Genomic DNA, 161,522 nt, shown 5'->3' with positions numbered 1-161,522 from the left:
ATAATGACACCGCTGTTACGCTCCATCGTGGCGGATTGAAATTGAGACTTCATCCGCTGGAGCGTAACAGTTTTCTCATTTCCCAGCCCTCCCAATCTCCCCAGACTCGTCGCGTTTCACCATCCCAGGCTACGAGTCCCAGCGACTTATTGGCACGACGGGACTCGTTGCCTCGTCCACTACAGAGAAGACACTACACACGCGTGATTGGTAACAAAAATCCAATGACGAAGTTGATGATGGCGCAGATTGGACCGTACAGGACGTTTGCAACACGGCGTCATACCAGGCGCTATCGGACTCGGAAAACCAAACGTGCTGGCGGCAATCCAGATCGAATACGGGGCCTGCATTGGTCGCTTTGAGCAAATCCCATCCTTCGACTCTCATAAAGAACACTCATCGAGCCATTTGAAGAAGGGATTGATCCAAGATTCCCCCGTTCTGCGATGGCCCGAGATTGCGGCAACGTCCGCGGTGCCGCAGGATGTACTGGAGCACCTGACCCAACCGCTGTTCGAGGAACCCGATCGGCAGAACGAAACCGGTAGAACGAAACGATCGACAAGCCAGAAGAGGTTCAAGTGTTGAGTGACAGAAACCCTAATTCAACCAGAAAACGCGGAAGGTATCGAGGATCTGCTGCGCTTCGTGCAAGTAGTGCTCGGCGACCTCTGCGTCATTGACGACGACGAGCAAGTCGTGCGAAAGCACCGAGGTGTTATACCAATTGAAACTGCCGTCGATGACAATGCGGCGATCGATCACACACTGTTTCGAATGAATTGGCGAATAGGGAACCGGACGATCGAACACGCCATAAACCAATGCGATCGGAATGCCAGCATCCTTGAGTCGCTGAATCGCTGGCAGCAGCGGACGACTAAACTCCTTCTCCATCGTACGCGGTTTGCGGATATCCCCTTGCCACGCTAAATGGCCGTTGAATATCGCGCGTACCTTGACGCCGCGATGATGGGCATGAATTAGGGCATCGATCACGCTATCCCCGTACTCGCCTCGCAGTTCCCCGATCAGAAACAAGCAGAGATCGATGGAATGTTGCGCGCGGTTGATCTCCGAGAAAATCGCGTGGTGTGGGCGATAATACTTGCCATTGAGCATGGCAGTACGTCCGAACGTGTAGAACAGATTAAACGGGCTGCGAGGATCAACGCCATAACGCTGGATCACCCCTCCGCGGATCGATTGGAAGATATTGTGCAGTAGCCGACACATTCCGCGGGAGTGGAATGTCATCCCCGATTCCCAATTCGCTCCCCATTGGTCGAACGTGATGTTGAACGACCCGATGATGCAGTCTTCGTCATCAAAGATGATGAATTTGTTGTGCATGTCCGTGGCGACTTCGGCCAGCGGATCACTGGTAGTACAGATTTCACCCAACAGCTCAATACCGGACCGCTTCAGCTTGAGGTAATTCTTGCTGTTCGTCAGCGTCATCTTCCGCCAATCCACGATGACCTGCACCAGAACTCCGCATTGATGGGCATACAGTAGATGGTTGCAAAAATCTTTGTCGTCGATGCAGTCGACACAGACCTTGATCGTATGCAGCCCCGAAGGATCAGTTTGTTTCTTCCAGATCACCTTGTCGATGTGATCATGAATAAAGCGTTTGGGGTGGTAGGGATGCCAAGTTTGCCCCTTGGTGAACTTTGGAATCAGGTTCAATGAATGATAGTTGTGGTTGATCCAATCCACATCATTCTGCAGTAACCGAGCGTCAAGTTCGAGCGTTTTGTATTCATTCCGCGTCCGCCACTGAGGCGAAACCGAATGATTCTGTTCGCCCGGCAATGCGACTTGCGGACCATCCATAAAAATGTATTCATATTCCGATGGCACTGATCGGAACTCGTGATGCAAAACATACGAGAATTTCACACAAGTGACGCGTCCCTGATGCATCGGTTGGGTGTGGATAAAGATGTCACGCGTTACACGTTGGTGTTTGTTGCCATGCACGTTGATGGGATCGGTATGAGCGATGTACTGCTCATGGCTTCCATCCTCGTGATACACCTTGACGATTACTTTGATGTTGAGGTCGACTCCCCAATCCACATCAAAGACGAGCGTGCCGCGTCGCAGGTAGAACAGCTCATCAAAATCGTTTCGTCGCGCAAAGGGCACCTCCAGCCGGGCGTGGACCGGTGTTGCATATCGCTCTGCAAAATATGAACTCATAAATTCGTCTATTTCTTCAGTGATGTTATGCTAGTTCAAATTCGACGTAGTAACCCGTATGGTCCGACACACGTCCATAGGAATGGTCGGTAAACAGTTCCACGCCATTGAGTGATTGCACCCGAGATCCCTTCTTCAAAAAGATGTAATCGATCCGGCCATCGTGACCGATCGCGCCGGCGATATCCTGAACACGATCGTGATAGACTTGGTCAAACGCGGGTCGATTGACCGTCTTGAGGTATTGATCTTCATACTCACTCGTATTGACGATGTGGCAATAAGCCTCGGACCCGGCTTTGATATTGAAATCGCCACAGATCAGCGTCGCGGTCACGTTTTCGTCATGCCGTTCGTCGGCCCACTGTCGCGTGCGGTCAAATTGAGGGTAGAACCCATCCTCGGGCCAGCTCAAATGAGCACTAAATAAATTCACAGGCCCGAAATACGGAACATGGATCTGCGCCATGACCACGCGACGAGCATGAATGTCAAAGACATCTTGGCTGTCCGACACGTACCCCGAGTCGGTCGACGAAAACTCATGCCGGCTCAGAATCGCCACGCCTTCGCGATATCGATCAAACCCTAGATGCGAATAATCGGTGTGCAGGTGATAGGGAAGCGGCAAGAATGAATTGATCCGCCGTGCTGCATTGGAAGCCCAATCGCCATTGCCATCGTTCCAGTGCTCGGCGACTTCCTGAAGACAAATCAGATCGATTTGAAAATCCTGGATCGCCTGAGCAATCTGCTTGAATTTGTGTTCTTGATCGCTTTCCTGGTAGCAGTGCAGATTCAGCGTCAACACGCGAAGCGTACTTCGCCGTGACTGATAATTTTGGCCATGGCAATTGTCCCAGACGACACCTTCATCCGTCTCAGATTCAATCGCATATTCCACGCGATACGAATGATGAATCGGCAGACGGCCGGTCCAAATTTCCCAGCCGTATCGGTTCGGATTCCGCGCCACGCTGCCGCGAACCAAGTCCCAGTGATTGGGGCGTTTAAAACAACGCGTGACGTGACTCGTTTTCCACTTGTCCGTGGACCAGTGGATTCGCACGCTTTTGGCGTTTAGGGAAGATCGCACCGCAGAATCGATCGACAGCGAGACTTTGCCGCCCTGCAAAACGGGATCATAGAACAGATGCTGAATCGGGACATCGCGGTAAACGATAACACCGGCGTCCGCATCGACCTTGTAATCTAAACCGTGATTGTTGTCCCAGAACGTTCGTCCCGCGCACTCGTAGCTGACCGAATAACGAATGTTCCCTGGCAACGAATGCTCGGACGTCAACGGGCGACGTATACAGGCGTACCACAACTCGGTTCCATCAGGCAACGTGCAGCGGTAGGCCGCTTCGTCAAAATGCCACTGACCGTCCTCACCGCACCAGTGGATTGCCACTTGTTTCTGGTAAGTCAAATTATCAACACGAACCATGAATGACATTTCCTGCCATGCACCCTGGATGGTTCGTGAGATAATATTTTCGGTATATTCGATTCTAATGTGCTGCATTTGCGTACTCAAAGCTCCGAGTCTAAACGCGTCCCGTGCCAACATTCTTTATAAAAAACAATGCATCCTCGGCCCCAAACCAATCCTTGGCCTACTACGCGCCCCTCTAGAATATAGATTGCGATCCGCCGCACGCCGAAGAACTTGCAGAATAAGACTTGGATTTCAATCTGGCTGCGATGCCAAGTCGAGACGCGTCCCTCTGCTTGATTGCAACGAGCAGCCGGGGGCCTTAGTGCGGCGAGCAAGCGATGCCGTGACTGCAAAATCGTGAGTACCGATCAAGCAAAACGGAGCCGTCTTCTGCCTCTCTCGAAGTCTGGTGCGACACACACAGCGACAACAGAAGCCTCCGCGAGCCCTGGCATCCAATCCAGCGAACGTGCAACAACACCATGCATCTGACGTCGACACGAGCCGCAAGCGGTTGCCGTCTCACTGCGCTGGTGTGCATGGCACAAACCGAGCCAAACTTGAACCTCCTCGCATTGCGGTTGAACTGTTCCATCAACAGGATCGCCACAGGACACTGCGTGCATCATTCGCTCTCAAGATCGCACACGCGCTTCGTCACACACGCTTCGTCATGCGTTCATCGCCGTGCGTACGTGCACACTAAGCGATCACCTGCATCGATCCACCGATGTCTCGTATCGCCGAGAGGGCTGCGAGGCGGCCATCCGGCGTGAGCGTTTTTTTGTATCGTCATCTTTTCATCCGAGGCTCATCTGCAACAATCGCGGAGCAACCTTACTCAAACTCGGCGACTGATTGATGAACAATCTCCCCAACTGCCCCCAATGTGACGGCGAATACACCTACGAAGACGGACCATTGCTGGTTTGCCCCAGCTGTGCCCACGAGTGGTCACCGGCTGACGAAGCGGCTGCTGCGGAAGAGGAAGCGACTCGGGACGCCAATGGCAACGTGCTCGAGAACGGCGACACGGTCGTCGTCGTCAAAGACTTGAAGTTCAATGGCGGCGTGGTCAAAGTGGGCACGAAGGTCAAGAACATCCGCATTGTCGACGGCGATCACGACATCGACTGCAAGATCGACGGCATTGGCGCGATGTCGCTAAAGTCCGAATTCGTCAAAAAGGGCTAGCGGGCTCCCCCTGCTGTGGCGGCATCCTTTGACCGCTTGTTGATTCAATCGCAATGCAAATCGCAGCGGTCAGCCGTGGGCTGCTAGGCCAATGCCACCTATTTTTTGTAGCGGTGCACCGCGATCCGCCCGGCTGCAGCGAGTAGAGCGTTCGATTTTGACCGGGCGGCTCGCGCCGCTCCGCTATTAAAACCACTCGGTTAAGGCCAAAGTAAATCGCGTTGGCCGTAAGGCACCGCGTGGTGCGTGGGCCCCGGCCGCTGACGCGTCGCGGCTCAGTAAATCAGCAAGTTCTTGACACGAGTCGCGCCGAAAAACTCGCCCCGGACTCAGCCTTGGGGGACATTCATCGCGGCCGACTCTCTGCAAAAAAATCTATGGACTTTGTGGTGGAGCGAGGGGAATTATTGCATAATGGTTTCTAACGCCAGTTGTTGTTCGTCCAAAAGCACGTCAAATGGATGATTTGCTTGTAGCGAACGCCCCCCTTCCTGCACCTCCCTCCCAATTCGCTTTGCAACGCTCGACCCCCGTTGACGTTGGAATGCGCTCCCCATTTGGCTAGAATGTAGTCATGTCAAAACCAAAGAAAAAGAAGTTTGATCGCAGGCGATTTGTCCTCCGCTCGGTCGCCGGATCGCTCGCGTTGCCCGGTCTTTCCTCGCTAAAGGCCGAATCGGTTGGCAGCAATGCGGCGATTCAGACGACGCGTGGCGCCGGGGTGGGTGCACGACGATTCGTTGCCGTGGGCAATTTGTTGGGATTTCAACAAAAGCATTTTTTCCCTGAGACGACGGGCAAGGATTTCGAGCAGACCACGCTGCTGAAACCGTTGGCCGATAATCGTGACCAAATCACGGTTTACCGTGGATTGGATCATGGATTGCGTGGCGGGCACTTTGCGGTCCACACATTCCTTTCCGGGGTGTTGCACCACGAATCGAAACATCGTCCGGACGGCAACGTCACGATTGACCAATTCCTTGCGGATGAAATTGGCGATCAAACGCGATTCGCATCATTGACCGTCGGATCCGAAGGCGGCATCCATGGCGGGTGTCAAATGTCTTGGACCAAATCGGGCGTCCGCGTCCCGCCGATCACCGGGCCTGCCGAGTTGTTTGAAAAGCTGTTTGTCACCGAATCGCAAGAGCAACGGGCGCAGAAGGTCAAAGCCACGGCGGTCGATGCTTCGATTCTCGATTCGATCACCGAACAAGCCGGCGCGCTTTCCAAACGCGTCAATCAAGAAGACCGAGCGAAGCTGGATGAGTATTTCAGTTCGATTCGTGACGTCGAAAAACGATTGCAAGTCCGACGACGCTGGGCGGACCAACCCAAACCCGAAGCCCCGTTTGAGAAACCGGCCAACACCAACACTGTTGACGATCTTCCGATGTTGTACGAGTTGATCGCATTAGCGCTGCAAACCGATTCAACGCGAATCGCCACATTGGAAATCGGCGGCAGCTTCTTGCCCCAGAATCTAGGGATCGACAAATCCTATCACAGTCTTTCGCATCACGGTAACGACGAAGAGACGATTGCACATCTGATTACACTCGAGTCCTACCAATTGGAACAATTTGGAAAGTTCCTCACGCGGCTTGCCGGAATCCAAGATGGCCAACAAAGCCTGCTCGATTCGACCGCGGTGCTGTTTGGTAGCGGCATGGGCAACGGCAGCTCGCACACCAACACCGATCTACCCATCGTGATGGCGGGTGGCGGCTACGGACGCGGTGAGTTCAAGAAGGCCGGATCGAAGGGGTCGGGCAATGTCCCGCTTTGCAATCTGTTTGTCGACATCGCCCAACGGATGGGGGTCGAGAAGGAATCGTTCGGAACCAGCACCGGCACCTTCTCATAATCGCGATCACCATGCATCTGTGTCATTCCATCAATCGGCGTCCGTTTTCTGCCGTTTGCGTTACGGTCGGGCTTGTCATGCTCGGCCTAGTCATTCTCGCGGTTGTCGTGCCGCGAAAGGTTTCCGCGGCGGACGCGGAACCTCGACCGGAACAATCCGCGGACTCAGCGGCTGATCAACAGACGGTCGTGGCGAACTTCATAGGCGAATTCTGCCTGCAATGCCACGACACGGGATCCGCTGAAGGTGAGCGTGAATTCGAATCGTTCACGCTACCGATCACGTCCGAGCAGCAACTGATCACGGCCGATGAGATCATCGATTCAGTGACGTTAAAGGTGATGCCGCCCGAGGACGCCGAGCAACCCAACGACGACGAGCGTTTAGCACTGCTGAGTGTGTTGCGAAGTAGTATCGCGGAGGCCCGCGAAAACTTTAGGAGCTCGGGTGGCCGCACGGTGATGCGTCGGCTTTCCAATCGCGAGTATGAAAACACGCTTGCGACACTGCTTGACCGCCGCGTGGATACGTTGGGGCTGACAGCGGACTTTCCAAAGGAAAACACCAGCGGTCATATGGACACGATCGGCGAAGCGTTGGTGACGTCGGGCTTTCTGCTGGACCAATACCTGCAAGCCGCATCACGGCTGGTCGAGACTCGTCTTGGCAAACCGGCGATGCAGCCCAAATCGTGGCACTTTACCGACAATTTCCAGCAGTACGAAGAACTCACCGGCGCCCACCGCAGCGTGTTCAAATTCGAGTACCTCTGTTTGTATGAACAACCCAATACCGATACGCGGCAAGGCGGCTATGGGCACATCGAGGATTTTTTAGAGGGAGTCCCGGTGTCAGGACTCTACGACATCCAAGTTCACGCGCAAGCGATGCACCGGGACACGCATTACGATCCGAAGATTTTTCGCATCGACCTTTCCGAACCGTTTCAATTGGCGGTGGTTCCAGGCGACGCCACCAAGGGACACATCCACTACCCGCAAGCCATCGAACCGGTTTTGGCCACCACGATTGTGCCCGACGACCAACCCGAATGGTTGAGTTTTCGTGTGTGGTTGGAAGCCGGACAGACGCCTCGTTTCATTTTCCCCAATGGTCCGTACGAATCACGGGCGACGGTGATCGCGTTGAACAAGCGATACAAGGATGAATTCAAAGCACCGAAGGTCGGGGTCAGTCGCACGGCACTGCTTCGCGAAGGCGCGCTACCGCATATCAAGATCGGCGAGGTCAAAGTCCATGGTCCGCTTGCCGAACCTGGTGGCGGCAAAGAGGAACAGGCGGTTTTCGGGAAGGAAGGATTTCAGGCTGACCGAGCGATCGAGCAGTTAGTCGCGTTTGGTCAACGAGCGTACCGGCGTCCGCTGGATGATACCGATCGCACGCGGATCGAGGCCATGTATCAAAAGCGTTTGTCCGAAAATGCGACTCCACGACAGGCTGCATTGGACACGCTAAAGATGATCCTGTGTTCGCCCTCATTTTTGTACCTCAGCGAAATCACAGCCGAGGACGAAACCAGGCTACGACCGTTCGATCTCGCCTCGCGACTTTCCTACGCGTTGTGGGCGGCCCCACCGGATGATGAACTTTTCGCCGCCGCGCAATCCGGCCGTTTAACCGAGACGGACGAGTTAAAGAAACAGATCACTCGGATGCTTGCGGATGATCGATCCAACGAATTCATCCACGGCTTTCTCGACAGCTGGCTTAACCTACGTGACATTGGCAATCTGCCTCCGCCTCGCAACGCGGCCTGGGAGTATTACGCACAGAATTTGCCGGACTCGATGAAACAGGAAGCTCGTCTGTTCTTTCGAAACCTGCTTGATCAGAATGGATCGGTGATCGATTTTCTTGATGCGGACTACACCTTCGTCGACAAGAAATTGGCAACGCTGTACGGATTACCCGAGCGAGAGACGCTTCGTTTGGCTGACGGATTCCAACGAGTCAGCCTTGCGAAGAACAAACAGCGTGGCGGCGTGCTGGGGATGGCGGGCGTGTTGACCGTCAGCGCCAATGGGGTCGACACGTCACCGGTGACCCGCGGCGTTTGGGTTCTCGAAAACATCCTCGGCATCACCCCGCCTCCGCCGCCGGACGAAGTTCCCGCGATTGACTCTGATGTCAGCGGAGCGACCACGATCCGAGAGAAATTGACGCGGCACAGCGAGGATAAAGCGTGCTACGTGTGCCACCGCAACATCGATCCGCTCGGCTATGCACTGGAAACGTTCGACCCCATCGGACGTTGGCGCGAGAAATATCCAAAGCCAAAAGGCAAGGGGACGGCGGCAACCGTGGATCCGTCGGGCAAGCTGCCATCAGGTGAAACCTACAAAGATTTTCCTGGATTCAAAAAGGTGCTACTGGAAAGTCGCCGCGACCTGTTCGCCCGAAATTTGATTGAAAAATCGCTGATGTATGCCACGGGGCGACATATGGAGCGGACCGACCAGTTTGAAATCGATGATATATTGAATCGAGTCAAAGCCGAGAACTACGGACTGCACACGATGATGACGGAAACGTTGACTAGCGACATCTTTCGGTCGCGTTGAGTCCCCAAAAAATTGAATTACGACGCAGGTCGTCGTGGATTTTGATCACGATCCCGCATGCAGGATCTTTGGCAAGATCCACTACCGCGCTTCTTCAAATCCCCTCATGTTCCAGGAATCACCATGAAAACAGCCTGTTACGTAGCAATGGCCCTCTGTTTTCTGAACTTGGTTTCAATCTCATTTGCAGCCGATTCGAATTGGCCGCAGTGGCGAGGGCCCACGGGATCAGGCGTCACGTCGGCCGACGGTGTGGTAACTGAGTGGGGGCCCGATCAAAACGTGAAATGGCGAATCGAGTTGCCCGAAGCCGGCAATTCGACGCCGGTCGTGTGGAACGACCGTGTCTTCTTCACTCAACCGATCTCCGAATCGAATCAACGAAGTCTATTCTGTGTTGATCGAGAAACGGGTCGCGAACTTTGGCGACGCAGCGTCACGTATGACAGGCAAGAAACGTCACACAAAACGAATCCCTATTGCTCGGCATCGCCGGTGACCGATGGGAAACATGTCATTGCATGGTTTGGGTCCGCCGGGCTGGTGTGTTGGGATGTCGATGGTAACGAAATGTGGCGTCGCGACCTTGGCAAGCAAGAACACATGTGGGGCTACGGTACGTCGCCCATCCTGCACAAAGATATGTGCATCCTGTTGTTCGGACCCGGCAACAACGAGTTCCTGATCGCGGTTGACAAGTCCACTGGCGAAACTCAATGGCAGGTGGACGCCCTGGATGATCAAGCCGAACGCGCTCTCAGCGGCCCTGAGAATGACGGCAACGCCAATGATTTCAGCAGCAACAAACCTCGCAGCGAGCGGCTGCGAGGTGCATGGAACACACCGATCGTGATCGAGGTCGATGGCCACTTTGAATTGGTCGCCGCGCTGTCTCGGCGAGTCAGCGCGTTTGATCCCGCCAGCGGAGAGCGACTTTGGACTTGCGGCGGAACGGGCCCCTTGGCTTACGCCTCGCCGATGGAATCCAACGGCGTCGTCGTTGCATTGGGCGGTTATGGTGGTGCATCGCTGGCCGTCCGGGCCGGTGGCCGTGGTGATGTCACGGAGACACATCGGATCTGGCACAAACCCAAAGACCAAGGATGGTTGGGGACCGGGGTTGTCGACAATGGATCGATCTACATCTGCAACATGAATGGTGTGCTGAGTTGCATCGACGTTCAAACGAGCGACCAACTTTGGAAAGCTCGTACCGAAGGTGGGGGTACATGGTCTAGCATCACGCAGACCGGAGACGGTCGCATGTTCTTGTTGACCAAGTCGGGTACCACCACGGTCTTCAAACCGCACACAACCAAGTTAAACAAATTGGCCGAGAACGAATTGAACGAAAATACAAACGCATCGATTGTCGCAGCCGGCACCGACATCCTGATTCGGACTGACCAAGCGCTGTGGTGTATCGCGGATGAACAACGCTAAGCAGGTCGGCAGGTGTCTTTCGGCGTATTAGCCGTTTTTCCAACGCGATGAAGCATTTCGGAGTCGTTTTTTGCCAGGTCATGACAACCCGACGCGTGAGTTCTGAAGTTGCTGTTTTTGTGCCGGAGGCACTTTGTGGGATAGCCTTGGACTTTAGTCCAAGGTTTCGGTTCTGAAATTGACACCAAGTCGCGGAGCGACGTTCTGTGGCGAGCGATCTTCGATTGCGCACAGGGCAATCCGATCCATGTTTCGAGGGACCGCCGAGCAAGCTGCAAAGGGATTCGGGCCAGCGGTTATACGAATTGGTAGCCGATCATCGCGATCACGCCCAGCGACAGCAAGATCGCCAACCCCGCGAGCAGTCCGTCTCGCGCCATTAGCGCCAAGGCAAACACGACGATCGCCGCCCCGGCGATGTTCGCACTGAAAGGAACGAATTCGAGCACCGGGGTCGCAGCGGCGATCAAGATGCACGCAATGGCAATCGCGGCATACCCGGCGTGGTCCACCAGCGCGGTAAAGCGTTTCTTGGTCAATCGATCGATCCAGCTGGCCGGACGTTGCCCCCAACGCACCATTTTCTTGACCGTTTCGCTACGGACCCGTCGTTTTTCCATCCAGCCGGGAATCCAAAGATGCTCGCGTTTGAGCACCATTTGGACCGCGACGATGATAACCAACAAGCCGAGAATGACCGGAACGCCGGGGAGATCGGCTGGCCCTGGCAGCGCCATGATCAACCCCGGCAGCAATAACAACGGAGCAAAGGAATGCTGGCCGATCGCATCGAGAGCGTCACCGAGTGAGATCTCTTCACGATCCTCGGACGCCTCCTCGAGCAGCTGCAAGGTTTCGCCGATCGAATGGGGTTCGCCTTGAGATTGATCGCGGTGGTCCGCGTGATCACGCCCGGTGGACTGATCACGCGAGAATGCATTTCCTTTGATATGACTAGAGCTGTTCATTCTGGGGATACCATAAAAGGTTTCGTAACGAACGTAGAGTTGCCTAGCGAGCAACATGCGAGTCGACGTATTGCTTGACAAATTTTTCGAGCTCCGGCTGGTCACATTCGAAGCCCATTTCCTTGGCCTGTTGGAGCGTCTGCTCCCCCGTCATTCCTTGCTCGGCCGCCATGTGCATCATCATCATCGCACCGGCCCGTTTTCCCGACTTGCAGTGAGCAAACACGGGTTTGGGAAGTTTTCGGTATTGTTCGCGAAACCGATCGACCGCTTCGGGCGATATCCCCTGCATGTCCACGGGAACGTGTAGATATTCCAGCCCGTTCGCCTCGGCTTTCTTCTGTTCGTCGTCCGGCGACAATGGCTGATCCTCCTCGCCGGCTGTTCGAAAATTGACCAGCGATGCGAAGCCCTTGTCCGCTAAACCTTCAATCTCGTTCGCCGTCGGTTGTGGGCCTACGGTAATTTCGTCGTTCATTTTCATCCATTCAGCCATTGGTAGCCCTTTTGTCTATCGTGTGGAAAGTGATTTGAAACATTGGATTACGTGCACAGCTAGAAACACGTGAAAAATGGAAAACTTGCAAATCGAGTACCGGCGTCAAGCTTCGTCTTGCCTTCGTCTTGCGAAGCGGACCGCAATGCCCCAAAACGCCTTGTGGCGTGCCATCAAAATAGGAACAGCAATTGCAGATCTTTAAAGACAGATGATTGATGTTTAGCTGCGTGCCTCGGTGCCAGGTTTTGCGCGGGCTCGTTTGCGACTAGCAAGGAGCGTTTGCGATCAGCAAAAGGGGCAACGCAACGATTGCATCCACCAATCGAGACACGGTATTTGCAAACCAAAACGGGAACTGAGATGAACAATCCTTTGGCAAAACACGCCTGGTCACCCTACTTGGTCGGCGCTGGCATTGGCGTGCTGAGTTGGTTCGCTTTTTGGAGTGCCGACCATCCTCTAGGAATCACGACTGCGTTTGAACACACCGCAGCGCTGGGGATCCAGGCGGTCGCGCCGCAATTTGCTGAGTCGAATTCCTACTTTCAAGACAACTCGCCCAAGATCGGCTGGGAATGGATGCTGGTGGTTGGCGTGTTGTTGGGCAGTCTACTCAGCTCGTTTGCTTCGGGAGATCGCGAGCGTGTCGTCGTTCCAGAGATGTGGCGACGGCGGTTTGGCGACAGTGCCGCACTTCGGATGAGCGTCGCATTCTTTGCCGCGGGTTTGATGATGTTTGGTGCTCGACTAGCCAAAGGTTGCACCAGCGGTCACGGAATCAGCGGAACGTTGCAACTTGCGGCCTCGAGCTGGGTGTTCAGCATCACCTTTTTCACGGTTGCCATTGTTACCGCATTTCTACTTTACGGCCGGAGGGCTAGCGAAAATGTTTGATCCCATCTGGAAACTTGCTCTCGGACTGATCACGGGCATCGTCTTCGGCATCTTGTTGCAGAAGGGACGTGTCGCGAAATACCATGTCATCCTCGGTCAATTCCTGTTCCGTGATTGGACGGTGGTCAAGATCATGGGGACCGCAGTCGTGGTCGGCTCGGTCGGAGTTTATGCGTTGCTGGAAGCCAATGCGGTTTCGCTACACCTTAAACCGCTGATGTGGGCAGGCGTTCTGGCAGGCGGCATTTGCTTTGGTGCGGGCATGGCTCTGTTTGGCTATTGTCCTGGAACCAGTGTGGCTGCGTGCGGTGAAGGACGCCGCGACGCGATGGTTGGTGTTGTGGGGATGCTGTTCGGAGCCGCGTTGTTTGTCGGATTCTATCCACAGCTCTCGGCGTTTGCCAAAGCTTGGGGTGACGCAGGCGAGATCACTCTTCCGCAGTGGACCGGGACCTCGCCTTGGCTATGGATCGGAGCGCTGGTGGCGATTGCCGTGGTCGGCATTCTGACCGAACGGATGAAGCACACTCCCTCGCGTCCTCGGCATGCGAAACACGTCGGCCATGGCAAACACGTGCGAGCATGATTCACGCGTTAGCGATCGTCATCAGAAGGTAGCAGACGTTCTGGTGAATGCGCCTGCCGGCTGGTGAACGAGTACGCTGCGACAGTACATGCGTCTTTGGCACGGCAACGATGCTGCAAAAACGGCATGTTGGATCTTTCATCGAATCCCCATGTTCCATGGTTCATGCCATATTCCCTGCGGGGGGAACCATTGCGACAATGACGTTGACTGGCACACTTGCCTGATCCGCATGCATCCACTCGCCACCCCCCCAATCATCGCTCCGAGTCACCATGAGTCCAAAGGTTTACGGTATTGTTTTCGCGCTGCTGACCGGTCTGTTTTGGGGCATGTACGGCCCCGCATTGCAAACGTCGCGTGTGTCAGGGCAGAGTCCCTTCAAACCCTTTATTTTGATCGGTGTCGCCTATCTGTTGATTGGGATTGTCGGCGGAGTGGTGGGCATCCTGGCGACCAAAGATAACTTTCATTTTGCCCCCGTGACCGTTCGTTGGGGGTTTATCGCCGGATCACTCGGCGCGTTCGGAGCATTAACACTCACGTTGGCGTTATTCAAAAGCCGGGCCCCGGATCTGGTCATGCCCATTGTGTTCGGCGGAGCCACGCTTGTATCGGTCGCGATCGGACTGTGGATGAAGCAAGAGCTGCTTTCGGCCCATCCGATGCAGTACGCTGGCACGTTGGCGGTCGTGATCGGAGTGGTGTTAGTGCAAGCCTACGCATCGCACGGCCCAGCAAAACCAGTCGATGCCTCGACCGCCAGTGTCGTCTCGCAACCGGTCAGTCCGCCCAGCGAACTCCCTTCCGAAGCCCCAACGGATCGGTGACGGTTGCGGACTGGCTTCTGATAACCACGGCTCTGCCTAACTGCCACATCCATGTCGCTACGTTCCGTCGCGACCGTGGCGTTCTCGAGCGACTTCTTCGAGCGAATGCTGAATCGCAGGGCATGCACTCCGCACGGCGTCCAAGTCCACACGGCGAAGTTCATATAAAGCACAGGGCGTCACCGCGCGACAGGTAGCGGAGCGGGGTTCACGCAACAACAACGCCAATTCACCGAAAAACTGTCCCGCCACCAACGTGTTGAGCTGTTTCGTTTCGCCGTCGACGTCTTTGACCACCCGCACCACGCCACGGGCGATCAAGAACAGTGAATCACCGGCTTGGCCTTCGCAGATGATGTCTTGTCCTGAGGGCACCGTGTGCTCGCGCAGCTTGCTGGCCACGCGATTGAACTCCTCGCGCGGCGTCTGTTCAAAGAACGGAACCTTTCGCAACAACTCACTGGGATCGACGTGCAATTGTGCGTTAAGCGTTTTGGCATCGAGTTGGCCGACATGTTGCCGCAGGTTCTCGATGATTTCGCTGGCGATCCCATCGGGGATGGTGCCAGCGATGTTCTCGCTCTGGATGACCTCGCGTTGTGCTTGCGACACCAATCGTTCCCCGAGTTGTTCCTGCATCAGTTGAACGAATTCGGGGAACTGTTCGGCCACCGCATCGATTCGCGATTTCGCCGACGCTTGCCACGCTTGATAGCGGCGGCGAACCTCTTCGACCACCGACCGATCCTCTTGTTTTGCAATCTTGTCCAAGTGAGCGAGCACTTGGTCGCATCCCTGATAACGTCCCCACGCGCGGGCATACTCACCGCTGGTGCGAGCGACGCCGATCCGGCTAGCCCACCAGCGTGCCAGCGGGATCTGCTGCATCACTTGGGTCACTTTCTGACGTATCGCCTGACGCTTGGGATCGTAAATCGTCGCCTTGGGCAACTCGCCCTGATACCGCATCGATTCGCTGCATAGCTCTAATGAGAAGGCCAAGTCGCGATAGACTCGCTCGGACAAATGCCGCTTGGTGAACATGTCAAAGTACAGTTTTCGTTCCAATCCGAAGCAGCGAAGAAAGACCACCGCTCGCTCTTCGTCGCTGCTGAGTTCATGTGCCCGTAAACTTTCGCGTTCACTTGTCAGTTCATCGAGTTCGCGGAGGAGGCGATCCTGAAGCCGACTCGCGATGACGGAGGAGAAGAAGCCGCCGGCCTGCAATTCCGGAACTCGCTTGAGCGCATTGTGCTTGGCAGTAATCTGTCCCTCGATTCTGGCCAGCTTGTCGGCGGCACTGGGTTGATCCAGCCCGAGCGTTCGCACCAGTCGACCGATCGTCGTCGCTTGGACGATTAACGTGAACAGCACCGCGCCCATCACGACCGCAGTGAATTGCGACTTGTACGGAAAACTGTCGGGCAGGTACAGCACGATCGCCAATGCGATCGCACCTCGCAATCCACCCCAACCCATCACGATTTGGTACGCCTTGCTGACCGTCTGCGAGAATTTTCCAGTCAGCGGCACCAGTCCAAAGATCACGACCGCTCGCGAAATTTGCATCGCGACCAGCACGACCACCAGCACGCCGATCGCGTTGTAAAGGTCACTCAAATCCACGCTTAATCCGACCAGCAGGAAGATCAAGGCATTACAAACGAACGCCATGTACTCCCAGAAGTGGTGCATAAAGCCGCCGACTTCGGGCGAGATTTTGGTGCGTCCCCAGCTGCCCATCATCAGCCCGGCAACCAATGTCGCCATCACTCCGCTGACGTGCAGATAATGTTCGGCGATCAGAAACGAACCATACGCCAAAACCATCGTCAACGATATTTCGATGTCCGAATTGGCGCGGACGCGTTGCAACAACTGTCCGAACACCCAGCCAAGTAACATGCCAACGAAAATCCCCCCAAAGAACACCACAAAGAATTGTGCCAGTCCCTGCAGTGCTGCTCCGCCGCTGAATCCGTCCGTCGCGACGCTCAGCAGGATCCCGGCGACGACAATCGACGTCGCATCATTAAAAAGACTTTCTCCCTCGACCAAGACAGTCAGCCGTTTTGGGGCGCCGAGCTGTTTAAATAATGCGATCACGGCAACAGGATCGGTCGCACTGAGGATCGAACCGAGCAGCAGTGCCGCGGCCAAGGGAATCTCCGTCAACAACGCGACGATGCCACCGATAATCAACGTCGATAGCAGCAGCCCCGGAATCGCCAACATCAGCACGGGTAGAAGATTCTTTTGAAGTTGCCGAACTTCTAAGTTGTAGGCCGACTCAAAAACCAGCGTGGGAAGAAAGACGAACAAGATCACGTCGGGCGAAATCGTGTACTCGGCCAACAAGCGAAACGTCGGCACATGCTTGCTGATCAACGCCAGCGTCAATCCGATCATGACGAGCATCACGGTGAATGGCAATTTCCACCGATTGCAGATCGCGAGTACCGCGGCTGCGAGCAGAAGAAGTGCGAAGATCACCGCGACCTGTTCGGTGACTCCATGTCCGCCGCCCGAAGAGGGCTCGGAGGAAGCCAGCACGAGAAAAGACGACAAAGTCGAAGGCATCATGTTTTTCACCGCAGCGAACTGCGACACTCGGCGACGGTGTTCGCACCGAAGAAACCGATGCGTCGACCGCATTGTAGCAAAGCCGCGGGCAACGGATGCGTGCCAAAGCAGACGGCATTGGGCTCACGCAGGCTAGCTTGTTTCGCTAAAACAACGCTCGAACCACACCCCGTTTTCAAACGTGAATCAAAAAGCGAGAGCCAGCATGAGGGCAGCGATCTATAGCGAATTCGCCTCTCCATTGACCATTGAAACTGTGGCGGACCCGACGCCTTCGGATCACGGAGTGGTGATCCGGGTCGCAGCAACGGGGCTGTGCCGCAGCGATTGGCACGGATGGATGGGGCACGATCCCGATATTCGCTTGCCGCATGTGCCTGGGCATGAGTTGGCGGGGGTGATCGAAGCAGTTGGCCGCCACGTCGGCCGTTGGCAAGTCGGCGACCGAGTGACCGTGCCGTTTGTGTGTGGTTGTGGCACGTGTGCTGAGTGTGCTGCGGGCGAACACCAAGTGTGTGAACGGCAATTTCAACCCGGTTTCACTCACTGGGGATCGTTTGCCCAGTACGTCGCAATCGACTACGCCGACACCAATTTGGTCAGACTTCCCGAAGCGATCGATTTTGTGACGGCCGCAAGTCTGGGGTGCCGGTTTGCAACCGCGTTTCGGGCTATCGTCGACCAAGGCCAACTCAGCGGCGGGCAATGGGTAGCGGTTCATGGCTGTGGCGGTGTGGGGTTGTCTGCGATCATGATTGCCAACGCCTTGGGCGCGAACGTGATTGCAATCGACATCCACGAAGAGAAACTCGACTTTGCACGAGCGATTGGAGCGGCCGAAACGGTGAACGCGGCGGTCGTGGACGACGTCGTTACCCAAGTGCAGAGCATCACTCGCGGAGGGGTGCATGTTTCGCTCGACGCGTTGGGCAGTCCGACCACCTGTTTCAATTCTATCGCCAATCTAAGAAAGCGTGGTAAACACATCCAAGTCGGGCTGATGTTGGGCGAACACCGACAGCCCCCGGTGCCGATGGACCAAGTGATTGCGAACGAGCTCGAGATCCTGGGCAGCCACGGCATGCAGTCGCATCGCTATCCGGCAATGTTGGCGATGATGGCCGCCGGCAAACTGCAGCCCGAAAAGCTGGTGGGCAAAACAATCCGGCTCGAAGAATCACTCGAAGCACTGACCACAATGGATCGCTATCCCAACACCGGCGTCACGGTGATCAATCAATTCGATTGAGGAACGAATCAGCTGCGGACGCTCGCATACGCAGCCGGATACCACGCACGCGTGTTTTGAAGCCGTGGGCGTCCCTTGGTTGCTCGTTTCGATACGGATATTCGTTAGGACTAGTGCAACCGCTTCGTTGGCGAGTTGTTCATTGCAGACATGAGCGTTTTGCGCAGTCACCGTCACGCACCGGCACAACAGCACAACCTACGTTTCCAGCGGAACAAGGAATATCGGGTCGCAGACTCGGGGCAGCAAGTGACTTCGCAATAACCGCCGGCATGACAAACTCTGAATCAAATCACCCTGACTCGACAAGCCGGCTTTGCACTCCATCGAGTGGCCTCCAATCTGACGCGACTTGCTCTGACGGATTTAGCAGTGATGGATTGAACCCAAGCGACGCATCGGCAAAACGAAGCCGCTCACGCTCTCGACGAAATCGCCAGCGTCCCTCGGCCTCGTCCAATTCGATCCCGGATGTCACGATCGGATCGAATCCCACCCCGGATTCATGCGGCCATGCGAATCCAACCAAACTAGCCAACGAGGGTCGCCACACGCCATCACGCTACGAGAGTCTCGGCGAGGTGGGGCGAGGCGGATGGGGCATCGTCGAAAAAGCGGTCGATCGCCAATTGGATCGCGAAGTTGCCGTCAAACGCTTTAGTGACGCCGACGACGTGACTGAGCAGGAACGTCAACGTTTTCTGCATGAAGCCAAGGTGACCAGCCAATTGCAACATCCCGGGATCGTTCCGGTCCACGAGATGAGAGATCAGCGGGATGCGTTCTATGTGATGAAGTTGCTCGACGGCTTGACGTTTCGCGAATTCATCCAACACCATCATCAGCAATACACCACCAAACGTCAGACGCGTTTCCAGTTCGGCGAATCACTCGAACCACTGCTGCAACGCTTCGTCGATGTCTGCAACGCCGTCGCCTACGCGCACCAACGAGGCATTATTCATCGCGATCTGAAACCATCCAATGTGATGATCAGCGATTTCGGTGAAACGATCGTGTTGGATTGGGGATTGGCACAGTCGGTGAACCGAAACGCCGTTCAGCAGCACAGCGACGAACGTCCTAATGTCTGCGAGACACAGGCCGAGGTCTCATCGATGATCGAGCCGGACGGAACCATCGTGGGCACGCCCGCGTACATGTCTCCGGAACAGGCAGCCGGCGATATTTCAAAGATCGACCAGGCCTCGGACATCTATTCGCTTGGGGTGGTGCTCTACACTGTCATCGCAGGCCGTCATCCCTATCACGGCCAGTCGGTCGAAACGATTTTAGAACAAGTCCGAAACGCCTCGTATACCGACCTGCGAACGATCCAGCCGCGAACGCCATCGCCGCTGGTATCGATTGTCAACAAAGCGATGTCGGCCTCTGCTAAGGATCGCTATCGCAGCGCAGACCAATTGGCCAGCGACGTGCGGCGGTTCATTGCCGGCGATCCCGTCTCGGTGCATCGTGAAAGCCCGATCCAGCGAAGCATTCGCTGGAGCCGTCATCATCAAGGAATGGCTGCCACGATCGCGATCAGCGTCGCGGTACTGCTGATCGCTTCGATCGCATTCGCCATTGTGATCAAACAGTCGCATCGCGCGGAGCAACTCGCCCGTATCGAGGCACAGCGAGCGCATCGCGAAGCGATCCTGAGTCTGGCCGAGGCCCGTGATGCGACCGACACATGGTTGGTCGAACTGAGCGGATCGCTTCAATTCTACCCCGGCATGGCGACACTGCGATCGGAGTTATTAGAGCGTGCGATTGACCAGTATGACCGCATCACCAAACAAAATCTCGCGTCCGCACCTTCGGCTGATTTCGTAATCGACGCATCCTCCGGTCGATCCCTGTCCGTTTCGACCGACAACACCGAACGGATTGCATTGCTGGAACGAGCCAAGGCCTCGCTTCGATTGGGCGATCTCTATCGCTTGACCGGGAAACCCGAACAAGCACAACAGCATTACCGCGCTGCCGAATCACTGCTGCAATCAGCCCCGTCCGGCAACCTTGATTCCATCGTGACACCTGTCTCACTTGCGGCGAACACGACATCGTCCGCGATCGAAACTGGATCCATTGACTATTTGTTTCATCTCGAACGCATCCAATCGTTGATAGGGCAGTTGTTGATCAGCGATCAATCCACCGCCAACTTACCTTCGCAGGACCGCATCACCTCGGCCCGACTATGGCTGTGGCAAATCATCCAACCACACTATCACGCCAAATCAAACGACTCACTTCCACCGCTTGACCCGTTCTCAGCTCGCGTGGCATCGGCGTTTGTTCGTTTGGAGTTGGCGATGCGTTTTGCGATCCTGAACAATCCACCATCGGATTGGCAGTGGAATGAAGCGTCGTACCAACAATCGCTACAGGTCGCGCGTTGGTTGACTAAACGGCGAGGCACCGTGGGAGATCGCCGACTGTCTGAAAATATTCAAACCGACCACTGCGGAAGATTGACACAGGCAGGACAACATCAACTTGCCGCAGAGTCTTGGTCGGTCTTGATCGACGACTTGAAGCGATGGCTAACGGCCGATCCGGATCGTATCGACTATATGCAATCGCTCGCTCACGCACTGCTAGAACGCGGAAACAGCTTGGTTGCGATCGGACGTCACGCCGACGCGACCGCCGATTTTGAAGCTTCGATTCGGCTGCTTGAAACCGCTTGGCAGCTTACCGATGACGATGGTTTTTACCGTGTCAACTTGGCAACCGCCGAGAACAACTTGGGACAACTGTTGGCGAACGGAAACCCTCGAAATCCCGAACTGGCGACGCGGCTGCTGCGACAATCGTTGCAGACGTACGAAGCGTTGCTGAGAGAAGAGGTGACGGCGGACCGATTACGCCGTTACGCCCAAACGCACCATGCCCTTGCGATGGTCACGCTGGAATCCGCACAGAACGCAAACGTCATTGCAAACGAATCGATTGAACACGCCCAGAAGGCGACATCCGCGTTCGAGATCCTGAAGGACTACGAAAACTTGACGATCGACGACACCCTCAACTGGATGCGATCCGAAGTGCTGCTTGCCGCCCACCATACAAACCAAGGCAACATGGATGCAGCGGCAAAACACTTGGATTCGGTACAACGCCAAGATTGCTGGGTCGCTGATCAAACATTAACCGCCCCGCAAGATCAACGCCTCGGCCAGCTGCGTGATGCAGTGGCCAACATCCAACAAGCGACGGTCGAAACCGACGCGATCCCGCAAGGAGCGATCGGCACGATCGATAACATCGCGCCAACCGACACCGAATCACGTTCGAGCGAGTGATTGAAATCGATCGAGCCACGTGTTTTGCCATCGCGTGACCCATGTTTGGAAAAGCAAACAAAACCTTGGCAAGTCACGGCCTTTCATCCGCTTGCCCAGTAATCTTGATTAAGAACGAACCATCATGCCCCATTCCGCCTCCATTCATCACGAATCGATCGATGCCGCTGCATTCCCGGTAACCCCCAGCGGCGAAAATCACAACGAGGCGACGCTGCGACGACAACGGATTATCGATCCAAGCCCGTGCGAAACCGAATGTTGTTTAGTCCAGATCTATCCGCCCGATGTGATCGAGGGCATGCAATTACTCGAAGACGATCAGTTTTCGATTGGCCGATCGCCTGAAACCGATCTTCCGCTGTTTGACAGCAGCGTTTCACGTCAACACGCGATGTTGATTCGCAGTCAAGATGGATACTTGGTTCGCGATCTCGGCAGTACCAACGGCACGTTTGTCAACGAAAAATTGATCGACTCGGGCTGTCCCTTGCGGAGCGGCGATACGATCCGAATCGGCAGTTTCCTATTTCGATTCTTGTCCGCGGGATGCGTCGAGACGCAATATCACGAGACCGTCTACAGTGCGATGACGCGTGATGCATTGACCGGAACGATGAACAAACGCTACTTGATGGAAGCGTTGAACCGAGAAATCGCTCGTTCGACTCGTGCACAAATGGAGATGTCGGTGGTGATGGTCGATATCGATCATTTCAAATCGATCAATGACACCTACGGGCATCTTGTCGGCGACGAGGTGCTGCGAACGTTTGGAAAACGCATTGGTGACATCTGTCGCAGCGACGATCTGCTGGCACGTTATGGAGGCGAAGAATTTTGTTTGCTGTTGGCGGCCACCGGACACGACGATGCTCGTGAGATGTCCGAACGCTGCCGCCACGCGGTGGCCGATACTCCTTTTGACACCGCTGCGGGACCGTTGCCGATCACCGCCAGTTTTGGATTCACGGTCTTGAACCCAGGCCAACCTAAAACCTCGAGTGCCCTGCTCGGTGCGGCAGACCAACAACTTTATGAAGCCAAACGCTCGGGCCGTAACCGCGTCTGCGGTTAGTGCGGTGATGGGCCAGATTTCCCCTCCGTCATCATTGGAAGTCTTTTTCGTCGCGGATCGTTTGGGTGTGGTTTGTAGAGGTCGACGCCCGAGACGCGAATGCCTTGCACCCGATGACAGGCTGGAAGCCTATCTCACATTCATACGTGAGCTCGGCGCCGACGTAGAAGGCGAATCCGGGACGAAACACGCCAAGTCCCGAGCGATAATCGATATGGACGCGAATGCCTTGCACCCGATGACAGGCTGAAAGCCTATCCCACATCAATACGTGAGCTCGGCGCCGACGTAGAACGCGAATCCGGAGCGAAACACGCCAAGTCCCGAGCGATAATCGATATGGACCCGAATGCCTTGCACCCGACGACAGGCTGGAAGCCTATCCCACATTAATACGTGAGCTCGCCGCCGACGTAGAAGGCGAATCCGGGGCGAAACACGCCAAGTCCCGAGCGATAATCGATATGCTCGCGGTAGAACTTGTTCGTCAAATTCTCAAAGCCGCTGGTAACCAGCAAGTTGCCAAAGCGTCGGTAGCTACGAATGTCGTAGACCGTGAATCCGGGCGTCTCGATCTCTTGTAGCGTTGTCGCCACTCGATCTTGGTTGTCGACGATACGGGCAGCCAGCTCAACGCCCCAGCGATCTTCGGCACTGGGGTCATGAATCAGAAAACCGACACGGGCTTCCATCGGCGCGATCCCCGGCAGCGGTTCTTCGTCCACCGTGCTGTTGCCGCTGCGAACTGTGTCTCCGGTGTGCCGCGATGGTTCGAGCCGAGTGTGATCGCGGCCTTCGAGATAAGTCAAGATGCCGAACGTGGACACCATCGATGTCAACTCGACTTGCCCATAGGTCTCGAATCCACTCAAGGTCGCTAGATCCGTATTGACGAACGATGCTCCTTGTTGAAACCCGTCGACGGTTCCCGCCGGATCAAACAAATCGTACGTGATGTAGTTTTGAATCCAAGCATGGTGTCCATGCACACCGAACGTGACATCGTCGGAAGTGTATTGCAGTCCGAGGTCAAATTGGTACAAACGCTCGGATTCGAGTTCGGGATCGCCATCGAGAAACGTCAACCCTCGCTGCAGCGAACCGATGAAGGTGTATTCGGCATACATTTCAGTCAGCGTGGGTTGTCGCATGGCAAACCCCATCCCAGCGCTGCTGTTCCACCCCGCCCCAAGATTTCGGTTTGCGGTCAGGTAGGCCGATCCCAACAAGAATTCCTTGTCCAGCGTCGTGTCTTCGAGCACGCTGAGCGGTTCAGGGACTCCGGCGACGATGTCACGTGAATCGGTAAACACGCCGTCAATTCGCGTGCCTGCGGTCACGACCACGTCCTCGTCCCACTGAATGATCCGCTCCACATAGGCTCCTACGTCGATCGAATCGCTGCGTGGAATCGGAAAGTTGTTGTCGTTAGGGTCGGGGTCGTAGTAGTCGTATTCGTTGAGTTCTTGGTTCAGATAAATCAGGTCGGTCCCGACGGAGGTCTGAGAACCACACGAGAAAAATGTCGACTCGAAACGGTAACCGGCTGAGAGCGCATCGCCATCGGTGGTCGTGGAACCATCGGCAGCGCCGAGGAACGAAGGCTGGAATGCATCGACAAGCGATGGGATCTGCCGTGCCTTGCCGGGGCGCCGCGTGTCGCCCTCGAACCGCGTTCGGTTGTACCAAACTTCGCTGGTGAATCGATCTGCAAACGACGGGGCATCGTTGGTGTAGGTGATCTCGTAACCATCGGTGATCAAAAAGTTCAAATCGGTAACCAACCCCGGAAACTCGAGATCGGTTTGATCCAATCGCAAGGCGTTGAATTCGACCTTTTCATGATCATTCAAATCGAAGCCGTAAGCGACAAACAGGTCTCGCGACTTGTAGCTCGCTGGGATAAAGAATCCATCCTGTCCGGTTTCGTAATCGTTGCCGGTGCGGTGACCGTAGCTGATGTGAAAACCATAGTCATCGCTGCCGCCCCAGAATGATTGACGGCCATAGAATTGCTCGCCATTGGAGGTGTAGGTTCCGCTGGTCGAACCGTGACCTTCGTAGCCGTTTTCGTAGCGTGGCGATTGCAAGAACTCGAGGTCAACAAAGCGAAACCCAGGTCCATATCGACTGGCGTAGGGACCTTTGATCAAAATCGAATCCTCGACCAACCGCGAATCAATCTTGCTCATCATCGTATCCAAGTCCATCCGGGCGGGTGCCCAGTAAGAACCGGATGCAAGAACTTGCCCCACTCGTTGACCACGCACACGCGTGTCGCTGACGATGGGCGTACGATTCTGGATCGACACCCCGTGAGCACCTTTGGAACGTCTCAGCAAATCGCCGACATCGGCGGTGCGTCGTCCAAGTGCCTCGTCACGAAACACCGCGTCGGCGGCCGGCGAACGAGCCAGCGGTCCACGGTCGGCCGGCAATTCGTCCACCTGGCTGACCTCGCCAAACAGACGGGCGACCCGGGCGTCGGCCGCAATCGCCTCGTTTTTCGCGGTTGCTGCACCGGGTTGCGGTGCGTTGTCGTCAACAACTAGTCCGGGGGCGGCCAATCCCCGTCCCTGCATTTGCGGGGCTTGCATTTGCGGAGCTTGGATCTGGGGTGCCTGCATGACCGGATCCGTCAGCGGCAGAGCGAGCTGCTGTGAAAACAGCGACGATGAATTCAGGACGAACAGGATCACCACGCCGAATGCGGCAAGTGATCGCAGTGAGTTCTGAGTGATGTTTGTGCTTGGTTGCGGCATCGGTGCTCGCGACTCCCGTCCATGTTGCTGCCGTTCGGCCAAAGACCGTGTTGTTTTATCTGCAGTGTTTTGCGGCATTTCGTCGTCGCGAACCTGGCATCCAATGATCGGCAACCCGCGACTGCGGACCGAAACACTGAGCAAGCTTCGCCAGCGAAACCACGCTGTTGTCGCTACCTGTTAAGGAAAGGTGTCATTGCCGTCCTCGTTGTCCGCACCGGTGTTGTTCACCGCCGTTCCCGAATTGGTTCCGTCGTACCCGAATTCGCCATTGTCTTCGGCGACGTTGTTCGAGAACGTACCGGCAGCCGTATTTTCAACAAAGTCAAAACCGCTGCCGCTGTTTTCGATCGCTTCGTTCGCTAGGAATTGCCCCGAGTTGTTGACGAAGTCGAACCCGGCACCGAAGTTCCCCGTCGCGATATTTTCTTGGAACAAGCCAAAGTTGTCGGCAAAATCAAATCCAACATCGCCGTTGTCAAACGCCAAGTTTCCTTGGACGGTACCGTCGTTGTCGGCAAAGTCGAATCCAAAACCGCCGTTGTCGAAGGCCAAGTTGTCTTCGATAACGCCGTTGTTGCGAGCGAACGTAAATCCTTGCAACCCATTGTCTGCCGACAAGTTCCCCGCGATCGATCCGGTGTTGTCAAGAAAGTCGAAACCGCTCAGTCCATTTTCGTACGCTTCGTTCTCGTCAATGTTGCCTGAGTTGTCGTCGGCGAAGAACCCGAACCCTTCGTTGCGTAGCGAGCGGTTTAGCGACACCTCGCCGTCGTTGTCGAACAAATCGAATCCGTTTTCGGCATTGCCAAGCGCATTGTTCTGAACAAACAAGCCTTCGTTTTGTTCGATATCAAAACCGTGCGCACCATTGTCGGTCGCGCGGTTGTGGGCGATGATACTATCGGCATCGAGGGTTCCAAAGCGGAATCCGCTGTCGGCGGCTCCGGTCACGTTGTTACTAAAAATCAGCACGTCGACGAGGTCATCCAAACCGCTCGGCAGGTCGCTGGAAATACCGTGCAGACCGCCAAAGATATTGAACCCCGAAATGACGCTGTTGTCCGCTGTTAGGATGACCGCTTGGGTCTCGTCCGTTCCGTACAAGTTCACCGGGGTTCCGTAATAGGCGTGGATCCCTGTATCGGCCCCTTTGACCTGCAACCCACCGCCAAGTATTTGCTGACCGTCTTGGACCTCGATCGGCTGGGACAGGTAGATATTACCGCGACCGCCATCGATGATTACCGAGTCCGTCGTGGCACTTGCCACCGCGGCGGGCAGATCGGCAGTGCTCGCATCGAGCACCGTCACCGATCCGATCTCGAAATCATAGAGCGCGTGGACGGCAACTTCTTGACCGCCGGGGGTTGGCGTTGTGTGCGTGACGACATCGACATCGCGAACGACCACGTCCGTCATCCGTCGTTCGATTCGTGACATGCGGCGATGACGACGGCGATCGGGACCAAACGGCATTCGCACACCAATCGTAGCCGAGGTCTGAGAATCACGAACGCTGTCGTGCTGATATTGCACCCCCAACGTCAATCGAGAATCCAACGACAAAAACGGCAAGTCAAAGGACCGCAATTCGGCACGTACCCGCGGCCCCTGGATTGATTCGGCCGTGGGTGAATTCGTGTCGAAATGATAGGCCCCGACAAAACCGCGAAGCTCGCTGTCAAAGTAGTTGGGGATGCGACACAGCAGCAACCCGACCTCGGCGTCCGTCCCCGCGTAAGCGCGTTCTTGGTTGTTTTGCACCACCAAGTTGCCGTTGGAAATGACCGCACTCGCGTCGACCGCGTGCACAGAACCGCCTTCGGGCAGGTACCCGTTCCAGCGAAAATCCCAAACATCCGTTAGCAGTTCGCCGCCAATCGTGGCTTGGTGGAACGTATTCTCGTTGGCGGAACGTTTAACGTCATAAAATCCATAGACCCCGACAATGTAATCGCTGGCGACCATGTGCCGGTACACTAAGCCAACATTGCCCTCGGCACCACCACCGCTGAGAAATTGCCCCCGGATATCCGAAAACAACAGATTCTGACGGTCCGAAATCAGCGGAACAAATAGATCGGTGTGCAGCCGGCTGTGTTCATCGCCGCGTCCGGTGAAGGCGGCGTAGGCTCGATAGGGGTCGCTTTGAATCCCTGTAGAACCTTGGATCCTCGTAGAGCTTTGGAGCCCCGTAGAAAACGAATGATCCTGTAGCAGCGGCGGCGAAGGTGCCGGCGGATCAATCGACGCGAAACCAGCCGATGGGGCGACCGGAGGTTGGACTGCCGGAGATTCGGCGTGCAGCGGTGCCAGCGTCGCAAACAGCGTGACCGCCTGCAGCGATAGTTGCAGTTTCCAGTTCTGCACCTGAATCCTCGAGTTTGCTTGCTCATTCAAATCGAGGCGTTCATAACCCCTACGACTGTACCAACCTGTCCCTTATATCGGGGCCACCCGCGATGCAATCAAATAATTACGGGAAAAAAACTCAATTCCCGTCGGTATCAGGACACGAAAGGCCCGCCGAAACGAGGCCCCGTGGTGTGCGTTGAACGAAAAGATGTGGGATCGAGTTCCAGGTTGTCGCTCCACCCGCGACCGCATAGAACCCTCATCCCACATTCCGATTTTCAACGTGCATCACGTCGACGGACGAGCCGTCTGTGGTCGCCCGCACGAGAGATCAACCGCCTAATGGGCAATCATCTCTCACACGTGCAACCCTGCGGGCTGCTTAACGTCCCGACGCCGTCGCGTACTGCGTCCCCTTTTGAACGTTTCGGTCCAGGTCAAAGCGATCCAGCTGCATCACCTTGCTCCAAGCCGCCACGAAGTCGTTGACAAATTTTGTCTTGGCATCATCCGAGGCATATACCTCGGCGATTGCTCGCAGCTGCGAATTTGAACCAAACACGAGATCGACCGAGCTGGCACGCCATTTCACGTTTCCGGTTTCGCGGTCACGTCCTTCATAGAAGTGCTCGCATACTTCGGACTTTTTCCATACCGTGTTCATGTCCAACAAGTTGACAAAAAAGTCATTCGAAAGCGTTTCGGTCTGATCCGTGAACACTCCCAATTTCATCTCGTCGGCATTTGCGTTCAAGACTCGCATTCCGCCGATCAACACCGTCATCTCTGGGGCGGTCAACGTCAACAAGTTCGCTCGATCGACCAACATCTCTTCGGCGGCTCGGTCCAATTTGCCGTGAGCAACGTAGTTGCGAAAGCCATCGGCAGTCGGTTCGAGCACCGCAAACGCCTCGACATCGGTTTGTTCCTGCGACGCGTCGGTTCGCCCCGGCACAAAGGGAACCTGCACATCGTGACCGCCGTTTTTCGCGGCTTGTTCGACCGCAGCCGCGCCGGCCAACACAATCACATCGGCCAACGAGACCCGTTTGTCACCGGTTTGCGATCCATTGAAATCCTTCTGGATCTTCTCGAGTTTCTGCAACACTTTGGCTAACTCTGCGGGCTGATTCACAGCCCAATCCTTTTGAGGTGCCAAACGAAGGCGTGCTCCGTTGGCGCCGCCTCGCTTGTCGCTACCACGGAACGTCGATGCCGATGCCCATGCGGTTTCCAACAACTGCGAAATCGACAACCCTGATTCAAGAACCTTGGTTTTCAGATCGGCGATATCTTGATCGTCAATCAATTCGTGATCGACTGCGGGAACCGGGTCTTGCCACAATTGCGGCTCAGGCACTTCGGATCCGAGCAGACGCGAATAGGGTCCCATATCGCGATGCGTCAATTTGTACCACGCCTTGGCAAACGCCTTTTCAAACTCGTCGGGATTTTCGTGAAATCGCTTTGAGATCGGACCATAGATCGGGTCCATCTTCAAAGCCAAGTCGGTGGTGAACATCATCGGAGCATGCGATTTCGACGGATCATGAGCATCGGGGACGGTTCCCTTTGCGGATTCGTCCTTCGGAGTCCACTGGTGGGCTCCCGCGGGACTCTTGGTCAAAACCCAATCATAGGCGAACAGGTTTTCGAAGTACTCGTGCGACCATTCGGCCGGAGTGGATGACCAAGCCCCTTCCAATCCGCTGGTGATGGTATCGCCCGCGTTACCAGTGCCGTACGAATTTTTCCAACCAAGTCCTTGCTCTTCGATACTAGCCCCTTCGGGCGCAGGACCGACGTACTTGCTCGGATCCGCCGCACCATGCGCTTTTCCGAACGTGTGACCGCCCGCGATCAATGCCACCGTCTCTTCATCATTCATTGCCATCCGGCCAAACGTATCGCGAATGTCCTTGGCGGCAGCAAGCGGATCGGGTTTTCCGTTGGGGCCTTCGGGATTGACATAGATCAACCCCATTTGCACCGCGGCCAACGGGTTTTCGAGTTCGCGATCACCGCTGTATCGCTCATCACCCAACCACTCCGTCTCGGGCCCCCAATAGATGTCTTGCTGAGGTTCCCACACGTCCTCGCGGCCTCCGGCGAATCCGAACGTTTCGAACCCCATTGATTCGAGCGCGCAGTTTCCGGTCAACACCATCAAGTCAGCCCAAGAGATTTTGTTGCCATACTTCTGTTTGATCGGCCACAATAATCGACGTGCCTTGTCAAGGTTGCCGTTGTCCGGCCAACTGTTCAGCGGCGCAAACCGCTGCGTGCCGTATCCCGCACCGCCGCGGCCATCAGCCACGCGGTAGGTCCCCGCGCTGTGCCACGCCATGCGAATGAAGAACGGACCGTAGTGACCGTAATCGGCTGGCCACCAATCTTGCGATGTCGTCATCAATTCGTTGATGTCTTTCTTGACCGCATCCAAATCGAGTTCCTCGAATGCCTCGGCATAATTAAAATCCGATCCCATCGGATTGCTCTTGGCCGAGTTCTGATGCAAGATCTGCAGATTCAATTGATTCGGCCACCAATCCCCATTCTGGTAGACCCCCGCCGCAGTGTGCCGTTGGCTCGGGTCGGTAACCGCCCCCATCACCGGGCATTTTGATGCAGGCTGCTGTTTCGATGCGTCTTCCTTCTCGGTGTTCATTTCGCCCAGCGGAATCGCGTCTGGTTTGACCTGGGCAAACCCAGGGGCGGCGATGCAGAGCATCGCGAAGCTCGTCAATGTGCGAGCGAAGCGTGTTCGGTTTGTCATGTGATCTGTCCTGAGAGGTGGGGATGGATGTTCGACCTACGCAGTGCAGACTCGCAGACCGGCAACATAGAACTATGGCGGATCGGCAAGTCAACACGTCCCTACTATCGGTGCAAAAGACGCATTCGTCCAATGCATACTCCAGATAGCATCCATGCAAGAAACGCATGACTTAGTCGAGATTGATTTCGTCTGCCGTGATGCTGCCGGGCAAGAATGTGACGGCAAAGAGGGGTTGGTTGCTCAAGCGATCGGGGCACACGGCGAGGCCGGGTGAGAAAATCCAACCGTGATTTGGAGTCGCGATCCTTGGGACGCCGACAGGAATGCCTTAGTTACCCGCGTTAAACAGCAGGATCAGATCTGGCTGGTCGGGCTGGTTGCGCTGGTCCTTGGGACCATTGCGAAGGAAATTTCCGACCGCGACATCCAATTTGCCGTTCCCGTCGAAGTCGGCTGTTTCAAGTGCTAAGTGTTGATGCGATTTCGCTTCGACCTTGGTTGGCTCGAATTCACCTTTCGCCGTCTGCAGCAGCAACACGATTGACGACGAATCCACTGCATCGACTTGTTTTCGACTGGCCCCTACCAATAACGAAGTGGCGATCACATCCAAGTCGCCGTCGCCATCAAAGTCACCTGCCTCGGCTGCCATCGCGCCGGGCATGTGGATCAGAGGATGATGTTTCCAGGGGTAGGTGCCTTCGTTTTCGAGCCACTGGACCGAGTGATGGGGTTTGGCACCCCGGTCAAACGAATCGCCGTTGGTGTACAGCACATCGACGTCGCCGTCGCCATCGAGATCGGCCAACTGGATCCCGCTTGAACCGTACGCAGGATTGGGCGCTGCCCACAGCAGCTCGCTACTAAAGTTTCCTTCGCCATCGTTCAGGAAGGCTTCCACCCGCTCGTGCTCTTGCCCAAACAAGGCGATGAAATCGAGATGCCCATCGTGGTTCAGATCGACCGGAGGAACATGGATGGGCCCGTGACGATCATCGACCGTTTCGACCGTGAACTGAGGCACTCCGTCGTCGAATCGGTTGTCGTTTCGCATTAAAAAAATCTTGCCAGTCGTTCGCCATCCAAATGCAGCGACTAGTAGATCGATGTCACCATCGCCATCGAAGTCGGCTGGACGCACGTCGGCAAGCCGGCTGAGACCATCGAGCAACACCGTCTTTTCAAATTTCGCTTGATCCGGTGCGTCTTCCGACGCAGACTCCGTCTCGGTTGCGGACGCGGCGGAGGATTCCGACTTGCGATGCAACCATACGATTTGGCCAAGGTCGCTTTCGTTGGCGTTGAATTCGCCGATGTCGGCGATGACCAAATCCACCATCCCATCTTGATCGAGATCACATGGGGCAACGTGAACCGGTTGCAAAACGGTGCCAAGTCGAACGGTGGGACGATCCGATTCGGACGGCCAATGCGCCTTCACCGCCCCGGTACCTATGTCACAATACACTAGCGCCGGTGTTGATTTGATTCCCAGATCCATCCACTGGATGTGCGTGATGCCCGGCGGACGATTGTCGGCATAGTCGGCATCGACACGTTCAAACCGAACGGGTGATTGCGGATAGCCTGCGATTCCGTGTGTGAGAATCAGTTTCTCAGGAGCCTGATACTGAAAGAACTTCACCACCTGATCACGATCAGGCACCTCCAGATCCGTGCGCCCCGAGGTTTGATAGAGCATGAATCCCTGATCCACTTCATCGATCCACTCTTCGATGGTCGAGCTTTCCGGCGGCGACATTGAGTGACAATCACCACAAAACGTCTCGACTTTGGGACGCATCCGATTGACGAACGTCTGCTTCTCGTTGTCACTCAGCGTCGGTGAGTCCGTCGTTTCGGATTCCGCAGCGGGGTGCGATTCAGTAACATCCTGCGTCTCAGACCGATGGGGGGGCGTTTCGACATTCGCCGCATCCTTGCAGCCGACGCTTATCAGCAACAAAACAAGCAAGCACGATGTGATACAGCGAAGGAGGAAGGACATGGAACGCATTGATCCAGACACGAATGAGGCAATTGAACCGCTTTTGAAAGTTTAACACGAACCGCCAAATCCAGCATCACCTACGATGTGTTTGGCGATGTTAACGGCCCTCGTCTGCGTTGCTGCAACGTTGTGAGTCAATGCGAGACTCGGTAGAATCAACCGGTCATTTCCACAATGCAGCCGCTCGTCAATCAATCCATTATCGGAAACGCTGTGCCCGTTCACCGCGACGGAGTTTTTTTGGACGGCCGAGGTTTATAGGTACGTATGCTGTCAACGATCACCTTTCGCTCAACCACCCCAATCCGAACTTGGTCGCAATTTTCTTGTCTCTTGCTGTTCTTCGTCTGCGTTGTCGGTTGCAGCGATGCGGCGACGCGGTGGCCCGACCCGAAGACCGATGAAACGCCACTGCGGACGATGAAGCGGGCGATCGATGAAGGCGATTGGCATCGAGCCTACCAGTACACCGATGCCGTACTGCGTCGTTATCCCCACGACATCGATGTCTTGATTGACCTTGCCAAAGTGGCCCATGTCAACGAGCAGCCATCGCGAGCAGCGGACATATTGATCCAAGCATGTCGAGTCGAATCCTTTGCACAAGAACCGCGGGTGCATCAAGCGATGGTCGCATTGATCTCCGCAGGCCGGCTGTTTGACGCGATCGATTTGTTGTCCGAAGCGGTCCAGAAGCAACCGAATCACCACGAGATGCGGCGAACGCTGTTTGATCTGTACGTGGGAACCGAGAATCGTCGAGCCAGCTTAGAGCATGGCCGCGTGCTGGTGCGAAAACGTCAATTTGATCTCGAACTACTGAAGTCGCTCGGTAACACCGTCCGCCGCTCGTTGGATCCGAAACCGCTCGAAGAAGTCGCGTCGAGAAACCCCGAGGATCGGCGGCCCATGATTGGCAGCGCACGCATCCAGTTTGACGAAGGCAATTATGCGGACGCCATCGAATTGTTGCGAGAGATCATTGGAACGCATCCCGAGTTTGTGCCCGCGCATGCACTACTGGCCCGATCGTTGGCTTCGGCGGGACGTTTTACAGAACTCGAGCAATGGGCCGCGACCCTCGTGGCGGGGATCGATCAGTATGCGAATTACTGGTTGGCCCTGGGGGATTGGGCGAGAACACAGCAGCAAGTTCCGCAGGCCGCTCGGGCCTATTGGCAGGCAACGCAGGCTGACGCTGATGTCGCCGAATCGTGGACTAAGTTAAGCGTATCGCTGAAACAACTGGTGCAATCCGGCAGCGAACTGCCGCAACAAGCGATCGAATCGGTGGATCGCAGGGCGACGCTACTCAGCAAGTTCAATCAACAGAAAAGTCGGTTTGAGCGAACCGGTGAAATTTCGCGTGAAATTGCCACCGAGATCGCCGTCACCCTGCGTGACCTTGGACGGCTATGGGAAGCCGAAGCATGGGCGGCGACGGCAATGACACTGCCCGCGGACGATTCCGTACCGGTCGAAGAAACACGCAACCAAATCATCTCGCTGCTGCGAAAAGATACGCCTTGGCAATCGACGCTACATCATCCCGAATTGACGCTCGATCTGTCCTACCTACCCCTGCCGAGAATCGCCTCCGCTTCCGATACTGGCGTTGCAGGTCGTCTGGATGCATCGGCCGGATCATCGGACACCGACGCAAGCGATGCGGCGACGCCCAAACTGCATTTGGTCAACGAGGCCGCGCTTCGCAATTTACGTTTCTTTGGCGCCACCGCCGATGACCTGGATCAGCCCGGCATCATGTTACATGAAACCCTCGGTTGCGGCGGTGGGACAATCGATTTTGATCTGGACGGATGGAGTGACCTGTATCTCGTCGCCGCGGGTGGGAAACCGCCCAAGCGTGACTCGGATGCCAATGCGTTGTATCGGAATCTCGGAGGTTCGTTTTCCGCGGTCACGGTGGTTTCCGGGACCGGGGACACAGGCTTTGGCCAAGGTGTCGCGGTGGGGGATGTCAACGAAGATGGTTTTCCCGATCTGCTGGTGCTCAATTACGGCCCGAACACCTTGTTGATCAACAACGGTGACGGAACCTTTTCTGACGCAACGGCACATTTGCCCAACGAGGCCGCATCGCAGTCCTGGTCCACAAGCGGTGCGATCGCTGACTTGGACAACGACGGGGTTTCCGACCTCGTGATCCTTCATTACTGCGCCGGTCTTGAACCGTCGACGCAGCCCTGTGGCACCAACAAACAAGAAATACCACGCTCTTGTTCGCCCATGAAATTTCCCGCCGAGCGAGACCGTTTTTATCGCGGCGTCGGTGATGGAACCTTCATCGACGCGACCGCTCAGTGGAGCTCCGTCCCATCGGTCATAGGCCGAGGACTCGGTGTGGTCGTGGGTGCGTTGGATGAGACCAGTGGATTGGATATCCTCGTTGCCAACGACATGACGCACAACCATTATTGGCGAGGCGTTGTAGAGTCAAATGAATTCAAACTATCCGAGTCCGCGATTGCGTTTGGGTTAGCCGGCGACGATCGCTCGACCGCTCAGGGGTCGATGGGGATCGCGGCATCCGATCTGGATCGCGATGGCGACCTTGATTTCTACGTGACCAATTTTGATCGCGAATACAACACGCTGTACGAGCAAATCATTCCAGGCCAATGGCAAGACCGAACCGCGATGCACGATCTGATTCAACCCACCCTTCCGTTGGTTGGGTTTGGCACTGCGGCGGTGGATTTGGATCATAACGGACAATCGGAACTGATCGTCACCAACGGCCATGTTGACAAGTTCTCGCGAGAGGGAAAGAAATCGGTTTACGCGCACCCCATGCAAATTTTTGGAGTCGACCGCAATCATCGTTTTGCGTCGCTCGAGCATCAATTTGCCAGCGAATATCTAGCGGTGCCGCACGTCGGGCGGGCCTTGTGGACGATCGATGTGAACCGCGATCATCAAACCGATTTTGCCGTCACCCACCAAACCGAACCCGTCGCGCTGCTCGTCAATCGCACGAATGCAGCGGGGCGTTGGATCGAAATCCAATTGAGGGGAAGTACGAGTTCCCGGGACGCCATTGGATCCCGCGTCGAGATTCAGTGCGATGGAAACCGCTGGTTCGCCGCAGTCACCGCCGGCGACGGCTATCTCTGTAGCAACGAACGGATCATTCGAATCGGTCTCGGTGACACAACCGGCAATTGTGATATCACCGTGACTTGGCCCAACCAGACCCACCAAACCTGGACCAACCTCTCCCCCAACTCGAGCTGGAATTTAGTCCAAAACGCCGACAACGCGTTTGAGTTGCACTAAAGCTCGGCAAAATGCGGTGTTTTTCGCTTGCTCGCTGAGCGATCCGCGGCCAAGCAGCAAACTTTCACAGACCGCCAACACCTCGATGGACTTTCCAACACCATCGCGATGATGGAGATTGCCACCGACCTCGGCGACCATGATGCACGCACCTTCGGAAAGAAACATCCTAACGGCCAAACGCCAGGCCAGACCGATATTCGTGACAACCCAAGCTCGTGCCTCGAATCGAACATGATCGATCCAGAGCGTCCACAATTTTGGCTTCCGGGTGCCCCGGCGGAATTTGAAGCGGTCAGTAAAGGCCGCGGTTATCGCTGGGCGGATTCTCAAAACATGCATTCGATGTCATTCACCATCGCGCCCCCCAACAGCCCAGTTTGCATTCCGCATGATTCCAATGGCCCCTCGCTGACGACCGGTTCGAGTCGCCATCAAGGTGGGATCCACGTGCTGATGGGCGATGGAGCAGTAAAATTTGTGACCGACTCGATTGAAGCCGGCAACCAACGGAACCCCGTGGTGCACAACGGAGGGACAGTGGCCAATAAAAACGTCCCAGGCGCAAAGAGCCCCTACGGTTTGTGGGGAGCTTTGGGAACGCGAGCCTCGAAAGAGACGATCGACGCGGAATTCTAAGTTCGCGATCGATTGTCTTCGATCGGTGACGAATCAACGAGAAACCTCGAGCCGTGATCAGCTCGAGGTTTTTCTTTGCGCGTTGTTCACGAATTTGTCGCGTGAGCGTTTCTTCCACGTGTTCTTCTTGCCCGCCGACATTGTTGACACAATACCCCGTCTCTATCGGTGCCCGCTAACACCTCCATTAAATGTCCACCGCGGCGGTAAGGTTCAAATACCAAACGGATAAACAGTGCACGCGGTGGGTATACCGAAACGCGCATCGCACCAGGTTTCGGCAAACCGCATCTTCTTACTGCTATGCCTCTTAGGCGTCCGTTATCTCAAGCAGTCCAAACGCCACATCATTCTGTTTAACGAAGAAAAGCAAGCCACAAACTTCGCATTTCACCATTCTGTGCCTGCCCCCTTCCCGAGAGCTATGGCAGCCCTTTCTCCCGTTAGGATATACTTAGTGGCTGTCCCTATTCCCGGCGATCATTTCGTCGGCCCTGCAGCGGTGATTGGCTCTCCCATTGCCGCTGTAGAATCAGATTTCTTTATTCATTGGAGTTTATCAATGAACCGTTATGGAAACTCAAAAGGTTTCACGTTGGTGGAACTGCTGGTGGTGATCGCCATCATCGGCGTGCTGGTCGGATTACTCCTGCCGGCAGTGCAGGCGGCTCGCGAAGCGGCCCGTAGAATGAGTTGCAGCAACAATGTCAAACAGCTTGGCTTGGGGCTGCACAACTATCACAGTGCGTATGGTCAGATGCCAGTTCATGGTGTCGGTACCGACGACGGAAGCGACAACGGTCAAAACTGGTGGACCAGTTACAGCACAAACAACCATTGGCGATTGAGTTCGTTGGTGGGGATGACACCATTTGTCGAGCAGCAAGCGTTATGGGAGAAGATCACTAATCCCAGCACCGAACGCACCGACGGGGCACAACAATCGCCTCCTTGGCCCGCCATGGGACCGACTCCCGAGAACATTCAATACGTGCCTTGGGCCACCCAGATCCCCACGCTTCGCTGCCCGAGCGATCCGGGCACTGGATTGCCATCGCTGGGCCGAACCAACTATGCCTCGTGCATGGGAGATTCGCATTGGCGTGCTCAGCACGGGGACTTTGATCCCGATAGTGGGCCGACCAACAGCACTTATGCTGAGGAATCTCGTGCGGCCAATCGAGGCATGTTTGTTCGTCACAAGTCGATGAAGTTTCGCGACGTTCTTGACGGACTTTCCAATACCATTGCGATGATGGAAATCGCTACGGATTTGGGCGACAACGATGCCCGAACGATTGGCAAACGTCACCCCAGTGGCCAACCGGCCCAGACGGACATCCGGGACAATCCAAGCACGTGCATCGAAGCGGGGATGCTGGATCCTCAGCGTCCTCAGTTCTGGACCGCTGGCAATACCGAAGGGTCGACCAAGGGACGCGGTTACCGATGGGCCGACGACCAGAATGTGCAATCGATGGCATTTACGATTTTGCCGCCTAACAGCCCCTTGTGTATCCCGCACGATTCGAACGGACCGTCCATCACAACAGGATCGAGTCGTCACCAAGGCGGTATCCATGTGCTGATGGGTGATGGTGCGGTGAAGTTCATCACCGATTCGATCGAAGCGGGTAACCAACGTAACCCCGTGGTCTACATCAGCGGCAACGCGGCGAACAAAAACGCGCCCGGCGCGAAGAGCCCGTTTGGTTTGTGGGGTTCGCTGGGGACACGAGCCGCGAAGGAGACCATCGACTCGGAATTTTAGGCTTCCCCAAAACGCTCCTCGACATTCGTCGTATCAACAATAAAACCCCAGACATGAAGATGTCTGGGGTTTTTCGTTTTCAACGTGCTGCATTTTGCCCTATTGTTCACTCTCGTTCATCGAGGCACTTTCGGCGGCAACCGCAGCTTCGTATTCAGCGATCGCGGCCGCATCCGCATCTTCGGCGACATTGGTGGGCGCGGGATCGCCGCATCCAGGCAGCACGCAGAACGAGAACAACGCGGCAAACAGTGTGACAGTAAGTCGGTTCATGGGATTTCCTTGGGCATGGAATGTTGGGAAAAGGACAAGCGAAGCCAACCTTCAGTATACCGTTATCCGCCGTGATGGCGAGTGCACCGAGTTGGTGGCAGCACCCCCAGTCGATCATCCCCGCTTCGCCGAATTGAGCGATAACGGCTAGACAAAAAATCGCCTCCGGTGCAAACTGAGACTACTGCCCGGTGTCTTGCAATTGTCGTCGCAGACTATCTTGGCTCCAGTAATCTCCGCCTCCGATCAGTTTGTCATTCTTGAACCGGTGCCATGTGACTCCGCGGATCTGAATGGGGCGTCCGGTCGCCTTGATGCCAAGGCCATCGCCTTGGTGTGTCCCGGTGGCTTTCCAGCGGATCACCACACTGTCGTCTTCAGTGACCGTGCCCTCAACGTCCACATGCAGATCAGGAAACGCGTCAAGCATCGGTGCATGCACCTGTTTCTTGAATTCGTCCGGGCCACGAAGCACTCCACTGTCAGTTTCCGCAATGCTGTCTTCGGTCAAAAATTCGTCGATCGTTTCGGTCCGCCGTTGATTCCAAACCTCTTCGAACCAGCGTAACGATCGCGCCGTGTATTCATTGTTCACGAACTTGCTCCTTATTGAAATTCAATCGATCGATCGAGAATGACATGGAGCGTCCAGCGGCTGTTCGCCACAGCGACGCCCCCCCTCTTGCGGTGAATCTATCGCTGCCGCGATCCGTTTGCAACTATTTAACTGTAGGAAGCGATCTCACCATCTTCGACCCATCGCCAATCGAACGCCGCGACATCAAAATCCAAATTGACATCCCCGCTGAACTCGTCGAATTCACGTTCATCCCGGTTCAACCGAGCTCGCTCGAGCTGATTTTCTTGCTGCTGCTGAGCGATTTCACGGATTTTAGATGCCGCCGATGGCCTTTCCCTCCAAACCGTTCGTTAGGCAGGAAGTGATCGCAGCACCAACAATAGTGGCCGCTTCTCTTTTTGCGTCGTTTCGATTTGCGTTTCTTTGCCATCCGAAGCATTACCGTCGCGGATTGGAGCCCGGGCGGGTTCATTTCGGCATTTCTTTATGATCGCCCGATAGCCGTGTGGTGGTTGGCAATTACAATTCGAAATCGGAACGTTGCCAAGCCGACCCCCATCGAGCACCGAGGTGTCGGCGAAACCTTTGGGGTGTAGAGCGAACCGGCAGCTCGGATCGGCCCTCCGCGGCGACGGTCCGAATCCAAAAAAGCGGCAAGATCTCGACCGGGGCAATTGCCGCGGTGGCAATGAGACAGGTACTTAGACGAGCACTGAGATTTATGGTCAAGTCATTGTTTCGGTTTGCGGCTACGGTCGTGGTCGCCATGGGAATTGCGGTTGCAGACCAGCCAGTGTTGGCCCAGCATTTCTCTCCCACATTGCTTGCCCAAATGGCGGTGGAAGCTGGCAAGGCCAACCAGAACCGCCCCTTTCCGAGACTCGCTGGTGAGTTTGAATCTCAACGTGCTCTGGTGCTTAGCGTCAGCGATTGGCAATCGCATCATGCGGCGACGCTACAACAAATTGTCGAGTGCACTGCAGGTCACACCAATTTGTTGATCCTTTGCAATGATCCGCAGCAGCTTGTCGATGCCGTCGATTGGATTGGCGACGGACGCGTCCCCACCGATCACGTTTACTTTTGCGAAATCGACTTGGACACGATTTGGATGCGCGACTTTGGTCCGTTATTGGCCGAAGGGGAACAAGGAACCGAAGCGATCGATTTCTATTACGAGGGCTCTCGTCCCAAGGATGATGCATTGCCGTCGGTATGGGCTGAGCGTACCGGGTCAAAGTTGGTTCCGGTGCCATGGACGATTCAAGGTGGCAATCTGCTCAGCAATGGCCGCCGTATCGCATTAACGACCCATCGCATTTTCGAAGACAATCGGATCCGCTTTCCTAAACCGTGGCCCGGCCTCGATCCCGAAGTGGAACGCCGCAAAATGGTGATTGAAGAGTTCAGCAAACACTGCAACCTTACCGAGTTAGTGGTGCTGGAACCTTTGCAACACGAAGCAACGGGGCATGTCGATATGTTCGCGACGTTTTTGGCACCGGATCAAGTCGTGGTCGCTCGAGTGGACCCGCGATTGGATCCGATCAATGCGGCAATCCTTGAACGCAACACCGCCCGTTTGCAACGCGTGCGAGTGGGCGGGAAACCGATCCAAGTGTTCCGCATCGACATCCCACCTCGAAACGGAACGTCATGGAGTGCGTACACGAACGTGATCCTTGCCAACGATTTGGTAATGATTCCCACATTCGACAGCGATCCACCCGAGATGGTTGCCGCCGCACGAGCCACCTACGCTTCGTTGTTGCCGAAACACGCAATCAAAACGGTCGACATGAGCAGCTTGAAAGAGTTGCAGGGCGAACTGCACTGTTTGTCGATGAACTTGCCCGCGTTTGCCCCGATCCCGGACAACGTCATCGACTTTGCCAAAGCGGACGACTATCGGCAACGCGTCCGCGGGTTGCAGCAGCAGCAGTAAAGATCGGAACACGCCTATTAAGGCTACGGGTCTTTCACAACCCGACGCGTAAGTTTTGAAGTTGCGCTATTGTCGTTTTCCCCAGGACATCACAACCCGACGCGTCAGCGAGGGACCGAGAAAATATGGAGATTCGATCCCTCGCTGACGCGTTTTGAAGTAAACGGCCGGGCCGTTGGCCCTTCCCTTTATTGTTTTTCTTGGTCCCAGCCCGTTGGCTTGGGCTAGGTAAACGTCCGGGGCTTTGCCCCCAAAATACAAACGCGCAACATCAAAACTGACGCGTCGGGTTGGGATTTGCCGGAACAAACGAAAAAATCGCCGAAAGCTAGCTTTCGGCGATTTTTTAAGTGGGCCGAAACTCTTGGCGAGTTTTCGCTACGTCTAGAAGTGTCGACGCAATCTGTTAGCGAAGATTGTCTTCTTTGCTGGCGACTTCGAGCTCGGGGATCACTCCCATGTAACTCATCAAGTCCCCGATCTCTTTCAGACTTAAATCGTCCAGCAATCCGCTTGGCATGATGCTGCTGGTGCTTGGCAGAATCTGATCAACTTGCGATTCTTCGACACTCGAGATGCGATTGTTGCTGTCACGCACCAACAATGTCCCATCGCTTTGTGTGGTCACCAAACCGACAAGGATCTTGCCGTCCAACGTCAGCACCTTCTTGCTGGCGTATTGATCGCTGACGATATGAGCGGGATACAGGATCGATTCCAAGATCTCTCGCTTGGTGAACCGCCGAGCGACCGAGGTCAGATCGGGACCGATCGCTTTGCCGGTGCTGCCTTGGCGATGACATTGATCACATCGGCTCTTAACGAACACTTCGCGGCCATGCGACGAATCGCCATAGCTGCCGGTATCGCTTTCCAGATAGGTCAACAGTTGATCGAGATCCCAGCGAGAATCGTCCGCGTTGGGCAGAACGGCCTCGGGGCGATCAGGATAGGTTTTGGCGAACCATTTTTGCCAAGGTGCCATCGACATCTTCGCTCCTTCGGGTCGCTGCATCCCGGTCCAGTGCTCAAGCAATTGCTCGACCGCTTCGAACCCTTGTCCGTTTTCTTGTGCACGAACTCCTAGCAAGATTAATTGACGAAGCGCCATGGGATCGTCGGTCGCAATGGCAACCGATTTGAGTGCCGAGAGGACTTCGCCGGAGGTTTGATCGTCCAAGATATTCAAACTGCGAACCAGGTAGTCCCAGTTTTCGCCGTCGGGATCTTGGGCCAGCGCCATCGCAACGATGCTGCGTCGATCCGGTTCGCTCCGCCAAACCGACCGTAGGTAATCACCCGCACTTTGATCGCTACATGTTGCTAACATCGCGGTGATCCCGGTTCGCAACCGTCGTTCGACGTCACCGTGCTGGGGTTCTTGCACCAATTTGCGGTCAAGTTCGATCAAGGTGTTCGCGGTATCTTTGTCGATTGGACGAGGCAATTTGTAGATAGCGGCCAACGCAGCGTTCCGCCAAACACTGCCCTGTTCCAAAATCGCCGCGACGTCTTCATCGGAAAGCGATTGCGCGAAATCCTTGGTGACATTCGCCAGATACATCGACAGCGATCCGGCGGTCGCCTGGCCCGCAGCATTCTCGTAATACTTCAAAATTCGGAAGCGTTGCTCGGCATCCCAATCCTTTGCCAAGAATTGCAGACACATCGCTACCAACGATCGGTCCTCGGTCGGTGCATCGGATTCGATGAACGCCAACGCGCGGTCGGCAACCTGCTCGGCTCCCAAGTAGCTGGCCAAACGAATCAGCGAGTGATTCATCCGGTTATCGCCAGCAGGGAATTCTTCGGCGATTTGGTCGCGAAACGCGGTGACCTTTGCCGGGGGTACTATGCCACGGTGCAGGGCAACTTCAGCGACACGCAGTGCATCCGCAAAGTCGGCGTCACTTAAAAATCCGGTCATCATTTCGCTAATCCGTGCCAACACTTCGATCGCATTGGCCTCGGTGGGGTCGGCGTTCATCAACGCCAACATGCCTAGCACCGAAATTCGGGTGTCGTCATTTGTCAGCACTTCCTCGCGCCACATGCCCAAATGCATTTGTTCGAGGACACGACGAGCGGTGAACGCCAACGTGCGATCTTCGGACGACAACAATTCGAAAATAGGATCGACGGTTTCGGGCATCTTGTCGCTACGCAACATTGCCTCGCACACCGCCCGCTGAACGGCGGGATCGGGATCGCTCAGCATCTCGCTAAGCCGTGGACCGGTTTTGGCACTCGGGTGCATTCCCATCACGGCGGCCGCACGTGCTCGTACTGCCTCGTTGGGCGAACGGCTCAGTTCCATGATCAATTCTTCGTTGGGAACCGGGCCAAACAATTCCATCAAATCGAGTGCACGCACGCGGTAATGGGGTGGGTTGTCATCGCTATAGGCGACTCCGGCAACCAATTGTCCCCATTCGCTGCCGAGTTCGCGTTTGATCGAAGCGATTTCTTGACGCGCCCATGCCGAACCGATCTGGGGTTGGCGGACGGCGGCAGCGATCCCGCTGCCGAGATGTTTCATTCGCTCGGGAATTTGGCCTTTGTAGACGACGCGGTACACGCCGCCCGACGTGCCACGGCCGCCGGTGCTGAAGTACAGTCCGCCATCGGGCCCAACGTCCAAATCGGTGACGTTCAGCGGTTGGCCTTTGAGAAACACTTCGCTATCGGCGATAAAGCCCGAACCGCGTTTCTTTAGCCGCACATTCAAAATTCGGCCTTCGGACCAATCCGCCAAAAACAGCGTGTTCTGATAACGGACCGGATACATGTAATGTTCATAGCTGATCGCGCCGGTGGGGCTGCCCCGACCGGTGTCTAGCAAGTTGGGCAATCGATCAACGAAGTGTTCTGGCCATTTCGCCCATCCGGTACGCCAGCCGAATTCAGCGCCTTCGGTCACATCAAACAGCGCGGTTGGACGATACCAAGCCGTACCGATGTCAGCTTCCATATCGGAATCATGAACGAACATGTGACCGGACGAGTGGAAGGCTAGATCGTAAACATTGCGAGTTCCACCGGCGACACGTTCGACGATCGAACCATCAATGTTGGTACGAATGATCGTTCCGCCGGGTGCTTTGACGCCCACGGCATGACCGCTGGGGTCTTCGTAACGCGGCAGAATATCGCCTTCGTAAGCATCATCGTACGTTTCGCCAGGCCCGGTTTTTCCGATCGCATGCGTGTGGCTGCCCAAAGTCACGTAAATCATGCCATCGGGACCAAGTTGCAATCCGTGGGCTCCGTGTTCTCCGGCAGCACCTTTGAATTTGACAATCGCACGGACTTTTTCCAGCGAACCATTGCGGTCCACATCGGTCAATCGATACAGCGCATGCCCGTCGGGGCCATCGCCGGTCACAAAGACTTCGCCGTTCAGTGCCAAGATCCCCTGGCACGATTTGACTTTGTCACAATAGGTTCGCACGAACTCGGGAACCCCGTCTTCATCGCGATCAAAGACAAGCAGCAGAGGTCCGTTTTCTTGCGAGACAATGATATGACCAAACTCGTTGAAGGTCATCGCGATCACCGACCCCACTTGCTCGTCATCCAAGACGCGTTGGACGCCGAAGCCACGTTGAATTTGAAATCGTTCGCGTTGGTCGGTCTGTTCGGCAACCTGCACGTCTTCGTCTTGATCCCATGGCACCGTATCGCCAAGTTCGCCGAACGACGATGCGTTGCCCCACAATCGGTCGTTGTGCAGCACGGTTTCCCAGGTGGCCACTTCATCGCTGCTGGTTCGCCACGATGCATCGCTGCTGAAGGTGTACCATTTATCGGTGCCCTCGGGCAGAACCGACACGCGAGCGGCCAAGGCAGCTTTGTCGCCGTGCGTGTTGACGACACGAATGGCGATGATATTGCGGCCCACTTCTAAGTGGTCGCTGATGTCGTATTCATCGATTTGGCGTGCGGATTGGCCGCTGCCAATTTTGCGTCCGTTGACGTACAAGTCGTATTCGTCATCGGCCGCGATCTCGATCTGTCCCTTCGCAGGAACTTTTAGATTCAGAGGTTTGCGAAACAAGCACGTTTCACCGACCGCGATGGGAGTGTCGATGGTGGTGTTGGCAGCCCAAATCCATTGAGCCTCAGCCGCCGATAGCGTCGCACTCGAGCCGCAGCTGAGTACGACAAACAGGGTCGTTGCAATCCGTAAAAAACAAGATCGCTCGAACGATTTAGAGTAGCCTTCCATGGCAATTCATCATCTCGGGATGGGAAACGGTTGGGTTCAGACTATGAAGGTCGTTTTGGAGATTAGGAAGGATCCTGCGTCGACGCAATAGAGAAAATCGCCCCCCCTATCTGACCAGCCGCACTCGCCGGCCTGGGAGCAAGTCCAGGCCGTTTGTCCGGGACGGTTAGGATGTGGCTGATTCACACGACGAGTCGCGTGTCCATTTTGACGCTTTTTGTGTTCGTCGGATGCGTGAGTGATCATCCACGAAGTCCGACGTCATGCCATAGCCACGGACGTCAGCTTGGAAAGACCGAAGGGATTCCCAGTCGCCACGCGGCGAGTAGCGCGTCTTACTCCTGCGTCTGTGCCTTTTCTTCAGCAGCGCTGGGCCGGAGGTAGCGGGGCACCAAGGCCATCGGGTCGGTAAAGATCGACTGCTTCGCGGCTCGCAGTGCGACCAACCCGACGCCAAATGCATCCGGTTGGCAGCGAGTCAACAACGTTCCGCTGAACTTGGCAAACGGTTTGGCATCGCCCGCGACCACTTCTTGCGTGGGTTGTCCCTGCGCTTCGTGGAGCGACGCCAGGATCGTGGTCCACTGTTCGGCACTGACGATTTCGACCGACGATGGCACGGGGGTCCACGCGGCGGGGATCGCGTCGAGCGGTGGCAAGACGTCGCTGCGGTGCAAGTGGCCGGTAAACACCTGGCCTCGATAGGCATCCAAACCGACTCGCAGCGTTTGCAGATTGGGGTTTTCGCAAAACACCACGGCCGCGACCGACGCCAAGGAATCAACGGCCACCAGCGGCAATTTCATGGCGTAACTGAACATCTTTGCTGCCGTGACCCCGATGCGAAGCCCGGTAAAGGAGCCAGGGCCGGCGGCGACCGAAATAAAATCGATCGTTTTTTTCTCGCTGCGGCACCATGACAGCAATTCATCGAGACAGGGGCCGATGGCGGCGGCCGTGCGTATTTGCTCACCCATCCGCCCTTGCCGCAACACTTGGTCGCCGCACATCAGCACCGCCGAGCCGGTCCGCCCCGTGGTTTCGATAGCCAATTGAATCGGCAATTCACGAGAAATTCCAGCTGTCATGGGTTGTGATACGTTCGTGAACCGAGTGAGATTGCGATTTTGGGCTAACGGCAAGCCAAAGATGGACGAAATGGCGTCCCGCTTCCGAGCCTATGATCCCCACAATGTAGCCGATTCGGTAAACTTGATAATGCCGGACCGAACGGCCCTGCGGGTTTGGAAATTTTGCGAGAAGCGAAATTGATGGGATTGCCCAAAAAAAACGCATTAAACTACACTTCGGCCTTGGCCTTCGCATCCAAATTGTTGCACAAAGGGGCGAATGTGAGAGGAAGGGTGATCGGATCTCCGCGACGAGACCTTGGATCACTGAATTTCCGTGCACGTAAACGTCTTTCCGATTCCATTGCTTTCCACCACCGAGTCATTTAGTGAAACGCGCGCTGATCAGTGACATTCACGGAAATCTTGAAGCACTGAACGCAGTGTTGGCTGATATCAAGACGATTCCTGTCGACGAGATTTACTGTCTTGGCGACATCATTGGCTACGGCCCCAATCCGTGCGAATGTCTCGATTTGGTCATGAAGAGCTGTCATTCGACCATCCTTGGCAACCACGATCAGGCAGCGTTATTTGACCCCGAGGGGTTCAACCCGATGGCGCTTCAGGCGATCTATTGGACGCGTGACCAATTGGACAACGGGCCGGGTTCCGCCCAACAGATCAATACACGATGGGATTTTTTGGGTGAATTGCCGCGGCAAATCGATGAAGGCGAATTTCGTTTCGTCCATGGATCGCCCCGCGACCCCACCAACGAATATGTCTTTCCCGAAGACATTTTCAACCAACGCAAAATGGAGATGCTGTTCGCAAAAATCGAACATGTCTGCTTTATGGGACACACCCATTTGCCAGGCATCTTCACCACCGAGTGCGAGTTCGTTTCGCCCGAGGAATGCGAGTACGTTTACCACATCGGCACCAACAAAGCGCTGATCAACGTGGGCAGCGTCGGCCAACCGCGTGACGAGGACAACCGAGCGTGTTATGCGATCCTCGATAGCGAGGCGAAAACAGTGACCTACCGGCGAGTTGATTACGATCGTGACGTCACGGCGAACAAGATCTATGCGATTCCCGATTTGTCTGACGCATTGGGTGATCGGCTGAAGCACGGGCGATAGAAAGCCTTCTAGGTGACGCGAAATCGGTTTTAGGGTTAAGATGACGATTATGCTTAGCTGGCCAGACCGTTTCTTTCGTTTTCAACTCGAGTTTTTAAATTGACCCGGACCGCCATTCTTAGTGACATCCACGGTAACCTTGCCGCTTTGCGAGCGGTCCTTGCCGATGTTCAATCCCTCAATGTGGATCGCATCGTGTGTCTCGGCGACGTCGTGGGTTATGGTCCTCAACCCTGTGCATGCTTGGACCAAGCGATCGAGTTCGATTTTTGTGTGCTGGGCAACCACGACAGCAGTGCGTTGTTCGACCCCGAGGGGTTCAATGTCGCCGCCGAACAGGCAATCTTTTGGACCCGTGCTCAACTGGAATGCGGCCGCGACGGGCCCGAAGCAAGCCGACGGCGAATGGAATTCCTGTGCAAACTGCCTCGCACCGTCCGCGAAGGGGGCGTGTTGTTTGTGCACGGGTCGCCTCGCAGCCCCACCAACGAGTACGTCTTTCCCGAGGACACTCAGAACGGCAAGAAAATGGAAAAGCTATTTTCCATGATCCCGCACCTCTGTTTCCAAGGGCACACTCACGTGCCGGGCATTTTTACCCCTGACATGCGGTTCATCCGGCCAATGGAATTGGCCGGCGGCTATTCGGTCACCGACAAATCCCAACGTTTGATGATCAACGTCGGTAGTGTAGGCCAACCGCGTGACGGCGATCCGCGAAGCTGCTACGTGCTGTACGACGAACAAGCGGTTGAATTTCGCCGTGTCGAATACGACATCGAAGAAACGGTCAAAGAGATTGAAGCGGAACCCGAGCTAGATAATTTTCTGGGCTACCGGTTACGCGAAGGCCGTTAGAACGAGCGATCACGCTCGCGATAACTGAGCAGCGTTCGCATCATTTCCTCGGCGCTGATTTGCGACAAACGGGCGATCTCATCACGATCGGTATTGTCACCAAACTCGTAAGTGACCGCGGCGACATTGAGCACCCGATCGACCCAGGCTTTCGAGGTCGTTCGTTTGGAATTGTGTGTTTTGTCGAGATTCACCTCATACGAGGGCAATCGTTGATCGAATCGATTCAACCAGGTTGCGGTGAAATTCTTAGGAAACGCATCATCAACGTCTTCGGTCAAATAAAACACGTCTTCGTACGTCGAATGAAAATCGAGCACAAGGTACAGCGATTCGCGACCACGCGTTTTCAGATCCAACAGCTCTTGCCGCAACACGCGGGTTTCCGGCTGTCGGAACAGTCCCCAATCACGGTTCAAATCGACACTGTTGGCGTTGCATCGCCATCGCCCTAACTCCACTCCGTCGGGATTTGCATTGGGCACGACGACTACGTGGAACGAGCGGCGAAACTGCTCCGTCAACTCGCTGTCCGCTGCGATCGACTCGGCAAACCGCATCAACCCAATCGCACCGGTGGTTTCCGGTGGATGCAGCCGTCCCATGATAAAGACGTAACCGGGCGATTCCGCTTGCGGATCGCCGATGACCAATTTGGAAATCGGTCGCCCCTGAACGCTGGTTCCACACACTGAGCGGGTGACGTGTGGAAGCATCGCCAATTCGTCGGTCCATCGCTCGGTGTCTGCGTTGGAAATCAACTCTTGCGCCGAGACCCACAACACGTCGGGGCCCACATCCATCTGCAACACCACCTCGCATCCACTGGGATGCACCGACGACACAAGGTGTTGCCCATCACGCCACACGACCCCATCGTTACTGATTCGCGGCGTGTATCGATGCGTGCCCCCTTGATAACTCAGGTGCACCTTAATGCTTTTCGGTGTATGCGAACGAATCCGGAACGCATACCATGCGCTATTGTTGATCGGTTTGCGTTCGGGACGCACCACCAATTGGAATCGAGTGGGTGTAATTTCAAAACACTCGTTCAAACGTCCTCCACAAAAATCACTATCGATTTGGACCGATTGATCCAGCGATTCAAAGGTGGTGGTCGCCAATGAAGATCCAAGCGGATGCACCGAACTAATCGCAGCGGTTCCTTTTGAAACGCTCGCACGCAGCGAGGATTCCGGCACAGACGCATTGCGTGTACTGCCGGCCGCCGAAGTCGATGTGGGTGCGATCTCGACGCCCGAGACCAATGCGTCGTTGACGAGCAGAAAGAGAAAAGCGGACACGCAACCCAGTCGAGTCGCCAATAGACCGGTAACCTTCAAGCGGCAAAAACCAATTGGACCGGGCATAGCAAACTCTCCAGAGGGTGGTTCCTTATACTTTAAACTCTTTCAGATCAATTGTGGCTTGGGATCGAGAACTCGAAGCCATAAAGGCAAAAGACGATATTAACATCATTTTCTGCGACTTTATTCGGGTTGTAACGGTCTTACGTCGCCGTAACCGCAGAAATAGCGAGTGTCATATGCCATATTCTAGTATAATTAGCTCAATCCTACTGGAATTATCTCGCCTGGACGCCAATCGTTTCCTACTGGTTCGGCTATAGGATGGTTGTCCACACCCGTATCTTCAATTACGTGAGCAACGCGGGGACCTCGTAGCTTCGCTCACCGTCTTTGCTACTGGCAGCCGATCGACGCCAATTCGGTAACCGGCCATGCCAAGCGAATGCATCAACCCAATGCACCCGTGTCCGCATTTTGAAATGCGGAAGCGGTTTTCAATTGGTCAACTTGGTGGCGCTGATCGATTGTGATGAAAACTTGAGACGACGGACCAGCGGCGTCGGTGGGGATTATTTTTGGCAAAAAGATCGGATACCGCAGGATGATTGAGCGTTCTTCATTTTCCTGCCCCTCCCATATTCCTGCCCGCCGCGATGGCGGCGCTGACGAAGCACGGTGGAAGTAAGTGACGAAAGAACAGCGGCGTTGTATCGCCGATGGCATCGTTGGTTCTTTAGTTGGGCAGGAAAATGTGTGGGGCAGGAAGATCGGATACCGCAGGATGGTCGAGCGTTCTTTGGTTTCCTGCTCCGGTGATGAGTTCGCTTTCGTTGCGTCGATTGGAGAGGGCTAAGTCGCGTTGGAACGTGCATTTAGGGCTCGAACCGATAGCCGACGCCGTAGACGGTTTGGATGATTTGCGGCTGTTTCGGGTCGGCTTCGATTCGCTTTCGCAATTGGCTGATGGTTTGGTCGAGCGTTCTTGTATTGAGCGGATGAGTTTCTTGCCAAGCGATGCGAAAGAGCTCGTCGCGGTCCACCACTTCGCCTGGCTTGCTGGCGAGCAACTGCAAGATCCGCAGCTCACGGAGCGTCAATTCGATCGTCGCGTTGCCTCGCGTCGCACGCATCTTCTTTGGCATGACGTGCAGTGCCCCCATCTGAAAATCATTCTCGGGAAGTGACACGGCTGTGGCAGCCAGCTCGAATCCTGGGACACTTCGCCGGGCAATCGCCCGGATTCGAGCCACCACTTCTTTGGCGCCAAATGGTTTGGCGATGTAGTCATCGGCGCCTAACTCGAGTCCGACGACCTTGTCGATCTCTTCGGCCTTGGCGGTGATAAACAAGATCGGCATGGCCGGATCGAGGCTGCGGAAATGACGACAAAGGTCATACCCACTTAGCCCCGGCATCATCACGTCCAAACAGGCGAATTGCGGCCGGTCGCGATCGAACAAACATTTTGCCTGGTGCCCATCGGCGGCTTCGGCGACCGAGTGCCCTTCGGTTCGCAAGATTTCAGCAAGCGCGGCACGAGTATGAGGATCATCTTCGGCAATCAAGATTTTCAGTTGCATCGGCTTGCTAATAGTAGTGCATTGGGTGGCTAAGGAACGATCATGTCCCGCTGCGATCGCAGCGACGTGCATCGACCGCGACTCGCAATTCAAATTGGGTTCCGACGTCGACATTTTCGATCGTTAATCGCCCTGCGTGTCGCTGAGCGGCAAGCTTGGCGATCGCCAACCCAATCCCCGTTCCGCTGGGTGCATGAATCGAATCATCCAAGCGAAAGAAGGGACGAAAGATTTTGCGATGATAACGCCGCGGGATCCCTGGGCCTCGATCCGTGACCGTGACCACCAACTCGTTTCCCTCGATCGATGAGGCCACGCGAACGTACTTTCCCGAAGCAGCATATTTTTCGACGTTGCTGAGCAGATTGACCAGCACCATTTCAATGATATCAGGATCCACACAAAGCGGCCCTGCAGCATCGGCATCCCGCTGGACCTCGATTCCCAACGTATCGAAACGCGGTGCAAACTGGGCCAACGTTTGGTCGATTAGTTTGTCGACATCGGTAGGCTTGCGAGACGGAGCACGAACATTGCGTTCGTCACGCACCATTTCCAAGACCCCCGAAACCAATCGTCCCAACCGCCGACTCTCGCTGTCGATCACCCGCAATCGTCGCCCGATCGTTTCTCGAGTGTCCCCCTCAGGCAAGTTCTCTAAGTCGGATTCGGCCAGTTCGGCGTACAAGCGGATATTGGTCAACGGCGTCCGCAACTCGTGTGACACCTGACCAGCAAAGCTGACGCGACTGCGGGCGACATGCATTTGACGCTGGACACTGGTCATCACGTACGCCCCCAACGCCAACAACATGACCGCCAACCCTGAGATCGACAGCATCGTTGCGAGGGAACCAGACTCAGGAAGCAAGGGAGACGCGTTGTTGTATTGAAGTTGCCAACTCGACAAGGGTGGCGAAAGCGGCACGACCGCGATCGGATCATCGGCGGTTTCAAGATCGCTGCCCCAGCGGTAGACGATTTGGCCCGCTTCGTCGACCAGCGAAGTACAACTGATTGAATCGGCTTGCGTCGCGGACGTTTTCGTCACGGCAGGGTTGGCGATCGCAACCGACTTGGCGTCTGGCAGCGCCGCAATTAGTTCGGAAACCCAACGGGCACGTTCCAACAACACGCCAATCGAATCGCCGTTGCTTTTCAATAGCCACAGAATCAATTGGCTGCCCTCATCCATGTACCAGACCTGCCACCGCACCGTCGTGGCCGCAGGCTTGGCGGCGGATTTGCCGCCAGACTTTGACTGCGGCGGTTGCGATCGCGTTGGTTGCAGTTTGGTCGAGACATCGCCGCTGGGACGATCCAGTTCACTGATTTCGAGCCCCGGGTTACTCGCGATGATTGCCGGCAACGCCGCATAAATGGCAATCGCCTCGGGATCCTCAGCAACTGGTTTGGGCGGATAAACAATCACGCCTTTTGCATTGGCAAAAAAACATTGGCGAACGACCGGATCGTGTCGCGTGATTTGTTCAAACCTGCTGATCGGATTGCCGGGGCGATCCAGCGCCGCGCTGATCCGCCGCGCGTGTCCGGCGAGGACTTCGGATAGCGATTGATCGATTTCAAGCAAGCGAGATTGTAGCACGGTGTGCAATTGCTGCTGAGCGGTTTCGCGTTGACGGCGAAGTAGTGACGAGGTTCCCCACCCCAGCAGCACCAGCGGCGCGGCGATCAACGCGATCAATGCGATCAGAAGCCGGTGCGTCATGAGCAATCGGGCAAGAGAGAAACGACAGGTAGCGGACGAGGGTTTGGCGATCCGTATTCGATTTTAGTCAAAACGCCAACGCCTCGTTGCTTACGTTGCTGCGGTGCGACTACTTCTTCGGCACTTCGATCGGATAGGATTGCTGGGCTTGAACTTCGTTCTGGTATCCCCGCATGACTTTGCGGTTCCGTGCCCAGTCGCGATTGTTATCGACGTTTTCCGCTTGGTATCGATTTACTTCGATATTCTTTTGGAGTTCGGGGACGACGAAATCGACGTTGTTGGTTTTACATTCCGTTGCACACTGCAGCAGCATCTTTGCGTTATGGTTAAGCAGTTCCTTTGCATCATCGATCTGCCCGGCATCACGCAGCGCTGTTGCTCGGATGTTGTTTTCATTGGCGATCTGAACCGCACAATAAGCATACGTTTCCAGATCGCGATCTCGCTGGACTTCGGCACTCTCGTCACTGAAACGCACGGCGATACTGCTGGTTAGTTTGTCCATCGTTTCGGAGGTCATGTTTTGATACTTCACCGATACATCAACCAGCGGACGTGATTGGCCCGCTTCGCCCGCATCCACTTCGACTTCCAAAACAAAGTAACGCTCTTGCCGCGAATACAATTGAGCCAGCGGAATGTGAATGGTATTGCCAACGATATCAGCTTGCGTGCCCAAGACGCGTACCGGACGAACGCCCGAAGCCACCGTGGCGACGATCTCGAAGTCGCATGCGACGACACTCATCAGATCTTTGAACTCGCTGTTGAAGACCGCAATCAGATCGTCGGCCGATTCGACAAAAATATGGTTGCCGCTTCCGGCGGTGGCCAATTTGCTCATCAAGTCTTCGTTGTACCCCAGCCCCAGCCCTAGCGTGCTAACGCTGATCCCTTCTTTGACGAGCGACGCGCCGAGCCGTTCCAATTCACGCGGGCTCTTGGGGCCAACGTTGGCGATCCCATCGGAAAGCAAAATCACACGATTGACCGAATCGGACCCGAGGAACTTGCGAACTTCGGCGGCCCCTTTGCTGACGCCCGCGAACAACGCCGTATTGCCTCCGGCACGGATTCCGCGGATTTTGGCAACGATCGATTTTCGATCGGTTGCCTTGGTCGCTGGCACCAACACTTCGGTTGACGAGTTGTACAGGACGACCGACACGATATCCGAGTCGTGCAGCCGATTGATCGCGGCGATTGCAGCATTGCGAGCCTGCACAATCTTTTCGCCGCTCATCGACCCGCTGGTATCGATCACGATGGCGACATTGACCGGAGGCCGTTTGTCGGATTGCAGTAGTGCGGCACCACTGAGGGCGATGCGGATATAGTTGGTCGATTTCTCGCCCGCTTGCATCGTCGGACTGGACACACCGACATCCAATCCAACCTGCCCCGCGGAAGCCACCGGGGCCGCCAAAAGAAGGGCCGATGCGATGACGGCCAGCCCCCAAAGACTGCGAACTTGATGGAACATGACGAAATCCTCCTGCACTAGGAACGCGACGCAATCGCAACGAAACCGCGATTGCTTACGAAGGACATCAAACCATGTTTGCCACGAGGAATGGTTCGCCGTGATTCAAAACAATGTAAAAACATTGTATGCCGCAGGATCCCGTGACAATCCGGATCCCGTGACATCAGGATCCTGTGGCAATCCGGTTCACGCGTGATCCGATTTACGGGGCTTCGGCTTTCGCTTTGTCACCGTCGACCGATGGCATCACCGCCCTTGGTTTTTCGGTGACGGTCCCGGGAACCAGCCATGGTCCGCGTGAATTCTCTTTGATCAACCGCATCAACTCGTCACTGTCGATCGCCTCGACATCCAGCAGTCGCTGCGTGACCGCTTCGAGCACCTCGCGGCGTTGTTCGAGAATCTCGCGAGTTTGCGCCAGGGCGTCTTCGATGATCCGCGCGACTTCTTTGTCGATCATCTTGGCCATTTCTTCGCTGTGGTTCATTTGGTAGCCGTCGCCACCACTGCTAGCCAAAAACGCGGATCGCGAACTGCGGCGAAAATTGATCCGCCCCATCCGGCTCATCCCGTAATCCATCACCATGCTGCGTGCAATCTCGGTACAGCGTTCCAAATCATTCTGGGCTCCGGTGCTGATGTCTTGGAACGTCATTTCTTCGGTCAACGTTCCGGCCAACAACACTTTCATGTTGCTTTCCAATTCGGTCTTGGTCATCAAATAGCGATCCGACTCGGGACGCTGCATCGTGTACCCCAATGCGGCCAAGCCACGCGGAATGATGCTGACTTTGTGAACGGGATCGGTATTGGGCAGTGCCGCTGCGACGATCGCATGTCCGGCTTCGTGATACGCGACACGAATTTTTTCGTCTTCGTTCATGACGCGATTCTTCTTTTCCAAACCAGCCGTCACTCGTTCAACCGCTTCATTGAACTGCTCGATTCCCACCGTTTGTTTTTCCGCCCGCGCGGCCAACAGCGCCGCCTCGTTGACGAGGTTGGCCAAATCGGCTCCGACAAAACCGGGCGTGATTGACGCGATGTCGCGTAGTTCCACCTTCTCGTCCAACCGCACATTTTTGACGTGGACTTTCAAGATTTCTTCGCGACCAGCGACATCGGGGCGATCGACCAAGACGTGTCGATCGAATCGTCCCGGACGCAGCAGCGCGGGATCCAAGGTTTCCGGTCGGTTGGTGGCCGCGACAATGATCACTCCCGAGTTGGAATCAAAACCATCCATCTCGACCAACAACGCGTTGAGCGTTTGTTCGCGTTCATCATGCCCGCCGACGACGCTGCCGCTGCGGCTTTTTCCCAATGCGTCCAACTCGTCGATAAAGATAATGCAAGGCGCCCGGCTGGTCGCTTGTTGGAACATGTCTCGGACGCGAGCCGCACCGACACCGACGAACATTTCGACAAAGTCGCTACCGGAAAGACTGAAAAACGGCACCCCGGCTTCGCCTGCAATCGCTTTGGCGAGCAACGTTTTGCCGGTCCCGGGAGGGCCAACCAACAGCACTCCCTTGGGAATGCGGCCGCCAAGCGATTGATATTTGTCACTGTTTTTCAAAAAGTCGACGACTTCACGCACCTCGTCGACCGCTTCTTCGATCCCCGCCACGTCGGCAAACGTCAACGGCAATTCTTCTTGACCGTACAACTTTCCACGACTTCGCGAAAAGGACATCGGGGAACCCACGCCGCCAATCCGCCGCAGCATCATGATGCCAAGCATCACCAAGACGCCGATCATCAACAGCTCGGGCCAATGTTGCTCGAAAAAGCGACTAGGACGATCGTTGTCCCAAATCACGCCCGAAGCGGTCAACAATTCGGCAAGCCGACGATCCTCGGTTTCGTTCCCCGAAGCGTGAATGGTTTCGAATTGAATCGCCTCGGGCTTGACCGCCGGTTTGGTCCCCAGCGGACGATACATCACGGTGCCAGTGATCTTTTCTTCGGACACCTTGATGTATTGCGGGCGACTGTATTCGACTTTCTTCGTGGGATCATTGATCGACGAAACCACCAACGTCCGTGGATCCGCGGTGGACGATTCGGATTGCCCATCGTCGCTGGCTCTGGCGACATCCGCAGCGGACGGCTCCGCGGCGGCCGGATCCGTGTCCGACGGTTCCGCATCGGACGTATCTGCGTCGGACGAATTCGCCGCAGCCGACTGGGAATCGGATTTCTCGGACGTCTCCCCTGCGGCCGCCGCCGACGACTCGGATTTGCGGGCTTCCGCTTCCTTTTGCAGCAGGACCAGGAGGTCCGGATAGCGTAGCCTGTGGCTGTTATTACTAAATAAAAACGTACTCAAAAGCACGGCGGAGACGATCGCCGCGAGCACCAACCACATATTTCCGCCGCTTCGTGGTTCGTTGCTGCTCGATTTCTTTCGCTTATCGTCGGTCATTGCGTTACCAGAGAGGGGACTCGATTTTAAAGATTTCGTATGTCATTACGTCGAAAAAGTGGGGTAAGCTTTCAGCTTGCCAGCCGATCGAGAGGGGCGACATCGAGACAAATCGACGAGGCCATCGGATCGCTTGCACCCACAAAAAACAGACGAGATGATGCGTTGAACAGTATTTTATTACGTATTGTTTGATTGCCCACGTCCAACGGCAAGCCTATGTTGGGCGGAACCAGATGGGGAGATCGATCGTAACGAAGGTTCCGGAAGTCCGGCGATCACCACCGTTTGCGTCTTTTTGACTACTTCGTCAACGCCGTAATCGTTCACTCGTCTTGCACTGAAAACCCCCTTCTTCGACCAAAAAATTCTCGTGCCAGCGAACTCTGACGAAGCTTCCTCTGCCCGCCCTCTAGCCGAAACTGGTTCGGGACCCGCTACTTTGGACAAACAGGACACCTCTGGATCGCCTTCACTGCCGACCGTCAATGTGGCGGTCCTTGGTGCGACCGGCAGCATTGGCACCGCAACGATCGACGTTTTGCATCATTTGGACCGGATCGACGAAACCAAGACGTGGAACTTGTGGGCTGCCTCGGGACACCGCAACGTCCAACTGTTGGGTGAGTTAGCGGGACAGTTCAAATGCCCCCCCCACCAGATCGTGCTGTCGGATCCCAAATCCGCCACCGAATTTGCAGCGGGCTCGACGCTTGCCAACACTCAAATCAAAACCGGAGCCGAGGCGCTCGTCGAAATCGCCTCGGCCCCCGAAGTCGATGTTGTCGTGGCCGCGATTGTCGGTCGCGCTGGGCTGGAAAGCACTTTGGCGGCGATCGAAAGCGGCAAACGGGTTGCGCTGGCGAACAAAGAAACGTTGGTCGTTGCTGGTTCGCTTGTGCAAGCGACGTTGAGCAACATGGCATCAAGTGGATCGCGAGCGGAGGTGTTGCCGGTCGACAGCGAACATTCTGCGATTTTTCAGTGCCTGGGAGACAAAGAACGCGGTTCCGCCAGCGAAAACACTTGCAAGCCTCGCAAATTGATCCTGACGGCAAGCGGCGGCCCGTTTCGCAATGCATCGATCCGACAGATGCAGGACGCCACGCCCGAATTGGCACTGAACCATCCAACTTGGGATATGGGCCCTAAAATTACGATCGATTCGGCAACGATGATGAACAAGGCGCTCGAGGTCATCGAGGCGCGTTGGCTGTTCGATATCCCCGCAGAATCGATCGAAGTGGTGGTCCATCCTCAATCGATCATCCATTCGATGGTGGAATTCGAAGATGGATCGGTGATGGCACAAATGAGTCCCCCGGACATGCGGCTGCCAATTCAATATGCGTTGACCTACCCCCGCCGCTTGGCGTGCGAGACGCCGGCGCTGGACCGCACGCGACAATGGGATCTGACGCTGCAGCCGGTGGACCGCGAACGATTTCCGGCATTGGAACTTGGTTTCGAGGTCGCCCGCGTCGGAGGAACCGCCGGTTCGGTGGTCAACGCCGCCAACGAAGAAGCGGTCGGTCTGTTCCTGGAAGGAAAAATTCGCTTTACTGACATCGTGCCCGCGTGCCGCCGGGCTTTGGAACACCATCATTTCGAGCCGCAACCGTCGTTAACTCGGCTGTTGGAACTGGATCGATGGGCTCGTGCCGAAGTCCGCAAACAATATGCAACCTAAAACCTAACTAAATATGTTTATCGATTTACTTGCCCAATTTTTGCCGTTGGCTGCCACCGACGAAGCTGGCGTACTTACTTTCTTGGCGACCCAAGTGTGGCAATGGGGCTTGGTCGCGTTGGGCATTGGGTTAGTGATTTTCGTTCACGAACTCGGGCACTTCGTCGCTGCCAAATCATTTGGCGTGAAATGCGAAAAGTTCTACGTCGGATTTGATGTTCCCATCCAGATCGGCCCGATCAAATTTCCACGCACGCTTGGCAAATTTCAATACGGCGAAACCGAATACGGGATCGGCATCATCCCGCTGGGCGGTTACGTCAAAATGCTTGGCCAGGACGACGATCCTCGCAAAGCCGAAGAAGAAGCAAAGCGGATTCGAATGAAACAGGACGCCGCCGAAGCGGACGACGAAAGTGACGACGCGGCTCCTGAAAAGCTCGATCCACGCAGCTTCCCCGCCAAAGCGGTTTGGCAACGGATGATCATCATCAGCGCCGGCGTCGTGATGAATTTGATCACTGGCGTCCTGTTTGCCGCGATCGCCTACGGCTACGGCGTGACGTACAACCCGTCGATCATCGGCGGCGTGACCCCTGGCGGTCCGGCGTGGCAGGCAGGCATCGAACCGGGCGGGCAAGTCGTGTCGGTCGGCGGTTTGACCGACGACCAAATGCATTTCCGTGAAATGCGAATGGCGATTTTGACCGAGGGGCTGGACAACCCCGAAAAGCCCATCAGCTTGGCCATTCGCTATGACGAGGGAGTTCGCAAATACAACCTAAAAACGGCTTCTCACCCCGAAAACGCCGATGTGCGAATGATCGGGATCGTCAGCCCCACCTCGCTTGAATTCAGTTCGAAAACCGTCGCGATGCCTGGCAGTATCGCAGCCACGGTGCTGAGCGACGAAGATGCGGGGGCGAAAATCGTTGCCTATGACGGAAAGAAGGTCAACAACGACTTGATCGTCCCCTCGACGCCGTTCTTCAACTACCTGTACTCCAACCCCACCAAAACGATCTCGCTAACGCTCGAGCGAGTCGATGGCAGCACGCACCAAGTCGATTTGCCACCGCAACAAGCCAAAATGCTCGGTGCCCGATGGGCCATCAGCCCGATCACCGGATTGGTCGACGAAGGGGTGGCCGCAAAGGCAGGGGTCCAAATTGGCGATGTGATCACCGCAATCAACGGCGACACCGAGATCGATGCCTACAAATTACCGCTGGAACTGATCTCGGCCAAAGAACCGATCACGATGACGCTGCAGCGTGGCGAAGGCGAGGAAGCGCGGACGATCGAGGTCGAGTTGACGCCGCAAGACGCGCTGCAAACGCACGCTCCCGATTCGCAAATTTCCGGCGAAATCGCGATCAATCGCTTTGGATTCTCTTTCCGCCCGCTGCCGACGGTGGCCAGCGTGCTGCCGAATTTGCTGGCCGACGACGCGGCAAATTCCGAGCTTGAGTTGCAGCCCGGCGACGAAATTCAAGAGATTCGCTTGATCACTCCCGACAGCGAATTGCTGTCACCGCTACCGAATCCAGAATTCGAACCCTTGGTCGCTCAGTTGCGTGAAGGCTGGGAAAAGGACGGCCCGACCCCATGGGGTTCGCTGATCGAAACGATTCAGTACCTGCCCGAAGGCACCCAACTGCAGGTGCTCGCGACGCGATCTCCCAAAGGACGCGTGATTGAAACGCAGGTCACCGTGCAGCAAGACGACCGGGTTTGGTTCGAACGCGGACTTGGACTGACCGCCAGCGAATCCATTCAACGAGCCACTTCGGTGACGGACGCGCTGTCACTCGGGCTCCGCGAAGCCGAACGACGCTTGCGAGACGTGTTCCGCTTTTTGCGAATGGCCACGCAAGGTCGCGTGAAGATGCGTCACGTCGGCGGGCCATTGGCGATCATGGATTTGGCAAAACAGGAAGCCGAGCGAGGCATCTCGCCTCAATTGCTGTTCTTGACGATGCTTAGCATGAACCTAGCCATCTTAAACTTCCTGCCGATTCCCGCACTTGATGGGGGGCACATGATGTTCTTGATCGCCGAAGCCATTCGAGGCAAAAAGCTGAATGAACAGCTCGAGATGCGGCTAACGATGGCAGGCGTCTTGATGATCCTGCTATTGATGGTGGTGGTGTTCGCCAACGACATCCTGCGTCTGCTGTGACCCGGATTGCGCAGTTTTTGCCAACGCTGTGAAGCCTCTTCTGGTAGCTACCTTCGCCAGAAGGTGGTGATTCGCATTGGACGCCCACCATCCACGCTCTGGTGAACGTAGCTACGAAACCCAAATGCCCACCATCCACGCTCTGGCGAGCGTAGCTACGAAAGCCAAATGTCGATACGAGACAGCATTCAAGACGAGCAGATCGCCGCTTACGAAGCGGCGATCGAAGAACTCGCGTCATCAACGCCCGCCGGCTCGGACGCCAAGGTCGCAAAACGGCTGCGGCATCAATTTGGCAGCGATGCATTCTATGAATTGATTGCGATTGCCCGATTGCAGCGTAAAGCTCGACAAAAATTGGGTGAGGGTATTTGGTGGGCCACCGACCGTGCGTTGCAGCAAGCCACCGCGTGGCAGGTCGCAAAGCTGAAATCGAGCTGGTTCGGCAATCATTTGGTCTACGATCTGTGCTGCGGTATCGGGGGTGACGCATTGGAACTAGCCCGCCGCCGTGCGCCTCATGGCGGCGTGGTCGCGGTCGACATGGATCCGGTGATCCAGCCGTACACGGCGGCGAATCTTCGCAAAGCGATGCCTGAGGATCCTGGCACGGCGACCATGATCGAGACGGCATGCGAAGACGTGCTAAACATCGAAATTCCTGCGGAGGCCGCGATCCATATTGATCCCGATCGACGTGCCGACGGCAAACGCACCACTCGCCCGGACGACTACCAACCCTCGCTGCCACAGATTTTGCCACGGATCGAAGCGGCTCCGGCTGCCATCATCAAATTGGCACCGGCAGCCAAGATCGACCTTGGTGCATCCACGCATCGAGCCTGGATTTCGCTCTCGGGCAGCGTCCGAGAACAATCGCTTGTCTTTGGGGATGCCCTGCAGCGAGCCGAACTGCACTCTGGTTCGGTTTCCGCCTTTGCGGTTCGCAGCGATGGAAGCTACTCGCGATTTGACGCGGGCGACACACCGGCGGGCGAACTTGATTCGGTCCGCGTCGCTTCGGCCAAAACGCCGGGTCGGTGGATCATTGATCCTGACGCAGCGGTTCGCGCGGCGGGGCTGACCGAGTTCTTTGCTCGCACCTACGGGCTGAAAACGCTGGGTGGTCCCACTGGATTTTTGACCCACGAGGGTGATATCGATGATGCAAGTTTGGAAAAAATCCAAGCAATCGCGTCGGTTGGCAAAGTCATTTGGTCGGGAAGCTGTGATGAACGAAAACTTCGCCGCGAATTGCGTCAGCGAAACCACTATGCCGATCGGATCAAGGTACGCGGCAGCGGGCACGACCCCGCCGTGCTTCGCAAACGGCTGCGTCCGTGTGGCGAAACCCCGATCGGATTATGGATTGGCAGGGCAGAAAAGGGCGTTTTCGCGGCAATGACGCATTAGGCGACGCTGCGATTCACGAACTCAAACTTCGGGTGGCAAATCCCAACGGCCAGACAAAAACCGTCAAGCGAAAGCGTGCTTGTCATGTCGATGGTGCGGTTTTTGCGGGCTCGATCGGCTGCAAAAATCGTCGTCACAGCCCCATCTGCCTACGAATGTGAAGATTCAGCAAGAAATGCTTGTGCCAAACGCCCTCTTTGGGCTTGCGTGAGGAAGCGAAACCCGCATACTTACGCGCTTCCTCCGGCCGCGTCCGTTTTGAAACGATCCGGCCTTCGGGGGCTGTGGAGCCGGCGTTCGGCGTTTACCGAAATTTATTGATGAATCACAATTTGACTGGAAGGTTGATCCAGCCATGACAGACGTATTGCAGGTCGAGAAGCGTGAGCGAACAGGCTCCGCTGCCACTCGGCGTTTGCGTCAGAGCGGTCGAATCCCCGCTGTATTGTACGGACACGGCGAAGCGACTGAGTCGCTTTCGGTCCCATCGGACGAAGTCAAAGCCCTCTTGCGCCATCACGGCAAGACGGTCGAGCTCGCCGGTGCAATCAAAGAAACCGCGATGGTTTGCGCGATGCAGTGGGATCCCTTGGGGATCGAAGTACTGCACCTCGACTTGATGCGGGTCAATTTGTCCGAAAAAGTGGAAGTGACCGTTTCCATCCATGTCCACGGCGATCCTGCGGGCGTTCGCGAAGGCGGCATCCTGTTGGAAAACCATCACGAAGTTGAAATCCGTTGCTCGGCTGGCGACATTCCTGAGCACGTCGGGTTGAACGTTTCGGATCTTCACCTTGGTCAATCGTTGACTGCAGGCGACTTGGAACTGCCCGAAGGCGTGGAACTCGTCACCCCTGCCGACACCGTGGTCGCTCACATCGAAGAACCGCGTGCGGCGAAGGCCGAAAGCGACTCGGATGAAGCGGCCACCGAGCCTGACGTGATTGCCAAGGGCGGACCGAAGGACGAGGAAGACTAGGGTCAGCTCACACTGACTTTCGATCCACTGCCATGAAATTGATCGTTGGCCTGGGGAACCCCGGGCGGAAATACGAACAAACTCGACACAATGTCGGCTTCATGGCCGCGGACAAAATTGCAGCGTTGATCTCTGCCAGCCCTTCGAAAGTTCGCTTCGAGGGGCTTTGGGCCGAGGGAAATCACCGCGGCGAAAAACTTGCGATCCTGTGGCCTCAGACGTTCATGAACGCCAGCGGCAAGAGCGTAAGACAAGCGATTGATTTTTTTAAACTACCCCCCGAAGAAATCGTAGTGATCTGCGACGATTTGGATCTTCCCTGCGGGCGACTGAGGCTGAAAGCCTCGGGGTCATCAGGAGGCCAGAAGGGGTTGGCGGACATCATCCGGCACCTTGGATCGGAGTCGTTTCCACGACTGAAGATCGGCATCGACCGGCCTCCCGAAGGATGGGAAGTGGTCGATCATGTGTTGGGCAAGTTCAACAAAAGCGAACAGCAAACGATCGATGAAGCGACAACCCGAGCTGCCCATGCCGCAATGGACTGGGCAACCAACGGGATTACGCAAACCATGACCGAGTACAACGCGAAGGTCCCGGCCAAGCCCAAGGGCAAAACCAAGCCGTCGCCCTAACCTGGCAAGGCGGCAACCCTTCGTGAGACTCGGTAAGTGAGTAAGAAGTTAACCCCAATGCGTTAACCAGACTGACGTTGCGAAACGACGGTCCGAACCCAACGCTGCGGACCCCAATGCGGAATGCGAGTATGGTGCTGGGCAAAATCACACCCGCTCGATAACATACCGCTTAAAAATAGAAGCATTTTCCGAAACAGCGCTGCGTTCAACGCACCCATCAGACCGTAGAGAGACGATAAAACCGTGGCGAAAAACACTTACGAAACGCTATTCATCCTCGATAGCAACCAATACGCACGCGATCCCGGCGGCGTCAGCAAGCAGATCGAACAAATCATCAGCGAAAATGGCGGCAACGTGCTCGTCAGCCGGATGTGGATGGAACAGCGACTCGCCTACCCCATCGACAAGCACCAAAAGGGCACCTACTGGTTGACTTACTTCGAAATCGAAGGCGAGCAACTCGTCAAGATCGAGCGAGCGTTCCAGCTCTGCGAACCGATCTTGCGTGAATTGACGCTCAAGCTTGACCCTCGTTTGGTCGAGCCAATGCTTGCAAACGCGCGTGGCGAATCCTTCACGCTATCGAGCCGTGGCGAAGAGGAAGCGGACGATTCCGACGACAACGACTCGGATGACGCCAACGCCGAAGACGATTCGGTGGTCAGCTCCGAAGCCTAAGATTTGCTTGTGAACGGCGGCAGCGGTAGGATGGCGCAGGGTGCCCGGCGGCACTGAAGTGCGTCCCAGACGCCGTTGCTGGCACGGCGATGCGTCACTCGCATCGCCCACAGCAAATTACTTAAGCAAAACATTTCGACATTTAAAATGTTTCGGGGAAAATCATGGCAAGCTATAACCGCGTCGTTTTGGTAGGCAACATTACACGCGATATCGAACTGAAGTACACCACCGGTGGAACCGCAGTCACCGAGATCACGATTGCTGTGAACGACCGCCGAAAGTCAGCTACCGGAGAATGGGTCGAGGAGACAACGTTTGTCGACGTGACGCTTTGGGGGCGAACCGCAGAAGTCGCAAGCGAATACCTGAGCAAGGGATCCCCGATCCTGGTCGAAGGCCGACTGAAATTGGACATGTGGGAAACCGATGGCCAAAAACGCAGCAAGCTGCGAGTGATCGGCGAACGAATGCAAATGTTAAGTGGCGGCGGCGGAGGAGGCGGTGGCGAATCACGCCAACGAAGCCAACCACAACGTCGCGATACGGTCCAAGAAACCAGCTACGATTCACACGATTACCAAGATTCACATTCTTCTGGCGGTGCGGCACCCCGAGCGACGGGCAACCCGGCGGGCCAGCGAGAAGCACAACCGACCGGCAACGGCCCCGGTTACGACGATCCTGACATCCCGTTCTAAACCGAACGGCTCCTTCAGAACCCATCCATCCACCCATACACACCCTTATTTGTTCACTCGAGTTTTGTGATGCCGAAACCAAAGACTAGCACGGGTCGATCGTTCAAGCGACCATTTAAACGTTTGCCCAAAGGCGCTAACGGTGGCATTCAGCTACTATTGATCCACAATGTCGAACACCTCGGCAAGCAAGGCGACATCGTCGAAGTCAAATCGGGCTACGCGCTGAACTACCTGCTGCCTCAAGGGTTGGCGACCGTTGCCACCGACCACCACAAGCGAATGGTCGAAAAGCACCGCGAAAAACTGCGTGCCTTGGAACTCGAAAAGCTCAAGAGCTACCGCGACATGGCGGACGAGCTCGGCAAGCAATCGATCACGATCGAAGCCAACGCCAACGACGAAGGCCATTTGTACGGCAGCGTCGGAGCTCACGAAATCGTCGACGCCCTCAAGGGTGCCGGTTTCACTTTGGCGCAAGACCAAATCCGTTTGGAAGGTCCGCTGAAGGAACTCGGTTTGTACACCGTCAAGGTGCACTTGCACAGCGAAGTCGACGCGGCACTGAAGGTTTGGGTTGTCCCAACCGTCGTGACCGAAGAAGTCTAATTTTTGCTTGATAAAATCACGACGGCGGGCTTTCGGCATCGCCGTCTTGTTTACTATCATCTGCGAATCACGTCGGGGCTGTGGCGGAACTGGCAGACGCGCTGGATTTAGGATCCAGTTCCTTTACGGAGTGCAGGTTCGATTCCTGTCAGCCCTACTGAATTGAAAAGCGGCGGTGTGCATCAGCCACATCGCCGCTTTTTTCGTTTTGTACCGATTCTGCTTTGCCCGCGCGTCACACCCGCCTCAATCGGCCTTGCCGCTAAACCGCTGGCCTTACCTGCGGCAACGATGTTGCGGACAACATTGGCCTCAAGATCACTAAATCGATGCGGCCTAGCGCAGACGGCAATCATTGCGAAATCGTCCAACTCAACGCAGTGATTAGCTTCAAATTCCATAGCACTCATTGACCTTAGGTCAAATGGGAAATAAAGTTTCCCCGTAAAAGGCGTTGTTATTCGTGGTTTAGGGCCGCCAATGCCTTGTTGTTTGGGACCGCTCGAAGTTCATGTGGCTCCCCATTTAGATCTTAGATCTGTATTCAATCACTCACTTACAAACCCTCTCCCTTACAAACCACGACGGTTCCTTCAGAGACTAACTATGGCAAAGAAAGCTGGCTCAGCTGACAAGATGGTTTACTACTTCGGTAAGACAAAAACCGAAGGCCGCGGTGCAAGCAAAGCAATCTTGGGCGGCAAAGGTTTGAACCTTGCTGAAATGACCGCGATTGGTCTTCCGGTTCCTCCCGGATTCACGATCACAACCGCCGTTTGCGACGCGTATTACAAGTCGGGCGAAAAGATGCCCAAGGGCTTGATGGACGAAGTCAACGCGGCGGTCAAAACGCTGGAAAAAGAACTTGGCAAAAAGTTCGGTGACGATTCGAACCCACTGCTTGTCAGCGTTCGTTCGGGTGCAGCCGTTAGTATGCCCGGAATGATGAACACCATTTTGAACCTTGGTTTGAACGACGCGGCCACCGAAGGCCTCGCCAAAGCAACCAAGAACGAACGATTCGCTTATGACGCTTATCGTCGTTTGATCAACATGTTCGGTGACGTGGTGATGGGCATGGACCATCATCAATTCGAAAAAGCGTTTGACGAAATCAAGAAGAAGTACAAAGTCAGCGAAGACACCGAAGTTCCCGCCGAAGGATTGAAGCAACTTTGCGAATCCTACAAAGCGGTTTACAAAAAGTCGACGGGCGAAGATTTCCCGCAAGACCCGATCAAGCAGCTTGAACTTTCGATCATGGCTGTCTTCGGCTCGTGGAACACCTCTCGCGCCGTTCGTTACCGTGAAATCGAAGGCATCCGCGGTTTGCTAGGAACCGCGGTCAACGTGCAATCGATGGTTTACGGCAACATGGGCGACGACTCGGGAACCGGGGTTGCCTTCACCCGTAACCCGAACACCGGCGAAAACAAATTCTTCGGTGAATTCCTTATCAACGCTCAAGGCGAAGACGTGGTTGCCGGTATCCGCACCCCACAACCGGTTGCAGAGATGCCGAAGTGGAACCGAGCGGTTCACAAAGAACTGATCGCGATCAAGAAAACGCTCGAAGATCACTACGCTGAAATGCAGGACATCGAGTTCACGATCGAACGTGGCACGTTGTACATGCTGCAAACCCGAACCGGCAAACGCACCGGAGTCGCGGCGGTCAAGATCGCTTGCGACATGGTCAAAGAAAAATTGATCGATCAAAAGACCGCCGTGCTGCGTGTTCCGGCGAACGACTTGACGCAATTGTTGCTACCTAGCTTCAAACCGACCGCGCGTAACGCTGCGGACGTTTTGACTCGTGGTTTGCCGGCTTCCCCCGGTGCAGCGGTTGGTAAGTTGGCGTTCAGTGCCGAAGAAGCACGTGAGCGAGCCGACGCGGGCGAAAAGGTGATCTTGGTTCGTAAAGAAACCAGTCCCGAAGACGTGGACGGCATGAACGCCGCTGCGGGCATTTTGACCAGCACCGGTGGAATGACAAGCCACGCGGCCGTGGTTGCTCGCGGTTGGGGCAAGTGCTGTGTTGCCGGTGCAGGTGACGTCGAGATCAACGAAAAAGGCAAGAAGATCAAAGTCGGTGGACGCACCTTCGGCGTCAAAGACGTCATCAGCCTTGACGGAACCACCGGTGAAGTCATGGCGGGCGAAGTGGAAACACAAGAGCCAAAACTTTCGGGCGACTTTGCCAAGTTGATGAAGTGGGCCGACGAGTACCGCACGTTGGCAATTCGCACCAACGCCGATTCGCCTGCCGACAGCAAGCGAGCTCGCGACTTCGGTGCCGAAGGCATCGGACTTTGCCGTACCGAGCACATGTTCTTTGACCCCGAGCGAATCACGCACATGCGTTCGATGATTTTGGCTCAGGACGAAAAAGATCGTCGTGCGGCACTGAAGAAATTGCTGCCGTTCCAACGCAAAGACTTCGAAGGCATCTTCAAGGCGATGAACGGGCTGCCCGTCACCATCCGTTTGCTAGACCCACCATTGCACGAATTCTTGCCGCACGAAAGCGCCAGCCAAAAAATCGTGGCAAAAGAATTGGGCGTTTCGGCCAACGAAATTTCCAAGCGTGGACAAGCACTGCACGAGTCCAACCCGATGCTTGGTCACCGTGGTTGCCGCTTGAGCGTGACCTATCCGGAAATCCTTGAAATGCAAGTTCGCGCGATTGTCGAAGCGGCAATCAACTGTGCGGGCAAGAAGATCAAGGCTCAACCCGAGATCATGATCCCGTTGGTTGGAACGGCGAACGAATTGGAACTTCTTCGTGGTAAGGTCGAACAGACGATCGAAGAAACCAAGACCGCCAAGAAGTTCAACGGCACCTTGGATATCTCGATCGGTACCATGATCGAAATCCCACGTGCTTGTTTGACCGCGAACGAAATTGCCGCTCATGCCGACTTCTTCAGTTTCGGCACGAACGACTTGACGCAAATGACGTTCGGTTACAGCCGTGACGATGTCAACACCTTCTTGCCGGATTACATCCATCAAGAAATCCTCGAGGTTGACCCGTTCCAATCGCTCGATACCTCGGGTGTGGGCCAATTGGTCGAAATGGGTGTCGAGAAGGGCCGTAGCGTCAAGAAAGACCTGAAGGTCGGTATCTGTGGCGAACACGGTGGCGACCCTGCGTCGATCCGCTTCTGTCACGAAGCTGGTCTGAACTACGTCAGCTGCAGCCCGTTCCGCGTGCCAATCGCACGTTTGGCGGCCGCTCAAGCTGCCCTGAACTCGAAGAAGTAGTTCGGCGGTCTGTCGACCTCGATAAAATCAATCTTGAAACAGCGGCCCGAAACGGCCGCTGTTTTTTTTGGTTCACCCCCCTGTGCCCTCGTCGAGGGCGGTCGTTGCGATTACCATTTTCGCATGGAAAAAACAAACATTGCCATTGTTGGCCTGGGAACCGTTGGCACGGGTGTCGCGAAACTGTTACTTGATCATGGCGATCGCACGTCGCGCCATGCTGGCCGCACCTTGTGGCTGAAGAAGGCGGTCGTTCGCGATCTAGCCAAACATCGTGACGTTGATCTACCGGCGGGGGTCGCGACCGATTCGCTTGAAGACGTGATCAATGATCCTGAGATCTCGGTCGTCGCTCAATTGATCGGCGGCTTGGAACCGGCGCGTTCGATCATGTTGCGACTGCTCGAATCCGGCAAAGACATCGTCACGGCGAACAAGGCGCTGTTGGCCGAACATGGCCCCGAATTGTTCACCCGGGCTCGTGAACTTGGCCGTAGCATCGCGTTTGAGGCGTCGGTCGCCGGTGGGATCCCGATCATCGCCAACGTCAGCCAATGCTTGTCGGCAAACCAGATTCGATCACTCGAAGGCATTCTCAACGGTACCAGCAACTTCATCGTCACACAGATGGACGAGAAAGGGGCGCCCTACGACGTCGTCGTTCGCAAGGCCCAAGAACTAGGTTACGCCGAAGCCGACCCGACGATGGACGTGGACGGCACAGACGCGGCCCAGAAATTAGCGATCCTGGCGCATTTGGCGTTCGGAGCGACCGTCGATTGGTCTGACATCCCGCGCATGGGGATCGACGGGCTGGATCCCGATGATTTGCGATACAGCCGCCAACTCGGTTATCGCATCAAGTTATTGGCCTTGGCCAATTTGGCGGACGATGGACTCGAGCTTTCGGTGGCGCCAACGTTGGTCCGCATCGGGACTCCGCTGGCCGAAGTTCGCGACGCGTTTAATGCCATCCGTGTCGTCGGCGATGCCGTCGGACCGGTGTTTTACCATGGATTGGGTGCTGGCCAGATGCCGACCGCCTCGGCCGTGGTCGCCGATCTGATCGATACCGCCGTCGGACGGACTCGATTGACGTTCCAAACGCTCGAGTATTTTTCGATCGATAATCCTCCGCGTGCGAAACTTCGCGATGCCGATACGTTGGTGGGACGGAATTATTTCCGACTCAGCGTAGCGAATCATCCCGGAACGCTGGCGTCGATCACTTCGGTGTTGGCCAAGCACAAGATCTCGATCGCCTCGGTGATGCAGCACGAGGGCGAAAACGGATCGACGCACCTCGATCCGGTCCCGTTGGTCATCATGACGCACGAAGCGACCGAGGGTGCCGCTCGAGCCGCGACGCAGGAAATCGAATCGCTCGATTCGATCACAGGTCCGGTTGTACGGCTTAGAGTGAAGGATTAACGCCCCCCCGGGTTCCTTTGCTCACGTTTTTGCCATGTTCGCTCATGAATCGCTGTCCTTTGCCCTATCGGGGGCTACGATTCCGTAGCGGTTTCTCCATGCGCTTTTGACCCCGTCCGGTAGCCCCACGCTGAGGATGCGGTCGCCGTAGGAACAACCGTTATGACCGTGTTGACCGTCACGCGACGATTCAACCGACCACGGCAATTTGATCCCGGGCAGATGGGCATCCATGATTCACGTACAACATCTAACCAAGACCTACGACGATCTGAATCGTGGTCGGTTTATCGCCGTCGACCGTGTCTCGTTCACGGTCGGGGCAGGCGAAATCTTTGGGCTGCTGGGGCCCAACGGCGCGGGCAAAACCACCGTGCTTCGCATCTTGAGCACGGTACTGAGCCCGACTTCGGGGATCGCCAAAGTCGCCGGTTACGACGTCGTGGCGGATCCAGCCGAAGTGCGTCGCCGAATCGGATTCGTCAGCAACAATACCGCGATGTACGATCGCATGACTGCGTGGGAAATGGTCGGCTACTTCGGTCGCTTGCACGGCATGACTCGCGACGAGCTTCGCGAACGCCTCGAATCGTTGTTCACTCAATTGCGAATGAACGATTTTCGCGATGTCCCGGGCGCAAAGATGTCGACCGGAATGAAACAAAAAGTCTCGATCGCCCGCGCCTTGGTTCACAACCCTCCGGTGCTGGTGTTTGACGAAGCCACACTGGGACTCGATGTGATGGTGGCTCGCAACCTGTTGGCGATCGTGCGGGATCTGCGTGACAGCGGCAAATGCTTGATCTTCTCGACTCACATTATGAGCGAGGTCGAAAAATTGTGTGACCGGATTGCGATCATGCACCAAGGCCGAATCCTAGACAGCGGCACGCTAGAAAACCTTCGCCAGCGACATGGCCAAGAAGACTTTGAAGAGGTCTTCTTTGACCTGCTTAGCCGACACGAACAAGGGGACGCGGACGTGCAAGGACTCGCTATCTCAGGAGCATTCGCATGAACCTTATCAAAAGCCCAAAACGACAAAACGCCGACAAACTACGCTGGTCCTCGGTGTGGCTGATCTATGCTCGGGAAATGCGAGACCAACTGCGTGACCGCCGCACGCTATTCACGATCGCGGTGTTGCCAGTACTGCTTTACCCGTTGGTCGGAACCTTGTTGCTGCAGATGGTTCAGTTCACGCAGCAGCATTCGACCAGTGTGTGTGTGATCGGCACCGACCATTTGGCTGACGTTCCACCGCTGGTGGGCGAAGACCGTTTCGCGGAATCGTTGGTGCCCGCCGACGACCCGCTGCAAGTGGTGACGTATCCGTGGGACGAAGTAAATTCGCGTCGCCCGGTCGCTGAACGCGCCCAAGAGTGGGTCAGTAGCGGTATGTTTGACGTCGTGGTGGTTGTGCCGCCCGAATTCACCGAGCCCGCAGATCGATTAAAAAAAGACGAAGCGGCAATCCAATTGCTCTACAACGTGGCCTCGGACCAATCGATGGTGGCTCGTGAACGGGTCGCCAAAATCTTGGGAACGTGGCGTTCGGGTTGGATCAACGAGCGGTTGACCGAGTCGGGCATCGATATGCTGTCGCTGGAATTGTTCCAGCTGAACGATATCGATATCGCACCGGCCAGTACTCGCGAAGCGGCATTGTGGAGCAAATTGCTGCCGTTCATCATGCTGATTTGGGCGATGACCGGTGCGTTCTATCCTGCGATCGACTTGGTCGCTGGCGAAAAAGAACGCGGCACGCTGGAAACGTTGCTGTGTAGCCCGGCACTTCGCTCGGAAATCGTCGCCGGCAAATTGGCCGCTGTGACGACCTTTAGCATGCTGACAGCGATCCTAAACGCAGGAAGTATGTTGGTGACCAGTTCGTTTGTGATCGGCCAGATTAGTTTCGGCAACGCTGCCGGCGCGATCGGTGCACCGCCGGTTGGCCCGATGCTGTGGTTGCTGGTCGCCCTGGTTCCACTGTCCACACTGTTCAGTGCACTTGCGTTGGCCGTCGCCGCGATGGCGCGAAGCAGCAAAGAAGGCCAATACTATTTGATGCCGCTGATGATGATCACATTGCCGTTGGTGATGTTGCCGATGTTGCCCGGCACGACGTTGACCGTCGGCACCAGTTTGATTCCCGTCACGGGAATGTTTTTGATGGTGCGTGCGTTGGTCGAAGGCCAATACGGGATCGCGCTGTGGCACTTGCCGATGGTCGCCGGCGTCACGATCACGTGTCTGTGGATGGCAGCCCGCTGGGCACTGAAACAATTTGATAACGAATCGGTGCTGTTTGGCAGCAACGAACAATGGGAACTGCGGCAATGGGTCCGGCACCTGTGGCGTGACCGACAAATTGCGGCCACCCCGAGTCAAGCGGTCGCCTGTGGTGCAGCAATCCTGGTGGCATTGTTCTTCGGCAAACTAGCCGTCACCGAAATGCCAACCACGTTCGCGGGCATCCGCAATTTGGTGCTGATGCCACAGCTCGGTCTGATCCTGGCTCCGACTCTGTTGATGGCAACCGTGCTAACGACTTCGCTGCGAAAGAGTTTACGAATTCGTATGCCTCATTGGACCACGTTGCCGTTAGGGGTACTGCTCGGCTGTACCCTGCATCCGACCTATGTCATGTTGTCGTCGTGGATCAGTCACATGTATCCGGTCAGCGAGCAAGCGATGGCTTCGATGAAGCCGTTTGCTGACCAAATTGCCGCCGCCCCCTGGGGTTCAGTGGTGTTGTTGATGGCGCTCGTCCCGGCGATTTGCGAAGAGCTTGCTTTCCGCGGCTTTATTTTTGGCGGGCTCGAACGCCAAGGGGGACGACTGCGTGCGGTGGTCGTCACCGCCATCCTGTTTGGGATCTCGCACGGCGTTTTACAGCAATCGATCGCTGCCACTGTGATGGGATTGTTGCTGGGTTGGATCGCACTGCGAACCGGGTCGGTGTTGCCTGGCATCTTGATTCACTTTACCAATAATGCGTTGTCGGTTTCGCTACAGCGGATCACCGAAAGCAGTTGGGGTGGTGCATCGATCTTCTTGCAATCGACCGAGCAAGGCCCCCAGTACCAACCGTTTTGGATTGTGATCAGCATGGGGATCGCCGTCACTTGCTTGTTGTACTTTGGATCGCTGCGGAGCGCGGACGAAGAAATCGAGGCGGATCAAATTCACACCGATGAACCGATCGTCGATCCGACGACCAGTTTCGCGGGTGCGTAGTGCGACGGCCGGCGGTTTGGCTGCTACCGAGCAGCTCGCGACGCTACCCAAGGTAGAAGGCACTCGGCTCCGCGTCGCAAACGATACCCAAGCAGACGACGTTGGGCCGGCATCGGTCACTACGACCGTGTGTCGTGAATCAATTCACGAGCTCCCCGACTCGCCAAACTTTCGCTGGCTTGGTCGGCCAGCGTTTTTGCGCACGATTCCCATTGCGATGGATCAAATGCGATCGACCGGCTTTCGTCCAGCCGCTTGGTGCCGTCGGTCGACAACACCACCGCATCAAGCGACAGTATACCATCGTTGATTTGGGCATAAGCCGCGATGGGAGCCAAACAGCCACCGTTGAGCGCCGCCAACAAAGTCCGTTCGGCCGTCACTGCGGCTCGCGCGGGAATATGGTTCAGGACGCTCACCATCTTCTGAACCGCTTCGGCGTCGCGATGCACTTCGATCGCAAGCGCCCCTTGGCCGGGTGCGGGTAACATTTGATCGAGCGGCAATTCGACGCGAGTCACGTCGTCCATTTTTAATCGCGTTAACCCCGCCGACGCCAACATGATCGCGTCGTACTCGCCAACCCGCAGTTTTTCGAGTCGTGTTTGCACGTTGCCGCGAATCGGTTGCACATCCAAATCGGGGCGATGGTACCGCAACTGAGCCGCACGCCGGCGGCTGCCGGTGCCGATCTTGGCTCCGTCAGGCAACGTCGCAATCGTCCACTGCGATTGAGACACCAAACAATCCTCGACCACTTCGCGTGGCGGGACCGCGGCAAGCACTAGGTTCGGATCGACTTCGGTCGGCAGATCCTTTAACGAATGGACCGCAATGTCAGCCTCGTCATCCAAGACCGCTTGCTGAATTCGCTTGGTGAACACGCCGACCTGGCGGCCAGAATCGATCGGACGCATGTCGGTGTCCCCGCCGCTGACCATCGGCACCAATTTCGTCGCGTAACCGGCCGCTTGAAGCAAGCTAGCAACGTGCTCGGCTTGCCACATCGCCAACGGGCTCTCGCGAGTCGCGATCCGCAACAGACGATCCGTCGCTGCAAGATCCGAACCAGCAGCAGTGGAATGAGGACGAGCCGATTGTGGGTCAGACAAGAGATCAACTTCCGATATGCGAAGTGGAGTGAGAAAATGAAAAACCGAGACAAACACCTCGTTTGGGCGGTTTGAATCACCTACACCATGATGAAACGCCGTAGAATCCTCACGAATCGTACCGAATCCGGCGGTTCTGGTCATCCATACAGTCGGTAAGGTCTATAAAAATGAGTTCCTTCGCCTAGAATCAGCGTTTCAACAGATGAGCGATATCGCTTTCCCTCCCAGCATAAACATTCGTCCGAATGCGGGGCCGCTGGTACTCCACGATCTTTCCAGCATCTCATCCGCTCCAAAGATACCTTGTCGTGCCTGATACGCCCTCATCCAACTTGTTTCCCAGTGCGGACGAACCTCCAACATGCGATGGAGACGGCCAATCGAGCGGCGACTTTTCGGAACTCGATCTTTCTGGCTCGGCTCTTTTTGCTGATTCGGGCACCGGGGCAGCCGCGGTAGGTGAGGACCAAGTCGAGCCGATGCCCGAGCAGCTTGGCGACTACATCCTCAAAGAAAAACTTGGCAGCGGCGGGATGGGGCAAGTGTTTTTGGCGGAACATGTTCGCATGCAGCGGACGGTGGCGCTGAAAATGTTGCCTGGGCAATTGATGAAGGATCCACAGGCCGTCGAGCGTTTCTACGAAGAGATCCGTGCGGCTTCACGTGTCCTGCACCCCAATATCGTCGCGGCGTTTGATGCGGGCGAGGACCACGGGATTCATTACTTGGCCATGGAGTACGTCGATGGGATGACGTTGACCAATACGGTGGCCACTCGCGGCCCCTTGTCGGTCGGCGAAGCGGCATCGATCATCCGTCAATCGTCGATGGGGCTGCTGCACGCTCACCGAGCCGGCATTGTCCACCGTGACGTCAAACCGGGCAACATCATGCGATCCAAGGACGGAACGGTCAAAGTGCTTGACCTCGGACTTGCTCGCATCAGCACTGCGGGGTTGACCACGCGTCAGCCTGCGGTACCCGCGTCGCAAAAGTCGCAATCGCAAGCATCCGACTCGTCCGGCGAGGACATCGTCAACGCGCGTCCGTCAAAAGGGCGTTTGGTCGGTACGTTGTCGTTCATGTCACCCGAGCAGCTCGAGGACGCCGACGCCGCCGATTCTCGAAGCGACATCTATTCACTCGGGGCGACGCTGTATTTCTTGTTGACCGGCCAACCGCCGTTTACAGGTGAATACCTCGAGCAGGTATACGGGCATCGCCACGGCGAAATCCCTGATTTGATGCAGGTCCGACGCGATGTCGACATGCAGTTCGCCAACCTGTTTCGACGCATGATGGCCAAGAAACCTCATGCACGCTACACGTCGCTTGACGAAGTGATCGAAGACCTTGGCGAATACGCCGACAAAACGAATGAACCGCAGTGGTTGGCCGAGTTCGCACTGCGACAACCGATCGGCGAAGGTTCCACGTTCGTCGGTGGCTCGACCTCGGCCCATCTGGCAAACGTGTTGGCGTTCGATCTGGGCATGTTTTACGCAGCCGCGGCCGAGGCCTCGCCTCAGGGCGGCGTCAACACGCTGTATGCCGGAGGCGAAAAACGACCGCTGTTTCGCATGTCGATTGGCAGCGACGCGAACCAATTGTTCTTCGGCGACGAAGCGATGAAGCGGCGTGCGACTCGATCCAAGAGTCTGGTGCACTGTTTGCCGATGTACATTGGGAAACAGGTTGTCGAACGACCGATCGCAGGCCAAAAATGTCCGCCCGAAGTTCTGCTTGCGCTGTTGTTAAGACGACTTGCTCGCAACGCATGGAAGTTTGACGGCGCCCCGGCAGCCGTCGCGATCACGGTCCCCTCGAGCTATGACCAACTGCATCGCCAAAGCATCCTGCAATCAGCTCAGATGGCGGGACTGAAAACGGTGCGTTTGATCGACCGCAGTGTCGCCGCGGCCCAGTCGCTATTGTTGCCACCGGTCGAAGAATCGGCTCGCAGCGAAGAAACGACGACGTCGTTGGATACCACCACGGACCAAAAGATTTTGTTTCTTGGTTTGACAGGGCAAGGCACCGAAGCGGCGGTGTTTCATCGTGATGCGAGCCGCATGAAACAAATCTCGACCGCAGGCCATTGGCATACTGGCACGTTGCCGTGGATGCAGCGTTTGGTCGACATGGCGGCGGCGGCGTTTGAAAAAAATTACGGCGTCGATCCACGCCGATCCGCCAAAGCAGCGCATCTGCAAATCGCTTGTGAAACCGCGATGCACGCGTTGATGTTGATGCCCACGACGAAGGTGACACTCGAAATCGGCGGAGTCGACCAAACGGTGATACTGGTGCGGTCCGAATGGCTACAAGCATGCGAAGATTTGGTCGATGGGGTTCGCAGCGCAATCAAATCCGCGTGCCATTATGCATCGCTGTCGCGAAAACGAATCGATCGAATTGTCACGCTCGGGCCGCTGTTGCGATTGAACGAGATACGCGACGAGATCCTCCGCGGACTCAACGAAGAGATTGTTGTTCAAGTGGTCGATCGCACCGATGTCGCTCGAGGCGCAGCCGCTTGTTTGGCTAGCGAACTGCCCGGCCGCGGCAGCATCGCGATGCCGCCTCAATCGGTTACCAGCCAAACGATTGGGATTCTGGTCGAAGCCCCGCAAGGTCGCCGCCGGATCATGCCGATCGTCCCGCGTGGTACCGCGCTGCCGGCCCGCACCAATCGGCGTTTGACCGTGGGGGACACCCAGGAAACGATGACGCTCTCGCTGGTGGAAACCTCGGGAATCAAACGCGACAACTGGCATTCCTTGGGACGCTATGATTTCAAGATCGACCCGATCGCGCATGGCCAAGAAAGCCGGTATCGGATGATTGGATTCGAGGTCAACACCAACGGCATGCTGATCGTCCGCGCCCAAACCCCGGGGATGCCCGGCAGCACGCGACTTGGCACGCTGCCCAAACCGATGCTTAGCGAGGAAGAGATCGCATCGTGGACCCGCTGGGTCGACAAATTCGATTGATCGATCGGGTCACGCTTTCTGGTCGCGCGTTCTGGTCGCGCGGTCTGTTCGAATGTTCGGGTCAACCGGTGCTACGGAACGAGCATCATCACCAGCATTCCAATCACCGATGCAAAGGCGACGGTCACGCCCAATCCGATCGCGTGCAGCATCCAGTAACCGAGTCCTCGCACGCCGCCACGAGACGCCAACAAATAAACCAGCGACGCCAGCGGCCAAGTCAGGAAAAAGACAAACTGAAGACTCCAAGGATGTGGCCGCGACCGCAGATGCGAATCGATCCAGAACCACATTGTCGCGGAGGTCGATAGCCCGAGAGCTCCCAAGATGCCGAGCATGCCGCCATTGAGCGCGGCCGACTGCATCGCTGCTAAACATGCCGCGATCACATACATCGCGACGACAGCGAATCGCCGATAGACAATCCGGCTGTGATGGAGCGACGCGATTGGATTTGCTGCAATAGCCATCCGAGAATCTCCCAACGTGACAAGGGAAACGACGCCAGCGGTTTATTGTAACAACACGCGCGGGCCGCCGCTTAGCAAGAAAGTAGGGGCCAAAGAGAAGCCGAGCACCAACTCATGCCCCCTCCCACAACCGAGATCAAACCGACGACACTGAGTGTGTTCAAAACGACCACGCCATCGACCATTCGACGCGAGTCTTGCAACCACCGCGCCGTGAATTCCCCGCTCGGGTCATCGAACGTAAACTATTCCAGCTGAACGACTTATGACACCTACTTAAATCCTTGCCGAAAAAAATGTTTCACGGTCAAGTTTCATGGCACGATCGTAGCATCTAGAAGCGGATGAGATCTTAAGTCGGGGTTTGGCTTAGGAGAGAAACAATTTTGGGGAGTTCGAAGAAGATGTTTTCAATCACAAAATGGATCGCGGTTCCCGCAATCGCAGCCTGTTTTGCCCTTACTGCGGACACCTCAACTGCGGAAGCCGGAAATGGATTCCTGCGGGTTGGGGGTCTTCATATCTCTTTAGGAGGAAGTGGATACAGTCACGGGCATTACCAACACTACACGCCGCGTTACGGCAGCTCGTACCGCTCATATTATGGTGGGTACCATGGCGGCTATGGTCACGGTCATCGCCATGGCTATTACCACGACACCAGCCATTGGGATTACCATCCAACGGAAATTATCCGTCATGGCAACCACTTTCATGTCCAACCGGGGCACTACGATTGGCACCAAACCGGTCACTGGCACCACTAAATCAATGGCACCACTAGGCACTATCTGAGAACGCATCCGAGGCGGAAACTCGGTAGCGGAATTCTTGACAAATTTCGATTTCCTAATGGAGTATGCCATGCTGCCGAACGTCTTGGCGGCTTGTTGATTTAGTGAAGTTTCCTGCGGCATGGGTGTATGACGGACTTTCTAGTCCGTCAATGGCGTATTCGACGGACTAGGAAGTCCATCGTACGACCAAAACAACAAGCCGCCTGCGACTTCCGCTATGGTTTTCGGACAGAGCCTAGCACCTCAACCGAAGCGACTTCGGTACGGATAAAAAAAACGGCACGCCTGAATAGGGCGTGCCGTTTTTTGATGCTTTGATTTTTCGCGGGACGACTACCAAGGTCCGCGGACGTAGTAGACGCCAAATTGATCGGTATGGCTTGGCCAACCGGGCGTCGCGTAGAAGCTGCCTGGTGCTGCGGCGCCGGGGTAGCTGGCGTTGCGGCCGTATTGATGGTGAATTGGATACATCAAGTTTTGGCTAACGCCCCACGACAAGGTTTGCCGCATGTGGGCGGTGGGGGGGACCACTAATGCCAACGGTTGTCCGTAGTTCTGATGGTAGTACGGGCCGTGCCAGGGGCGATCCATGGCAAAGTTTTGATTCCAAATATGAGTCACGGCGTAGGGATCTCCTGCGGTCGCATTGCTTTGCATTGCACCACAGAGGGTCGCCACGAAACCCGCGGCAAGGACAAGACGTTGAATCATGATTGGTTCCCAAATAGAGGAGGTGCGGAGTCGGGCTGTTTTCTCGGCAGCCCCCCAAAAATCGTTAGCGAGGAAGCCGCAGATAGTTCCAATACAGGTTGCTGGCGGCTTGCTTGACCGGCGGATACCAGTACGTCGCTCGGGTGCGGTTCATGCCTCGCCCGTTGTCATAGTAGTTGTGGAATCGATCCTTGTGCGCGTAAAGCATTTCTTGAGGATAAAATGGCTGGTACGTGTAGAAGGTGTGTCCGACATTCGGCGGGACCGGCACAGGCGACAGGTACATTTGGGCGTTGGCCCGGTTTGCATTGCCTTGGGTATAATAGTTGTAAAACAGGTCCGGAGTGCCATATTGACGCTGGATCCCGACCCCACCCACGTAGCCGTCGCTGACGGCCAGATCGCCTGCGTATTGTGAGGTACCTCCGACCACTTCGTCGCTGACGACTTGCGAGCTGACGATGCGTTCGCCGCGTCCAAAGTGTTGGGCGGAAGCCGTTTGGTTCATGACCGCGACCATGGCAAGTGACGCCATGGCTGCGATTGCGAGCATGGTTTGACGTTTCATCCTACGGTTCCTCCGACGAACCCAATCTAATTTTCACGTGCGATAGCCCCGGCGAACGATGACGTGGGCCAATGGGGGGTCTGGCAATGCAACTGATTTCCAGAGAGATTCCTACGTCATTGTAATTCGGGATAAATCCCCTGCGTTCGTGATTATTTGCTCTCTCGCTCGCCCAGCTTCACGTGATCCGTGGTTTCGCTGCGATGGCTTTGATCGCTATAACCCCTTTTCCGGCGCAGAATCTTCCAAGATTGCCCTATCGAGCGAATCGGCTGTAAAGCGTACAAATTACGCAGGTTGACGAGGCAAGATTGCCGAAGAAGAAGCAGCGATCGAACTTTCGGATCGATCATTCCTTTCGGGCCGATCTTTTCGGATCGACCTTTTCGACGGCGAGCGGTTGCCGTTAAACAGACTACTTCCTCTCTGATTCGAAAATCCGCAGGACTGACCAAAAGGACTTCAAGGCGTGGCCAAACGGCAAAAACGAAACTCATCAACGGGATCCAGCCGAAAAGGCTCTTCGAAAAACAACGGCGAAAGCAACGGATCTTTGTTTGACGCGGTCGATGACGAATTGCTGACGTCGATCCCGCTACGGCAAGCCGCTCAATCACGATATCTCAACTATTCGTTGTCGGTAATCACGAGCCGGGCATTGCCGGACGTGCGTGACGGGCTGAAACCGGTCCAGCGGCGAATCCTGTACACGATGAACCAACAAGGTCTCAACGCGACTGCGAAGCACCGAAAATGTGCCAAGGTCGTCGGGGACGTGATGGGTAACTACCACCCCCACGGTGACAGTTCGATCTATGAAGCCTTGGTGCGGATGGCTCAAGCGTTCTCGCTTCGCATGCCGCTGATCGACGGCAGCGGTAATTTCGGTAGCGTCGACGGCGACAACGCGGCGGCGATGCGGTACACCGAGTGCCGGATGACGCCGATCGCCAACGAGGTCCTGGCCGACTTGGCCACCCGCACGGTTGCGTTCAAACCCAACTACGACGGCAGCCGTGAAGAACCGGTTGTCTTGCCCAGCCGCGTACCGAACTTGTTGGTCAACGGCGCCACGGGAATCGCCGTCGGGATGGCCACTAACATTCCGCCCCACAATTTGAAAGAGGTTTGCCAGGCGCTGCTGAAACTGCTTCGCGACCCCGAGATCAAAGACTACCAATTGGTCGCCAACGATGCGGTCCAAGGCCCTGATTTCCCCACCGGCGGCGAGATCACCAATACCAAAGAAGAACTCCGCGAGATCTACAGCACCGGTCAAGGCACGATCAAGCTGCGTGGCACCGCCGAACTGAATACAAAAACCAAAGGCAGCCCGGTCCTGCAGATCACCTCGATTCCGTTCGGGGTGAACAAGTCGGCATTGGTCGAGCGAATCAACGAGATCATCTACTCGGGCAAGTTGCCGTTGGTGATCGAAGCACGCGATTTGTCGACCGACGAAATTCGCGTCGACTTGATGCTGAAAAAGGGGGCCGACGAAAACAAGGTCCTCGCCTACCTGTACCGGCACACTGATTTTCAAAAGAACTTTAACGTCAACATGACGTGTTTGGTGCCCACTGAAAATCCAGAGGTGGGTGCTCCGAATCGCTTGGGGCTAAAGGAGGTGCTTTGGCACTTCTTGCACTTCCGATTGGAAGTGTTGACCAAACGGCTCGAAAACGAACTCAACGCGCTACTGCGACGGATCCATATTCTCGAAGGCTACGCGCTGATCTTCGATGCGTTGGATGAAATCATTCAAATCATCCGAAAATCCGAAGGCAAAGCCGACGCGGCGATGAAGATCATGAAGCGGTTCCCGGCGGACAAAGGGGGACTCGACGAAGAGCAAACCGACGCGATCTTGGAATTGAAACTGTATCGCTTGGCACGACTTGAAATCAACATGATCGTGGACGAGTTGAAGGACAAGCGAAAACGAGCCAACGAGATCAAGAAACTGTTGAACGAAGATTCGAAAGACAATTACCAATCGGGGCGTTGGAAAATCGTACGCACCGAAATCGAATCGTTGATCGACGCCTACAACAAAGATCCGTTTGCTCGGCGACAATCCAAGATCAATACCGTAGCCGAGGAACTCGAGTACGCAGCCGAAGACTTTATCGTCGCCGAAGATTGCCACATCATGGTGACCAAAGACGGTTGGGTGAAGCGACAAAAACAGATTGCCGATCCGAGCAAGAGTCGACTGCGTCAAGGCGACGAAGTGCTGACTTGCGTTTCGGGTAACACCGTTTCGTCGATCGGATTCTTCTCGTCGCTGGGGGTTTGCTACACCACTCGCATGATCGACATCCCTGCATCGACTGGGTTTGGCGAACCGATCCAAAAGTTATTCAAACTGAAGGATGGCGAACACATCATCGCGGCGATGTCGTTCGACCCACGCGTGATCGGCGACATCCAAGAGGATCCGAAACAACCCGATTTGTGCCCGCACACCCACGCGTTCGCGGCAAGTTCCAATGGATTCGCGCTCCGCTTTGGCTTGGCCGGTTTTGCCGAACCGTCCACACGAAGCGGTCGCCGGTTTGCTCGCGTGGCCCCCGGCGCGTCCATCATAGACGTCGTGCCCATCCACGGCAGCGAAGTGATCCTTGCCGTTTCAGAAAACTGTCGAGCGATGGTCTGTGCTGCCGAAGAAGTCAATTACTTGTCCGGTGCGGGCAAGGGAGTCACGTTGATCCGCTTGACCAGCGACGACCGATTGCTCGGTTTCAAAGCTTCGACCGGTGACCGAGATTTGATGACGGTTCAAACAAATCGAGGAGCGAAGAAGACGATCTCGACCGCCAAGTACCGCGTGACTTCGCGTGGCGGCCGCGGCACCGAAATTCAGAAGAACGGCAAGATTGCCGAGATCGTGACTCCTCCACCCGCTGCACCTGAAACGTTCGACGAAAACTGAATATGAGTACTGCAACAAAAACTTACAGTGCGAAAGATATCGTTGCCCTCGAAGGTCTCGATCCTGTTCGCAAACGCCCCGGTATGTACATCGGTGGTGTGGGGATGGCCGGACTTCACCATCTGATTTGGGAAATCGTCGACAACTCGGTCGACGAGGCGATGAATGGTCACGCCACCGAGATCACCGTGACGCTGCACAAAGACGGCTCGAGTGTGACCGTTAGCGATAACGGTCGCGGTATCCCCATCGACAAGCATCCGAAAACCAAAAAACCAGCGCTCGAAATGGTGCTGACGGTACTGCATGCAGGCGGAAAATTTGACGGTGGCAACTACAAAACCGCCGGCGGTTTGCACGGGGTGGGTGCCTCGGTCGTCAACGCATTGTCCAAAGAATTGACCGCGGTGGTTCGCCGTGATGGTGCCCAATACCGGATGATCTTTGAACGAGGCATTGCAAAGACAAAACTGCAGAAGTTGAAAGGAGCCGTTCGCGGCACCGGAACGACGATCACGTTCAGTCCCGACCCGACGATTTTCCCCAAAGTCGATTTCGATAGCGAAACGATCCGTACGCGACTGGAAACGGCAAGCTTTCTGCATCGCGGCGTCAAAGTCAACTACATTGACGAAGTCGCTGGCACCAAGGTCACGTACCTGCACGAGCAAGGGATCGTCGATTACTTGGCCAAAGTGCTGAAGGATCGTTCGGCGCGTCCGATTCACGATTCGCCGTTCACGCTGCGTAAAGACGACGACATTCGCATGGAGCTAACGCTGCAGTGGACCGAGTCGACCGACGAACATGTCCGCAGCTATGTCAACGGGATTCCCACCGGTAACGGCGGCACGCACGAGAACGGGTTCCGCAGCGGGTTGAACAAAGCGGTACGCAATTACATCGACACGCACAACTTGACGCCGCGCGGCGTCAAGATTTCGCACGAAGACATCCGCGAAGGGATGGTGGCCATCGTGTCGATCTTTATCGCGGAACCTCAATTCCAAGGGCAAACCAAAGACCGGCTGAACAATCCCGAAGTTCAACCGTCGACCGAAGCGTCGATCCGTCCGGCGCTTGAACAATGGATGAACAACAACCGTTCGATCGCCGATTCGATCATTGCACGGATCATCGCCGCGGCGCGAGCGCGGGCGGCGTCCCGGGCCGCGTCGGAAGCCGTCTCACGCAAAGGCGGCGCCAAACGGACGATGTTGCCAGGCAAACTCAGCGATTGTTTGGCCAGCGGAAAAGGCAACTCGGAACTGTTTATCGTCGAAGGTGACTCGGCAGGCGGCAGTGCCAAACAAGGCCGAGACCGAAACAACCAAGCGATCCTGCCGCTGCGAGGAAAGGTGCTCAACACCGAGAGTGCGACACTGAAAAAGATTGTCGAAAACAAAGAAATTCAAGACATGATCGCCTCGCTTGGATGCGGCATCGGTCCGAACCTAAATCTAGCGTCACTACGTTATCAAAAGATCATCCTGCTCGCGGATGCGGACTCCGATGGTCATCACATCACGACGCTATTGTTGACGTTCTTTTATCGGCACATGCCCGCGTTGATTGCCGACGGCCATTTGTTTATCGCCGTCCCGCCGCTGTATCGAATTGACATCGGCAAAGAAACGTATTGGGCGAACGACGAAGAGCATCGCGAGCAAATTTTGGCCGAGCATGCCAAGCGAGCTAAACCCGAGATCACTCGGTTTAAAGGTCTCGGTGAAATGATGCCCAAGGTGCTTTGGGAAACCACGCTGAATCCTCGAACGCGGCGATTGTTGAAAGTCGAAGTCGACGACCACCTCGAAACCGATCGCGTGATCAGCGATTTGATGGGACGCGATGCATCGGCGCGTTTCCGGTTCATCATGGAACGCGCCGAAGACGCCGAAGAAATCGACGTGTAACAACTCGATTCCACCGCAATTTTGGCGGTACGGCGGCGGCGATGCCCATTGATAGGGTGAGAGGTTCGTGAAACACGCCCCCCAGGTGTAGCGATCGTGAAGTTTCGATCATCGCAGCATCGCGTGTTTCAACATGTCGCGATTGAAAGATCCGCGGCCGTCAAGAAATCACTTGACGACGAATCGATCATGAACCAGGCCGCAGCATCAATTTTGCTGCGGTTGCCTCGTTTGACACCCTACCATCCTGGAGCAATCCCGATGTTTAAGAAAATTTTATTTGCTGGCGTGTTCGTTCTCGCTGGCGTTGTGATGACAAGTAGCGCGGATGCAGCCCACGGTCGTTATTCACGGCACAGCGGGCACCATCACGGCAGCCACCACCGTGGTCACCATGGCGTCCATCACAGCTACCGCGCTCCGGTGCATCATGGACATCATTACGGGTCTCGTTATCGGGCTCCGTACCGGTCGTATTACGGCGGCGGTTATGGCTACCCATCGTACGGACGTTACGGGGGCTACGGTTATCGCGGCGGAACCGGCATCTCGATCGGACGCGGTGGCTTTTCGCTGTACCTAGGCCGCTAAATCCCGCGTTCCCGATATAGAATCGTTGTCCTCAACGGTTCGCGTTTCGGATCCAATTCCGCTCGCGGAACCGTTGAGACAATTGTTCGGCAATGGGCGACGAAAGTCGCCTGAAGCGTACGTTTCCTTCGTGGAGCGGCGCGGGGCTGGCCTCGTTACACGCATCCGCGGCAGATTCAACCGAGTGCATCGGCAATCTGCCGGATGGCTGCGATCACCGCATCGATCTCTTCAACCGACGTGGTTGCCGAACCACTGATTCGTAACGTCCCGGCGGGTGCACTACCGATCGCCTCGTGAATCAGTGCGGCACAGTGCAAACCGGCTCGCGTTTCGATTGAAAATTGAGCATCTAAAATCGCCGACAAATCCGTCGGCTCGAATCCGTCGATCGCGAGACTGACGATCGGCAATCGACTTGGTTTTCCAAACACGCGGATCGATTCGATAGAGCGAAGCCCCTCGTTCAACTGACGGGCGACCGATTGCAGCGTCTCGCTGTAGACCGCTTCTTCGCGGGCAGCGATCTGTTTGACCGCGACATCCAAGCCGGCGATTGCTGCGACGTTCAAATTCCCCGGCTCAAGCTTTGCCGGCATCGTTGTCGGCATCGCCAACGACTCGGATTGGCTGCCGGTGCCGCCAAACACGCTTGCCGCAATTTCTTCGTGCCATGTTGGCGAGACATACAAAAATCCAGTGCCTTGCGGGCCACCGATTCCCTTGTGTCCCGGTGCTGCCAACAGATCAATGCTGCAGGCTTGCACATCGATCGGCAGGTAGCCCAACGTTTGTGCCGCGTCACACAGGAAGGCCGTGCAGTCGGTTGCCGAACGAAGGCTTCGCAACCCGCTGCCGATCGCTTGAATCGGTTGCTCGCCGCCAGTGACGTTGCTAGCCGACGTGACCGCGACCAAGCGAGTTGATTCGGTCACCGCATTGAGCACATCCTCGGCCCGTACCACGCCGTCGGAATCACATTCGACAACGGTCAGGGTGACACGGCGAGTGTTAGCAAGATGCGATAATGGCCGCAGCACACTGTTGTGTTCGGCAGCGGTACACACGACATGGTCTCCATCGCGAACGATCCCGGCAATCGCCGCGTTGATCGCCTGAGTACCATTGCTAAAAAATGCGATACTTTCAGCGGAAGGACTTCCGATCAAACGCGTCAGCCCGAGCCGCGCCGAACGAAGGATCGCATCGGCTCGATTTGCCGATTGATATTGGCCACGTCCCGACGCGGCACCACAATCGCGAGCGTAACGGTCCACCGCATCGAGAACATCGTCTTGCTTTGGCCACGACGTCGCGGCGTGATCGAGATAGATTCGGCGAGGCAGCGTCATGCATCGTCCTCCGCTTCGCGTTCATCCACCACCGATTCCGTTGGATGCACCCACTGCGTCGTGCCATCGGCATACGTTTCGCGTTTCCAAATCGGGACGTCGGTTTTGATTTGGTCCATCAACCACGGAAGTGCTGCAAACGATGATTTTCGATGCGCACTACTGCAACCTAGCACCACACTTGCTTCGCCCACGGGGACTTCGCCTACGCGATGGACGACGACGATGCTGTTCAGACCGAACCGCTCGATCGCTTCGGCGGCCAGCCGTTTTAGCTCCGCCACCGCCATTGATGGATGAGCTTCGTAGGACAGCAGACTAGTCACTCGGTCGCCGGTGGTCCGCCGCGTCACGCCATAGAACCATGCATGGGCTCCGACATCGGGATCGCCCACCTTAGTCAACAACGCCCCCGCATCGATGGGATTCTCGGTCAATTCAACGTAGCATTCCGACATCACGTTCATCCGCCGCTAACCGGGGGAATAATCGCAATCTCGGTTGCCGTCCCAAGCGGCTGAGTGTTCGCAACATAGCGGCTGTCCAGTGCAACGCGGCACGACGCCAGCAGCGTTTGCATCGACGGGACACGCTGCGCGACTTCGCAAATCACATCGGCGGCCGTCGCATCGCTGCCGACATCAATGACGAGCGAATCGGTACCCGCGGCATCACGAAGCGCGGCAAATAATAGAATCTCTCGCTGCATCGCGGTTTTGTAGGCCTCGGGTAACAGGTTTTCCATTAGGGGCGACAGTAGCGACGCACCATCGCGGCAGCCAAATCGCTGACATATTCAATATCGTGAGCATGTTGGGCCAACAAATGATCCGCACCGTCGAGCGATACCAACGAACAGAGCGGTTTGCCGTGCGTGGAACTCGACGCGTCCATCTCGGACACATCCGACTGATTGATCAGCGACATGATCCGCAGTGCATGATCAAACCCCACCGTTTCATCCACGGGGGAATGCATGACCATCGTGGGAATGCGAATTTTGCTGATTCGGTCGGGCAGATCGTGTCGACGAAAATCAGCGACCATTTGCGAGTCGATTTGCCACCGGAAACCTCCGATCGACACTTCGCCTTGGCCGTCGTTTTCAATCGCGGGGTTCATTCGCAACAACAGGTTCGCCAAATGAGAGGTGTCGCTTGGCGCGGCCAACGCGATCACGCAGCCAAGTTTGTCGGAGGCATCGGTTGAGTATTCGCTTGCCACCGCCAACGACGCGGCTCCGCCAAAGCTGTGTCCCATCAACGCGTGCACATCGCCGATTTCAGAATTCGCAAATGCGATCGCAGCTTTTAAATCAGCCACGTTCGTCGAAAAATTCGTTTGCGAGAAATCTCCGCTGCTGCCCCCAAGCCCGGTCATGTCGTAGCGAAGCACTGCAATCCCACGTTCGGCAAGCCCGCGAGAGATTCGCACGATCGCTTTCAAGTCTTTGTTACAAGTAAAACAATGACTCAGCACCAACACGGGAACCGCGGCGGTGGTATCCGGACGGTCGATAATGCCGGCTAATTCAAAACCCGCACCGCCCGCGAATTTCACTCGATAAGATTTGCGACTCATTGCTTAGTTGGCGTTTGGCGCGGTAATGCGACCGCCACGGAACGCTTCGGCCATTGCCATCGGCACCTTGGCTTCGGCCAAAACCAACTGCGAACGATTCTCGGCCACCTTGGCTTTCATTTGTTGTTCTTCGGCGATCGCTTCGGCGCGTCGACGCTCGGCTTGGGCGCGAGCCACGCGAGTGTCCGCCTCGGCTTGATCGCTTTGCAAACGTGCGCCGATGTTTTCGCCAACATCGATGTCCGCAATATCGATCGATACGATTTCGAACGCGGTTTGGGCATCCAGACCACGCGACAGCACCACGCGAGTGATCATGTCGGGATTCTCGAGCACTTTGAAGTGATCCGTCGTCGAACCGATCGAACTAATGATTGCCTCGCCCACACGTGCGATCACGGTGTCCTCGGTCGCACCGCCGATCAATTGTTCGATATTGGTCCGCACCGTAACGCGGGCTCGCACCCGAAGTTCAATTCCATTTTTGGTGATCGCACTGAGCGTGGTTTTGCCGGTTCGGCTCGGATCGGGACAATCGATGACTTTCGGATAGACACTCGTTTGCACTGCGTCAAGCACATCACGTCCAGCCAAGTCGATTGCAGCCGCCTGGTCAAAATCCAATGGGATTTCGGCGCGATGGGCCGCGATGATCGCATGAATCACATTCATCACGTTGCCGCCTGCCAAATAGTGCGCTTCCAACCGCCGGGTGCTGATCCCGTCGCGACGCGAAATGCTCAGCCCGGCTTGGGCCGACATCACCTTGGCCTGGACAATCACGTTCGGATTGACCTTGGTAAAGTGCATCCGAATCAGACTCATCAAGCTGACGTCGGCGACCGACATGTAAGCTTGAAACCACAGTTTTCCGTAGCGGATGAAGAAGAACCCTAAGATTGCGATCAGGAAAAGCACAAACAACACGATCGCCAACCAGACCACGTTCATCGGCTTTTGGCCAAGCAATTGCCAATTTGCCAGCGGCAATGCAAAACCAACAGAGGCAGCTTCGGCGGCAGCGGAAACGACGGGCGACAGCATCATGACGCTCATAACATTCGAAGGGACAGACGGAGGACTCGGTGGTACGAGTCGTTTAGCCCCTTGATCATAAGGCACCCCACGTCCAGTGCAAGTAATGGGGGCGTTGGCGAGGGCTGTTTCGGGAAAAAGCTTTCGCAGCAGCGGCCCGGTCGCGGCAAGTAAAAATGCAACGATTTCGACCGCGACGCCACTCGCCGCATCAGCACGCGAATCCCCCCGATCCATTTTAAAAAAATCGTTCTAGCTGTCACTCATCAGCGAGGCGAGCGTTCGCCCCGCCATGGCATCATGTTGGGCCTGCTGGATTTCTCGCAGCGCCACCCAGGCTCGATGGCGGCTGATGGACCGTGAATGATGAGCCAGCGTTAAAATCTCTTGAATTTCGATCTGATGTGCCGGCCGCCCTAACGTCAATGAATCATCCTCGTCATCGTCATTGCCTTGAGTCACACGCCGCAGCAGCTTTGCATCGACAAGCCGTTCTGCCATCTCGCGGGCATGATTGCCATTTAGACCAAGTTGCGTGGAAAGCTGTTGAAAATCCAGCGTCTTGCCCGCTTCAAACGCTTCGGCCACTTCGACCATCATCGGCAACATCCAATCGGGATCGCCGTGCAGCGCCGTTTCATCATCGGCATCAATCCACTTCGCCGATCGTCGACCACGCATCATCTGGAGCGTTCGGGTCAGGATCAAACCGAATAAAAAGATCAACCACGTCAAATAGATCCAAAATAGAAATAGCGGGATCAAGCCAAGCGCCCCATACAGCGCCGAATAGGGCAATGCCGTGGCGACATAAAACTGAAATCCCGTTTTTGCCGCCTGCCACAACAATGCCCCCACAAACGATCCGATCGCCGCCGCTCGAACCGACACGTGTGTGTTGGGCATCAACGCATACAGCAAAAACAACAGCGCCCAGCTGGCGATCAATGACAATGCATGCGATGCGATCACCACCATTTTCTGATTCGCCCCGAGCGTTCCGAACCAATCGACGGCTTGCCCGGACAAATACAAACTGATCGCCAACAACCCGCTGCCCAAGGTGATGATTGACCAATGAATGGCAACTCGGATGTGAACCGGGCGGTGGGTCGATGCTTCGAAGATCAAATTAAAAATCGATTCGGTGGCATTGGCCAACGCGATTGCGGCATAGATAAACAGCACCAAGCCGATGACGCCAATCGAGGCAAAATCGAGTTCGGCAATCTTGGTGGTCGCTTCGTGCAGCGCCTTGCGAATTCCTGCGCGTGCTTGACGTCGCGATTCGGCGTCACTTTCCGGGTCGCTGCTAAGGTCCTCGGTTTCGCTGCCGGCGACGGTTTCGGAAAGCAATTCACTTGGCTCGGCGACCTGTTGTGCCGGCGAATCAGAGGTCGTCTCTTGAACCACCGCCGGAGTGGACGGTGACATCGCCGGAGACGATAAACTGAAATCGGATTGCCCCTCGCTCGCATCCGAATCCATCAGCGGTTCTTCGTCTTGCTCTGGCTCGCGGTCAATGTAGTCTTCGGGAATGTAGGGCACACCAAAAAACGAATAGACTTGGTCTTCGACTTTCTGCTGCACCTCTTCGAGCCCGCCAACGATGCGAAACATCACCAACCCCAGCACGACGACGGGGATCAGTGAAAAGATCGTTCGGTAGGTCAATTCGGCCGCCATGCCCTCGGCACGATAATGCACCAATTGACGCCAACAATGAGCGGTCAAATCAAACGCATACCGCACCGACTCTTGATGACGAGTCAGCTCTTCGCGAGGCTGCCGCACCGCGTCGACGATATACTTAAACAGACTTCGCATCGGACTGTGACCATACCACCAGACGAACCACTTCTAACGCCCCAACAATGCCGACAATTGATGGATCAATTCGGCCTTTTGATGTGCATCATCGAGCGAGCCAAGTTTGTCGTTCAAATTGATCATGAACGAAGCGTAGTCATTGTGCCAATCGCGGACCGTTTGTGATTCATCCAATCGCGGTTTGGGGTGCGACACCAACACGGGACATTGATGCGGTTTCAACTCGAACGTTTCATCGAACTGCGGCATCAAAATCATGTCACGATCGATCCCATGTTCGTGCAACATTTCCCGCATCACTTGCCGCGCATCGTCTTCGCCATGATTTAGAAACAAGGCCCCCAACACGGGGCCGCGTTCTTTCACCCAATCGATCAGTTCGCCTTGGTCGGCATGCGCCGAATAATTACCGATGCTGCGAATGGCCGCTTCGACTTTGTATTCTTTGCCATAGATGCGAACTCGTTTTGCACCGCTGGTGATAATATGCCCAAGAGTGCCCGGCGATTGGTAACCGACAAACAAGACCGTTGATTCGCGTCGCCAAATGTTGTTTTTCAGGTGATGTTTGATTCGGCCCGCGTTACACATCCCGCTTGCCGAAATGATGATCGCGCCCCGTTTGATCCGATTGATCGCCTTGCTCTCTTCGACGCTTTGGACGAGATGAAAACGCCGATGCCGAAAGATATTTGTTGCGTCGACTTCGATGTCATCCAAATCGTGGGCGTGATCAATGAAAACCTCGGTGACTTTTCTTGCCAATGGGGAATCAATATAGACATCCGCTTCAGGAATCTGGCCCGTCGAAATCAGCACGCCGATATCATGCAGCAGTTCTTGGCTGCGTTCGACTGCAAACGAGGGAATCACGATATTGCCGCCACGTTTGAGCCCGAGAGTCAATTCTTCGCGCATCATTTCGCGGCGTTTTTCCAGCGTATAGTCCTCGCGATCACGATTGCCATAGGTGCTTTCGCAAATCACATAGTCGTAGCCGGCCGGCGCGTCCGGCGCCAGATGAAACGCTTTTTCATCGGGACCGAGATCGCCCGAAAACAACACGCGAATCGTGTCGCCCGATTCATCGATCTGCAGTTCGACCGAGGCTGATCCCAACAAGTGCCCCGCATTCCACAAACGCCCACGCACCCCATCGCCGGGACTGAACCACTGTTCGTATTCAACACGTTCGAGTTGCCGCAGCGTTTGCTCGGCATCCTCCATCGTGTAGATCGCCTCGATCAGATCCTGGCCTTTTTGTTCGCGTTTGACATTCAAACGCTCGGCGTTGGTCTCTTGAATGTACGCCGAGTCACGCAACATGAACTCTAACAAGTCACAGGTGGCATTGGTGGCGAAGATTTTGCCACGGAACCCAGCTCGCACCAACTTCGGCAGCAATCCCGAATGGTCGATATGAGCATGGGTAAGAAACAAGAACTCGATTTTCGCTGCATCAAACGGAAACGGCTTGTAGTTCAAGCTTTGTGTTGTTTTCGTTCCCTGAAACAACCCGCAATCGACCAAGAACTGCTTGCCGTCGCTTTCGACCAGCGAACAAGATCCCGTCACCGTGCCTGCAGCGCCACAAAATGTCAAATTGGCCATCACACGAGTCCACTGGTTGAAAAAGCGAATGAGTTGAAAAGCAAGCGGCCGTTGGATCCGCCGAACTTAAATCAGTTGATCCAGTTCTTCGGTCAAGGTGCGAAAACGTTCAAGCGTGGTTGCAACCGGCTCGGGCTGCGTCATATCGACGCCGGCATCACGCAGCAAATCGAGCGGATCCTTGCTGCACCCGCCCGATAGGAAGCGTAGGTAATCGTCAAGTTCCTGTTTGCCGCCTTCGAGCACTCGCCGTGAAAGTGCCACCGCCGCGCTCAGCCCCGTGGCATACTTGTAAACGTAAAACGCACGGTAAAAGTGAGGGATCCGGAAACATTCGCGTTCGAGTTCTTCGTCGATGACAAAATCGGGCCCGAAGTAGGCGGTCAACAGATCACGATAGATTTCGCGGAATGTCGCCACGGTCAACGGTTTGCCCGCTTCGGCCATTTCATGCGTGATCTTTTCGAACTCGGCAAACATCGTTTGACGCACCACGGTGGCTCGGATGCCATCGAGTTCGTTGTTGATCAAGTAGGCGCGTTCGTTGTCATCGGCCGCATTTTTCAACAAGTAATCGGTCAGCAATTGCTCGTTAAACGTGCTGGCGACTTCGGCGACAAAGATCGTGTAGTTGTAATACTCAAACGGTTGGCTGCGTGCCGAATACCAGCTGTGCATCGAGTGCCCGGCTTCGTGGGTCAACGTAAACACGTCGTTAAGCACCTCTTCTTTGAAATTCATCAAGATATAGGGGTCGCCGTCAAACGTGCCGCATGAAAACGCACCGCTTTGCTTTCCACGGTTGGGATAGCGATCGGCCCAACGCCCGCGCAGCCCCGCTTCAAGCACTCCGACGTATTCGCTACCCAGCGGGGCCAGCGATTCGAGTATCACGTTGACCGCTTGGTCCCAGGTGTGATGTTTTTTGACACCGCTTAGGATCGGCACATAGGTGTCGTAATGGTGGATCTTGTCGATCCCCATTTTGCGGCGACGCACCTCGAGATAGTGGTGCACGCTGGGTAACGATTCACGGACCGCACTGATCAAATTGTCGTAGACATCCACCGGCACGTTGTCGGGGAACAATGCCGCCTGCAGGCTGCTGTCGTAGTTCTTGGCACGCGCGTAATAGACATCGCGTTGGATGCTGCCGCCGAGCGTGGCGGCAAGCGTGTTTTCGTGGTTTTTAAATTGCTCGTAATATTGGTGAAACGCTTTGCGTCGCACTTTTCGATCAGGGCTGATCAACATTTGCCCGAACGTTGCATGCGATAGCTCGACTTTGCGTCCTTCGTGGTCTTCGATTTCACCAAACCGCAAATCGGCATCATTCAATTGTCGAAACGCGTTACCGGCGGCCGATGCCATTTCGCCCTGCATCGCCAGCAAGCGTTCTTCGTTGTCGGTCAATGTGTGCGGCCGATAACGCAGCAGGCGTTCGAGTTGCAGGCGAAACGGAGCCAATTTTTCATCTGCCGCCAATTCGCTCATTCGCGATTCTTCGATCGCCAACAACTCGGGCCGCATGAAACTGGCGGCTTGGCCGGCGCGGACCGCCAAGTTTTGGAAACGCAGCTTCATCGCTTGCGAATCACTGTTGCCTTGATCTTCGGTGGTTCGCAAAAACGCATACGTGCCCACTCGTTCGGCGAGTCGATCGAATTGACTGTCAAACGTCAACGCCTCGGCAAGCACATTGGCTGACTCTCCCAGCCGCCCACGATAGGTTTCGTAGGTGGCAATTTGCTCGTCAAGTTTCTTGTATTCCGCTTCCCACGAAGCGTCATCCTGACAAAGACTCGAAAGATCCCAGCAGTCACCGGGTTTGACTTGATCACGAGCGGGAAGAGTAGCGGTGGTCATCGAAAATTTCGTCCTTGGCGGCAAAAGAAACGCGTAGCGTTGAGAAATCAAACGGGGTGCGGAGTCTCCTGACAACCCGCGGCGATATTGTAACGCATCCCTCTCGGCGCGAATGCCCCGCACCTACGGGAGAAAATTCCCTCCCGCGCGGTCCATCAAAAGCAAACACACCGTGATTCGAAGATGTTAAGCTGGGATGAGTGCCCCCCACTGCGGCTACCCTCCTCACAGTTAAGCCTAGAAAACACCGAATCGAATCGCCATGTTGACCGTCAAATGCACTCAGTGCCAAGCCGGAATGAAGCTTCAGAAAGCTCCTGCTGGAGGAAAAGTAAAATGCCCACGCTGCGGTGCGGTTGTCCCGGTGCGGCAACCGGCGGCCACCAAGTCCGCGGCTGCTGGATCGCTTACCCCCGATGACGATGACTTTGATTTCGGCCAAATCAATTTTCCCAGCGCCGCACCCGCCGCCGCCGTCTCAAGTTTTCCGGTCAACCCCACCGCCACGGCTTACCAGGGTCCCATCCCCGGCGATCCACTTGCGGACCAAACGCAAGCGGACGGCAATCCACCGTCAGACGTCCCCGCTGCTGCGGCCGCTAACAACGCCGCAGGCAAAGGCAAACCATTGCCGGTAAAAATCATTGCCGGAGTGGTTTCAGGATTGGTCGCATTTGTTGTGATGTTTTTTGTCGTTTCGATGATGTTCGGCGGAGGTGATGGCGACGCAAATGCCACCGCCGCAAACGCATCAGCACAGTTAAGCAAAAACGTCCCCGCGGGTTATCAAGTCGTCGAGTTCGAAGGATGCGCCGTCTACATGCCCGAAGGTGAGGTCTATCGCGAAATGCCGCCTGGAGCGATGGAGTCCAAAGTCATCGAAAGCGCAAAGACCGGATCGATCTTTTTCTTTGGTGCGATGTACAACGGCAAAATGGAACTCGACAAAGAACAGATGCGTAAAAAGGCGATGCGGTTTGTTGCCGGCGACGTGTTGGGCGGGTCGCCGACCGAACGCAATGGTTACCAAGGAATCAAAGGCCGCGTGTCCGTCTCGGCGATGCTGCCGGACATGACCATCGAAGCCTACTTGGTTGACGAACGCTACATCTTGATCGGTAGCCTACCCGCCAGCATGGGCGCCGATGTGGAAACCCAAATGTCAATCGACCGCGCGGCCGAAAACGAAGAGCAGACGATCTTCTTTGATTCACTCACCGTAGGAGCAAAGTCGGGCGGGCTGTTTTTCTAACGCGTTAACAAGCGATCTACGACTTTTCGTCTTGCCCAAACACCTGCCTGCGAATCTCGGGCTTCTTCTTCGCTTGATACCTCAGTGTGCGAAACGCATCGACGCCAGCCAAAACCATGATGACCAATAACGCCACCATCACGCTCATCCAGCATCCGATCCAAACTCGCCCAGGCCCCGCGAACGCCGCGACAATGACCAGGATCCCGCAGAACGCAAACAGCAGGTGAACCCAACGCCGTGACCGCATTCGCGATGCAAAGTAATGTTGATCCAACGCTCCTTGAGGCGACTCGTTTGCCCACCCGCGATGCTCGTTCCAGTGCAACCAGATGGCAAACGAGAGGAGTGTGATTCCGATGACAAAACTGCCGGCAAACATAAGACTAGATTTTCCTCGGATTTGGCCATCGATCGTTAAAGCGGAACGCCAAGCGAATTAGCCCAGATGAGCTGCGGTTTGAACAGACGGGATCTTTCCGACAGCATACCTCAGTTTACCACCAAGAACGATGACTATTTTCGCCCCACCAACGACTCCTTTGTTGGGCAGTGACAATCGCTAGAATAAATCGCGGATTTTTTCCGATCGATCGAAGAAAAAAACGGCGATGGGCAGTCCCAACGCCAGCGAACAAAAAGTGTCGTTCCGGCCCACTGCTTGCGACGCCCCCAAACCGATTGTCCCGAACCGATTGCCCACAACCAATGGTCGCTGCGTCGACGGTGGCAATGTCGCCGACGGTGACGAGGTCCAGCGCTGGCCGGGATGACGCAGTGTAACGACGCTGAGCAATAACGCTGAGCAATAACGCGGAGCAATGGCAACAAGAAACTGCCACGGAGATACCGAAGTGACGAAATGGATTCGCATGTCTTCCTACCTGATTCTGATTGCGGTCGCGATCCCCTGCTGCACTTGCATCACAGCATCGGCACAGACCGCCCCGATCGCCAATCGGATCGAAATGGTCGGCAATCGCAGTTTCTCAAAACACACACTGTTAAAGGAACTGAAGGCACAACCCGAATTTTTGATCGCAAGTCATGCCTTCGGCGATGAGTCGAAGTTGGCGAACGTGATCGAACGTCTGCTGGTCAAAGGGTATCGAAACGAAGGGTTTGATCAAGCGAGCGTCCAATGCCAGCAGGTCACGACACAGACCAAGCCCTCGCTATCGCGATGGGAAATCATCATCGATGAAGGCAAGCAAATTCGCTGTGGGCAAGTTCGCATCCAATCCGCCAAGCAAATCGATCCGCAATCTTTGGAACGCCGTTTGACGCAGGCCTTTGCCGAAGCAACCGCATTCCCCAACTTTGTCGAGATCAATGGAAACGTCATCACGCACTGGGTGAATGAACAAGGCAAAGAATCGAAGTTGAAGGATCCTGTTTGGAAAACCGGGGATGAAGTCCGATTCGATTCAGAACTTGGGTTGCGGCAACAGGTGATCCAAGCCATCGAAGACCTCGGATTTTCGCGATCCGACGTGCTCGTCCGTTTCGAAGTGGACCGCGACAAGCAAACCGCCGATTTACTCGTCGAAATCCTTGACGAAGGGGTCGCGGATCGAATCAGCGAGATAGACATCCAAGGCAATTCGATCAATACCAAGGAGCAGATCCTTGCCTATTTAGGAGTTTCGGTCGGTGATCCCATCGCGCGTCGCGACCTGCAGCAATGGACAAAACGACTTTGGGACAGTGGCCGTTTCAAAAAGCATCAATTTCGATTTGACAAGCAGACGCAATCGCTGTCACTTGAGGTGGAAGAATGCAGTGGGCTGCCGCCGTTGGACGAACCCATCAACAAGATCGCGACGGTGTTGTTGAAGGCCAGTCAATGGTTGGCGGGGATCGCTGCACGCGGCGACGACATTGAAACGTTCAACGCGTGGGGCAACGACAAATTGTTAGTGATCGAGTCCAACGATGGATTGTTTGCCGAGTTTCGATCTCCATTGGACACGTCCACCGATGCCCAATCCGAAACGGTGTCACTGCTAATCGACCGTGATCGGTTTATTTTGAATCACTCGGCTCTGCCGCAATGCTTGCGGATTCCGCTGAGTTCGATGGACGGACAGATTCAATTCAGCACGGAACATTTCGCGGATCCTGAACCAAATAAATTCTTGAAAGGCACATTCACGCTGGCCGGCAATACGAAGCGTGATGAAAACGAAGCTCCGCTTCGATTTAATTTCCGCAGCAGTCCGGTGAATTGGCTGCCTCTGGCCTACAAAGACTCGGTTCACTACGAATTTATCGGTGGCGATTTGATCCTGACGCATGGAAAGGAAAGCATTCGTATCGACGTCGAATCGGGAAAGGTGAACCAATGGACCACTCGCAACGGAATGCTTCGGTTTGCCCCCGGTTTGCTTTCGGCCGCACGGTCAACGTTTCTCGGCGAATTACCCGAAGCGGACCAACATGGCCAGCAGCACCGTCAACCGGTTACCGCCACCGTCGCCTTTTTGACTAGCGACCCTGTCATCCAGACGCTCAATCGGTTCCGCCGCGAAACCCCACCGTTGATCGATCCATTGCAGATTTCGGCGATTCGCAAACTCAATGATGGCGGCATGCTGCGTGGGTGCGACCTTCTGTTGACTTGGATGGGCGACGACGCCAACGACGAAAAATTCGACATCCCGGTCGCTCCGTCAAAGAACCTGAGTTCTGAGCAAATCGTATGGAACGTCGGTTCTCGCATCGCGCTGTTGCATATCGACAAAGTGTTTCAAGAAGGCACGTGGCCTTCGATGCTGAGCAAAGAATTCTGCCTACGATCACTCGGTGCGTCAAAGTACACATCAAAAGTCGTTCAACAGCTGGCCGAGGCCCCATCGAGCGGCCCGATTTGTTTGGCCGCCTTGACGTTGATGCTAAAGCAGTTCAGATCCGATTTGTATAAACGAACCGCGAACATCGGTCTGCAGCGACTCAGCCCCGAAGCGTTTAGCCGTGATTACGACGCATTGACGGCCGTCATTGGCGACGACTTCTTCGTTCGTCTGCGCCGCAGCATTGCGACGTTGACCGATGCGGAAATGACGGCACTGGAAAACGCCCTCCCCATCGCTCGTGCGACTCGACTGCTACGCCGCATCCAACACACGACGATCCAGGCGGAGGAAAGCGAAAGCCAATATTGGTATCGAGTGGCCCACGACCCATTGGCCGCATGGCTGCAGCAGAACGCAGGCTAGACCTTTTTCAATCCGCGATCAGTTGGTCGCCGATTGCGACAACAACCATTGGTGGACGACCCACACGACCGCAGCGAGTGATTCTCCGCTGCAGTTTTCCGGGACATCCTTTTCGGTGTGCCAGTACGACTTCACGCCGTACCCTGGTCGCGGATAATCAAAGTCAATGATGTCGATCGTGGGGATCTTTGCGATCTGGTTCAGCGGCAGATGATCGTCTTCGAGCGTGTGTCGGCTGCGAGGTACAAAGGCACGTACGCCGAGTCGATCCGCCACGTCCCAAACGCTACGCGCCAAGCTGCGAGCGTATTTCAAGCTGTTGTTTTCGTAGTAGATCTTGAGCTCTTTGTCACCGACCATATCAAGCAGGATGCCTGCTTGGTACGGATGGGCCGGCGGCGAGGCGGCATATTTTTCAGCGAAAAAGGTCGATCCGAGAAAGTAATCGTCTCGCCCCTGTTCGAACACAAATTCTTCGCCATCAAACAACACTAAATCGACACCGATATCGGCTGGCAATCGGTCGAACTGATTCGCCAATTCCATCAATGCCGCAGTCCCGCTGGCGCCATCGTTGGCTCCGACAAAAACACCCTTAGGATTGTTTTCGTCCCGATCCGGAAATGGACGCGTGTCGTAGTGAGCACAGAACAGAAAACGCTTGGGGTGGTCCGCATTCCAGCTGGCAATGAGGTTCCCGAGCGAAACGTTTTCGCCGGTTTCGGGGTGCCGGATGTCGAAGGTTTGCATCGACACATCGCCGCCGGCTTCACGGAAAAACCGAGTCAGCATTTCCTGCTGCTTCTGCATCCCGGCGGAACCCGAGGGACGAGGCCCGATCTGACAAAGTTCGACCAAATAGCCGAACGCGCGATTCGCATCATATTGTGCCGGAATCGGTCGCGCCGATGGACTTTCGGTCCCGCTGGACCCTCGTTCAAACCACCCCAATCCCATCCCCGCGACAAGCAACACGATGACCAACCCCAATACGATAATGATGCCAAACAGCATCGATCGCAACAACGCATCCGACGGTGGGGCGGCGGCTTTCTCGTCTCCTGTTTTTCTAGCTGAACTCACTTCGAGAGCGTCCTGTGATGAAGTTGGGGGGTGCAAAATCGATGAGCCCTCGGCCGAACGATTGACTCCGGTTCGTCGCTGAACATTCACAGCAGAGGTTTTGATCATCGAATGAAATGGGTGCGAGTGATTGGGCGGCTGGTTCGGAGGTTTGGGTGTCCGGTTGCCAGGCTATTGTGACGAATCAAACGAAATTGACCTACCGTGATTGACTCGATTTAAAGCATTTTATGATGGAAGCGAGCGGTTTCGTGTGGTCTGGCCCCGCCCGAGACGCGATGGGTTTGAATCGATCGAACGCCCCCGCGAATCGTTCCTTTGCTAAGATTTCCCCAACAAGCACGCAAAATTGAGTTAATCCGTCCTCGCTGACCGCTGTTTTATCAAACCGAGACACCGTTTTGCCTGATACCTGTTTGCCCGATATTTGCTTTCGAGGTCAGCTTCGCCCTTCGCAAGCCGAGGTCGCCCGCATCGCTAGCGAAAAATTGGCCAAGGGAAAGCGACGACTGCACATTGTCGCGCCGCCTGGAAGCGGAAAAACGGTGATGGGGCTTTATATCTGGGCCGAGTTGGTGGGTAAACCAGCGTTGGTTCTCTCGCCTAATTCAGCGATCCAGGCTCAATGGGCGGCACGGACCGAGTTGTTCGAGCATCGCCATGGTATGGACCTCGCGCCGCTGATCAGCACCGATCCGTTGATGCCGGGATTGCTGACCTCGTTGACGTATCAATCGGTGACGCTGCCCGCGCGGGCCACCGAATTCACCGAGGCTCGGGCGACCGATTTGTGGGCTCAATCGCTGATCGCAAAAAACCAAGCGGCTTGCGAACAAGAGGCGGAGGATTGGATCGAAGGGCTGCGGGGTCACAATCCCCAATTCTACAACGAACGGTTGGCGTACTTTCGAAAACAAATACGCGAAGAGGACGCCATTGGCGGCCGCGCAATGACGCTGCTACATCGCACGTCGTTGGACACGTTGGTGCGACTGCGAGACTATGGCGTGGGATTGCTGATCCTGGACGAGTGCCATCATTTGATGGGCCACTGGGGACGGGTTTTGGCCGAAGTCAGCGAGTATCTTGATGGTCCTGTGATTGTCGGTTTGACCGCGACGCCGCCGGATCGCGAGGGAAAGAAACGCGAAGACACCCAGCGATACGATGATTTTTTCGGCAAGATCGATTTTGAGGTGCCCGTACCGGCGGTGGTCAAAGATGGTTACTTGGCTCCCTATCAAGACTTGGCGTATTTCGTTCGCCCAAGTGAAAAAGAGCTGGCATTCATCGCCTCGGCCGACCAACAATTCCGCAGCCTTATCGACGAGCTTTGCCAAGCCAACGCCATCTCGGATGCCCCTGGATCGCTGATCCTGCGGCCACCGGAATCGTTGACCGATTGGCTGGTTCGCGTGCTGCGTGACCTTCAACTTCCCACACGTCAAGCATCGCAGTGGCGCCCCTTCTTTGCGGCCGATCCTCGCTTTGTGACGGCAGCCGTTTGGTTCTTGAACGACCGAAACATCGCCCTGCCCGAGAATGTCCCCGAGCTGTTACCAAGCGACGATCCCGAGGAAGAACGATTGATCATCTTGATCGATCGCTACACACGTCACTACCTTCGCCGTTCGCCCCACACCACCGACCATGAAACCGCGACTCGCGTGGTCGATCGATTGCGGATGCTGGGCGTGCAAATCACCGACTCAGGCCCCCGAGCCTGTGCGTCGCCGGTGTCTCGGGTGATTGCCTACACTCGCAATAAGACGCAAGCGGTGGTTCCGATCCTTCGTCACGAGGCACAGTCTCTCGGTCAAGATCTACGCGCCGTCGTGATCGCCGACTTCGAAAAATCATCTGCCATCCGTTCGGAAGTTGCCCACCTACTCGACGAAGAAGCGGGTGGCGCGGTGGCAGCGTTTCGAATGCTGCTTGACGATCCCGAAACCAATGCACTCGATCCGGTGTTGGTGACCGGTTCGTCCGTGTTGGTGGACGCCGATCTAGAGGAACGCGTCCTGGGCGAAGCCAACCAATGGCTGCAAGTACGATCCATCGATGTCGAACTTTCGTCGTCGTCCCAGGGGATGTTTCACGAGCTGAATGGCCGCGGCAGCGATTGGTGTCCGCGAATCTATGTCGAACTGATCACCGAGCTATTCCAACGAGGGACGACACGCTGCTTGGTCGGCACGCGTGGGTTACTGGGCGAAGGCTGGGACGCCAATTCGGTCAACGTGCTGGTGGATCTATCGACCGCCACCACGTCGATGACGGTCAATCAATTGCGTGGCCGATCGCTGCGTTTGGATCCCAATCATCCACGAAAACTTAGCAACAATTGGGACATCGTCTGCATCGCACCGGAGTTCAGTAAGGGGCTGGATGATTATCGCCGCTTCTTGCGGAAACATGAAACGATCTTTGGAGTGTGCGACGACGGTGCGATCGAAAAAGGTGTTGGGCATGTGCACGCCGCGTTTACCGAATTGAAGCCGGAACTGGTCGACGGCAGCGTTTCGCAATTGAATTCCGACATGCTCCACCGTGCAGCGAATCGCGAAGCAGCGTACGAACTTTGGCAGATCGGAAAGAGCTACAGTGGACAACCAATCCGGGCGGTCGAGATCGGATCACACCAAGCCAAATTCACCGAAGGCTTCCCCCCGTTTGCCAAGGCGAAACGTTCCTGGGACCGATTGAGTTTGGTAACCGCGATCAGTGAAGCGGTGTTTGCATCGCTTCAGGAAACGTCTCAAATTTCGGCGACTTCGGTGTTGAAGATCAATCCGCGTGACGGCGGCTATGTTCGTGTATTCTTGGTCGATGCGTCTGCCGAGGAAGCCCGAATTTTCGCCCAATCCGTCCGCGAAACGCTGGGCCCGCTTTCGAGTCCCCGCTACGTCATCCCTCGATCGGTCGACATCCCCGCCGACACACTGACCAACCGTTTGCTGCCGAGATTGCTTCGCCCCTGGCTTGAACGACGTGATCGGCTGCAATGGATGCTGCACGCGGTTCCGACCGTGCTCGCATCCAAACGTGATCTGGCGGCCGTTTTCGAGAAACACTGGAACGCCCGAGTCAGTCCGGGCCAAGCGATGTTCGTCAAAAACGAGCAAGGTGAACAGCTGGTGATCGACGCGATACGCAACAACTTGAGTCCTGCAACGATCGTCCACGAAAAAGAAATGTTTTTGTAGCGGAAATAAGGCATCACGGTGACGCACTTTGCACCAGCAAATGACTGCGTTTGCATGTCGTTGCTACGCTCGCCAGAGCGTGGACCAGCCTGAATTGATGCCGCCAAAACCAAGCACCACCGGCTGGCGAAGGTATCAACCGGAAAATGTTTTACAGCGTTAGCAGAAAGGGTCCAACGACGCACCCAACCCGTTTACGACTTGGATTTGATCCGTGGGCGATACCGGCGACCGGCTTCCAGCGGTGTAGTCCTGGTAAATTTTGACGAATTTGCCGGATGAATCTAATGCAAGCATCGTGTCTGTTGTGACACATGGATTTTTTGCACGGATCACAACGGGGATTGGCCGATGGCAATATCGTTACACACTGCAATGCCCCCTGTGAATCCTATTGTCATGTCCAAAATTGCCTGTCGCTCTAAACGCTTCGTGTTACTCGCATTCTTGGCGGCGTCTCAGCTTGGCGTCTCCGCTCACGCAGCGGATATTTTCGTGACGACCAATGCCGATTCTGGTGCAGGTTCGCTACGCGAAGCGATCACCAATGCATCTTCAGGTGACCGGATCGTTTTCAGCACCCCGGGATCGAGCACAATTCAATTATTGAGCGACTTGCCGAACATCCCCGGAGATGTTTCCTTTGGTGTTGCCACGGGAACCACCGTGGCGATTGATCGAAACGGGAACGGCCCGCTAACCTTTACCGGCAGTTTGGTGGATCTGACACAGCTAAACATCAACACCGGAGGCGTTGCATCACTCGACACTGATATCAGCACCTCCTCGGATACAAGGGTGTTTGGCAATGGAACCGTGACCGGCAACATGATGACAGCCGGAACCTTGGCGCCGGGTGCAACTTCAACCGCAGGTAGTCTGGGAACATTAAATGTCACCGGAAACCTGGACGCAAGTAACGCCAAGGTCCAAGTCGACATCTCCGATATCGGCGCAACGCAGGAAGCCGACCTAATCGATATAAGCGGCACGACTACAATCACGAATGCTAGCTTGATACCGAATTTCGTTGGAAGCCAATACAAGATTGGAGACTCATTCAACGTTCTGAGATCGGGCAGCCCTGTGACCGGAACGTTCACAAACGAAGCCGAGGTATACGCGCTGCCGAACCGTCCTTTTCTTGAAGCGGCGATGACCGCCTCCGCATCACGAGACCAATTTGGCTTTATCGTCCAAGACAACAACACCTCGTTCACGACCGTGGTCTCGGGAAGCAACCAAACCTCTGCTGCGGTCTTACTCGACGATCTGCGGACCGTCAGCCCCACTCCGACCGCCGTAACCACGCTGCGAAACGGTTCAGCCGACCAAGTCGCGATGGCGGTGAACCAATTGTCGGGGTCGATTTACCCATCGCTGATCGGCGCAGAGATCAACCACATCCAAAACAATCTTGAATCGGTTCGCGATCGTGTCGTCTTGCAAACCGATTTGGACCGCAGCCAATGCCAGATCACCCCTTGGGTGCGCGGCTATGGAATCACTGGCGAAGTCGACCAGGACGACCTGCAGACCCCGGGATATCGGCACCAAGTCGGCGGACTCGAATTGGGTGGCGGTGTGGCCAGTCCCAATGGGTTGGCTGTTCATACGTTTGCACACTTGGCTTGGGGTGACCTAGAGACCCGCGGAGTCGACCAACATGCAGACATCGATTCGTATCGCATGGGAGGCTCGGTTGAGTATCTTGCCCAACACATTTACCTCGTCGCAGCCGGCGGTGCTGGTACCCAGGATTACGAAGTTCGTCGCTCACTGAGCGCCCTAGACGGATCCGACTTTGCCGAAAGCCGGTTTGATGGCTCGTCGCAATTCGGTTACTTCGAAATTGGCACACTGTTCTCACACGCCGCGACACTTTGGAGTCCTTACCTCGCGCTGCATTCGACACGTGTCGAACTCGACGCGATCCGTGAAACCGGCGATGACGATTTCGCCCTGACCAACGATGGCGGCTCAGGCGAATCGCTTCGCAGCGTACTGGGAATGTCGCTCAACCAATCCGCACCGACGCCACTTGGGATCGCCACTACTCGTCTACGATTCGGATGGATGCACGAATATCTGGACGAATCCGAGACGTTTGTATCGCAAGTCGCCAACGGCGGCACCGCGACGGGGTCGCTCGAAGACCGAGGCGTCATGGCAGGCGATGACTGGGTGATCTTGCGTGCCCAGGTCGACATGGGCGTTCTGCTGGGCGGCCAATTCACGGTGGCCTATCAAGGGCAAGCCAACAGCGATTCTTCGTTCAACTCGCTATTGGCCGGAACTCGCTGGATCTTCTAGACCCGGCAGTCTGCTGTTCTGCCCGCTGCCCCACTTCGTGAGACGGTTGACTTCGTCAGCCGTTTTGGTCAACGCGGCGAAGGATTTTTCAGGCAGCTGCCTTCGCCAGAAGGTCGTGAATCACATTTGCGCGGCTACGATCCACGCTTGTCCACGCTCTGGCAAGCGTAGCCACGAAACGCATTTTCTCCGTGGCGAGATGCTCTCGAAACGTTTGACGAGCTCCGCTGAACCGCGGCTAACGTTGCAGCTTTTTTCAAACCCATTGAGCAGAGATCGTGATACGATAAGTGAGCAACATCACCGGCACTTTGCCACAACCGTGACGGTCGTGATTGCAAATCGTCCTTGATAACAAGGGCTGATTGCTAGGCCATTAATAGACGTTGTCAACGAGAGCCGATTTAATGCCCACCTCGTCAAATTTCATCTTGCTGCCGTTTCCCGCCACCACTCGTGTCAGGAAGTCCCCCCCACGATGGCGTGACGAGCCTGCCGAAGCGAATGTCAACCGCTCGCGTTTTTGGTTTCAGAATGCGAAACCACCGCTCACTTGCGACGGCAATCAGACGTCAGCGGTAAGCGTCACCCCTTATTCGTTTCAGCAAATCAAGGATCGCGTCGTCAACGCGCCCGCCTGGTTACTGAGCACGATCTTTCACCTCGTCCTGCTGCTGATCTTGGCGTTCATCACGATTTCGCCTGAGACGGTCCAAGGAATCATGTTGACAATCACGCCGGCGTCGGCACAGTCGAAGCCGGAATTTGTCGAGTTTTCGATCGCCCCCATGCCGCAACTCGACGATGCTTTGGTTGCATCGGACAGCAACGTCGGCTTCGAAACACAGGTCGATGTGGCACCGCTGTTTCATGAGATCGCGGTTACTCAGCCGTTGCCATTTGATTCTGAATTGCCAGCGGTCAATCCCTTTGCCCAACTTCCAAAGACCTCCGGCGCGGCGATTGGCAATGTTCCAAACGCAAGTCAAGCGGTGTCGATGTTCCGTGGCCGCACGGGAGAAATGAAAAAGGTGCTTTTGGCCAAATACGGAGGCACCCAAGTGACCGAGGATGCCGTGGCCCTTGGATTGGCATGGCTGATACGTCAACAACGAACCGACGGCAGCTGGAGCTTGCGAGGCCCCTACCGTGACGGCAGTTTGATGGAGAACGAAACCGCAGCCACGGCGATGGCGATGATTGCCTTGATGGGCGCCGGCAACACTCACCGTAGCGGAAAATACGAGCGGCAAATGCTGAAAGCGGCCCAGTGGCTTGTCAAGCAACAAAACCGAGTCGGCTTCATGGCCGAACGAGCGAACCCGCACGAGAAAATGTATGCCCAAGGACTAGCCACGATCGCGTTGTGTGAACTTTATGGCATGACGCATGACTACTGGTTAAGACCGTATGCACAATTAGCATGCGATTTCGGCGTGGATGCCCAATCGCCTCAAGGTGGATGGCGTTACCAACCCAAATTTGATTCCGACACGTCAGTGACCGGATGGTTCTTGATGGGGCTCAAAAGTGGCGAAGCCGCCGGTTTGGATGTGGATCGCTACGTGTTCATGAACATCGAAAAGTACTTGGATACCGTTGGCGGAGGAGGCTATGACCAAGGGTATGGGTACCAAGTGGGCGAAGTGGCGACACGTTCGATGACGGCTGAGGGATTGTTGATTCGCCAATACTTGGGATGGCAGCGAAATCGGCCGGAGATGTCGCATGGGCTCGGTGGGTTTGTCGCCCGAGATCCCATCGATCGTCGTGACATGGACGTTTATTACTGGTACTACGCCACGCAAGCACTGCACCACTACGGCGGTCCGCTGTGGGAGGAATGGAACGAGAAAATGCGAGTCGAATTGCCGGCGATGCAGGAGAAAAACGGTGGCGAACGAGGCAGCTGGTCTCCGCTGACCGATGCGTGGGGAGCCTTCGGGGGGCGTCTCTACACGACTTGCTTCTCACTTTACTCGCTTGAGGTTTATTACCGGCACATGCCGCTGTATGCAGGACAAGCTCCCGCGGCGGCAGAAGTCGATAACGAGTAGCGAAACGTCACGTGTGACGGCTGGCGCTCTCTGGTGTCACCGACCGCAACTCTTGGAAGCGTGTTGATTTAATCCAAGTCCAAATCGCAACCGTGAGCCGTGGACCAGCACCGGGTACTGCGTGGTACCCGGCCGCTGACGCGTCGCAGCTCAATAAATCAACAAGCCGTTGGCGAGTGCTGCTACCCAATAATCACGGTGACGATTCTCGCGTCGCCGAAGCAAGCGAAGAGACAGGCAATCCAGGCACCACTTTCAGCGTAGGCCTGAGGTCCGTTGCATCGTTCGACAGAACACGCTCGGGTCCGACAAAGTACGTATGGTTGTCTGCGACGATCAAGTTGAACGTCTCGACCGGTTCGTCTACCAGCTCAATCGACTCGATCTTGCTGGTGCCGGTGGCATGACGCAAAATCATCCCCACTTCGAGTTCCTTGGTCCGCAGCCACCCTTGGCCGGCGACCCACCAATAGTGGCCAAGTGTCGATTGGATCTCGCCGCCCGCGGTTGCAAAACGCATGGTTTTCGCTGGAGGCCGCTTCGTCGTTTGCAGCACGGGTTTCAACGCCAACTCGCCGGTCTCCACATCTTGCGACAGCACCAAATCGCCCGTGCGAATCGACTCCACCGACTTCGGACCGCATTCGGTTTGCACCTGAGTCCCCGCGATCAGACATTCGCAAGTTCGCAACGCCACCAACTGCGAGAACTGCATCGTGTAAACTGTATTCCTGCGATCTTGGTCGTACTTGACGTCATACCGCTTGTTCTCCGCGCCGTAATCCATTGCCTCGTTGTAGCGATCCCACCAATCCCACCAAGCCACAGCGTTTCGTTCCATTCCCTCACCTGAAACCGCTTGCAGCACCTCGTAAACCCGCGATTCATTGCGTGCCTTTTCCCGATTCTGTTCAGCCGTCTCCCTACGCGCCTGATCGGATTGCCGCTGGATATCTCGTTGCAAAGCTTGGCTGGCGACCGCGTTTTTCCCGACATTCAAATCAACAATCGAGATCCGAGCGTTGGTTCGCAACGCGTTGGCTTGAGAGAGTTGGTCGGTGATGACCACTCGCGTATTTGCTTGAACCACATTGTCAACAATGGCAACTTGCTCGACATCCTGAAGCTCGCGAGATTTCACAATCCTTAGTACTTCCTCGCCATTGGGACGAGTGAAGGTTTGATGCCGAAGCACAATATCTCCCGAAAGCGACTCGAGCAGGCTCGGAACATAAAACGCCATCCGATATTCTTTCAGTCCTGCAATCGCCGCCTGGCCGCTTTTTGACGCCGGATCCTTGACCGCGATTTCCGTCAAGGCATTACATGCTTGCCGGCTACGTCCATTTTTGATCGCTTCGACAAACGGAAATGCCAAGTCGTCGGGAAGCTGCAGTGCCGCCAGCTTTAATGCATACACCGCCGAGGGATCCTCGAGTTGCCGCAACTCTTCAAGCGTTTTCAATTTCCCCTTTGCATCCGAGCCAGAAATCGCAGCTACCCACTGTTTCACTTTAGGCAACCAAGTTTTGGCTTGCTTTGCCAATTCCTTTGATTGCCGTTTTGCCTCACGAATTTCGTCTTTCGATAACCATTGACCGTTGACGAGTTGCTGCCCCAACTTTGCCCTTGCCGCTCGGTCGTCAGGGTTCAGCGCCACGACACCTTGCCAATGTGCCCTCGCCTGAGCATCCAATTGGTTGGTTTCCGCCCAGCGGGCTAGGTGGCGATGAGCCTCGATATCAAGGTCCCCTTCACCTCGTTGTTGCACGTATTGCCTTAAGCGAAGCGTTAACCGCTCGGCATTTAGCTGATCAAGCCCCACCCACTGACCATCGACAAAGACCTGCCCTGCGTGCCAGCGGGCTGCATCGGGGTTCTGCGACAATTCCATCAACGCCGTTCGGTCCGTTAATTGCCCCTTGGCTTCGGCTTCCAAAGCCGCCCGCACCGGATCGCTCGAAGTTTCGAGTTCGGCTGCTCCGGCAGAACCGCTAAGCAAAACGCCGCCAAGCAGCAATCCAAGACGCCACGCGAATTGTTTGACGCTTGCGCAGCGCATCGTTACCGTAACCATAGTTGGATGCCTCTATTTCGATGAAAGTGACGAGGGGAGCCTAGTGATGGCAAAGACCGACCTTTTCCCAATCATAAGGGTCTGCACCCGAGGAGGCAATCGAATTCCCGTTCGCTTCCGAATCGAACTCGTTGTGGTGCTGGTCCTTTGCGGTTTTATCCACCCCAATCCTAGCCATTCCCAACCACCAATGCAGAAAGACGGGAAAATTGCTGCATTGCAAGGGATCCATCGCGAGTTTCATCAGCACCAGCAGCGCAAACCGCTGCTCGCTCAGGAATTACAGCGAATTCAATCCACGCTTAGAGAAACGGAACGCGATTTCGAATCGGTCCGCGAAGAGGCGTTGAAGAAGCAAATCAGTTGGCAGTTGTTGCAAATCGAGGAGGACCAGAGGCTCGCAGAACTCGAGGCGAGCGACATTCCCCTTTTTGATATTCGGAATCGCCGCATTGTAGGCCGACGTACTAACTTAACCGACCAAGCGTCGCCAAACGATCGGCTTATCCTGCTGAATCTGCAACTAACGCAGAATGACCAAATCGCTTCCGCAGCCGCCCTCTCTCAACTTGACGCCGCGTCTCGGCTCGTCATTCAGCGTCGACTGAAGGCTTTCCAGGACGGTGCAAAGTGGCAACAAGACGTCATCCAGTGGCGACAACAAGGGCCTCAGTTTTTCGAACGCTATTGGCGATTCACCGACCCCAGTCGCATCTGGACTCGCAGCGAGTGTGAGTCCTTGCTATCGACGTTTCAAACCGATGCGATCGATGACTATCCAGCGATCATCGCCGAGGCACTGCTACAAGAACGAATCGGCTATCACGACGAGGCATTGGAAAAGCTAAACTTCGTCATCCAAGCCAACACGCCGCTGCATTTTCTTGCAATCGCTGCCCGCAGTACTGTCTACACGTCGCTCGGCGAAACTCGAAAAGCCAAGATGGACATGTTGACGGCCTACAAGGCGGATCGAGCAAACCCTTACATCCGTTTTCTGCGGGCACGCCAACTTGCGGCTGCGGAGGACTTGAGCACCGCGGAAAGCGAATTGTCGGGTTTACTGAAAACGCCCGAGTTGGAATTGGACGCGCGGCGTCTGCTGGCCGTAATCTACTCCCTACGCGCTTCGGACATTCCACGTCTCGCATTCAAAGCCAAAGAACAAGCGATGCTGGTGAGCGAATTCAGCAAGGATGCCGACTGGTACTCGCAGCTTTTGCTGGCGATCGCCTCGAGTGTCTCGGACGAACCCAATTTCGCGGCGCTGTATGCCGACAAATCGGTTTGGCTCGCTCACGACGAACAAAAGGCGTTTGCGGAATCGATCGCCAAAACCATCAAAACCAACGCACCGCTGCAGTGGAATTTCCAGCGACGATAAATCGCGGTGCTGGCTCAAACCACATTCGCCCGTGCCGGACGCTCTGCCTGCACTTCCATAAATGCGATATCGCTCGGCGGACTTGCTACTTAAATAGATGACATGTAAAGTTCGAGGCACTGTTTGAGAACGCATCAGAGGCGGAAACTTGGTAGCGGAATTCGTGAACGGCTTGTTGATTTATTGAAGTTTCCTGCGGCAAGGGTCGTAGGATGGACTTCCTAGTCCGTCAATGGTGGATTCGACGGACTAGGAAGTCCATCGTACGACTAAATCAACAAGCCGTGAAGAATTTCGATTTCCCAAGGGGGGATGCCATGCTGCCGAAAGTCTTGACGACTTCCGCTACGGTGTTCAGACAGAGCCTTGGCATATCCCGCATCCGATGAGGTAATCCGCTTTGGCTACTCGCAACCTAAGTCGCGAACTGAAAAAGAAAAAGCCGTTTGAATCGGTCGAACAAGAAGCGATGCTGAGTGTAATGCGGACCAGCGATTTGCTGGAAAATCGCTTAGCGAGACTGCTTCGCCAATACGCGCTGACACCGTCGCAATACAACGCGATGCGGATCATGCGAGGCGAAGCCAAACCGATGCCCTGCCTAGAGATCGCCGAGCGAATGATCCAGGTCGCGCCGGCGATCACGCGGGTGGTCGATCAATTGGTCGACCGTCAACTGGTCGCCAAGGAACAATCAAGCGAAGATCGCCGCGTTTTCCTGGTCCATCTCACCACGGCAGGAAAATCATTGCTGCGAAAAATCGACACCCCGATCGAGCAGTTACATCGCACCCTACTGGGCCATGTTCCTGCTGCCGAATTGAAATCGCTGATCACGACGCTGGCCAGGGCGCGGCAAGGAATCCCAGACTAAGAAAAATTTTTTACTAAAAACCAATAGTTTACATGTAAGGCTTTCGCGTCGCGGCGGTATTCCATCTCAGACCTAAGCCCTCCTCCCCCGCGATACAAAGGAAATACGATGAACGCGTCCCGACGAAACATGCTTTCGATGACGGCAGCAGGGCTGATTCAGATCGCCGCAAAACCTGCGGTGACGCTGGCCGATGAACCCACGAGCAGCGATTGGTTGGTCCGCCAAGCGGCCGAGCGAGGGCACACCGATTTGGGTTGGCTAAAAAGTTTCCACTCGTTCTCGTTCGGTGGCTACTACGATCAACGACACATGGGATTTCGCAGTCTGCGCGTCATCAACGATGACAAAATCGCGGCGGGGCGAGGGTTCCCAACGCACCCGCACCGTGACATGGAAATCATTTCCTATGTGCTCGATGGATCGTTACAGCACAAAGACAGTACGGGCAAAGGAGCCATCATCACGCCGGATGACATTCAAATGATGTCCGCTGGTACGGGAATCACCCACAGCGAGTACAATCCGTCGCCCACCGAGGCGAATCACTTTCTGCAAATCTGGATCCAACCTGCGATGCGTGGCGTGCAGCCGCGGTATAGCGAGAACAAGGTGACCGACGACCAGAAAACGAACCAGTGGAATTTGATCGCCGGGCCCGACGGTTCGCACGCGGCAGTGGGGATTTATCAAGACGCCAAAATCTTCGCCAGCAAATTGCTGGCGAACGAAAGCCTCGACTACACGCTTGAGCGAAATCGACATGCATGGTTACAAGTCGCCACGGGCGAGGTGACCGTCAATGGGACCACACTCGCAGCGGGCGACGCGGTGGCGTCGAGCCGAGCGACATCGCTTCACGTCACGGCGAACCAATCGAGTGATGTGCTCCTGTTTGATCTGAGTTGAGATCACGACCGTACCACCACTTCGCCAGCGAACCTAACTCGCTGGCAACTTTGTCGACTTCGAAAAACCAACGTTCACACTTTCCATCCCTGCAGAGCAAACCATGTCCAAACTGCTTTACATCGAATCGTCTCCCCGCAAAGCACGCTCGAAATCGATTCGAGTTGCCAATGCTTTTCTTGACGCCTACAAATCGGCCAACCCCGATGATGAAATCCTGACGATCGACCTCTGGAAAAAGAAGCTTCCCGAATTCGACGGTGACACAATCGACGCGAAATACCAAGTACTACATGGCCAAGGGCATGATGCGAGTCAGGCCAAAGCATGGCAAAGCGTCGTCGACGTGATTGACGAGTTCAAATCGGCCGACAAGTATTTAATCAGTCTTCCGATGTGGAATTTTGGAATTCCCTACAAGTTGAAACACTATATCGATGTGATCGCTCAGCCAGGCCAGACGTTTAGTTTTTCGCCCGAGACCGGCTATAGCGGATTGGTCACTGGCAAACCTGTTGCGGTTGTCTACGCTCGTGGCGGCGCTTATGGCAGCGAGCAAACCCAGGGGATGGATTTTCAAAAGACGTACCTAGAGTTGATACTGGGATTTGTCGGATTTACGCATATCCATTCGGTGGTGGTCGAGCCCACTCTCGCAGGGCCTGACGATGTTGCCGCGACCGAAGCCGCTGCGGTCCAGGTGGCAACGGAAATTGCTTCTACTTTCTGACTTGCTGTTTCACAACTAGCGCTGAACGACGATCAGCGCAGCCACTTTTCCCTGGTCCCTTCACTCACTTAGGATCTTTCCAATGTTACTTGCGTCTGCTAAACAAATTTCCGTCGGTTTACTTGTCCTGCGTGTCGCGTTCGGCCTATTCATGCTCGTGCATGGGATCCAGAAGGTGATGGGATTCAGCGCGATGTCCGACGCCTTTCCCGACCCGATCGGAATGGGCAGCCAGCTCAGTTTGATCATGGCGATTGGTGCCGAGGTTGGCTGCTCGCTGCTGTTGATCTTGGGCTTGGGCACACGCTTGGCACTGTTACCGCTGGCCTTCACGATGGTGATCGCGCTGTTCGTGGTGCATGGTGACGATCCATGGAAAGTCAAAGAATTGGCTGCCATCTATCTAACCACCTACGCCGCGTTGTTCATCACCGGCCCAGGCGAATGGTCGCTCGACCATAAGTTTTGGGGCGGTGGCAAAGCAAAGTAACACTGCCAATTAGCGCCAAGAAGAAGCACAGCGAAGTCATCGCGAAATGACATGGGTCAGGCGACATCGCAATCGCGTCGGCGTTTGGGTTAAACCCAACGCCGTTGCGAGTGGAGTCTATCGCCGACGGGTGCCGCGAGCGCGAACCCAAAGTAGACGACGTCGGGCGTTAACCACTGATCAGCTTTAGCAGATCGCCGATCGTGCGATGGGCTTCCAGCGGATGACGGAGCGATTCGTCGGTCAACACTTGATAGTGATTCTTGCGGCCCACCTTCTCTCGGCGAAGGAACCCCTCGTCTTCGAGATCTTGGATGATCCGCTGGACTCCTCGCTCGGTGATACCGACTCGCAAGGCGACCTCGCGTAACACCATATCGGGATGACTGTACAGCACGATCAGCACGTGGGCGTGATTGGTTAGAAAGTTCCAGCGGCTGGTTTCACCGCTTGCTGGTAACGGGCGTGATGGTTTGGCCGTCTTGCTCATTTCGAAAAGTCGTTGCCGGAGCGATAAGTCACGAGATGGGGATGCCGACCAGTATATCGCCAGAAAGACGAAAGTAAATTCACGAAAACGTTTTCGCTAGTCATCCCGCCGTTTCACGATCCCCCCTCGTGTTTTTCCCCGTTTTCCGCATGAAGATCTTGCAAGCAAAAGGCGAATATCAATTGACGACAAATTTGTCGCGTAATAAACTTCGTGTGACCTCGATGGTCCCCAAATAACGTCCATTTGTTACCGCTCTGTGAAGCTTGGCGTCGTTACCGCGGTTGACTCTTTCGACCCCATCACGTTTATGCACGAACCCGACTCGAGTCTCGTTTTGCAAAATTCTGTTACGCCGCAAACGCATGCGCTCAGTGAAGAGACTTTGTTCCGAGTTCTGACGCACATCGGGTTGGCGATGGGCGTGCCGATCCAGCGTTCCGACGTGCAGGCCAGTGGCGACCATGCGGACACCCAGCCTGGCGATCCGTTAGCCCGTCTGTTGGCCAGCGCGAAGCATGCTGAGCTGATTTTGAGTGAGACAAAATTTACAACGCCTCAAGAGTTGTTCGGTTTTGTCCAGGAACACTTCCCAATCCTGATCGTGCACAGCGATGGTCGATTTGATGTGCTCGAAACGGTTTCGGGACGTACGATCCAAGGATGTGAAGTTAGCGATCTTCCCGCGACGCCTGTATCGACTCGGTCGCGGAGCTACAGCAAGTCGCAGCTTCGCAGTTGGCTCCAATCGGATACTCCGCCGCGTTGTTTTGCGTGCCGAAAAGAATTGCCATGCGTCTCGATCTCGGCAGCTCGCACCGCACGCGATTCATTCACGTCGGACTTGCATCCCCACGATCACCATCCCACGCCGCTCCGCCGCTTTCTTGGTTTGTTGTACCTCGATCGCCGCGACATCTTCACGGTCGGATTGTTTGCATTCGTAGCGGGAGTCCTCGCGTTAGCAACACCGCTGGCCGTGGAATCGTTGGTCAATGTCGTCAGCTGGGGCACCTACTTGCAGCCGCTGATTGTGTTGGGGGTGATGCTGTTGACGTGTCTCGGTATCGCCGGGGTGCTGAAGGTCTTGCAAGCCATCGCGGTCGAATTGATTCAACGGCGTCAGTTCGTTCGCATTGTCGGCGACTTGGCGCACCGATTTCCGCGAGTCAACCAGACGTCGTTGGTCGGCGAGTTTCCTCGTGAGCTTGCCAATCGCGTCTTTGACATCATGACGATCCAAAAAGCAACCGCGGTGCTGTTGATGGACGGCGTGACGATTGTCTTGACGACGGTGCTCGGGTTGTTCTTGCTGGCGTTTTACCATCCGTTCTTGCTCGGTTTTGACATCGTGCTGGTGATCTCGATGATTTCGATCACATGGATACTTGGCCGCGGTGGAATCGAAACGTCGATTGACGAATCGAAAACGAAATACCGGGTGGCTCATTGGTTGCAAGATGTGATCGCTTCGCCATCGGTATTCAAGTTGGGCGGAGGCGAAACGTTGGCGGTGCAACGCGCGAACCAGTTGACGGCCCAGTACGTCGCCGCGCGGCAGCTTCAATTTCGCGTGGTGATTCGGCAAGTCGTGTTTGCCATTTCGCTGCACGCAATTGCGTCGACCGTTCTGCTTGCGTTGGGCGGATGGTTGGTGATTGACGGCCAACTAACACTTGGCCAATTGGTGGCAAGTGAATTGGTGGTGACGGTGGTCGTTGGGGCTTTTGCTAAAGCCGGTAAGTCGATCGAAAAGTTCTACGACTTGATGGCGGGCATTGATAAGGTAGGCCACTTGATCGATTTACCAGTGGATGTCCGTCAAGAACCGGCGGTATTGCCCAGTGGGCCTGCCGAGATTCAGTGGAGCGATCTTGTCTTGGATGGAGGATTATCCAAATCGAAGGTGCCCGCGGCCACGATCGATGCCGGCAGCCGAGTGGCGATTGTCGGTGACGATACCAATGGTCGATCGTTGTTGGCGCGGGCGCTAGCCGGAATCACAAGCCCGATCGAAGGCACCGCTCAAGTCGCCGGTCACGACCCCGTTCACGCAGCCGCCACCGGCGAAGGTCGGTTCTTAGCCTACGCCGGTGCGAATGACTTGTTTCATGGAACGCTTCGTGAGAATCTGGACTTGGCTCGCAGCGGCATGACCGCGCACCGGCTCCGCGATGCACTTAAGAGTGTCGGATTGTTGGACCTCGTGCTGCAGATGCCCGATGGATTGCAGTCGCGACTGCAAACCCACGGCTATCCGTTAAGCGATATCGAATCGCGACAATTGGTATTGGCGCGCGCGATATTGATGCAGCCTAAATTGTTGATCGTCGATGGGTTGCTGGACGATTTGTCAAGCGAAGATCGTCATACCATTTGGCAGACGCTTGCCGCCGACAACGCTCCGTGGACCCTTGTTGTTACGACCAATCGCCAGGACGTTGCCGAGTTGTGTGAAATCCAAATTGCCGTTCGCAAAGCGGCCTAGCCCGCGCCAATCCAGATTAACGTTTTACCGCCCTTACCGCTGATGCAATTATGTTAAGCGAATTCTCAAATCAAGAAGACTTCTCGACCATGCAAATGGTGCGAACCGGGAACTTCATCCGGCGGTGCGGTCGCGTCACCTTCGTTGCACTCGTCATCGCCGTGGTCGCGTTGTTGTTTGTGCCTTGGCGGCAAACTGCGCGTGGCATCGGAACCGTCGTCGCGCTGGATCCGCAAGAACGACCACAGCCGGTGATGAGCCCGTCCAAAGGGGTGGTCAGCTACGTCAAAGAGGGGCTGCGTGAAGGAAGCTACGTGCAAAAGGGCGAATTGCTGCTGCGGCTCACTCCCTTTGCGGCCGAAGGAGTTTCCCAGCTGGAATCGCAAATCTTTGCTGCCGAATCGAAAAAGGCATCTGCAATCTCAGGTCTCGAAGTCGCGAAGCAGGCCGCGGCGCTTCAGGAAAGCAGCGGCAAGAACTTGGCTCAATCGCTGAAGCAAGATTACCTCGCAGCGAAACAAAAATGGGAACAAGCCAAAGACGAAGTTACATCGCTCCAAGCCGAACTGTCGGACAAACGCAACCAATTGAGGATCGCCGAAGAGGTTGCGACCCGCGGTTTGGTTTCGAAAGAAGAATTGTTCTCCAAACGCCAAGCGGTTGAGTCGCAGCTTGCCAAACTGAATAAAGCCGAGAACGCCGTCCACGAACAATCGGCAGTCCTGCTTTCCAAAGAAGAAGAAATCGAAGCCAAACTGCAAGAGATCGATATTAAGAATCGAGACGCCAGCCAGAAAGTGCTCGAGCAGATGCAGAAGATCAATGTGATCGAAAAGGAAATACTCGAGCTGAGAAACAAGCGAGGCGAGCTGGACCGGTTAGAGGTGACGGCCCCCCGCAGTGGTTATATCCAACAGTGGTACGGCGTGACCGGAAGCGACACGATCAAGGAAGGCGACCAATTGTTTGTGATCGTCCCAGAGACCGATAACTTGGCGGTCGAAATGAAAGTCAGCGGCAACGACATGCCTCTGCTGAAAGTCGGTGACCGGGTGCGATTGCAATTCGAGGGCTGGCCTGCGGTACAGTTTGTTGGCTGGCCTTCGGTCGCCGTCGGCACGTTTGGCGGCAAAATCAACCGGGTTTTCCCCACTGATGACGGATTTGGAAATTTTCGCGTGGTTGTGACGCCTGACAATCACTTTCCGCGGGAGGATGGTTGGCCGGATGACCGATACTTACGTCAAGGAGTACGCACCAATGGATGGGTGCTGCTGAAACAAGTTCCACTCGGCTACGAAATATGGCGTCAACTCAACGGATTTCCCCCGGTCGTCGCGACCAACGAACCGAACGCGCCAAAGGACAAGGCGCAGAAAGTGAAACTACCCAAACTTTGACCTTTGCCGCTGGCTCGGTGGCCCGCCGATGGCAAAATGCTTGCATGAAAGCTGGTACAGCACGTCTTGGTGTATCGCGTCCAGGTGCATCGCGTCCAGGTGCATCGCGTCCTGGTGCATCGCGTCCTGGTGTATCGTGTGCTGGTGCATCGTGTGCGGAATCCCTCACCCGCAGCGGCACAAGATCGGTTTTAGCTAGCATACTGCTGCTCCATTTCGCCTTGGCTACTAGCGTCAGCGCCCAGGTTGTCCAGCTTGCCCCCGAGCACTCGTTTGCTCAGTTTTTGATGTTGGTGGAAGACGACATCGAGCAAATCGACGCACCAAACGACGAATCGCTTGCCAATGGACAACGCCAGAGCAACACGGCTTCCGCATCCCCCGAAATTTCGCTGGACGCGGCTGGATCGAATCAGGCGGCTGGTTCAAATCAGGCGGCTAGCTCACTCGACGCGGCGCGACAGGGCCTGGCGACAACCGGCGACCCGACCTTAACGTTGGCGGATGTCTTCGCCAGTTTGTACCGATCGTATCCTGAGATCCAGCGAGCGCGACAAGAGCCAACGATCGCCAGCGGCCAGCTCATGTCTGCCTACGGCGAGTACGACACCAAGTTCCGTGCCGAGTCGATTTCGGAGCCAACCGGGTTTTACGAAAACTATCGCAACGGCCTTAGCCTTGCTCGGCAAACATGGTGGGGAGGGTACGTTTCGGCTGGCTATCGCATCGGCCGCGGTTTTTATCAACCTTGGTACAAGGAACGCCAAACCGACGACGCGGGCGAGTTCAAGCTGGCGTATGTGCAACCTCTATTGCAAGGGCGCGCGATTGACCCCGAGCGTGTTGCCGTGTTCCAAGCCACGCTTGCGCAACAGGCCGCAGGTCCGATCATCCAGCAAACGATCTTGGATATTTCGCGGGATGCCGCTGCGGTCTATTGGGACTGGGTTGCGATGGGCAGCATCCTGCAAGCTCAACGCGAACTGCTTTCGCTTGCTGAACGCCGCGGCGAGCAATTCGACGTGGGAGTAAAAGCAGGCAAGTTCGCCGAAATCGACTTGATTTTGAATCAACAACTGATTGCCGAACGCAAAGCAAAAGTTTTAGAGACCGAACAGAAGTTCCGTGCAACCTCATTCAAACTTGCACTCTATCTTCGTGATGCCGCCGGTCAACCGATGGTGCCCAGCGACGCTTGGTTGCCGCAAAAATTCCCGGTCATTCAACCGCCACCCGCGAGCGACTTTCAAGCCGATTTGGCCGCCGCACTAAGCCGGCGTCCCGAACCGCAGCTGCTGCAGTTCGAAATGCGAAGCGTCCAACTCGATCGTCGCTTGGCGCACAACGAATTGCTGCCGAGATTTGATTTCATCAGCGAGGCGTCGCAAGACATGGGGGAACCTGCCACCAAGTCCGATGACAAGGGCGAATTTGAATTGGTCATTGGCTTTACCAGCGAGGTGCCAATCCAACGACGCAAAGCACGCGGCAAGATCCAACAAACCAACGGCAAAATCGTTCAGATCAACGAGAAGCTACGCTTGACTCAAGACAAGATTGCCAACGAGTTGCAGATCGCGCATAACGCACTACAACTTTCGTCGCAAATCGTCGAACAAACCGAGGTCTCGCTTCGCACCGCACTCGAAACGCTTGACCGTTATCGGTTCGCGTTTGAGAAAGGGAAAATCGATCTGATCTATTTGAATCTGCTTGAGGGCAAAGCGAATGAGACCGAGATCAAACTGGTCGAGGCTCAGCGGAATTGGTTTGCTGCGCTGGCCCAGATGCAGATCGCACTCGGCTTGGATCCGCTAGACCAAGCAATGGTGGTTTCATCGCTTCCCGACAGCGACATGCCTGGCCCTGGCCATCTTCCCGAGCCCGAACTGCCCCAACCCGACGTGATGGAACGCGACTGGCAACTGCACTCGGGTTCGCCCCCAGCTGACGCGACGGATCAGTAGCGTCTTGCCCCCCAAAAAAGCGAGCCAGGCTTGCGATCCGAATTAACCGAGTCCAGATGGATCGTGGCCTTTCTCCGCCGGCGTCCTTTCCTAGCCGCTTGATAGTTCCTTAGCCACTTGATCCGTCGCCGCTAGCGACGTTTGTGGGTTGATTGCGACCGATTGATAACGACTCTCAATAACGGGTCGATTGCGATTTAAAAGCATCTTTGTGATTCAATTCGCAACAAGCGGATTCACGCTTGTCACTCGCGGATGACGCCGATAGAGTCCAAATAGAAGCCTCGGCCTTTAGCAAATCTGCAGCCCGCATGCTTCTCGCCCCCTTACAATTCACACGGAACACGTTTTGCACGTCTCCCGTCCATTCAACGACACTCTTCACTAGGAAACACGATCATGTCCAATGACGCCGTAATCACCCAGCTCAACGAAATTCTTAAGCACGAATGGACGGGAGTCGCCCAGTACTCGCAAGCCTCGTTCATCATCGAAGGCCCATGGCGTGAGGTCTATTCGTCCAAGTTTGAAGAGGATGCTGAAGAGTCGTTCAATCACGCCAAGTTGATCGGAAACAAGATCGTCGCGCTCGGTGGCGTTCCGGTCGCTCAGCGAAACGAGATCAAACAAACACGCGACCTACGCGAAATGCTCGAAAATGCATTGGCGTTCGAGTCCAAGGCGGTTGAAATGTACGAAAAGGCATTGGAATTGGCCGAAGGAACCCGTTCGCTCGTCGTCTTCCTCGAAGACATCTTGCTGCAAGAGCAAGAAGGGGTGGACGAATACTCGAAACTGCTCCGCGAAAGCGCTGCCGCCGACGCCCAATTGTCGGCTCGCAAGTCCGGCTAAACGGCTCGCGTAAAGCTCAGGCCTTTCAGCATCGACGTCGGAACGAAGTGCGTGGATTTTGTAGCGGTGCGGCGCGAGCCGCCCGATCGAAATCGAGCGTTTTTCTCGCTGCAACCGGACGGCTCGCGCCGTGCCGCTAACATAGCGATGGCAAAAAGCTTACGCCGTTTTCGTTGCCGCGGCGAACGATAGAATCGACTGACCGCTCTCTTCGCGGTCGGTCGGCTGGATGTCTTGCAGCGTTTGGCTGCAAACGCGAGCCAACGGCAGCCCCAAAACGTTCTTCAGCCCGCTGAACTCCGATCGCGTTAATTCCAGCGATTGTTGAGTGAACCAGCCAACATTCGACGAAAACGTTTCTGTCCTCAGCTCAAATGGCTTGGCGTGTCGCTCACGAAGCACCAACAACACACGATGTCCGTCGGAAGAATTGACGACGCCGAGAATTTGTTCGGTAAGGGGCATTTGGCTCTCAAGTGGTGGAACGGCCGGAATTGGTCGATGGCCCAGTGCTCCACTATTCTGCACCAAATCGCCCCCCCGTCAATGCGTTATTGAGAACCATTTGCAATAGAGGACGCTTTTGAGCAGAAATCCCCCCAATTGACACTGAATGGCTCTCGGCCGAGGAATTGGTCTTCACCTTGCCTAAGGCTAGCTCGGCGTCGTTGACAGCGTTCCGCCCGGCAATTCGCCGCAGGCCTGCAGGGCCAGGATCGCAAAGGCGCTGCCCGCATTGGAGACAAGATTGCTGCACTCATTGACCGGAGATCGCGTAAACCACATGCCGTTTTCTCGCTGATTCGCTTTCAGCCACGCGATTCCGCGTTGCAGCCGCGCGTCGTCCGGCGGCAATCCGAGTTCCCGCGCGATGACGATCACAAGCCCCGTTCCATAACCGTCGCTGGTCTCGGTCTGCAGCGGTCGGTCGTCGGGCCGGACCAGGTCTTTCCAGTCCGTGAGAAGTCCCGCAGTTGACCAACCGCCGTCATCAAGTTGCAGGGCGAGAAGTTCTGCGAGCGTTTCGTCTCGATCCGATTCGCTGGCGATGCCGTCGACTCGGACCGAACCCCACGCAAGCATCGCACGGTGATGCAGCGATTTCGGCGGATTGCCATCCAAATACTTGCGAAGCTTTTCTAGCCCCGATTGCGATTGCGGAGTATCGGAGTAGCCATTCGGGGCGATGCCGACAGCCAACGCAGCGAGGGTGACGCCGTAGTGATCGTCAATCTCTAGCGGCGCGTAATCACAGTCGGGCCAATTCCATCCACCATCAGTTCGCTGCGTCGTCCACATCATGTCGAGCGTTTCTCGTGCGACATCGCTCAGTTTGCCAGTGGTTTGCAAGTCATTCCAAGTCAGCCCCGTCGCGACAACGATCGTCCAGAAACCTTGACCCTCGGAAGGCATCCGCTGCTGCCAACGCACCCGGCGATAATCTTCGTAAAACCGGCGGACTTCGCCCGAGTCCGGCAACACCGACTTCAGTGCCGGGCGTGCGGCCAAGTAGAACAGATTGGTATGACAGGTGGCACACTTTTTCGTCTTCTGCCAATTCAGAGCGGAACGATCCAAGTATTGTGCCGCCGTTGTGGCCGAAAACGTTTTCGAGATTGGTTCGCTCGCCGAGATCACGGGCAAGCCTTCGTCAACGTCATTCAAGGTGATTGGCGGCTCCGCACTAGCGGATCTGCTAATCCACAGAGTGCCAATCATCAGCAATGCAGCGACTCGCTTCGATAGGATCAGTCTCATCGCGGCAGGTTCCTTTGTGAGGGTGGGAGACATCCAGTGTATCGTTTTCTCACCCTGCAAGTGGACCGCTTACGCGTCAAGCAGCTCGGCGATTTTCTCGGTGGGTCGACCGATGGCCGCCTTCTTTCCATGCACGACGATTGGTCGTTCGATCAGTTTCGGATGAGCCGCCAGCGTGGCAATCCACTCTTTGTCCGACAATGCCTTGTCGCCAAGCCCGAGTTCGCCGAACAGTTTCTCTTTCTTGCGGACCAACTGCTCCGGCTTGATCCCAAGCATTTTGACGATTTGCCCAAGCTCTTTCTCACTCGGAGGATTATCCAAGTACTTCACGACATCAAATTCGACCCCACGCGATTCGAGCAATTCCACGGCCTGGCGAGATTTTGTACATCGGGGGTTATGGTAAATCGTTGTCATGGTGGCATCTGCAAAAAAGAAGGTAGCGGATCGAGACGGAGTGGTCTCGTTGCGTGTGCCGTGAATAATAGCAATCGAAGCCGAGATGCGAAAAGGCGTTGTTGCCGCAATGGCACTGGCAGCGGTGCAAACCGTGCTGTGAGAAAAACTAAGGCTTGATCCCCGATGCATGCGACTGCATCGCCTCGTCGAGCGCGGCGATCGTCGGTGGCGAAGGCTTGACGCTTCCGGGACGCTTTCCTGCGGCGATTTCGTGTGGCGTCCAACCACGCCGATTTTCTTTGTTCCAAATCGCAGGATCGGCACCGACATCGGCCAACGTCGCCACCGTGGTGGGAAACGTCCGCAGCGCCGCACCGTGCATCGCCGTCTCGCCGTTGCGGTCCACCGTGTTGGGATCGAGCCCCAGATCGACCAACATCCGAATCGCTAAATTGACTTCCTCGGGGCTGCCCGGTTCTTCGCCCACGGCGATCACGCCGACCCCGGCGGCCGCCATCAATGCGGTCGTACCATCGGCGTTTCCAATCGCCGGGTCGGCACCAAGATCGAGCAGCAATTTCATCAGCGATAAATCGGCCCCCCGCGATGCCAACAAGAACGGTGTCGCCCCCTTGGGATTCAACCGACCTCCGCGGGAACTTCCGCTGCGGAGCTGCAAATTCACATCGGCTCCGGCATCAACCATCGCAAGAACAAAATCGAGAGTATTGAGCGAACCGGTGATTCGCGGCGGCGGATCGCCTGCGGGGTTATCCCCAAGTTCGGTTCGACGCACCCACGTGATCGCGTGCAGCGGGGCATAGCCGCTGCGTTGGTCATTCGGGTCGGCTCCCCAATGGACCAATTTGATCGCCAATTCGAGATGCCCGCTTTCGACCGCCAACAACAGAGCGGACGTCCCCTTTCGCGGATCGCGTCCACCGCGACGCGATGGATTCATCGTTGCATTGACATCCAAACCTGCATCCAACAATCGACGCACCACGGCGGTTTGACCTTGTCTCGCAGCAAACGTGATCGCCGAGAAATCGGATCGGGGCACTCGCTCGTCCACTCGAGCCCCGGCTTGGATTAAAGCGTCCACTGCAGCAAGGTTGCCGGCCGCGGCAGCCCACATCAATGCGGTTTGTCCTGCCGTCTCTTTGGCATCCACGTCGGCACCGGCTTGGATCAACGACCGCACGATGGTGACACTACCCGTTCGCGCGGCGAGCATTAACGGTGTTTCTTTTCCCAACCGTGTTGCATTCACATCCGCATCGCGACGAAGGAGCGCCGCAACTGCCAGTTCGCAGCCATACTCGCAAGCAAGACTCAGCGGGCTGACCTGATATTCGTTCATGGCATTGACGTTTCCGCCAGCCTCCACCAACGACTTGATCATATCGGCTCGGTTATGAAACGCGGCCCAGTGGATCGCCGTCATTCCGTCACCCTGCGACGCGTTGACGTCGACCTCCGCGGCGGACAACTGCGTCGCGACGACGTCCCACTGCTGATGTTCAGCCGCATCGACAAGATCGGCTGCCGAAGCGCGAGACGACATCACACACAAGGTGATTACAATGACCGTATGCCGAATCAACGGACTGCACAAAGCGAGATTCATCGAGTTGCCCCCTTACAACGTCACGGGGTCAAACAGATCATCCACGGTGCCGGTGCTGTCGGCGAACGTTTCCAAGGGCACGCCGACCTTGTTGAGCAACGTCAAATGAACGTTCGAAAGCGGCGTCGTTTCGGCGAACTTGATGTGACGTCCTCCTTGCATCCCGCCCGCCGCACCACCGGCAACCAGGATAGGCAAATTGGTATGGTCGTGTGCATCGGGGTCGCCCATGCCGCTGCCGTACAGATACAACGAATGATCCAACAGCGTGCCGTTGCCCTCGGGAGTTTCGCTTAGCCGTTTCAGAAAATCGGCGAACAACGAAACATGAAATTGATTGATCTTGGCAACCTTCTCGAGTTTTTCTGGGTCGTTGCCGTGATGCGTCACCGGATGATGCGGGTCGGGCACGCCGATTTCAGGGTACGTTCGAGTGCTCGCTTCGCGAGCCAATTGAAACGAAACGACACGCGTGATGTCTCCTTGGAACGCCAGCAATTGTAAATCAAACATCAGTTTTGCATGTTCGGCATACGACGCCGGCACGCCCACCGGGCGATCCAAATCGGGCAGCGGATTGTCGGCGGCGTTTGCTTCGGCTAATTGAATCCGCCGTTCGACCTCTCGGATACTGTCAAGATAACCGTCGATCTTGTTGCGATCGGCGGCCCCGACGCGGTTCTTGATTCGTTTGATCTCGGTCGTCACCAAGTCCAACAAACTTGCCCGTTTCGAACGCGCGGCCTGCATCTGTTCGGCCGTGCCCCCTTCGCCAAACAAACTTTCAAACACCAATCGCGGATGAGCTTCCGCAGGCAACGGTTGCGTCGGCGATGACCATGACAAACTGTTTTGATATACACATGCATAGCCGTTGTCGCATTGCCCCACGGTCGACAACAAGTCCATGGAAAGTTCCAGCGACGGCAATTGCGATTCACGACCGATTTGGCGAGCCGCGATTTGGTCCACGGTCGTTCCGCTGCGATAGTCGCTGCTCTCGGTACGTTTAGCGCGTGCCGCACTGAGGAATGACGAATTGGAGGTCGCGTGTGAACCGGGGTAAGCATTCTTCAAATCGGTGTTGGTGATCACGGTCACCTGATCCTTCACCGATTCAAGCGGCTGTAAACTTGTCGGCAGCACGTCCAACTTCTCACCCTGCGGCGTCCAGTGGACCGGGTTGTATCCCATCGGAATATAGACGTAACCGATCCGTTTCAGATTCTCGGATGCTGCCACGGTTGCTGCCGAAGCGGTCATCGCGGGAATCATCGCATCCAATAGCGGCAGTGCGACGGCCGCACCGCTGCCCCGCAACAGCGTCCGTCTTGAAATCGAAATGCGTTTCATGATTCGTTAGGTCTCCATTTGCGAAACGGGTCGCTGAGCACGATGCCGGTGATGAGAGAAGAGAGCGTATAATGTTCGTCGGCTGCCGCAGCGACGATCCGGCGAATCGTGGGGCCGTCGTCGGGTTGGACCGCACGCCCCAAAGCGTAAGTTATCAGTTTCTCGGTGACGGTGTGAGCAAAAATCTCGGGTCTTGCCAGGATGCCGGCTTCGAGTTGGTCGACCGAGTTCACTTCGGTGCCATCCGGCAAACTGCCACTCGAATCAATCGCCAAGGCGTCTTCGAAATCACGCCAACGGCCTACCGCATCAAAGTTCTCCAGTGCAAAACCGACCGGGTCCATCAAATCGTGGCACGCCGCGCACGCCGGGTTCGCCCGGTGCGCCGCCAATCGCTCGCGTACCGAAGCGACCTGAATCGCCGTATTTTCGCGTAGGTTCGGAACATTCGGTGGCGGCGGCGGTGCTGGCGTCCCCAGCACGTTTTCCAAGATCCAATTGCCACGAATGGTCGGCGAAGTGCGAGTCGCGTACGACGTGACCATCAAAATGCTGCCATGCCGTAAAATGCCACCTCGACGACTCTCCCGATCGACGCGGACGGGCCGAAACTCGCTGCCCATCACACCGGGAACGCCATAGTGCGTTGCCAACCGCTCGTTCAAAAACGTTTCTTGGATTGAGATCAGATCCAGCACGCTGCGATCGTTGCGCAAGACGTCGTCAAATAGCAACTTCGTTTCCTGAGCGAACGCCTGACGCAAATTGTCATCAAAATCGGGAAACAAACGCAGGTCCGGGGTGATCGAATCAAGATTGCGAAGGTACAACCACTGCGCCGCAAAGTTGTCGACCAGCGCCCGTGACCGCGAATCCGCTAGCATCCGCTTCACTTCGGACTTCAGCGTCTCGTCTTGCTGCAGCAAACCTTGTTCGGCAAGTTCGAGCAGCCGCTCGTCGGGCAAACTGCTCCATAGAAAATACGACAACCGCGACGCCAGCTCGTAGTCACCAACGTCGACAAGACGCTGATCCGCATCCGCGTCGATAGCCTGCTCGGCATTAGGGCGTTGTTCTATGCGGAACAAGAAATTGGGATTGACCAAGATCGCAGTCACCGCCAATTCGATTCCCGCCTCAAACCCCGATTCGCGGTTTCCCTGATCAAAGAACGTCATTAGCAATTCGGTATCCTTGTCATTGACGACGCGTCGGTACGCTCGCTGCGCCAATCGTTGCAACATCAATCGAGCATCCGCTCGCGTTGCCACCGCGGGATCGTAATCACTGCCGAAAATCCGATCACGGCTGGCTGTTTTACCAGGTCCCTGCGAATCGAACGGCCCCACAATCGAGACCTGATAGATTGCCGGCGTTCGTCGCGGATGACGATGCCGATTGTAGTTTGCATCAAACGGTTGCCGTTTCTGTTCCGCCAACGACGAAAACGTTTTCGGAAACGTCACCCCAACACTGCGAGCCCCCGCTTCGATGTGAATTCGGGTGCGTAGATGCGAGTCGGCGTGAGTGAAATCGTTCCCGCTCCAGCCCTCTTGGCCTTTCAGCGGCTGCACGGTGAACTGATGCACACGTTTGCGGTCCAACAGCACATCGATGTGGTGTTTTCGCTCGAGTCCTTCGACTTTCTCGTCGCGGTCGCGTGTCAATTTCAGCTCGATCGCATAGTCGCCGGTTTGGTGAAAATGGTGCTGGATCAGCACACCGCCTCGTGTTCCAAACGGCAATCCAGCCACATGAGCCTCTTGCGAACGATCGGCTGGTTGGCGAATGGTCACGCCCACCGGTCCATTGCCGGAACCTCCGACCGCCGCACGGCTGATACTCTGAGCGGCCGACAAATACCGATCCAAATGCGTTGGCGACAACTCCTCGACTGTGATGTTGTCAAACCCGTGACTTGATTCATCCTTGGGAAGATAGTCCGCAGCATCGATGGCGATCCCCAATAAATCACGAACCGAGTACTGGTACTCGAGCCGCGTCAGCCGCCGGATCGCCGGGACCCTGCCAACGCGTGGGAAATCGCGGGATCGCTGATCCAATATTTGCCGCAGCGTGCTTGAGATCTGTTCGTATTCGCTTTCGGTGGGCCGATCCGACGTTGGTGGCGGCATTTGCCGCGTGTCGATCCGCCGCAAAATTTGCTCCCAGCGATCAGTCCGCAGGTCGGGACGTGCAAATTGGTCCGCTGAAAAATCAAATGCTTCCAAATCCAGGCCACCTGCCGCATCGCCTGTCGCATGACAATCAAGACAACGCGATTGGACAAAGTCTTTGAACTCGCCAAGCCGTTCACGTTGCGATTCGTCAGCAATCGCTCCCACCGTGGTCGACAACATGCCAATACAAACGAGAGCCGTGATCGCAGTGGTTTTCAGGTCATTCATCAATCGGATTCACACACAACGGACGCGGTTTTGGATTCCTCATTTTACACTGCAAACTCACCGGCCGGGCGGATCCCAACCACCCCGACGATTTGGAGGCCCTATTTTTAACTCCTCGGCGACCTCCGAGTTCCGCTCAAACCGGGGCGTACTGCTGGACGATGGCGTCGATGGAAATCGTGCAGCCAACTAACGCCGCTGGTGCTTTCCGTGCATGAAGGCAACCCAAGTTCCGTCGTCCATTTGCATCTCGCTGGTCATCAGCCAACAATCGGCGTCAACGATTTCGATCGTGTCGCGGTAGGGACACGTCCCGCTGCCATCGAACTTCGGTCCTTCGGTATCCAGCGGCAACCGATTGCCATCCGCATCCCGGATGCCTTGGTAATACCAAATGTTGGACATCATTGACCCCACGAACGTGCCGACATAACGCTGCTGAGCGATGTCAAAGCCAAGCGTCATGATCGACGACCATGCATCCTCGTCGTCGGATTCGCCGCTGCTTTCGGCAATCAACCACATGCCACCCAGCGAACGGCACTGGATTTTTCCCTGGGTCGTCGACGTATTGCCATCGGGCATTTTACACTCATGCTGCAGACTCCAATTACCAACCAGTTGATCGAGCCAGTGGTGCTCGCTTTGTGGTTTCGCAAACATCAATTTTCCTTTTCAATGGGACTGGGCCATTTTGGGCCTGCGGGTTATCGACCTGAGAATCATCAAACCGAGGAACGAATCCGAATCCGGGAACATCGAGCGATTTGATTCAATCGATGTTTGCCCCCTTCACCGCTCGGAATCGCGCCGACTTTGACTACACTGGACCCATTGGTCCAATGCTCAAACCGCAGATCAGGATAATGGATTTCCGGTCGGGGTACATGATTTGGCCCACATGTTTTCGCCTGTAGATTATTGGTCTGCGAGAGCCAAACTATAAGCGAGGGTGATCCCAGGGACGTGATCACCAAGATGCAAGTCCGTTTGCATTGGACGCTTCAACCACAACTTATTAACCACGCGTTTTCCCGCCAAAACAGGGAATTTTGGGTACACCCTCCATCGCATACCCGTTTCATCGGTGGTCTCGCAAAGCCCGCCCCAACGGATGGAAATCTTCTCATCGGCCTTGCGATCCTACACGCGGATTGAGGGCGGATCGAGAACAGCAGCCTTCTCTTGCACTGCTATAATGAAATCTATGTCTTCTCTTTCGAATCACTCATCATCCACAACCTCGTCATCTCGCGTCAAACGCGGTGCCGAGCGGGTCATTCTGGTTTCCAATGGTCTGGAATTTTTCCTGATTCCCAAAACGGAATTTGCCAACTTAGAGGCGGAGGGATTCTACCGTCCTACCGACCGGGGAATGACCGTCATCCAAAAGGATGACAAGCTGTATGAGTTGCCGATCGCCCAGGCCGAGCGTTTGCTGGCTGAGGGTGGCCGCGATTTATTATCTCGCGAACGCAGCAAACCCGCTTCGCTGCCGCCGGTGCCGCTGCCCCCCGCGTCAAAGTCCTCCTCCGCCGAGTCCACTTTGGCAGCCAGCAAAAAATTAAATGACCCGCAAACGCCCACTTCACCGTCCCAAGATACGGCATCAAGTGACATCACCATCACGGCGGACTCCGCCAACGGATCGGGCGTCATCGTCGCTGAATCCGTGTCGGTCCCCCAGCTTGATCCGACCACCGTGCTCGAGGAACTCAACCACGCCGAGCAATTAGCCGAACAGGTGAGACTCGAGCAAGCGGCGCGTCTTGCTGAAGAAACGGGTTGGCGAAAGTACGCATTGATGTTGCAGTTTTGGCTGGAAGCTCGCAAAGCCAAATTGGTCCGACAGCTCAGCGGCAGCGGCATTAGCATCGCAGTCCATGTCGCGATCCTGCTGTTATTGGCCAGCATGTTTTTGGTGACCGAACAGCCAGAGAATCTGGTCATCATGGCGTCACCGTCGAACAACGATTCAGTCGTCGAAGAGGTCATCGTCGATGTCCAGCCGCTTGAGATCGTCGAGCCAACGGAAACCTCCGAGCCCGAACCGGCTCCGGCAGCCGACGCCGCCGAGGCGGCTGAACCAATCGACTCACCCGACTTTCTTGCCAACGTCAGCGGGCTAGCGATCAAGCCGCCCGCAGCGCCAGCCAAGGCCGCAGCCGAAGATGCCAGCGGCATGGCAAAGACAGCCGCTAAACCGACGGTGTTTGGCAGCAAATTCAGTGCGACCAACTACGTTTTTGTGATCGACAACTCCAACAGCATGACCAAAGGCCGCTTCGAAACCGCGCTGATCCAATTGATGTTAACGGTCAACCAACTCACCCCGAAACAACGCTTCTACGTCATTTTCTATAGTGACACCGCCTACGGCATGATGCACCCCAACACCGTACCGAACTTGGTCCCGGCCACTCAGCGAAACAAAAACATGCTGGGGCAATGGCTGCAAACCGTCCCGCTTTGTTTGCAGACGCGAGGCAAAAAGGCGATCCAAGCCGCGATCGATCTCAATCCGGATGTGATCTATATCCTCGGCGATGGAGCGTTCACCGACGGAGCGGATGACTACTTTACCAAGAACCCTCACGATCGAATTGTGATCCATACACGGGGGATGGAGGTCGACAACAAGAACGCAGCATCCTTTCAAAAATTGGCCAAGGCTCATCGCGGCGACTATAAAGATGTCGGCGTGATGCCCGAAGGAGCGATGATGGCTCAGAAGTATCCGCGACCACGCAACAGCGTTCGTGGCCCGATCTGGGGCATTACCTTGCCGCTCAAGAAAAAGTAAGGATCACGGAACGATCATGAGTCGCAAAGCCGCTTGCCCGGTCTGTCTGAAACCCCATTCGCTCGACGACAATCAAGCGGCGTCGGTTATCCGCTGCGATTGTGGATCGACGCTGTTTATCTCGCCCAAGGGGCGACTTGTTGCAACGCTTCAGCAAGACGAACCGCCTGAGCCAACGGATGCCGCGGCGGGAACGTCCCCCGAGCAACCGATCGATCCAATCGCCGCCCTTGATCTTGCCGTCAAGTCATCGGCTGATGAAACGAAATCAGGCAAGAGCGAGTCGAAAAAAAACAAGTCCGCCAAGGGCAAGTCAGTAGGCAAATCATCAGCAGGCAAGTCTGAGAAGAAAGACAAAGCCGATGGAGATGCTGCTCCGCCGCATAAGAGACCCTGGCTAGCGATCATCGGCCTCGGCGGTGTCGCTGCGTTGTTGATCATCGCGGTGACCGCGTTTCTACTTCGCGACCGCGGCCAGTCGGAGCCTGCGAATCAGCGAAAGCAATCGGCGAAAACCGTATCGGCCGCAACCGGGCGAACCGTTCGCTTTAAACCGGGAACGTTTTCGCAGCAGCTGGCCAAGATACCGCTGCCCGAAACCGACGCACCGGTTGAATCGTCGACGGATCCGGCCGCGACACCACCGGCAAACCAAGCAACCGCAAACTCCAAAGCCGGCTCGTTGGATCAACAGTCCCCATTCGGTGGACCGACGGTCAAACGCACCGTCTCTCGCCCAGCAGCCATAAAACCGCGGCCGCGGATTCCGATTGTGCGGGTAGAAGAACACCGCAAGAACCTTGATGCTGCCTATGCAGACGCGTTTGAAAGCTACGAAGCATTCACCGCGCTCAGTGGCAACGACAAGAAAACGACGGGACCGCAAATGCAGGATTACCGCCGCACGCTTGGGGAGACCATCGATTTGACCCAGCATGCGTACGATTTGGCAATGCATCAGGGCGATCTACAAAAACGCAACGAACTGTGTTATTTGTTGGCCTACCTCTCGTTCACCGCCGGTCATGTGATCGAAGCAAGTCTGTATGGCGAATCGGTTGCCCGCCATGGCGATCCTGAAGAGAGCATGACTCGCGAAGCGGCATTGATTGCCTTGGGGGCGATCGATGAAGCAGCAGCGACCCAGTGGGGTGCTGCCGAGAACCCGGGTGAGCTGAATCAAATGAGACTGCTGGCCGAACTGTTCGAGAAAAGATGGCCGGACGATCCCCAGGTCGACGCGGTCTGGATGAATCTGGGGCAACGCTTTGACGCGTTTGGCCGACCGCTCGATGCAGCCGATGCGTACCTAAGCATCAAGAAAAAGTCAGAGCAGTACGACGAAGCGCAGATGGCCGCCGGCTTGGCGTACTGGAATCAATTTGTCGATGAAGCAAGCGAAGCGGCCCCCGATCCCGACGCGATGGTCAAACGACTGCAATCTGCTCGCGATTTGATGATCAGCGGAATACGATCGGCCGAGGAACGTAAACAGCCGCTGACGTCCCAGATACTGGATGCAAAATACAAGGTCGCTCTGATCTCCGCACGACTGGGCAACCCAGAAGCGGCGGTCACGTGGCTCGAGAAAACCAAAACGCCACTGATCGATTCGATCACGACGGGCAAAGGCAACAAAAAGAAGATGACCGTCACCGACGAGTTTGCTCAAAACGTCTTTCAATTGCTGTACCAAGCCAAGACGCGTTTGAATGATCTCGACGGAGCCAAACAGGCGCTCGAGCGACTTGGCAAGGTACTGGACTCGGACGCGGCCGATCGCCTGGACCGCATGTCGCTTGCTGTCGTGCAGCGTGAAATCGACCGCATGCTTGAAGCGGCGAAAGTCACGCCGGCGGACCTCAAGAAACTCGAGCAGACGATCGCGGCGATCGACGAAGACAGCGATGTGATGACCGCTTCGAACCAGCTATGGTTGGCCGAGTCGTGGGCCAAATTAGCTCCACGAGGGCAGACGCCAATGGTGGTGCGGCAGTGCTATGAAAATGCGGCATCGATCTACGACCGCACTCTGGCGCAACCAGACTTTCCGTCGGCCTCACGTACCGCCGCGCTGATACGACAAGCCGAACTGTTGCGATTGGCGGGCAAGATTCCCGACTCGTTACAGATCATGTCGCAGATTTTGTCGGAAGCCCCGGGAGCCATCGAGCTACAGATCCAAGCGGCAAAATCGCTGGAAACCATTGCGTTTCAGCAGCCGTCCGAGGCGAATCTGCGGGCTGCCATCTCAGGTCCCGCCCGCAACGATGGCGACACCGCTGCATCCTCGATTTGGGGCTGGGCCAAATTGACGAGCCAATTGCATCAAATTCGCTATTCCGACCGAGGCACCCCCAAACACGCCGAGCAGTTACTCGAAGCTCATCTCCATCTCGCACGCTGTCGTTGGTTACTGGCAGGAGTGACCAAAGATGACGCAGAGAGTGTTGGCTTGGTCAAGAAGACAAAAGTTCAATTATCACGCTTGCAATCCGATGTCTCGGGGCGAACAGACGAATCGATCGCGGTTTGGTCCGAGGCGATCGAGCGACTTCAAAAGCTACTCCATCCGTCAGCCACCTAGCGAGCTGCTGCGACCGGTAATCGAGGCCCCAATTTTCGCTCTGGCGGAATGCAAGCCCGGCCGCCGTCGGATCGACGAAGCTGAGTCACCACCTTCTGGCGAAGGTAGCAACTACGGGAAGCAGGTAGTGGACGAGGCAACGAGTCCGTGCGACTTAGTGACCCGACGGGACTCGTTGCCTCGTCCACTACAGAGAAACCACTCCACCCGCGTGATGTATCACAAAACTCGAATGACGAAGTCATTTCCGAACAGCACCTGAACTAGGTGGCAATCGCGACACACCCTCGATCAGGCCACCCGGAGACACTGTAGATCGTGGGGGTTGCCGAAGACCTACGCTTTTGTTGTATTGGCATGCGATATGCCGCAGGTGGCACCTGGCGGCACTCCAAGCCCCGCAATAAGCGTGGCCGCATGGTCCAGCGCCGGATTGCAAATGGGCTCCGCTCTGCACCGATCCACTGCAAACATGGGCGATGCAGGAGCGTGCTTTAATGCTTTCGCAATTTGGCGATCACCGCCACGGTTGCAAGCGAGGCCGATGCTGACCCCCGATTGTTCCAACGATTGAAAAGAGGTCGTCATGAAAACTTATCAATGGTGTTTTGTTTTGCTTCCTCTCTGCTTCCTGTCCCTTTCTGGATGCGGCGGCGAGAAAGAGAACAAGGTGATCGTGCAACCCGAGATGACCGAAGCGGAATACGAAGCGTACTCTGCAGAGCGTGAAGCGGCGAACGAGACGAGCCGCGAATAGGACTAACGCCGCCCACCGCGTCACCGCCCCGTCGGTGGCTCTCTCTCTTTTCGATCTGATTGAAAATCGGGCAACGCGATTCATTATCAGTCATTCTTTTCTGGAGAATTCAATCATGTTTCAAATGCATCAACGAGGTCCAAAACATCGACATCGTAATCCACACGGATTTACGTTGGTCGAGCTGCTGGTGGTCATTGCAATCATCGGCGTGCTTGTTGGGTTGCTGCTGCCGGCGGTTCAAGCGGCACGCGAGGCTGCACGCCGAATGAGCTGCAGCAACAACTTCAAACAGATCGGTCTCGGGCTGCACAACTATCACTCGGCGTACAAACAGCTGCCGATCCAAAACGGTGGCACGCTGGTTCCAGGCGGAGTGGACAATGCACTGCAGATGTCGATGCTAGTCGGATTGACTCCTTTCATCGAGCAACAAGCGATTTGGGAACAGCTCAGCAACCCGCTGAGCGAAAAGGCGAACGGATCGACGCAGAGTCCTCCCTATCCGCCCTTTGGACCTCCACACTGGACGGGTCAATACATTCCTTGGGTAACCGAAATTGCTACCTTGCGTTGTCCTAGTGATCCCGGTACTGGGTTGCCGGCTCACGGGCGTACAAACTATGCCGCGTGTATGGGCGATTCGATCGACTTCATGCGGCAAGGGCCTGTGCAAATCTCTGGGGGCGCGGTGAAAGATCCGCCTGCGGCTTGGGTTGCCGGTCGCGCTCGCGAAGCATGCCGTGGCGTGTTCGTCGCTCGCAAAGGCACCCGGTTCCGCGACATCCTAGATGGATTGTCGAACACGATTGCGGCAGGCGAAATTGCCACCGACATTGGCGATCGAGACAAACGAACGATCGCTTCGATCAACAATAAAACCGGAACCGTTCGCAAGACTCCGACAACGTGCGAATCCCAAGTTGATCCAGAGCGTCCGAATTTTTGGCGGACCGGGACTCCGCCGCAACTTGGCGCTGCCGCGACCGGTCGCGGATACCGTTGGGGCGCAGGGCCAACCCCGTGGACCATGTGCAATACGATCTTGCCCCCGAATCGCGAACTCTGTTTTGGTGGGAACTCGGCGGGCAGCCCGAATGATACCGATGGCGTGGCTCCGATGAGCAGTCGGCATCAAGGCGGCGTGCATGTTTTGATGGCCGACGGCGCGGTGGTTTTCGTTACTGATTCGATCGAAGCAGGCAATTCCAACCACGAAAACGTCTGGCGAAATGGATCCATTCCATCCGCAAAACCAGGCAACCCCAGCCCTTACGGATTGTGGGGAGCCTTGGGGACACGCGCATCGAGCGAAGTCATTGATTCCGAGTGGAATTAGAAGCTAGTCCGTCGGCAGGTAATACGGGACCGCATCCAATCCGATGCGGTCCGCCGACGGTCCGTTCGATACGTGACTGCGGATGGTTAAGCCAGCGTTCGCGGTTTTTGGCCCGCGGTGATTGTCCTACCGTGGTTATGCCGACCGCTTGCGAGTGCGGCTGACGCGTGACCGATGATGGCCACTGAGCATCTCTTCTTCGCTCGCTTCACGCATCGCAGGCTGCGTGGGCTGAGTCGCGACCAACAAATTTTTCTCGCGCAAGAACTGTTTGACGATTTTCAACAGCGAGTCACGGAAACGCGATGGATCTTGGCCTTCTTCGATCCACGCCCGAACTTCGATTCGCTGGGACGTTTTGCCAACGCATACCAGCGTCGCCTGCGGGGCTGGCGTCAACAAGACATCGGGTTGATCAATCACCAACTCTTGCAACGTTCGACAAATATCCGCCGGCCGTTCATCGCGATTGACCGCGACTTCGATGGGAATCACGTTCAAACGGCCGGCGCCCATCCAATTGACCACGTCCTCGCTGACAAAATTCTTGTTCGGGATGATCACCTCGCGGCCTTCGTCGTCCGAGAGCACCGTCGTGCGAAACTTCTGCGCCGCCACGCGTCCGGTGACGCGGCCAACGGTAACCAAATCACCAAGTCGTGCAGGTTTTTCGAACAACACGATCAGACCGCCAAACAGATTTCGCACCATGTCCTGCAGCCCAAACCCTAGACCGATCGTCAATCCGACCGCCAACCACTGAATCGTGTGCCAGCGAACGCCCACCCACTGGCTGGCGACCAAAACGCCAACGCCAAACAACAAACAGCGTCCGAGCACCAACGTGAAATGCTCCATCCCCTCGTCAAACGACACTCGCTGCAGCACCAAGGCGTCAAAGAGTGCCGGCAACAGCTTGGCCAACTGGAACGCGACAAACAAGGTCGCCGCGGCCAGCAGTAGATGCAGCGCCGTGATCGGCGTGCGTTCCACGACCGAGTTTGTCACCGTTTGCCCCGCGGCATCCAGCGACGATACCGTCACAGTGTCTTGCACCGTCCAAACGACGGGATTGCCCATGCGGACGTTTGGAAACAGATCAATCCAAAGCCAACCAAAACAGACAATCGCGCCGACGACCAGTGCGCATTGACAAAGGAACGCGAGATGATGTTTTAATTCCAAGAAATGTTCGCCCAACACCCCGCTGACCTGCGGTCCTGACGAATCTGCCGCCGGAACACGCCCGTATTCATCGTAGGATTTCGCTGATGTGGTTCCCGTCAACATTTGCCAAACATGAGCCGACGCAATTTTCACTGCCGACCACAATGTAGCCGCAATCATCACACTGACCAACGTAATGATCGCCCGCCGAACAAACTCGTTTGCGGTGTATCCGTAACCCAACGATGAAAGGACAATCATCGCGAGCGGGAATCCGATTCCCGCAAGGTAGATCACAAACCGAACGCGATGTATCACGCTGCCGCCGAATGTGGCGATAAAGGGTTCGAGAAAACCGCCGGTCGGACGCAGTGATAGATGGGCGGTCCAGGCGACCACGAGCATCGCCGCGATGAATCCGAACCGGGCGACCGAGTCACGCCACATCCCATGGTCCAGCAAACTCACCAGCGTCACGACGTAGGCGGCTAGAACCAAGCCGAAACCGATCAGAACCAAGTACGCGGTGGCACGTTCCCGATTGGGCAATTCAATGCCCACGTACTTGTCGATGTATCCATAGCTGCGAAGCAGTTGCCGTGGCACTTCGACCAACAACGCCACCAAGCTTGCGGCATAAAGCCCGCTGGATGTATGCAGCGTCAACTCAGAAACCACTCCGCTGCCCAACCAGCGAGCGACCACATACAACAACGCGGGGTAGGCGACAGCGACAAGCGTGGTGAGCACCCCGGTTGCCAATTTGCGTGCATCCTGCGTCGAGTCTCGCATCCGTTTACGACTGCCGATGTCGATCATCCAAGATTTCGTTCGCCATCTTGCAACCGAAATTGCGATGATCCAGGCCAACAGACCGATGCCGCCGACGGGGTTGGATTGCCATTTTTTTCCAATCGTTTCCCCCAGTTCGCTACTCCGGCGAAAATCGAACAACGCAGCCAAACCGTCTCCCAAATTTCGCACATCATCAAGACTTATCGGATCGTCGCTGCGAATCCATGTGACATGACGATCAATCAATTTGCGGTACTGGTTCATCAGCGTCACCGACTCGGTCGTCGTCGAATCGAGTTCGCCCAGTTTTCGTTGATAGTCTTGATAGCCCTGCGCAAGGACGCTCAGCCACTGCTGACGTTGCTGCAGTAGGTTCCTGATCTGCGAAGCGACCACCACGCTCTGTACACTGGATGGATCAAAGCCGGCTTCGGCCAAAACCGCATCCGTCTGCGTTTCGACATCACTGCCATCGTATTGAACCATCTCGAGTTCAAGCTGCTGCTGACGTGAGCGGCCGAGTTCCGCGGTAACAAACAACGTGACGGAATCGCTGACTTGCCATGTGTCGAGTTGCTCTTTTTTATGTCGCAGCAGCAATCCGACTGTCGGAGTCAATCCGTAGTGGTCAAGCTTGGTGCGAACATCCTGGTAATCTCGCGTCGTCGTGTTCAGTTTGCTGTCCAACGTGCTGACGCGATCCGACAACGACTGGTAGGCTTGGGCGAGCTGCGTCCACTGGTCAACAAAGTTTGCATTTTCTACGGCGATCTTCGCAGCAACATCCGGCAACGACTGAGCCATCCGGCGAAACTGAGCCGCGATGTCGCCAGCCGCTTGAATTTGCGACGGAGCGTATAACGAGACCGGCTCGATCTCGCGCCACCCCGTACTGCGTGCGGCGTCCGCGGGCCGCGGCGATTCGGAATTGAAGCCGCCGGAGCTTGAAGCCCCCAAACTCTGGCCCCCAGAGGTTTGGAAACGCGACGTTTGAGGGACTGAAGTTTGGATCCCAGGAGTTTGGGATTCCGTGCTGGCCAAACGCGTGACCGCGTCGCGTTGGTTGTTTAGATCGGTGCCGCGTGAACGCGGTTGCGGAGTCGTCGTCTCAAAGGCATTTTCAGAAACGCGGGGCCGCGGCGAACTCGCGTTGTTGGGCGAAACGACTCGTGAATTTTGGTTATCGACGCTCTGGGACGGTGCGGGATAGCTACCACTGGGGTACGTCACCGGATAACTCGACGCCGGATAACTGCTCGCGGGATAACTGGCCGTCGGATACGAATGCGACGAGGGATACGAGTGCGGATAGTGGATGTTTTGGGCAGCGGATTGGTTGCCCGAAAATGCTATCAACAGCATCGTCGCCACAAGCAATTTGAAGATGACGAATCGCGTGCCGAACATCATGATGGAACTGTTAGGAATAGAGGATCTCGAACGACCGCCGGCAAATAAAGCGGCATTGGCAGACTCGGAAAATGGCTGCGAAAACAGGAAACGCGACGAAATCATGCCTCCGCGCAGACGGTCATCCTTTGAAATACGCAAAAAGTTCGTTTCGCTACCACACCGATCGTGTTTCACGGGCAAAAAAGAGACGGTTTCCCGAAGAAAACTAGCATCGCAGATCGTCATCCGACGTTTGAGCACGCTGCAATTCAAGGCGTTCTCGTCACGCCGAGCGGTTTTGAGAATGCGGCGTGCAGCTGCTCGACGACGAAGATTGGTCGAAAAGGGGTCCGGACTCTTTTGCGTCCACAATACGACTGTTAGGCCGGGCAAATGCCTAGACTGATGCGTGCGGAGGAGAAAGTTTCCATTTACGATGCCTTGAATCGAGCCAATGGACGTTCGACCATCTTTCGCACGATCAGTAGACAGAAAAATAAGTGAGACAGAAAAACGAGACTGCCACGGCGGTTCTCCATTAGCCTTGAACGCACACGTCGTCTCCATGTCCTAACCATTTATTTTTTAACCTTTCATTGCACCCCAGCCACGCGGTATTGCATTGGCGAAAGCAACACCTGCCGTCGCTTCGCGACTATCGCGCTTCCTATGATGTCCGCGTACCACGGACTCACGTCCGTGGCTGTCGCGTTTCGTCGCGTTGCGACTGGGGGCATGTTGAAGCAGTCTCGCAAGATCGCATCTCCCATCGTCCTGCTTTTCAATCTTTCTGTCGCACCAATCTTTCTGTCTTCACATACGTTGTGAGCAACATGGAGCACACTGGAACATACCGGTCTCCGAATCCACGGATCGACGCAATGGACGAGGTCTCTTGAAAAACTCGTTTGGTCATCACTCGTACGATCATCACTCGCACGATCGATAGACAGAAAAATTGGTGCGACAGAAAAATGAGACTGCCATGGCGATTCGCCCTTGGGTTTGAACGCCTGCGTCGTCTCCATGTTCTAACCATTTATTTTTTAACCTTTCATTGCACCCCAGCTACGCGGTATTGCATTAGGGAAAGCAACACCTGCCGTCGCTTCGCGACTATCGCTCTTCCTATGATGTCCGCGTACCACGGACTCACGTCTGTGGCTGTCGCATTTCGTCGCGTTGCGACTGGAGGCATATTGAAGCAGTCTCGCAAGATCGCATCGCCCATCGTCCTGCTTTTCAATCTTTCTGTCGCACCAATCTTCCTGTCCTCACACGCGGTGTGAGCAACATGGAGCACACTGGAACATACCGGTCTCCGAATCCACGGATCGATGCGGTGTACGAGACTCTCGAAGAACTCGGTCGGTCATCACTCGTACGATCGATAGACAGAAAAATGAGACTGCCATGGCGATTCGCCATTGGCCTTGAACGCACGCGTCGTCCTTTTTTTATCCTTTCGCCAAATTTCGGGGCGGCGTCCGACTGCAATGGAACAACAACCTCGCATGAGCCCTACGCCGAATTCTTGTGAAACGCGGCTAGGGAAACCGGTGGCCGCCCGGCAACTAAAAACCGGTGCTTCAACCGAAGTCAACTCGGTTTCGGCGTCCAATGCCGCCCACGGTTCGGTCGTCGGATTTTCATTTGGTATACTGATCTCCAAGCTAAAGGCCTGAACTTAATCCAAGATCATGCCGATGCTGGGCGTACTGCACGAGAGGAGCGGAGCAGCGTTGTCTAGTCTGCTTGTATGTTGTCCGCGGGTTTCCCTCGGTCACTGCCGGTCCCCAAGTGACAGCAGCGTTTCTCCACTCATTTCGGCCTACAAACAATTCCATGCCTGACCTGCTTTCCCAATTCAAGACAGCGCTCAAAGCGGCAACCGCTTCGCACTACAAACGCTTGGTCGCCAACGTTGCGGACCTCTATGGATATTCGCTTTTCTCTGACGATGGATTGTCGAGTATCGGACCGGTTGCCAATCGCGAGAGCGCTCTTAAAAAACCCAAGTCCGATCCGATGTACAACTATTACCGGTACCTCGCGGTCGAATGGAGCGACTGGAATGACTTCGGGATGTTCGATGACGTCAATGCGATCCTCAAAAAGATACACGAAGAATCGCCGACTGAACTTGAACGTGTTTTGCCGACCTGCCTTGACGTTCTCGCCGAACTGGATGACGAAGGCGTGTTCGGCCAACGAACGGATGACCGATTCATCGTGATATGCCTCTCCGACTCCGATAACGTGATTATGATGGAATCCGCAAAGCGACTTAACACGGAAACGGCATTCGCTGAATACGCTGGCGAATTCTAAACGCAACAAAACCGAGTTGTTAAACCGCGCACTGCCGCCGTTATCGGTTTTAATTGTGAATCGTCCGCGACCGCCTGGAATCCTGGTCGTTTGTCTGAACTCATTTGGGCTCGTATCAATGAAACGTTTTCGCTTCACAATTTCAACGATGCTGATGCTTGTTGCCGTTACAGCATTGAGCATCGCCTTGGTGCAATCGCGGTTGCAAGTCACTCGTCTGGAGAACGAACTCAATTCGCTCACTCCTTTGCGGGAACTCGACATTGCTGCACAGGTCGAGAAAGCGACGGCCGAGATCGGCATTCCGGCAACCGTGGAAAAATTGGCTTACAATCCGTCCGGTCCAACGTATCTGGTGTCATACGCCTACCACGCCCCTGACACAGGAGCGAGACAGACGTCGACCTTCCTCCTTACACATCGAGGCGACGGAGAGTATTCCGGCCATCTGCGTACGGGCCCCTACCTCCGCCAAGAGCCTGATCAGAGAGGTGAGCGTGGCACTCCAGTGACCATTTGGGACCGCGAAATCACCAATGCGTTAAATCCAGGCGACTAAGCAAAGCGTAGAGCGAGAAATAGCGAAATCTTGTCGATCGAGCGATTGTTGGCTTCGAGCGTTTAGCTCGGTGGTCGAGCGGACCGGTTATCGCCACTGGTCACGGTGGACGAGAACATGAACGACAATGACCCTACCGAGCCGTTATTTGCTAATCTCGACGATGACGATCCGGCACTGCGTAACGCTGTGTCTGCCGCCAAGCGCACGCTGCCGCAGTTTGTGGACGCGTTCGCCAGGAAACGATTCCCATCGGCAGGCTACTTGGTCAAAGTCCCGTTTCAGGATCGAGATGATCGAGGAGAACGGGCACTCGTTCGCACACCGGAGGTTGCCGCAGAGTTCCCAGACCTGCGAGTATGCCGACTTTGGCTTGCCGTGAACTCGGCTTTGGAAGACCTTCTATTTTGTTCGGTGCTTGAATCGCCAGCCAAATTGCGATTGAAGACGGGAGCCAGTTTCGTGGTTGATATGTCGCTAGTCGAAGATTGGATGATCCATTGTGGTGAAGTCGTCTATGGCGGTTTCAGCATGCAGGTCATCCGAAACCGGTTACCTGAACCGGATCGCCACCGATTTGACCAACACACTGGAATCCGCGAATTCAAGCAACTGGCGCATTAACACTTCAACGCACGCGAGAGAGGTGTTGTAAAGACGTCCCCGCAACCGCGTCTGCCGCGAGATTGTTGACGCCACTACCGTGGCATTTGTGCCTTGGTCATTGGCGTCGATTAGCGTGATTCGCGGGCGAGGGTTTAGAAACGGTATCAGGCGGGGCTAAAATCTTGCCGCATCACGCTAAGGGAAACCAGTAGCAAACAGAAAACTCAAAGCTTAACTTAAAACATAGCAACCTCGGTCCATTCACCCGAAACTGCTGATTGCACGCTTTTCCAGATCATCGCTTTCATGCGACGACTCGGTTACCGCCCTCGTTCGTCAAGGCAAAATGAAGACATTCGCATCATCGCTAGTCCTCGCGCTGGCACTTGCTTCGAATGCATGTGCTGATTCAATCCGTATTGCGACGTACAACCTGAATTGGGGCAACCGACGCGGCGACCAAGTGCTCGACGCCATCACGAAGGCGGCCCCCGATGTCATTTGCTTCCAAGAAACCACCGTTCAATCGGAACGGTTTCTCCGCGAACGGCTTGCCACGACTTATCCGCACTTTCACTCAATCGGACACAACGGACGTTATGCTGCCGAACGATTTACGGTCGCCTCGAAAATCGATCTGGCGGAGCTCGAATTTGCACCACCTACCGCTGGCCTTTTCGGCTTCTATTCCGCAACGGTAAATTTCTCCGGCACACGCATACGCCTGATCAATGTCCATTTGACGCCATTTCATTTTCAACGCGGCGGTGGAATTCAGGATGCGATGACGGCGCTTTCGACGACCGAAGACAAGCACGTAGTCGAGATGAATGCAATCGTTGACGCCATAGACATTCAACAGCCGACGATTGTTGTTGGGGACTTCAACAGCATATCAACATTTCATGCACCGAAACGCCTTGCTGAGCTTGGCTTGATTGATGCGTACGCCTCGATTCACGACGACGCTGACGCTCATCCCACATGGCACTGGCCCACCCGAACGTTGCCTCTCGCGCTCCGGATCGACTACATTTTTCATACTCCGCACTTTACCGCCACAGGTGCCGAGATTATTCGCCGAATTGGGTCTGACCATTCGTTGGTGGTGGCCACGCTCAAATTCGGTTCACCCCCGGAGGCCCCCGAGTCGTCGAACGAGGTTTTTTCGACAATGAAGAATCGTTCGCACCGACTGGGCGATCGATAGCGTTGTTCAAAAGGGCTTGCTGCCATCACCGTGAACAAACGCCGATGCAACCTCGGATTCTCATCCGAGCTTTCTGCATTTCGTCACGATGCGGCTGTGCGATGGCGGCTTGTTTCACTTGGGTCGGCGAGGAATCCTCGATCGATCTCGGTGACAAACCGCCTTGATCTTACGTGCGAAGTTGTCCCTACCAGCGGGTTTACGCGTGCTGGGTTTCGACCACATCGCCCTTGGGCTGCTTGATCTCGCGAAGCAGGTTTCCGAACCAAGTCGAACCGATATCAAATGGTTTCCCTCCTTTGATTCGCTCGAACTCGATCGCTCGCAATTCATCGCCGCGTTCTTCGTCTTGTCCGACCACGCCGCTGTCACCAGCCAATGCACAGTCGACGGCTTTGTTGGCACAACGCGCGATCAATTCAATGTCTTGCTCGTTTGCTCGCGCGGCTCGACTGTAGTAACCACTCTTTTGCACCAATACCTTTTCGGCCCCGATCATCTTGGCGAACTGTTCACCAAACCATTTACCAGGGTTCACGGCATCCAGTTTGTAGTGACCAAAGGCATCCTTGGGTACTTCTTCGCCACGAGACTCCATTTCTTGCACGATCGAATCGACGCCGGCACCTTCGGAAATGAAGATGTTGACGCAATCGATCTCGTCCAAGATCGCGCGTAACCGATCCGCTTCCTGCTGAAGCTCGAAATGCATTTCGGGAATGTAAACGCCGTGCACCTCTTTGCGTTCACGGCTGAGTCCGGTTTCGGGCAAGAACTTTAGTTCGTCGAGGCGTTCGCGATACTTGTTCGCCGTCGCCGCAGTCAACCAGCCGCAGTTACGCCCCATCACTTCGTGCACGATCAACATGCGGGGGTTGGCGTTGTGTTCAGCAACGACGTTCTCGAAGAAACGAGCGCCTTGTTCGGCCGCCGTCCAGGCTCCCAAACTTTGCTTGATCGGGATGACGTCGTTGTCGATGGTCTTGGGCAATCCAACGACGGTCAGGTCATAGTCGTTTTTAGCAAGGAACGCTGCCAAGTCGGCTGCGGTGGTATTGGTGTCGTCCCCGCCAATCGTATGCAACACATCGACGCAATCGGTTTTCAGTTGTTCGGCCGCGACATGCAGTGGATCCTGGCCCTCTTTGACCAAGCCACGTTTGACACAATCAGCCACATTGGTCAGCTTCACCCGGCTGTTGCCGATCGGACTGCCACCGTGTTGATGCAAGACCTTGGCATTTTCGCGAACGGTCGGCGTGACCAGAAAGCTGTCGCCTAACAAAAGTCCCTTGTAACCGGATCGGTAACAAAGGATTTCAACTTCAGGTGCCTTCTCTGTATAGGATTCGATGAGTGCACCGATGGCCGAAGACAGGCACGGGGCCAATCCTCCGGCGGTAAGGATTCCGACTCGCTTGACCGACATGATTTTGGATCCCTGAAAAGGCTGTGTTTGAACGAAGTGGTTTCGAAGAGCATCACAAAGTCGGCGACGCCGGATGCAATGCAAATCAACCTAGCCCTCCTTTGTAGAAAATCGTCGTCGAGGGGACAATCGGGGCGAATTATTGCCAGCCGCGACGCTCGATCCCCGTTAGGGGGCCACAAAGATCCGAAGCGTTGCTGTGGGGGTAAAGTATTTTCCAAAATCGCTAGCCCAAACAGGGTAAATGCTATTTCTCACTTAATCTGGAATCTGATATTTCACTCTGCACAGGCACTTTCGCCTAAGAATTTCGTCAAGTTTCAAGTAGGAAACAAAAATGTCGAAGAACACCGCAGCCACCAAAACCACCTCGGCCGCTAAGAAGACTCCCGCTAAGAAGACTCCGGTAGCCAAGGCACCTGTCGCTAAGACACCATCGGTTGCAAAAACGCCCGCCACGAGCAAGACTCCTTCGGTTGCACAGGTCACCGCTGTTGCAGTGACTCCGTCGACCGAAAAGAAAACTTCGGTTGCCAAAAAGTCGCCGGTTGCCAAGAAGAGCCCGGTTGCGAAAGCAACAACCGCCGCAAAGAAACCTGCTGCCGCAAAGAAACCTGCTGCAGTGAAGCCTGTTGCTGAAAAAGCAGCGAAGGTCGCTAAAAACAGCACTCCCAAAGTGACTCGCAAAGCGGCCTAAGCACGCGTGCTGATAAAACGCCAGCTGCCACCGCGCTGGCGTTTCTGATTTCCATACACCATCGTCACGCACCAATGCGTCGCGATGGTGTTTTCGTTTGACGAGAAAAACTCGCCCCCAGCCCGTTGGTCTGGGCCGAGGCCGACTTCCGATAGTTTACCCCACATTACAAAGCTCGCATCGCAGGTTTGGATCGTGACACCGGCCGAAACTCTTGACGAGTTCCGCTACGAATGTATTCGTTACGGAAGCTGGAGTGGGCCGGGGTGATTGATGTTCGTGGCTCCCGAGGATTCTCCGGGCATCTCGCCGTACTGGAACGCCTTGCGATCTTTCTTTGGTGATCCTGGCGGTGCATCACGATCGGGGGTGGGGTTCTCGGGGATCGTATCGCCGGTCTGCTCGGTCCACTTCGTTAACAACCCACGTGCTTTCTCCAGAACTTGTTGCGTCTCGGGATTTGCGGCAAGATTCTTCAACTGATGGACGTCTTTGCCCACATGGTAAAGCTCTTCGGCCGGACACGGGTTCAAGAACACGTTCTGCTGCGGATCGCTCAATTGATTGGCCTCTTTGGCTGCCCACAAATCCTCGCCAGCGCCCCCCAAATAAGCTTCGACACAAAGGTTGGCTTGGTCGGGGAAATTGTTGCGAATGTACAACCAGTCACCGAAACGAACGAGTCGTTCGTGATTGCGGTAAACATGCCAATTGTGTTCCGCAAAGACAACGTCGCGGACGCTCGCCGATGCATCTTTTAGAATCGGAGCGAAACTAACGCCTTGAATCCGTTCGTCCTTTTCAACTCTGGCCAGATCCAGCACGGTTGCCGCAATGTCGATTGAACTGACGAAGCTATCGGTGACGCCGTTTTTCACCGAGTTTGGGTAATGCACGACGAACGGGGTTTTGATGCCGCTGTCGTACAACCGTGTTTTGCAACGCGGAAAGGGACGTCCGTTGTCGGCCATCACGATCACCAACGTGTCATCAAACACCTGTTGACGTTTCAGCTCGGCAACGACTTGACCGACGTAGTGGTCAAAACGGCTAACTTCGTGGTAATAGCTGGCCAGGTCCTCACGCGTCTTCTCGCTATCGACCAAATAGGGTGGCACGACCACGTCCGCAGGATCGTACTTTGGCGCGTCATCATTGATCGCCCAATCGCGATGCGCATCAGTCGACGCATACCAACAGAAGAACGGTTTGTCCTGAGGTCGTTTTTCGAGGATCTGTACCCAGTCTTCTTCTTTGCCGGGTCCTTTACCTTTGGAAATCTTACTAAACGCGACATTAGCATTTTTGCCCATGTGGTGTTTGCCCGACAACACCGTGTAATAGCCAGCGTCTTTTAGCAACTGCGGAAACAACACCGATCCAGCCGGCAGTTCGGTATGCAACTCGGGTGCACCGGTATTATGCGGATAGCGGCCGGTAATGATGCTGCAGCGACTCGGACTGCAGCTGCTTGTTGTCAGATAAGCATTGTCAAAACGCAGCCCGCCGGACGCCAACGCATCAATATGCGGAGTTTGAATCGTTGGATGCCCATAGCAGCCGAGATCTTCCTGAGAGATATCATCGGCCAAAAACAAGACGACATTCGGGCGGTCTGCGGCAGGGGACGATGATCCGATCGCCGCAAAGCATAACGTGACGACAAAAATAAACAGGGTGTTTCTCATAGAGCCATACAATTGGGAGGTGGGGAGAGGCAGGTGTTGGATCCGATACGGATCGCCTCCCAATTGTAATGTGAAACCACGCCGGTCGTGCACCCAAGCGTTTTAAGCGATAACGTCGTGGATCACATGGCCTTTGACATCGGTCAATCGCATGTCGCGACCGCCAAAACGGAAAGTGCTGCGAGTATGATCGACTCCCATTAAATGCAACATCGTGGCATGCAGATCATGAATCTCGGCTCGGTTCTCGATCGCCTTGTATCCCCATTCGTCCGTCGCCCCGTAGACGATGCCCGGTTTCACTCCGCCTCCGGCCATCCAAACGGTGAAGCCAAATTGATTGTGATCGCGACCATTGGCACCTTGTGCAAACGGAGTTCGTCCGAATTCCCCCGCCCACACCACCAACGTCTCATCGAGCATCCCACGCTGGCGAAGGTCTTTTAGTAAAGCGGCGATTGGTTGGTCGACGGCGCGAGCATTGTTTTCGTGCCCCGCCTTCAGGTTCGAGTGCTGGTCCCAGCGATCGCCTCCGACTTTGGGGCAAGTCAACTCGATAAATCTCACCCCACTTTCGATCATACGTCGAGCGATCAAACACTGAGCCGCATAGGTTCGCGTTGGCTCGTATTCCGATTCCATACCGTACATCTGCTGGATCCAAGCCGGTTCGTCCTTAAGCGACATCACCTCGGGTACGGCCATCTGCATCGCATAAGCGAGTTCATAGTTTTGAATCGCCGATTCGAGACTGTCATGCTGCCCAAAATTCTGCTTGGCAAAGCCGTCCAATTGGCGAACGAAGTCTAATTTTTCACGTTGTCGTTTGTCGCTCGGTTCGGTGCGTAGGATGTTCGCCACGCCCGACCCCGATGGTTTGAACACCGAGCCTTGGTAGGTGGCGGGCAGAAATCCGCTACCAAAACAATCGAGTCCGCCGGGCGGAATCAGCCCGCCATTGATGACCACAAATCCGGGCAAATTCTGGGACTCGCTGCCCAATCCATAATTCACCCAAGCGCCCATGCTCGGTCGCCCCTGCAACCCGCTGCCGGTATGCAGAAAGTAATTTGCAAACGTATGCTCAGGAAACTCTGATACCATCGACCGCATCACCGCCAACTCGTCGACACACGTTGCCACGTGCGGAAACAAGTCGCTGACCGGGATACCAGATTCGCCGTACTGCTTGAACTTCCACGGGCTCGCCAAGACGTTGCCGTTGTTATTGAACTGAGTCGGCTCGACGCTAAACAGTTTGCCGGGATCTTGCCCATCGTATTTGTCTAGCATTGGCTTCGGATCGAAGGTATCGATCTGTGAAGGGCCGCCGTCCATGTACAAGAAGATCACATTTTTGGCACGAACTTGATGATGCGGACCGTGTCCAGCGAAGCCGAGATCGGGCGAGGTTCCGCTGACGGCAAACGCGTTGTCTTGCCCTAGTGCGGCGAGAGCCAAGGCAGCAAAACCGCTGCCACACCGCGTCAACATCTCGCGTCGCGAAGTGGGGCCCGATCGATAACGTTCGCAGGGATAGGTGAAATGATGTGTCATCGCAGGAAAATAAACTCCTTGGTATTGATCAGTGCGTGAGCAAAATCGGCCCACGCATCCAATTCGGAATCACCGTGATCGGCCGCCAAATAGGCTTGGGCCACCGCGATCTCTTGTGAAGTCGGCTGTCGTGCAAATGCGGATTCGTACATCCAGTTGATACGGTCACGCGGATCCGAAAAATCTTCGATCACCCTCTCGGCCCACTGCCGGGCTTGCTGCACGACAAACGGATCGTTCATCAGAATCAACGATTGCGCGGGCACGTTGGACACGTTTCGGCGTCCCATCGTGCTGAAAGGAACCGGCGTGTCAAAAGTCAACATGAAAGGCGAAAGGAAGTTTCGACGCACGGCGATATAGATCGACCGCCGTCCATCGCCGTCGATCGGACCGCTGACCTTCGGCCGTCCTCGACCATCCATAAACGACGTCAATTGAATGGGAACCGGTTCGCCATACATCGTCTTATCCAATCGCCCGGACAACGCCAACAACGTGTCACGGATCGCTTCTCCCTCGAGCCGCTTGGGCGGGCGATGGTGCCACAACAAGTTTTTCGGATCAGCCTCGGCGGCGACCGGACTGACTCGGCTGGACATTTGATAAGTCCGCGACAACACAATGTAACGGATCATTCGCTTGATGCTTCGGCCCTCGTCATGAAAACGAGTCGCCAAATGATCAAGAAGTTCAGGGTGAGTGGGTCTTTGCCCAAGCACACCAAAGTCGTCGGTAGTCGGCACGATGCCGCGTCCCATCAAGTAATGCCAAATGCGATTGACGATCACACGCGGGGTCAGCGGGTTAGTCGGATCGTTGATCTGTTGCGCCAATTCGAGTCGTCCGCTGCCCGATTTGATTTCCATAGGGTGATTCCCGGCCAATGCCGTCAGAAAATGACGCGGCTCAATATCGCCGGGTTTGGACGCATTGCCGCGAATGAATATCTCGGCATCTTCACCGCTGCCGTCCATCATTGCCATTGCGGTATGCGACGGTTTCATGATTTGCGAGCGTAGTAGCTCACGCTCGTCCGCCCATGCGATCGCAATCTGTTGCAATTGTTCGGCAAGCTCTTGTTTCGCCCCCAAGCCGGCATCCGCAGCCCCGTCGCCAGCGATTTCAATCTCGCTTGCGTTATCCCGATTGCGAAACGCAGACGCGGCGTCTTGCTTGGCCTGTTTGATCTGCTCGGCGGATCCTTGGATGACCCACTGCACTTCGAGTTGTTGGTCGTTTTTAGGGGTGAATTCCAGATGCAATCGGTGGCCGAGGTAACGCCCCAGATTCAATTCCACGGACGTCGCATTTTTGGGAATCGCTTGCACCGTTTCGCCGTGCAGTGGCCCCGCGATCAACCGATGCGAATCAACACACACCACGACGTGCCCTTCGCCGCGAACTTTGCAAACGACTCGTTCGCCGGTCAACTCAAACGTCGGGGTTCGCAGGGTTCGGCCACTACGAGGCAGATTCTTCAGCTTGCTGCGATTCTGCATTCCGGTTTCGCGCAGTGATTGCAGCCCATTCCACAGCGGATCGCTAATGGCCGATCCATGGGATGCCACTCGAATCGTTGGCTCGGCCTCGCTGACATCCAAATAAGCATCACCGGCGCGTCGCGGAGAATCGCCGAAAATAAAACCGTCCTGCATGAATTGCTCGCGAGGCAACGTCTGGTAATCCATCACAAGCAGGTCGGTGATCGCCGCTGGCAACGCGACGGGTTCAGGCAGCTTGCCGCCATATTGACGGACCAACCCGCTGACTCGTTGGCGATAGGCTTCGTCGACTTTGGCAAGCCGCTCGGCCACACGACGGTTGTGTTCCAACGACTCAAAACGCACCTGCCGATAATCGCTGCTCTGCAGAAATCCGGTCAACGAGTAGTAATCGGCTGTCGAAATCGCGTCAAATTTGTGATCGTGGCAGCGTGCACAAGAAACGGTCACGCCCAAAAACGTTTTTGACATCACGTCGACCATGTTGTCAAAGCGATCCGCTTCGTCTTTGCGGATATCGACCGGCGAATGCACCCATTCGCCAAGGAACCAGAAACCGGTTCCCAGGATCGATTCGTTGTAACCGTCATCGGGATTCAACCGCGGCTGCGGCAACAGGTCGCCGGCGATATGTTCGCGGACAAGTTGATCGTACGGCACATCGGCATTGAACGCGCGAATGACGTAGTCACGATACTGGAACGCATTCAACGCATCGTCGTCGAATTCGTGTCCTCGTGATTCGGCGTACCGCACCAAGTCCAACCAATGCCGCCCCCAACGCTCGCCAAACTCAGGCGATTCCAAGAGATCGTCGACCAAGCGTGAGACTGCGTCCGGGGAAGGGTCATTTAGAAATTTGGCGGTTTGTCCAGGCGTGGGCGGCAATCCAATCAAGTCAAAGTACAAACGTCGCAAGATCGCCGCTCGTTCGGCATCCTCGGCCGGCTGCAAATCGTTCTGTTCAAGTTGCGACAGAATAAAATGATCGAGCTCTGCTTTGGGCCACGCTCGGTCTTGAACCGCCGGCAGCGGTGGCGATTGCACAGGCTGCCAAACCCAGTGATCTTTTTTACGCTGCTGCAAATCAAAAGCGGGTGCCGCCGCCGTTGTCTCGGGGGCCTCTTCGAGAGGCCAAGGAGCGCCGAGTTGGATCCATTTTTCAAACGTTGCGATCTGTTCGTCGCTAAGTTTTCCCTTGGGCGGCATCTCGTATGATTCGTAGCGAACCGCTTCCATAAACAGACTGGCCTCAGGATCGCCAGGTTCGACCGATGCACCGGAGTCCCCCCCCTCGATCAATCCCGCTCGCGTGTCAACTCGCAATCCCGCTTGCAGCTTCTCAGCCGACGCGCTGTGACACGAGTAACAATGCTCGGCCAACAACGGGCGAACCTCTTTCTCAAAGAACTCTAAATGTTCCGCAGAAGGTTCAGACTGTGCGGTTGACGGATCCGCTGCCTGAATAGAGATCGCAGTGATACCTAGCCCCCCGACGACCAGAATCAAACGAGCGGTGGAAACCAACATTTGCATCGGCGATGATCCAAGGCGGCAAAGGGGTGCAGACAACATGGATGAACTCATGTCAAATGAATTGCGTCACGGGTGGGCGGGAATGGATACGGCGGGACCTTGCAAGCAAGGCAGGACACCTATTATGGCGTAAAAACGGCTTGTGTCGAGGACAATTTGCGTCAACCCTTTAACGATTTGCGACATCGCCGACTGAGCCACAGCGGACAGCGGATGCGGTAATAATTCTCTCGTAGCTACCTTCGCCAGAAGGTGGTGATCCGCATTTGCACGGTGACCAGCCACGCGTACCAGCGCTGTGGCGAGCGTCGCTACAAAACGCAAATGCGTTGACAAACCGCATCTAGGAAGCCCCCACGATCCCCCCATCTACAGAAGCAGATGGGCCGCCCACTTAAAACAACTGATAGGCTTTGGCATCGAGCGTTTTCGCGAGCTCCGGGTCGTTGGCCCTCGCTAGCAGGTCGTAGTAGGCGTAGGGGTATTTGAAGACATGACCGATACCGAGCGATTTGTCCCCTCGCTGTTGCCAATAGCGAGCCTGGTTGGGTCGCAGGTCGCTAAGTTTATGATCGGCAATTTTGCGGCTGGTCGAATCGGGACCTTGCCGCGTCACGGTCACGTATTTTCGAAACGCGACACGGCAGCTTTCGGCCCACTCGGCGTCGCCCATCGCAGCCATCTCGATAAGCGATTGGCCGAACGTCAACATGTGTCCGGCGAAGCCTTGTCCGAATCCGACAAAGCGATCGATGGCGTCACTTGCTTCCTGCAACACAAATTTTGAGGCGGCGACCGAATCGGTGAACGGGGGCGGATCGATATCCTCGTCGGGTTCGACATCTCGCCACGGTTTGAACGCACGAATCAGATTGCAGACGCCTTCGACTCGCTGCGGTGTCGCCGCTTCGGGCAGCATACGAAACGCCTTGATCGCATGCATTGCAAAAATTGCATCGTGGCCCACCTCGCGCAGCACCCCGCTGTTTTCGGCAAGTGCCTTGCCTACTTGCTGGGCCGCGTCAGGCACAGGATCGCCTTCCGGGAACGGCTCGCACAACTTTGTTGGCGCCCAATTTCGATCAAACAACTGGACAATCCGAGTGGCGGCCGCGTCATCGAGATCATTGTTAACACACATCATGTGTGCCGAGATCATCGCAGCCCCTCGATGTCCATCGGCAAAATAATTCATCTCGGGCGCTCGCGCCAACGCGTTCAGCCCCAACAAAACCAGCCGTTTCTGCTGCAGACTCGGTTCTTCGGCAAACAAAGACGGCGTCCCCGGCATCAGCCATCCGCCTAGAAACGCGGCGCTGCCGATCGCAAATTGGCGACGATCCAGCATGGGATTGACTGGCGACTTCATCAGCGGGTTGGTCTGCGGGTTCATCGGATCGGACTCTTGATTCGAATATAGCGAGATATCAAAGACAACCAATTCATTTTACGCCAGCGAACCGTCGGATGTTGACGATTGCGATTTACTTGGCGCGTTTCATCAACAATTGGTGAGGGATCGCCATCAAATCCACAGCGATGTCGGCGATGATCGTTCGCCCCTTGGTTAACCACGCCGAGGCAAATGCCCAAACCGCAATCCATTCCATCCAAAACAAAAAGTTGTATTCGTTCAATGTCTGTTTCCACTGCGGCGAAATCAGGAACAGATAGCCTCCCATCGCAGCCATGCTCAACAAGATCACAATCCCGCTGGCCCGGTAAACAAAATTCCGCTCGGCTTCATGCGGCTCGATTTCGCGGTTGGTCTTTTTAGAACTCGGGAAATGAAACAGCGAATAAGTGGCTAGTGTCAAAAAGAACACCCCGCCGCTGATCGAATGCAAGTAACCGATCAACGACTTCTGATACAGCGGGTCACTGTTGGGGTCCAACGGAAACAACGCAACACCCAATGCGGAAACGCAGCCTAGATTCGCAGTCCAGCTTTCGATCCGGTCGTACCCCCGATAACAGAACAAGAAGACTCCGATCGAACACATCGTGCCGACGAAGATGTCACGCAGCGCTGTGTGATAATAGCTGCTGATGTTGTCTTGAAAATCGATTCCAAAAAACAGCCAACCGACGGGGCCTAGTATGATTGGCAACAAGAATCCGCTAACACCAATCGCGCGTCGAATGCCCATGTACGAGAGAACGAGGGCATTTGTCTTGTCGGAAAGATCTGGAATCATATCGGGACTGTCGAAGAAAGCGGGTCAATCAGTTCATCTCATCTCGCGGGACTTGCGTTGAGCACGCTGCTTGTCGCGAAATCGCTTTTTCCGTTTTGCATCCTTTTCTTTAGACGCCTCTTCTTTCTCCGCAATCAACTTCGCCGTTTGCAGCTGCTCGCGTTGCATCAATTCAGGTGTCTCGAGCGTCAAACGCCCAAGTTCACCGGCACGAATGTCGTTCACCAAAATCCGCGAGGCCCGATCGATGTCGACGAGATTGCTTTTGCCAAGACAACCTCGGCGGCGGCCGATCGCTTCGATCAGCTCTAAATCAGTGCCAGGCACTGAAGTTAAATCGTACCGCTGCATCAACCGCTCGGGATAATTCGCGGCCAAGTAGCGAGCCCCAAAGAAACCGATGTCAGCGTAATCCATCGCGGTGTCTTTGATGGAACCAACCAAGCCCAACCGGTAACCGCTGTTCACATTATGCACGTTCGGCCACAGCACGCCGGGCGTATCCAACAGCGCGACGCTGTCGCCAATGTTGACCCGTTGTTGTTGCTGAGTGACTGCGGGCGTGTTCCCCGTTTTGGCGATCTTTCGGTTCGCCAAAAAATTGATGATCGTTGATTTACCGACATTGGGAATGCCAACGATCATCGCGGTGATCGTCATGCCCGCGCGATGCGGCACCATCTTGGCAACGATGTGTTTCAAACGCCGAATCGTAGGCACGTCTTCGGTCGTGACCGCGTGGGCGCGGACACCCACCGATTCTTCGAAATGCGAAATCCAGACCTCGGTCATCGCGTCGTCGGCAAGGTCGCTTTTGGCCAGCACCTTCAAACAAGGCTTGTCGCCTCGCAGTTCGGCCAGCATCGGGTTCTCGCTCGAGTAGGGAATCCGCGCATCAAGTACCTCGATGACCACGTCCACTTTGGGGAGCACCGATTGAATTTCGAGCCGGGCTTTGTGCATATGGCCCGGAAACCACTGGATGGACATGAGAGAATCGTCACTAACAAGGAAAATGGGGGATAGGCTTCCAGCCTGTCATCGGCAACCGCCCGCGTAGCGAAAACAAGCCAAGCGATTCGGCCCGCCCGTTTTTGGCCCGCATCGTTTTTGGCCTGCCCGTGTTTGGCCTGCGTCATTTCATCCCGCAACATTTCGGCCAACATCAGAGAAGGACCGAAAGTCTTGGCGACTTTCGCTACGGGCAGTCGGGCGGACTTTCGCTAGGGCAGACGGACGCACGCAAGACAGCAAGTCTATCTCACAGTGTCACCGGTGGCGATCATCCTGGTAACCCCCTCTTGGCAGTGTTCCCGCCGTTCTGCGGGTTTTCCCGCGTCTAAGTCGATGGCATAGGCCGCGAGACTACTGGCCGCTGAACAGTTGATAGCCGGCGATGGCGGTGCGAACACTCCACAACGTCCCTCCTGCGGTCACGAACAACGTCTTGCCGTCGTCCCCTCCAAATGCGCAATTGGTGGTTTCGTCACGGGGAATTGCCAGAAAATCGATCTGCTTGCCCTCAGGCGAAAAGACGTAAATGCCTGCGGTCGGACCATCCGCTGTTTGAGCCGGCGGGCGTGATTTGTTCAGTCCAGCAGCCACGTACAGCTGGCCTTGCTGGTCCAACTTCATCCCATCGGGACCTCGCGTCGTCCCCCAATCATGGATCAATGTTTGGGTTTCCAAATCGGGTGTCCCGTCAGCGTTCAGATTGAACCGCCACAACTTGCGGGCCCCCCCGAGTTCGTTGTTGTTGTCGGCCACGTACAGAAACCGATCATCGGGCGTGACAATCAGGCCATTGGGGCGATCGACTTCGTGCGTGATAATTCGAGTCACACTGCCATCGGGATCAATGCGGTACACCCCTTCGACTTTGCGTCCCTGATCGTCCAACATCTCCATCCCACTGCGATCCCCGTATTGCGGATCGGTAAAGTAGATCCGGTTCTTCGAGTCGATCGTCAAGTCATTGGGCTGATTGAATCGACTTCCCTCATAGGAATCGGCCAGCACATTCAGCGATCCATCGGCTTCGATTCGCTCGACCCGGCGACGTTTGTTGTCGCAAATCAGCAACCGGCCTTGGCGATCGAACAGCAAACCGTTGGATCCGGCGTCGGCTCGAAATACCGACGTCTTGCCCGCGAGATCACGGCGATTGATGTTCCCTTCGCCGCTGGTCAACAACCCTAGTTGTGGATGCCAAACCGGGCCTTCGCCTGCACCATGGTCTTGCAACATGACCGGCTTACCGACAAACACCGAATCGTCTGCGGCAACGGCCGATGAAAAAAACAATCCAGCAAGAAGCGAGAACAGCAGAATCGAGAACGGGGGAAGTTTTTCGAGGCAGCGGGCAGGCATGGATTTCAGTTCCATTGGCGAGTGGGGAGGTGGATGTCATGATTCACCGTCGTTGATAACAATGCAAGCCAAAACGATGACGAAGCAACCAAAATGAATCAACATTGCCGTCTAGTGAGGACGAACCGACACGATGGATGAAGACACAATTTACAGCATGTTAGGCGGCGAATCGGCGGTTCGCGGACTGGTCGACCGTTTCTATGACCTGATGTCCGAATTGCCGGCGGCACGTCCAATACGTGACATGCACCCAGACGACCTAACCGAGTCACGCGACAAATTGTTCAAATTCCTGTCGGGGTTTTGGGGTGGGCCATCGTTGTATATCCAGCAATACGGACATCCGATGCTGCGAGCGAGACACCTACCGTTTCCGATCGGCGACAGCGAACGCGATCAATGGATGCTGTGCATGACCCAAGCGATCGACGAACGTGTCGAGAACAAACCGCTTGCTGATCACTTGAAAATGACATTTCAACGCACCGCCGACCACATGCGAAACCAACACGAATAGGTTCCACCTGTGTGGAATTGGCTCAGCCTGTCAGCGGTTTTCCCTTCTAAAATCGCGAGTGTTTGCGGCCTTCGCTGCGTCCAACTTGCCGACGCGATCCCGCATTGAGGACCGTCCGGAACGCCTGTCCAACCTTTGAGTTTGCGCACTACCTCAGACCGCAACCCCACCCTCCATTGATGGGGGGCAGTGCAGTTCTAGAATGAAAGAAAGGGCCCGATCACGCTTCTTTTTTTGAGGAGGACGGAACGATGTTTCGCACTTACCTACTAAGCCTATTGCCGGTGGTATTTTTTGCTGGCGCAATCGGTCTTGCCAACGACGCGAATCCAGAGAATCCATCCTCATCGCCCGGTTCGATCAGCGACCAGACACCGCCTGGGGCCCAGGCCCCGTTGCTGGTTGGCATCACCGTCCATCCGCGCGAAATCAGTACCGATTCGGCGGAGGCCCAGCGATACTTTGACCAAGGATTGAATCTCACCTATGCGTTCAACCATGACGAAGCGATTCGCTCTTTCCGCGAGGCCGCCCGTCACGATCCCCAATGTGCGATGGCGTGGTGGGGCATTGCACTTTGCAATGGACCTCACATCAACAATCCTCCGATGGACAAACCGCATTCGATCGCCGCTTGGCAGGCGTTGGAAAAAGCGCAAGCCAACAGCAAACTAGGCACGCCGGTCGAACGTGCTCTGATCGATGCATTGGCGCGACGCTATCGTGGTAATGTTGATGAAAACATCGCCGAACGAGAAACGCTGAACAAGGACTACGCCGATGCCATGCAGCGAGTCCACCAGCAATTTCCGGACGACCATGATGTGGCGGTACTGTACGCTGAATCCCTAATGAATTTACGCCCATGGGACTTGTGGTCCGACGAGGGCGAAGCACGACCGGAAACGCATCTGGTTTTGCAGTTGCTTGAAAACGTGATGACCGCCGTCCCGAATCACCCCGGCGCGAACCATTTGTACATTCACGCGGTGGAAGCATCGCCACATCCCGAACGCGCCACTGCGGCAGCCGATCGCCTGCGCACCCTGATGCCTGGTTCGGGGCACATGATTCACATGCCCGCTCATATCGACGTACGGACGGGCAAGTGGGCTCAAGCGGCCGAGCAAAACGAGATGTCGATGAAGGTTGACCGAGTGTATCGCCAAGTTTCGCCGCACCAAAAATTCTATTCGATCTACATGATCCACAATCCGCACTTCCTGTCGTTCGTTTGCATGATGCAGGGACGCCAAGACCGTGCGATCGAAGCAGCACAACAAATGCTTGCGTCGGTTCCCGCAGAGTTCCTCAATCAGTCGCCTGAGTTGGCGGATCCATTTATGTCGATTCAGTACCAAGTGATGGTCCGGTTCGGCCAATGGGACCAATTGCTCGCGCTGCCTGCGCCAAGTGATCAATTGCCGATCACGACAGCGATGTGGCGTTTTGCTCGAGCGACCGCCTTGGCGGCCAAACAAGACTTCGCAGCCGCTGAACACGAACAAACGCTTTTCCGCGAGGCCGTCGCCAAGGTGGATCGCGATGCAAAAGGAGCGATCAATAAAGCACACGACATTTTAAAAGTCGGCGAGCATACATTGGCGGGTGAAATCGCGTTCCAAAAAGGGGATATCGATACCGCGATATCGGAGCTAAAAAAGGGTGTCGCCGCTGAAACGGACCTTATTTACATGGAACCGCCCGAGTGGATTCAGCCGGTCCGCCATTCACTCGGCGCCGTCTTGGTTGCTGCCCAGCGATGGGACGAAGCCGAACAGGTTTACCGCGAAGACCTTTCGCTGTGGCCTGAAAATGGTTGGTCGCTGTACGGGTTGTCGCAATGTTTGAAAGCGAAAGGCGACGAGGCGGCCGCCAAAGAGATCGAGGAACGATTTCGCGTCGCGTGGAGCGATGCCGACATCCGCATCGGAGCAACTTGCTTATGCGTGCCGGATGCAAAATCGGGATCGCAAAACGTAGAGCGATGAAAAGGAAATTTGGGAATGAGTAAACCCCACCCGAAACCGATTCCCGCAGGCGAAGTCCGCGGACTTGCTTTGGATGTGATCAAACAGGATCGCTTTCCCTACTTGGCAACCATTGACGGCGATCAACCGCGGCTGCGACCGGTGTCGCCGGTTCGCACGGATGGTTTCACCGTCTATGTGGCCAATTTGCGTGGCTATCACAAAACAAAAGAGATTGCTGCGAATCCGAATGTGGAACTCTGCTATCTCAGCGACACGCATGATCAAGTCCGAATCACCGGCGTTGCCACAATCGTGGATGACCGAGCGACCTTGGAATCAATCTGGAACGACAATCCGCTGCTACGGCAATATCTCGGCAGCATCGACAATCCCGATCTGATCATCTATCGCATCGATCCCAAGCAAGTCCGATTCATGCGTGAATGGGCGATCGAGTATCACGAGGTCGAACTTCACCCCAACGCGAGTCCGGCAGCCGATGCGTGAACTGTTTCGCACGCTGCCGCTGATGTGTGTCGTCCTGCTCGTTCCGGTGCTGCCGTTCCTGTTTTTCGGAGGTCGACTGGAGGATTGGTTACGTGGCGTGGCAGAGGATCCACCGTCGGTTGCCGCCACAGCGACGCTGATCATCGGACTGCTGGCTACTGATATCCTGCTGCCGATTCCGTCGAGCGTCGTCAGCACGCTGAGCGGTTGGCAACTCGGGTGGTGGCGTGGAACGATCGCGACGTGGATCGGCATGAATCTAGGTGCCATCATTGGATTCGCCTTGGCGCGGCGATGGGGACAGCCCTTTGCGCTGTGGTTCAGCAGCGGTGAGGATCTACAGCGAATGCAGACGATCAGCGATCGATACGGCCCCTATGTCTTGGTCATCACGCGTGCGGTGCCGGTGTTTGCCGAAGCGAGCGTGTTGATTGCCGGCATCCA

At 55.6% G+C, this 161,522-nt stretch carries 114 protein-coding genes and 1 tRNA gene (1 of these 115 cut by a window edge); 63 read left to right on the top strand and 52 right to left on the bottom strand.

Annotated elements, in window-relative coordinates; all coding sequences use genetic code 11:
• Window positions 1-603: 603 nt before the first annotated feature.
• Together ABEA92_RS15080 and ABEA92_RS15075 are read right to left on the bottom strand one after the other, a co-directional pair.
• Window positions 604-2,211: a phospholipase D-like domain-containing protein gene (locus ABEA92_RS15080; RefSeq protein WP_345684668.1), complete on the bottom strand. Its 1,608-nt coding sequence runs from the start codon at window positions 2,209-2,211 to the stop codon at window positions 604-606.
• A 25-nt stretch (window positions 2,212-2,236) separates the two neighbouring features.
• The gene (locus ABEA92_RS15075) at window positions 2,237-3,742 is read right to left on the bottom strand and encodes an endonuclease/exonuclease/phosphatase family protein (protein ID WP_345684667.1); all 1,506 of its coding nucleotides are present in this window, start codon (window positions 3,740-3,742) and stop codon (window positions 2,237-2,239) included.
• Window positions 3,743-4,516: 774 nt separating this feature from the next.
• On the opposite strand from ABEA92_RS15075, the gene ABEA92_RS15070 reads away from it, so the two are divergent.
• The 4 genes from ABEA92_RS15070 to ABEA92_RS15055 all read left to right on the top strand — a co-directional run bounded on the left by ABEA92_RS15070 (window position 4,517) and on the right by ABEA92_RS15055 (window position 10,744).
• The gene (locus ABEA92_RS15070; RefSeq protein ID WP_345684666.1) at window positions 4,517-4,849 is read left to right on the top strand and encodes a zinc ribbon domain-containing protein YjdM; all 333 of its coding nucleotides are present in this window, start codon (window positions 4,517-4,519) and stop codon (window positions 4,847-4,849) included.
• A 574-nt stretch (window positions 4,850-5,423) separates the two neighbouring features.
• Complete coding sequence (locus ABEA92_RS15065; RefSeq protein ID WP_345684665.1) at window positions 5,424-6,719, top strand: DUF1552 domain-containing protein; 1,296 nt, start codon at window positions 5,424-5,426, stop codon at window positions 6,717-6,719.
• Between the two features lie 77 nt (window positions 6,720-6,796).
• On the top strand, window positions 6,797-9,301 hold the full coding sequence (locus tag ABEA92_RS15060) for a DUF1592 domain-containing protein (RefSeq protein WP_345684664.1): 2,505 nt from the start codon (window positions 6,797-6,799) through the stop codon (window positions 9,299-9,301).
• Between the two features lie 123 nt (window positions 9,302-9,424).
• Entirely contained in the window at window positions 9,425-10,744 is a 1,320-nt protein-coding gene (locus ABEA92_RS15055; RefSeq protein ID WP_345684663.1) for an outer membrane protein assembly factor BamB family protein, read from the top strand.
• Between the two features lie 296 nt (window positions 10,745-11,040).
• Here ABEA92_RS15055 and ABEA92_RS15050 read toward each other — a convergent pair whose 3' ends face one another.
• Together ABEA92_RS15050 and ABEA92_RS15045 are read right to left on the bottom strand one after the other, a co-directional pair.
• Window positions 11,041-11,712, bottom strand: coding sequence for an exopolysaccharide biosynthesis protein (locus tag ABEA92_RS15050; protein WP_345684662.1), 672 nt, complete (start codon window positions 11,710-11,712; stop codon window positions 11,041-11,043).
• A 43-nt stretch (window positions 11,713-11,755) separates the two neighbouring features.
• Entirely contained in the window at window positions 11,756-12,190 is a 435-nt protein-coding gene (locus ABEA92_RS15045) for a protein tyrosine phosphatase family protein (protein WP_345684661.1), read from the bottom strand.
• 300 nt (window positions 12,191-12,490) lie between these two features.
• Between ABEA92_RS15045 and ABEA92_RS15040 the strand changes: the two genes are divergently transcribed.
• From ABEA92_RS15040 to ABEA92_RS15030, 3 genes are all read left to right on the top strand, one after another.
• Window positions 12,491-13,105 carry a YeeE/YedE thiosulfate transporter family protein gene (locus tag ABEA92_RS15040; protein ID WP_345684660.1) on the top strand — a complete coding sequence of 205 codons (615 nt, stop codon included), beginning with the start codon at window positions 12,491-12,493 and terminating at the stop codon, window positions 13,103-13,105.
• The gene (locus ABEA92_RS15035) at window positions 13,098-13,691 is read left to right on the top strand and encodes a YeeE/YedE thiosulfate transporter family protein (protein ID WP_345684659.1); all 594 of its coding nucleotides are present in this window, start codon (window positions 13,098-13,100) and stop codon (window positions 13,689-13,691) included. The genes ABEA92_RS15040 and ABEA92_RS15035 overlap by 8 nt, the downstream gene beginning before the upstream one ends.
• 275 nt (window positions 13,692-13,966) lie before the next feature.
• Entirely contained in the window at window positions 13,967-14,521 is a 555-nt protein-coding gene (locus ABEA92_RS15030; RefSeq protein ID WP_345684658.1) for a hypothetical protein, read from the top strand.
• 57 nt (window positions 14,522-14,578) lie between these two features.
• On the opposite strand, the gene ABEA92_RS15025 is transcribed toward ABEA92_RS15030, so the two are convergent.
• The gene (locus ABEA92_RS15025; protein WP_345684657.1) at window positions 14,579-17,104 is read right to left on the bottom strand and encodes a cation:proton antiporter; all 2,526 of its coding nucleotides are present in this window, start codon (window positions 17,102-17,104) and stop codon (window positions 14,579-14,581) included.
• A 205-nt stretch (window positions 17,105-17,309) separates the two neighbouring features.
• On the opposite strand from ABEA92_RS15025, the gene ABEA92_RS15020 reads away from it, so the two are divergent.
• From ABEA92_RS15020 to ABEA92_RS15010, 3 genes are all read left to right on the top strand, one after another.
• The gene (locus tag ABEA92_RS15020; protein WP_345684656.1) at window positions 17,310-18,353 is read left to right on the top strand and encodes a zinc-dependent alcohol dehydrogenase family protein; all 1,044 of its coding nucleotides are present in this window, start codon (window positions 17,310-17,312) and stop codon (window positions 18,351-18,353) included.
• 380 nt (window positions 18,354-18,733) lie between these two features.
• Entirely contained in the window at window positions 18,734-21,667 is a 2,934-nt protein-coding gene (locus tag ABEA92_RS15015; RefSeq protein ID WP_345684655.1) for a protein kinase domain-containing protein, read from the top strand.
• A gap of 124 nt (window positions 21,668-21,791) precedes the next feature.
• Complete coding sequence (locus tag ABEA92_RS15010) at window positions 21,792-22,745, top strand: diguanylate cyclase (protein WP_345684654.1); 954 nt, start codon at window positions 21,792-21,794, stop codon at window positions 22,743-22,745.
• Window positions 22,746-23,134: 389 nt separating this feature from the next.
• Here the strand turns inward: ABEA92_RS15010 and ABEA92_RS15005 are convergent, their stop codons facing one another.
• The 3 genes from ABEA92_RS15005 to katG form a co-directional block, all read right to left on the bottom strand.
• Entirely contained in the window at window positions 23,135-25,507 is a 2,373-nt protein-coding gene (locus ABEA92_RS15005; RefSeq protein ID WP_345684653.1) for a TonB-dependent receptor, read from the bottom strand.
• Window positions 25,508-25,687: 180 nt separating this feature from the next.
• Window positions 25,688-27,880 (bottom strand): right-handed parallel beta-helix repeat-containing protein, encoded by a 2,193-nt coding sequence (locus tag ABEA92_RS15000; RefSeq protein WP_345684652.1) that lies wholly within the window; start codon window positions 27,878-27,880, stop codon window positions 25,688-25,690.
• A gap of 367 nt (window positions 27,881-28,247) precedes the next feature.
• Window positions 28,248-30,641, bottom strand: coding sequence for a catalase/peroxidase HPI (gene katG / locus ABEA92_RS14995; RefSeq protein ID WP_345684651.1), 2,394 nt, complete (start codon window positions 30,639-30,641; stop codon window positions 28,248-28,250).
• Window positions 30,642-30,795: 154 nt separating this feature from the next.
• Here katG and ABEA92_RS14990 point away from each other — a divergent pair, with 154 nt between their 5' ends.
• Complete coding sequence (locus ABEA92_RS14990; protein ID WP_345684650.1) at window positions 30,796-30,918, top strand: hypothetical protein; 123 nt, start codon at window positions 30,796-30,798, stop codon at window positions 30,916-30,918.
• A gap of 54 nt (window positions 30,919-30,972) precedes the next feature.
• On the opposite strand, the gene ABEA92_RS14985 is transcribed toward ABEA92_RS14990, so the two are convergent.
• The gene (locus ABEA92_RS14985) at window positions 30,973-32,652 is read right to left on the bottom strand and encodes an FG-GAP repeat domain-containing protein (protein ID WP_345684649.1); all 1,680 of its coding nucleotides are present in this window, start codon (window positions 32,650-32,652) and stop codon (window positions 30,973-30,975) included.
• Between the two features lie 336 nt (window positions 32,653-32,988).
• Between ABEA92_RS14985 and ABEA92_RS14980 the strand changes: the two genes are divergently transcribed.
• The 3 genes from ABEA92_RS14980 to ABEA92_RS14970 all read left to right on the top strand — a co-directional run bounded on the left by ABEA92_RS14980 (window position 32,989) and on the right by ABEA92_RS14970 (window position 38,365).
• Complete coding sequence (locus tag ABEA92_RS14980) at window positions 32,989-35,955, top strand: FG-GAP-like repeat-containing protein (protein ID WP_345684648.1); 2,967 nt, start codon at window positions 32,989-32,991, stop codon at window positions 35,953-35,955.
• 27 nt (window positions 35,956-35,982) lie between these two features.
• Window positions 35,983-36,594, top strand: coding sequence for a DUF1559 family PulG-like putative transporter (locus tag ABEA92_RS14975; protein ID WP_345684647.1), 612 nt, complete (start codon window positions 35,983-35,985; stop codon window positions 36,592-36,594).
• Window positions 36,595-37,156: 562 nt separating this feature from the next.
• Window positions 37,157-38,365, top strand: a complete 1,209-nt coding sequence (locus tag ABEA92_RS14970; RefSeq protein ID WP_345684646.1) for a DUF1559 family PulG-like putative transporter — start codon at window positions 37,157-37,159, stop codon at window positions 38,363-38,365.
• 99 nt (window positions 38,366-38,464) lie between these two features.
• Here ABEA92_RS14970 and ABEA92_RS14965 read toward each other — a convergent pair whose 3' ends face one another.
• Window positions 38,465-38,638 (bottom strand): hypothetical protein, encoded by a 174-nt coding sequence (locus ABEA92_RS14965; RefSeq protein WP_345684645.1) that lies wholly within the window; start codon window positions 38,636-38,638, stop codon window positions 38,465-38,467.
• A 181-nt stretch (window positions 38,639-38,819) separates the two neighbouring features.
• Window positions 38,820-39,233 carry an ester cyclase gene (locus ABEA92_RS14960; protein WP_345684644.1) on the bottom strand — a complete coding sequence of 138 codons (414 nt, stop codon included), beginning with the start codon at window positions 39,231-39,233 and terminating at the stop codon, window positions 38,820-38,822.
• Window positions 39,234-39,939: 706 nt separating this feature from the next.
• Between ABEA92_RS14960 and ABEA92_RS14955 the strand changes: the two genes are divergently transcribed.
• Window positions 39,940-41,163 carry an agmatine deiminase family protein gene (locus tag ABEA92_RS14955; protein ID WP_345684643.1) on the top strand — a complete coding sequence of 408 codons (1,224 nt, stop codon included), beginning with the start codon at window positions 39,940-39,942 and terminating at the stop codon, window positions 41,161-41,163.
• Between the two features lie 406 nt (window positions 41,164-41,569).
• On the opposite strand, the gene ABEA92_RS14950 is transcribed toward ABEA92_RS14955, so the two are convergent.
• The gene (locus ABEA92_RS14950) at window positions 41,570-45,391 is read right to left on the bottom strand and encodes a PQQ-dependent sugar dehydrogenase (RefSeq protein ID WP_345684642.1); all 3,822 of its coding nucleotides are present in this window, start codon (window positions 45,389-45,391) and stop codon (window positions 41,570-41,572) included.
• 335 nt (window positions 45,392-45,726) lie between these two features.
• On the bottom strand, window positions 45,727-46,479 hold the full coding sequence (gene tsaB, locus ABEA92_RS14945; protein ID WP_345684641.1) for a tRNA (adenosine(37)-N6)-threonylcarbamoyltransferase complex dimerization subunit type 1 TsaB: 753 nt from the start codon (window positions 46,477-46,479) through the stop codon (window positions 45,727-45,729).
• 371 nt (window positions 46,480-46,850) lie between these two features.
• On the opposite strand from tsaB, the gene ABEA92_RS14940 reads away from it, so the two are divergent.
• Window positions 46,851-47,609 (top strand): metallophosphoesterase family protein, encoded by a 759-nt coding sequence (locus tag ABEA92_RS14940; protein ID WP_345684640.1) that lies wholly within the window; start codon window positions 46,851-46,853, stop codon window positions 47,607-47,609.
• Between the two features lie 99 nt (window positions 47,610-47,708).
• Window positions 47,709-48,467: a metallophosphoesterase family protein gene (locus ABEA92_RS14935; protein ID WP_345684639.1), complete on the top strand. Its 759-nt coding sequence runs from the start codon at window positions 47,709-47,711 to the stop codon at window positions 48,465-48,467.
• Here the strand turns inward: ABEA92_RS14935 and ABEA92_RS14930 are convergent.
• The 6 genes from ABEA92_RS14930 to ftsH all read right to left on the bottom strand — a co-directional run bounded on the left by ABEA92_RS14930 (window position 48,464) and on the right by ftsH (window position 57,006).
• On the bottom strand, window positions 48,464-49,840 hold the full coding sequence (locus tag ABEA92_RS14930) for a M14 family metallopeptidase (protein WP_345684638.1): 1,377 nt from the start codon (window positions 49,838-49,840) through the stop codon (window positions 48,464-48,466). The genes ABEA92_RS14935 and ABEA92_RS14930 overlap by 4 nt on opposite strands.
• A gap of 387 nt (window positions 49,841-50,227) precedes the next feature.
• A complete protein-coding gene (locus ABEA92_RS14925) occupies window positions 50,228-50,503 on the bottom strand; it encodes a hypothetical protein (protein WP_345684637.1) in 276 nt (91 codons plus the stop codon).
• A gap of 149 nt (window positions 50,504-50,652) precedes the next feature.
• Window positions 50,653-51,360, bottom strand: coding sequence for a response regulator transcription factor (locus tag ABEA92_RS14920; RefSeq protein ID WP_345684636.1), 708 nt, complete (start codon window positions 51,358-51,360; stop codon window positions 50,653-50,655).
• A gap of 40 nt (window positions 51,361-51,400) precedes the next feature.
• Window positions 51,401-53,089, bottom strand: a complete 1,689-nt coding sequence (locus ABEA92_RS14915; RefSeq protein WP_345684635.1) for a sensor histidine kinase — start codon at window positions 53,087-53,089, stop codon at window positions 51,401-51,403.
• A gap of 109 nt (window positions 53,090-53,198) precedes the next feature.
• Complete coding sequence (locus tag ABEA92_RS14910; RefSeq protein ID WP_345684634.1) at window positions 53,199-54,575, bottom strand: vWA domain-containing protein; 1,377 nt, start codon at window positions 54,573-54,575, stop codon at window positions 53,199-53,201.
• A gap of 205 nt (window positions 54,576-54,780) precedes the next feature.
• Window positions 54,781-57,006: an ATP-dependent zinc metalloprotease FtsH gene (gene ftsH / locus ABEA92_RS14905; RefSeq protein WP_345684633.1), complete on the bottom strand. Its 2,226-nt coding sequence runs from the start codon at window positions 57,004-57,006 to the stop codon at window positions 54,781-54,783.
• Window positions 57,007-57,448: 442 nt separating this feature from the next.
• Between ftsH and dxr the strand changes: the two genes are divergently transcribed.
• From dxr to ABEA92_RS14840, 13 genes are all read left to right on the top strand, one after another.
• Window positions 57,449-58,696 carry a 1-deoxy-D-xylulose-5-phosphate reductoisomerase gene (dxr, locus tag ABEA92_RS14900; protein ID WP_345684676.1) on the top strand — a complete coding sequence of 416 codons (1,248 nt, stop codon included), beginning with the start codon at window positions 57,449-57,451 and terminating at the stop codon, window positions 58,694-58,696.
• 13 nt (window positions 58,697-58,709) lie between these two features.
• Window positions 58,710-60,878, top strand: a complete 2,169-nt coding sequence (locus tag ABEA92_RS14895) for a site-2 protease family protein (RefSeq protein ID WP_345684632.1) — start codon at window positions 58,710-58,712, stop codon at window positions 60,876-60,878.
• Window positions 60,879-61,046: 168 nt separating this feature from the next.
• The gene (locus tag ABEA92_RS14890) at window positions 61,047-62,291 is read left to right on the top strand and encodes a class I SAM-dependent methyltransferase (protein WP_345684631.1); all 1,245 of its coding nucleotides are present in this window, start codon (window positions 61,047-61,049) and stop codon (window positions 62,289-62,291) included.
• 355 nt (window positions 62,292-62,646) lie between these two features.
• Window positions 62,647-63,270, top strand: a complete 624-nt coding sequence (locus ABEA92_RS14885) for a 50S ribosomal protein L25 (protein ID WP_345684630.1) — start codon at window positions 62,647-62,649, stop codon at window positions 63,268-63,270.
• Between the two features lie 32 nt (window positions 63,271-63,302).
• Complete coding sequence (gene pth, locus ABEA92_RS14880; RefSeq protein WP_345684629.1) at window positions 63,303-63,905, top strand: aminoacyl-tRNA hydrolase; 603 nt, start codon at window positions 63,303-63,305, stop codon at window positions 63,903-63,905.
• Window positions 63,906-64,151: 246 nt separating this feature from the next.
• The gene (rpsF, locus tag ABEA92_RS14875; RefSeq protein WP_345684628.1) at window positions 64,152-64,589 is read left to right on the top strand and encodes a 30S ribosomal protein S6; all 438 of its coding nucleotides are present in this window, start codon (window positions 64,152-64,154) and stop codon (window positions 64,587-64,589) included.
• A 164-nt stretch (window positions 64,590-64,753) separates the two neighbouring features.
• Window positions 64,754-65,290: a single-stranded DNA-binding protein gene (gene ssb, locus ABEA92_RS14870; protein WP_345684627.1), complete on the top strand. Its 537-nt coding sequence runs from the start codon at window positions 64,754-64,756 to the stop codon at window positions 65,288-65,290.
• A gap of 69 nt (window positions 65,291-65,359) precedes the next feature.
• A complete protein-coding gene (rplI, locus tag ABEA92_RS14865; protein WP_345684626.1) occupies window positions 65,360-65,899 on the top strand; it encodes a 50S ribosomal protein L9 in 540 nt (179 codons plus the stop codon).
• Between the two features lie 74 nt (window positions 65,900-65,973).
• A tRNA-Leu gene (locus ABEA92_RS14860) sits at window positions 65,974-66,056 on the top strand.
• A 449-nt stretch (window positions 66,057-66,505) separates the two neighbouring features.
• The gene (ppdK, locus tag ABEA92_RS14855) at window positions 66,506-69,166 is read left to right on the top strand and encodes a pyruvate, phosphate dikinase (protein WP_345684625.1); all 2,661 of its coding nucleotides are present in this window, start codon (window positions 66,506-66,508) and stop codon (window positions 69,164-69,166) included.
• Window positions 69,167-69,289: 123 nt separating this feature from the next.
• Window positions 69,290-70,597, top strand: a complete 1,308-nt coding sequence (locus ABEA92_RS14850) for a homoserine dehydrogenase (RefSeq protein WP_345684624.1) — start codon at window positions 69,290-69,292, stop codon at window positions 70,595-70,597.
• Between the two features lie 232 nt (window positions 70,598-70,829).
• Window positions 70,830-71,615 (top strand): ATP-binding cassette domain-containing protein, encoded by a 786-nt coding sequence (locus ABEA92_RS14845; RefSeq protein ID WP_345684623.1) that lies wholly within the window; start codon window positions 70,830-70,832, stop codon window positions 71,613-71,615.
• Complete coding sequence (locus tag ABEA92_RS14840; RefSeq protein WP_345684622.1) at window positions 71,612-73,837, top strand: ABC transporter permease subunit/CPBP intramembrane protease; 2,226 nt, start codon at window positions 71,612-71,614, stop codon at window positions 73,835-73,837. The genes ABEA92_RS14845 and ABEA92_RS14840 overlap by 4 nt, the downstream gene beginning before the upstream one ends.
• Window positions 73,838-73,956: 119 nt before the next feature.
• Here the strand turns inward: ABEA92_RS14840 and hemC are convergent, their stop codons facing one another.
• Entirely contained in the window at window positions 73,957-74,877 is a 921-nt protein-coding gene (hemC, locus tag ABEA92_RS14835) for a hydroxymethylbilane synthase (RefSeq protein WP_425572441.1), read from the bottom strand.
• 383 nt (window positions 74,878-75,260) lie between these two features.
• Here hemC and ABEA92_RS14830 point away from each other — a divergent pair, with 383 nt between their 5' ends.
• A complete protein-coding gene (locus ABEA92_RS14830; RefSeq protein ID WP_345684620.1) occupies window positions 75,261-77,948 on the top strand; it encodes a protein kinase domain-containing protein in 2,688 nt (895 codons plus the stop codon).
• 71 nt (window positions 77,949-78,019) lie between these two features.
• Here the strand turns inward: ABEA92_RS14830 and ABEA92_RS14825 are convergent, their stop codons facing one another.
• On the bottom strand, window positions 78,020-78,418 hold the full coding sequence (locus ABEA92_RS14825) for a hypothetical protein (protein ID WP_345684619.1): 399 nt from the start codon (window positions 78,416-78,418) through the stop codon (window positions 78,020-78,022).
• A gap of 404 nt (window positions 78,419-78,822) precedes the next feature.
• On the opposite strand from ABEA92_RS14825, the gene ABEA92_RS14820 reads away from it, so the two are divergent.
• Window positions 78,823-79,185, top strand: coding sequence for a hypothetical protein (locus tag ABEA92_RS14820; RefSeq protein WP_345684618.1), 363 nt, complete (start codon window positions 78,823-78,825; stop codon window positions 79,183-79,185).
• Window positions 79,186-79,548: 363 nt separating this feature from the next.
• On the opposite strand, the gene ABEA92_RS14815 is transcribed toward ABEA92_RS14820, so the two are convergent.
• From ABEA92_RS14815 to ABEA92_RS14805, 3 genes are all read right to left on the bottom strand, one after another.
• Complete coding sequence (locus tag ABEA92_RS14815; protein ID WP_345684675.1) at window positions 79,549-79,872, bottom strand: hypothetical protein; 324 nt, start codon at window positions 79,870-79,872, stop codon at window positions 79,549-79,551.
• Window positions 79,873-79,990: 118 nt separating this feature from the next.
• Complete coding sequence (locus ABEA92_RS14810) at window positions 79,991-80,494, bottom strand: hypothetical protein (RefSeq protein ID WP_345684617.1); 504 nt, start codon at window positions 80,492-80,494, stop codon at window positions 79,991-79,993.
• Between the two features lie 152 nt (window positions 80,495-80,646).
• A complete protein-coding gene (locus ABEA92_RS14805) occupies window positions 80,647-80,991 on the bottom strand; it encodes a hypothetical protein (protein WP_345684677.1) in 345 nt (114 codons plus the stop codon).
• Between ABEA92_RS14805 and ABEA92_RS14800 the strand changes: the two genes are divergently transcribed.
• The 3 genes from ABEA92_RS14800 to ABEA92_RS14790 all read left to right on the top strand — a co-directional run bounded on the left by ABEA92_RS14800 (window position 80,964) and on the right by ABEA92_RS14790 (window position 85,936).
• Window positions 80,964-83,429, top strand: coding sequence for a DNA gyrase/topoisomerase IV subunit A (locus ABEA92_RS14800; protein WP_345684616.1), 2,466 nt, complete (start codon window positions 80,964-80,966; stop codon window positions 83,427-83,429). The genes ABEA92_RS14805 and ABEA92_RS14800 overlap by 28 nt on opposite strands.
• A gap of 2 nt (window positions 83,430-83,431) precedes the next feature.
• Window positions 83,432-85,345 carry a DNA gyrase/topoisomerase IV subunit B gene (locus ABEA92_RS14795; protein ID WP_345684615.1) on the top strand — a complete coding sequence of 638 codons (1,914 nt, stop codon included), beginning with the start codon at window positions 83,432-83,434 and terminating at the stop codon, window positions 85,343-85,345.
• Window positions 85,346-85,441: 96 nt separating this feature from the next.
• Window positions 85,442-85,936: a hypothetical protein gene (locus ABEA92_RS14790; protein ID WP_345684614.1), complete on the top strand. Its 495-nt coding sequence runs from the start codon at window positions 85,442-85,444 to the stop codon at window positions 85,934-85,936.
• A 176-nt stretch (window positions 85,937-86,112) separates the two neighbouring features.
• On the opposite strand, the gene ABEA92_RS14785 is transcribed toward ABEA92_RS14790, so the two are convergent.
• From ABEA92_RS14785 to pepF, 8 genes are all read right to left on the bottom strand, one after another.
• Window positions 86,113-87,288, bottom strand: a complete 1,176-nt coding sequence (locus tag ABEA92_RS14785) for an aminotransferase class V-fold PLP-dependent enzyme (RefSeq protein WP_345684613.1) — start codon at window positions 87,286-87,288, stop codon at window positions 86,113-86,115.
• A complete protein-coding gene (locus ABEA92_RS14780; protein ID WP_345684612.1) occupies window positions 87,285-87,746 on the bottom strand; it encodes a molybdenum cofactor biosynthesis protein MoaE in 462 nt (153 codons plus the stop codon). Before ABEA92_RS14780 ends, ABEA92_RS14785 begins: the two co-directional genes overlap by 4 nt.
• Window positions 87,747-87,751: 5 nt before the next feature.
• Complete coding sequence (locus tag ABEA92_RS14775; RefSeq protein ID WP_345684611.1) at window positions 87,752-88,033, bottom strand: MoaD/ThiS family protein; 282 nt, start codon at window positions 88,031-88,033, stop codon at window positions 87,752-87,754.
• Window positions 88,033-88,869: an alpha/beta hydrolase family protein gene (locus ABEA92_RS14770; RefSeq protein ID WP_345684610.1), complete on the bottom strand. Its 837-nt coding sequence runs from the start codon at window positions 88,867-88,869 to the stop codon at window positions 88,033-88,035. The genes ABEA92_RS14775 and ABEA92_RS14770 overlap by 1 nt, the downstream gene beginning before the upstream one ends.
• 3 nt (window positions 88,870-88,872) lie before the next feature.
• Complete coding sequence (gene floA / locus ABEA92_RS14765) at window positions 88,873-89,820, bottom strand: flotillin-like protein FloA (protein ID WP_345684674.1); 948 nt, start codon at window positions 89,818-89,820, stop codon at window positions 88,873-88,875.
• A 336-nt stretch (window positions 89,821-90,156) separates the two neighbouring features.
• Window positions 90,157-91,731: a YihY/virulence factor BrkB family protein gene (locus ABEA92_RS14760; protein ID WP_345684609.1), complete on the bottom strand. Its 1,575-nt coding sequence runs from the start codon at window positions 91,729-91,731 to the stop codon at window positions 90,157-90,159.
• A gap of 33 nt (window positions 91,732-91,764) precedes the next feature.
• A complete protein-coding gene (locus tag ABEA92_RS14755) occupies window positions 91,765-93,345 on the bottom strand; it encodes an MBL fold metallo-hydrolase (protein ID WP_345684608.1) in 1,581 nt (526 codons plus the stop codon).
• Between the two features lie 66 nt (window positions 93,346-93,411).
• Window positions 93,412-95,211 (bottom strand): oligoendopeptidase F, encoded by a 1,800-nt coding sequence (pepF, locus tag ABEA92_RS14750; protein WP_345684607.1) that lies wholly within the window; start codon window positions 95,209-95,211, stop codon window positions 93,412-93,414.
• A 262-nt stretch (window positions 95,212-95,473) separates the two neighbouring features.
• Between pepF and ABEA92_RS14745 the strand changes: the two genes are divergently transcribed.
• Complete coding sequence (locus ABEA92_RS14745; RefSeq protein WP_345684606.1) at window positions 95,474-96,463, top strand: zinc ribbon domain-containing protein; 990 nt, start codon at window positions 95,474-95,476, stop codon at window positions 96,461-96,463.
• Between the two features lie 16 nt (window positions 96,464-96,479).
• On the opposite strand, the gene ABEA92_RS14740 is transcribed toward ABEA92_RS14745, so the two are convergent.
• Window positions 96,480-96,845 carry a hypothetical protein gene (locus ABEA92_RS14740; protein ID WP_345684605.1) on the bottom strand — a complete coding sequence of 122 codons (366 nt, stop codon included), beginning with the start codon at window positions 96,843-96,845 and terminating at the stop codon, window positions 96,480-96,482.
• Between the two features lie 229 nt (window positions 96,846-97,074).
• Between ABEA92_RS14740 and ABEA92_RS14735 the strand changes: the two genes are divergently transcribed.
• Both ABEA92_RS14735 and ABEA92_RS14730 read left to right on the top strand, forming a co-directional pair.
• Window positions 97,075-97,236, top strand: a complete 162-nt coding sequence (locus tag ABEA92_RS14735; RefSeq protein ID WP_345684604.1) for a hypothetical protein — start codon at window positions 97,075-97,077, stop codon at window positions 97,234-97,236.
• 48 nt (window positions 97,237-97,284) lie between these two features.
• Complete coding sequence (locus ABEA92_RS14730; RefSeq protein ID WP_345684603.1) at window positions 97,285-99,681, top strand: POTRA domain-containing protein; 2,397 nt, start codon at window positions 97,285-97,287, stop codon at window positions 99,679-99,681.
• Between the two features lie 18 nt (window positions 99,682-99,699).
• On the opposite strand, the gene ABEA92_RS14725 is transcribed toward ABEA92_RS14730, so the two are convergent.
• On the bottom strand, window positions 99,700-100,695 hold the full coding sequence (locus ABEA92_RS14725; RefSeq protein WP_425572440.1) for a M28 family peptidase: 996 nt from the start codon (window positions 100,693-100,695) through the stop codon (window positions 99,700-99,702).
• Between the two features lie 470 nt (window positions 100,696-101,165).
• On the opposite strand from ABEA92_RS14725, the gene ABEA92_RS14720 reads away from it, so the two are divergent.
• The 3 genes from ABEA92_RS14720 (at window position 101,166) to ABEA92_RS14710 (ending at window position 108,340) form a co-directional block, all read left to right on the top strand.
• Window positions 101,166-103,970: a DEAD/DEAH box helicase gene (locus tag ABEA92_RS14720; protein ID WP_345684602.1), complete on the top strand. Its 2,805-nt coding sequence runs from the start codon at window positions 101,166-101,168 to the stop codon at window positions 103,968-103,970.
• A gap of 399 nt (window positions 103,971-104,369) precedes the next feature.
• A complete protein-coding gene (locus tag ABEA92_RS14715) occupies window positions 104,370-106,283 on the top strand; it encodes an autotransporter outer membrane beta-barrel domain-containing protein (RefSeq protein WP_345684601.1) in 1,914 nt (637 codons plus the stop codon).
• Window positions 106,284-106,690: 407 nt separating this feature from the next.
• Window positions 106,691-108,340 (top strand): prenyltransferase/squalene oxidase repeat-containing protein, encoded by a 1,650-nt coding sequence (locus tag ABEA92_RS14710; protein WP_345684600.1) that lies wholly within the window; start codon window positions 106,691-106,693, stop codon window positions 108,338-108,340.
• 193 nt (window positions 108,341-108,533) lie between these two features.
• On the opposite strand, the gene ABEA92_RS14705 is transcribed toward ABEA92_RS14710, so the two are convergent.
• Window positions 108,534-110,402: a polymorphic toxin-type HINT domain-containing protein gene (locus ABEA92_RS14705; protein WP_345684599.1), complete on the bottom strand. Its 1,869-nt coding sequence runs from the start codon at window positions 110,400-110,402 to the stop codon at window positions 108,534-108,536.
• Between the two features lie 205 nt (window positions 110,403-110,607).
• Between ABEA92_RS14705 and ABEA92_RS14700 the strand changes: the two genes are divergently transcribed.
• The 5 genes from ABEA92_RS14700 to ABEA92_RS14680 all read left to right on the top strand — a co-directional run bounded on the left by ABEA92_RS14700 (window position 110,608) and on the right by ABEA92_RS14680 (window position 114,804).
• Window positions 110,608-111,801: a hypothetical protein gene (locus tag ABEA92_RS14700; RefSeq protein ID WP_345684598.1), complete on the top strand. Its 1,194-nt coding sequence runs from the start codon at window positions 110,608-110,610 to the stop codon at window positions 111,799-111,801.
• Window positions 111,802-112,201: 400 nt separating this feature from the next.
• Window positions 112,202-112,675 (top strand): MarR family winged helix-turn-helix transcriptional regulator, encoded by a 474-nt coding sequence (locus ABEA92_RS14695; RefSeq protein WP_345684597.1) that lies wholly within the window; start codon window positions 112,202-112,204, stop codon window positions 112,673-112,675.
• Window positions 112,676-112,783: 108 nt separating this feature from the next.
• Window positions 112,784-113,584, top strand: a complete 801-nt coding sequence (locus ABEA92_RS14690; RefSeq protein WP_345684596.1) for a pirin family protein — start codon at window positions 112,784-112,786, stop codon at window positions 113,582-113,584.
• A gap of 103 nt (window positions 113,585-113,687) precedes the next feature.
• Complete coding sequence (locus ABEA92_RS14685) at window positions 113,688-114,314, top strand: FMN-dependent NADH-azoreductase (RefSeq protein ID WP_345684595.1); 627 nt, start codon at window positions 113,688-113,690, stop codon at window positions 114,312-114,314.
• Between the two features lie 82 nt (window positions 114,315-114,396).
• On the top strand, window positions 114,397-114,804 hold the full coding sequence (locus tag ABEA92_RS14680) for a DoxX family protein (RefSeq protein ID WP_345684594.1): 408 nt from the start codon (window positions 114,397-114,399) through the stop codon (window positions 114,802-114,804).
• Between the two features lie 169 nt (window positions 114,805-114,973).
• Here ABEA92_RS14680 and ABEA92_RS14675 read toward each other — a convergent pair whose 3' ends face one another.
• The gene (locus tag ABEA92_RS14675) at window positions 114,974-115,294 is read right to left on the bottom strand and encodes a helix-turn-helix transcriptional regulator (protein WP_345684593.1); all 321 of its coding nucleotides are present in this window, start codon (window positions 115,292-115,294) and stop codon (window positions 114,974-114,976) included.
• Window positions 115,295-115,631: 337 nt separating this feature from the next.
• Here ABEA92_RS14675 and ABEA92_RS14670 point away from each other — a divergent pair, with 337 nt between their 5' ends.
• The 4 genes from ABEA92_RS14670 (at window position 115,632) to ABEA92_RS14655 (ending at window position 122,001) form a co-directional block, all read left to right on the top strand.
• On the top strand, window positions 115,632-117,782 hold the full coding sequence (locus tag ABEA92_RS14670) for an ATP-binding cassette domain-containing protein (RefSeq protein WP_345684592.1): 2,151 nt from the start codon (window positions 115,632-115,634) through the stop codon (window positions 117,780-117,782).
• Window positions 117,783-117,832: 50 nt separating this feature from the next.
• Complete coding sequence (locus ABEA92_RS14665) at window positions 117,833-119,182, top strand: HlyD family secretion protein (RefSeq protein ID WP_345684591.1); 1,350 nt, start codon at window positions 117,833-117,835, stop codon at window positions 119,180-119,182.
• A 221-nt stretch (window positions 119,183-119,403) separates the two neighbouring features.
• Window positions 119,404-121,149 (top strand): TolC family protein, encoded by a 1,746-nt coding sequence (locus ABEA92_RS14660; RefSeq protein WP_425572439.1) that lies wholly within the window; start codon window positions 119,404-119,406, stop codon window positions 121,147-121,149.
• A gap of 399 nt (window positions 121,150-121,548) precedes the next feature.
• The gene (locus ABEA92_RS14655) at window positions 121,549-122,001 is read left to right on the top strand and encodes a ferritin-like domain-containing protein (RefSeq protein WP_345684590.1); all 453 of its coding nucleotides are present in this window, start codon (window positions 121,549-121,551) and stop codon (window positions 121,999-122,001) included.
• A 159-nt stretch (window positions 122,002-122,160) separates the two neighbouring features.
• On the opposite strand, the gene ABEA92_RS14650 is transcribed toward ABEA92_RS14655, so the two are convergent.
• From ABEA92_RS14650 to ABEA92_RS14620, 7 genes are all read right to left on the bottom strand, one after another.
• Window positions 122,161-122,466, bottom strand: a complete 306-nt coding sequence (locus tag ABEA92_RS14650; protein WP_345684589.1) for a hypothetical protein — start codon at window positions 122,464-122,466, stop codon at window positions 122,161-122,163.
• 189 nt (window positions 122,467-122,655) lie between these two features.
• The gene (locus ABEA92_RS14645) at window positions 122,656-123,759 is read right to left on the bottom strand and encodes a prenyltransferase/squalene oxidase repeat-containing protein (RefSeq protein ID WP_345684588.1); all 1,104 of its coding nucleotides are present in this window, start codon (window positions 123,757-123,759) and stop codon (window positions 122,656-122,658) included.
• 69 nt (window positions 123,760-123,828) lie between these two features.
• Complete coding sequence (gene arsC, locus ABEA92_RS14640) at window positions 123,829-124,179, bottom strand: arsenate reductase (glutaredoxin) (RefSeq protein WP_345684587.1); 351 nt, start codon at window positions 124,177-124,179, stop codon at window positions 123,829-123,831.
• A 148-nt stretch (window positions 124,180-124,327) separates the two neighbouring features.
• Window positions 124,328-125,791: an ankyrin repeat domain-containing protein gene (locus tag ABEA92_RS14635; protein WP_345684586.1), complete on the bottom strand. Its 1,464-nt coding sequence runs from the start codon at window positions 125,789-125,791 to the stop codon at window positions 124,328-124,330.
• Window positions 125,792-125,803: 12 nt separating this feature from the next.
• Window positions 125,804-127,144 carry a DUF1552 domain-containing protein gene (locus ABEA92_RS14630; protein WP_345684585.1) on the bottom strand — a complete coding sequence of 447 codons (1,341 nt, stop codon included), beginning with the start codon at window positions 127,142-127,144 and terminating at the stop codon, window positions 125,804-125,806.
• The gene (locus ABEA92_RS14625) at window positions 127,141-129,552 is read right to left on the bottom strand and encodes a DUF1592 domain-containing protein (RefSeq protein WP_345684584.1); all 2,412 of its coding nucleotides are present in this window, start codon (window positions 129,550-129,552) and stop codon (window positions 127,141-127,143) included. The genes ABEA92_RS14630 and ABEA92_RS14625 overlap by 4 nt, the downstream gene beginning before the upstream one ends.
• A 189-nt stretch (window positions 129,553-129,741) precedes the next feature.
• On the bottom strand, window positions 129,742-130,215 hold the full coding sequence (locus tag ABEA92_RS14620; RefSeq protein ID WP_345684583.1) for a DUF1579 domain-containing protein: 474 nt from the start codon (window positions 130,213-130,215) through the stop codon (window positions 129,742-129,744).
• A gap of 544 nt (window positions 130,216-130,759) precedes the next feature.
• Between ABEA92_RS14620 and ABEA92_RS14615 the strand changes: the two genes are divergently transcribed.
• From ABEA92_RS14615 to ABEA92_RS14600, 4 genes are all read left to right on the top strand, one after another.
• Window positions 130,760-132,355, top strand: a complete 1,596-nt coding sequence (locus ABEA92_RS14615; RefSeq protein WP_345684582.1) for a VWA domain-containing protein — start codon at window positions 130,760-130,762, stop codon at window positions 132,353-132,355.
• 16 nt (window positions 132,356-132,371) lie between these two features.
• Complete coding sequence (locus ABEA92_RS14610; RefSeq protein ID WP_345684581.1) at window positions 132,372-134,942, top strand: tetratricopeptide repeat protein; 2,571 nt, start codon at window positions 132,372-132,374, stop codon at window positions 134,940-134,942.
• 586 nt (window positions 134,943-135,528) lie between these two features.
• On the top strand, window positions 135,529-135,699 hold the full coding sequence (locus tag ABEA92_RS14605; RefSeq protein ID WP_345684580.1) for a hypothetical protein: 171 nt from the start codon (window positions 135,529-135,531) through the stop codon (window positions 135,697-135,699).
• 115 nt (window positions 135,700-135,814) lie between these two features.
• Window positions 135,815-137,038, top strand: coding sequence for a DUF1559 family PulG-like putative transporter (locus ABEA92_RS14600; protein WP_345684579.1), 1,224 nt, complete (start codon window positions 135,815-135,817; stop codon window positions 137,036-137,038).
• 135 nt (window positions 137,039-137,173) lie between these two features.
• Here ABEA92_RS14600 and ABEA92_RS14595 read toward each other — a convergent pair whose 3' ends face one another.
• Window positions 137,174-139,486, bottom strand: a complete 2,313-nt coding sequence (locus ABEA92_RS14595) for a mechanosensitive ion channel domain-containing protein (protein ID WP_345684671.1) — start codon at window positions 139,484-139,486, stop codon at window positions 137,174-137,176.
• A 2,751-nt stretch (window positions 139,487-142,237) separates the two neighbouring features.
• On the opposite strand from ABEA92_RS14595, the gene ABEA92_RS14590 reads away from it, so the two are divergent.
• From ABEA92_RS14590 to ABEA92_RS14575, 4 genes are all read left to right on the top strand, one after another.
• Window positions 142,238-142,723: a DUF4303 domain-containing protein gene (locus ABEA92_RS14590; protein WP_345684578.1), complete on the top strand. Its 486-nt coding sequence runs from the start codon at window positions 142,238-142,240 to the stop codon at window positions 142,721-142,723.
• A 148-nt stretch (window positions 142,724-142,871) separates the two neighbouring features.
• Window positions 142,872-143,282, top strand: coding sequence for a hypothetical protein (locus ABEA92_RS14585; RefSeq protein WP_345684577.1), 411 nt, complete (start codon window positions 142,872-142,874; stop codon window positions 143,280-143,282).
• Window positions 143,283-143,399: 117 nt separating this feature from the next.
• Entirely contained in the window at window positions 143,400-143,906 is a 507-nt protein-coding gene (locus ABEA92_RS14580; RefSeq protein ID WP_345684576.1) for a DUF2314 domain-containing protein, read from the top strand.
• 328 nt (window positions 143,907-144,234) lie between these two features.
• Window positions 144,235-145,098, top strand: a complete 864-nt coding sequence (locus tag ABEA92_RS14575) for an endonuclease/exonuclease/phosphatase family protein (protein WP_345684575.1) — start codon at window positions 144,235-144,237, stop codon at window positions 145,096-145,098.
• A 199-nt stretch (window positions 145,099-145,297) separates the two neighbouring features.
• Here ABEA92_RS14575 and ABEA92_RS14570 read toward each other — a convergent pair whose 3' ends face one another.
• A complete protein-coding gene (locus ABEA92_RS14570) occupies window positions 145,298-146,527 on the bottom strand; it encodes a pyrophosphate--fructose-6-phosphate 1-phosphotransferase (RefSeq protein ID WP_345684574.1) in 1,230 nt (409 codons plus the stop codon).
• Between the two features lie 337 nt (window positions 146,528-146,864).
• Between ABEA92_RS14570 and ABEA92_RS14565 the strand changes: the two genes are divergently transcribed.
• Window positions 146,865-147,224: a hypothetical protein gene (locus tag ABEA92_RS14565; protein ID WP_345684573.1), complete on the top strand. Its 360-nt coding sequence runs from the start codon at window positions 146,865-146,867 to the stop codon at window positions 147,222-147,224.
• A 242-nt stretch (window positions 147,225-147,466) separates the two neighbouring features.
• Here the strand turns inward: ABEA92_RS14565 and ABEA92_RS14560 are convergent, their stop codons facing one another.
• The 7 genes from ABEA92_RS14560 to ABEA92_RS14530 all read right to left on the bottom strand — a co-directional run bounded on the left by ABEA92_RS14560 (window position 147,467) and on the right by ABEA92_RS14530 (window position 158,078).
• Window positions 147,467-148,912 (bottom strand): sulfatase family protein, encoded by a 1,446-nt coding sequence (locus ABEA92_RS14560; RefSeq protein WP_345684572.1) that lies wholly within the window; start codon window positions 148,910-148,912, stop codon window positions 147,467-147,469.
• 102 nt (window positions 148,913-149,014) lie between these two features.
• The gene (locus tag ABEA92_RS14555; RefSeq protein WP_345684670.1) at window positions 149,015-150,406 is read right to left on the bottom strand and encodes a DUF1501 domain-containing protein; all 1,392 of its coding nucleotides are present in this window, start codon (window positions 150,404-150,406) and stop codon (window positions 149,015-149,017) included.
• Between the two features lie 59 nt (window positions 150,407-150,465).
• Window positions 150,466-153,549: a PSD1 and planctomycete cytochrome C domain-containing protein gene (locus tag ABEA92_RS14550; protein ID WP_345684571.1), complete on the bottom strand. Its 3,084-nt coding sequence runs from the start codon at window positions 153,547-153,549 to the stop codon at window positions 150,466-150,468.
• A gap of 355 nt (window positions 153,550-153,904) precedes the next feature.
• Entirely contained in the window at window positions 153,905-154,903 is a 999-nt protein-coding gene (locus tag ABEA92_RS14545) for a hypothetical protein (protein ID WP_345684570.1), read from the bottom strand.
• A 91-nt stretch (window positions 154,904-154,994) separates the two neighbouring features.
• The gene (locus ABEA92_RS14540) at window positions 154,995-155,708 is read right to left on the bottom strand and encodes a hypothetical protein (RefSeq protein ID WP_345684569.1); all 714 of its coding nucleotides are present in this window, start codon (window positions 155,706-155,708) and stop codon (window positions 154,995-154,997) included.
• Window positions 155,709-155,741: 33 nt separating this feature from the next.
• Window positions 155,742-156,698 (bottom strand): ribosome biogenesis GTPase YlqF, encoded by a 957-nt coding sequence (ylqF, locus tag ABEA92_RS14535; protein WP_345684568.1) that lies wholly within the window; start codon window positions 156,696-156,698, stop codon window positions 155,742-155,744.
• Window positions 156,699-157,073: 375 nt separating this feature from the next.
• Window positions 157,074-158,078, bottom strand: a complete 1,005-nt coding sequence (locus ABEA92_RS14530; RefSeq protein ID WP_345684567.1) for an SMP-30/gluconolactonase/LRE family protein — start codon at window positions 158,076-158,078, stop codon at window positions 157,074-157,076.
• Between the two features lie 133 nt (window positions 158,079-158,211).
• Here ABEA92_RS14530 and ABEA92_RS14525 point away from each other — a divergent pair, with 133 nt between their 5' ends.
• The 4 genes from ABEA92_RS14525 to ABEA92_RS14510 all read left to right on the top strand — a co-directional run.
• On the top strand, window positions 158,212-158,598 hold the full coding sequence (locus ABEA92_RS14525) for a group II truncated hemoglobin (RefSeq protein WP_345684566.1): 387 nt from the start codon (window positions 158,212-158,214) through the stop codon (window positions 158,596-158,598).
• Window positions 158,599-158,849: 251 nt separating this feature from the next.
• A complete protein-coding gene (locus tag ABEA92_RS14520; RefSeq protein ID WP_345684565.1) occupies window positions 158,850-160,589 on the top strand; it encodes a tetratricopeptide repeat protein in 1,740 nt (579 codons plus the stop codon).
• A 15-nt stretch (window positions 160,590-160,604) separates the two neighbouring features.
• Window positions 160,605-161,078, top strand: coding sequence for a pyridoxamine 5'-phosphate oxidase family protein (locus tag ABEA92_RS14515; RefSeq protein ID WP_345684564.1), 474 nt, complete (start codon window positions 160,605-160,607; stop codon window positions 161,076-161,078).
• Window positions 161,071-161,522: the 5' portion of a TVP38/TMEM64 family protein gene (locus tag ABEA92_RS14510; RefSeq protein WP_345684563.1), read on the top strand. The gene runs 181 nt beyond the window's last position; only the first 452 of its 633 coding nucleotides appear in the window; it begins with the start codon at window positions 161,071-161,073; its stop codon lies beyond the right edge, outside the window. Before ABEA92_RS14515 ends, ABEA92_RS14510 begins: the two co-directional genes overlap by 8 nt.

This window comes from Novipirellula caenicola (assembly GCF_039545035.1).
GTDB classification, from domain to species: domain Bacteria; phylum Planctomycetota; class Planctomycetia; order Pirellulales; family Pirellulaceae; genus Novipirellula; species Novipirellula caenicola.
Note: the sequence above shows the minus strand (reverse complement) of the source record. Positions and strands in the feature narration are given on the sequence as shown.

Bases quoted from the DNA above. Each gene is read 5' to 3' on its own strand.
- ABEA92_RS14615 (WP_345684582.1), top strand. From the start codon at position 130,760: ATGTCTTCTCTTTCGAATCACTCATCATCCACAACCTCGTCATCTCGC.
- ABEA92_RS14625 (WP_345684584.1), bottom strand. From the start codon at position 129,552: ATGAATGACCTGAAAACCACTGCGATCACGGCTCTCGTTTGTATTGGC.
- ABEA92_RS14820 (WP_345684618.1), top strand. From the start codon at position 78,823: ATGTTTTCAATCACAAAATGGATCGCGGTTCCCGCAATCGCAGCCTGT.
- ABEA92_RS14770 (WP_345684610.1), bottom strand. From the start codon at position 88,869: ATGAGTCGCAAATCTTATCGAGTGAAATTCGCGGGCGGTGCGGGTTTT.
- ABEA92_RS14630 (WP_345684585.1), bottom strand. From the start codon at position 127,144: ATGAAACGCATTTCGATTTCAAGACGGACGCTGTTGCGGGGCAGCGGT.
- ABEA92_RS14675 (WP_345684593.1), bottom strand. From the start codon at position 115,294: ATGAGCAAGACGGCCAAACCATCACGCCCGTTACCAGCAAGCGGTGAA.
- ABEA92_RS14755 (WP_345684608.1), bottom strand. From the start codon at position 93,345: ATGGCCAATTTGACATTTTGTGGCGCTGCAGGCACGGTGACGGGATCT.
- ABEA92_RS14725 (WP_425572440.1), bottom strand. From the start codon at position 100,695: ATGCTGTTTGGCATCATTATCGTATTGGGGTTGGTCATCGTGTTGCTT.
- ABEA92_RS14730 (WP_345684603.1), top strand. From the start codon at position 97,285: ATGGCAACAAGAAACTGCCACGGAGATACCGAAGTGACGAAATGGATT.
- ABEA92_RS14590 (WP_345684578.1), top strand. From the start codon at position 142,238: ATGCCTGACCTGCTTTCCCAATTCAAGACAGCGCTCAAAGCGGCAACC.
- ABEA92_RS14920 (WP_345684636.1), bottom strand. From the start codon at position 51,360: ATGCAACTGAAAATCTTGATTGCCGAAGATGATCCTCATACTCGTGCC.
- ABEA92_RS14650 (WP_345684589.1), bottom strand. From the start codon at position 122,466: ATGCCCCTTACCGAACAAATTCTCGGCGTCGTCAATTCTTCCGACGGA.
- pth (WP_345684629.1), top strand. From the start codon at position 63,303: ATGAAATTGATCGTTGGCCTGGGGAACCCCGGGCGGAAATACGAACAA.
- ABEA92_RS14810 (WP_345684617.1), bottom strand. From the start codon at position 80,494: ATGAAACGTCAAACCATGCTCGCAATCGCAGCCATGGCGTCACTTGCC.
- ABEA92_RS15020 (WP_345684656.1), top strand. From the start codon at position 17,310: ATGAGGGCAGCGATCTATAGCGAATTCGCCTCTCCATTGACCATTGAA.
- ABEA92_RS14930 (WP_345684638.1), bottom strand. From the start codon at position 49,840: ATGCCCGGTCCAATTGGTTTTTGCCGCTTGAAGGTTACCGGTCTATTG.
- ABEA92_RS15065 (WP_345684665.1), top strand. From the start codon at position 5,424: ATGTCAAAACCAAAGAAAAAGAAGTTTGATCGCAGGCGATTTGTCCTC.
- ylqF (WP_345684568.1), bottom strand. From the start codon at position 156,698: ATGTCCATCCAGTGGTTTCCGGGCCATATGCACAAAGCCCGGCTCGAA.
- ABEA92_RS14555 (WP_345684670.1), bottom strand. From the start codon at position 150,406: ATGTTGACGCGGTGTGGCAGCGGTTTTGCTGCCTTGGCTCTCGCCGCA.
- katG (WP_345684651.1), bottom strand. From the start codon at position 30,641: ATGACAAACCGAACACGCTTCGCTCGCACATTGACGAGCTTCGCGATG.
- ABEA92_RS14515 (WP_345684564.1), top strand. From the start codon at position 160,605: ATGAGTAAACCCCACCCGAAACCGATTCCCGCAGGCGAAGTCCGCGGA.
- ABEA92_RS14825 (WP_345684619.1), bottom strand. From the start codon at position 78,418: ATGGCTATTGCAGCAAATCCAATCGCGTCGCTCCATCACAGCCGGATT.
- ABEA92_RS15060 (WP_345684664.1), top strand. From the start codon at position 6,797: ATGCTCGGCCTAGTCATTCTCGCGGTTGTCGTGCCGCGAAAGGTTTCC.
- ABEA92_RS14895 (WP_345684632.1), top strand. From the start codon at position 58,710: ATGTTTATCGATTTACTTGCCCAATTTTTGCCGTTGGCTGCCACCGAC.
- ABEA92_RS14600 (WP_345684579.1), top strand. From the start codon at position 135,815: ATGTTTCAAATGCATCAACGAGGTCCAAAACATCGACATCGTAATCCA.
- ABEA92_RS14890 (WP_345684631.1), top strand. From the start codon at position 61,047: ATGTCGATACGAGACAGCATTCAAGACGAGCAGATCGCCGCTTACGAA.
- ABEA92_RS14815 (WP_345684675.1), bottom strand. From the start codon at position 79,872: ATGCAAAGCAATGCGACCGCAGGAGATCCCTACGCCGTGACTCATATT.
- ABEA92_RS15045 (WP_345684661.1), bottom strand. From the start codon at position 12,190: ATGAACGACGAAATTACCGTAGGCCCACAACCGACGGCGAACGAGATT.
- ABEA92_RS14520 (WP_345684565.1), top strand. From the start codon at position 158,850: ATGTTTCGCACTTACCTACTAAGCCTATTGCCGGTGGTATTTTTTGCT.
- ABEA92_RS14970 (WP_345684646.1), top strand. From the start codon at position 37,157: ATGAACCGTTATGGAAACTCAAAAGGTTTCACGTTGGTGGAACTGCTG.
- ABEA92_RS14715 (WP_345684601.1), top strand. From the start codon at position 104,370: ATGTCCAAAATTGCCTGTCGCTCTAAACGCTTCGTGTTACTCGCATTC.
- ABEA92_RS14840 (WP_345684622.1), top strand. From the start codon at position 71,612: ATGAACCTTATCAAAAGCCCAAAACGACAAAACGCCGACAAACTACGC.
- ABEA92_RS14665 (WP_345684591.1), top strand. From the start codon at position 117,833: ATGTTAAGCGAATTCTCAAATCAAGAAGACTTCTCGACCATGCAAATG.
- ABEA92_RS14685 (WP_345684595.1), top strand. From the start codon at position 113,688: ATGTCCAAACTGCTTTACATCGAATCGTCTCCCCGCAAAGCACGCTCG.
- ABEA92_RS15030 (WP_345684658.1), top strand. From the start codon at position 13,967: ATGAGTCCAAAGGTTTACGGTATTGTTTTCGCGCTGCTGACCGGTCTG.
- ABEA92_RS14525 (WP_345684566.1), top strand. From the start codon at position 158,212: ATGGATGAAGACACAATTTACAGCATGTTAGGCGGCGAATCGGCGGTT.
- ABEA92_RS14710 (WP_345684600.1), top strand. From the start codon at position 106,691: ATGCCCACCTCGTCAAATTTCATCTTGCTGCCGTTTCCCGCCACCACT.
- ABEA92_RS14885 (WP_345684630.1), top strand. From the start codon at position 62,647: ATGACAGACGTATTGCAGGTCGAGAAGCGTGAGCGAACAGGCTCCGCT.
- ABEA92_RS14780 (WP_345684612.1), bottom strand. From the start codon at position 87,746: ATGTCGGAATGCTACGTTGAATTGACCGAGAATCCCATCGATGCGGGG.
- ABEA92_RS14925 (WP_345684637.1), bottom strand. From the start codon at position 50,503: ATGCCATCGGCGATACAACGCCGCTGTTCTTTCGTCACTTACTTCCAC.
- ABEA92_RS14580 (WP_345684576.1), top strand. From the start codon at position 143,400: ATGAACGACAATGACCCTACCGAGCCGTTATTTGCTAATCTCGACGAT.
- ABEA92_RS14575 (WP_345684575.1), top strand. From the start codon at position 144,235: ATGAAGACATTCGCATCATCGCTAGTCCTCGCGCTGGCACTTGCTTCG.
- ABEA92_RS15025 (WP_345684657.1), bottom strand. From the start codon at position 17,104: ATGATGCCTTCGACTTTGTCGTCTTTTCTCGTGCTGGCTTCCTCCGAG.
- ABEA92_RS15035 (WP_345684659.1), top strand. From the start codon at position 13,098: ATGTTTGATCCCATCTGGAAACTTGCTCTCGGACTGATCACGGGCATC.
- ABEA92_RS14760 (WP_345684609.1), bottom strand. From the start codon at position 91,731: ATGCGAAGTCTGTTTAAGTATATCGTCGACGCGGTGCGGCAGCCTCGC.
- ssb (WP_345684627.1), top strand. From the start codon at position 64,754: ATGGCAAGCTATAACCGCGTCGTTTTGGTAGGCAACATTACACGCGAT.
- tsaB (WP_345684641.1), bottom strand. From the start codon at position 46,479: ATGACAGCTGGAATTTCTCGTGAATTGCCGATTCAATTGGCTATCGAA.
- ABEA92_RS14965 (WP_345684645.1), bottom strand. From the start codon at position 38,638: ATGAACCGACTTACTGTCACACTGTTTGCCGCGTTGTTCTCGTTCTGC.
- ABEA92_RS14735 (WP_345684604.1), top strand. From the start codon at position 97,075: ATGGGCAGTCCCAACGCCAGCGAACAAAAAGTGTCGTTCCGGCCCACT.
- ABEA92_RS14690 (WP_345684596.1), top strand. From the start codon at position 112,784: ATGAACGCGTCCCGACGAAACATGCTTTCGATGACGGCAGCAGGGCTG.
- ABEA92_RS14595 (WP_345684671.1), bottom strand. From the start codon at position 139,486: ATGGTTCAATACGATGGCAGTGATGTCGAAACGCAGACGGATGCGGTT.
- ftsH (WP_345684633.1), bottom strand. From the start codon at position 57,006: ATGACCGACGATAAGCGAAAGAAATCGAGCAGCAACGAACCACGAAGC.
- ABEA92_RS14560 (WP_345684572.1), bottom strand. From the start codon at position 148,912: ATGAGAAACACCCTGTTTATTTTTGTCGTCACGTTATGCTTTGCGGCG.
- ABEA92_RS14645 (WP_345684588.1), bottom strand. From the start codon at position 123,759: ATGAGACTGATCCTATCGAAGCGAGTCGCTGCATTGCTGATGATTGGC.
- ABEA92_RS14605 (WP_345684580.1), top strand. From the start codon at position 135,529: ATGAAAACTTATCAATGGTGTTTTGTTTTGCTTCCTCTCTGCTTCCTG.
- ABEA92_RS14775 (WP_345684611.1), bottom strand. From the start codon at position 88,033: ATGGAAAACCTGTTACCCGAGGCCTACAAAACCGCGATGCAGCGAGAG.
- ABEA92_RS14850 (WP_345684624.1), top strand. From the start codon at position 69,290: ATGGAAAAAACAAACATTGCCATTGTTGGCCTGGGAACCGTTGGCACG.
- ABEA92_RS14540 (WP_345684569.1), bottom strand. From the start codon at position 155,708: ATGATTCCAGATCTTTCCGACAAGACAAATGCCCTCGTTCTCTCGTAC.
- ABEA92_RS14705 (WP_345684599.1), bottom strand. From the start codon at position 110,402: ATGCGCTGCGCAAGCGTCAAACAATTCGCGTGGCGTCTTGGATTGCTG.
- ABEA92_RS14950 (WP_345684642.1), bottom strand. From the start codon at position 45,391: ATGGAAGGCTACTCTAAATCGTTCGAGCGATCTTGTTTTTTACGGATT.
- ABEA92_RS15010 (WP_345684654.1), top strand. From the start codon at position 21,792: ATGCCCCATTCCGCCTCCATTCATCACGAATCGATCGATGCCGCTGCA.
- ABEA92_RS15080 (WP_345684668.1), bottom strand. From the start codon at position 2,211: ATGAGTTCATATTTTGCAGAGCGATATGCAACACCGGTCCACGCCCGG.
- ABEA92_RS14910 (WP_345684634.1), bottom strand. From the start codon at position 54,575: ATGTTCCATCAAGTTCGCAGTCTTTGGGGGCTGGCCGTCATCGCATCG.
- ABEA92_RS15050 (WP_345684662.1), bottom strand. From the start codon at position 11,712: ATGAACAGCTCTAGTCATATCAAAGGAAATGCATTCTCGCGTGATCAG.
- rplI (WP_345684626.1), top strand. From the start codon at position 65,360: ATGCCGAAACCAAAGACTAGCACGGGTCGATCGTTCAAGCGACCATTT.
- ABEA92_RS14655 (WP_345684590.1), top strand. From the start codon at position 121,549: ATGTCCAATGACGCCGTAATCACCCAGCTCAACGAAATTCTTAAGCAC.
- ABEA92_RS15070 (WP_345684666.1), top strand. From the start codon at position 4,517: ATGAACAATCTCCCCAACTGCCCCCAATGTGACGGCGAATACACCTAC.
- ABEA92_RS14740 (WP_345684605.1), bottom strand. From the start codon at position 96,845: ATGTTTGCCGGCAGTTTTGTCATCGGAATCACACTCCTCTCGTTTGCC.
- ABEA92_RS14845 (WP_345684623.1), top strand. From the start codon at position 70,830: ATGATTCACGTACAACATCTAACCAAGACCTACGACGATCTGAATCGT.
- ABEA92_RS14990 (WP_345684650.1), top strand. From the start codon at position 30,796: ATGCAAGAAACGCATGACTTAGTCGAGATTGATTTCGTCTGCCGTGAT.
- ABEA92_RS14635 (WP_345684586.1), bottom strand. From the start codon at position 125,791: ATGAATCTCGCTTTGTGCAGTCCGTTGATTCGGCATACGGTCATTGTA.
- ABEA92_RS14565 (WP_345684573.1), top strand. From the start codon at position 146,865: ATGTCGAAGAACACCGCAGCCACCAAAACCACCTCGGCCGCTAAGAAG.
- ABEA92_RS14530 (WP_345684567.1), bottom strand. From the start codon at position 158,078: ATGCCTGCCCGCTGCCTCGAAAAACTTCCCCCGTTCTCGATTCTGCTG.
- pepF (WP_345684607.1), bottom strand. From the start codon at position 95,211: ATGACCACCGCTACTCTTCCCGCTCGTGATCAAGTCAAACCCGGTGAC.
- ABEA92_RS14550 (WP_345684571.1), bottom strand. From the start codon at position 153,549: ATGTTGTCTGCACCCCTTTGCCGCCTTGGATCATCGCCGATGCAAATG.
- ABEA92_RS14545 (WP_345684570.1), bottom strand. From the start codon at position 154,903: ATGAACCCGCAGACCAACCCGCTGATGAAGTCGCCAGTCAATCCCATG.
- ABEA92_RS15055 (WP_345684663.1), top strand. From the start codon at position 9,425: ATGAAAACAGCCTGTTACGTAGCAATGGCCCTCTGTTTTCTGAACTTG.
- ppdK (WP_345684625.1), top strand. From the start codon at position 66,506: ATGGCAAAGAAAGCTGGCTCAGCTGACAAGATGGTTTACTACTTCGGT.
- ABEA92_RS15075 (WP_345684667.1), bottom strand. From the start codon at position 3,742: ATGCAGCACATTAGAATCGAATATACCGAAAATATTATCTCACGAACC.
- ABEA92_RS14585 (WP_345684577.1), top strand. From the start codon at position 142,872: ATGCTGATGCTTGTTGCCGTTACAGCATTGAGCATCGCCTTGGTGCAA.
- ABEA92_RS14620 (WP_345684583.1), bottom strand. From the start codon at position 130,215: ATGTTTGCGAAACCACAAAGCGAGCACCACTGGCTCGATCAACTGGTT.
- ABEA92_RS14570 (WP_345684574.1), bottom strand. From the start codon at position 146,527: ATGTCGGTCAAGCGAGTCGGAATCCTTACCGCCGGAGGATTGGCCCCG.
- ABEA92_RS14785 (WP_345684613.1), bottom strand. From the start codon at position 87,288: ATGACGCTGCCTCGCCGAATCTATCTCGATCACGCCGCGACGTCGTGG.
- ABEA92_RS14700 (WP_345684598.1), top strand. From the start codon at position 110,608: ATGCAGAAAGACGGGAAAATTGCTGCATTGCAAGGGATCCATCGCGAG.
- ABEA92_RS14795 (WP_345684615.1), top strand. From the start codon at position 83,432: ATGAGTACTGCAACAAAAACTTACAGTGCGAAAGATATCGTTGCCCTC.
- ABEA92_RS14610 (WP_345684581.1), top strand. From the start codon at position 132,372: ATGAGTCGCAAAGCCGCTTGCCCGGTCTGTCTGAAACCCCATTCGCTC.
- ABEA92_RS14745 (WP_345684606.1), top strand. From the start codon at position 95,474: ATGTTGACCGTCAAATGCACTCAGTGCCAAGCCGGAATGAAGCTTCAG.
- ABEA92_RS14680 (WP_345684594.1), top strand. From the start codon at position 114,397: ATGTTACTTGCGTCTGCTAAACAAATTTCCGTCGGTTTACTTGTCCTG.
- ABEA92_RS14985 (WP_345684649.1), bottom strand. From the start codon at position 32,652: ATGTCCTTCCTCCTTCGCTGTATCACATCGTGCTTGCTTGTTTTGTTG.
- ABEA92_RS14955 (WP_345684643.1), top strand. From the start codon at position 39,940: ATGGTCAAGTCATTGTTTCGGTTTGCGGCTACGGTCGTGGTCGCCATG.
- ABEA92_RS15005 (WP_345684653.1), bottom strand. From the start codon at position 25,507: ATGCCGCAACCAAGCACAAACATCACTCAGAACTCACTGCGATCACTT.
- floA (WP_345684674.1), bottom strand. From the start codon at position 89,820: ATGAACGTGGTCTGGTTGGCGATCGTGTTGTTTGTGCTTTTCCTGATC.
- ABEA92_RS14805 (WP_345684677.1), bottom strand. From the start codon at position 80,991: ATGAGTTTCGTTTTTGCCGTTTGGCCACGCCTTGAAGTCCTTTTGGTC.
- ABEA92_RS14915 (WP_345684635.1), bottom strand. From the start codon at position 53,089: ATGACGCACCGGCTTCTGATCGCATTGATCGCGTTGATCGCCGCGCCG.
- arsC (WP_345684587.1), bottom strand. From the start codon at position 124,179: ATGACAACGATTTACCATAACCCCCGATGTACAAAATCTCGCCAGGCC.